A 226,789-nucleotide genomic window follows, 5' to 3' on the forward strand; every position below is an offset into this window, starting at 1 on the left:
CGATCTCCTGCGCGAGGGCGACGTCGCCGATCCCGTCCTTGAACCCGATGACGGTGGGCTGCTCGCGGAGGATGCGCGTGAACGTCGCGGCGGAGAACCGCGCACTCCCGCGGTGGTAGACGACGACGGGCAGATCGGATGCCTCGGCCACGGCTGCGACGTAGCGCACGAGTCCCTCGGGAGACGCGTTGACGAGGTAGGGGGGCAGCAGCAGCACGCCGTCGACCCCGATGTCCTCCAGCGCACGGACCGCGGCCACCGCCTGGCCGACCGGACCGCCCACCCCGGCGATGACCGGGACGCGCGTCGCCGCCTGCCGGACGACCTCGGTCGTCGCGCGCACGACGGCGAGCGACTCCTCGGCGGTCAGCGCATGGAACTCGCCGGTGCCGCACGCGGGGAAGACCCCGCCGGGCCCGTGCTCGAGGCCGGCGGCGATCGCGCGCGCGGTGATCTCGAGGTCGACGCGGCCGTCGTCCGCGAAGGCCGTCACGGGGAAGTAGAGGGGGCCGTCGGCGAAGGCGAGCGTCATGACAGGGTCCTCTGGTCGAGCGCGGGAACGGGGAGGTCGTGGGTCGGGGTCCGGCGGGCGTCGCCGACGTGGACCGGTTCGCGCGGGACACCGCGCAGGACGGAGGCGAGGTCGTCGGGACTCAGCTCCGTGCGCCACGAGCGACGGGCCACCCAGCCGGTGTCGCGCGTCGCGGCCGAGCTGTCGAAGGCGGGGGACGTCCCGATCAGCGCCGCCGCCGCGCCGGCCGTGCCGGGGTGGTAGGAGGGAAGCAGATCGCTGAGCGGCGCCGTGGCGAGGGCGTCGGCCGCGCCGACGATGTAGCGGGCGCCGCTGGGCACGTCGGCGGCCTCCAGCCACGCGGCGACGAACTCGCCCGCGTCACGCGCATCGACGTAGTTGAAGAGCGAGACCGCCGCCAGCGCCGGATCGCTCAGCCGCTCGAGGATCGTGTGCCCCTGCTGCGTGGGGGCACCGCGCCACTCCTCCGGCGGCACGACGTAGCACGGGCGGAAGGAGGCGAAGCGCGCGTGGGGCACGGAGCGGGCGAAGGTGGCGACCGTCTCCTCGACGCAGACCTTCGAGAGCGCGTAGGCGTGGGTGGGCGCGACGGGCGTGGACTCGTCGAGCGGCAGCCGCGGGGGCGTCCAGTCCGGAGGTCCGTAGCCCAGCACGGTGGGGCTGGAGGCGACCAGCACGCGCGTCGCGCCGGCCTCGACCGCGGCCTCGATGACATCGAATGCCATCGAGGTGTTGACGGTGAAGATCTCGCTCTCGGGGGCGCTGAAGGGCACGGCGATGGCCGCCAGATGCACCAACGCATCGGGGCGGAGCTCCGTCAGCGCCGTGCGCGTCGCCGCCTTGTCCCGGAGGTCGACCACGATCCCCTCCACCCCGCCGCTGAGGTCGCGATCGATGGCGCGCACGTCGTGCCCGACCGAGCGCAGCACGTCCACGACGCTTCGGCCCAGGCGCCCCGCTGCCCCTGTCACTGCGATGCGCATGGCTTTTCCTCCGGTTCGCGAACCGGAATGAGAAACCGGTTTCTCATTTAGACTAGCGTGACGTCGTCGGCATCGGCAAACCATCCGCCACAATGAACCAGGACTTTCGACGAGGAGACCGATGACCCGCACGATGCCGTCACGACGGGCCACGATCGCCGACGTGGCCTCTCACGCCGGCGTGTCCCGTGCGACCGTGTCGCGGGTCATGAACGGACTCAGCACCGTCGAGCCGGCCATCGCCGATCGCGTCCGCGCCGCCGCCTCGGCACTGAGCTACCGGCCCAGCGAGACGGCTCGCAACCTCTCGCTCGGCCGCACCCACACCGTCGCGGTGGTCGTGCCCGACCTCGGCAACCCGATGTTCCAGGCCATTCTGCGCGGGGTCACGCGCGCCGCCGCGGAGGACGGCTACCGCGTGCTGGTCGGCGACACGCAGGAGATGACGTCGACCGAGATGGATGCCGCCATCGAGGCGCGACGCCGGTGCGACGCGCTTGTCCTGTGCGCCCCGCGCATGGACGACGACCGGCTCGCGCAGGTGGTCGGCGCCACGGCCCCGCTCGCGCTGGTCAACCGCGTCATCGCCGACGAGGGCGTGCCCCAGGTGGCGATGGACTACGGCCAGGCGATCGGGCTCATCATCGATCACCTCGAGGGCCTCGGTCATCGCCACCTCGTCTACCTCGGGGGTCCCACCGCGAGCGCGTCGAACCGGCTGCGCATCGCCGCGCTGGATTCTGCGGAGGAGCGGCATCCAGAGCTCCGGATCGACCGCCTCACGGTCGGCGCGGCCCTCGATGACGGGTGGGCCAGCGCAGATCGGGTGCTGGAATCCGACGCCACGGCCGTCGTCGCCTACAACGACCTCGTTGCCCTGGGCCTGCTGTCGCGGCTGAGGGAGCTCGGCGTCGGCGTGCCCGCGCGGCTGTCGGTGGTGGGCGTCGACGACATCCCGTACGCGCGATTCAGCGACCCCACGCTGACGACGGTCTCCGTGCCGCAGGACGAGCTCGGCGCCGCGGTGTGGGAGCGCCTCCACGAGGCGATGGCCGGGGGCGCACCGCGCGGACCGCTGTGGCTGGAGGGCACCCTGCAGGCACGGGAGAGCTCGGGGCCGCCGCCGCGCTGATGCGGTGTCCGCCGCGGAGGGATGCCGACGGTCCGAGTCGAGGGACGGACGGCGCTACCGCTCGGATCCGGAGACGTCAACCGTGCACCCGCCGCGGTCGGCCCGCGCCAGGGTGGAGGCAACCGACTGAAGGAGCACATCATGTCCGACACGCGCGACCCCCAGGACGAGCAGCAGATCGCCGACGCCCCCGACGGTGCGGCACCCGCCATCGACGCCGCCGGGATGGGCCAGGAGACCGGTGAGGTCCCCGCCGAGCTCGACGACGACGACACCTCCTCGCCCTCGCCCGACCTCGTCTGACCCGACGGCTATGCCGCCGCAGCGCGTCAGCGCGCTGCGGCGCTCTCGCCGAACTCCGCCAGCTTCGCGAACATGTCCTCCAGCAGGAAGCGCACGTCGATCTCCTCCACCACCGACACGGCGGAGCCCGACTCTGCGGGGACGCAGTGACCCGTGTCCGTGAAGCGCACCGGCGGCTGAGCACGGAACACCGCGCACCACGGATCGATCATCAGCGCGACGGCGGGTGAGTCCCCCAGCGACCGCGACTCGACCGGCACGCCGTGGTGGGCGGTGTTGAAGTCGACGACCGCCTGCGCCAGGTAGGCGCCGAGCGCGCCGTGCGGCTCCACCCGGCGACGCAGCTCCGCGTATCCCACGCTCACGAGCCGGTAGACGTTCGCCGGCACCTGCCAGATGCGGATGCCCGACGCGAACACCACGTTGGCGGCGCGGATGTCGTTGCGGAGGTTGAATTCGGGCCACGTGCCGCGCCACTCGCGGTCGCCGTAGGGCGGACCGCCGATCCAGATGACCGTCGTGTCCGTCGCGGCGATGTCCGGCGCCAGCAGCAGAGCCGCCGCCATGTCCGTGAGCGGTCCGAGGAAGGAGATGAAGAGCGGCCCGGCATCCGTCCGCCGCGCCTCCTCGACGATCAGACGCGCACCGTCGCTCACGGCTGATGCCGGATCCGCGGTCAGCGCGGACGGCGAGCCGTTCTCCACCCGGACGCCGCCGGTGCGGTCCATGAGCCGCAGCAGATGCTCGAGCTCCGCCCGGGAGTCCTGCATGGACGTGGCGGACCGCCCTGTGCCGAAGTGGGCGGGGATGATGCCGCAGATGTCGAGGCTCGGGGACAGCAGCGCGTGCACGACGGCGAACTGGTCGTCGGCTTCGTTCTTCACGTCGGAGTCGATGATCACGCGGCGCCGGCGCGTGTCCTGGATGATCACTCCGCCCCGCTCCCCTGACGGTCCATCGCGACCGCGGCGAGGGCCAGCGGACCGGCCATCACGAAGACGAGCATCGGGATCACCGAGACCACGGCGCCGGCGGCCGTGACGGCGAGGATCAGCAGAACCGATCCCGCGGCATCCTGCGACATGCGCCGCCAGGCGGTCGCGACGTTCCTGCGCGCCGGCAGGTCGTCGCGCCACGCTCCGGCCACCCGGAGGCCGACGGCACCCGCCACCGCTGCGAGGACGATGGGCACGACGGCCGACACCATCTCGCCGACCCCGAGGAACGGCAGCACCAGGGCATCCAGCAGGATGAACGCCGCGAGGACCGTCGGCGCGATCACGTGCACGAACCAGTGCCGGCGGATGCGACGCGCGAACGCTCGCCACACGGCACCCACCGTCACATGCCCATCGCCCGCGCGCGCCTCGCGGAGCGCCTGCACGCCGGCCGACAGCGCGGCGAACCACGTCACCAGCGGCAGGGACAGCGCGAACACGAGGATGCCGACGTAGAGCACGTCCGCGAAGGCGCGGAAGGTGTCGGAGTGCGGATCCAGCCCGCTCCCTCGGCGACGGCGGTCGGCCGCTGCGGGCGCGGTCACCCCTTCATCCCCGAGGTCGCGACGCCGTCGACGAGGTAGCGCTGGAAGATGGCGAAGAAGATGACCACCGGCAGGATGGCCAGCACGCTCATCGCGAACATCGGGCCGAACGCCGATGCGCTCGTCTGGTCGACGAAGAGACGCAGTCCCATCTGCAGGGTGAAGGATTCCGGACGGTTCAAGTAGATGAGCTGGGGGAAGAAGTCGTCCCAGCTCCAGATGAAGGAGAAGATCGTCGTGGTGATCAGCGCGGGACGCATGAGCGGCAGGATCACCGACCAGAAGGTGCGGTAGGGGCCCGCGCCGTCGATGAGGGCGGCCTCGTCGAGGTCACGCGGGATGCCGCGGATGAACTGCACCATCAGGAAGACGAAGAACGCCTCGGTCGCCAGGAACTTCGGGAGCACGAGCGGCAGGAAGGTCCCGACCATCCCGAGCTCGTTGAAGATGATGAACTGCGGGATCAGCACCACGTGCATGGGCAGCATGATCGTCGAGATCATGAAGGCGAACAGGATGCCGCGGCCCCGGAACTTCAGGCGCGCGAAGGCGTAGGCGGCCAGCGCGCAGCTGACGACGTTGCCGACGACACTGAGGACCGAGATCGTCAGTGAGTTGCCCAGCAGCTGCCACAGGCTCAGGCCCGCGACGCCCTGGAAGGCGATCTCGAAGTTCTCGAGCGTGAACTGCTGCGGGATCGGCGTGGGGTTGGTCAGGATCTCGGTGCCTGGCTTGAACGAGGACCCCAGCAGCCACAGCACCGGATAGAGGAGCAGCGCCAGCAGGACGAAGGAGAACACGTGCCAGAGGACGGACGCCGCGCGCGAGCGGGCTGTGCGCGGACGGCGCCGCGGCACCGGCGCGCCCGTGATGAGGGTCGCCGTGGCGTCCAGGGCGGTGTCCCGCGGGAGGGTGGCGGTCATTTCTCTTCTCCGACGTAGTGGACCCAGCCGCGCGAGCTGCGGAAGATGAGGGCCGTCACGATGGCGATCACGATGAGCAGGAACCACGCCATGGCCGACGCGTAGCCCATGTCGAAGGCGGTGAAGGCGCGGTCGTAGAGGTACAGCGTGTAGAACAGCGTCGAGTCGATGGGTCCGCCACGACCGCCGCTGACGACGTAGGCGGACGTGAAGGACTGGAAGGCGCCGATCATCTCGAGCACGAGGTTGAAGAACAGCACCGGAGATAGCAGCGGCCAGGTCACCGACCAGAAGCTCCGCCATCTGCCGGCGCCGTCCACCGCCGCGGCGTCGTACAGCTCGGCCGGCACCTGCTTGAGCCCGGCCAGGAAGATCACCATCGGCGCCCCGAACTGCCACACCGCGAGGCTGACGAGCACGTAGAGGGCCAGCGAGGGATTCGAGATCCAGCCGCCGATGTCGAGGCCGACCACGTTCAGGGTGTTGTCCACGACGCCGTCGTTCGAGTACAGCGTGCGCCACACGATGGCCACCGCCACGCTGGCGCCGAGGAGCGACGGCGCGTAGAACGCGGAGCGGTAGAACCCCTGCCCGCGCCGCGGACGGTTGAGCAGCAGCGCGATGCCGAGGGCGATCGCGAGCTTCAGCGGCACGGCGACGAGCACGTAGTTCAGCGTGACGCCGACGGCCTTCCAGAAACGCGGGTCCTCGGAGAACATCCGCTGGTAGTTGTCGAACCCGACGAACTGGGGCTGTGTGAAGAGGTCGTAGTCGGTGAACGACAGGATGAGGGATGCCACCATCGGACCGATGGTCAGCAGCGCCGCCCCGATCACCCAGGGCGACAGGAACACCCACGCTGCTCCCCGCGACGTGCCGGCCGGTCGCCGTCGGCGGGGCCGCGACGCCGAGGTGTAGGGCGGGGGCACCGCTCCGGCGCTGATCGCCGGTTCTGTGACCGTCATGAGCGTCCTTTCGTGCGGGAGGGCCGACCGCCGGGCCCAGGGCACGGCGGTCGGCCGGCGATCACTGGATCGCGGAGGTGAAGGTCGCGTAGAGGCTCGTGGCCGCATCCGCGTTGGACTGCTGACCGAAGATCACGTTCTCGTAGGCGAGGGTGAAGTCGGCGGGCAGGGTGCTGACGCCGGCCGGCGCGAGCGGCTCGGCATCGGAGAACTGCGGCTGGTACTCGAGCACGAAGTCGTTGACGATCTTGTTGCCGCCGGTGAGGGTCGGAGCGAGCGCCTCGTAGTTCGTCGTGTTCAGCGGGATGCCACGGGTGAGCCCGAGGATCTCCGAGGCCTCGGCGTCGTTGATCAGGAAGTTGAGGAACTTCGCCGCGACCTCGGGATGGGCGGACTTCGGCGAGATCGCGGCCACATTCGTGCCCGCCATGCTCAGGCCGATGGTGCCCGTGTCGGTGGGCATCGGGGCGAGCGCGACATTGCCTTCGCCGAGGGTGTCCACGAAGGCACCCGTGATCGACGCCGCGATGAACTCGCCCGCCGACAGCCCCCGGGCGAAGCCCGAGTTCTGCATGCTCTGGTCGATCGTCGACGTGGTCTGCGGATCGGTGGTGGCTCCGGAGTCCCGCAGCTCCTGCATCAGATCGAACCATCCCTCGAGATCGCGCTCCTCGAAGCCGAGCTGCCCGTCCTCGGTGAAGAGGAGCTTGTCCTGCTGACGCAGCCAGACGGAGAAGAGGGCGATGTAGCCGCCGGGGTCGCTGATGGCCGCCTTCGCGCCGCCGCTGGCGGAGCGGATCGCCTCGCCGGCGTCCTTGAGGTCGTCCCAGGTGAAGTTCTCGTCGGGGGTCTCGAGGCCCGCGTCGGCCCAGACGTTCGGGTCGTAGGCCCAGCCGTACGTGGCGGTGCCCAGGGTGAACCCGTACGTCGACCCGTTGATCTTGCCGATCTGCTGCGTCCCCTCGGGGATGTCGTCGACGGAGATGATGTCACCGACGTACGAGGAGATGTCGGACGTGGCCTGCTTCTCGGTGTACTCCTTCACCGATTCCATCGGGATGAGGAAGAGGTCGGGCTGCGAGCCGGAGGCGATCTGCGTGGCGAGCTTCGGGATGTAGGAGTCGATCGCCGAGAACGACGTCTCCACCGTGACTCCCGGGTTCTGCTCCTCGAAGAGGTCGATCGCCTTCTCGGTGAGCTCGGCACGCTCGTCGTTGCCCCACCACTGGAAGGAGATCGTGACATCTCCCCCTTCGGAGGAGTTCCCCGACGGAGTGGACCCGCCGGAGCATGCCGAGGTGCCGACGACGAGTCCGAGCGCGAGGGCGCCGTAAGCGGTCAGCCGCAGTCCGCGGGTGAAGGGTGTGTGTGCCATCTGGTGCAACTCCTCTTTGAGCCGGTATGCCCGGTGCGTGGGGTGCCGAGTCCAACGTGACCGGCGGAGAGACCGGTTTCCAGAAACCGGTTTCTCACGTACTGTATCAGCAGGCACTCCGACTGCCAACACACTTTCGAAGCTCGCACGACAGAAAGGCGATGATGCCCTCCGCCCCCGACGCGCCCCACCGGTTCCGCAATCCGCTCATCCATCACGACGTCCCCGATCCCGATGTCACCGCGCTCGGCGCGGGAGGATACGCGCTCGTGGCATCGAGCTTCGACCGCGCCCCGGGGCTCCCCCTCTGGTGGTCCGAAGACCTCATGACCTGGCACGCCGCGGGCCACGCCGGCGGCTGCAGACCGGACGCCCCGGCGGACGGCGGCGTCTGGGCGCCGAGCATCCGCGAGCATGGCGGGCGCCTGTTCATCGTGTGGGGGGATCCCGACGTCGGGATCCTCGTGGTGGATGCGCCGGGGCTGGGCGGACCGTGGAGCGCGCCCCGCGTCCTCCTCGCGGGGCGCGGGCTCATCGACGCCTGTCCCATCTGGGACGACGAGCTCGGGAAGGCCTTCGTCGTGCACGGGTATGCGCGCTCGCGGGCGGGTTTCGCCAACCGCATCGACGTCTTCGAGGCGGACGCGGCCCTGACCGCGGCGCACACCCCGTCGCGGACCGTCATCGACGGCGACGCGATCCCCGGGTGCGCGGTCCTCGAAGGCCCGAAGGTCTACCGCCGTGGCGAGGCGCTCTGGATCTTCGCCCCGGCGGGCGGTGTGGCCACGGGTTGGCAGTACGCCTTCCGCGCGCCGCGCTGGGAGGGACCCTGGGAGCACCGCGTGGTGCTGCAGCAGGGCGGCACGGACGTGAACGGACCGCACCAGGGCGCATGGGTCGTCGGCGCAGAGGACGAGGAGTGGTTCGCGCACTTCCAGGCCACCGGCGCCCTCGGGCGGATCCTGCATCTGCAGCCGCTGCACTGGGATGTCGACGGGTGGCCCGTCATCGGCGATCCGGACCGGCCGGGCGAGCCCGTCGCATCCTGGACGACGCCGCGCGGTGGCAGCACGCGCCCGCCGGCGGAGCGCCGGGGCGATGACTTCGCCGGCGAGCACCTCGACGCGGGATGGCACACGCGGGGCGCGACCCGCGCCGAGCTCGTGGTGTCCGTCGGCGGCGGGCGGGTGCGTCTCGCCGGCACGCGGTCCGGGGCCGTCCTGAGGCCCCTGGACGGCGCCCACGCCCACTCCCAGGTGCTGGTGCGCGGTGCGCAGGACGCCGCGGCGGCGCTGGTCGTGCACGACGGGATCGTGCGGGAGCTCGTGGCCCACGTGGCCGACGCGGATCGCGGAGTGGAGATCCGCACCGTCGAGGCCGACGGTGTGCGGGTCCGCACCGTGGGCGCGGCATCGGCGGGTGTGAGACTCGGCATCCGCGTCGAGGGCGATCGCGCCACCTTCACCGTCGACGGCGAGGATGTGGGCGACACGTTCACGCTCACCGGCCGCCGCTGGACGGGGGCGGAATGGGGCCTGGCCGCCCGCGGGCGCGGTCACGCCGAGTTCGGCCCGGTCGAGGTGTCCCCGTGAACCCGGTCGAGCAGCGCGATGAGCGCGTGACGATGACGGCGCACGACCGCGCGGTCAAACGCGCTCGCGTGCTGGACGTCCTCGCCGCCGCCGGCGCTGAGGCCGTCTGGCTGACATCGCCCGCCGCGCTGTCGTGGTACCTCGACGGGTCGCGGGTGCACACGAGTCTCCTCGGCCCTCCCGTCGCGGCGGTCCGCGTGGACGCCGCGGGCGACCTCGTGCGGGTGCACTCCAACGAGGCCGACCGGCTGATCGCCGAGGAGCTGCCGCCCGGCATCCCGGTCGAATCCGTCGCGTGGCACGCACCGCTCGTCGACGACGGACACGGCCCCGCATGGGACGAGGCGGCTCTGGCCGCTCCGCTGCGGGCCGCCCGAGCCGCCCTCCTGCCCGGTGAGCTCGGCCGCTATGCGGCGCTCTGCCGCGACACCGCCTCCGCGCTGACGACCGAGCTCGCGCGCACGACCCCCGACGAGACGGAGCGCGACCTGGCCGGACGTCTGAGCGCCGCCCTCGTGTCCCTCGGCGCGGACCCGGCCGTGGTGATGGTCGCCGGCGCGTCCCGCCTCCACCACCGGCACCCGCTGCCGACGACGGCCCCGGTCGGCTCGCGCGTCATGGCGGTGGTCTGCGCCCGTCGCGACGGCATGATCTCCAACGCGACCCGCTGGGTGCGCTTCCGCCCCCCGAGCGGCGCCGATGCAGCCCGGGACGCCGCGCTGCGCGCCGTCGAGGCCGATGTGTTCCGCGCCACCCGGCCGGGCGTCGCCTTGAGCGAGGTGCTCAGCGAGATCGTCGCGGCCTACCCCCGCCACGGCTTCGCGCCGGACGAGTGGACGCGTCACCACCAGGGCGGCGCGGCCGGATACGCGGGCAGAGACCCGCGCGCGTCGCCGGACGCCACCGACGTGGTGCAGGACGGGCAGGCCTTCGCCTGGAATCCCACGGCGCCGTCCGGCAAGACCGAGGACACCGTCCTGGTCGGCGGAGACCGCGTGACCGTCCTGACCAGAGACGGCGTCTGGCCGGAGACCAGCGTCGACGGCCGCCCCCGACCGCTCGAGTTGCAGCTGTGACCGGGCCCGCCGTCTCTCCGCCGTCAGCCGCTCCCCTCATCGGAGGTTCTTCCATGGCCCCCACCGCACCGACGCGCCACCGCTACGCGCTGATCGGCTCCGGCCACCGCGCCGAGATGTACGTCGCGGCGATGGCCGGCGATCACGCCGACGTCGCAGAGCTCGCGGTGATCGTCGAGGTGAACCCCACGCGCGCCGCGTACGCCGTCGCCGCCGCCCGGCGCCACGGCGCCGCCACGGAACCCCGCATCATCCATCCGGACGAGCTCGAGCACGTGCTGGCCGAGGAGCGGATCGACCGCGCGGTCATCTGCACCCCCGATTCGGCCCACGCGGATCTCCTGGACCGGTGCCTCCGAGCAGGTGTCGACGTCGTGGTGGAGAAGCCGCTCACCATCGATGAGGAGGGCGCCCGACTCGTGTCCGCTGCGGCGAGGGGGACGGGACGCGATCCGGTCGTGACGTTCAACTACCGGTACTCCCCGCGCAACTCCGCGCTGAAGCGGCTCATCGACTCCGGCGAGATCGGCGAGGTCACCTCGGTGAGCTTCGAGTGGATGCTGGACACCTCCCACGGGGCGGACTACTTCCGTCGCTGGCACCGCGACAAGAGCAGCTCGGGCGGCCTGCTCGTGCACAAGTCGTCTCACCACTTCGACCTCGTCAACTGGTGGATCTCCGACATCCCCGCCCGCGTCTTCGCCTCCGGCGGTCTGCGCTTCTACGGCGCCGACAACGCCCGTCGTCACGGTCGCGTCGTCAGCGGCGAGCGCGGGAGCGCGGACGCCTCGGCGTCGGATCCGTTCGCGCTCGATCTCCGGCGGGACGAGCGCCTGCGCGCGCTCTACCTCGACGCCGAGCACCACGACGGCTACCGGCGCGACCGGTCGGCGTTCGACGAGGGCATCACGATCGAGGACAACCTCGCCGTCATCGTCGACTACCGCGGCGGACCGGTCCTCTCCTACGCGCTGAACGCGCACTCACCGTGGGAGGGCTATCGCGTCGCGGTCAACGGCACCCGCGGCCGCGCCGAGCTGGACGTCGTCGAACGCGGCGCCGTCCTGCCGGGCGCCGACGGCCGGATCGCGGTCGACCCGTCGCTGGCGGGCCCCGTCGGTGCGGGCTACGGACCGCGGCCGAACACCGAGCGCCTGCTGCTCCAGCGGCATTGGGAACCCGCGCAGGAGGTGCCGATCCCGGGCGAAGGAGGCGATCACGGCGGCGGCGACCGCCTGCTGCTGCGCGACGTGTTCCGCGGCCCGGAGGACGATCCCCTCGGCCGTGCGGCGGACTACCGCGACGGGCTGCGGTCGATCGCGGTGGGCATCGCCGCCAACCGCTCCCTGGCGACCGGGATGCCGGTGCTCGTCTCCGATCTCGACATCGAGGTGGACCGACCGTGACCGAGACGACATCCGCCGCGGCCACCGCACGATGGGCCGATCTGCTGCACGCGCACATCCATCGGCACGCTCCGCAGATGATGCGCGAGCCCGAAGGCGTCCTCGCCCATCCGTACACCGTTCCGAGCAGTCCGGGCTCGCCGTTCTACGCCGCGGCGCTCTGGGACTGGGACTCCTGGGCGATCGGCATCGCGCTCGGTCAGGTGGAGCGCGACGCCGCCGACACCGGTCGCTTCCGCGCGTACGAGCGCGGCAGCATCCTGAACTTCCTGGACCACGCCGACGACGACGGCGTGATCCCGGTGCTGCTGCGCTCGGACGGCCCGTTCCTCCACCGCGACCCCGGCCGCGCGGGCGGGTTCAGCGAGAACATGCACAAGCCGGTGCTCGCCCAGCATGCCGCGATGCTCGTCCAGCGCGACGGCGACGCGGAATGGCTGCGGCCGCACCTCGGCACGCTGGTGCGCTTCGTGCAGCGCTATCTGGACAGTCATGTCCACCCGGAGACCGGGCTGGCCTACTGGCAGAGCGACTTCGCGATCGGTGTCGACAACGACCCGTCGGTGTTCTTCCGCCCTGACCGGAGCACGGCGGCGATCTTCCTCAACAGCCTGCTGTACCGGGAACTGCTGGCGCTCGGCGAGATCCTCGAGCACCTCGGCGAGCTCGAGGAGTCGCTGCGGTGGCGCGGCCGTGCGCACGACCTCGCCGACGCCGTCCGTGAGCACGCGTGGGACGAGCGGGACGGCACCTTCTACAGCGTCGACATCGGCCTGCGCCCTCTCGACGGGGACGACTGGCTGCACCGCGGTGCCCCGAGGCGGTGGTCCTCGGTGCCGCTGCGGGTGGACAGCTGGTCGAGCTTCCTCCCGCTGTGGGCGGGGATCGCCACGCAGGAGCAGGCCGAGCGCATGGTGGAGCGTCATCGGGATGCGCGCACCTTCTCCGCCGCGTACGGGGTCCGCACCCTCTCGCGCCTCGAGAAGGCGTACGACCTGCGCGCCACGCACAACCCGTCGAATTGGCTGGGACCGGTCTGGGGGATCAGCAACTACCTCGTGTTCCGCGGCCTGACCTCCTACGGCTTCGAGGACGACGCACGCGAGCTCGCCGACAAGACGATCCGCCTGTTCGGCCGCGACCTCGAGAAGACGGGCTCGCTGCACGAGTACTACCATCCCGACAACGGCGAGCCGATCGTCACCCACGGCTTCCAGAACTGGAACTTCCTGGTGCTGAACATGATCGCCCACGTGCAGGAGCGCCCCGTGGCGCAGGAGTTCTAGCGCCAGTCGTGCTCCGGCGCGAAGCCGAGGTCCTCCTGCAGCTTGCGGGTGGAGAACAGAGCCTCGTGCTCGCCCAGGTCGTCGGCGACCGGAACCCCGGGGAACCACCGCTCCGCCAGCACGCGTGACGGGTCGGTGTTGCCCGACTGCGGATGGGCGACGTGGTAGATCTCGAAGCCCGGGCGGGCGTGCGCGAGAGCCAGCGCCACCGCCTGGGCGCCGTCGCGCGCGTCGATCCACGAGCCGAGGAGGTCCCGCCGGTAGCCGGGCTCGCCGGCCCGCTCGAAGGTCGCGTACTCGCTCTCGTCGACGACGTTCGTGAAGCGCAGGGCGGTGATGGATGCCGCGGCGTCCCAGCCCACGAGCTGGGCGGCCATCGCCTCCTCGACCACCTTCCCGAGCGCGTACGTGTTGAAGGCGGCGCTGTGCGACTCGTCCAGCGGGAGTCGCGGCGGGGCGACCTCGAACGGGAAGCCCGTGGCCGTGATGCTCGATGCAGTCACCACCGTGCGGATGCCGGCGCGATGGGCGGCGAAGAGCACGTTGAACGAGGCCGTCACGTTGTTGTGGAAGGTCGCGGCATCCGACACGATCCCGTTGACCGGGATGGCGGCGAGATGCACGACGGCGTCCAGGCCGTCATGGCGCGCGGTGACGCCGAGGAAGGCGTCGAGCACCTGTCCGTAGTCGCCGAGGTCGATGCGGGTGAAGCCGGGGCCGGCGGGACCGCCGAGATCGAACCCGATCACCTCGTGGCCCTCGTCGCGCAGCCGCGCGACGGTCGCCCGTCCGAGCTTTCCCTGGCTTCCTGTCACGCCGATGAACATGCTGAGCCTTTCCCGATCGGAGGAGAGTGCCGACGGTCGGCGCTCACGCCGCACCCGCGACCGCGGGTCGGGTGACCACGAGGGCGTGTCGTCCGTGCCCCAGCTCCGCCGGGGCCGGCGCGCCGTCGAGCGTGACGACGGAGTGCGCGGTGACCGGAAGGTCGAGCACCGCCCGGGCTCCGAACGGCACCTCGAGGGTCGCCGCGAAGGCGCCGTCCACGATCGCCCAGTCGATCGCGAGTCGGCCCAGCGGCGTCTCGATCTCGGCCGCCGCGGAGGCGAGCCCGATCGCGGGACGCGGCGCGACGTGCACGAGCCGGTATCCGGGAGCCTCGCTGTCGGGGGCGAGCCCGGCGACCGTCCGGTAGACCCAGTCGATCATCGCGCCGTAGGCGTAGTGGTTGAAGGAGAGCATTCCCGCGCCCTCGGTGTCGGGCGACCCGGCATCCATGTCGCCGCCGTGGATCGAGCCGTCGGGGCGGATGGCGTCCCATCGCTCCCACACCGTGGTGGCGCCCCGGTCCACCTGGTAGAGCCACGACGGCGCGTCCCGCCGCAGCACCATGAGGAACGCCTCCGCCAGGTGACCCGCGTGCGACAGCGCGAAGAGCACGAGGGGCGTGCCGAGGAATCCGGTCGCGATGCGCCCGCCCTGGCGGCGCACGTCGTCCGCGAGGCCCTGCGCGATGGCGGCGCGCTGCTCCGCCGGGGCGAGGGCGAACTCCAGGGCGAGGGCGGCTCCGGTCTGCGTCGCCGACGCCTCCTCCCCCCAGCGCTCCCACGTCGCCGCTGCGACCCGGTCCGCCAGCGCGTCGAGGTCATCGCCGCGCGCGGCCTCGCCCACGAGACGCTCCGCGCGGGCGAGCAGTCGCACCGACCGGACGTAGAAGGCGTTCGCGACGAAGTCCGCCGAGACCTTCGCCTCCCACGGGCGTGCGGCCGGGGCATCCGGATCGAGCCAGTCGCCGTACTGGAACGGCTCCGTCGGCAGCAGAACCCCGTCGCCGGCGCGCCGACGGAGGTGATCGACCCACCGCCGCATGCTCGTCAGCTGGCGCTCGAGAACCTCGTCGCTGCCGAAGGACTCGTGCACGGCGAACGGCACGATCGTCGCGGCGTCCGCCCAGCCGGCTCGGCCCATGTTGTCGACCGGGACGCCGCCCATCCGCATGTCCTCGAAGCGGATGATGTCGGGCACCACCGACGGCACGCCGCCCTCATCGGTCTGGTCGATCTCGAGGTCGCGCAGCCACGAGATCCAGAACGACTCCGCGTCCATGAGGGTGTTGGCCGTCGCGGCGAACGCCTGCGCGTCGCCCGTCCACCCCAGGCGCTCGTCGCGCTGCGGGCAGTCGGTCGGGAGGGAGACGAAGTTGTCGCGCTGCGACCAGAAGACGTTCGAGTGGAAGCGGTCGAGCGCGGGATGCGACGAGCGGAACGCGCTCCGCGCGGGCAGGTCGCTGGAGATGCAGATCGCCGTCGCCGCGACGACCTCGGCGCCGTCGACCTCGGCGTAGCGGAACCCGTGGAACGTGAAGGCGGGCTCGAGCACGCTCTCCCCGTCCGCGGCCAGCGTGTAGAGGTCGGTGGCCTTCGCCGCGCGGAGCGCAGCGGTGTGCAGCGCGCCCGAGGGCTCCCGCACCTCCGCGTGCCGGATGGTCACGACGTCTCCGGCGCTCCCCCGCACGACCAGTCGCACCCAGCCGGTGACGTTCTGGGCGGCATCCAGCTGGGTGCGCCCTTCGTACTTCGCCGGTGTCATCGGCAGCTCGGCGACCACCCGCACCGGAGGCGCCGACCGCGGCTGGAAGAGCGCGGGGTCGGTGTCGATGACGGATGCCGCAGCCCAGCCCTCGTCGGCGAAGCCGGGCTCGTGGACGGCGGGGTCATCGAGCCGCAGGTCGATCTCGCTGCCGTCGTAGATGCTCGCCGCGGTGATCGCGCCGAAGCCGCCCCGCCAGGTCGCGTCGGTGGCGACGACCACGCCCTGCTCGGTCTCGATCTGCGCCAGCCCGCCCGAACGGTCGCCGTAGATGCCGGTGCGGGCGGCGAAGCCCATGCGGCCGCGGTACCAGCCGTCGGCGACGGCCAGCACGACGACGTTCACGCCGGGGCGCAGCAGCGCCGTGACGTCGAGCGTGTCCACGAGCACCCGGCCCTGGTACGACGTCCAGCCCGGGGTGAGGAGGGCGTCGGTGGCGCGATGCCCGTTGATCCAGGCGTCGACGAGTCCGAGTGCGCTGAGACGCAGGCGCCCTCGGGCGGGGTCCGCGGGCAGCGTGAACTCGCGGCGCAGGAGCGGCACGGCGCCGTCGATCTCGCTCGGAATGCCGATCACGCGGGCGTCGAGGTCGGGGCCGTCGACGCCCGCCTCGATGACGAGCGGATCGCTCCACGCCGTCCAGCCGTCCTCGGTCGCGATGCGCACGGCATATGCACGCTGCTCGCGGGCGGCGAGGGCGCCGTCGACGCGGATGCCGAACGACTCCTCCCCCTCCACCACACCGCGTGTGGAGAGCGGCGAGTCCGCAGCGCCGTCCGCGATCTCGTAGGCGAGCTGACGCAGTCCGGGACGAGCCCCCTCGACGCGCCAGGACAGCCGCAGGCCCGAACGCGGAACGCCGATGAGGCCCGCGCCGTAGGACGAGCGCAGTCCGACGACGTGGGTCGCGGCATCCGCTCGGTCGAAGGAGGCGGTCATCGTCGATCCTCTCGGTGCCGACCGGGAGAATGGACCCCGGTCGACGGTCGCTGCGGCATCTGCATAAAGATTCTATACTGAATCGCGCGCCGGTCAGTAGGCTGAGCGCACCTGTGAGGCTGGAGCCCCGTGTCCGTGAACCGCTATGCCCGACCGCTCGACGGCCAGGTGCGCCTGCTGACGAAGGTCGCGCGCATGTACCACGAGCGGGGCGTGCGGCAGGCCGAGATCGCCGCCGCCCTCAACATCTCGCAGGCGAAGGTGTCGCGCCTCCTGAAGCGCGCGGAGGCGGCCGGCATCGTGCGCACCATCGTCACCGTCGCGCCAGGCGTGCATGCCGAGCTCGAGGAGCGCCTCGAGGAGAAGTACGCCCTCGCCGAGGCGGTCGTCGTCGACGTCGACCCTGACGCCGACGCGGCGGAGCTGCTCGCCTCGATCGGCGCCGGTGCCGCCGCGTATCTCGAGGCGACGCTGTCCGGCGGCGACCGCATCGGGGTGTCGTCGTGGAGCCAGACGGTGCTCGCGATGGTCGACCGGATGCGGCCCTCCACCGTCCGGGCCGCGACCGAGGTCGTGCAGCTGCTGGGCGGTGTCGGCGCGCCCGAGGCGCAGAGCCACTCGAACCGCATCCTCGGCGAGCTGGCCCGCATGCTCGGGGCGGAGCCCGTCTACGTGCAGGCGCCCGGCGTGGTGGCCGATCCCGTCATCCGCGACAGCCTGCTGGCCGACCCGTCGATGCAGGAGGTCGCCCGCCACTGGCGCGATCTCACCATGGCGATCATGGGCATCGGCAGCATCGAGCCCTCGAACGTGCTGGCCACGAGCGGCAACGCCTTCCCGGCGGACGAGCGCGCCGTGCTGCTGCGGGACGGCGCCGTCGGCGACATCTGCCACCGCATCTTCCGCGCCGACGGGTCGCCCGTGCACGGTCAGATCGACGACCGCATCATCGCGATCCCCGTCGAGGATCTGCGCCGCATCCCCCGCCGCGTCGGCATCGCCGGCGGCGAGGGCAAGCGCGACGCCATCCTCGGAGCCCTGCGCGGCGGCTGGGTGACGACGCTCGTCACCGACCTGCGCACCGCCGAGCACCTCGCCGAGCGCGACTGATCTCGGCAGCGCAGCCGCCTGATCCGCCCTTCCGTGAGGGGCGCACGCCGGCGCCCGCCTTCGGTCAGAGTGCGCTCAGCGCCTCGCCGAGACGGCGGATGCCGGGCTCCAGGCTGGTGAGGACGGGAACCGGGACGGATGCCGCGGCCGCCGCACTCGCCATCGACGCCTGTGCGAGCACCACGACGTCGGCACCGGCCGCGACGCGCTCGATCGCCGCGGCGACGAGGCGGTCGTGCTCGGCCCGGTCGCCCGCCGACACCGCGGCGAACGCCCCCTCGATGACCTCGTCGGTGAACTCCGGCTCGGCGCCGGCGAGAGCGGCGCGCTCGCGGAGCAGGGCCAGCGTCGGGGTCAGGGTGGTCGGCAGGGTCGCCAGCACGGCGATCCGTGACCCCTGGCGCACCGCGTCATCCGCCATCGCCTCGTCGATGCGCAGCACGGGGATGCCCACCTTCTCGGAGACAGGCGCGGCCAGCTGCGAGATCGACGAGCAGGTGAGCATGACCAGATCGGCGCCCGCACTCTGCGCCGCACGGACCAGATCCTCCAGCCGCTCGGGCACCGACCCGGCGCGCGCCGGGTCGCCCAGGTCGGCGACGATCTTGTCGTCGAGGTAGTTGACCGTGGCGGCTCCGTCGAGGAGGCGCGCGGCCAGGTCCGCGACCGGCGCGATGACGACGGCGCCCGTGTGGACGAAGGCGACGCGGGGGGTGTGCTCGGTCATCTCAGCCCTTCAGCGATCCGGCGGCGAGACCGGCCATGATCTTCTTGTTCAGGAACACGAACACGATCAGCAGCGCGACGATGTTGATGCTGATCGCCGCGAACAGCGGTCCGTACTGCGTCGAGCCGTACTGGTCGTTGAGATTCAGCAGGCCAACCTGGATGGTAGCCAGCTCCGGTCGCACGGTGAAGGTGAGGGCGATCAGCAGGTCGTTCCAGACGCTGAAGAACTGCACGAGCGCCACGGTGAGGATGGCGTTCTTCATCAGCGGCAGCGCGATCACGAAGAACGACTTGAGCGGCCCGGAGCCGTCCATCGTCGCCGCCTCGAAGATCTCGCGGGGCAGCGTGCGGAAGTAGGCCGCCATCAGGAAGGTCGTGAGCGGCAGGCCCATCACCGTGTAGGTGATGATCAGCGGCCACAGGGTGTTCGTGATGCCGATGCGGAAGTAGATGGTGAACAGCGGAACCAGGATCATCTGGCCGGGCACCATGATGCCGGCGAGGATGAGCAGCAGGGTGCCCTTCCGGCCCTTCCAGATCATGATCTCGAGGGCGTAGCCGGCGGCGACGCCGAGGAAGACGATCAGGGCGACCGAGGGGAGCGTCACGAGGATGCTGTTGCGGTAGTTGACCGCGACGTTGCCCCGGCCGAGTGCCTGGAAGTAGTTGTCGAGGTTCAGCGACTCCGGCAGCGCCCACGTCGGGTTCGAGAGGAATTCGCTCTGGGTCTTGAACGACCCCAGCACGATCCACAGCTGCGGGTAGAGGACGACGATCAGCAGCACGGTGACGACGATCCACACCGGCAGGCGGCGCAGGATGCGCTGCGCGCGGCGACGTCCCGACGGGGTGCCGGTCGCGGACAGGCGCGACTGCGGCCTCGCCTGGGTCAGGGTCTGGGTGGCGGTCATGCTCAGTCCTCCGCTCGGCGGCTCGATGACCGGAAGATGGTCAGGGTGAACACCAGGCACAGCAGCGTCAGCACGAGGGCGATGGTGCTGCCGTAGCCGTACTCGGCGTACTCGAACGCGGTGCGATACATGTACAGGGTGAGAGGCGCCGTCGAGGTTCCCGGTCCGCCGTTGTTGAGGGCGAGCAGGCTGTCGAACACCTTGAGGGTGGAATTGAAGCTGAAGATGATCGAGGAGATGAGGATCGGCAGCGACAGCGGGATGATGATGTGGCGCACGAGCTTCAGACCGCTCGCGCCGTCCAGCCGCGCCGACTCGATGACCTCTTCGGGGATGTCGAGCAGACCCGTGTAGAGCAGCACCGCATAGAAGCCCATCGAGCTCCAGTACGTCATCGCGAGCGCCACGACCATGGTGCCGACGGTGGTGGCGAGGAACTCGTTGCTGGGCAGGCCGAAGAAGTTCAGCAGGTCGTTGACCGGTCCCTGGTTGTCGCCCACGGCCACGAAGCTCTTGAAGAGCAGGGCGACGGCGACGGTGGGCAGCACCATCGGGAAGAACACCGCCGTGCGCACGAAGGCCGAGCCGTTGCGCAGGACGAAGACGTAGAGCAGCGCGAGCAGGTAGCCCAGCACGATCTGGCCGGCCGTGGCGAGCACCGCGAACACGACGCTGACCCCGAGCGACTGCAGTGCGGCCGGGTCGGACGCGAACGTCGTGAAGTTCTTGACGCCGACGAACTCGAAGCCGCGGAGGGAGTTGCCCTCGAAGAAGGACAGCCCCAGCGACCAGAGCACGGGCACGACCTTCAGTGCGACGTACAGCACCAGCGTGGGCAACAGCAGGATGACGATCGTCTTGCGATCTCCGAAGACCCGTTTCATGGGCGAAGCTCCTCAGCTTGCGAAGCGACGGCCCGGGTCATCGTGCGATGACCCGGGCCGGTGCCGCGTGGGTCCTACTTATTGGCGTCGATGCTCGACTGCAGCTGCGACATGTAGTCCGCGGGGCTGAGCTGGCCGCCGACCAGCAGCGACACGTTGGACTGGGCCAGCGAGGTGGACTTTCCGTCCATCAGCGCCTCGAACCACAGCACCGTCTCGGTGATCTCCGCGACCTTGTCCTGCACCATCTTGGTCGGTGCGGCGACATCGGTCACCTCGGTGTTCACCTTGAAGCCGGAGATGACGCCCGCGTCCTGCAGGGCCTGCGAGCCGTAGTTCTCGGCGATGCAGCCGAGCCAGTCCCCCACCTTGGGGCCGAAGTTCTTCGGGCTCATCGCCATCGCGGTCCCGGCGTTGGCCGGCCACTGGTCGATGCTGCCCGCGCCGCCCTCGACGGCCGGGAACGGGATGAAGCCGACGTTGTCGGCGCCGATCTTGTTCTGCTCGGGGTCGTTGATGTTGCTGAGCAGCCAGGTGCCGTCGTACTTCATCGCGGCCTTGCCGGTGAGGAAGTCGTTGTTGGCGGTGGCGGCGTCGGCCGTCACGTAGCCCTCGCCGAAGTCACCGGCGTCGGCCATGTCGACCAGCGCCTGCGCGCCGGCGACGTACTCCGGGTCGGTCAGCTTGGCCTTGCCGTCGCGAATGTCCGTGAGGGCGTCGGGGCCGACGGTGCGGTAGATGTACATGCCGATGAGGCGCGTGAGCGGCCATGCCGCGGCGCCCGCCTCGGCCATCGGCGTGTAGCCGGACGCGGCGAGCTTCTTGTTCGCGTCCTGCAGCTCGTCGAAGGTGGTGGGCTCGTCGATGCCGACCTCGGAGAAGATCTGCTTGTTGTACCAGATGCCCTCGAGGTTGTACTGGTACGGGAGCGAGACCATCTGTCCGTAGACGTTCTCGATGGTCGAGGCCGCGGCCGGCAGGATGTCGTCCCACATGCCGAGCTTCTCGAGCTCCGCCTTGTAGTCGACGACCAGCCCGGCGGTGCCGAGGTCGCCGGTCGGGCGCACCATCGCTGTGCCGGCGATGAAGTGCGCGGGCAGGGCGTCCTGGCTGGCGAGCAGCGTCACCTTCTGCACCACATCGGCCTGGGCGACCTTCTGGTTCTCCAGGGGGAGGGCGTCGTTCTGCGCCTTGCACTGGTCCTCCGAGAGCGCGGTGATCTGCGCCTCGAGGGTCGGGTTCTCGTTCGCGGTGAGCACGGAGAAGCTCGACGGGTCGGTGCCGGTGGATCCGCCGCCCTCCGTCGAGCCGGGGGTGCTGCCTCCGCCGGCGCACGCGGCCAGCGGCAGGACCGTCGCGAGGGCGAGGCCGACCGCGATGAGCGGGCGGCGGGTTCTGCGAGTGTTCAAAACGTCCTCCTTGACGACAACCGAGCTGTGTGGGGGTTCGACCTCGACAGTAAGCACGAATCGAGTGTGTGTCAACAATCAGTACTGAAATTCTATTCACTTTCGCTCCGGAATCGGGTTAGAGTGCATTTCGATGCAGGGTCGCGAGTTCTTTCCGAGAGCGCGCGACGCCGCCGGAAGCTCCCGGCGGTTGCCGCGAGGACGCGGGCCGCTGAAGACTGAACGCCACTCCGGAAGGACCGCTCCATGACCGTCACGCCCGTGCTTCGCGGCCATGCCCGCCTGCGACCGCTGGGGGCCGACGGCGCCCGCTGGGCACGGGGCTTCTGGGGAGAAGTTCACGCCCGCACGCGGGACACGACCATCCCGCAGATCTGGGACAGCCTGAGCGATCCCGCCGTGAGCCCCGGGCTGACGAACTTCCGCGTCGCCGCCGGACGCGAGGAGGGCATCCACCTCGGGCCGCCGTTCATGGACGGCGACTTCTACAAGTGGTTCGAAGCGGCCGTCGCGCGGCTGGAGACCGACCCCGACGCCGAGCTGGAAGAACGGCTGGAGCAGATCGCACGCCTCATCGCCTCCGTGCAGCGCGACGACGGGTACCTCCACACGCCGACCCTCATCGCCGCGCGCAACCACGAGGACACGGCGGCGCTGGCCGACCGCTTCCACTTCGAGACCTACAACCTCGGCCACCTCATCACCGCGGGCGTGCGCCATCACGAGGTCACGGGGTCGGACACGCTGCTGGATGCCGCGATCAAGGCCGCCTCCTTCCTCGAGGACCTCGCGACGAACAAGCCCGTCGAGCTCGCCCGCAGCGCCATCTGCCCCTCGCACTACATGGCGGTGGTGGAGCTCTACCGCGTGACCGGCGACGACCGCTGGCTGCGGCTGGCGGAATCGTTCGTGCGCGTGCGGGACGAGTTCCAGGGCGGCGACGACAACCAGGACCGCCTGCCCGTCCGCGAGCAGACCGCCATCGCCGGGCACGCCGTCCGCGCGAACTACCTGTACGCGGGTCTCGCCGACCTCGTGGCCGAGACCGGCGACGAGGAGCTCACCGCCGTGCTCGAGCGGCTCTGGCGCGACGTCGTCGACACCAAGCTGTACGTCACCGGAGGCGCCGGCGCGCTGTACGACGGCGCCTCGCCCGACGGCTCCCCCTGGCAGGACCAGATCAGCCGCGTGCACCAGTCGTACGGCCGTGCGTTCCAGCTCCCCCACACCACCGCCCACAACGAGTCGTGCGCCAACATCGGGCTCATCCTCTGGGGCGAGCGGATGCTGGCGCTCACGGGCGACGCCGGCTACGCCGACGTCATCGAGCAGGTGGCCGTCAACAGCCTGCTCGCCAGCGTCAGCCTCGCGGGCTCGGAGTACTTCTACACGAACCCGCTCCGTCAGGTGCGCGACCTGCCCTATCCGCTCCGCCGTCCGGGCGACACGGCTCTGCACCCCGTGCCCGCCCCGCCGCCCTCCGACGAGCGCCTGCGCGAGGGCTACCTCAGCTGCTTCTGCTGCCCGCCCAACATCGCACGCACGCTGGCGCGCTTCCACGAGCGCGTCGCCGGCGTCGGCGACGACGGCCTCCACCTCCACCAGTACGGCGGGAGCGACGTGCGCGCCGAGCAGGACGGCCGCGTGCTCGCGCTCCGCGAGGACGGCGACTACCCCTGGGACGGCCGCATCGCCTTCACCGTCACGGAGAGCGCAGGCGGCGGCATGCCTCTGCTGCTGCGCATCCCCGGCTGGTCGGCAGGCGCCACCCTCACCGTCAACGGAGCGGATGCCGCGGTCAGCGCCCCCGGGACGTACACGCGCATCGACCGGCCGTGGGCCGTGGGCGACGTCGTCGTCCTCGACCTGCCGATGCCGGTGCGGGTGCTGCGCGCCCACCGGCTGGCCGAGGAGGCCACGAACCAGATCGCCGTGCAGCGCGGCCCCGTCGTGTACTGCCTCGAGAGCGCCGATCTGCCGGACGGCGTGCGGCTCGAGCAGGCGGCCTGGCGGCGCGGCTCCGCGCTCACGCCGATCGACGCGGAGGTCGCCGGACACCGCGTCATCGCGCTCGAGACCGAGCTGGCGATCCTGCCCGCCCCCGATGAGGACGCGCTGTACGGCGACCTCCCCGAGTCGGAGGTGGGGACGGTCGCCGCGCGGCTGATCCCGTACCACGCGTGGGGCAACCGCGGAGCGGGCGAGATGTCCGTGTGGCTCCCCCTGGTGTGGTGACGACGATGACGACACAGCACGTGATCGCAACCTACGCGATCGAGACCTCCTTCCCCCTCGCCCAGGCCGCCGAGGTTCTGGCCGGGGAGCAGTCCACCGGCACCTTCGTGCGCGTCGAGCGCGAGTCCGACGATCTGCGGGCGCGCTTCGCCGCGCAGGTCGAGTCCATCCAGGAGGTGCCCCTCACCGGCTCGTCGGCGCTGCCCGGCTTCATCGGCGATCCGTCGGCGCGACGCCGCGGCATCCTGCGCCTGCGCTTCCCCCTCGACAACTTCGGTCCTTCGATGCCGAACCTGCTGGCCGCGGTGGCGGGCAACCTGTTCGAGCTGAAGGAGCTGTCGGCGATCAAGCTGCTCGATCTCGAGCTGCCGTCGGCCTTCGCCGACCGCTACGCCGGTCCGGGCTTCGGCGTCGAGGGCACGCGCCGCCTCGTGGGGCGGCCCGACGGGGCGATGATCGGCACGATCATCAAGCCGAGCATCGGCCTCGCTCCGTCGGAGCTCGCCGAGGTCGTGGGCGAGCTCGCCGAGGCGGGCGTCGATTTCATCAAGGACGACGAGCTGCAGGGCAACGGCCCCTCCGCGCCGCTGGCGGAGCGCGTGCGCGCCGTGATGCCCGTGCTGCACCGGTACGCCGACCGCACCGGGCGGATGCCGATGTACGCCTTCAACATCACCGATGACATCGGGATGCTGGAGGCCAACCACGACCTCGTCGTCAGTGCCGGCGGCACCTGCGTGATGGCGTGCATCAACCTCGTCGGCCTGTCGGGACTGGAGTTCCTGCGGCGGCACGCCGAGGTGCCGATCCACGGCCATCGCGCCATGCTCGGGGCCGTGAACCGCTCCGACCAGGTGGGCATAGGGTTCGGAGCGTGGCAGAAGCTCGCGCGCCTGGCCGGCGCCGATCACCTGCACACGAACGGCATCAGCAACAAGTTCTACGAGACGGATGAGGAAGTGCTCGCCTCCATCGCCGCGGTGCGCACGCCGCTGCTCGGACTCACGCCCACGGTGCCGGTGCTGTCCTCCGGCCAGTGGGGCGGGCTCGCGCACGCGACCTACCGCGCGGTCGGCAGCACCGACCTCCTGGTGCTGGCCGGCGGCGGCATCCACGGTCATCCGGACGGCGCGGCCGCCGGCGTGGCGAGCATGCGCGACGCCTGGCGCTCGGCCGCGTCCGGCGAGTCCGTCGACGACGCCCTCGACCGCTCCGAAGCCCTCCGCCGGGCCAGGGAGCTGTTCGGGCCGGTGCGTGTCTGACCTGCGCGTCGCGTTCTACGGCGACGACTTCACCGGCAGCGTCGACGTGCTGCTGCAGTTCGCACGCCGCGGCTGGACCGGCCGCCTGTTCACCGCGCTGCCCGACGCCGCCACGCTGGCTCGCGCCGCCGCCGAGGCCGACGTCGTGGGTGTGGCCGGCATCGCCCGGTCGCTGCCGCCCGCCGAGATGGAGGCCGAGCTGCGCCCGGCGCTGACGGCCCTGGCGGGGCTGCACCCGCACATCGTGCAGTACAAGGCGTGCTCGACCGCCGACTCGTCTCCGGTCGTCGGCAGCCTCGGCCGCGTGCTCGAGATCGGGCGCGAGGTGCTCGGGCCCCGTGCGGTGCCCATGCTCTTCGCTCAGCCGGACTTCGGCCGCTTCACCGTCTTCGGCCAGCACTTCGCCGCCGAGGGCGGTGTCGTCCACCGGCTCGACCGCCAGCCCACCATGTCGACGCACCCGTCCACGCCCATGACCGAGTCCGACCTGGCGGTGCACCTGTCGCGGCAGACCGTGCTGCCGCTCGCCTCGGTGCCGCTGCCCGCGCTGGCTGGCCTCGCCGACCGCCTCGGCGACGCCCCCGAGGCCGGCCTCGTGCTGGACGCGCTCACCGACGACGACCTCGCGACGGTCGGTTGGGCGCTGCTGGCCCAGCCGGCGCCGGTGTTCGCGATCGGCTCGGGCGGTCTGTCGCACGGCATCGCCGCCGCCGAGCCCGGCGACGCCGCCGCGCCCCCGCGGGCGACGGACTCCCGTGGCCCGGTGCTGGTCGTGTCCGGCAGCCGGTCGGCCCAGACCAGGAGACAGGCGGATGCCGCGGCCGCCGCAGGCTGGCTCGTGCGGCCGCTCGCCCTCGACGACCCCGGAGCCTCCCTCGCCGAGGTCATGGCGGCGCTGCGGGCCGGGCGGAGCGTCGTGCTCACCTCGGACGACGCCGACCTCCGCGCGGCCGGGGACCGGCCGGTGCTGCCCGCGATCGCGGAGGCCGCCGGATCCGTCATCGCCGCCGCCGTCCGTGCCGGGGCGACCCGACGCGTGATCGTCTGCGGCGGCGACACCTCGAGCCGGGTGATCCGGCTCCTCGGCGTCGAGTCGCTCTCGATCGCCGCCAACCCGTGGGGCAACGTCGTGCTGCTGCGTGCCCACGCCGCGGACTCCGCGATCGACGGCCTCGAGCTGCTCCTCAAGGGCGGACAGGTCGGCGCAGCCACGCTGTTCTCGGACGTGGCGACGCTCGGAGCCTGACGCGCAGGCCCGGCCACCCCTGTCCTGCGGCCGTGTCGCCGGTGCGCCGCGGGCCTGTCGTCGACGTCCTCCGGCGTTCGTCCGGTCGCTCCGGCGCCGTCCGGGGGTCATGCGACGCCGCTCCCCCGCTGCGGGCCCGCCGCGCGTCCGTCCTTGACTAGGGTGAGGCCCATGAGGCGCGCCGGGACACCTTCCATGACTCTCCGCCGCGGAGCCGCGGCCGTGCTCGTGACGGCGAGCCTCCTCGCCCTGGCGGCCTGCGCGACACCCGGATCCGTCGGTGGCGCGGTCATGCCCACCGCGGCTGCGTCGTCCTCCCCGTCTCCCTCCGCGAGCTCCGCGCCGACGCCCGCTCCGGCACCCACCTCCCCCTCGTCGTCGCCCTCGACGACCCCGGCGCCCGAGCCGACCGGCGATGCCGCCCCGCCCACCGTCGACACGATCGACTGCGACGCCATGCTCGATCCGGCCGTCGACGCCGGCCTGCGCCAGCGCGGCCTCTCACCCGCGGCCAAGCCGTGGACGCAGTTCGGCTTCACCCCGTCCGGAGCGGCGATCGAATGCCCGTGGGGCCTGCCCGGCGACATGTCGGCGCGCCAGTACTACGCCTGGGCGGCTCTCGCACCCGGCGAGCGCGATGCCTTCGCGCGGCTGGCCGTGGAGAACGGCTTCGTGCTGGAGGACGGCGCGGAGGGCACGTGGCTGAGCTATCCGGCGTCGGAGGGCCCCGTCGGCGGCGGCCCGATGGAGCTCTCCGGCATGCTTCTCACGAACGACTTCATCGCGATCTCCGACACCCCGGAGCAGATCCGCGACATCGTCTGGACGCGCTGACCGCACGACCGACGCGCACCGTCGGATCGGGCGCCGGCGGCGGCAGCCAGATCATCGCGGCGACCCGACGGCCGAAGCGCCCGGAGTGCGTCGCGACGGGCACCCCGCCTCGATCATGTGCCCATCGCGTCAGGCCCACGATCGAGGCGAGCCGGGTCCTCACAGAGCGGAGCGCAGCACCTCCGCCAGCGGGGTGGTCGGGCGCCCGATCAGGTCGCGCAGGTCGCTGCGGTCGTCGTCCAGAGCGCCGGCGGCGACGTTCGCGTCCAGGGTGGTGAGGAAGCCGACGGTCCCCTCGTCGAGACCGGCGGCCGTGAGGGCGGCGGCGTGATCTCGCGCCGAGAGGTGGGTCACCGCCACCGGCGAGCCCGCGGCATCCGAGATGGCGGCGGCGAGGTCCTCCGCCGTCCAGGCCGTGTCGCCCGACAGCTCGTAGACCGTGCCCTCATGGCCGGTGCCGGTCAGCACGGCGGCAGCGGCCTCGGCGAAGTCGATGCGGGAGGCGCTCGCGATGCGGCCGTCGCCCGAGCTGGACAGGAGCACCCCGGCGGCAGCGGCCTGCTGCGCGGACGCGAGCTGGTTCTCGTGGTACCAGTTGTTGCGCAGGATCGTCGAAGGGATGCCGCTGGCCGCGATGAGCTCTTCGGTCATCTTGTGCTCGCCGGCGAGGAGGAGCTCGCTCGTGTCGGCGCGCGTGACGCTCGTGTAGATGAGTCGCGAGACGCCCGCGGCGGCGGCCGCGTCGATCACGGCGGCGTGCTGGGGCACGCGGACACCCGGCACGCTGGCGGAGATCAGCAGGACGGTGTCGACGCCCTGGAGCGCGGGCGCGAGGGTCTCCGGACGGTCGTAGTCGAACTCCACGACCGTGACGGGGAGGTCCGCGGCGGACGCGGGCGTGCGGGCACCCGCGACGATCTGGTCTGCCGGGACGCCCCGCCGCAGCAGGGAGTCGATGACGAGACGGCCGAGGTGACCGGTCGCGCCGGTGATGAGCATGGTCATGAGGAGTCCTTCCGGGACGGTGTGTCAGGTGCAACGGCGCCGATCCGGGTCACCTTCCCTCCCGGGGGTACCCACCTTCGCGTAAGGTGCGTACATGATGGTGAGTGCGTCGACGGCATCGGGGCTCGACTCCTACGGATTCATGGCGGGCATCCTCCCCTCCGCCTGCCCGTCGCGGACCGTGCTGGACCACGTGACCAGCAAGTGGGGGGTGCTGATCCTCCTCGCGCTCTCGGCGCAGGACCGGCGGTGGGGCGAGCTGCGACGCACCGTGCAGGGCGTCAGCGAGAAGATGCTCGCGCAGACGCTGCGCACTCTCGAGGCGGACGGCTTCGTGCAGCGCGATGCGCAGCCGACGATCCCGCCGCGCGTGGACTACCGTCTCACTCCGCGCGGGCGCGAGGTCGCCGATCGCCTGCTCCCGCTGATGGAGTGGATCGCCGCAAATGCCGACGCCATCGTCGCCGGGCGGCCTGCCGGCTGACGCACGCGCCCGCCCGTCCCTTTCAGGAGACGATCGCGGCGATGCGCACGCTCCACTCCGTGCGCCGGCGGGGTAGGCGGTACTGCTCCGGCAGGGCGGGGCCGACCGAGGCCGACCCGACCCCCTGCTGCGCGTGATCGATGTTCAGCCACACCCGTCCGGTGTCGCGCAGCTCGTGCGGCTTTCCGGCGCGGGCGAGGTGGTGCGACGTCCAGCGCCGCGCAGTGAAGTCGAAGAGCGGGCATCCGTCGACGCGTAGCCCGGCATCCTCTCCCCGCAGCTCCAGCCAGCGTGTTCCCACATGGTTGCCGTTCTCCTGCGGCACGGGATAGGGCGTCTGCAGGGCGTCGACCGATGCGGCGAAGCGGCCGATGCGTGAGCCCTCGAACGAATCCGCGTAGGTCTCCCCGGGTCCGCGGCCGAACCAGGCGACCTCGCCCAGCTGCGCGGGCAGCGCGAACAGCAGTCCGAGACGCGGCACGACGATGTCGCGGTGCATGTACGGGGTGTCGGCCCAGGGCCCGGTGAAGTCGACCTCGGTCTCGAGCAGCAGGCCGTCGCCGTCGGGCGTCCACCGCATCATCCAGTCCACGCCGTGCGGGTGGGTGCGCGGAGCGGTGCGGCCGCGCACGACGAGCGATCCGGCATCCTCCGCGACGTCGTCGATGCGGTGCAGCAGGCGGTCCAGCGCGGTCCTGTGCCACACGGAGGCGAGGTCGTTCGTCTCGCCCTGACCATGGTCGTTCTCGGTGGGCGCCCGGTACAGGTCGAGCGTCGGGCCGTCGATCTCCAGATCACCGAGCCGCAGCATCCGGCCCGTCGTCCGGTCGAAGATCCCGGGGCCGATCTCGAGCGCTCCGGATGCCGCGCCGCGCGCTCGCCGCGTGCCGGACGCGGGCTCGCGAGGCGCGGGCGAGGACCCGTCGAGAACCCGCTGGCCCCACGCCACGACGTGCCCGGCGGGCGCCCAGCGCTCGTCGGACGCGAGCACCGCCTCCACGGTCAGCACCGCGTCCGCCGCTGTCGCGTCGATCCTGCCGACATCGACCGGGAGCGCGACCTCGACCGCCTCGCCGGCCGTCAGCACCGGCACGTCGAGCACGCCGCGGTCGACGGCCTCGCCCGCGATCTCGCGCGTCCACCGGAAGGTCAGCCCCGTGGCATCCGCGTCCTGCCGCCGGTGGCGGATGCGCACGACGTCGTCGACGGCGATCTCGAGCGGAGCGTAGGCCTTCGCCAGCTCGACGAGCCCCGGGGTCGGGGTGCGATCGCTGAAGACGAGCCCGTGCAGGCTGAAGCGCCCGCCGCGCGGCTCGTAGTCGACGTCGTCGCCGTGCATGATCATCGGCTGTCCGTCCGAACCGTCGACGGTGAAGCCGTGGTCGATCCACTCCCAGACGAAGCCGCCGCACAGGCGGTCGTGGGCCTCGATGATCCGCTGGTAGTCCTGCAGCGAACCGGGACCGTTGCCCATGGCGTGCGCGTACTCGACGAGGAGGAACGGCAGGCTCCGGCGCCGGGCATCGTCGGCGTCGGTGACCGCGATGACCTGGGTCGCGGCATCCGGCTCCCCCTCGACCTCGCGGTCCACCTCGTCGTCGAAGACGATCCCGTGCATGCCGAGGCGCCCGCCGCGCGGCTCCTCCCGGCGGCCGATCTGCTCGAGAAGCTCGAGCGAGGGGTACATCAGCGAGGCGAAGTCGGAGTCGCGGTAGCGCGGATCGCGTTCGTAGAGCACGGGCCGCGACGGGTCGCGGTCATCGAGCCACCGCCGCATGTCGCCGAAGGCGTCGCCGACCCAGCTCTCGTTCGCCAGCGACCACACGACGATGCTGGGGTGGTTCTTGTCGCGCTCGACCGTGCGGTGCAGGCGGTCCAGGAGCGCGTCGTGCCAGCGGGCGTCGGCCGGCGGGTTGCCCTCCCAGCCGGCGTAGATGAAGCCGTGCGTCTCGAGGTCGACCTCGAGCACGACCCACAGCCCGTACTCGTCGCAGAGCCGGAGGAACTCGGGATGCGGCGGGTAGTGGCTCGTGCGGACCGCGTCGATGTTCGCCCGCTTCATGAGCTCGATGTCGCGGATCATCGTCTCCCGGTCGAGCGTGCGACCGGTGTCGGGGTGGTGCTCATGCCGGTTCACGCCGTGGAAGGTGACCGGGCGCCCGTTCACGCGGAAGACGCCGTCCACGATCTCCACGCGGCGGAAGCCGACCGCGAGGGCCACGGTCTCGGTGTCGTCCACCGCGTGGCCCTCGGAGCGCAGCGTGCCGCGGTAGAGCCGAGGGCGACGCGCGCTCCACGGCTCGACGAGGACCGACACCGTCTCACCCGCGGAGATGCGGATGCCGAGCTCGGGGATCTCGACGACGGCCGGGCACGAGGCATCCACGCGCAGGGTGCCGATGCCGGTCGCGGAGTCGTAGTCGGCGTGCACGAAGTGGTCGTCGATGGCGCCGGCCGGTCGCGCGATCAGCTCGACGTCGCGGAAGATGCCGGGCAGCCACCACATGTCCTGGTCTTCGAGGTAGGTGCCCGCCGACCACCGGTGCACCCGCACCGCCAGCACGTTGCGGCCCGCGCGGACGGGGGCGTCGAACTCGAACGGAAGGCGGCTCCCCATCGACCAGCCGAGCTCGGCCCCGTTGAGCCACACCTTCGCGCACGAGTCGACGCCCTGGAACCGGAGCACCGCCCGTTCGAACCCTGCCGGCACGTCGAAGACCAGCCGGTAGTCGCCGGTCGGATTCTCCGTCGGCACGCGCGGAGGATCGAGCGGGATCGGATAGGCGGTGTTCGTGTAGAGCGGCCCCTCTTCGGTGCCGCGCATCGAGCGCGCCGGACCGCCGGCGAGAGGCGTGAAGTCCTCGAGCACCCAGTGCGACGGCACGGGCATGGCGTCCCAGCCGCCGTCGTCGAACCCGTCGCGGATGAAGGCGTCACCCGTTCCGGCGGCCGTCGGCGAGAGCCGGAATCGCCAGGAGCCGTTGAGCGAGAGGACGGATGCATCGCTCGGCGCGTCCGCTCGGGGGCGGCGCCGGCCGGCGCCCGGTCGGAAGGACTCGACGTAGGCGCTCATCCCGCACCGCCGGGGGCGTCGTCGTCGATCGGCGTGGGAGCCGGCCCGAGCGCGTCGATCTCGGCCCACAGGTCGTCGGGGATCGTCTCGGCCTCCAGTGCGTCGAGCTGGGTCAGCCGCGGGACCGAGGACACCCCGACGACCGTCATGTCCACGAGCGGCGAGCGAGTCGAGAACCGGAGCGCAGTGGCGCGAAGAGTCGTGCCGTGCGCGGCGCAGACGGCTTCCGCCCGGCGCGCCCAGTCCTGCAGCGCGGCGGAGGCGGGACGGTAGCCGTAGGAGGGCGCGGCTGCCGGCGCCCGGCCGGCACCGGCCCCGGTCGTGGTGCCGCCCGTCGCGCCGGTCGCGAGGATGCCCGCGCCGAAGGGGGCGGCATTGACGACGCCCATGCCGCGAGTCCGCGCGTTCTCGAACAGGGCGGCGGCGCTCCGGTCGACGAGGGTGAAGCGGTTGTGGCTGAGCACCACGTCGAAGGCGCCGGTGTCGACGTACCTCGTCATGAGCGGGATCGGCCCGGCCGCGATGCCGATGGCATCCACCGCACCGCTGTCGCGCAGCTCGAGCATCCCCGCGAGCGCGCCGCCCGGGGCGACGGCCTCCTCGTACGACACGGTGTACGGATCGTGCAGGTGCAGGAGCCGGACGCGATCGACGCCGAGGCGGCGCAGGCTCTCCTCGTAGGAGCGCAGGACGCGGTCGCGGTCGAAGGCGCCGGTCTCCGGGTCGCGGTCGACCTTGGTGACGACCCGCGACGCGGCGTCGCGGACGGCGGGCAGCGCCAGACCGAGCACGGGCTCGGAGCGGCCGCCGGCGTACTCGTTCGACGTGTCGATCGTGCGCCCGCTCGCCAGCATCGCCGTCGCCAGTTCCACAGCCGCGCTCTCCTGCGGCGATCCGGGGGCGGTTCCGCGACCGAGCCCGGACGTGCCGAGGGCGACCGTCGTCACCTCGATCCCGGTCCGGCCGAGCGTGCGGGAGGGCGGTGAGAGAGTGCTCACTGAATTTCCATTCTGTGGTGAATCTGATCTCACCTTACTGATGGAAGTCCGCTCGCGCCCCTCCTCGCATGAGCCCCTGTCTACGCGGTCCCGCCGTCGACGAGCGGGATCACCTGGCGGCCGAACCGCTCCAGATCCTCGAGCGGCGGTGAGAACTGGAGGAGGAGCGTGTCGACGCCGACGGCCTCGAAGTCGCGGATGCGTCCAGCCACGGTCTCCGGCGTGCCCACCAGGTTCGGCCGCAGGCCCCGGTTCGAGACGGAGTAATCGGCGAGCGCGACCTCGACGTCGAGGTTCGAGTTCTCGACGAAGGCGCGGTACGAGTCGTAGGCCGGACCCTCGGTCACGGCGGTGATCCGTCGCACCTCTTCCTGCGCCTCCTCCTCCGTGTCGCGCACGACGACGAAGGCCGACATGCCGATGTGGGCGAGGTCGGGGCGTCCGACCTCCGACCGCCGGCGCCTCATGTCGCGGATCTTCTCCTCGAGCTCGGTGACCGTGCCGCCGTGCGTCACGTAGGCGTCGGCGAACTCGGTGATGGCCTCGCGTCCGGCCTCACTCTCGCCGCCGGCGTAGATCAGCGGCGCCGAGACCGGCTTGGGCTCGAGATGCGTCCCGTCGAAGGCGTAGTGCGCACCATCGAACGAGTACGGCGTGTGCTGCCACAGCCCGCGCAGCACCTCGACGTACTCGCGGGTGACCGCGTAGCGCGCGTCGTGGTCGCCGAAGGGAACGCCGTACTGCCGGGCCTCCTCCGCCCACCATGCGGAGACGATGTTCAGCGAGAGACGGCCGGCTGCAGCATCCTGGATCGTCGCCAGCTGCCGCGCCGTCAACGCGGGCGGATGGAACGCGGGACGCACCGCCAGCATGATCTCCAGCTCGTGCGTCGTGGCGGCGAGGCCGGCGGCGACCGCGGTCGCGTCGAGCACCGGACCCGACGGTCCCTTGATGTCGTTGAGGTTCAGCTCGGGCACGAGGGTGAGCGCGAAGCCGGACGCCTCCGCCGCGGCGGCGAGGTCGCGCACGTAGGCGAACGTCGCCGGCACGCCCTCGTCGGGGTCGTTGCGCAGCCATCCCCCGAACGTCGGCGTCCAGTATCCGAACCTCATCGGACGGCAGCCACGTCTGCTGCTGCTGCTGTCTGCTCGGCGAGCAGCGCCCCGAGGAACCGGGCGACGCGGCGTCCGGCCGGATCGTCGACGCCCGCCTCCACGTCGGGGCTGTAGTTCGTGTTCGTGTTCACGTCGTAGGTGACGGTGCGCCCGTCGCGCGTCTCCATGAACTCGATGCCGGCGATCTCGACGCCGTGGGCGGCCAGGAATGCCTCGTACTGCGTGATGAGCGGATGCTGCGGCCCCACCTCCGTGCGGAGGCGGAAGAGCGGCTCGGCGGCGACCCCGTTCTCCGGCACGGCACAGGCGTCGGCGGGGCAGAGCTCGAATCCGCCGGCGCTGGTGTCGACCCGGACGGCGTAGGCGAACCGGCCGCCGATGAACTCCGCGCGCGTCACGAAGGTGTCGGCGGAGAGGAGGAACTCCTGCAGCAGGGTGATGCCGTCGACCGCGACCTCGAAGTCGGGGCCGTCGACGTACGCGTCGAAGTCCTCGAACCGGTCGAAGCGGCGGACGCCGAGGCCCTTCCCGCCCTGGTTGTGCTTCGTGATGAAGGGCACCTCGAGCGACCGCGCGCTCTCCTTCAGCCCCTCGCGGCCGAAGACGGCGATGGTGCGCGGCACGTCGAAGCCGGCACGGCGCAGCGCAGCGTGCTGCGCGACCTTGCTCACTTCGAGTGCGGTGACAGCGGAGCCGTTGACGACGCGGCGCCCCCAGCTCTCCAGCCAGGTCAGCGTCGCTCGGGCCGCATCCTTGGCCCCCTCGGCGTCACGGGTGTGCGAGGAGGCGCTCAGCCGCGACCAGAAGACACCGGCCGGCGGCGCGGCATCCAAGTCGATGGTTCCCGTTCCCAGCGGCCATTCGCGCAGCTCGACGCCCTCCGCGGCGAACGCGCGCGCGAACGGCGGAATCCACTCGGGGTTGTCGTGCAGCACGTAGACGGCGGCGTCAGAGGTCATCGGGGTCCTTCCGTTCACAGCGACGTCGTTTCGTCTGCGGGGTGCTCCCCGGCGGGACGGCGCGTTCTCTTCCTCTTCGAGTCTCGTGGGATTCCGGATGGACGGGGCGGGAGAGGAGGTTCGTGTCGGTGTGTGACGGGGTCGGGTTGCCGCCTCTTTGCTCTTGACCGCCTGAGAGGCGGTCGAGGTGCGCCCCAGTTCTTCGTTCTCGACCGTCTCGGAGGCGGTGGCGGCTGCTCCACTTCTCCTCCACAGGCGCGAGCGAAAACCCCAGTCCACAGGTGCAAACAGACTCCGTCAGCTGACCCCGCCGATGTCGGTGGCCCCGCGTAGATTCACGTCATGGACAGCACACCGGCCGGGTTCTTCTCACGCGGCGACGTCGATCGGCTCAACGCCGAGATCGACGGTGTGCGTGCATCGAATGCGGCGATCGGCCGCGCGCAGGCGGAGCGCATCCGCGCGCTGGCAGCGATCGCCGCGATCGCGGTCGCGCAGACGAGCCGCCTCCCCGCGCGCGCCTCACGCCTGCGCGACATGCCCGTCCGGTCCGTCGCTGCCGAGCTGGGCGCAGCAACCAGACAGCATGACCGCACCATGCAGCGCGAGCTCGACGAGGCCCTCACGCTCACGACCCGTCTCGCGGCGACGGTCGGCGCCCTCGCCGACGGCAGGATCTCCCTGCGACACGTGTCGGCGATCCTCGACGCCGGTATGACGATCGGCGATCCAGACGTGCGCGGCGCGTGGGAGGCGACGGTCCTCGAGTTCGCCGCCGCCCAGAGCCCCGGTCGCACGCGTGCCTACGCGCTGGAGCTGGCCGAGGCAGTCGACCCCGAGACCATGACCGAGAGGTTCACCCGGGCCGCGCTCACGCGCGGCGTCTCCGTGACGCAGCTCGCCGATGGCATGTCGCAGCTCGTCGTCATCCTGCCCACGACCCTTGCGCGCGGCATCGCCGACCGGATCGGACGTATGGCGCGGCGCCTGCGGGAGGTGGCGCTGAGGGAGGCTGATGGTGCGGCCGTGTCGGCATCGGCTGGGGCTGGGGCTGGGGCTGCGGGTGCTGCTGCTGGCAGCGGTGCTCTGCCCTCGGCACCCGACCCGCTGGCGGACGGCTCGCCTGCGGCGGTCGTCGACACCCGCACACTGTCTCAGATCGAAGCTGATCTGATCGCCGACCTGCTGCTGACGTCCGGTCCCGCGACCGATCCGACGCGTGACGACGGCGCCGGCGGCCTGAGTGCCATCCGCGCGTCGGTGCAGATCCTGATCCCCGCGACCGTTCTCACCGGGGCGAGCGACGCCGGTGCGACCCTCGACGGGCGCGCGCCGATCGACGCCGCCACGGCGCGTCGACTGGCCGGCGATGCTCCGGGCTGGGACCGCCTCCTGCTCCACCCGGTCACCGGTACGGTCGTCGAGGTCGACCGGTATGAGCCCACTGCCGCCCAGCGCCGGTTTCTCCGCGCCCGAGACCGGCACTGCCGCGCACCAGGATGCTGGCAACCAGCCCACCGCTGCCAGATCGACCACAACCACGAGCACCACGAGGGCGGTCGCACGATGCTGGGCAATCTCGCGCATCTGTGTGTCCGCCATCACACGCTGAAGTCGGAGACGCCCTGGACTATTCACCAGCGACCTGACGGAACGCTCGAGTTCCACAGTCCTCTCGGCAACACCTACGAGGATCCGCCGCCACCCCGCGTGATGTTCGTGCCGACGGGCGACCCGCCACCGTTCTGAGCCGGCGCGCAGCAAGACGTATGCACGGTGAATGCTCGGCACACGTCGTGCGGGACGGCACGATCAGCGTGCTCACGTTCCGTGTCCGGGACCGCACGCGGAAGGCGCACGACCCACGCCCGGACCGCGCGCGGGAACGTGCCCGACCCGCGTCCAGTACTACGCGAGGGAACGCGCGCGAACACGCACGACCCCAACCGGACCCCCCCACACCGGGACCACGCAAGCCAACGCGCCCGACCGGCATCCAGGACCGCGCAAGCCAACGCGCCCTACCCTCGTCCAGGACCACGCGACGGAAGAGCTCCGACCTACGAGAGGAGCGCCTGGGCATCTCGAAATCACTCCGGCGAGCCGGCCGCCCCTGATGGCCTGGCCGCCGCACCGCTGCCGTCGCCGCTGCCACCGGAAGCGCCGCGCTGATCGCCCTCAGCGCCTCCCAGGTCGGCTGCAACGGCACCAGCACCCGCATCGCCGCCCACTCCCCCACTGGCGCCCACGCCCTCACTTCCACCCACGCCCTCACTTCCGCCCACGCCACCACCCGCGCCACCGGTCGACGCTCGCACGACGAGCTCCGGGCGGAAGCGGACGTGGCGGGCCGGCGCATCCGGATCCGCCAGGGTCTCGAACAGCAGCTCCACGGCCGTCGCACCGATCTGCCGGGCCGGCTGGCGCACGGAGGAGAGCGGCACCACCGTCGCGCGCGCGAAGTCGATGTCGTCGTAGCCGATGAGGGCGATGTCCTCGGGCACGCGCACGTCGCCGAGGATCGACGCCCCCTGCAGCACGCCGACGGCCAGGAGGTCGTTGGCGCAGAAGACCGCGTCGGGGCGTTCCGCCGCCGGTCGCGCCGCGATCGCGGCGCCCGCGTTCTGGCCGTGCTGCACGGTGAGTCCGTCGAGCTCGAGCACCTCGAGCGTGGCATCCGGGGCAGCATCCAAGGCCCGCCGCGCCCCCTCGAGACGATCGGCGACCTGCGGGATCGACAGGGGTCCGCCGACGAAGGCGATGCGGCGACGTCCCCGCGCGAGCAGGTGCGACACCGCCAGCGCGCCGCCCTCGACGTCGTCGACCGCGACGGACGACACCGCACCGGACGGATCGCCGGCGTCCACGAGCACGAGCGGCACGCCGGCGTCGACCACCGCCTCCCCGACGTTGCCCGTCGGCGTCAGCAGCACGCCGTTCACCCGCTGCTCGCGGAAGAGGGCCAGGTACGCGTCCTCGCGCGCGGGATCCTGTCCGCTGTTGCCGGTCAGCACCGAGATGCCGTCCGCAGCGGCACGCTCCTCGGCACCGCGCGCGACCTCGGCGAAGAACGGGTTGGCACTGTCGAGCACGACGAGTCCGATGCTGCGGCTGCGACCCGCACGCAGCTGCCGGGCGGCGTCATTGCGCACGAATCCGAGCTCCGCGATGACGGCGTGCACGCGGGCGACCGTGTCGGGCGACACCTTCTCGGGGCGGTTGAGCACGTTCGAGACGGTTCCGACCGAGACGGATGCCGCGGCCGCGACATCCTTCACACTCACTGCCATCGGAGCCAATCTGACGCGGGGTCCGGTCTTGACGTCGACCGGCTCCCCAGGTTATCGTTTGAAACGATTCAGCGCGTCCGCCACACGAGCTCCGGACGCCGCCGACACGAAGGAGTGCCCGTGACCCGCGTCGCGTTCGAGCTGCAGATCGCTCCCGACCGCGTCGAGGAGTACGTCCGCCGCCACTCCCCCGTCCGCGCCGAGATGCTGGCCGAGATCGCCGCCGCCGGGCGCCGCAACTACTCGCTGTTCCTGGGCGCCGACGGCCGCCTCTTCGGCTACTACGAGACCGACGACGACGACGCGGCACAGGCCTATCTCGCCGCCTCGCCCGTGGCCGCCGCGTGGGAGGCCTCCATGGCCGAGTTCTTCGTCGGCCTCCACGGCCGCCCCGACCAGGCCGCGACCCCCCTCACCGAGGTCTTCCACCTCCACGACCAGCTGACGGCCGCAACCGCCGACAGCACCACTACCGACACCGACACCGACACCGAAGGCACCGCATCATGACGACGCTGACCCCCGACATCCGTTCCGCTCTGGAGCAGCAGGCCATCGAGCTGCCCTCGTGGGCGTTCGGCAACTCCGGCACGCGCTTCAAGGTGTTCGCGACCCCCGGCACCCCCCGCGACCCCTACGAGAAGATCGCCGACGCGGCCGAGGTCAACCGCGTCACCGCGCTCGCGCCGTCGGTCGCGCTGCACATCCCGTGGGACAAGGTCGACGACTACGCCGACCTCCGCCGCCACGCCAACGACCTCGGCGTCGAGCTCGGCACCATCAACTCGAACACGTTCCAGGACGACGACTACAAGTTCGGCGCCCTCACCCACGAAGACCCCGCCGTGCGCCGCAAGGCGATCGCGCATCACCTCGAGTGCATCGACATCATGGATGCCACGGGCTCCCGCGACCTGAAGATCTGGCTCGCCGAGGGGTCGAACTACCCCGGACAGGCCGATCTGCGCGGCCGCCAGGACCGCCTGCAGGAGTCGCTGCAGGAGATCTACGCGCGCCTCGGCGACGACCAGCGCCTGGTGCTCGAGTACAAGTTCTTCGAGCCCGCGTTCTACCACACCGACGTGCCCGACTGGGGGACGTCGTACGCGCAGGTGGCGGCGCTCGGCGACAAGGCGATGGTCTGCCTCGATACCGGCCACCACGCTCCCGGCACCAACATCGAGTTCATCGTGATGCAGCTCCAGCGCCTCGGCAAGCTGGGCTCGTTCGACTTCAACTCGCGCTTCTACGCCGACGACGACCTCATCGTGGGAGCCGCCGACCCGTTCCAGCTGTTCCGCATCATCTTCGAGGTCATCCGCGGCGGCGGCCTCAACAACCCCGACGTGGCGTTCATGCTCGACCAGTGCCACAACGTCGAGAAGAAGATCCCCGGACAGATCCGCTCGGTGCTCAACGTCCAGGAGATGACGGCGCGGGCCCTGCTCGTCGACGGCGACGCCCTCCGCGCCGCGCAGATCTCCGGCGACGTGCTGGCCGCCAACGCCGTCTTCATGGACGCGTTCTACACCGACGTCCGCCCCGCGCTGGCGGAGTGGCGCGAGTCGCGGGGACTCCCCGCCGACCCGATGGCCGCGTACGCGGCATCCGGGTACCAGGAGAAGATCGAGGCCGATCGCGTCGGCGGCGTCCAGGCCGGATGGGGAGCGTAAGCAGATGACGAACGAGACCGCCGCGGCGCTGATCGCCCGCTCCCACCGCCTCGGCGCCGACCCTGCCAACACGAACTACGCCGGCGGCAACACGTCCGCCAAGGGCACCGAGACCGACCCCGTCACGGGCGAGCCCGTCGAGCTGCTCTGGGTCAAGGGCTCCGGCGGCGACCTGGGCACCCTCACCGAGTCGGGCCTGGCCGTCCTGCGCCTCGACCGCTTCCGGTCGCTGGTGAACGTCTACCCCGGCGTCGACCGCGAGGACGAGATGGTCGCGGCCTTCGACTACTGCCTGCACGGCAAGGGCGGCGCCGCCCCCTCGATCGACACGGCCATGCACGGCCTCGTCGATGCGGCGCACGTCGACCACCTGCACCCCGACTCCGGCATCGCGATCGCGACCGCCGCGGACGGCGAGCGCCTCACGGGTGAGATCTTCGGCGACCGGGTCGTCTGGGTGCCGTGGCGTCGTCCGGGCTTCCAGCTCGGACTCGACATCGCCGAGATCAAGCGGCAGAATCCGCAGGCGATCGGCACGATCCTCGGCGGCCACGGCATCACCGCCTGGGGCGACACGTCGGAGGAAGCCGAGCGCAACTCCCTGTGGATCATCGAGACCGCTCAGCGCCACCTCGACGAGCACGGCTCCGCCGCCCCGTTCGGCGCGTCCCGCGAGGGGTTCGCCGCTCTGCCCGAGGCCGAACGCCGGACGAAGGCCGCCGCGCTCGCGGCGACGATCCGCGGACTCGCCTCGAGAGACAAGCCGATGGTCGGGCACTACACCGACTCCGACGTCGTGCTCGACTTCCTCGCGTCGGAGCGCGCGCCGGAGCTCGCCGAGCTGGGCACGAGCTGCCCGGATCACTTCCTGCGCACCAAGGTCAAGCCGATGCTGCTGGACCTTCCGGCCGACGCCTCGATCGAGGCATCCGTCGCCCGCCTGACGGAGCTGCACGAGCAGTACCGCGCGGACTACCAGGCGTACTACGACGCGCACGCGACGGCCGACAGCCCCGCCATCCGCGGCGCCGACCCGCTCATCGTGCTCGTGCCGGGTGTCGGCATGTTCAGCTACGGCGCGAACAAGCAGACGGCCCGCGTGGCCGGCGAGTTCTACGTCAACGCGATCAACGTCATGCGCGGCGCCGAGTCGATCTCCACCTATGCGCCGATCTCCGATGCGGAGAAGTTCCGCATCGAGTACTGGGCGCTGGAGGAGGCGAAGCTGCAGCGCATGCCGAAGCCGAAGACCCACCAGGGCCGCATCGCGTTCGTCACGGGCGCGGCTTCCGGCATAGGCAAGGCCATCGCGACCCGCCTGGCCGCCGAGGGCGCGTGCGTCGTCGTGGCCGACCTCGACCTGGAGAAGGCGCAGGCCGCTGCGGCGGAGCTCGGGAACGCGGACGTCGCGATCGGCGTCGCCGCGAACGTCGCCGACGCCGACGGGGTGCAGGCCGCGATCGATGCGACGCTGCTCGCGTTCGGCGGCATCGACCTGGTCGTCAACAACGCCGGCCTGTCGCTGAGCAAGCCGCTGCTGGAGACGACCGAGAAGGACTGGGACCTCCAGCACGACGTCATGGCGAAGGGGTCCTTCCTCGTCGCGAAGGCGGCGGCGAAGGCGCTCATCGAGCAGGGCATGGGCGGCGACGTCATCTACATCTCGTCGAAGAACTCCGTCTTCGCCGGGCCGAACAACATCGCCTACTCCGCGACGAAGGCCGACCAGGCCCACCAGGTGCGCCTGCTCGCGGTGGAGCTCGGCGAGCACGGCATCCGCGTGAACGGGATCAACCCCGACGGCGTCGTGCGCGGCTCCGGCATCTTCGCGTCCGGCTGGGGCGCCAACCGCGCCGCCACCTACGGCGTCGACGAGAAGGACCTCGGACAGTTCTACGCGAACCGCACGATCCTCAAGCGCGAGGTCGTGCCCGAGAACGTCGCCGACGCGGTCTACGTGCTGACCGGCCCCGAGCTGAGCCGCACCACGGGACTGCACATCCCCGTCGACTCCGGCGTGGCCGCAGCCTTCCTCCGATGACGGCCAGCGCGGTCCGCGCGGTCGCGGCGGTCGACCTCGGGGCCACCAGCGGCCGCGTGATGATCGGCCGATTCGACGGGGGGATGCTGCGGCTCGAGCCGGTCGCGCGGTTCCCGAACGGACCCGTGGCGGGCCAGGACGGCCTCCACTGGGACTTCTCAGCGCTGTACGGGCACATCCTCGACGGCCTCCGGCTCGCGCTCGAGCGCGAGCCGGCGCTGGAGAGCGTCGGGATCGACTCGTGGGCCGTCGACTACGGCCTGATCCGCGACGGCGCCCTCGTCGCCGAGCCGTTCCACTACCGCGACGACCGCACCGCCCGCGGCGTCGAGGCGGTGCACGCGGTCGCACCGTTCGACGAGCTCTACCCCCGGAACGGTCTGCAGTTCCTGCCGTTCAACACGCTCTACCAGTTCGCCGCGGACGACCGGCTGACAGGCTCCGACGTCGCGCTCCTCATCCCCGACCTCGTCGCCTTCCTGCTGACGGGCCGTCGCGGGGCCGAGCGCACGAACGCCTCGACGACCGGGCTGCTCGACGTCCGCACCGGTGCGTGGGACCTCGGCCTCGCCGCGCGGCTGGGCATCCCCGCATCCGTCCTCCCGGCGATCGTCGATCCCGGCACGCACATCGGCGACGTCTCCGGCGTCGCGGCGACGCACGTCGGCGCGGTACTGCCGGTGATCGCCGTGGGCTCGCACGACACCGCCTCGGCGGTGGCCGCCGTCCCCCTGAGCTCTCCGGATGCCGCATACATCTCCTGCGGCACGTGGGGCCTCGTCGGCCTCGAACTGGACGCGCCGGTGCTCAGCGACGCCGCCCGCGCGGCGAACTTCACGAACGAGGGCGGCGTCGACGGGCGCGTGCGCTTCCTCCACAACGTCACGGGCCTGTGGCTGCTCAGCGAGACCGTCCGCGCGTGGGAGGACGAGGACGGCTCCCCTGTCGCGCTTCCGGAGCTGCTGGATGCCGCGGCCGCCGTCACCGGCGACGTGCCGCTCTTCGACGCCGACGACCCGCGCCTCGCCGCCCCCGGCGACATGCCGGCGCGCATCGGTGCGGTGCTGGCGGAGGCGGGGTCACCCATTCCCGCTACCCGCCCCGGGCTCGCCCGCACGATCGTCGAGAGCATCGCGCAGGCCTTCGCCGACGCACTGGCGACCGCGGCGCTCCTGACCGGGCGCGAGCTCGACGCGGTGCACCTGGTCGGCGGCGGATCGCTGAACCGGCTGCTCTGCCAGGCGACCGCCGACCGCTCCGGGCTGCCGGTGCTCGCCGGGCCCGTCGAGGCCACCGCGCTGGGCAACGTCCTGGTGCAGGGGCGGGCGCAGGGCTGGTTCGGCCCCGATGCGACGCTGGAGGACCTCCGTGCGGTGGTCACGGCATCCGTCTCGCTCGTCCGCTACGAGCCGCGCGGCTGAGAGCCGCCCTCAGGCGAGCGGAGGTGAGCCGCGCACGCGAAGAGCCCGGCCGGATCGTGATCCGGCCGGGCTCTCGTGCGTCAGCGACTCAGAAGTCGAACTCGCCGATGTTGTCGGCGTCGAAGACGAACGGGTCTCCGAGGAGCACCGATCCGCCCTCGCCGACGGTGAAGCTGCCGAGCTTGCCGGCCTCGAAGGTGTCGCCCTCCGCGCCGGTGATCTCGCCGGTGATGAGCGCCTGCGTCGCGAAGGCGGCCAGGTAGCCGAGGTCGGCGGGGTTCCACAGCGCGAACGCGGTGACGGTGCCGTCCTCGACGTACTCGCGCATCTGGTTCGGGGTGCCGAGGCCGGTCAACGCGACCTTGCCCTTGTACTCCGACGTCGACAGGTAGCGGCCGGCGGCGGCGATGCCGACCGTGGTCGGCGAGACGATGCCCTTGAGCTGCGGGTAGGTCTGCAGCAGCGCCGCCGTCTTGTCGAACGAGGTCTGGTCGTCATCGTCGCCGTAGACGACCTCGACGAGCTCGATGTCCGGGTGGCTGTCGGCCAGCTCGGTCTTCATGAGCTCGATCCACGCGTTCTGGTTGGTCGCGTTGGCCGAGGCCGACAGCACGGCGATCTGACCGGCGTCGCCGATCTGCTCGGCGATCAGGTCGACCTGCACCTTCGCGATGCCCTCGCTGGTGGCCTGGTTGATGAACAGGTCACGGCAGTCGGGGTTCGTGTCGGAGTCGAACGTGACGACCTTGACGTCGGCCGAGCGCGCCTCGTCGAGAGCGTCGCACAGTGCTTCGGGGTCGTTGGCCGACACGATGAGTCCGCCGGTGCCCTGCTGGGCCGCGGTCTGGATGTACTGCACCTGAGACGTCGGCGACGCCTCAGAGGGGCCGACCTCGTCGAACGTGCCGCCGAACTCCTTCGCGGCGTCCTCGGCACCGCCGGTGGAGGTGTCGAAGTAGGGGTTGCCGAGGTTCTTGGGCAGCATCGTGATCGACAGGTTGGCGTCTCCGCCGCCGGCATCGCCGCCGCCGCTGGCGGTGCCGCCTCCGCCACCGGCGCAGCCGGCGGCGACCAGGGTCACGCCCAGGGTGAGGGCTGCGGCGATGCCTGCGCGCCGCGTGCGCTTCATTCCGAACATCATTGTTTCCTTCCTTGGTGCGAGTGGCTCGCGTGTGGGTATTACGGGTTCGTGGATGCCGCGGCTGCGCTGCGACGGCCCTTGCGGCGTCCGACGGCGGCGACGCGTCGTCGGTGCAGCCAGGCCAGCACGCTCGCGGAGACCACGGACACAATCAGCAGGACGCCGGTGATGACGTTGATGATGTCGCTGGTGACGCCGGCCAGTCGGAGGGCGCTGCCGAGCGTCCCGATGAGGAGGACGCCGGCGATCACGCCGTGCAGGGCGCCGCGTCCGCCGAAGATCGACACCCCGCCCAGCAGGACGGCCGCGATGATCTGCAGCTCCATGCCCGTCGCGTTGTCGCCGCGCGCGTTGGAGTAGAGCAGCGTGAAGTAGACGCCCGCGAAGCCGGACATCGCGCCGGACATGACGAACAGCAGGAACTTCGTGCGTCCGACGTCGATGCCGGAGAACTGCGCGGCCTCCTTGTTCAGGCCGATCGCGTATAGCGAGCGGCCGAAGGGGGTGAAGTGCAGCATCACCGCGAACACGATCGCGAGCACCGCGAAGGGCACGATGATGACCGGGATCGGCGTTCCGGGGATGTTGGCCTTCGCGAGGTCGGTCCACTCCTCCGGGAACTCCGTGATGGCCGTGGTGCCCAGGAGGCCGACCGCGATGCCGCGGAACAGCGCCAGCGTGCCGATGGTGACCGCGAGCGAGGGCAGACCGACCACGGTGACGAGGAAGCCGTTGAACGCTCCGGCGACGGTGCCGACGAGGATCGCGACGACGGCCGCGACCGGGAAGGGGAGCCCCGCCTGGGTGAGGAGGCCCGTCATGACGCTCGACAGGCCCACGATCGAGGCGACGGAGAGGTCGATCTCCTCGGTGATGATGATGAGCGTCATCGGCAGGGCGATGAGCAGGATCGGGGCGACGTCGCGCAGCAGGTAGGTGACCGTGAGGGGGCTGTCGAAGTTCCTGACGGAGGCCAGGGCGACGATGACGACGATGAGCAGCAGCGCGATGATCGCCGACTCGCGCGTCAGCAGCACGCGGCGCCATGCCGGACGCGCGTGGGCGCGGTAGTCGCGCGTGGGCAGATTCTCGGTCAGGGTGGTCATCGTCCCTCCTCCCGTTGTGCGATGAGTCGTCGGTGCTGCCGGACCGCGAGGATGCGGTCGAGAACGATCGAGCCGATGATGAGCACGCCCACCACGGCGCGCTGCCAGAAGTCGTCGATGCCGAGGATCGGGAGGGCGCGGTTGATGGTCAGCAGGAGGAAGGCGCCGATGGCGGCCCCCCACACCGTGCCCACTCCGCCGGAGATGGCGACACCGCCGATCACCGCGGCGCCGATGGCCTGCAGCTCCCACCCGGTGCCGGCCGACGAGCTGACCGTTCCGTAGCGCGCGGCGTACAGCACCCCGGCGAGGCCCGACAGCGCACCTGACACCACGAACGCGGTGATGATGCGGCGGGTGACCTTCAGCCCGTAGAGGTGGGCGGCGGCGGGGTCGGAGCCGATCGCGTAGAACTCGCGTCCGCTGCGCATGTTGCGCAGGTACCAGGCGGCGACGATGAGCACGACGACCGCGATCAGCGTGAGGATCGGGATGCCGAGCAGCTGATCGGTGCCGAGCCCGCGGAATTCGCGTGGCAGGTCGGAGGCGTTGATGCGGTCCGAGCCGGTCCAGGCGACGTTGAGGCCCCGGTAGATGTAGAGCGTGCCCAGGGTGATCACGAGGGCCGGGACCTTCGCCCAGGCGACCAGCAGGCCGTTGATCGCGCCGAGCAGGGCGCCGAGGATGACGCCGGCGACGAAGACGAGGATGACCGGGATGCCCTCCAGGTCGATGAACAGCCGACCCGTCAGGTAGGCGGTGAGCCCGACGATCGACCCGACCGAGAGATCGACGTTGCGCGTGATCACCACGATCGCCTGTCCGACGGCGACGAGGAGCAGCAGCGACGGGGTCAGAAGGAGGTCGCGGAAGCCGTCGTTCGAGAACACGAACGAGGAGTTGGCGGCGGTCGCGGCGACCACGACGAGCACGAGGGCGAGCGCGATGCCGGTCTCGCGAGTGGTCGCGATGCCGCGCACCATCCGCGCCGCGCGGCTGGTGCCCGGCCGGACCGGTGTCGTGACGGCGCTCATGCCGCGGCCTCCGCATCGGCGGTCGCGGCGAACATGACGGCCTCGGGGGTGGCCTCGGCGCGCGGGAACTCGCCCGTCAGCCGGCCCTCCCGCATGACCAGGACGCGATCGGCCATGCCGAGGACCTCCGGGAGTTCGGACGAGATCATGAGGATCGCGAGTCCCTGCTGGGCGAGCTCGCTGAGGAGACGGTGCACCTCGGACTTGGTGCCGACGTCGATGCCGCGGGTGGGCTCGTCGACGATCAGGACGGTCGGCTCGGTGGCGAGCCACTTGCCGATGACGACCTTCTGCTGATTGCCGCCCGACAGGGTGCCGGTCTCCGCGTCCAGCGCGGCGGTCTTCACCTCCAGGCGGGAGGCCCACACCTCGGCGGCCTGATTCTCCCGCGCGCCCCAGATGAGACCCCAGGTCGACAGCTTCGAGCGGATGGCGAGCGTCATGTTGCGCGAGACGCCGTCCTCGAGCACGAGCCCCTGCTTGCGACGGTCCTCCGGGACGAGGGCGATCCCCCGCGCGGTGGCCTTGCGCGGATCGCCCTTGGGCAGGAGTGCGCCGTGGAGCGTCACGGAGCCCGACTCGTAGGGGTCGACTCCGAAGATCGCACGGGCGACCTCGCTGCGCCCGGCGCCGACCAGACCCGCCAGACCGACGATCTCACCGGCGCGGAGCGTGAAGGAGATGTCGTTGAAGACGCCGCGGCGGGTGAGTCCGTCCACGGCGAGGACGACATCGCCGATCTCTGCCGAGAGCTTGGGGTACAGCTCGGTCACGTCACGGCCGACCATCTGGCGCACGAGCTCGTCGACGCTCGTGTCGGCGATGGAGGTGGTGTCGACGTAGGAGCCGTCGCGCATCACGGTGACGGTGTCGCACAGGGCGAAGACCTCGTCGAAGCGGTGGGAGATGAACAGCAGCGCACGCCCCTCGTCGCGCAGGCTGCGCGCGACCGCGAACAGCCGCTCGACCTCGACACCCGACAGGGCGGCGGTCGGCTCGTCCATGATGAGCACGCGCGCGTCCAGGGAGATGGCCTTCGCGATCTCGATGATCTGCTGATCGGCGATCGACAGACCCTCGGTGATGCGATCCGGGTCGAGTCCCACGCCGAGGCGCTGGAAGATCTCCGCGGCCTCGGCGCGCATGGCCTTGCGGTCGATGCGGCCCATCCGGTTGGCGGGCTGGCGACCCATGAAGATGTTCTCGGTGACCGACAGATCTGGGAAGAGCGTGGGCTCCTGGTAGATCACGGCGATGCCGGCGGCCTTGGACTGCGCAGTGCTGGTGAAGTCGACGGATGCGCCCTCCAGGAGGAACTCGCCGGCGTCGCGGCGGTAGAGCCCGGCGATGATCTTGACGAGCGTCGACTTGCCGGCGCCGTTCTCGCCGATGAGGGCGTGGATGGATCCGCGGTCGAGCGTGAGGCTGCCGGAGCGGAGCGCGACGACCGCCCCGAAGGACTTCACCACGCGGGACAGCACCAGAGCATGCTGCGCATCCTGGGGATCGGCGTCGAGGGCCACGGCCACTCCTCCTCGTTGAGGTCCGACTCGATCGCTCGAGTGGTTGAAGACATCTGAATCGATTCAGGTCGATTTCAGGCTACTCTATGGATGCCGGAACAGGCGGTCAAGTCGATGAGCGACAGTGATCCAATCGTGATCCAACGACGGATGGGAGGTGCCCGTGGCGGTCAGCATCCGCGATGTCGCACAGCTCGCCGGCGTCTCCGTGGGCACCGTCTCGAACGTCCTCAATCGCCCCGAGGAGGTCTCCGCCGACTCGGTCGAGCGGGTCACGAAAGCCATCGACGAACTCGGCTACGTGCGCAACGAGGCGGCCAGGAAGCTCCGGGCGGGCGTGTCCTCCACCGTCGGATTCGTCGTCCTCAACGGCCAGAACCCGTTCTACAACGACGTCGTGCGCGGAGCGGAGGACGAGGCGACGAAATCGAGCATCGCGATCCTCTACGGCAACACCGACGAGGACGTCGCGCGGGAGAAGCTCTACATCGACCTCTTCCAGGACCAGCAGGTGCGCGGGCTGCTGATCGCGCCCTACGGCGACGTGACCTCCCGTCTGCAGAGCCTGCGCGCTGCGGGGATCGCCACTGTGCTCGTCGACCGCTTCAGCGGCGACGGCCGGTTCTCCTCGGTCTCCGTGGACAGCGTGGCGGGCGGGCGTCTGGCCGTCGAGCACCTCATCGCGACCGGACGCCGACGGATCGCCTTCGTCGGCGGGCCGTTCGACATGCGCCAGGTGACCGATCGACTCGCCGGAGCGCGTGCTGCGGCCGAGAATGCCGGCGATCAGGTCGACCTCGAAGTGGTCGCGACCTCCGCGATGACCGTCGACGAGGGGTCCTCCGCGGGCGCCCGCATCCTCGCCCGTCATCCCCGCGACTGGCCCGACGCGCTCTTCGCGTCGAACGACCTGCTCGCCCTCGGGCTCCTGCAGGCGATCGTCGTCGACGGCCGCGCGCGCGTGCCGGCCGACATCGCCATCATCGGCTTCGACGACATCCCCTTCGCGGGCGCGGCCGCCGTGCCGCTGTCCTCCATCCGCCAGCCCAGCCGGATGATCGGCCGCACCGCGCTGCGCATCCTCATGGAGGAGGCCGCCGATCCCGACAGCATCCCCCGCCAGACGGTGTTCCCGCCGGAGCTCATCGTGCGGGCCTCCACCAGCGGCGCCTGAGGGTCGATGAGACCCCGAGACCCTCAGAGCCCGCCGGCGCGCAGCGACAGCCAGTCGGCGTGACGGGCGCGGAACGCCGCCCGCTCCCCCTCGTCGACGAAGAACACGTCGGCCCCGAGGTCGTACGGCGCGTACAGACGGCGACGCTCGGGGTCGGCCAGCACGAACAGCGCCCGGCCGTCGAGGGCGAGCCCGAGCAGGTCGTCGAGCGTGGTCGCCCCGACCTCGGCGACGAACAGGTCCGCGGCGACGCCGGCGCCGCCCGCGTCTTCGGACTCGATCGGGCGCCACGGCTCCGCCTCGGGCAGATGCACCGCCGTCCACCCGGCGGCGCCGTCGCGCGCCGGCCAGTCCTCGGCGATCACGGTGACCCAGGAGTGCTCGCCGAACAGCTCGGCGATGACGACGCGGTGACGGCGCAGCATCCCGACCCGTCCCTCGCCGTCGCCGAGCTCCGTGCGCATGCGCACCCAGCGATCGCGCGCGCCGGCACGGAGGCGGTCCCCCATCGGGAGCGCCTCGGGCCACGCGGGGCGCCGGCCGCGCTCGAGCTCCGCCGATGTCATCGGCTCGAGTAGCCGCCGTCGATCGGCAGCGAGACACCGGAGATCATCGCGGCGCCGTCGCTCAGGAGGAACACGATCGGCGCGGCGATGTCGTCCTCCGTGGCCCAGCGGTGCAGGGGCATCGCGTCGAGGAAGGGGCCCTCGATCTCGGGGCGCCCCCAGTACCAGGCCGACATGGGCGTCATGACGACGGTCGGGTTCACGCTGTTGACGCGGATGCCGTGACCGCCGAGCTCCAGCGCCGAGACGCGCGTGATGTTGTCCAGCGCCGCCTTCGACGAGCCGTACGAGATGTGGCCGCTCAGGGCGACGAGGCTCGCCTGGCTCGAGACGTTGACGATCGCGCCGCCCGTGCCGAGGCGCACCATCTCGCGCGACGCGTACTTCGTCACGAGGAGCGAGCCGCGCGCGTTGATGCTCATCACCTTGTCGAAGACGGCGATGTCGGTGTCCATGGGCGTGGCGATCTCGCCGCCCCAGCCGCCGCAGTTGACGACGCCGTAGAGGTCGCGGCCCTCGATCGCCGCGCGGATCTCGTCCTCGGACTCGAGATCGAACACGATCGGCTCCGCACCGGTCTCGGCGGCGATCTGCTCGACGCTGTCGGCGGTGCGCCCGGCGGCGAGCACGTCCGCCCCCGCGGCCACGAGATGGCGCACGGTCGCTCCGCCGATCCCGCCCCCCGCGCCGGTGACGAGGATGGTGCGGCCGTGGAATTCGCTCATGGGACGTGCTCTCTTCTCGACGATGAAAGGATGCTGCGCCGTCGGGGATCCGCAGGAGGAGCCGTGGCCGCGCGTTGACATGCTACCCGCAGAAACACGCTCATGTCGCCGGTGTCATGGTGCGGATAACAAGGTGCTTGACACCGGTGACATGCACGGTCTACGTTTCAGGGAGATCTTCCCGGGGGCCAGGCTCCCGCACCCGCTTCACAGACGCAGCGATCGACGTTGTCGTCGGCACCCCAGAGGAAACCATGATCCGCCCCGACGAGACCTCCCGCATCATCGATGCGGACCTGGCCACACTCGTCCAGCGCGCACGGATGATCGCCGCGGCAGGCGGTCGGAAGGTCCTCGGCATCACCGGCACCCCTGGGGCCGGCAAGTCCACCGTGTGCGCGGCACTTCAGGACGCCCTCGGCGATGCGGCCGTGCTCGTCGGCATGGACGGCTTCCACCTCGCCAACGCCGAGCTCATGCGCCTCGGACGGCGCGACCGCAAGGGCGCCCCCGACACCTTCGACGTGCCGGGCTACGTGTCGCTCCTGCGCCGCCTGCGCGCCGCGGACGAGCCCGTCGTCTACGCCCCCTTCTTCGACCGCTCCCTCGAGGAGTCGATCGGCTCCGCGATCGCCGTTCCCGCCCGCGTCCCCCTCGTGATCACGGAGGGCAACTACCTCCTCCACGATGAGGACGGATGGGATGCCGTCGCTCCCCTCCTCGACGAGTCCTGGTTCCTCGACGTCGAGGTCGACGAGCGCCGCCGCCGCCTGGTGGCGCGCCGCGAGTCGTACGGCCACCCCTCGGACGCCGCCGCGGCCTGGGTCGACGACGTCGACGAGCCCAACGCCCGAGTCGTCGAACCCGCGCGCGAGCGCGCCGACCTCGTCGTGCGCGTCACGATCTCCACCCCTTCCCCGCAGCACACCACACAAGGAGTCCGCTCATGAGCACCCCACCCGTCCCCGTCCTCCAGGCGCGGGGTCTGTCTCGTCAGTTCGGGCATGTGCGGGCGTTGAACGAGGTCGACTTCGAGGTCTACCCCGGCGAGGTCACCGCCCTCATCGGCGACAACGGCGCCGGCAAATCCACCCTCGTCAAAGCCCTCTCCGGCAACCTCGCCGTCGACTCCGGCACGATCCTGTTCGACGGACAGGAAGTGGACATGTCCACCCCATCAGCCGTGTCCGCGCTCGGCATCGAGACCGTCTACCAGGACCTCGCCCTCGCCCCCCACCTCGACCCCGTCCAGAACATGTACCTCGGCCGCGAACTGCGCCGCCAGGGCCTGGGCGGCGCACTCGGCTTCATGAAGACCAAAGACATGGCCGCCGCATCCCGCGCCGCGTTCGACGACCTCGGCGCCACCGTCCGCTCCCTCACCTCCCCCGTCGGAGAGATGTCCGGCGGACAACGCCAAGCCATCGCCATCGCCCGCGCCGTGCACTGGGCCTCCCGCGTCGTGTTCCTCGACGAACCCACCGCCGCCCTCGGCGTCCGCCAGACCAAGAACGTCCTGGACACCATCCGCCGCGTCAGCGACAAAGGCATCGCCGTCGTGTTCATCTCCCACTCCATGCCCCACGTCATCGACGTCTCCGACCGCATCCAAGTCCTCCGACTCGGCACCCGCGTCGCCAACATCAACGCCGCAGACACCTCGATGGAAGAACTCGTCGGACTCATGACCGGAGCCGTCACCAAGGAGACCCAGCCGTGAGCACCTCGACCTCCCGTCCCTCCAGCACCACGCCCGCGACGGAGACCGTCGCCATCGGCACCTTCGACGAGCCCAAGACCGGCGTCGTCCGCGGACTGCTGCGCGCCCAGGCCTTCCAGATCTTCCTCGTGCTGCTGGCCATCATCATCGTCTTCAGCGCCCTGGCGCCGGACACGTTCGCCCAGTGGTCGAACTTCCGGCTCATCATCCAGAACGCGTCGATCCTGGCCGTGCTCGCCGTGGGCATGACCTACGTCATCACGACGGCCGGCATCGACCTGTCGATCGGCTCGGTGCTCGTCTTCTCCGGCGTCGTCGCGGCCATCACGATGCGCGCCCTCGGCGGAGAGGGCTGGGGCGTCGCGGCGATCGGCATCGTCGTGTCGATCCTGTCCGGGCTGTTCTGGGGCCTGTTCAACGGCTTCCTCATCGCCAAGGGCAAGATCCCGCCGCTCATCGTCACGCTGGGAACCCTCGGCATCACCCTCGGCCTGGCGCAGATCATCACGGGCGGCATCGACGTCCGTGAGGTTCCCGCAGTGCTCACCGACTCGATCGGCTACGGCAACATCTTCGGCACCGTCCCGATGATCTCCGTGATCGCGCTGGTGGTCATCGTCTTCGGCGCCGTCATGCTGCGGTTCACCCGCTTCGGCCTCTACACGCTGGCGGTGGGCTCGAGCGAGATCGCCGCCCGCCGCGTCGGCGTGAAGGTGGACAGCCAGCTGATCCGCGTCTACATGCTCTCCGGCGGACTGGCCGGCCTCGCCGGCATCCTGTCGCTCTCGCAGTTCTCGACCACGGCGATCGCCGGCCAGTCGCAGACGAACCTCAACGTCATCGCCGGTGTCGTCATCGGCGGCACCTCGCTGTTCGGCGGCGTCGGCACCATCCTGGGCACGGTCGTCGGACTCTTCATCCCGGCCGTCCTGCAGAACGGGTTCGTCATCACGGGCGTGCAGCCCTTCTGGCAGCAGGTCGCCGTCGGCGCCGTGCTCATCACGGCCGTGTACGTCGACCAGGTCCGCCGTTCCAGCGCCATGCGGGGCAACCCGCAGGGCCTGTGGAAGAAGTTCGTCAGCGGCGGTCGCCGCGGCTGACACAGCAGCCCTCCCCACCAAGCCCTACCAACAAGAGAAGTGGAATCACGATGAAGTGGAACAAGAAGGTCCTGGCCGTCGCGGTGCTGGGCGCATCAGCGTCCCTCGCCCTGGCCGGCTGCGCGGGCGGCTCGACGGGCGGCGGTTCCTCCGCCGGTGCCGGCGGGTCCGACGGGTACAAGATCGCGTTCGTGCAGGGCGTCGCGGGAGATGAGTTCTACATCTCCATGCAGTGCGGCATCGAAGCGGCCGCGAAAGACGCCGGCGCCACGGTCACGGTGCAGGGTCCGGAGAAGTTCGACCCGACCCTGCAGAAGCCGATCGTCGACGCGATCGTCGCGTCCAAGCCCGACGCGCTGCTGATCGCCCCCACCGACGTGTCCGCGATGGAAGCACCCATCAAAGCCGCCGCCGACGCGGGCATCAAGGTCGTCCTGGTCGACACCACCCTGGAAGACCCCTCCATGGCCGTGTCGCAGATCTCCTCCGACAACAAGGGCGGCGGAGCGGCCGCGTTCGACGCGATCAAGGAAGCCCACCCCGAAGGCGGCAAGGTCCTCGTCGTGTCCGTGGACCCCGGCATCTCCACCACCGACGCCCGCGCCGAAGGATTCGAAGACGCCGTCAAGGGCGACTCCTCCTTCCAGTCCCTCGGGGTGCAGTACTCCCACAACGAACCCGCCACCGCCGCTGAGATCGTCACCGCCGCCCTCCAGAAAGACCCCGACATCGTCGGCATCTTCGCCGCGAACCTGTTCGCCGCCGAAGGCTCCGCGACCGGCGTCAAGCAGGCCGGGAAAGACGGCGCCGTGACCATCGTCGGCTTCGACGCCGGCCCCGCCCAGGTCCAGGCCCTCAAAGCCGGCACCGTCCAGGCCCTCGTCGCCCAGGAACCCGGCACCATCGGCAGCGACGGCGTCGCCCAAGCCCTCGCCGCACTCAACGGAGAAACCCCCGAAGCCACCATCCAGACCGGCTTCACCATCATCACCAAAGACAACGTCGACGGCGACGCCAAGAACGCCGTCTACCAATCCACCTGCGGATAACACCCCGCACGCACCAGCCGCCCGCGGGCGCCTCTCTCGCCGGAGGCGCCCGCGGGTTCCATATCTTCCAGGAGCACCCATGACCGCGCTGACCGCCGCCGCCCTCGACACCCTCGATGCCGCCGTGGAGGTGCCGGGCTACGACCGCTCCGCGGTCCGCACCCGCATCGTTCACTTCGGCGTCGGCGGCTTCCACCGCGCGCACGAGGCGATGTTCCTCGACCGAGTGCTCTCCGCGGGCTCCACCGATTGGGGCATCTGCGGCGTCGGCGTCATGCCGGCCGACCTCGCGATGCGCGACGTGCTCGCCGCGCAGGACGGCCTCTACACGCTGGTCACCACCGCCCCCGACGCGACGACGCGCGCCCGTGTCATCGGCTCCATCACCGAGTACCTCTACGCCCCGGACGACCCGGAGGCCGTGCTCGCGAAGCTCGCCGACCCCGAGACGCGCATCGTCTCGCTCACCATCACCGAGGGCGGCTACGGCGTCGACGACGCGACGGGTGCCTTCGCCCCGCAGGATGCCGCGACCCTCGCCGACCTCGCCGGCTCCCCCGTGCCCGCCAGCGTGCTGGGCTTCCTCGTCGAGGCGCTGCGGCGTCGCCGCGCCTCAGGCACCGCCCCCTTCACCGTCCTGTCGTGCGACAACATCCAGGGCAACGGGCACGTCGCCCGCACCGCCGTCCTCGGCTTCGCCGAGCGGAAGGATCCGGAGCTGGCGGCCTGGATCTCCGCCGAGGTCTCCTTCCCCAACTCCATGGTCGACCGCATCACCCCCGTGACCACCGACGAGACCCGCGCGGAGGTCAGCGACGACTTCGGCATCGAGGACCGATGGCCGGTGCACTCCGAGTCGTTCGAGCAGTGGGTGCTCGAGGACGCCTTCCCCCTCGGACGCCCTCCCCTCGAGGAGGTCGGGGTGCAGCTGGTGGACGACGTGGAGCCGTACGAGCTGATGAAGCTCCGGCTCCTCAACGCCTCGCACCAGGCGATGAGCTACCTCGGCATCCTCTCCGGGGCCACCTTCGTGCACGAGGTCTGCACCGATCCCCTGTTCACGGGCTTCCTCCTCGGCTACATGCACGAGGAGGCCATCCCCACCCTCCGCCCCGTCCCCGGCATCGACCTCGACGCGTACTGCGCGCAGCTCATCTCGCGCTTCAGCAGCGAGGCCATCCGCGACACCCTCGCGCGCCAGGTCGTCGACGGCTCCGACCGTCTGCCCAAGTTCCTCCTCCCCGTCGTGCGCGAGCAGCTCGTCGGCGGCGGCGACATCCGCCGGTCGGCGCTCGTGCTGGCCGCCTGGGGCGTGTTCCTGGAGGGGCGCACCGAGCAGGGGGATGCCACGCCCGTCGCCGACCGCCGGCTCGACGACCTGCGGGTCGCCGTGGCGGGCGAGGCGCAGCATCCGGGAGCGCTCCTGGACTACGCCCCGGTGTTCGGCGACCTCGGCGCAGACGAGCGCCTGCGCACCGCGTACGTCGAGGCGCGCGCCGCGCTCCGAGCCGACGGTGCGCGCGCGACGATGGCCGCGCTGCGGGACAGCTGAGGTGCCCTGACCGTCAGAGGTCCAGGAAGACCGCCGGGTCGAACTCCTCGATGGGGATGATGCGCAGACGCGGCAGCGGCGCGTCGAACACGCGTGCGTCGTACTCGAGGTCGAACCGCTCGAGGCCCGCGAGCGTGTTGTAGCCCGCGTTGCGGAACTCCGAGAAGGCGGCGACGCCGACCCGTCGCGACGGATCGATCAGTGCGGCCACCTCGGGCAGGAAGTCGCCGTCGTGGCTGACCAGGATGAGGTCCGCGTCGCGGTCGGCGAGGGCCCGGAGCGTCCGCTGGATGGCGATGTCGACGATCTTCTCGTCCTGGCTGCCCGACAGCGGGACGACGACGTAGTCCATCGCCTTCAGCGCCTGCACGAACGGCAGCGGGATGCCGGCGGAGGCGTTCAGGAAGAACATGCCGCGCGCGGCCTGATGCCAGGTGCGCTCGGCGAAGGTGACGAGGCGATCCCAGCGGGGACGCTCGTCGGGCTGCGGGCGCCGGTTGAGGATCGAGGAGCCGAGGGTGGCGTCGATGTTCTCGCCGTCCACCAGCAGCCAGGTCATGCGGTCATCCGAATCCGGCACGGCCGTCCCCCTCCGGTAGGTCACAGCCGAATCCTATGCGCGATCCCGAGGCGGCCGGGACGGCCGGAGCGCCTGCACCATGCTCCGCAACGCGTCGCGGGCGACGGCCTGCTGGTCGGGGTCGAGCTCGGCCAGCATCCGGATCTCCACCGCCCGCACCGCGGCGGTCGCCTTCTCGAGACTCGCGCGCCCGCGGGCCGTGAGGCGAGCGGGCAGCGCCTTGCCGACCGCCGCCTCCTCGGGGCGCGTGACGATGCCGTCGCGCTCGAGGGCCTGCAGGAGGACGTTCATCGACTGCCGGGTCACGAACGCACCGCGGGCCAGCTCGGAGTTGGTGAGCCCCGGTCGCTGCGCGAGCAGCTCGAGGCAGGAGTAGTGGGTGATGCTCATGCCCAGCGGGCGCAGTGCGTCCTCCATGGACGCGCGCAGGGCGCTCGACGCCTCCTTCAGGAGGTAGCCGAGCGACGTGTCCAGCCGGATGCCGGCCGCGTCTTGCGTCATGTCAGTATTCTGACATACACTCGACCGTGTCAGAAGACTGACACACAACCGCAGGAGGCACCATGCCCGTCACCGGACCCGACTTCATCTCCCTGCAGGCGCGCGACCTCGCGGCCTCGCAGGCGTTCTACGAGCAGTACCTCGGGCTCGTCCGCTCGCAGAGCGGACCACCGCACGCCGTCGTGTTCGAGACCTCCCCCATCGCCTTCGCCCTGCGCGACATCGTGCCCGGAACCGATCTGGATGCGGCGCCCGAGCCCGGCATCGGAGCCGCCATCTGGCTGCACGCCACCGACGTGCAGGAGATCCACGACGCCCTCGTCGCGGACGGGCACACCATCGTCTCCGCCCCGATCGACGGACCGTTCGGCCGCACGTTCACCCTCGCCGACCCCGACGGCTACCGGATCACGCTCCACGACCGCGCCTGATCCGCGCCTGCCGACGCCGCCGCGCCTGACCGTCCGTAGGCTGGGTGACATGCCCACCCCGCCTCCGGACCCCCGGGCCTGCCCCACGTGCGGCGACGAGCTGCGGTTCGAGATCCTCGACGACGAGCGCTTCCTCGTGGCGTGGTCGTGCGTGAACTGCGGCCTGATCCGCACGACCGAGCCGGTCTGATCCCGGGCGGGAGCCGTGTGACCCTCAGGGGCGGTCGACGGGGCGTGGCAGCGTGCCGCGGTCGATGAGGCGGTCGAAGACGCGCTCGAAGACGTCGGACAGCTCGGCGGCCTGACGGGGGCTCAGCGCCTCGAGGAACACCGACCGCACGAAGTCGATGTGGGCGGGAGACGCCTGCACCAGCATCGCGCGGCCGTCATCCGTCAGGGCCACATCGGTGATGCGGCGATCATCCGGACGGGGGTGCAGGGTCACCCATCGCCGCGCCGCCATGCGCCGCGTCTGATGGCTGACACGGCTGCGTTCGGCGCCGATCCGGATGGCGAGGTCGGAGAGGGCCATGGTCCCTGTGCTCTCGCTCGTGAGCGCCACCAGCACGTCGTAATCGACGAGGGAGATCCCGCTGTCGCGCCTCAGCTGCGTGTTCATCTCGTAGCGGAGCCGCAGCTGCACCTTCATGAAGGCGTACCAGGCGCGGATCTCGTCGTCGGGCAGGAGCGCGAAGGGCGACTCCGGGGGAACCGCATACCGACTCACCGGACCGACCTCAATCGAACAGGACGGTGAAGACCTTCGACAGCTTCCCGTCGCGCACGAACCCCATGTCCGCCCCCCGGACGACCGGCGCGCCGGCCGGCCCGAAGGTCCAGGCGAGATACCCGAGAGCCTGGGCCTGGCGGACCGGACCGTCCGCCGTGAACACGAATCCGTTCGCGCCCTCCAGCAGCTGTCCCACCTTGACGTGCAGCGCCTCCCTCCCCTGCACCTCCCCGTCCGGGTCGGCGAAGACCACGTCCTCGGTGTACGTGCGCTCGATGGCGTCACGTCGCGCGACCGGGTCGCGCTCGCTGAACACCTCGAACAGCGTGGCGTGCATCAGGCGCTCCAGTGCGGCATCCATGAGCGGCGCTCCTCTCAGGTGAATTTTCACCCAATGTAGCGCTCCCGGTGTCCGCGGTCACGTCGTCGCCGGAGGGATCCTCCGCCGCGCGCAACCCCGGTGCGCCAGACCTCTCCCGATGGTGGACTGTCCCTGGTGCGGCGTCCGGCCGCAACCCGAACGAGGAGGACCCGTGGCTCAGCACGATCAGGACCCGAATCACCCCAGTCAGGCCGAAGGCGAAGACCGGGATCGTCCGGAGGGCGGCGAGGTGCAGGAGCAGGTGGGGCATCCGTCGCAGGCCGAGGGCGAGGATCCGGACGCGCCGGAGGCGTCGAAGGGTCAGGACCCCGAAGAGGCCGACTGACGAGGGCTGGTCGGGGCGCGCGTCAGCCCCCGAGCGAGGCCGACTGACGAGGGCTGATCGGGACGCGTCAGGCGCAGACGCGCATGCGGCGGCCTTCGAAGCCGACGATGTCGCCGAGCTGCAGCTGGCGGCCCCGGCGACGGTCGATCTCGCCGTTCACCGAGACGAAGCCGTCGATGATCGCCTCCTTGACGTCGCCGCCGGAGTCCAGCAGTCCCGCGTACTTCAGGAACTGCCCGAGGCGGATCCCGTCGCCGCCGATCGAGACGTCGTCGATGCGCTCGGGAGTCGTCATGGGGTCGATGGTACGGGCTGCTCGCGGTCCGGCGCGGGCACCCGACTGGACTCGCGCTCCACCAGGGTGACGTCCAGCACCGTCGAGGACTGCAGGTCTTCCGCGTCGCCGCCGGCGAGACGCGCGAAGATGCGCTCCGCTGCGAGCGTGCCCAGTCGTGCGGGGTCCTGGTCGATCACGCTGATCGACGGGGTCAGGGTGTCGGCCATCGGGAAGTCGCCGAAGCCGATGAGGGCCATCGGGTGCTCCCGCAGCACGTGCACGAGCGCCATCGACGATCGGGCGTTGGCGGAGAAGATGGCCGTCGGCGGATCGGAAAGGGCCTTCAGGCGCGCGATGGCCGCGGCCGCGGCATCCCGGTCCGCCACCTCGAGGGCGGCGAGCTCGGGATCGAACGGGATGCCGGACTCGCTCTGCGCGCGCCGCCACCCCTCGAACCGCTTCGTTTCGGTGGAGAGCCGCACGACATCGCCCACGTAGGCGATGCGGCGGTGCCCGTGCTCGATGAGGCGGCTGGTCGCGAGGTGGGCGCCGTGCTCGTCGTCCTCGGTGAAGGTGTCGGTGACGAGGTCGACGGGCCCGCGGTCGACGAAGACGATCGGCGTGTGCTCGCGCCAGCGCTCGAGCCAGGAGTGGTCATCGCCCACCGGGGCGACGACCAGACCGGTCAGCTTGCGTCCGAGCATCGACTCCAGAGAGGGGCGCTCGTCGTCGGGGTCGTCGCCGAGGCTCGTGACCATGGTGGAGATCCCGTGGGCGCGGGCGGCGTCTTCGATCGCGCGGGCGATCGCGGCGAAGAACGGGTCGACGATGTCGGGAACCGCGACGCCGATGACCGACGCGCGACCGGATCGGAAGGTCGTGGCCATCACGTTGGGCACGTAGTTGAGCTCCCGCATGGCCTTCTCGACCTCGGCACGGGTGTGCGGCAGCACGTGCGGATCGTCGTTGAAGACGCGGGACACCGTCTTGGTGCTGACCCCGGCGCGGGCGGCGACATCACGCATGGTGGTCACGGTGGGCTCCTTCCGCGCACGTGCGGTCACTCCGCAGAACCCTATCCCCGGGAGCCGTGCGCGACTCCCGGGGGTCGTGCGTCAGGAGCGGCGGTCGACGGCGGCGGCGAGCTCGTGCAGCCGGGGCAGCGCCCGGCCGGTGAGGCGCTCCTCGCGGAGAGCGGCGTCGAACGACAGGCTGTCCTTCCACAGCGACCGGCCGGCCATCGCGCCGGCGGCGCCATGGGCGACGGCGGTGGCGACCTGCTCGATGAAGGTCTCGTGGTCGACGCCCGCCGACAGCACGGCCCACGGCACGCCCTGGGCGGCCGCGGTCACCGCGTCGCTCGCCTCGGCCGAGCCGGGGTACTGGAGCTTGAGGATCTTCGAGCCGCACGCGACGGCCAGCGCGGCACCGTCGGCGACGAGATCGGGGAACGCCGCGGCGTACTCCTCGTCGCTCTCGCCCTCGAGCTGGTAGGTCAGCAGCTCGACGATGAGCAGCACGCCCTCCGCCTCGCAGGCGGCGACGAGGTCGCGGATCTCCTGGGCCACGCGGGAGTCGGCGTCCTGCTTGTCGGGGCGCGTGTAGTACAGCATCTTGGCGACGCTGCCGCCGAGGTCGCGCACGGTGCGGGGGGTCACGCCCGGCACGAAGCGCGTGTACTTGAGGCCGTCGACGGTCTCGAAGCCGGAGGCGTCCAGGCCCACGACGAGGGCGGTGTCGCGGTCGAGCACGCCGTCGTCGACGATGGCGGGCAGCGCGACCTCGGGATCGAGCAGGATGGCCGGCGCGTGGTTGGCGAGGTGGCGGACGAGGTCGGCCTTCACCTCGGCGAGCTGCTCGCGGGTGATCGCGTCGGAGCCCTCCGGGGCGTCCTTGATGGCGGCCTTCATGCCGTTGCGCTGGTCGGCGGCGACGATGAGCATGTTGCCGGCGGGCGTCGAGATCGACCGCAGGGCGCGGCGCTCGAGCGTGTTCAGTTCGTTCATGGTCTTCTCTCTCGGTGGGGTCTGCGTGGGTTCTGCGTGGAGGTCTGCGCGGGTCTGCGGGGAGGTCGGCGGCCGTCAGGCGGCGGGCGCGGGCTCGCGCCGGCGTACGAGCTGCGCGGCGATGAGCGCGGCGCCGTAGGCCGTCTCCTGCTCGCGGGTGGAAGCGGTGAGGTCGGGCAGCACCGCGGCGCGGGCGCGGACGACCGAGGCCATGCCCGCCCAGCCGCCGGTGAGCGTCGCGTGCGTCGCGGGAGCGACCTCGCGGTCCATGGCGCGGATGAGGGCGGCGATCTCCTCGTTGCTGTGGCGCAGCACGGCGGCGAAGACCTCCGCGGGGGTCACTCCGTCGGCGTGCATCGTGACGCGCAGCACACCGTCGTCGTTGCGCGCACCGGAGACCTCCACGGCGCCGGCGGGCAGCGCGCCCTCCAGCGGGAGCGCCAGCACCGCGGCATCCATCTCGTCGCGCCCGGCGCGGTCGGAGACGCCGGATGCGAGCAGGGCCCGCCGCAGCAGCAGTCCGGTCTTCACGCCGGCGACGAGCACGTGCTTGCCCGGCACGATGTGGCGCACCTCGTTGATGAGCGCGGCGGCGAGCCGGCCGCGCGCCTCGAAGCCGAGCGGCTCGTCGAGCACCCGCAGCAGCACCTCGGCGGTGCCGAGCGACACGTGGTAGCCGTCGGCCGCGAGCGTGCCCGCCGCCTCAGCGGCCACGAGATGATCGTGTCCGGCGACGGTGAGCTCCGCGCCCGCGAGGCGGGGTCCGTGTGCATCGGAGATCCGGCCCCACGGCAGGCCGCCCCCGCGCAGCTCGGGGAGGATGTCGGCGGTCACGCCGAGCGCGTCGAGCATCGGCGGCCAGGCGAGGCCGGAGTCCTGATCGAGCAGGCCGGTGCGCGAGGTCAGGGAGTACTCGTCGGCGATGTCGCCGCCGAGCGCCGCCGCGACGAACTCCGGGAGGTTCAGCCAGCGCAGTCCGGCGAGGTCGAGACCCGCATCGCGGAGATGGGCGAGCTTGGCGACGGTGACCTGCGCACCGAGCGGCAGTCCGGTGCGGCCGGCGAACTCGTCGTGGATCTCTGCGGGGAACGCCGCGACCTGCTCGAGACCCCGCGGGTCGAACCAGGCGAAGCCCGGCGCGACGGCGGTGCCCGCGGCATCCACGAGCATCCCGGTCTCCCCCATGCCGGCGATCCCGACCGCCTGGATGGGTGCGTCGGTGACCTCGGCGAGGGCCGTGTCGACGCCGGCGAAGAGCTCGGCCAAGGCTTCGAGGAGCGTCGCGGCGTCGAGCTCGGTGGTGCCTCCGGGGCCGACGCGCCACGGGGTCGCGACCTGCCCGCCGACGATCTCGCGCCCCGTCTCGTCGATGACGAGCATCTTGACGCCGGTGCTGCCGAGGTCGATGCCCGCGGACAGGGCGCCCGCGGGGGCGGGGCGGGGATCGTGTGCGCCGATGGACACGGGGTTCCTTCCTGGACCGAACGTCGAATGCCGGAAAATCAAGCATGACACCGGTGACTTGGTACGTCTACTGTGGACCTATGCACCCTCCCTGTCAAATGGACCGGTCGATCGTGATCGCCGTCGCGGGCGTCGCGGGGTCGGGGAAGACGACTCTCGGACGCGCGCTGGCGAGAGAGCTGCGGATGCCGCTGCTCGACCTCGATGCGGTGACCACGCCGCTCCTCGAGTCCCTGCCGACCGTCGCGCTCGGCGGCCATTGGCTGGCGTCGGAGCACGGCCCCGCGATCCGCGACGGGCGCTATGCGGCGCTGCGGGCGGTGACCGCCGACGTCATCGACTCGGCGGGGGGCGCGGTGCTCGTCGCGCCCTTCACGGCGGAGCTCCGCGGGGGCGAGGCGTGGCACGAGCTCGTGCGCGCCGTGGCCCCCGCCGACCTGCGGATGGTGCACCTCGACGGCGATGCCCAGCTGCTCGCCGCCCGCCGCGCGGTCCGCGGCGAGGAGCGCGACCGTCACCGCTCCGACGTCGCGCCCGATCCCCCGGCGGTGCCCGTGATCAGGGTCGACGCGGAGCTCACCACCGCCCAGCAGCTGTCGCGCCTCCTGCCGCTCCTCGGCGTGCGCCTGCCCGTGGACGAGCACGCCGCCCTCTTCGATCGCACCTTCGACGCGGTGCTGTTCGACCTCGACGGCACCCTCATCGACTCGACCGCCTCGGTCACCCGGTCGTGGCGGCGGTTCGCCGAGCACTACGGGGTCTCGATGCAGGCGCTCCACGAGAACCACGGGCAGCCGGCGCGCGTGCTCATCACCCGGCTCCTCCCCGAGCACCTCCGCGTCGAAGGCCTGACGCGCATCACCGACCTCGAGATCGCCGACGCCGTCGGCCTGCAGCCGGTGCGCGGTGCGCGCGCGTTCTACGACAGCGTGCCCGCCGACCGCCGGGCGATCGTCACGTCGGGGTCGGTCCCGATCGCGACGGCGCGACTGGATGCCGCGGGCTTCCTCCGCCCCGACGTGTTCGTCACGGTCGACGACGTGACCCGCGGCAAGCCCGACCCCGAGCCGTTCCTCATCGCGGCGGCACGGCTCGGCGTTGCTCCGGCGCGCTGCCTCGTCGTGGAGGATGCCGTCGCCGGCATCACCGCCGCGCGGGCCGCCGGCTGCGCCGTGCTCGGCATCGCCGGCACGACCGACGCGGACGCCCTCGACGCCGACCTCGTGGTCGACGGACTCGACCGCGTGGAGCTCGTGCGCGACGGCGGGATGCTGCGGCTGCGGGTCCCGGCGCGGGTGCGGACCTGACGGGGCTCCGCCTGACGCGGGCTCCGCGCACCGCCGCCTAGCGCAGCGCCGGCTCCGACAGCGGGGTGGCGGGGTCGGGGTCGCGGGTGACCACGGCCGGCGGCATCCCCTCGAGTCCGGGGAGGATCGTCGACGCCTGGGCGACGGCGTGCGCGCCGAAGGAGGCCGCGGAGGATGCCGCGTCCGCGACGGCGTCGGCATCGTCGAAGCCGCGATCGCCGAGGCCGACGAGGAAGCCCGCGAGCGAGGCATCCCCCGCTCCGGCGGTGTTGGCGATGCGCGGGGGCCGGGCGAGGGCGCGCACCGCCGTGGACGCGGTGACGACGAGCACGCCGTCGCCGCCGAGGCTCGCGTAGACCGCCTCGATACCGCCGGCGACGACCTCCCGCGCCGCGGCTGCCACGTCGCCGAGCGTGCGCAGCGATCGGTCCGTCAGCTCGGCGAGCTCGTCGGCGTTCGGCTTGATCAGCCGCACGCCGTCGGGCCGTGCCGCCACCCGCGCCAGGGCGGCACCGCTGGTGTCGACGGCCACGCGTGCGCCGTGCGTTCGCGCTCCGGCGAGGAGGTCGGCGAGATCGGCCGTGCCGCCGCCGGCCAGGGCGGGCAGCGTTCCGGAGATGACGAGCCAGTCGGCGTGCAGCGCGTCGAGGGCGTCCAGCGTCTCGACGACGAGCGTTCGCCACGTCGCATCGTCCAGAGGGGGCGTGGGGGCGTTCACCTTCGTCGTCGCGCCGGCGTCGTCGATCACGGAGGTGTTGACGCGGGTCGCGCCCGGGACGGACACCGGCCGCAGCAGCCGGGCGTGCGGCCCGCGGCCGGCGAAGTCGAGGTCGTCCGCGCCGACCGTGACCACCGCCGCCGTCGCGACGCCGGCCAGCGACAGCGCCGCCGACACGTTGACGCCCTTGCCGCTCATCTCCCGCTCGTAGACCGATGCCCGCACGAACTCCCCGGTGCGCAGCGACCCCACGCGGTAGGTCGCATCGATCGCGCCCGCCGCGGTCACCGTGACGATCCCGCGCGCCACGATCTCCCGCGTCATGCGGGCTCCCCCGCGTCGGGCCGGCCGTGCACGATCAGCGCGAGGAGACGTGCGACCTCGGCGGCCACCGCATCGCGCGCCGGCCGCACGTAGAGGCGCGGATCGACGACATCGGGATGGGCGAGGAGCTCGGCGCGGACCACCCCGGTGAACACCACGTTCAGATGGGTGCCGATGTTGATCTTCCGCATGCCGGCCGCGATGGCGCGGTCGATTCCCGCGTCCGAGACGCCGCTCGACCCGTGCAGCACGAGCGGCACACCGGCCCGCTCCGCCAGCCGGGCGATGAGGTCCTCGTCGAGGGCGGCGGTGCGCTCGAGCATCGCGTGCTCGCTGCCCACCGCGACCGCGAGGGCGTCGACGCCCGTCGCGGCGACGAAGGCCGCAGCATCCTCCACGTCCGTCCGGACGCCCGGCGCGTGCGCGCCCTTGCCGCCGACCTCGCCGAGCTCGGCCTCGATCCAGACGCCGGCGGCGTGCGCGCGCCCGGCGACGGCCGCGGTGCGGGCGACGTTCTCATCGTCGCTGAGATGCGCCCCGTCGAACATGACCGACGGCAGCCCGAGCGCGATGGCCTCGTCGACGAGGGCCTCGTCCGTGGCGTGGTCGAGGTGCACGACCACCGGGACGTCGGATGCCGCGGCCAGCCGCAGCGCCGCCGTCGCGGCCGGCGCCATCCCTCCGTGGAAGGCCACGGCGTTCTGCGACAGCTGGAGGATCACCCCGGTGCCGGCCCGTTCGGCGCCGGCGACGATCGCTTCGGCGACCTCCAGCTGGATGAAGTTGAAGGCCCCGACTGCGCGGGAGCCGGCGAGGAGGTCGGGCATGGAGACGAGCGGCATCGGATGTCCTGTCCTTCACAGCAGGCCGGTGGCCGGAACCGCGCGGTTCCGGCCACCGGGAATGCGGATGGGTGTTATCCGCAGGTGGATTGGTAGACGGCGTTCTTGGCGTCGCCGTCGACGTTGTCTTTGGTGATGATGGTGAAGCCGGTCTGGATGGTGGCTTCGGGGGTTTCTCCGTTGAGTGCGGCGAGGGCTTGGGCGACGCCGTCGCTGCCGATGGTGCCGGGTTCCTGGGCGACGAGGGCCTGGACGGTGCCGGCTTTGAGGGCCTGGACCTGGGCGGGGCCGGCGTCGAAGCCGACGATGGTCACGGCGCCGTCTTTCCCGGCCTGCTTGACGCCGGTCGCGGAGCCTTCGGCGGCGAACAGGTTCGCGGCGAAGATGCCGACGATGTCGGGGTCTTTCTGGAGGGCGGCGGTGACGATCTCAGCGGCGGTGGCGGGTTCGTTGTGGGAGTACTGCACCCCGAGGGACTGGAAGGAGGAGTCGCCCTTGACGGCGTCTTCGAATCCTTCGGCGCGGGCGTCGGTGGTGGAGATGCCGGGGTCCACGGACACGACGAGGACCTTGCCGCCTTCGGGGTGGGCTTCCTTGATCGCGTCGAACGCGGCCGCTCCGCCGCCCTTGTTGTCGGAGGAGATCTGCGACACGGCCATGGAGGGGTCTTCCAGGGTGGTGTCGACCAGGACGACCTTGATGCCCGCGTCGGCGGCGGCTTTGATGGGTGCTTCCATCGCGGACACGTCGGTGGGGGCGATCAGCAGCGCGTCGGGCTTGGACGCGACGATCGCGTCGACGATCGGCTTCTGCAGGGTCGGGTCGAACTTCTCCGGACCCTGCACCGTGACCGTGGCGCCGGCGTCTTTCGCGGCCGCTTCGATGCCGCACTGCATGGAGATGTAGAACTCATCTCCCGCGACGCCCTGCACGAACGCGATCTTGTACCCGTCGGACCCGCCGGCACCGGCGGAGGAACCGCCGCCCGTCGAGCCGCCCGCGCAGCCGGCCAGGGCGAGGGACGCTGATGCGCCCAGCACCGCGACGGCCAGGACCTTCTTGTTCCACTTCATCGTGATTCCACTTCTCTTGGATCTCTCTTGGATCGAACAGGTGTCGTGCTGTGGGCCGGCAGCGGGTGGACTACCCGCGGCGGCCCCCGCTGACGAATTTGCGCCAGAGGCCTTGTGAGTTGCCGCGCATCGCGCTGGAGCGGCGGACCTGGTCGACGTAGACCGCCGTGATGAGCACGGCGCCGACGGCGACCTGCTGCCAGAAGGGCTGCACGCCCGTGATGACGAACCCGTTCTGCAGCACCGCGGGGATGAACAGACCCACCACGGTGCCGAAGATCGTGCCGACGCCGCCGAACAGGGAGGTGCCGCCGATGACCACAGCCGCGATGACGTTCAGGTTGGTCTGGGACTGACCCGCGATCGCGGTCGTGGAGAACTGCGAGAGCGACAGGATGCCGGCGAGCCCCGCCAGCCCGCCCGACAGCGTGTAGACGGCGATGAGGTGCCGGTCGACCTTCACACCCACCCTCCGGGCCGCGATCTCGCTCGACCCGACCGCGAAGGTGTGGAGACCGAACCGCGTGAAGTGCAGCACGATGCCGCCGATGATCACCACGACCAGTGCGATGACCGAGATCATCGGGATGGTGCCGAAGATGTTGCCGTAGCCGATCGAGTCGGTGAGCACGGAGGGCACCTGGCGGATGTCGACGCCGCCGGTGATGATCTGGGCGAAGCCGAGCCCCATGCCGAGCGAGCCGAGCGTGACGATGAGCGGCGGGATCTTGCCCTTGGCGATGAGGAAGCCGTTGAACAGCCCCCACACGACGCCGGAGGCGATCGACACCAGGATGCCGACGGTGGCGACGCCCCAGCCCTCGCCACCGAGCGCGCGCATGGTCAGCGCGGACACGACGCCCGAGAACACCAGCACGGAGCCGATCGACAGATCGATGCCCGAGGTGATGATGATGTACGTCATCCCGACGCCGAGGACCGCGAGGATCGACGCGTTCTGGATGATGAGCCGGAAGTTCGACCACTGCGCGAACGTGTCCGGCGCCAGGGCGCTGAAGATGATGATGATCACCAGCAGCACGAGCAGGATCTGGAACGCCTGCGCCTTCAGCAGGCCGCGGAGGAATCCCGTCCGGGGCTCCTCGAGCGTGCCGATGGCGACCGTCTCGGTGGCGGGCTTGGTGGTGCTCATCGTCCGGTCTCCTTCGGCGTCTCGGTCTCCACGACGTCGCCCGCGGGGCTGAGGTCGGCCGGCGGCGTCGCGTCGGCGTCTCGGGTGACGGCTCCGGTCATGAGTCCGACGAGTTCTTCCATCGAGGTGTCTGCGGCGTTGATGTTGGCGACGCGGGTGCCGAGTCGGAGGACTTGGATGCGGTCGGAGACGTCGATGACGTGGGGCATGGAGTGGGAGATGAACACGACGGCGATGCCTTTGTCGCTGACGCGGCGGATGGTGTCCAGGACGTTCTTGGTCTGGCGGACGCCGAGGGCGGCGGTGGGTTCGTCGAGGAACACGACGCGGGAGGCCCAGTGCACGGCGCGGGCGATGGCGATGGCTTGGCGTTGTCCGCCGGACATCTCTCCGACGGGGGAGGTGAGGGAGCGGACGGTGGCGCCGAGGTCGTCGAACGCGGCGCGGGATGCGGCGGCCATGTCTTTGGTCTTCATGAAGCCGAGTGCGCCGCCCAGGCCCTGGCGGCGCAGTTCGCGGCCGAGGTACATGTTCTGGACGGGGTCGAGGTGGGGGGCGAGGGCGAGGTCCTGGTAGACGGTCTCGATGCCGAGCGCGGACACGGCTGATGGGGTGGACATGTCCACTTCCTGTCCGTCGAACAGGATCGTGCCGGAGTCGACGGCGAGGTTGCCGGAGAGGGCTTTGACGAGGGTGGATTTGCCGGCGCCGTTGTCGCCGATGAGGGCGGTGACCTCGCCGGGGTAGACCTCGAAGTCGACCTCGTTCAACGCCCGCACATGCCCGAACTGACGAGACAGACCCCGCGCCTGGAGCACTGGAACAGCCATCTCAGCCTCTTCTCTCAAGAGATGCGGCGGCACCGGAGTGGCCCGCCAGGAACGTCGACGCGATCGCGTCGAAGTCGTGCGATGCGTCCGGCCGGACGCTGTAGGCGGCGAACAGCGCCGCCCCGTAGGCGGTGCCCTCGTCGTGGGTCGACACCGTCACCGCGGGCAGCACCAGTTCCCGTGCGCGCACGACGCCGGCCATGCTCGACCAGCCGCCGGTGAGCAGGGTCGAGGTGGGGGCGGCGACCTCGCGGTCCATGACCGCCATCAGCTCGGCGCACACGTCGTTGCCGTGCAGCAGCGCCGCCGTGAACAGCTCCGCGGGCGAGAGCCCGTCGCTGTCGGCGACGATCTTCAGCACGCCGTCGTCGTTGCGGGCGCCGTCGACCGACACCCCGCCGTGGGCGAGCGAGCCGCCGACGGGCGCCCGCATGACCTCGGCGTCGAGGGCGGCGCGGCCGCTCTCCTCGCCGATCCCGAGCAGCTGCAGCACGCGGCGCATCAGCAGCCCCGACTTCGTGCCCGCGAGGAGCACGTGCTTGCCGGGCAGCACGTGGCGCACCGTGTTGATGCCGGCGAGCGCGAGCCGCTCGCGCGCGGCGAACGGCAGCGTCTCGTCGAGCACCCGCACGAGAGCCTCGGCGGTGCCCATCGAGTCGTAGATCTGGCCGCTGTCCGTGGCACCGGCCGCGACGGCGGAGACGAGGTGGTCGTGGCCCGCGACCGTGAGCGCCGCACCGCGGAAGGCCGCAGGCATCCCCTCGTCGGTCAGCGGCCCGAGGGCGGTCCCCGCCCCCACCCGCTCGCCCAGGATGCCGTCGCCGACGCCGAGCACCTCGAGCGCGGCATCCCACGGCGAACTGTCGTCCTGATCGATGAGGCCGGTGCGCGAGACGAGGGAGAACTCCGCGACGCGGGGCCCGCCGAGGCCGCGCACGATCGACTCGGGCACGTTGAGGAAGGTGCGGCCGGCGAGCGCGATGCCCTGCCCGCGGAGGTGCAGGAGCTTCGAGATCGAGGCGAGCGGACCGACGGGAAGGCCGGTGCGGCCCGGGAACTCCTCGCGGAACGCGGCGGGCGCGGCGAGGATCTCCTCGGCGCCGCGCGGATCGAACCAGGCCATGATCGGCGCGGCGGGACGGTCGGCGGCGTCCAGCAGGGCGCCCGCCTCGGCCATGCCCGAGATGCCGAGCGCGAGGATGCGGTAGGTCCGTCCGTCGGCGGTGAGGCGTCGGTCGGCCTCCGCGGCCAGCTCCCGCACCACATCGAGCGCCCGGTCGAGCGACATCTCGGCCCGACCGCCCTCGAGATTGGTCCACGGCGAGCGCCGGCTGACCACGAGGACCTCCTCGCCCGTCAGGGTGGCCACGAGCATCTTGATGCTCGTGGAGCCCATGTCCAGACCAGCGACGTACTCGTTCACCGGATGCCGCTCCCGTCCTGCGCGGCCGGGGTGCCGAGGGTCGCGGGCCAGCCTGCGCCGGGCTCGCCCAGCAGCACGGTCGCCTCGCCCTCGACGTGCCAGTCGCCGAAGGCGTGCGGGACGGCCAGCACCTGGCCTCGTGCGACGTCGATGCGCTCGTGCGCCCCGACCAGAGCGCCCTCACCGTCGGTGACCAGCACCACGCCGAAGCCCGCGGGGCGCTGCTCGGTCGCGCCGCCGGAGGCCGCGGCATCCGTCAGCCGGAAGTACGGGTCGGCGGATGCCGGCAGCAGGGCGCGGAAGGACCGATCGGCGGGGCGCGTCCCCGCGTCGCTGATGAGGGCGGAGAGCTCCGCCTCGGCCAGGCGCTCGGTCGAGACGGCCGGCATGACCGCGTCGAAGCCGAGGTCGAGATGCGACTCCTCGCGGGTGGAGGTCGTCACCGACCACTCCAGCAGGATCGAGAAGTCGGTCGGCTCCTGCACCTCGGCGACGAAGATGCCGCCGTCGATGGCGTGCGCGGTGCCGGCGGGCACGAGCACGCCCATGCCCTCCCGCACGACGACGCGGTTCATGTGCGCGAGCATCCACTCGCTGTCCTGGTCGTCGCGGCGGCGGTCGAGCTCGTCGCGGTCGACCCGCTGGTTCCAGCCGACGTGCACGGCGCAGTCCTGCTCGGCGTCGAGCACGAACCACGCCTCGGTCTTGCCGTACGGGCAGTCGAGGTGGCGGGTGGCGAAGCCACGGTCGGGGTGCACGTGGACGGGAAGCCGCTGACGCGCATCGAGCAGCTTGACGAGGATGCCGACGTCCGCGGCATCCCGCCCCCGGCCCTCGCCGATCCAGGCGGCGGGCTCGGCGGCGACGAGATCGCGCAGGAGCGCGCCGTCGCCGGTGACGGCCAGGCCCGTGACGGGGTCGCCGAAGCGGGAGACGGTCGCCGCCAGCCACTCCTCCGGCTGATGGTCGGTCTCGGGCACGATGCCGCGCAGGGCCGCGATGCGGTCGCCGCCGCGGTAGAAGTGCTGCACGGGATTCGGCGGCAGGACGACGGGGATCATGAAGCTGCTCCGGTCGGGGCGCACGCCGGGGCGTGCGGGTCAGCGGTGGTCTGCGCCATCGATCGGTACCTCGACATCGTTGTCATCGCCGTGAATCCGGACCTTCTGCCCGGTGCGGATCATCCTGCGCGCTACGGGACAACGTTGTCAAGCGCCGTTATCGAAACGCGACCGATACATCCCTGGTCAGTGCGCGGCGCCCTCCACCGCGATGTCCACGCCCAGCGCCCGCTCCTCGCCGGGCGCCAGCGGATGCAGCAGTCCCCGCTCCCGCGCGTCGGCGCGACCGAGGATCGTCGGCGTGGTGGTGGGCTCGATTCCGAGCACGTAGTGGCCGTGCTCGGCCACCCGCCACTGGAAGAGACCCGGCAGAGCGGCGGTGTCGAAGCGCACCCGCACCGTCAGCCCGGAGGGGGCGATGACCGCGACCTCCACCGGCTCCCGCGGCGGGAGGAGGTGCGAGAACACCTGCTCCGGGTAGTCCTCCGCGGGTGCGGGGAAGACGTCCCAGCTGTCGGCGCCGCGCGCGGCCGCGGCGTCGCGGGGCACGACCTCGGTCGCGGGACTCGTCACCCGCGTGCCTTCGTCCACCAGCGGCCAGCCGAGGTTGAGGTGGTAGAGCACCATCGGCTCGACCGGCCGGCTGCCGCGGTTCACCAGCACGTCGCGCACCCGCAGCACCGGCTCGCCGACGGTCATGCTGATGCGCCGGCGCAGCTCGATGTCGTCGCCGAAGACGGCCGCCTCGCGGGTCACGGCCTCCACGACGACCTCCTCGGCCGTGGCCTCGGCGCGCACCACCCACGCCGGCAGCGAGACGTACCGGCCGTGCATCGGATGCCGCTCCCCGCCGTCGTCGCTCGCTGGCCCGACGTTGCGCAGACCGCAGGTCGCCAGCATCCCTCCCCCGAAGGCGCGGAGCCAGCCGCGGCCGTCGGCGTCGTCGACGGATGCCGCGGGGAAGCCGGTCGGCGAGATCCACGCCAGCGGCACGCCGTGCGCGCGCACCTGGCCGATGTCGAGTCCGCGATCGGGCAGGAGCTCGACCGAGAGCGGACCGTTGACCATCCGGATGCGGCGGCTCCCGGCATCCGCTCCGTCTGTCCGCGTGAAGGACTCGACCGACAGGGCCTGCGCCGGCGACCCCATCCGCCGGAGGGCGTCCGGCACCGCCCTGCCGTACAGCTCCGCCGTCATGGCGTCACGGTAGCAGGCGGGCCGACCGCAACGAACCGGCACGCGACCCCTCGTTGACAACGTTGTCTCGGAGTCTGCATACTGTCCCCGGATGCATCGGCGCATCCACGCCCCACGATCAGGAAGCGCACATCGATGTCGACCTACCGCCTCAACCGGCTCTTCAACGCGCGGTCCGGCCGCGCCCTGGACGTCGCCGTCGACCACGGCGCCTTCCACGAGCACTCGTTCATCACCGGCATCGAGGACATGGCCGCCACCGTGTCCACCCTCGTCGCGGCAGGTCCCGACGCCATCCAGCTCACCCTGGGACAGGCGCCGTTGCTGCAGTCGATCCCCGGCAAGCAGAAGCCCGGGCTGGTCATGCGCACCGACATCGCCAACGTCTACGGAGACCCGCTCGAGTCGCCGCTGCACAGCATCCACGTGCCCGACGCGATCGAGGTCGCCGTCCGCCTCGACGCCGTGGCGGTGTGCGTGAACCTGCTCGACCTGCCGGGGCACCCGGAGGTGCGGGAGCAGTGCATCCGCTCGATCCTCGCCCTGCGCACCGACGCGCAGCGCTGGGGCATGCCGCTCATGATCGAGCCGCTCGTCATGCAGACCAGGCCCGGGTCGGGCGGCTACGGCGTCGACGGCGACACGGCCAAGATCGTTACGCTCGTCCGCCAGGCGCGCGAGCTCGGGGCCGACCTCATCAAGGCCGATCCGACCGACGACATCTCCGACTACCACCGCGTGATCCAGGCCGCCGGCGACACCCCCGTGCTCGTGCGCGGCGGCGGGCGCGTCGACGACCGCACGCTGCTCGAGCGCACCACCGCCGTCCTCGCGCAGGGCGCGCGCGGCATCGTCTACGGGCGCAACGTCATCCAGCACCCCGACCCCGCCGGCATCACCGCTGCCCTCATGGCCGTCGTCCACGACGACGCCTCGGTCGATCAGGCCCTCAGCCTCATCGGTGGCGCCGCATGAGCGCCCGTCGCCTCAACATCGGCATCATCGGCGGAGGCCTCATGGGCCGCGAGATCGCCGCCGCCCTCCGTCGCTGGCCCGCGCTCATCGACCACCCCGTCGACCCGCGCCTCGTCGCCGTCTGCGACATCAACCCCGCCGCCATGGAGTGGTTCGACGGCATCGAGTCGGTGCGCATGAAGACCACCGACTACACCGAGCTGCTGGCCGACCCCGACATCGACGTCGTCTACATCGCGGTGCGTCACGACCTCCACGAGAAGCTGTACGTCGACACCGTCCGCGCGGGCAAGGCGCTGCTGGCCGAGAAGCCGTTCGGGATCGACCGCGCGGCGGCCGACGCCGTGATGGCCGCCATCGGCGAGACGCCCGGCGCCTTCGTCCGGGTCTCCAGCGAGATGCCGTTCTTCCCCGGCGCCCAGTGGGCGGTCGACTACATCCGCTCCGGCGCGCTCGGGCGCATCGTCGAGGCATCCTGCTCGTTCCTGCACTCCAGCGACATCGATGTGGACAAACCCCTCAACTGGAAGCGGCAGAAGCAGTTCTGCGGCGACGCGGGGGTCATGAACGACCTCGGGATGCACACGTGGCACGTGCCGCTGCGCCTGGGCTGGGCACCCGAGCGCCTGCACGGCGTGCTGCAGGACATCGTCACCGAGCGGCCCGGTCCCGACGGCGAGCCCGCTCCGTGCGACACCTGGGACAACGCGGTCATCCACAGCTGGGCGACCCACGACGGCGCGCCGTTCCCCCTCACGACCGGGACCAAGCGCATCGCCCCTGGACAGAAGAACACGTGGGAGTTCGAGGCCGTCGGCATGTCGGGCGGCGTGCGCTTCAGCACGAAGAACCCGAAGGCCGTCGAGGTGTTCGCGATCGTCGACGTGCCCGGCATCGGACGCGAGCAGTCGTGGCAGAGCATCGACGCGGGCAGCCAGTCGGTGTGGCCGACGGTCACGGGCGCGAACTTCGAGTCGGGATTCTCCGATGCGATCCTGCAGATGTGGGCCGCGTTCCTGGCGGAGCTGACCGGCGACCTCGGCGACCGCTTCGGCACGGTGCGCCCCGAGGAGGCCGCCCTCACCCACCGCATCTTCGATGCCGCCGCCCTCTCGCACGAGGAGGGGCGGCTGGTCGCTCCGGCGTCCTGACGCGATCCGGGACAATGGATGCCGCGGCTCGCCCTCCACGCGGTCCCGCGGGGAGGAGCACCATGCGCAAGAGCGGTCGCCCGACGATGGTCGATGTCGCCGCCGATGCGGGGGTGAGCCTGAAGACCGTCTCACGCGTCGTCAACGGGCAGCCGCACGTGGATCCGGCCCTCGCCGCGCGCGTGACCGCCTCGGCGGAGAAGCTCGGCTTCCACCGCAACGCGCTGGCCGCGTCGCTCCGGTCCGGCAGCCGTGACACCCTCGGCTTCGTCTCGGCCGACCTCACCAACACCTTCTACATGACGATCGCCGCCGCGGCCTCGGCGGTCGCCGTGGGCCGCGGCATGCAGCTGATCATCGCCTCGAGCGAGGAGGATGCCGCGACCGAGCGCACGCTCACGCTCGACCTCTGCCAGCGCCGGGTGGGCGGACTGATCGTCGTGCCGACGGCGGCCGACCACACCTACCTGCAGGCGGAGGTGCAGCGGGGCACGCCGGTGGTGTTCCTCGACCGCCCGGCCCGCGGCATCCAGGCCGACGAGCTTCTCCTCGACAACCGCGGCGGCGCCCGTGCGGCCCTGGCCGAGCTGCTCGCCGCCGGCCACCGCCGGATCGCGGTGCTGCTGGACAAGCCCGACATTTTCACGATGGTCGAGCGCCGCGCGGGCGTGGAGGAGGCGTTCGCCGCTGCGGGCCTGACCGTCGACGAGCGCGTGGTCGTGGCCGACATGCACACCCCGCAGGCGGCCCGCGAGGCGATGACCCGGCTGCTGGCCTCGGCCGAGCCCCCCACCGCCGTCTTCTGCGCCAACAACCGCTCGACCATCGGCGCCCTGGAGGCGATCGTGGCCGCCGACGCCGACATCGCCCTGTCGGGGTTCGACGACTTCGAGCTGTCGCGCCTCGTGCCACGGCGCATCCGCATCGTCGACTACGACGCGGGCGAGCTCGGCCGCCGGGCCGCGGAGCTGCTGCTGCAGCGCATGGTCGACCCCGACGGCGTCGAGCCGACCACCGTGCTGCTGCCGACGCGGCTGGTGGACCGCGGCCGCGAGGTCAGGCCTCGCGGGTGATCGTGACCTTGACGTTCAGATTGCTCTTGAACGGGCCGGCGTACACGCCCCGCAGCGGCGGCACGTCGCCGTAGTCGCGACCGCGGCCGACCAGCACGTGGCGGTCGCCGATCTCGATGTTGTTCGTGGGGTCGAAGCCCTGCCACTCCCCCGCGAACCACTCGACCCACGCGTGCGACTCGCCGGTCACGGCGACGCCGACCTCGGCCGTCGGGCGCGGGTGCAGGTAGCCCGACACGTACCGCGCCGGGATGCCCACCTCACGCAGGGCGCCGATCGCGATGTGCGCGATGTCCTGGCAGACGCCCTTGCGCGCCTCCCATGCCTCGCTCGCCGTCGAGTGCACGCCCGTGATGCCGTGCATGTACTCCACGGCGTCGCCGACCGCCTCCGCGATCGCGTGCGCCGCGCGCCCGGGCTGCTCGTGCTGCGCCGCGATCGAGCGCGCGAGCTCCACCACCTCGGGGTGCGGGCGCGTGCGGCCGGTCTGGCTGGTCTGCTCCACCGTCTCGAGCGAGCGCTCCGCCTCGCGGGCGAGTCCGTCCCACGTGATGTCGAGATGCTCGAGCGGACGCGGACGCACCTCGACCAGGCTCTTGGCCGTGATCTGCAGCGCGGCGTGCGGCGACAGCACGTCGAAGGCGGCGACGCGCGTGCCGAAGTAGTCCACGTACTGGTTCACCGACGTCGACGGCTCGATGTCGAGCGAGGAGTTCAGCACGAACTGGCTGTCGGTGGAGACCGGGAGCATGCGCGCCTCGTTGTAGGAGGCCGTGACGTCGCCCTTGTAGCTGAAGCCGGTGGAGTGCTCGATCCGGAGGCGCTTCATGAGATCTCCCCGATCCAGCTGGGCTCGGCCTGCGTCGGGAAGAAGCGGCCGCGGATGGCTTCGGATGCCTCGCGCGTGACGGTCTGCACCCGCTGCATGTGCTGCGGCAGCTCGCCGAGGATCTCGCCGATGGGCCGGTACTCCAGGTCGTTGCGGATCTGACCGAGCGCGCGCAGCACCGTGTTGGAGTGGCCCACGCGGTCGGCGCGGGGATCGATGGCGCTCATGCAGTCCTCCGCGCGCGAGATCGAGTAGATGATCGAGCGCGGGAACAGCCGGTCCAGCAGCAGGAACTCGGCCGCGTTGCGGGCGCTGGGCATGCCGCGATACGTGCGCAGGTACGGCTCGTACGCGCCGCACGACCGGAGGATCGTCGTCCACGACGGCCCCGATGCCTCGGTCAGCGACCGCGTGGCCAGGAGGCGGGCGGTCATATCGGTGCGCTCGATGCTGCGTCCAAGGGTGAAGAACTGCCACGCCTCGTCGCGGCTCGTGGAGGAGTCCACGATGCCCACGGCGAGTGCGGCGCGCTCGCGCACCCACTGGAAGAACTCGTGCACCTTGTCGGTCTGCAGACGCCGCGGCATCCGGGCGCTCGTCGTATTCAGCGTCTCCCAGAGCTCGGTCGACACGATCTCGCGCGCGCGGCGGGCGTTCTCACGGGCGGCGGTGACGGCGTAGGCGATGCTCGACGGGTTCATGCGGTCCACGGCGAGGCGGGCGAGCACGTCCTCGCGGCGCACGGGCGCGGTGAGGTCGGTCGGGAACGAGCCCATGACGCTCAGCAGCGAGCGGCAGGCGGTGTCCTCGTCGATCCAGGGGTCTTCGAGGAGGAGCTGGAGGTGCACGTCGAGGATGCGCGCGGTGCCGTCGCTGCGCTCGATGTAGCGGCCGATCCAGAAGAGGCTCTCGGCGATCCGGCTCAGCATGACGTCCCCTCCTCGGCCGCCTGCTGCTGCTGTTCGGACTGCGCCGTGTGCGGCATCGAGCGCGCGTGCTCCTGCTGCTGCTGCTCGTGCTGCTCGCGATCGCCGCGGGCGGGGTCGCGCGGCGAGTGCGCCGGCGGCGGCTGGCCGTCGTAGATGATGGGGATCGCCTCGGTGACGGTGGCCGCCTGGTCGGCGACGAGCCCGGCGAGACCGGAGCCCTGGCCGTACTCGACGTGGCCGGGGGCCGCGCCGCCGACGATCCAGGTGTCCTTCGAGCCGCCGCCCTGGCTGGAGTTGACGACGAGCTCGCCCTCCGGCAGAGCGACGCGCGTGAGGCCGCCGGGGAGCACCCAGATGTCCTCGCCGTCGTTGACCGCGAACGGACGGAGGTCGGCATGGCGCGGGCGCATGCCGTCCGCGACGAGCGTGGGGATGGTCGACAGCATCACGACGGGCTGCGCGATCCATCCGCGCGGATCGCGCCTGAGGGTGGTGCGCAGCTTGTCGAGCTCGGCGGGCGAGGCGTCCGGCCCCACCACGAGTCCCTTGCCGCCCGAGCCGTCCACCGGCTTCACGACGAGCTCGGCCAGGCGGTCGAGCACCTCCTCGAGCGAGCCCGGATCCTCGAGCCGCCACGTGTCGACGTTCTTGAGGATCGGCTCCTCCGACAGGTAATAGCGGATGAGGTCGGGCACGTACGTGTAGAGCAGCTTGTCATCGGCCACGCCGTTGCCCACGGCGTTGGCGATCGTGACGTTGCCCAGCCGCGCGGCGAGCATGAGCCCCGGAGCGCCCAGCATCGAGTCGGCGCGGAACTGCAGCGGGTCGAGGAACTCGTCGTCGACGCGGCGGTAGATCACGTCCACCCGGCGCGGGCCGGTCGTGGTGCGCATGAACACCTTGCCGCCCGCGCACAGCAGGTCGCGGCCCTCGACGAGCTCGACGCCCATGAGACGCGCGAGCAGGGTGTGCTCGAAGTACGCGGAGTTGTAGACGCCGGGCGTGAGCACGACGACGTTGGGCTCCTCCACCCCGGGCGGGGCGGACGCGCGCAGCGCCGCGAGGAGCTTGTTCGGGTAGTCGCCGACGGGCCGCACGCGCATCGAGACGAACAGCTCGGGCAGCGTCTGGGCCATGACCCGGCGGTTGGAGATGACGTAGCTGACGCCGCTGGGCACGCGGACGTTGTCCTCCAGCACCCGCATCTCGCCGTTCTCGTCGCGGATGAGGTCGATGCCCGACACCTGGATGCGCACGCCGTTGGCGGAGTGGATGCCGGCGGCCTGCCGGTAGAAGTACTGCGACGAGGCGATGAGCTTGGCGGGCAGCACGCCGTCGCGCACGCAGTGCTGGCGGCCGTACGCGTCGTCGAGGAACGCCTCGAGCGCGCGTACCCGCTGCTTGACGCCCGACTCGACGCGCGCCCACTCGTCGTACGTGATCACGCGCGGCACCGCATCGAGCGGGAACGGCCGCTCCTCGCCGGCGAAGTCGAATGTCACGCCCTGCGCCAGGTAGGAGCTCGCGAGCGACTCGGTGCGCCCGCGCAGCTCCTCCTGCGTCATCTGCGCGAGAGCCTGGTAGAGCTCGCGGTACGCCTCACGGGACCGGGCGGGAGCTCCGGGATGCTCCGGAACTGCGAACATCTCGTCGAACGCGGGGACGCCGGAGGCGGTCTTGCGAGGGGACAGCGTGGAGCCGTAGCCGTCGAACAGATCGCCCATGGACGAGAGCCTATCTCCGGCCGTGTTGCCGAGGTGTTTCGCGTGCGGCCGTCTGCAGGCCACGTGCAGCGTGGCGGACGTAGGCTTCGCGTGTGGTGACATCCAGACCGGCCGGAGGGCGCGCCGCGGGGCCGATCGCCGGCGTCGCGGCGGTGGTGCTGGGCTCCGGCGCGGGCGAGCTCTCCGCAGCCCTCCTCGCCCCCGGCTCGAGCCCCTTCGCCGCGATCGGCGGCGCCCTCATCGACGCGGCGCCGTCGTGGGCGAAGGATGCCGCGATCGGCCTCTTCGGAACGGGCGACAAGGCGGCGCTGCTCGTGGGCATCGCCCTCGTGCTGCTCGTCGTGGCCGCCGCCGCCGGCGTGCTGGAGGCCCGCCGTCCCCCGTGGGGCCGCGTCGTGTTCGCCGCGCTCGGAATCGCCGGCGCCGTCGCCGCGCTCTCGCGCGCCGACGCCGGCCTGCTCTCGTGGCTGCCGTCGGTGATCGCCGGCGGCCTGGGCGCGGCCGCGCTCCTGGTGCTGCTGCGTCGTCGGGTCGCGCCGGCCCGGAGCGACGAAAAGGCCTCCGCCGCGGCATCCTCCGATCCCCGCATGGCTCCCGCGGACCCCGCCGCCCTCGATCGACGCCGCTTCCTCGTGTGGAGCGGTGGAGCGGCCGTCCTCGGCCTCCTCGCGGTGGCCGGCGGATCGGCGTTGCGGGCGGGATCGCGCTCGGTCGAGGCGGTGCGCGGGATGCTGCGGCTCCCGTCGGCGGCCACGACCGCGGCATCCGTCCCCGCCGGCGCGGAGCTCGACCTCACCGGTCTCGCGAAGGTCGTGACCCCCAACGACGCGTTCTACCGCATCGACACCGCGCTCATCGTGCCGCAGGTCGACCCCGCCGACTGGAGTCTGCGCATCCACGGGATGGTCGAGAAGGAGGTCACCCTCCGCTGGGACGAGCTGCTCGCCCTGCCCCTCGAGGAGAGCTACACGACCCTGTCGTGCGTCTCCAACACCGTCGGCGGCGACCTCATCGGTAACGCGCTCTGGCTCGGCTACCCGATCCGCGAGCTCCTGGCCCGCGCCGTGCCGAGCGCCGACGCCGACATGGTGCTGTCGCACTCGATCGACGGCTTCACCGCCAGCACCCCGCTCGACGTGCTGCAGGATCGCGACCGGGCGTCGATCCTGGCGGTCGGGATGAACGGCGAGCCGCTGCCCGTCGAGCACGGCTTCCCCGTGCGCATGGTCGTGCCGGGCCTGTACGGCTACGTCTCGGCGACGAAGTGGGTGACGGAGCTCGAGGTCACGCGCTTCGACAAGGTGACGGCGTACTGGACCACGCGCGGCTGGTCGGACCGCGGCCCGATCAAGCTGCAATCGCGCATCGACGTCCCGCGGCGCAATCAGGGCCTCAGCCCCGGCGACACCGTCATCGCGGGTGTCGCCTGGCAGCCGCACGTCGGCGTGTCCAAGGTCGAGGTGCAGATCGACGGCGGCGCGTGGCGCGAGGCCACGCTCGCCACCGCGATCTCCGACGACACCTGGGTGCAGTGGAGCATCCCGTGGACGGCCGAGGCCGGCGACCACGCGATCCGCTGTCGCGCAACGAACGCGGGCGGCGAGACGCAGACTGAGACGGACGCCTGGCCCGCCCCCGACGGCGCGACCGGCTGGCAGCAGCTGAACATCACCGTCGCCTGAGATGAGCTGAACCTCACCGTCGCCTGAGCTGAGCTGAGCTGAACATCACCGTCGCCTGAGCCGGTTTCGTCCGGGGGCGGGACCGGAGACGTCAGCCCCAAGCCGTGCGAAGACCCTCTTTTCTCGCGCGCATTCGAGTGCACGCATTGCGTTCAGTTGCACGCATTGCGTACGGTGGAAGAGTTCGACTCCGAAGGGACCGGTCGCCGATGCCCGCACTCCGCAGCAACTTCTCGCCCACCTCCGCCCTGGGGATCGCCCGCCGCGCGCAGTGGCGCGCCCTCGGCATCCCCGCCGAGGACCTCGTGAAGCCCAAGGTCGCGATCGTCAACACGTCCTCCGACCTGGCAGCGTGCTACGCGCACCTCGACGACATCGTGACGGTCCTGAAGAAGGAGCTGCGCGGCCACGGTCTGCTGCCCTTGGAGATCCGGACGGTCGCGCCGTCCGACTTCGTCACGAGCGCCGGTCGCGCGGGCCGCTACATCCTCCCCAGCCGCGACCTCATCGTCAACGACATCGAGGCGGCCGTGGAGGGCGCGCAGCTGGACGCCATGATCTGCCTCAGCTCGTGCGACAAGACGACGCCCGCGCATCTGATGGCGGCAGGCCGGCTCAACGTGCCGACCGTGGTGGTGCCCTGCGGATACCAGAACTCCGGCCTGGCGGAGGGTCGGGAGGCCGATGTCGAGGAGGTGTTCCTCCTCGCCGCGCAGGCGGCGGTGACGGGTGCGCCGACCGACGAGCTGGCCGACCTCGCAGACGACGCCATCCTCGGTCCCGGCGTCTGCTCGGGCATGGCCACCGCCAACTCGATGCACCTGGTCGCGGAGGCGCTCGGGATGGCGGTGTCCGGCGCCGCCCCGGTGCGCGCCAACAGCGAGCGCATGTGGGACGGCGTGGGGCGTGCCGCTGCCGCGATCGCCGATCTCATCGGGCGCGACGTCCGTCCCCGCGACATCATCACCGCGGGCTCCATCGCCAACGCCGTGCGCACCATGCTCGCCGTCGGCGGCTCCATGAACACGATCAAGCACCTGCAGGCCATCGCGGTGGAGTCCGGCGTCGAGGTGGACGTCTGGGAGCTCTTCCGCACGCTCGGGCGCGAGACGCCGCTGCTCGCCGCGGTGCGCCCGAACGGCCCCTGGCTGATCGAGCGGTTCGAGGATGCCGGTGGCGGTGCCACGGTGCTGCGCGAGCTCCTCCCGCTGCTGGACGGAGAGCAGATCACCGTGACCGGCGAGACGGTCGCGCAGTCCGCGGACCGGGCCAGACCCGCCGACGGCGAGGTCATCCGGTCGATCGCCGACCCCTTCGGAACCGACCCCGCGATCTCCGTGCTGCGCGGCACGCTCGCGCCCGGTGGGGCCGTCGCCAAGCGCCCGGTGCCCGATCCCGGGCCGCACCGCTTCACCGGGCCGGCGCGCGTGTTCGGCACGCGCGAAGAGGCCATCGCCGCCATCGGCAGCGGTCGGCTCCGCCGCGGTGACGTCGCCGTCATCCGCGGCATCGGCGTGTCCGGCGCCCCGGGAATGGGGCTGACCTCCGCCTTCATCTTCGCCCTGCACGCCCGGGGGCTGGCGCACGAGGTCGCGCTCGTCACCGACGGGCAGTTCAGTGGACTGGTCAATCAGGGCATCTCCATCGGCGAGGTCTCGCCGGAGGCGGCCGCCGACGGGCCGCTCGGGCGGGTCCGCGACGACGACGTCATCGACATCGACCTCGCGCAGGGGCGCGTCGATCTGCTCGTGGACGAGGAGATCCTCTCCGCTCGCGAGCCCTACCGGCCGCCGGCCGACCGCGACACCGGCGGCGGGATGCTCGACCAGTACGAGCAGCTCGTGCAGCCTCTCAGCTGCGGTGCCGTGCTCTGTTCGCGGCCTGCGGCGTCGGTGTGCGGCGCGGGGGCCGCTGCATCCACTCCCCCGCCCACCTCCGAGGGGTCGTCCCCTCGCCCGGCCACCGCCACCGCCACAGCCCCCGCCCCCGCCCCCGCGAAGGAGCATGCATGAGCACCGCCACGATCCTGATGCCGGCCACCGAGATCCCCGTCATGGGCGAGTACGACGTCGTCGTGATCGGCGGCGGACCCGCGGGCCTCTTCGCGGCGACGGCGGCGGCGCGGGCCGGACGCAGCACGCTCCTCGTGGAGCGCTACGGCTTCCTCGGCGGCGCCGGCACCATGGGCGGTCTCTCGACCTTCTGCGGACTGCACGCGCGCGTCGACGGCGAGGACGTCCGCGTCATCAAGGGTCTCGCCGATGAGCTGCTCGACCGTCTGGAACACCTCGACGGTCTCAGCAGGCCGCACCTCAGCGTCGCCGACCGCATCATGGCGCAGGCGTTCGACATCTCGGCGTACAAGATCGCCGCGGACGAGCTCGTCGTCGACGCGGGCGTGCACCTCCTCTTCCATGCGACGGCCGTGTCCGCCGTCATGGACGGTGACCGCATCGACGCGGTCGTGCTCGAGTCGAAGTCGGGTCGCACCGCGGTGCGCGGACGCGTCTTCATCGACGGCTCCGGCGACGCCGACCTCGCCGTCTGGGCCGGCGCGCCGGTGGAGCGCTCCGAGCACCTCCTCTATCCCTCCCTCATGTTCCGCATCAACGGCGTGGACGCCGAGGCGGCAGGACCGGCATGGAAGACCATCCGCGAGATCATGGAGCAGGCCGAGGCCGACGGCACCCACCGCTTCCCGCGGAAGAAGCCCATCGTGCGCCCCCAGCGCAACCCGCTGGAATGGCGGTCGAACCTCACCCAGCTCAGCAACCCCGACGGCTCCGCCGTCGACGGCACGGACGTGCGGCAGCTCACGCACGGCGAGCTGCAGGGTCGCCAGCAGGTCAAGGACACCTTCGCCTTCATCCGCGACCGCACCCCCGGCTTCGAGGACTCCTATGTCGTCGACATCGCCCCGCAGATCGGCATCCGTGAGACGCGGCGCATCCTGGGCGCGTACAGCCTCACCGAGGACGACATCCTGCACTGCGCGGACTTCGACGACACGATCGGGGTCAACGGCTGGCCCGTGGAGGCGCACGTGGCCGGCGATGTCGAGTTCCGGTTCGCCGACCCGGGCAGTCGCGGCTACAACCAGATGCCCTACCGGATGCTGGTCCCCCGCGGGGTCCCGAACCTCCTGGTCGCCGGGCGCTGCGCGTCGATGACGCAGCGCGGCCAGTCCTCCGGGCGGGTGACCGGGCCGTGCTTCGTCATGGGCCAGGCGGCCGGCACCGCAGCGGATCTCGCACTGGAGAGCGGAACGGACGTCGGCGGCATCGACATCCCGACCCTGCAGCGACGCCTCACGGAGGCCGGCGCCTACCTCGGCACCGAGCCGCCGTCGGCCGAGATGTCGGTGGCCGCGGAGAACGCCGCCCTCCGATAGATCTGAGGGTTCGCCGATCGGTAGTCCGCCGCGATCCTCGCCGCGGCCTCCAACAGCACCGGGACGACACGCTCTTCGAGCACAGCGGCATCCGCGCGCACCGTTGTGGAGGAGACCGTCAGGGCGCCCACCGCTGAGGAATCGACGCTGATCGGGACGGCGGCGGCGACCATCCCGGGATGCAGCTCCTCGACCGAGAGGTCGTAGCCGCGCGCACGCGCCTCGTCGAGACGGTGACGGAGCGCGTCGGCCTCGACGATGGTGTGCGCGGTGTAGCGCTCGCGCGCCGTCGAGGTCAGATACTCCTCCAGCGCGGCCGAGGGCAGAGCGGCCAGCAGCACACGTCCCACGGCCGTCGCATGAGCGGGCAGCCTCGTGCCGACCCGCACCGCGTCGGGGAGGGGTCGCCGCTCCTCGACGCGCGCGACGTGGATGACCTCGCCGTCGTCGAGGACTCCGAGGCTGCACGTCTCGCCGGTCGCGGCGACCACGTCTCCCATCACCGGATACGCGATCTCGGGGAGGGAGGAGGCGGTGAAGTAGCCCGCTCCCAGCTCGAGGATCCGCGGCGTCAGGGTCCACAGACCGCCGTCGGAGCGCACGTACCCGAGGTGTTCGAACGTCAGGAGGATGCGCCGCACGACCGGTCGCGGCAGCTTCACCCGCGCCGCGAGTGCGCTCACGCCGAGCGGGGCGTCATGCCCGTCGAAGGCCCGCAGCACCTCGACCGCACGCTCGACGCTCTGGATGCGATCGCGCGATCGTTCTCCGTCCACCGTTCCGCCTGTCCGCCCGTCGGCACACGAGACGCGCACCGCGCTCCCATCCTAGGGAGGGCGGTGCGCCTGCTCGTCGCGTCAGATCACGTCTCGGCGCGCAGTCCGTAGACCGACTCGTGCCAGGGGATGAAGAACCGCTTCGCCTCGTTGACGATCAGATAGAGAACCAGTCCGATCAGCGAGAGCAGCAGGATCAGCGCGAAGGTGCGCGAGGCGTCGAGGGAGTTCATCGCCCGCACGACCATGGCGCCCAGTCCCTCGCTGCCGCCCAGGTACTCTCCGACGATGGCGCCGATCGTGGCCAGGACGATGGCGACCTCCATGCCGGCGAAGAGGTAGGGCTGGAGGCTGCGCAGTTCGAGCTGCGTGAAGGTCTGGAACCGGGACGCGTTGAGACTGCTCATCACCTCTCGCTGCCCGCGTTCCACCGAGCGCACGCCCAGCAGCACGTTCAGCATCACCGGGAAGAACGCCAGCAGTGCGGCGAGCACGATCTTCGAGGTCATCCCGAATCCGAACCAGATCACGAAGAGCGGGATGAAGGCCACCTTCGGCGCCACCTGCGAGATGACGATCAGCGGCCGGATGCTCAGTTCGAGCCACGGCAGCTTGCCCAGCAGCACTCCGACCAGGACGCCCAGCACGACGGCGATCGCGAAGCCGGCGAGGATCTCCGTCACCGTGATCCCGACTTCCGACCAGGTGGCCGGGTCGGCCAGCAGCACGACGAACGCCTCGCCGACCGCGGCAGGTGGCGGGAAGACGAACGGGTTGACCTTCGCGATCGTCACGTAGAGGTGCCAGGCCGCGACGATGACGATGACCAGCGCGGGTGTGACGATCCACGGCAGGATCTTCATGAAGCGCCCCTGCGGCGTGCGCCGGGCGACGGCGACCGGCGCCGTGGGGGCGTCGTCGACCGGCCCGCGGGTGCGGGGCTGATCGGGCGCCTGTGTGGAGGTGGACATCTCAGTGCTCCTCGTCGAGGTCGTGCCGCAGGGCGCGGACGATGTCGTTGAACTCGGGCGTCGTCTGGAGGTCGACGCTGCGTGGCTTGGCCGAATCGACCGGGAGGATCTGCCTGATGCGCCCGGGCCGCGGGGTCATGTGCACGACGCGGTCGGCGAGGAAGACCGCCTCGGGGATGTCGTGCGTGACGAACACGACGGTCGACGTCGTCTCCATGACGATCCGCTGGAGCTCGAGGTTCATGCGCTCGCGTGTCAGCGCATCCAGCGCGCCGAACGGCTCGTCCATCAGCAGCAGGTCGGGCTTCGTGCTCAGCGCCCGGGCGATGGCCGCACGCTGACGCATGCCTCCGGACAGCTCCCGCGGGTAGGACTTCTCGAATCCCGAGAGTCCCACCAGCGCGGCAAGCTCGCGGGCACGATCGCGCCGCTCGGTCTTGCCCACTCCGCGCATCTTCAACGGCAGGGCGATGTTGTCCAGCACCGAGAACCACGGGAAGAGGTTGCTCTCCTGGAAGACGAAGCCGAGCTTCGTGATGGCGGAGGGATCGACGCGCGATCCGTTCCACAGCTCCTTCCCATCCACCTGGATCGACCCGGCACTGGGCGCGAGGAGGCCTCCGATCATGCGCAGGAGAGTCGTCTTCCCGCATCCCGACCGACCGATCACGGCGACGAACTCGCCGCGCCGGATGTCGAGGTCCACCCCGGAGACGGCATGGGTCACACCCGCCTTGGTGTGGAAGTCGCGGCCCACCCCCTGGATACGCAGCCGTGGACGCTCCGCCTCTGCGGCCTCGGTCGTTCGTGCTTCGAGTGTGTCGTCGATCATCGTCGGCCTCCTCGTGCTCCGGGCGTCCGCGGTCATCCGCCGGGGACGTAGTCGTTCGTGATCCACTGCAGCGGGTCCTGGCCTCCCGCGAGCAGTCCCGCTGCGGCGTAAGTGTCGTACGTGGACTTCCATGCGTCCAGGTCGTTCTCGAGGAGTCGGACGTCGCCGCTCTTCTCCACCCAGGTCTCGGTGGTGTAGATCTCCAGCGCGGCGCGGGAGACGTCGTCATCGGCCAGCGCCGGGAAGGACCAGTCGCCGCTGTCGCGGAGTGTCTTCAGCACGTTGTCGAAGCCGTTGGGCGCGTCGTCGATGACCGCCTGCACGGCCTCGTCCATCGCGGCGAGGAATGCCTTCAGCTCCTCCACACGCTCCGGGTTCTCGAGGTTGTCCGCGGTGGTGATCCAGGTCTGGATGTCGGGGGAATCGGTGAGTCCGGCCGGGTCGACGACCGCATCGTCGGCCTGCTGCTCGATGGCCAGTGAGGTGTCGAGGCTCACGATGTAGCCGTCGAGCGATCCCTGCCGCACGACCTCGAGCGTCGCGGCGGTCACCGGGACGGCCTGACGCGTGACGGAGTCCGCCGGGATACCGTCGGCGTCGAGCGCGAGATCGAGCATCTTCTCACTCGTGCCGCCGACCGACCCCATTCCGATCGTCTTGCCCTCCATGTCCGCAGTGGAGGTGATGGGCTCGGATTCCACGGACACCATCCGAAGGTTGGACTTGTAGGCCATCGTGCCGATCGAGCGGATCTCCTGCCCCTGCTCCATCGCGGGGAACACGTCCACGGTGCTCGCCCGGGTGATCGGCGTCGCTCCGCCGAGGAGTGCTTGGATGGCCGCGGCCGTGCCCTGCACCGGCTGCAGCTGCACGTCCAGACCGTGCTTCTCGAAGTAGCCGCCCGAGTAGGCATACATCTCCGGCGTGAAGCTGAAGGACTCCAACGGCAGGAAGGTGACCACGAGCATCTTCTTCAGCTCCCCGCCATCCGTCCCCGTCGAACCGGACGAGGCCGGCGAGGAGCAGCCGGCGAGCGCGAGGGCTCCGGCGACGCCGAACACGGCGGCCGTCCGGGCGACGCGCGCGAAGAGGCCCGATCGAGGCTGGGGGGAGGAACGCACTGCACGGATCATCTCTGACTCCTCTGTCCGAATGAAACGCCCACGCCGTTGCGGGCGAACATGTCGAGTCTGCGATCACCTCACCTCCGATCAGAAGAGGTCTTCCACTGCGTGAAAGACCCGTCGTCGTCTCCGGAGGACCGCAGCGTCCTCGCATCGTCGCAACGCACCTGGATGAGACCCGACGTGCCGTCCACGCGCACCACGTCGCCCGTCCGCACCACATCGAGCGCTGAGGGGACCGCCTGCACGACCGTCGGCACGCGGGTGACGATGGCGCCCAGCACCGCTTTCGTGGTGAGGACGTCGAACACCATCGCCGCCGGCGCCGTGCCCATCAAGCGCGTGCTCTGGAAGAAGCCCGACCACCCCGACGAGCCCTTGGCGCCGGGGAAGACGAGCACGCGTCCGGTGAAGCAGACGCCGAAGAGCTCGTGCCGCGGCTCGATGATCGTCCCCGTCGCGACATCGATGCCGCCGAAGCCGGAGATGGGCTCGTGCGTCACGAGCGCGGGCGCCTCGGCGACGCCCGGCACGATCCCGCGTCCGCGAAGCTCGATCACGCGAGGCCTCCGCTCCAGCGGCCGGTGACGGCCGCGTCGACGCACTCCGCCAGCGTGCCGAACCACGCCTCGATCCCGAGGATGGCCGGGAGGTAGTGCGCCTGCTTGGCCGAATCCGTCGCGAACACGCGGGTGCCGGGCGGCGCGGCCTTCGACATCGCCGGACAGGAGTCGGTGAGCACCCGCCCGCCGGCCGCCGTGATCGTGCGCGTGTAGCCGTTGCGGAGCGCCATGCTCGCCAGTGCTCGCGGCATCATGACCCACAGCTCCGTGCTCGAGCTGAGGCGCCGCCCCTCCAGACGCGCGGCGAGCTCGGCGACCTGGTCGAGGCTGGCGTGCGGGCAGCCGAGCAGCACGAAGTCGACGTCGCGGCTGCTCCCCTGGCCGTTGAGCGCCTCGTACACGGCCTCCCGTTCCCGTCGGCCGTAGACGACGGGCTCCGGGACGCGCCTCGTGCCGAAAGCCGCCTCGACGGTGGGCGCCTCGGGCGTCACGCCCGGCATGTGGAAGAGCTCCACTCCGCCCGACGTGGCCGTGGCCGCGCCGAAGTGCTTGAGATCCGCGAGGTCCGGCTGCGCCAGCAGGCCGGTGACGGCGGGACACGCCTCCAGCACCTGCTCGCCGACGAAGTAGCCGAACATGCCCCACTCCTGGAAGGAGTCGACGTCCACATCAGCCCGGATGAGGTGGGTCGCGTGCCGGTTCTCGGCGAGGTGGTTGCCCCACAGGGGGATCTTTCCGGTGAGCGCGGCGGCCCCGGTCGAGGCGGCGCCCTCGCAGTTGGTGCGGGCACCGAGGACCGAGTTGCAGTAGACGACGGCGGAGGACTCCATCCATGCGCAGTGCTCACCGCGCACCGGGAGGTTCCCGACCTGGTACGGCGTGCACGTCGCGAGGATGTTGACGCCGCGCTCGCTGAAGAAGGACTCGGCGTCGTCCTGCAGGCGGATCGAAGACTCGGGATACAGGGTCAGCCCGTTCGCATCGTCGGCGAAGCCGTGCTGCAGCTGACAGGTCGGCACCTTCATCCGCGGCACCTCGATCTCGCGGTCGCAGTCGAGGTTGATCACGGCGTACGCGCGCGCCCAGCCCCCTTCCTCGAACAGCTTCGCCTTCGCGGGGGACGGCTGGGTCATGGTGCCGGCGACGTTGCGGGTGTCCACGAGACGTTCCGCGCCGAGCGCGTCGCCGTAGCGGATCAAGAGGTCCATCGCCGCCGCGACGGCGTCGCCCTCGACGCCGTCGCGCATGCGTGTCTCGTCATCGGTGAGGCGCATCGTCATCACCCGTGGGCGGCCTCGCTCGGCAGCACGACGTGGTCGACGCTGTACGGCGTCTCCGCGAGCGCCTGCGTCATGATCGCCTGCATCACGGGCGCCGGAACCAGGCAGTCGGCGCAGGCCTCCGGCGTCGCGTCGATGCGCACGACGATGCTCTCGGCCTCCGCCGGCGTCCAGCTCAGCACGTACCCGTCGGCGGCCATCATGTCGCTGAACGACGACAGTGCCTGATCGATGACAGGACCGTCGGTCGCGGCGCTCACGATGCCGCTCCGATCGCCTGGTCGGAATACGGCTCCGGACGCGGGGGGTTGAGCGTGAAGATCTCCACCACCGCCGACACGCCGGCGTTGTCGGCCCCGGCCACCATGATCTGCACCGAGGTCGGATCGCTGAGGAGCCGGACCGTCTCCGGCGTGCTCGTCCCGCTCGCGGTGTCGGGCATCGAGTCGGGGTGGGCCGTCGCCAGGCGCCACCGCGTCTTGTGCGACAACGCGTCCTTCCCCACCGACGCCAGGTCCTCGCGCGGCCGGACGGCGTTGTCGAAGATGAAGGCGCGGAGCTCGCCCTTGCCCCATCCCGCGGAGGCGAACACCTGGGCGTGCTCGGGAGTGAGCACGAGGAGCGCGCTGGTGTACTCGTGGATGAGCGCCCCCGTGCGCACGATCGTGTCGATGAAGTCGCGCGCGAGCTGCTCGGGATCCTGCGTGTGGCGGGCCTCGATGTGGATGACGGACCGGATGACGAAAGCCGTGACGACGTCCTCCTCGCCGCCGTATCCGTGCTCGACGTGGAGGGCGGGCCACGGGCTCTGCTCCTCGTTCTCCGCGATGCACGCCGAGTACTTCGCCGGGGTGGCCTGCGTCGCCTGATCGAGCTTGTGCGGGTGCAGTCCGAACACATTGATGCAGCCCAGGCGGATGGCCCGCCCGATGGTGGCGTTGGCGCGGAAGCCCGATCCGAAGATGTTGCCGCGGCTGTTCAGGCCGATGCGCTCGCGCACGGGTCCGTTGACCACGAGCATCGGCGCCGTCCCGGTGGTCGACTGCCAGATGCCCCGCGCGGGGTGCGGTTCCTTCGCGATGGCCTCCCAGCCGGCGATGACGACGGGGAGGTACTCGGGGCGGCAGCCCGCGAGCGCGGCGTTGAGGGCCGCGAGGCGGACGGTGAGCCGACGGTTGAGGTGCGGGATGACGAACAGCACCTCCTCGGGATCCCGATCGGTCGTGGCGAGGAACTCCTCCAGGATCGAGGCGGTGACCGGCACGACAGGCAACCCGTCCGTCCAGCCCATGTCCTGGTAGTGCTCCAGGAGGTTCCGCACCTCCGCGGCGTCCAGGGTCGCGTTCTCGGTCGACAGCATCGTCGTGCTCATGGTCATCCTTCCTCCACGCCGAGGATCCGCAGGACCTCCGGCATCGCCGTCAGCGCGCGCTCGCGCACCTCGTCTGCCGTCAGGCTCGCCATCGGATGCCTCACCGCGTGGAAGGCGAACCCGGGGAATCCCTGCACAGTCGCCATCGCCTGGCCGGACATCAGGAAGGAATCCGAGGTGATGCTCACGGCCGGCATCCCTGCCCGCTCGAACTTGATGCCGTCGGCGACGGTGGCGGCGCTGCAGGACCCGCAGTCCCCCACCGCGGTCACGACGACATCGCACTCCTGCACGATCGTCGCGAACAGATCGTCGTGCACGGGCGTTCCGAAGTAGTCCTTCGTGTACAGACGCGTGTCGGCCGCGCCGTGGTCGGCGACCAGACGGGCGCCGATCTCCTCGAGGAGCATCGTGGCGTTGGGCTTGGTGTTGTCGAGCAGGCCGATCGTCAGGCCGCGCAGCGACACGGGGCGCGGTGAGAGGGTCGCGTCCGCCGCGCCCTCCTCCATACCGGTGGGGTCCAGCAGCGGTTCCAGCAGCGTCATCACGGTCTCCTTCTCCACGTCGTCGTCGGCGTGGCGCCAGGATCGCATCGCACCCCGGCCTGCCTCCATCGCCGTTTCCGCTACGTGGAAGGGTGCGTGCCTCCTGGCCGGTCGCTCACCAGGATGGGTCGAGACCGATGCCGCCCGAGGAGATGACGTGACCCACCCCGTGCCCGCGACGATGCGGGCGGCCATCCTGGCCGATGACCGCCTCGAGATCGCACGCATCCGCACGCCGTCGCCCCAGCGCGGCGAGGCGCTGCTGGAGGTCATCGCGTGCGGCGTCTGTCATACCGACCTCCACGTCATGCGTGGCGAGGTCGCCTTCCCCCGTCCCGCGGTCCTCGGCCACGAGGTCAGCGGCCGCATCGTCGCCCTCGGCGACGGCGACGGCGGTGCGGGCGACGGCGCCGGTCTCGCCGTCGGCGACGTCGTCGTCGCGGGCTTCATCATGCCGTGCGCCTCCTGCCGGCAGTGTCTGCGCGGCCGCGATGACCTCTGCATCGAGTTCTTCCGCCGGAACCGTCTGGAGGGCACTCTGTTCGACGGCACGAGCCGCCTCGCGATGCCCGACGGCTCCTTCCTGGCCATGTACTCGATGGGGGGTCTCGCCGAGTACTGCGTCGCTCCGCTGACCGCGTTGACCGCGCTGCCCGAAGGACTCGACCACGAGGCCTCGTGCATCCTCGGCTGCTCGGGTCTCACGTCCTACGGCGCGGTCTTCCGAGCGGGCGCCGTCGAGACCGGTGCCAGCGTGGCCATCGTGGGTGTGGGGGGAATCGGCTCCAGCCTCATCACCATGGCCCGTGCGGCGGGCGCTGCGGAGATCATCGCCGTCGACATCTCGGTGGCGAAACTGACCCGTGCTCTCGAACTGGGCGCGACAGCCGTCGTGGACGCATCGACGGAGGACCCGGTCGAGAAGGTGCGCGCACTCACCGGCGGCGTGGACGTGGCCTTCGAGGCTCTGGGCAACCCCACCACCTTCGCGCAGGCGGTGGGCATGCTCGCGGACGGCGGAGGCATGGTGGCGATCGGCATCGCCGCCGGCGCGAGCACCGCGGCGGTGCCGATCACTCCGCTGGTGCGACGCGGGCAGCAGATCGTCGGCTCGTTCGGCGGGCGCACCCGCACGGATCTGCCCGCCGTGACGGCGCTCGCCGCCTCGGGTCTCTTCGACCCGACCGCCCTGATCACCCGGCGGTACCGGCTGGACGAGGCCGAAGCGGCCTACCAGGCACTGGCGCGCGGTGAGATCACCGGTCGCGCGATCATCACGATGGGCGACGCCCTCGTGCGAGAGGAGCAGCGATGACATCCGACACCCTGACAATGGACGATCTCCCCGGCCTCGCCGGGCGCGAGCTCGGCCCGTCCTCCTGGCAGCGGATCACGCAGGACGACATCGACGTGTACGCCGACCTGACCGGCGACGACAATCCGATCCATGTCGATGAGGCCGCCGCCGCCTCCTCGCCGTTCGGTGAGCGCATCGCCCACGGCATGCTGACCCTCAGCATGGTCGTGCTCCCGCTCCGCGAGATCTACCGCGTCTCCGACGCCCGCATGGGCATCGTCTACGGCTACAACCGCATCCGGTTCCCGCGGCCGGTCCCTTCCGGCGGACGGGTGCGCCTCCGCGCCACCGTGGCCGAGGTGACGGCGATCTCCGAGGGCTTCCAGGTCACCCTCGCCCTGACCTTCGAGCTCGAGGGTGCGGGCGACAAGCCGGCGGTCGCCGCCGAGCTCGTCCTGAGGCACTACCGGTGAGCGCCGTGAGCCTGGACGGACGGGTCGCGATCGTCACCGGCGCCGGACGGAGCCTCGGCCGGGCCTACGCCCTCGCGCTGGCCGACGCCGGTGCCGCGGTCGTCGTCAACGACGTCGACGAGGATGCCGCCGCCGCCGCGGTCGCCGAGATCACCGACCGCGGCGGCCGGGCCGTCGCCAGCGTCGGCGCGGTCGGCCCGACCGAGACGGCGGAACAGCTCGTGGAGGCAGCCCGACGCTCCTTCGGACGGCTGGACGTGCTCGTCGCCAACGCGGGCGTGCTGCGCGATCGCGTGCTCTGGAAGATGGGCGACGCCGATTTCGACCTCGTCGTCGACACGCATCTGCGCGGGTCGTTCACGTGCGGCCGCGCGGCGGCGACCTTCATGAGGGAGCAGGGCGACGGCGGCCGCATCATCCTCATCGGGTCTCCCGCCGGCCAGTTCGGGAGCTTCGGGCAGACGAACTACGCCGCCGTCAAGGCGGGCCTGGTCGCCATGGCGCGCACGTGGTCGCTGGAACTGGCCCGCGCCGGGATCACCGTGAACACGGTCGTCCCCACGGCCCTGTCGCCCATGACCGCGACGATCCCCGCCTACACCCAGGTGTACGAGGACTACCTGGCGGGGCAGCCGATCCCGACGGACATCCGACGGGACAATGCCCTCGGCACGCCTGAGGACGTCGCCCCGCTGGTCGTGTGGCTCGCCTCCGCCGACGCCGCCGATGTGACGGGGCAGGCGATCGGCATCGGCGGCGACCGCCTCACGCTGTACGCGCACCCTGCTGCTCTGGAGACCTCGTACAGCGACGGCGGATGGGATGCTGCGGGCATCGGTGATGCCTGGCGCTCGCAGTTCGCCGGCCACGCGCAGCCCAGCGGACCCCCTTCGCGTCAGGCGAGCGCGTGACCGCGGTGCACTACAGCGACCTGTGGCAGGGGATCGCGCGAGCCGATCCGGAGCGGCCGGCGATCGTGACGGCCGACGAGACCCTCACCTACGGGCGGTTCGCCGCCGAGGCCGGGGCCCTGTCCAGCCACCTCACGGCGCGCGGGCTCCGTCCGGGCGATGCGGCGGCCATGCTGCTGTACAACCGCCCGGAGTACCTCACCTTCCTGTGGGCCTGCCTGTCGATCGGCGTCGCCCCCGTCGCGATCAACTACCGATACCGCGCCGGCGAGGTCCGAGCCCTGCTGGACGACTGCGATGCGCGCGCTCTGATCGTCGCGACGAGCTTCGGCGGCGTCGCCGCCGAAGCGATCATCGGCCTCGATGCGCCGCTGGAGCTCATCTCGGTCGATGACGGCGGCGCCCCCGTCGACGGCGCCACGCCGTACGCCCGTGTCGTCGACGCCGGTGGCGCGATGCCCTCTCGTGCACCCGCGGGGGCCGATATGCGCCTCTACACCGGCGGCACCACCGGCACTCCCCGGGCGGTCGTGTGGGACATGGACACCCTCCTGCACGCCCGGCGCCAGTCGACCTGGGGCATCATCGACGTCGAGCCGCCGAGCGACCTCGCTGAGGCGGTCGCGATCGCCGTGGACCCGTCCACCCCTCGCGTGGTGACCCTCCCCCTCCCGCCGCTCCTGCACGGCACGGCGCAGTCCACGACCATGGGAACGCTGGCACTCGGCGGCACGATCGTGCTCCAGGCGTCAGCGCACCTCGATGTGGAGGAGGCGGTGCGGCTCGCCCGCACCCACGACGTGACCCGGGTGATCGTGGCGGGCGATGCCGTCGCACTCCCCTTCGTGGAAGCGCTCGAGCGCGACGGCGTCGTCCTGCCGCGGCTGAACTCGGTCATGAGCTCGGGCATGCGCTTCAGCGACGAGGTGAAGGCCCGCCTCCACCGGCAGGGTGACATCATGATCGTCGACCTGCTCGCCTCCAGCGAGGGCGGCCCGTTCGCATTCGGCATCACCCGAGGGGAGCACGATCTCCCCACCTCCCTGGTGACGACGCCGGACACCGTCCTGCTCGATCCGGATCTCCGCGAGGTGGCTCCCGAGAGCGGCGCCGTCGGCATCCTCGCCTTCCGCGGCATCCTCCCCGTCGGCTACTACCGCGACCCGGTCAAGACCGCCGCGACCTTCCCTGTGATCGACGGACATCGCTACGTCATGCCCGGCGACTGGGCCCGGGCGCGCGGTGACGGATCGATCGAACTTCTCGGCAGGCTGAGCGCAGTCGTCAACACCGGCGGGGAGAAGGTCTTCCCCGCCGAGGTGGAGGAGGCGCTCCTGTCTCATCCCGCGGTCGCGGACGCCATCGTCTTCGGCCTCCCCGACCCTCGTTTCGGTGAGGTCGTGAGCGCGATGGTCGTGCCCGCGCCGAGTGCGACGATCGATCTCACCCGACTCACCGGGCATGTCGACGGGAAGCTCGCGGGGTACAAGAAGCCTCGGCACTGGTTCGTCCGCACGTCGCTCGGCCGGTCGCAGACCGGCAAGGTGGAGCTCGCACGGGTGAGGGCCGACGCCGCCCAGGAGCTCGCCGACCGCCACACGAAGGAATCCTCACCATGAACGCACCGACAGGCATCGACCTCTCCGCTGTGACGGCCGTCGACGTGCACGTGCACGTGCAGATCGACGACAGCGGGCGCACCGCGTCCCCACCCGCACTCACCGAGGCGATGGCGGCGTACTTCGGCAGCAGCGAGAAGCCGCGCACGGTCGATGAGACCGCGGACTACTACCGCGAGCGCCGGATGGCCGCCGTCGTCTTCACGGTGGACGCCACCACGAATCTCGGCCACGCGCCCAACAGCATCGACGATCTGGCGGCCGGCGCCCGGCGCAATGCCGACGTGCTCATCGCCTTCGGCAGCGTCGACCCGCTGCAGGGCGAGGCTGCGGTCGAGGAGGCCCGGCGGCAGGTGCTCGAACTCGGCGTCCGGGGATTCAAGTTCCACCCCTCCGTGCAGGCGTTCGACCCGTCCGCCGAGCAGTTCGACCCGCTGTGGACGCAGATCGAGGAGCTCGGCGTCCCGATCATCGTCCACACGGGACAGACCGGCGCCGGCGCAGGGACGCCGGGCGGATGGGGGTTCCAGCTGTCGCTGTCGAACCCGATGCTGCTGGACGACGTCGCGGCGCGGCATCCCCGGCTGCAGGTCATCATGGCCCATCCCAGCGTGCCGTGGCAGGACGAGGCGATCTCGATCGCCACGCATAAGTCCAACACGTGGATCGACCTGTCGGGCTGGTCGCCGAAGTACTTCTCGCCCGCGCTCGTGCGCGCGGCGCGCACCTACCTCACCCAGAAGATGCTCTTCGGCTCCGACCTGCCCGCTCTGACGCCCGACCGGTGGCTGAAGGACTTCGCCCTGCTCGAGTTCCCGGAGGACAAGACCCGGATGATCCTGAAGGACAACGCCGCGAGGCTGCTGGGGCTGACGGGGTGACGGAGCCGACGGATCTGTTCGGCTTCGCCGGCTCGCTCACTCCGGCCGAGACCGACAAGCTCGCCGAGCTGCGCGCGCTCCTCGAGGAGCGTGCGCGTCCCCACCTCGCGCGATGGTGGGAGGACGCGACCTGCCCCGAACATCTGCGCGCCGAGATGGCCGCACTGAGGCTGGAGGACGACCCCTCGCTGCTCGCGGCCGACGGCGCTCCCCGGCCCGTGTACATCGGGTTCCGCCACTTCGAACTCGCCCGCTTCGACATGTCGATCGGCACCCTCTACGGCGGCCAGGTCGGCATGTTCCGGACTCTGATCCGGAAGGGCGGGTCCCCGGAGCAGATCGCGCGCTGGGACCCCCGCATCCCCTCCTTCGACCTGACCGGATGCTTCGCCCTCACCGAACCGGCGCACGGATCGGACATCGCCGGGGGCCTGGAGACCACGGCGGTCCGCATCGGCGACTCGTGGCGCATCTCCGGTCGCAAGCGGTGGATCGGCAATGCCGCCATCTCCGACGTGCTGGTCATCGTGGCCCGCGATGAGGCGGACGGGAGCGCGAAGGCGTTCGTCGTGCCGCGCGCCGCCGACGGAGTGACCGTCACCGACATCACCGGGAAGATCGCCCTTCGCATGGTGCGCAACGGCGACATCGTCCTGGACGACGTCGCCGTGCCCGAGCACGACCGCCTGCAGCGGATCGACTCGTTCCGCGACCTCTCGCGCATCCTCGCCGACCTGCGCTTCGTCGTGGCCTGGAACGCCGCCGGGCTCCAGGCCGGAGCTTATGAAGCAGCGCTCCGCTACACGCTCGCTCGGGAGCAGTTCGGCAGACCCGTCGCAGGCTTCCAGCTCGTCCAGGAGAAGCTCACGCGCATGCTCGGCAACGCCACGGCGACGCTCGCCATGGCGATGCGGCTGACCGAGCTGCGTGCCGCGGGATCCGCCGAGGACGCTCACGCCGCACTGGTGAAGACATGGGCCGCCGATCGGGCGCGGGAGACGGTCGCCCTCGCCCGCGAGGTCTGCGGCGCTGAGGGCATCCGCGTCGACACCGATGTCGCGCGCTTCTTCGCCGATGCCGAAGCGCTGTACACCTTCGAGGGCACGCACGAGATCAACTCGCTGATCGTGGGCCGTGCCATCACCGGGCTGAGCGCGTTCACACGCTGAGCGTTTCGTCGTCCTCGCTCCCGCCGCCGAGGAGCGCGGGCCCGTCAGCTCTCGACGCGACCGAAACCCGCGGCGTCGAGCGTGCGCGAGATGGACGCAGCGGTGAGACGCACGAGATGGATCATGTTCTTGCCGTCCACGTCCTTCTCCGTGAGTGCGAGGGAGACCGCGGCGACGACGGAGTCGTCCGAGGCGCGGACGGGAGCCGCCACGCTGATGTGGACCTTGTCCACCTGACGGTCGCTCACGGCATAGCCGGTGCGGCGGATGTCATCAAGAACGCGCTCGAGCACGGCAGGGTCCGTGTAGGTCCGAGGGGTGAACGCCTCCAACTCGCCGGCCAGCACCTCCGCCCGGACGTCCGCCGGGGCGTTGGCGAGGAGGACGAGGCCGATCGCGGTCGCGTGCATGGGGTAGCGCACGCCGATCTGCGGTCGACGCACCTGGCGGCGCGGGCTCTGGAACCGGTCGATCGACACGAGCTCCAACCCCTCGCGGATGGCCAGATGGGATGCGTACCCGGTGGTCTCGTAGAGGTCCTGCATGTGGGGCCGCGCCAGGCGCTGGAGACCGACGGATCGCGGGGCCAGCGACGCCACCTCCCACAGCCGCAGACCGATGTTGTAGCGGCCTTCGGCGTCACGCTCCAGGGCGCCCCACTCCGTCAGGCGTCCGACGATGCGGTGGCATGTGGCGATCGGCAGGTCCGTGCGTCGGCTGATGTCGGACAGGGACTGCCGCACCCGGCCGCCCTGGAACGTGCCCAGGATGGCGAAGGCCCGATCGATCAGCGAACGCGCGCCGTCCTCAGACGCCTCGCCGCCCTTCGCCCCGTGGTCGGTCACGCCGCGAGCACCACCCGCAGCTGCTCGAGTGCCCAGTCGAGCTCCGTCGAGCGGATCACGAGCGGAGGTGCGACGCGGATCGTCTGGCCGTGGGTGTCCTTCACCAGCACGCCGCGGGCGAGCAGCTTCTCGGCGACCTCCCGGCCGGTGCCGACCGCGGGGTCGATGTCGATGCCGGCCCAGAGCCCCGCCACGCGCACGGCGGTGACGCCGTTGCCGAGGAAGGACTGCAGCTTCTCCTCGAGGTGCTCGCCCAGCGCCGCGGCGCGGCGCTGGAACTCGCCGGTCGCGAGCATCTCGACGACGCGGAGTCCGACGGCGCACGCGAGCGGGTTGCCGCCGAACGTCGACCCGTGCTCACCCGGCTGGATGACGCCGAGCACGGCACGGTCGCCCACGACGGCAGAGAGCGGGAGGATGCCGCCGCCCAGCGCCTTGCCGAGCAGGTAGAGGTCGGGCACGACCTCCTCGCGGTCGCAGGCGAAGGTGGTGCCCACGCGGCCGAGTCCCGACTGGATCTCGTCGGCGATGAACAGCACGTTCTCGCGGGTCGTGATCTCGCGGACCGCGCGCAGGTATCCCGTGGGCGGCACGACGACGCCGGCCTCGCCCTGGATCGGCTCGATCAGCACCGCCGCGGTGTGCGGAGTGATCGCGGCCTCGATCGCCGCGGCATCCCCGTAGGGCACGTGGACGAACCCGGGGGCGTACGGACCGAAGTCGTCGCGCGCCGACGGGTCGTCGCTGAAGCCGACGATCGTGGTGGTGCGGCCGTGGAAGTTGCCGTCGGCGACGATGATGCTCGCCTGGCCGTCGGGGATGCCCTTCGTGCGGTAGCCCCACGCCCGCGCGACCTTGATGCCGGTCTCGACGGCCTCCGCGCCCGTGTTCATGGGCAGCACGACGTCCTTGCGGCACAGCGTCGCGAGCGCCCCGGCGAAGGCGCCGAGCTGGTCGTTGTGGTAGGCGCGGCTCGTCAGCGTGAGCCGATCGAGCTGCTCGCGGGCGGCGGCGAGGATCGCGGGATGCCCGTGGCCGAAGTTCAGCGCCGAGTAGGCGGCGAGCAGGTCGAGGTAGCGCTTGCCCTGCACGTCCGTCACCCACGAGCCCTCGCCGCGGGAGATCACGACGGGGAGCGGGTGGTAGTTGTGCGCGACGTGCTGGGCCTCGTCGAGGATGACCCGGGAGCTGGCCTCGTCGAGCGCGGGGGCGTGGGAGGTGCTCATGACCGGGCGTCCCGCAGCTCCAGGGTGCAGCACTTGATGCCGCCGCCTCCGAGCAGCAGCTCGGACAGGTCGACCATGATCGGGTTGTAGCCGCGCTCGCGCAGCTGCGCCTCGAAGCCCTTCGCACGCGGCGAGATGATCACGTTGTAGCCGTCGCTGGAGGAGTTCAGGCCGAAGACGGAGCCGTCCTCGTCCGAGACCAGGATCGCGTCGGGGTAGCGCTCGGTGAGGATCTGCCGGCTGCGCTCATCGAACGCCGACGGCAGATAGGCGATGTTCGCGGCCTCCACTCCCCCCTCGCCCTGCACGGGGTCGAGCACGGCGATCGCGGTGTCGAGGTGGTAGAAACGCGGGTCGGTGAGGGTGAGCGAGACGACCTCGCGGCCGAAGACCTCGCCGATCTCGCGGTGGCTGTCGCCGGTGGAGCGGAAGCCCGTGCCGGCGAGGATCGTGTCGCCGACGAGCAGGAAGTCACCTTCGCCCTCGTTGACCTCGACGGGCTGGCGCACGTCGTAGCCCCGGTCGCGGAACCAGTCCATGAACGCCGGGCCCTCGGGCCCGCGCTCGCGGAAGCGGAACTTGGCGCCGTACGCGACGCCGTCGATGAGGAAGCCGCCGTTGGCGGTGTAGACCATGTCGGGCAGCCCGATGATCGGCTCGATGAGCTCGACCTCGTGCCCGAGGGCGACGTACGCGTCGTAGAGGTCCTGCCACTGGGCGACGGCCTTCGCCGTGTCGGTCGGCTTGGCCGGCTCCATCCAGGGGTTGATGGTGTAGCTGACGGTGAAGTGCTCCGGCCGGCACATGAGGTACCGGCGGTGCTGGGCGACGCGTCCCGTGGCGGTGGCGGTCTCGGTGGTCTCCTGCGTGGACATACTGCTCCTCGAGCGGAAGGTGCGGCGGACGCTGTCCAGGGGCCCGGCGGAGCTGAGAGAAGCCGTCGACTCGGGCACGCCGCCCTCATTGTCGCACGACCGCCCGCGGGAGGTGAGGAGCGGGAGTACGATGGTTGACCTGCGACAACCACCGGTGACGGCGGGCCGCAGCATCCCGATTTCCTCCTCCGGAACGAGGCCTCGCATGTCCGCCACCGTCGCCACCGATTCGCGCTCCTCCGCGCCGATCATGACGCACCGCATGATCCTGTTCGTCATCTTCGGCCTCATGGCCGGGATGTTCCTCTCCGCGCTCGACCAGACCGTCGTCGGCACGGCCATCCGCACCATCGGCGACGACCTCCAGGGCCTCAGCCTGCAGGCGTGGGTGACGACCGCCTACCTCATCGTCTCGACGATCTCGACGCCGATCTACGGCAAGCTGTCCGACATCTTCGGCCGTCGCCTCCTCTTCCTCATCGCGATCGTCATCTTCATCATCGGCTCCGTGCTGGCGAGCTTCTCGACCTCGATGATCGAGCTCGCCGCCTTCCGCGCCATCCAGGGCCTCGGCGCCGGTGGACTGATGTCGATGCCGCTCGCCATCATGGGCGACATCCTCGCCCCCCGCGAGCGCGCCAAGTACCAGGGCTACTTCCTCGCCGTCTTCGGCATCTCCAGCGTCATCGGCCCCCTCGTCGGCGGGCTGTTCGCCGGCTCCGGCGAGATCCTCTTCATCACCGGCTGGCGCTGGGTGTTCCTCATCAACGTGCCCATCGGCATCGTCGCGCTGGCGATCGTCTGGCGCTTCCTGCACATCCCGAAGCAGCCGCGGCACTCCGTGCGCATCGACTGGTGGGGCGCCACCACGGTCATCGTCGCCCTCGTCCCCCTGCTGCTGGTCGCCGAGCAGGGCCGCGAGTGGGGCTGGGGTTCCGGCATCGCCATCGCCTGCTACGTCATCGGCGCGATCGGCATCCTCTCCTTCGTCATCGCCGAGACGCTGATGAAGGACGACGCCCTCATCCCGCTGAAGCTCTTCCGCTCCCCCACGTTCTCGATGGCCACCGTCATCGGCGTGCTCGTCGGCTTCGGCATGTTCGGCGCGATGCTGACGCTGCCGCTCTACCTGCAGCTGGTGCTGGGCGCCTCGCCCACCGAGAGCGGCTTCCAGATGCTGCCGATGATCCTGGGCCTGATGATCGCCTCCATCGCCAGCGGTCAGATCATCGCGCGCACGGGGCAGTACCGGATCTTCCCGATCCTGGGCACCCTGCTCATGTCGGTGGGCTTCTTCCTGCTCACCTTCCTGAAGTTCGACACGACGTACTGGTACGTCGCCGGTGCGATGCTCGTGATCGGCCTGGGCCTCGGTCAGCTCATGCAGACCCTGACGATCGCGAGCCAGAACTCCGTCGGGCTGCGCGACATGGGCGTCGCCACCAGCTCGTCCACGTTCTTCCGCCAGATCGGCGGCACGCTGGGCACCGCCGTGCTCCTGTCGCTGCTGTTCACACTGATGCCGTCGAACATCATCGGCTCCTTCTCCGACGACTCGACCCTCACCGGCGCGCTGGACGCCGCCTTCGACCCGGCCGTGGCCACGGCTCCGCAGAACGAGCAGATCATGGCGTCGATCTACACCCCGATCGTCTCGCAGGTCACCGAGGAGACGACCGCCCAGGTGCAGGACGGCGTCGATCAGGCGACGGATGCTGCGACCCAGGCCGTCGCGGCACAGGTCGCCGCGGGCCAGATCCCCGCCGCGGCCCAGGAGGCGGCGACCACCGCCGCCGTCACCCAGGCACGGCAGACCGCCGCGCAGCAGATCCAGCAGCAGGTGCCGGTCGCCCGCGTCGCGGACGACGGGACGGTGAGCCTCGACTTCAGCGATGCCGCCGCCCGCTCCGCGTTCGTCACGACGCTGGCGACCACGCTGCAGGACCAGTTCACCTCCGGAGACGGGAACACCTCCATCGGCGACTCGACCCTCAACGACACGTCGTTCCTGGTCTCGGCCGACCCGCGCCTCACCAAGCCGTTCCTCGTCGGGTTCAACTCCTCCGCGGTCAGCGTCTACTGGGTCGCGATGAGCGTGGTCCTGCTCGCCTTCGTTCTGTCGCTGTTCTTCAAGACGCCCCCTCTGCGCGCGAAGTCGGCGCTGCAGGAGGCAGCGGACGAGCGCGACGAGAAGCAGGCGGCCGAGGACGACGAAGGCCAGGGCCGCGGATGCCGCGACCAAGACCGGCTCTCTCGTCCTCCCCTGACGATCCCTCAGATCACCGTCTCGCTCCACCGGTCGGCATTGCCGAACCGGTGGGCGGTGATGGCGATGGCCTGCTCGTGGAGGAACGGCAGGAGTTCGACCCTCCCGGCCGTGGTGACCTCGTTCGCGTAGACGGCGAGGTCGGGGTCGCCCGCGACGGCCTCGGCGAGGTCGCCGTGCAGCGCCGCCACCGATGCCGCAGGCCCGACGAGCCGCACCCGTGGAGCGCGCGCCGAGTCGTCGCCCCCGCGCGTCGACATGCGTCCGAGCCACTCCTGGTCGCTCTCCACGAACACCGGCACGTCCGCGTCGCCGAGGGCGCGTCGCACCTCGGCGGGCAGTCCGGTCGGCAGGCTCAGCGCGAAGGTCGATCCCGAGCGGACGCCGGCCAGCACCACCCGAAGGACGCTCTGCCACGGTGCGTCCGCCGTCGCCCGCACGGCCACGTCCACCGGGCGGTAGCGGAAGAGGTTCCGCTCGACGCCCAGTCGCGACACGTCGCGCACCTGGCCGAACTCGCGGCTCCATAAGATCGCGTCCGACAGCGCGCCGCGCCGCAGCCACTCGAAGGCCTCGTAGTCCAGTGACGGCTGAGCGGCCTCGATGACCGACGTGATGCGTGAGTCCAGCCCGCGCAGGTGCAGAGTCGCCGATGACGGACCGCCGCTCGACGGGCGCCAGGAGCCCAGGCCGACGAGGTAGTTGGGGCCGCCGGCCTTGGTGCCCGCGCCCACGGACGAGCGCTTCCACCCGCCGAACGGCTGCCGCTGCACGATCGCCCCGGTGATGCCGCGGTTGACGTAGAGGTTGCCCGCCTGCACGCGGTCGAGCCAGACCGCGAGATCCTCGGGGTTCTGCGTGTACAGCCCGGCCGTCAGCCCGTAGGCGACGGCGTTCTGCAGTTCGATGGCCGCGGCGAGCGTCGGAGCGTGCATGACGCCCAGCACCGGACCGAAGAACTCCTCGAGGTGGAAGCGCGATCCCGGCTGCACGCCGGTGCGGATGCCGGGCGTCCAGAACCGCCCCGCATACTCCTCGCCGTGGTCGACGGGCCGTGGCTTGACCAGCCACTTCTCCTCGCCCTCGAGCTCGGTCAGCGCCCAGGCGAGCTTGCCCTGGGGCGGCTCGATCACGGGTCCGACCTCGGCCAGCGGATCGCTGGGCGGGCCGACGCGCAGCGAGGTCGCGGCATCCACCAGCTGACGGGCGAACCGCTGCGACCGGGCGACCGGGCCCACCAGGATCGCCAGCGACGCAGCGGAGCACTTCTGCCCGGCGTGCCCGAAGGCGCTCTTGATGAGATCGGATGCCGCGAGGTCGAGGTCCGCGGACGGCATGACGATCATCGCGTTCTTGCCGCTGGTCTCCGCGAGCAGCGGCAGGTCGGGACGCCACGACCGGAAGAGCGCGGCCGTCTCCCACGAGCCGGTGAGGATCACCCGGTCGACGTCGGGGTGCGAGATGAGCCGCCGGCCGAGGTCGCCCTCGTCGATGTCGACGAGCGCCAGCACCTCGCGCGGCACGCCCGCGTCCCACAGGGCCTCGGCGATGACAGCCGCACAGCGCCGGGCCTGGGGCGCGGGCTTGAAGACCACACCGGATCCCGCCGCGAGCGCCGCCAGCACGCCGCCCGCGGGGATCGCGAGCGGGAAGTTCCAGGGCGGCGTGACGACCGTGAGACGCGCGGGCACGAACACCGCGCCGCTGACCCGGTCGAGCTCGCGTGCCGTGGCCCCGTAGTAGTTGGCGAAGTCGACGGCCTCGCTGACCTCGACGTCGGCCTCCGCGAGCACCTTGCCGGTCTCCGAGGCGGCCACCTCGATGAGCTCGCCGCGGCGCGACTCGAGCACGCGCGCGGCGCTCTGCAGCACGGCCGCGCGGTCCGCGGCCGGACGGGAGCCCCACGCGACGGCGGCATCCCGCACGCCCGCGACGATCTCCTCCAGACGCCCGGCGTCGTCGACCCGCGCGGCGTCGATGGTCGCCTGGCCCTGCGTCGATCCCGCCACCCGCGCCACGATCCGTCGCGCCCACTCGCGATTGGCGGGCAGCGACGGGTCGGAGTCCGCGGCATTGACGAAGCCGGGGGCGCCGAGCGCCCGCTCGGTCGACTCGCGCGGCGCGAACACGGCGGTGTCGACGAACGCCTGACCGCCGAAGCCGACCGCGTTGCCCTCCGGCGCGAGCGGCACCGTGTCGCCGGGCTCGGCGGAGGCCGACCGCGCGATGCCCAGCACGACCTGTGTGGCGTGGTCGTCCTCGGCGTCGCGCGTGATCACGTCACCGGTGCTGGATGTCGCGGGGCCGGCCTCCGCCGAACGGTCCTGGGAACGGTGCGATCCGATGGTCAGGGTGGGATCGGCCGCCCGGCGCAGCGACGCCGCGAAGCGGTCGCGCTCCCGCGCGAACATCGACGCGTCCTCGGCGATGTCGAAGGCGGCCGAGAGGAAGTTGTCGCTCGAGGCGTTCTCCTCGAGGCGGCGCACCAGGTAGCTGATCGCGACGTCGAACTCGTCGGGACGCACCACCGGCACGTAGAGCAGAACGTGCCCGACCTCGCGGGCGACGGCCTCGACCTGCCCCTGCGCCATGCCCAGCAGCATCTCGAACTCCATGTCGTCGCGGACGCCGCGCTCCCCGGCGAGCAGCCACGCGTACGCGATGTCGAAGAGGTTGTGCCCGGCGACGCCGATGCGCACCGCCGCGGTGCTCTCGGGACGCAGCGCCTCGTCGAGGCAGCGGAGATAGTTGGCGTCGGAGTCGACCTTCGCGTCGTACGTGGCGAGCGGCCAGTCGTGCATGACGGCGTCGACGTGCTCCATCGCCAGGTTCGCGCCCTTCACCAGGCGGACCTTGATGCGCGCACCGCCGGACGCGACGCGCTCCTGCGCCCACGCGGTGAGGCGGCGGAGGGCCGGGAGCGCGTCGGGAAGATAGGCCTGCAGCACGATGCCGGCCTCGAGCCCACGCAGGCGGGGGTCCTCGAGGATGCGCGTGAAGACCGCGATCGTGAGGTCGAGGTCGCGGTACTCCTCCATGTCGAGGTTGATGAAGGTCGGCCCCTGGGGCGCCTCCGACGTCGAGGCGGCCGTCGCGTACAGCGGCAGGAGCCGACCCACGACCTTGTCGACGACGTCGTCGAAGGCCCACATGGAGATGTGGCTCGCGATGGCCGACACCTTCACGGAGACGTAGTCCACGTCGTCGCGGCGGATCAGCTCGTGGATGCCCTCGAGGCGGCGCAGCGCCTCCTGCTCACCCAGCACCGCCTCGCCGAGGAGGTTCAGGTTGAGGCGCGCACCGGATGCGCGCAGCGTCGCGATCGCCGGCCCGAGCTTGTCGGGGCGTGCGTCCACGACGAGGTGGCCGACCATCTCGCGCAGCACGCGCCGCGCGACGGGCACGACCGGTGTCGGCAGGACGGGCGCCATGATGCCGCCGAGCCGCACGGCTCCGCGGAGATACCAGGGGAGGAATCCCGGCACGAGGGGCGCGACGCGCTGCAGATTGGATGCCGCGGCCGACAGGCTCTCGGGACGCATGACGCCGTCGACGAAGCCGATCGTGAATGGCAGGCCGTTCGGGTCCTTCAGCACGCCGGCGAGTCGCCCGGCCGCCGGGTCCGCGGCGACCGCCGCGCTCTCCGTCGTCCAGCGCTGCGCCAGCTCGACGGCGCGCTCCGTCAGATCATCCCTCGCAGCACTGGTCGTCGACGCCATCCCCTGCGCTCCCCTCGTCGTGTTTCCAGAGTGCACCTCGGCGTTCGTCATGCCCTCAGCCTGCGGCATCCGAAGCGTCGAGAAAAGCGAACATCTACGATGGGTACTCATCGAGGAAATCGAGGAACACGGTGTTCGAACTACGCCGGCTGCGTCTTCTCCACGAGCTGTCGCTCCGCGGCACGCTTGCGGCAGTCGCGGAGGCCCTCTCCTACAGTCCGTCGACGGTGTCGCAGCAGCTGACGCAGCTGGAGAAGGAGGCGGGGGTTCCGCTCTTCGCGGCGGACGGGCGCGGTGTGCGGCTGACCGATCACGGCGAGCTCCTGGCCGCGCATGCCGCCCGCGCTCTGCAGCTCGACGAACAGGCACGGGGCGAGCTCGACGCTCTGCGACCGCAGAGCGCGCCGGTGCGGATCGCGGTCATGCAGTCGGCCGCGCAGTCGCTCGTGCCGCCGGCCCTCGCGCTCCTGGCGGCCAGGGAGCCGGACCTCGCGGTCTACGTTTCGCAGGTTCCACCCGAGGAGGGGCTCTTCGAGCTGTCCACGCGCCGCTACGACCTCGTGGTCGCCGAGCAGTATCCCGGGCACACGCGGGAGCAGCGCCCGGGACTCACCCGGGTCTCACTCGGCCGCGATCCGATCCGGCTGGCGGTTCCCCGCGGTGGGCGTCGCAGCCACCTCGAGCAGCTTGCCGATCGCGCGTGGGTCATGGAGCCGGTCGGCACCGCCGCCCGGCAATGGGCGACGCAGCAGTGCCGCGCGGCCGGCTTCGAGCCCGACGTGCGCTTCGAGATCGCCGACCTCACCGCGCACGTCGGGCTCATCGCCGACGGAGTGGCCGTCGGCATGCTCCCCGAGCTGGTCAGGATGCCGACGCCGGGAGCTGTCGAACTTCACGACCTGCCGGGTGCGCCGTCGCGCGAGATCTTCGTCGCCATGCGGGAATTCTCGACACGACCGGCGATCCTCGCCGTGCGGGATGCGCTCCGCGATGCCTTCTCGCGTCGGCATGCCTGAAACGACGGTTAACGAAGAATAGCCACCCGTCATCGGGTGGCTATTCTTCGTTGTGAAGAGGTTGTTCGGCGGTGTCCTACTCTCCCACAGGGTCCCCCCTGCAGTACCATCGGCGCTGAGAGGCTTAGCTTCCGGGTTCGGAATGTGACCGGGCGTTTCCCTCTCGCTATGGCCGCCGAAACACTTGTGATGTTTCAAATCGTGCACACAACAAAGAATGTTGGTGCGGTTCTCGACCGTACATCGAGAACCACTCAGTGGACGCAAGCACCATGAACGGTGTGTTATCAAGTCATCGGCTTATTAGTACCGGTCAGCTTCACGTGTTGCCACGCTTCCACATCCGGCCTATCAACCCAGTAGTCTGGCTGGGAGCCTCTCACCATAAATGGTATGGAAGTCTCATCTTGAGGCCGGCTTCCCGCTTAGATGCTTTCAGCGGTTATCCATCCCGAACGTAGCTAATCAGCGGTGCTCCTGGCGGAACAACTGACACACCAGAGGTTCGTCCAACCCGGTCCTCTCGTACTAGGGTCAGATCCTCTCAAACTTCCTGCGCGCGCAGCGGATAGGGACCGAACTGTCTCACGACGTTCTAAACCCAGCTCGCGTACCGCTTTAATGGGCGAACAGCCCAACCCTTGGGACCTACTCCAGCCCCAGGATGCGACGAGCCGACATCGAGGTGCCAAACCATGCCGTCGATATGGACTCTTGGGCAAGATCAGCCTGTTATCCCCGAGGTACCTTTTATCCGTTGAGCGACAGCGCTTCCACAAGCCACTGCCGGATCACTAGTCCCGACTTTCGTCCCTGCTCGACCTGTCAGTCTCACAGTCAAGCTCCCTTGTGCACTTACACTCGCCACCTGATTACCAACCAGGTTGAGGGAACCTTTGGGCGCCTCCGTTACTTTTTGGGAGGCAACCGCCCCAGTTAAACTACCCACCATGCACTGTCCCTGAACCGGATCACGGTTCGAAGTTAGATATCCAGAGTGACCAGAGTGGTATTTCAACAATGACTCCACATGAACTGGCGTCCACGCTTCAAAGTCTCCCACCTATCCTACACAAGCCACACCGAACACCAATACAAAGCTATAGTAAAGGTCACGGGGTCTTTCCGTCCTGCTGCGCGTAACGAGCATCTTTACTCGTAATGCAATTTCGCCGAGTTCGCGGTTGAGACAGTTGGGAAGTCGTTACGCCATTCGTGCAGGTCGGAACTTACCCGACAAGGAATTTCGCTACCTTAGGATGGTTATAGTTACCACCGCCGTTTACTGGGGCTTAAATTCTCAGCTTCGCCTTGCGGCTAACCGGTCCTCTTAACCTTCCAGCACCGGGCAGGCGTCAGTCCGTATACATCGTCTTGCGACTTGGCACGGACCTGTGTTTTTAGTAAACAGTCGCTACCCACTAGTCTCTGCGGCCACCACACCCTTTTCCAGGCAAGCTGGTATAAGTGGATGGCCCCCCTTCTCCCGAAGTTACGGGGGCATTTTGCCGAGTTCCTTAACCACGATTCTCTCGATCTCCTTAGTATTCTCTACCTGACCACCTGAGTCGGTTTGGGGTACGGGCGGCTTGAACCTCGCGTCGATGCTTTTCTTGGCAGCATAGGATCACCCACTTTTTATCCGCATCGTGTCTCAGCCTCAATGAGTGACGGATTTGCCTATCACTCGGCCTACGCACTTGCCCCGGGACAACCATCGCCCGGGATGGGCTACCTTCCTGCGTCACACCTGTTAATACGCTAACCGCACCAGCATGGGGTCGTGCGCTAGGCCCAACGCTCTCACCCCGAAGGGATCGATACACTGGGATTCAGGCACTTAGCACCACTGGATTAGCTTGGGCGGTTCTTCGCCGGTACGGGAATATCAACCCGTTGTCCATCGACTACGCCTGTCGGCCTCGCCTTAGGTCCCGACTTACCCAGGGAAGATTAGCTTGACCCTGGAACCCTTGGTCTTTCGGAGGACGTGTTTCTCACACGTCATTCGCTACTCATGCCTGCATTCTCACTCGTGTAGCCTCCACGGCTGGTTCACACCGCCGCTTCGCTGGCCACACGACGCTCTCCTACCCATCAACACGGCTGGACCACGAAGGCCTACCAAAAATGTCAATGCCACAACTTCGGTGACGTGCTTGAGCCCCGTTACATTGTCGGCGCGGAATCACTTGACCAGTGAGCTATTACGCACTCTTTCAAGGGTGGCTGCTTCTAAGCCAACCTCCTGGTTGTCTAAGCAACTCCACATCCTTTCCCACTTAGCACGCGCTTAGGGACCTTAGTTGGTGGTCTGGGTTGTTTCCCTCTCGACTATGAAGCTTATCCCCCACAGTCTCACTGCTGCGCTCTCACTTACCGGCATTCGGAGTTTGGCTGACGTCAGTAACCTTTTAGGGCCCATCGGCCATCCAGTAGCTCTACCTCCGGCAAGAAACACGCAACGCTGCACCTAAATGCATTTCGGAGAGAACCAGCTATCACGAAGTTTGATTGGCCTTTCACCCCTATCCACAGCTCATCCCCTCAGTTTTCAACCTAAGTGGGTTCGGTCCTCCACGACGTCTTACCGTCGCTTCAACCTGGCCATGGATAGATCACTTCGCTTCGGGTCTAGGACATGCGACTGAATCGCCCTATTCAGACTCGCTTTCGCTACGGCTACCCCACACGGGTTAACCTCGCCACATATCGCTAACTCGCAGGCTCATTCTTCAAAAGGCACGCTGTCACCCCTACTAGGGAGGCTCCAACGGTTTGTAAGCAAACGGTTTCAGGTACTATTTCACTCCCCTCCCGGGGTACTTTTCACCTTTCCCTCACGGTACTTGTCCGCTATCGGTCATCTGGGAGTATTTAGGCTTATCAGGTGGTCCTGACAGATTCACACGGGATTTCTCGGGCCCCGTGCTACTTGGGATACTCTTCACGCCAAGACAAGGCATTTCGACTACGGGGTTCACACCCTCTATGACCAGGCTTTCAATCCTGTTCGTCTATACCTTCTTGTCACGCCGGCTGCTCGGCAGAGCAGCCCAAAAAGTCCCACAACCCCGAATACGCAACTCCTGCCGGATATCACACGTACTCGGTTTAGCCTGTTCCGGTTTCGCTCGCCACTACTAACGGAATCGCGGTTGCTTTCTCTTCCTGTGGGTACTGAGATGTTTCACTTCCCCACGTTCCCTCTACCCGCCCTATATATTCAGGCGGGAGTCACTAGGTCGGCACGCCGCCCAGCGGGGTTTCCCCATTCGGACACCCTCGGATCACAGTGTGCTTATCCACTCCCCGAGGCTTATCGCAGATTGCTACGTCCTTCTTCGGCTCCAGATGCCAAGGCATTCACCGTTTGCTCTTAAAGACTTGAAATCACATGAGTTCATCAAAGAATCGGACCAGACCCGAAGGCCTGACTCGAAATTGACTAATGATCTTTAAGATCATCAAAACAAGACAACCCCGAAAGGTCATCTTGAAGATGCTCGCGTCCACTGTGTAGTTCTCAAAGTACGGGCGGTACCCCACCCCCACCACCGACCCGGTGACAGAAGGCAAGGCCCAGAGGAAAGAAGCAACCACCCCACAGGGCGATCACGACCGGTCCCTCAGGACCCAACAGCGTGCATGTGCCACCCCGACCACCCCGAACCTTTCCCACCGCAAGCGGCGTACTCAGCCCGGAACAACCCGAACAGCACCTCGTCATATGTTCCACCCATGAGCTACCAGCGAGAACATTCGTCTCGATCTGGCGCCTGGACAACCACACGACCCCCGAAGAGGACGCCGGCTGCCAGAAGCTCCTTAGAAAGGAGGTGATCCAGCCGCACCTTCCGGTACGGCTACCTTGTTACGACTTAGTCCTAATTACCGATCCCACCTTCGACGGCTCCCTCCACAAGGGTTGGGCCACCGGCTTCAGGTGTTACCGACTTTCATGACTTGACGGGCGGTGTGTACAAGACCCGGGAACGTATTCACCGCAGCGTTGCTGATCTGCGATTACTAGCGACTCCGACTTCATGAGGTCGAGTTGCAGACCTCAATCCGAACTGGGACCGGCTTTTTGGGATTCGCTCCACCTCACGGTATTGCAGCCCTTTGTACCGGCCATTGTAGCATGCGTGAAGCCCAAGACATAAGGGGCATGATGATTTGACGTCATCCCCACCTTCCTCCGAGTTGACCCCGGCAGTATCCCATGAGTTCCCACCATTACGTGCTGGCAACATAGAACGAGGGTTGCGCTCGTTGCGGGACTTAACCCAACATCTCACGACACGAGCTGACGACAACCATGCACCACCTGTTTACGAGTGTCCAAAGAGTTGACCATTTCTGGCCCGTTCTCGTATATGTCAAGCCTTGGTAAGGTTCTTCGCGTTGCATCGAATTAATCCGCATGCTCCGCCGCTTGTGCGGGTCCCCGTCAATTCCTTTGAGTTTTAGCCTTGCGGCCGTACTCCCCAGGCGGGGAACTTAATGCGTTAGCTGCGTCACGGAGACCGTGGAATGGCCCCCACAACTAGTTCCCAACGTTTACGGGGTGGACTACCAGGGTATCTAAGCCTGTTTGCTCCCCACCCTTTCGCTCCTCAGCGTCAGTTACGGCCCAGAGATCTGCCTTCGCCATCGGTGTTCCTCCTGATATCTGCGCATTCCACCGCTACACCAGGAATTCCAATCTCCCCTACCGCACTCTAGTCTGCCCGTACCCACTGCAGGCTGGAGGTTGAGCCTCCAGTTTTCACAGCAGACGCGACAAACCGCCTACGAGCTCTTTACGCCCAATAATTCCGGATAACGCTTGCGCCCTACGTATTACCGCGGCTGCTGGCACGTAGTTAGCCGGCGCTTTTTCTGCAAGTACCGTCACTTTCGCTTCTTCCTTGCTAAAAGAGGTTTACAACCCGAAGGCCGTCATCCCTCACGCGGCGTTGCTGCATCAGGCTTCCGCCCATTGTGCAATATTCCCCACTGCTGCCTCCCGTAGGAGTCTGGGCCGTGTCTCAGTCCCAGTGTGGCCGGTCACCCTCTCAGGCCGGCTACCCGTCGACGCCTTGGTGAGCCATTACCTCACCAACAAGCTGATAGGCCGCGAGCCCATCCCGAACCAAAAAATCTTTCCAACCACCAACCATGCGGCTGTGGTTCATATCCGGTATTAGACGCCGTTTCCAGCGCTTATCCCAGAGTCCGGGGCAGGTTGCTCACGTGTTACTCACCCGTTCGCCACTGATCCACCAAGCAAGCTTGGCTTCACCGTTCGACTTGCATGTGTTAAGCACGCCGCCAGCGTTCATCCTGAGCCAGGATCAAACTCTCCATAAAAAAATGATGCACGATCCCCCACCGGAAAAAGGTGAAAAGAAACCGCACGAGTTCAACCTGACCAAAAGAATGCCATCACTGACAATTCAATTAATCTCAAAGAAATCTCACCAACCAACCCAAAGGCTGATTGCGAGGTTCATTGGCATATGACAAGTGCACGCTGTTGAGTTCTCAAGGAACGGACGCACCCACGATCCACCGCAAAGCTTCACGTGGGGCAGTTTCCTATCCCCGATCGCATCCGACTCGGACACGACCCGACACAGTTCAGCCGAAGCCGTTCTGCATGTGGGGGTTTCGTTCTCCGCTTGAGGGGGTGAGGCTCTCGGCCTCCCGCATCCCTGTGGGGCGAACTCGATATAACTTACGCAGGTCGGCGGGAGTCGGCAAATCGGGCGTGCATCCCGGGCGTGTCGCGGCGCAGAACCCGCGGAAACACGGTCATTCCCAGGTGCTGGGGGCCGCGCTCCGCGTGGACGGCAGAGCGGAGCCCACCGCCCACGCCGTGACCCACGGGGCCAGCGGAGGAAGGGTGTCGGGACGGTGCAGCGCGGCGAACAGCTCCTCGTGCGGGACGATCCCTCCCGACGTGCGCAAGAAGCGCGCCCGCACCACCATCTCCGCGTAGACCTCCCCCTTCACCACGGCCCGGTGCATCAGGTACACCGACTTGTCGTCGTGCGACATGAGGCGGGACTCCACGGTGAACCGCTGCCACAGCTGCAGCGACTTCCGGAAGGTCACCGACTCACTGGCCACGACGGCGTACCAGCCCTGCGCGCGCAGCACGTCCCACACCCCCGTGCGGATGAGCAGGTCGAATCGTCCGAGGTCGAACAGCGAGGCATACCGGCCGTTGTTCATGTGCCCGAGGAGGTCGATGTCGGTGGGGAGCGTGCGCAGCCGGATGCGCCCGACCGCCGTCGGATCGGCCGGCCCGCGGCGACGCAGCATCGCCTTGGCATGCCAGATGGTCAGCAGGGTGCGCCAGATCACGTTCACGAGGTGCGATGGTAGCCACGCTCGGGCCGGAGTGGTCCGTTCGGCGCGGATTTCCGCCCACGGCGGGCCCCGCGTAGAGTCTGGCCATGGAGCCCGAACTGCAGACCGACATCGTCGTCCGTCCCGTCCGCGACGTGGATGCCGAGGCACTCGGCCGGGTCCATGCGAGCTGCTGGCACGAGACCTACGACCACCTCATCAGCAAGGCCGCGCTCGAGAAGATCTCGCCGCGCCGCATGGCCGAGCTGTGGACCCACTGGGCCTCTCAGGGGCCCGAGTTCCGGATGAGCGCGGCGCTGGTCGACGGCGAGATCGTCGGCTTCGTCGGCTCGGGTCCGGCACGCGACAAGGACGCCCCCGCGCTCCGCGAGCTGTACTTCATCTACCTGCTCGACGCCTTCCACGGCACGGGCATCGGCCAGCGCCTCTTCGACGCCGCCGTCGACGAGGGCGAGCCCCTGTACCTCTGGGTCGCCGAGGACAACCCCCGCGCCCACCGCTTCTACGCGCGGAATGGGTTCGCCCTGGACGGCGCGTCGCACACGGAGCCCTTCCTCGGCGAGACGCTCACCGAGGTGCGGTTCGTCCGCTGACGTGCTGCAGGTCTGGGCGCTGCCGGGGATCGGCGAGATCTCGCCCGGCGATGATCTCGTCTCGGTGATCGCGGATGCCGCGGCATCCACTCGCCCGGAGGAGCAGCTCCGCGACGGCGACATCCTGATCGTCACGTCGAAGATCGTCTCCAAGGCCGAAGGACGCATCATCCTCGCCGACGATCGCGAGGATGCGATCACGGCGGAGACCGTGCGGCTCGTGGCGTCCCGCACGAGTCCCACCGGGCATGTCACGCGCATCGTGGAGAGCCGGCTGGGGATCGTGGCAGCCGCCGCCGGCGTGGATGCCTCGAACACCCCGGCGGGGACGGTGCTGCTGCTGCCCGAGGATCCGGACGCGTCGGCGCGCGCGCTGGCGGGCGGTCTGCGCCACCGCCTCGGCGTGGCGGTGGGCGTGATCGTCTCCGACACGCTCGGCCGCGCCTGGCGCGAGGGGCAGACGGATTCCGCCATCGGCGCCGCCGGAGTGCACGTGTTCGAGGACCTCCGCGGGGGCACGGACGCCGAGGGGCGGCCTCTCATCGTGACGATGCCGTGCGTGGCGGACGAGCTCGCCTCGGCGGGCGATCTCGTCAAGGGCAAGGCCGCGCGGCTGCCCGTCGCCGTCGTGCGCGGACGTGACGACCTCGTGGGGCCGCTCGACCTCCCGGGTGCCCGGTCGATCGTGCGTCCGGCCGAGCGCGACATGTTCTCGCTCGGCTCGGACGAGGCCTGGGCCGCCGGATTCGCCGCGGGAGCGGCATCCCGCGGTCAGGACGACGCGGACGCCTTCTCGTCGGGTCCCTGATCCGTCGCGCCTGGCGTCAGGCCGATCGCCAGACGCTCTCCGGGGTGAAGGGCACCACCGACGGTCGATCCGGGCGCGTGGTGAGCTCGACCCGGACGCCGTCGCGCGCGGAGGTGCCGAGTGCGGTCATCACCTCGAGCACGTGGAGCGCGATCGCGCCGTCGGTGGGCGCGCCCGAGCCCGTGGCGATCCGGTCGAGGATGCCGATGCCACGGCCAGCGTTCTCGTAGCCCGCACGATCCGCCACGGGCTCGGCGTCGCCGCCGCGCTCCCGGCGCACGTGCACGACGCCCTCGAAGAGGTTCGGGTCGGGGACCACCAGGGTGCCCGACTCCCCGTGCACCTCGATGGGCGCCGCCTGCGTCGTGATCGCGTCGAAGCTGAAGGTGACGGTGGAGACCGCCCCGCCGACGTGCTCGAGGATGCCGGTGACGTGGGTGTCGATCTCGACGGGGATCTCCTCGCCCGCGCGCGGTCCCGAGGCGATGGTGCGGGTCGACCGCGGCCGCGAGGAGGCGCCGGTCACCCGGGCGACCGGGCCGAGGAGGTGGAACAGCGTGGTCAGGTAATACGGACCCATGTCGAGGAGGGGTCCGCCGCCCTCCCGGTAGTAGAAGTCGGGATTCGGATGCCACGCCTCGTGCCCCGACGACACCCAGGTGGCGACGGCGGAGAGCGGGCGGCCGATCGCGCCGGCATCGACCGCGGCACGCGCCGTCTGCACGCCGGTGCCCAGCACGGTGTCGGGCGCGCAGCCGACCCAGGAGTCTCCGGCCCGCGCCATGACGGCCGTCGCATCCTCCCAGGTCGCGGCCAGCGGCTTCTCGCCGAACACGTCGCGGCCCGCGGCGAGCGCCCGGAGGGCGACGTCGGCATGGGCGGAGGGGATCGTCAGGTTCAGGACGGTCTGCACCGCGGAATCCCCCACGAGCTCGTCGACGGAGAGGGCGCGGCATCCGGGATAGCGGTCGGCGACGGCCCGCGCGCGCTCGCTGTCGAGATCGGCGGTCGCCGCGATGCGGACGGCGGGGTGGGAGCCGAGGGTCTCGAGGTACTGCGCCGAGATGACCCCGAGCCCGATGATGCCTATCGCGTGCGGCTCGCCCACAGCAGTCCCCTTTCGACGATGGTGCGCACGCTCGGGTCCTCGAGCACGTCGGGACTGTGTCCGGGGGTGGCCACGAACACCCGTCCGCTGCCCCAGCCGCGGGTCCAGACGGCCGGCGACACGACGGGCCGGTGCCACGGGTGGTACGGCTGCACCGGGTGGGTCGTGGTCGCCAGCACGTCGTTGAGGTCGTCGGTGAGCACCCAGTACTGCTCGGTGCGCAGGGCGATCTGCTCGATGCCGGCCATGATCTCGTGCGTGCGCCCGAGATCGGTCACGTCGATGGTGTGCGGCAGGAAGTTGTCGGCCTCGCCGCCCGCCCGCTCCTCGGGGCTCGCAGCGGGGTGCGTGGCGAACTGTCCGCCCACGAGCTGGAGGTAGTCGGAGCTCCCGCGGTACGAGTCGGCGATGCCGCCGTGCCACCCCGCCAGGCCGGTGCCGCGCTCGACGGCGTCACGGAGTCCGCCGAGGGCCTCGCGCGAGATCTCGGACATGGTCACCGACTGCAGGATGAGATCGGTCTCGTCCATGACGGCGCGGTCGGCGTAGACCTCGTTGGACTCCTCGATGCGCACCTCGAAGCCGGAGCCCTCGAGGAACGGCACGAACAGGTCGGTCGTCTCGACGGGGCGGTGTCCGTCCCATCCGCCCCGGACGACCAGCGCCCGGCGCGTGTCGTGTGCCGTCATCTTCGACTCCATCCCTCTGCTCCGACGGGTGCGTACGGGTTGACACGATGCCACCGATGGCGCGCACTCGCGATGGACATTGCGCAAAATAGCGGGATGACGTCGACACGGATGACCCTGGCCGCCGTGGCGGAGCACGCCGGCGTGAGCGTCGCGACCGCCTCCCGCGGACTGCGCGGGCGCGGCGAGATGTCCGCCGCCACGCGCGCCCGCATCGTACGCAGCGCGGCGGAGCTCGGCTATCGCGCCGGGCAGGAGAGCCGCGGGCGCCCCCGGTCGGGCACCGCGCGGACGTTCGACCTCGTGCTCGGACGCTTCCACGACCCGTACACCGCCGAGATCACCGCCGGCGCGCGGGCCGCAGCCGCCGCGCACGGCTACGACCTGACGCTGACGGCGGATCGCGAGGATCCGGACGACGACTGGATGCCGCGCATCCTGTCGCGAGGGTCGGCCGGCGTCATCGTCGGCCTCCGCATCCCCACGGCCTCGCAGATCGAGGCGCTGCGGCGGGCGGACATCCCGCTCGTGCTCATGGAGCCGCCGTCCGAGTCGCCGCAGGGCCTGCCCAGCGTGCGCACGACCGATCGGGAGGGCGGGGCGGCGGCCGCCGCGCATCTCGTGGAGCGCGGCGCGGAGCGCTTCGTGTCGATCGGCGGGACGCCGTCGTACCGCTTCGGCCGCGCGCGGATCGACGGCTTCCGGGAGGTGCTCGCGCGCGCCGCGCCGGAGGCGTCGCGGGTGCACGTCAGCGCGGACTGGACGGCCTGGGGCGCGCGTCGCGCCTGCTCCCGCGGGCTCGAGGAGGTCGCCGCGCAGGGCGGGTCGGGACTCATCGGCGTCTTCGCGTGCAACGACGAGATGGCCGCGGGCGCCTACCGGGCCGTCGCAGACGCCGGGCTCAGCATCCCCCGGCACGTGCTCGTCGTGGGCTTCGACGACGTGCGCGGCGCGCGGTGGCTGCACCCTCCGCTGACGACCCTGCGTCAGCCCATCGGCGAGATGGCCGCCGCGGCGGTCGGGATCCTGGTTCGCGCCGTCGGCGGCGAGGCCGTCGAGGACGAATCGGTCGTGATGCCGACGGAGCTGGTGGCGCGCGGGTCGACGGCGGCCGCCGGCATCGCGAAGGGCGCCGCGACGGGTGCCGTCAGCGGCCGCTGACCTTGCCCGACAGCCGGGCGATCGGCGCGAGCACCATCGGGCGGGCGGCGATCCACCCGGCGATGAGGAGCGCCATCGATCCGACGAAGATCCAGAAGCCGGTCCAGTTGACGGCGTCCTGGCCGCCGTACATGTGGTTCAGGTTGCGCAGTGCTCCGGTGGCGAACACGAGCGCGACGTGCACGACGATGAACCCGACGAAGTACAGCATCACGGGGAAGTGCACCGCGCGCGCCCACTCGATCGGGTAGGCCTTGTTGAGCCGCTCGGCCTTCTTCGGCCAGAAGCCCGACATGCGCACACCGGTGAGGGCGGCCAGCGGCGCGGCGATGAAGATCGTCACGAAGTAGGCCAGCACCTGGAGGCTGTTGTAGTTCACCCAGCCGTTCTCGGTCGGCCAATCGAGCGAGACGTACTGGAGCGCGGCGGACAGCGCGTTGGGGAACACGTCCCAGCTCGTGGGGACGACCCGCATCCACTGACCGGTGGTGAACAGCAGTGCGATGAAGATCAGGCCGTTGACGAACCACAGCACGTCGAGCGACTGGTGGAACCAGAGCGCGAGGCTGATCTTGCCGCGCCCCTTCTTCGACCAGCGCGGGGTCCAGAAGACGGCCGGCCGCTTCTCGGTGCGCACCTGCCAGCCGGTGCGGATGATCAGAACGATGAAGAACGTGTTGAAGAAGTGCTGCCAGGCGAGCCACGCCGGGAAGCCGACGGGCGCCCCGTCGGGCAGGTGCGTCTCGCCCGGGTAGGTCGTGAGGAAGAACTGCACGCCGGGGAGCGAGACGAACCACCGCGCGGCGAACACCAGCATGGCCGCCGCGAACAGCAGGGCGATGCCTCCGCCGACGGCGGCGCCGGCCCACTGCGCCTTGGTGAAGCCGCGGATGCGCTCGGGCGCCGGCCGCGGAACGGGTGTCGCCTGTGCGGCGCGTCCGGCCCAGACCGTGCGGGTGAACGGCAGCGGCGGCCGAGGCCCCGCGCTGACGACGGCGCCTGCGGCGGCGGCTGCGACCGGGGCGAGGTCGGTGGAGGCGGATGCGGCGACCCGGGCGTCGTCGACGACGGGAGCCGAGCCGGTGGTCGGGGCGGCTGCGGGGGCCGGCGCGGGAGCTTCGGGGGCCGGCGCGGGAGCTGCGGGAGCGGGCGCGGTGGACGGCTCGGGCGGCGCGGCAGCGACCGGTGCCGTGGACGGCTCGGCAGCGACCGACGCCGTGCGCGCAACTCCCGCCTCGGGGGCGGTGCCGTCCGGGGGCCACGGCTCTCCGCCGGCGACGCGGGGAAGGCCGCGGCGCAGCGCGACGCCGCCGGACCCGGCGACCTCCGCCGGCGCCTCGACCGGGGCGGATGCGAGGGCAGCCGAGGGGACGGAGTCCACCGCGGTCGATGGCGCGGTCGCGGGCGCACCCGCGTTCTGCGGGACGGCCGAGGCCGACGCCGCGACCGGGACGGCCGAGGTCGACGCCGCGACCGGGACGTTTGCGGCCGCAGGAGCATTCGACGGGGCGGACTCGACCGCCGGCGGCCACGGCTGTCCCCCGGGCACCCGCGGCAGCCCCCGGCGGATCGCGCGGGCAGGTCTCGGGGCGACGTCGGAAGGCGCAGCATCCGTCATCCCGACCGGTGCCGCCTCGGCGACGGGAGAGGCATCCGCGACGGGGGCGACGGGGGCGACGACGGCGGCGGGCATCACACCCTCAGGCGCGGCAATCCCGTCCACCGCAGCGACCGCGGCCACCGGGTCGGCGGCACGCGGCGCCTCAGCGGCGGGCGGCCAGGGCTCCCCGCCGCGCGTGCGCGGCAGGCCGCGTCGCACCTGGGTGCCGAAGGTCGCCACGCGTGTTCACGCCTTCCGCGACTGGAGGGCCGCGATCAGCTGCGGCACGACGGTGAAGAGATCTCCGACGACGCCGTAGTCGGCGATCTCGAAGATCGGTGCGTCGGCGTCCTTGTTGACCGCGACGATCGTCTTCGCCGTCTGCATGCCGGCCTTGTGCTGGATGGCCCCGGAGATGCCGAGCGCGATGTACAGCTGCGGGCTCACCGAGACGCCGGTCTGGCCGACCTGGTAGGAGGAGGGCACGTAGCCGGCGTCGACCGCCGCACGCGATGCTCCGACGGCGGCGCCCAGCACATCGGCGAGCTCGTCGACGAGCTCGAACTTCTCCTTCGAGCCGAGGCCGCGGCCTCCGGAGACGACGACGCCGGCGCCGCGGAGCTCGGGACGCGTCGACGTCGCCTCCGCCTCGGCGAACGAGTCGATCGACGCGGCAGGAGCACCGGACGCGGTCACCGTGAGCGTCTCGCTCACCAGAGGCTGCGCGGTGGCGCGGTCGTCCACGGCGCCCTGGCGCACGGTCACGACGAGCGTTCCGAAGGTCGCGGCGGACACGACGTTGTAGGCGCCGCCGTACACCGAGTGCTCGGCGACGACACCCTGGTCGTCGCGCGACACGCCCACGGCGTCGGCGGCGAGCGCGCCACGCGTCCGCGCGGCGAAGCGGGCCGCGGCATCCCGGCCCTCGATGGAGTTCGACACGAGCACCGCATCCGGGCGCACGGCGTCGGCGGCGGCGACGAGCGCGTCGACGATCGGCACGGTCAGCGAGCCGGGCGAGGCGTGGTCGGCCAGCAGCACCCGCACGGCGCCGAGGGCGGCGGCCTGCTCTGCGGCGGCCTGCGACGCGGATGCCTCGGTGACGACCAGCGCGATCGGCGTGCCGATCGACGCGGCGGCGCCCACGAGGCCGGCCGCGCTCTTGGCCAGTGCGCCGGAGGGCATGACGTCCAGCAGCACGAGGATGGAGTCGTCGGGGAAATCGCTCATCGGAACCTCACGCCAGCCTCTGCGAGACGAGGAAATCGGCCAGCTTCTGCCCGCCGTCGCCCTCGTCGACGATCTTCACGCCCGCCTCACGGGGAGGCTTCTTCGCGAGCGACACCACGATCGACCGCGCCGCGAGCGGATCCGCGGCATCGACCGAGAGGTCGTCGAGCGACAGGGTCTCGAACGGCTTCTTCTTCGCCGCCATGATGCCCTTGAAGTTCGGGAAGCGGGCGTCGGGGAGCGCCTCGGTGATCGACACGACGGCCGGCAGCGGGGCGGAGACCGCCATCGTGCCCGCGTCGCTCGCGCGGGTGCCGGAGACCGACGACTCGTCGATCTCGACGGCGGTCAGGGCGGTCAGCTGGGGCACGGCGAGGAGCTCGGCGACCATCGCGGGGACGACGCCGCCGGCGCCGTCGGTGGAGAGGTTGCCCGCCACGACGAGGTCGAAGCCGGTGCGGCGGATCGCGGCCGCCAGCGCCTCTGCGGTCAGCACGTAGTCCGCGCCGTGCAGCGCGTCGTCGACGATGTGGACGGCGGACGCGGCGCCCATCGCCAGGGCCTTTCGCACCGTGGTCGTCGCCGAGGCCGGAGCCATCGAGATGGCGACCACCTCCGTGCCGGCGTGCGCATCGGCGTAGCTCAGCGCGACCTCGAGCGAGCGCTCGCCGATCTCGTCGAGGACGGCCTCGCTCGCGCCACGGTCGGCGAGTCCCGTCTCGAGGTCGAGGGTGCGGTCGCCCCACGTGTCCGGCACTTCTTTGACCAGAACGACGATCTTCATCGGTGCGTCTCCTTCGTCCCCTCGATTCTAGGCGGCGTCACCAGACGGGGCGGACGCGCGCGAGTGCCCCGCCGGGCGCGCGGCGGACCCCCGATCGGTACCGTGGGAGGGCGCCCGCGAACGGAAGGAGCCGACATGGCAGGAGCACGACGCCTCCCCGTCGACCCGATCGCCGAGGCCAAGCGGCAGTGGATCGCGCACGGCTGGGACGACGCGGCCGTCGGCATGACGGCGGTGACCTCCGTCATCCGCGCGCAGCAGCTGCTGATCGGCCGTGTCGAGCGCACCCTCAAGCCCTTCGCGCTCTCGTTCGCCCGGTACGAGATGCTGCGCCTCCTCGCCTTCACGAGGGAGGGACGGATGCCGATGGCCAGCGCCATCGCCCGCCTGCAGGTGCATCCCACCAGCGTCACGAACACCGTCGAGCGCCTCGTGCGCGACGGCCTGGTCGTCCGCGAGCCGCATCCGACCGACGGGCGCGCGGCCATCCTGGCCCTGACCGACGACGGGCGGGAGCTCGTGGAGCGCGCGACCTCGGCGCTGAACACCGAGGTGTTCGCCGAGCCCGGGCTGTCGGGCGACGACATCGAGCAGCTGGTCAGCATCATCGCCCGGCTGCGCCGCGCGTCGGGAGACTTCTCCGACCCCCGACCGCTGCCCGAGCCGCTCTGACGTCCGGTCTCAGCCGTTCGTGAAGTCGGGACGGCGCTTCTCGCGGAAGGCGGCCATGCCCTCTTTCTGGTCGGCGGTGGAGAAGAGACCGGCGAAGGCCTGACGCTCGAACCGCAGCCCCTCGGCGAGCGTGGTCTCCAGCGCCGCGTCGAGCGCGGCCTTCGCCGCGTAGAGCGACGGCAGCGACTTCGCGGCGATCGATTCGGCGACCGACGAGGCCTCGGCGAGGAGGTCGGCGGCGGGGACGACCCGTGAGACCAGTCCGCAGCGCTCGGCTTCCGCGGCATCCATCATGCGGCCCGTGAGAACGAGCTCCGCCGCCTTGTAGTACCCGATCGCGCGGACGAGCCTCTGGGTGCCGCCCATGCCGGGGATGACGGCGAGGGTGATCTCGGGCTGGCCGAACCGGGCCGTGTCGGCGGCGAGGATGATGTCGCACATCATCGCCAGCTCGCAGCCGCCGCCCAGGGCGTAGCCGGAGACCGCTGCGATGACGGGGGTGCGCACCTCGGCGAAACGCCACCACGCGTCGAAGTGCCCGTCGACGATCATCTCGACGCCGGTCTTGGCCTCCATCTCCTTGATGTCGGCCCCGGCGGCGAAGGCGCGCTCCGAGCCGGTGACGACGATGGCGCCGATCCCCCGGTCGGCGTCGAAGGCGGTGGCGGCATCGACGACGTCGCGCATGACCTGCGAGTTCAGCGCGTTCAACGCCTCCGGCCGGTTCAGGGTGATCCAGCCGACACGACCGCGGGTCTCGACGACGATGGTCTGGTACTCGGTCACGATGTCTCCCTCTCGCCCGCGGCGCGGATGTCGGTGATGATGCCGCTGAAGTCGCGCTGCCCGCCGGCGCCCGCCGCGTATTCGCGGTAGATCTCGCGGGCCAGCAGCCCCATGCGGGCGTCGGTGCCCGTGCGGACCAGCGCCTGCTCGGCGAGGCCGAGGTCCTTGTCCATGAGCGCGCCGGCGAAGCCGGGGCGGTAGTCGCGGTTGGCGGGGCTGGTGGGGACGGGCCCCGGCACGGGGCAGTTGGTCGTCAGCGCCCAGCACTGGCCCGAGGCGTTCGAGGCCACGTCGAAGAGGGCCTGGTGGTCGAGTCCCAGCCGCTCGCCGAGCACGAACGCCTCGGCGACGGCGATCTGCGACACGGCGAGGATCATGTTGTTGCAGACCTTCGCAGCCTGCCCGAGACCGGCGCCGCCGCAGTGCACGATCCGCGCGCCCATGTGCTCCAGGAGCGGGCGGGCGGCGGCGGCATCCGCCTCCGATCCCCCGACCATGAACGCGAGGGTGGCGTTCTCGGCACCCACCACGCCCCCCGACACGGGCGCGTCCACGCTGCGGGCGCCCGCGGCCTCGGCGAGTGCGTGCGCCTCCTGCGCCTCGTCGACGGCGATCGTGGAGCAGTCGACGAACAGCGCGCCGCGGGCTGCCACCGCGAGCAGGCCGGGCGCGTCGGCCGTGCCCCGGTAGGCGCCGAGCACCTGGCTGCCGGCCGCGAACATGGTGATCACCGCATCGCGGTCGGCGGCAGCATCCGTCGCCGTCTCCGTCACCGCGAGACCGGCCGCGCGTGCCGCCTCCCGGGCGGTCGGCGAGACGTCGAAGCCGGTCACGTCGTAGCCCGCCGCCGCGAGATTGCGCGCCATCGGAAGTCCCATGTGGCCGAGGCCGAGGAACGCGATGCGGGTGTTCGAGGTGTTCATGTGGACCCTCCCGGGTGTCGTCGTCGACTCTTCAGGTATATCAAGACCGGGGGTCCGGCCGGACCGTGCGCGCGACCGCCGGTTGCCGTCCGTTCACCTGCACGACACCCGCGGGCCCGAGGGTGGAGTCTCCGCTCCCCCACACCCCGAGGACACGCATGCCTTCGCATCCCCTCCGCCGCGCGGTCGCCTTCACGGCCGTCACGGCGGCCGTCTGCACCTTGACCCTCACCGCCGTCGGCACCGCGTCCGCCGCCGTGGTCGACGCCCCCGTGAGCCTCTCGGCCGACGGCGCGCGCATCGCGCTGTCGCCGGTCGGCAGCTTCGACACCGGCGTCTTCAACGAGTCCGCCGCCGAGATCGTCACCGCGCACGGCGACCGCCTGTTCGTCGTCGACGCGCAGGCCGGCGCCGTGACGGTGCTGGACTACTCGAACCCCACGGCGATCGCCGAGCTCTTCGAGATCAGCGCGCCGGGCGTGGCCAACTCCGTCGCCGTGCGCGCCGACGGCCTCGGGGTCATCGCCTTCGAGGCGGAGACCAAGACCGACCCGGGTCGGCTCGTCTTCTTCGACGCGGATGCGCCGGATGTCACGGAGGCTGTGCTCGGCAACGTCGCGGTGGGCGCGCTCCCCGACATGGTCACCTTCTCCGATGACGGCGCGTACGTCGTCTCGGCGAACGAGGGCGAACCCGCCGACGACTTCTCGGTCGACCCCGAGGGCTCGGTGAGTGTCGTGGCGGCGCCTGTCGGCAAGGCCGCTCCCATGCAGGCCGACGTCCGCAGCGCCGGTTTCGCCGCCTTCGAGGGCGATGCCCTCCCGGCGGGTGTCCGCGTCTTCGGTCCCGACGTGGCCGCGCCCGACCAGGGCGACACCCCCCTCGCGGCCAACCGCGTCAGCCGCAACCTCGAGCCCGAGTACGTGGCCGTCGACGGCGGCACGGCGTACGTGACCCTGCAGGAGGCCAACGCCGTCGCCACCGTCGACCTCTCGTCGGCGGCCGTGTCCGGCATCCTCCCCCTCGGATTCAAGGACTGGGGCGCCGACGGCAACGCGCTGGACGCCTCCGACAAGGACGACGCCATCGCGATCCGCAGCTACGGGGACCTCTTCGGCGCGTACATGCCCGACGGCATCCAGTCCTACGTCGCCGGCGACCAGACCTACCTCGTGACCGCCAACGAGGGAGACGCCCGCGAATGGGGCGACTTCATCGACGAATCGCGGGTGAAGAACCTCGCCGACGACGGCCAGGGGCCCGTGTGCGCCGACAGCCGACTGGCTGCGCAGACCGGCGACGCCGACCTGGGACGGCTGAAGGTCGCCACCGACCTCGGCTTCGACGCAGCGCAGAACTGCTACAGCGAGCTGTACGCCTATGGCGCGCGGTCGTTCTCCATCTGGACGACCGACGGCACGCAGGTCTACGACTCGGGCTCCGAGTTCGAGCAGACCGTGGCCGCGGCTGTGCCCGACGCGTTCAACTCGAACCACGAGGAGACCGACTTCGACGGCCGCAGCGACGACAAGGGCCCCGAGCCCGAGAACGTCGCCATCGGGGAGGTCGGCGGCCGCACCTACGCCTTCGTCGGCCTCGAGCGCGTCGGCGGCGTGATGGTCTACGACATCAGCGACCCCGCCGCGGCGACGTTCGTCACCTACGTGAACAACCGCGACTTCGCGGTGCAGGGCGAGGAGGATCCGGCCGCGGCCGGCGACCTCGGCCCCGAGGGACTGCACTTCATCCCCGCCTCGGAGTCGTCGACCGGTGCGCCCATGCTCGCCGTCGGCAACGAGGTGTCGGGGACCACGACCCTCTTCGCGATCGACCAGCTCGGCACCGTGGACCTCACCCTGCTCGGCATCAACGACTTCCACGGACGCATCGACGGCAACACGGTGAAGTTCGCGGGCACCATCGAGGAGCAGCGGGCCGCCGCCCCCGGCGAGACCCTGTTCCTGTCCTCCGGTGACAACATCGGCGCCTCGCTGTTCGCCTCCTCCTACCAGAAGGATCAGCCGACCATCGATGTGCTCAACGCCCTCGAGCTCGAGTCGAGCGCCGTCGGCAACCACGAGTTCGACCAGGGCTTCGCGGATCTGACGGACCGCGTGCAGCCCGCGGCCGACTTCTCGTACCTCGGCGCGAACGTCTACGAGAAGGGCACGACGACCCCCGCCCTGCCCGCCTTCGAGACGTACGACGTGGACGGCCTGCGCGTGGCCGTGGTCGGCGCCGTCACCCGGGAGACCGCATCCCTCGTGTCGCCGTCGGGCATCGCGGACCTCGACTTCGGCGACCCGGTCGAGGCGGTCAACCGTGTCGCTGACGAGCTCACGGACGGGAACGACGCCAACGGCGAGGCCGACGTCATCGTCGCGCTGTACCACGAGGGCGCCAGCGCCGGAGATGCGGAAGCGGCGTCGCTCCAGGACGAACTGGCCAAGGGCGGCGACTTCGCCCGCATCGTGCAGGAGACCTCGCCGGCGATCGACGCGATCTTCACCGGCCACACCCACAAGAAGTACGCGTGGGCTGCGCCGGTACCCGGCGAGGCCGGCAAGACGCGTCCCATCCTCCAGACCGGTTCCTACGGCGAGAACATCGGCCGGATCACCCTGTCGCTGGATGCGCAGACCGGTGAGGTGCTCTCCCACACGGAGCGCAACATCGCCCGGACCACGATCGACGACGCCGTGCTCACCGACCGCTACCCGCGGGTCGCCGAGGTGAAGACGATCACCGACGCCGCCCTGGCCGTGGCGGAGGAGGTCGGCGACCAGAAGGTGGCCGAGGTGTCGACCGACATCACCACCGCCTTCTTCGGCGGATCGTTCGTGGACGGCGTCTGGACCGGCGGCAAGCGCGACGACCGCTCGGCGGAATCGACCCTGGGCAACCTCGTGGCCGATGCGCTGCTGTCCTCGACGGCCGACCTTCCGGAAGGCGTCGCGGACATCGGCGTCACCAACCCCGGTGGACTGCGCAACGAGCTGTACGACACGCAGGCCGAGTTCGAGGGCGCTGCGGTGCCGGAACTGGCGGACGGCGACATCTCGTTCGCGCAGGCGCTGGCGGTCCTGCCTTTTGCGAACACCACGACGCTGGTGACGATGACCGGCGCGACGTTCACCCAGCTGCTCGAGGAGCAGTGGCAGCTCGACAAGGACGGCAACGTCCCCTCCCGCCCGTACCTCCAGCTCGGGCTCTCGGAGAACGTGACCTACACGTACGACGCGACGCGCGCGCAGGGCGACCGCATCACCTCCGTGACGGTGGACGGTGAGCCGCTGGAGGATGCCGCCGAGTACCGGGTGAGCACGCTCTCCTTCCTCGCGGACGGCGGAGACAACTTCCGCGCGTTCACCGCATCGACCGACCGCCTCGACACGGGCAACGTCGACTATGAGGCCTGGATCGACTACCTGGCCGCCGAGTCGCCTGTCGCGCCGTCGTACGCGAAGCACGCCGTCGAGGTCAGCGGGCTCGCCCCGGCTGCCGCAGGCAGCACGGCGACCTTCACCGCCGCCAACCTGAACCTCACGAGCCTCGGCACCCCCGAGACGACGGAGCTCAGCGTGAGCATCGACGGGCGGGATGCCGGAACGGTGCCCGTCACCGCCGGTGCCGCCGAGGTGCGTATCCCGGTTCCGGCGGACGCCGAAGCCGGCAGCATGCTGCAGGTGGTGCTCACGGCGGAGTCGGGAACGGTCGTCACCGTCCCCGTGTCCGTCACCGAGTCGGCGACCACGCCCACGCCGGATCCGAGCACTCCGGGCACGGGCACTCCGGGCACGGGAACGCCAGGCACGGGCACTCCGGGCACGGGGGCCGGTTCCGGCTCCGGCTCCGGCTCGTCCGGCGGCGGGCTCGCCCTCACCGGTGCCGACGCGCCGTGGGGCATCGCCCTGGGCGGCGCCGTCCTCCTCATCGCGGGCGGCGCGGCATTCGTGCTGCGCAGGCGCCGTGAGGTCTCCACCGACTGACGCGCCGCAGGAGACGAAGGCCCCCGGCATCAGTGACGGGGGCCTTCGTGGCTGTCGGCGGGTGGCGATCAGGATGCCGCGGCCATGAGCTCGCGGCCGATGATGACCCGCATGATCTCGTTGGTGCCCTCGAGGATCTGGTGCACGCGGAGATCGCGCACGACCTTCTCGATGCCGTAGTCGTGGAGGTAGCCGTAGCCGCCGTGCAGCTGCAGCGCGTCGTTCGCGACGCGGAAGCCGGCGTCGGTGGCGAACCGCTTGGCCATCGCGCACTGCATCGCGGCGTCGGGGGCGTGCTCGTCGATCGCGCGTGCGGCGTCGCGCACGAGGGCGCGCGCGGCCGTCAGCTCGGTCGCCATGTCGGCGAGGGTGAAGACGACGCTCTGACGCTCGGACAGCGGCTCGCCGAAGGTGAACCGCTCGTGCACGTAGCGGATGGCGCGGTCGAGGGCCCACTGCGCGCCGCCGAGGGAGCAGGCCGCGATGTTCACGCGGCCGCCGTTCAGGGCGGACATCGCGATCTTGAAACCGCCGCCGAGGGTGCCGAGGACAGCGGATGCCGGCACCCGCACCTCGTCGAGGATGACCTGGCGCGTCGGCTGGGCGTTCCAGCCCATCTTCTTCTCGTTCGGACCGAAGGAGAGCCCCGTCGCGTCTCCCGGCACCAAGAACGCGGTGATGCCGCGGGCGCCCGGCTCGCCGGTGCGCGCCATCACGACGTAGACGGCGGCCTCGCCACCGCCCGAGATGAACTGCTTCACGCCGGTCAGGACGAAGCCGTCGTCGGACCCGTCCGCCGCGTCGCCGGCGACCCGGATGGCGCTGGTGGCGATGGCCGCGGCATCCGATCCCGCTCCCGGCTCCGTCAGGCAGTAGCTGCCGAGGTCGACCATGGAGCTGAGCGACGGCAGCCAGTCCCGGCGCTGCTCCTCGGTGCCGTACGTGTCGATCATCCACGCGACCATGTTGTGGATCGTGATGAAGGCCGCCACGGCGGGATCGGCTTTCGCCAGCTCCTCGACGAGGGCGACGGCGTCGACGCGCGCGAGTCCAGTGCCGCCCACGTCTTCGCGGACATAGAGGCCGCCGAGTCCGAGTTCGCCCGCACGGCGGATCGTCTCACGGGGGAAGGTCTTGGTCTCGTCCCACTCGAGGGCGTGCGGAGCGAGCTCCGTCGCGGCGAAGTCGCGCACCGCCTCAACCATCGCGGTGCGCTCTTCTGCGCTGACGGCCACCATCAGATCGGACATCCTGTGCACTCCTCCTGCGCTGCTGTCAGCGCAATGATGAGTTTACTTGGACGTCCTTGTAAATGCGAGGACGACCGCCGAATCGGTCCGGCATCGGCGGTCGACCTCGTCTCGAGGGGTTACTCGCTGCCGCGGCCGGTCTCGGACTGGAGGCGCTCGATGTGCTCGGACGCCTCCGCCTTCGTGAGGTCGGCGGAGATCTCCTCGCCTGCTTCGCGGGCCAGGGTGTCGAGGTAGCTGCGCTGCGGCGCGGTCATGGGCTCGTCGCCGGTGACCCAATCGGACGGGTCCTTGACGGCGGGGTTGTCGGCGGATTCGGTGGAGCCCAGCGTCTCGCCGGACGAGTTGTTCTCTGACATGTCTCGTACGTTAGTTCGATTGCCGGGCACGACGGGCGGGCTTGACAACCCGCCTCCCCGCTCCCGTCAAGGGGTGCGGGGCACGGCTTCTGCAGGCATACCGTCGAGCCATGAACGCTGACGAGAAGATGCAGTTCGCCGCTGGCGAGACCCCGCCGCCGCCTCCCCCCACCGACGATTCCACCGAGAGCACCGGCATCCCCGAGAGCGAAGCGGTCCGCAAGGACATGGCCTACAGCCCGGGGAGCGAGACCGAGACCGAGCAGAAGCAGGACGATCCGCTGCCGGACTCGATCGACGACGACATCGACACCAGCCAGATCAACGCGGTCCCCGGGACGGGCGGGCCCGACGACGTCGGCGACGTCGAGGTCGATCCCGCCGACCTGAATCTCCCGTTCCGCGAGGACTGATCAGGGGACGCCCGCGGTCCTGGGCATCCGCAGTCGTCGACCGAGCCGTGTCGGCGAGGTGGTGACGGCCCGCCATCGTGCGGAGCCGTCCCACCCGCGGGATCCGCGGGCGTCGGGGACGACTTTCGTCGCCGGGAGAAGACCGCGCTCGACAAGAGTCGTCCCGAGCCGGTGGTTCTCGGGTGTGACCGGACGCCTCAGAGCCGCTCGATGATCGTCGCGTTGGCCATGCCGCCGCCCTCGCACATCGTCTGCAGCCCGTATCGCCCGCCGCGGGCCTCGAGCCGGGCGAGCAGCGTGCCGAGCAGCCGCGTGCCCGACGATCCGAGCGCGTGCCCGAGCGCGATCGCGCCGCCCCACGCGTTCAGCGCGTCGGGATCCGCGTCGAGCTCGCGCGCCCACGCCAGCGGCACCGAGGCGAACGCCTCGTTGACCTCGTAGGCGTCGAGGTCGGCCATCCCCAGCCCGCTCCGCTCGAGGATGCGCCGTGTCGCCGGGATCGGCCCGGTCAGCATCATCAGCGGATCGTCGCCGACGACGGCGAACGCGTGGAAGCGGGCGCGCGGGCGAAGGCCGAGCGCGACGGCCGTCTCCTCCGCCATGATCAGCGCGGCAGACGCTCCGTCGGTCAGCGGCGAGGAGTTGCCCGGTGTGATGCGCCAGTCCAGCTCGGGGAAGCGCTCGGCGAGCGCCTCGGTGCGGAACGCCGGCGCCAGCCCTGCGAGGCCCTCGACCGTGGTCGCCGGGCGGACCGTCTCATCCGCCGTCACGGTGCTGCCGTCGGCCTCGACCGGGAGGAGCTGACCGTCGAAGAGACCGGATGCCGCGGCATCCGCTGCTCGACGATGCGACAGCGCCGCGTACGTGTCGAGCTCCTCGCGATCGAGCCTCCAGCGGTGCGCGATGAGCTCGGCCGAGACGCCCTGGTTGACGAGGCCCTCGGGGTACCGCGCCCGCAGCAGCGGCGACATCGGCGACCCGGCGACGGAGGTCGAGATGCCCAGCGGCACGCGGCTCATCGACTCGACGCCACCGGCGATGACGATGTCGTAGGCGCCCGCCATCACGCCCTGCGCCGCGAAGTGCACGGCCTGCTGGCTCGATCCGCACTGCCGGTCGATGGTCGTCGCGGGCACACCCACATCGAACCCCGCCGCGAGGACGGCCTGACGGGCGACGTTCGAGCTCTGCTCTCCGACCTGGCTCACGCAGCCGAGGAGCACGTCGTCGACCTGCCGCGACTCCAGACCGTTCCGCTCCAGCACCGACCGCAGCACGCCGGCGGCGAGGTCGACCGGATGCACGCCCGACAGGACTCCTCCGGGCTTGCCGCGGCCGACGGGCGTGCGGACGACGTCGACGATGACGGCGGTGCGGGTCACGGCTCAGGCCTCGGCTTCCTCGGGACGCTCGGCCGCCTCCGCGGCGGCGGTGTCGGCGACGTAGCCGTCGACGTGACGCTCGTCGGGGCCGTTGTAAGCGGACAGCGGTCGGATGAGCGCGTTGGAGGCCGCCTGCTCCATGATGTGCGCGGTCCACCCCGTCACCCGTGCCGCGACGAACAGCGGCGTGAAGGTCAGGGTGTCGAAGCCCATGAGGTGGTACGCGGGACCGGACGGGTAGTCGAGGTTCGGGTAGATCCCCTTGCGCCCGACGAAGTCCGACTCGAGCGCGTCGTAGAGCGCCGCGAGGTCGCCCGCGCCTTCGTGCGCGACGAGCGTGTCGAGCGCGGCCTTCATCGTCGGCACGCGCGAGTCGCCGCGCTTGTAGACGCGATGCCCGAAGCCCATGACCTTCCGCTTCGACGCGAGCGCGTCATCCAGCCACGGCCCGACGTTCTCGGCAGAGCCGATGTCGTCGAAGATGTGCATGACGGCCTCGTTCGCCCCGCCGTGGAGGGCGCCCTTGAGCGCGCCGACCGCGCCCACGACAGCGGAGTACAGATCGGACATCGTGCTGGTGATCACGCGCGCGGTGAAGGTCGAGGCGTTGAACGAGTGCTCGGCGTACAGGATCATCGACACGTCGAACGCCCGGCGCACGACCTCGTCCGGCAGCTCGCCGAAGGTCATCCAGAGGAAGTTCGCGGAGTAGTCCAGGTCGTCGCGGGGCGCGATCAGCTCCTGCCCGCGGCGGCGGCGCTGGTCGTAGGCGACGACGGCCGGCAGGACGGCGAACAGGCGGACGCTCTTGCGCAGATCGGCCTCGGGCGAGGCATCCGCGGTCTCCTCGTCGGCGGCACCGATCGCGGACACCGCGGTGCGCACGACGTCCATCGGGTGGGCGGTGAGCGGCAGCAGGTCGATCGTCTGCTTCACGTCCTCGGGCAGCGCCCGCTGCGAGCGCTCGGTGCGCCGCAGCTCCGCGAGCTGCTCGTCGTCGGGCAGTTCGCCGTGCCACAGCAGGTAGGCCACCGCCTCGAACGAGTGAGTAGCCGCCAGCTCCTGCACCGGATAGCCCCGGTACAGCAGCGAGTTGCTGTCGGGATTGACCTTCGAGATCGCGGTGTAGTCGACCGTGACCCCTGCGAGGCCCTTCTTGATGTCGGTGTCGCTCATGTCAGTCCTTCGTGATGGTGAAGTTGAAGACGCTGGTGTCGAAGTGGTTGTAGCCCTCGTAGTCGATGAGGTCGTACAGGTCGGCGCGGTGCTGCATCTCGTCCAGTCTGCCGGTGAGGTGTCCCTCGGCGTCGAGCGTGTCCAGCGCCCTCCCGGCGGCGCCCATCGCCATCCGCAGCAGCGACACCGGCCAGATGACGATGTTCACGCCGACGTCGGCCAGCTGCTGCGCGGGGAACAGCTCGGACTTCCCGAACTCCGTCATGTTCGCGAGGATCGGCACGTCGACGGCGGCGCGCATGGCGGCGAACTCCTCGATCGTGCGCATCGCCTCGGGGAAGATCGCGTCGGCGCCGGCGTCCACCAGGGCGCGAGCGCGGTCGAGCGCGGCATCCATCCCCTCGACGGCGCGGATGTCGGTGCGGGCCATCACCAGGAAGCTCGCATCGCGACGGGCGTCGACGGCGGCGCGGATGCGCTTGACGGCCGTGTCGTCATCGACGACCGCCTTGCCGTCGAGGTGCCCGCACCGCTTCGGGTTGACCTGATCCTCGATGTGCATGCCTGCGAGGCCCGCGTCCTCGAGCGTCTGCACGGTGCGCGCGACGTTCATGGGCTCACCGAAGCCGGTGTCGGCGTCGATGATCGCCGGCAGCTCCGTCATGCGGGCGATCTGCTGCCCGCGGCCCGCGACCTCGGTGAGGGTCGTCAGCCCGATGTCGGGCAGGCCGAGATCGGCCGAGAGGACGGCTCCCGAGATGTACACGCCCTCGAACCCCTTGCGATCGATCAGCCGGGCGCTCAGCGGGTTGAACGCCCCGGGGAAGCGCAGCAGCTCCCCGGTCGCGAGGCGCTCGCGGAACAGGCGGCGCTTCTCCGACGCCGATGTGGTGGCGTACAGCATCAGAAGAGGCCCTTCGGCGCCGGGGCCCCGGCCAGCACGCCGCGCGTGGCCACGATGCTCAGCTGCCGCACCTCATCGACGGTGAGCTCGGGCAGGCGCTGGGCGAGGTCGAGGAAGCGCTCGATCTCGGCGGGCTCGAGCACGGGCTCGGCGAGCAGGCGGAACTTGCGGATGTAGTCCTCGCGTCCGAACGGACGGGCGCCCAGCGGGTGGGCGTCGGCGACGGCGATCTCGTCGGTCAGCTCGCTGCCGTCGGTGAAGCGGATGACGACGCGGCCGCCGAACGCCTTCTCGTCCGGGTCCTCCGAGTGGTAGCGGCGCGTCCACTCCGCGTCCTCCGCGGTGGTGACCTTGTGCCACAGCGCGACGGTGTCGGGCCGGCCGGCGCGCTCGGGCGCGTAGGAGTCGACGTGGTGCCACCCGCCGTCCTGCAGGGCGACGGCGAAGATGTACGGGATCGAGTGGTCGAGCGTCTCGCGCGAGGCGGTCGGGTCGTACTTCTGCGGGTCGTTCGCACCCGAGCCGATCACGTGGTGCGTGTGGTGCGACGTGTGCAGCACGATCGACTCGACGTTCGCGGGGTCGGCCGCGTCGGGGCGCTCGTCGTGCAGCCTGCGGGCGAGGTCGATCCACGCCTGCGCCTGGTACTCGGCGGAGTGCTCCTTCGTGTACGAGTCGAGGATGCCGCGCTTGGACTCCCCTGGCCCGGGCAGCGGCACCTCGTACGAGGCGTCTGGTCCGTCCAGCATCCAGGCGATGACGCCGTCTTCGCCCTCGTAGATCGGCGACGGGCTCGTCTCGCCGCGCATCGCGCGATCGACCGCCTCGACGGCCATCTTGCCCGCGAAGGCCGGGGCGTGCGCCTTCCACGTGGAGATCTCGCCCTTGCGCGACTGGCGCGTGGCGGTGGTCGTGTGGAGCGCCTGGCCGACGGCCTGATAGATCGTCTCGGCGGGGAGCCCGAGCAGCGTGCCGATGCCGGCGGCGGCCGAGGGGCCGAGGTGGGCGACGTGGTCGATCTTGTGGCGATGCAGCGAGATCGCGCGGACGAGGTCGATCTGGATCTCGTACCCGGTCGCGAGCCCCCGCAGCAGCGCCCGCCCCTCGCTGCCGACGTGCTGCGCGACGGCGAGGATCGGCGGGATGTTGTCGCCGGGGTGCGAGTACTCCGCCGCGAGGAACGTGTCGTGGTAGTCGAGCTCTCGCACGGCGACGCCGTTGGCCCACGCCGCCCACTCCGGGCTCGTGCGGCGCTCGAGCGTGCAGCCGAAGACCGTGGCACCCGCGCCGCTGATCGACACGGCGTGGTCGAGGGCCTGCTGGCGCGCCGCGCTGACGGGCGCCCGCGTGAGGGATGCCGCGGCCACGGCCGCGTTGTCGATGACGCGGTTGATGATCATGTCCGCGACGTCGTCGTCGACCTCGACCGGATCGGCGGCGATCTCGGCGAGACGCCAGGCGAGCTGTCCCTCGCGGGCGAGCTCCTCGTCGCTGCGGTGGACGCGGAGGTGGTGGGTGACGGTCATGATGTCCTTCCGGAGGGGGTGAGGGGGCGCGGCGCATCCTCGAGGGAGAGGAGCGCACTCTCGAGCGCGTTGTGCAGGTGGACGGCGGTGGCGGATGCCGCGAGGTCGGCGTCCGCGTCGGCGATGGCGGCTGCGATCAGCCGGTGCTCGGCCGCGGAGGCGGCCAGGCGCGCGGGCTTGTCGCGTGCCAGGCGGCGCACCCGCACGAGATGGGTACGCACGGTGCGCAGAGCCGCGGACAGGCGCGCGTTGTCGGCCGCGGCGTCCACGGCCCGATCGAAGCGCGCGATGAGCGCGTAGTAGGCGTCGAGCGCGGCGTCGTCGAGGCCGGCGGCGCGGAACTCCTCCGCGAGGGCGGCGAAGACCGCGGGATCACCCCGCCGCGCGGCGGCCCGCGCGGCCGTGGTCTCGAGGGCGGTCCGCACCTCGAAGAGGTCGCGGATGTCGCGGGCAGCGATGCCGGCGACCACGGTGACGCGCGGCGACTGCTGCACCACGAGTCCGTCGGCGGCCAGGCGGCTCAGCGCCTCGCGGAGCGGCGTGCGGCTCACGCCGAGGCGGGTCGACTGCCCGACCTCGCTCAGGACGGCGCCCGCGGGCAGCTGTCCGCTCTGGATCTCGTCGAGGAGACGCTCGTACGCCCGATCGCTGGCGCGCATGCATCCTCCCTCCACTGGAACACGCCCAGTGTATACAAAGCCGCGCCTGGCGAGGAGGCTGGGTCGGTTTCCGGTGCCGAGCGCATACACAGACACGTTGTGCTGCGCGTTCACGGTGAGATCTCGTTTCACACTCTTCACGAATGTGTGAATCGGGCGTAGCGTTCGCGACGTGACCCCCGTCATCCGCACCACCCACCTCGTCAAGCGCTACGGACGACTCTCCGCCCTCGACGGGCTCGACCTGGCGGTCGACGCGGGATCCGTGCACGGCTTCCTCGGCCCCAACGGCGCCGGCAAGTCGACGACCATCCGCATCCTCCTCGGACTCGCGCGCGCCACGTCCGGCTCCGCGGAGGTGTTCGGCCACGACCCGTGGCGCGACGCGGTGCCGCTCCACCGCCGCATCGCGAGCGTCCCCGGGGATGTGAGCGTGTGGCCGAACCTGTCGGGCGGCGAGGCGATCGACGTGCTCGCGCGGCTGCGCGGGGCCCAGCGGCACGACCGCGCCTACCGCAACGAGCGCGAGCGTCTCGTGGAGGCCTTCCAGTTCGACCCCCGCACGAAGGGGCGTGCGTACTCCAAGGGCAACCGGCAGAAGGTCGCCCTGATCGCAGCGTTCGCGGTGCCCGCCGACCTGTACGTCCTCGACGAGCCGACCAGCGGCCTCGATCCGCTCATGGAGGTCGTGTTCCGCTCCGAGATCGCCCGCGTCCGCGACGCGGGGGCCACGGTGCTGCTGTCGAGCCACATCCTGTCCGAGGTGGAGCTTCTCTGCGATCGGCTCTCGATCATCCGCGCCGGGCGCATCGTCGAGACCGGCACGCTCGCCGACCTCCGCCACCTCACCCGCACGGAGGTCTCGTTCGACCTGCCCGAGGGCGACGGGCGAGCGGATGCCGCGGCCGCCGGCATCCCGGAGGCGCAGGACCTCACCGTCGAAGACGGGCGCGTGCGCTTCAGCGTCGACAGCGACCGCGTGAGCGCAGTGCTCCCGACCCTGGCCGAACGCTCCGTCACCGGTCTGCGCATCGCGCCGCCGTCGCTCGAGGAGCTGTTCCTCCGCCATTACGGCGACGACGAGAGCCGTCCGCGATGAGGGCCGTCCGGATCCTCCTGGGCCAGCGGCTCCGCCGCGACCGCCGGCAGGTGCCGGCCTGGGTCGTCGGGACGGCGCTGCTCGCCCTCCTCTCGTACGTCGGCGTGAGCCAGACCTACGGCACGGAGTCCGACCGCGTCGCGCTGCTGGCGACGGCCGTCGCCAACCCGGTCATCATGCTGTTCCGCGGATTGCCCTCGGGTGCCGGCGAGGGGCCCTTCGTCGCGTTCCTCATCCTCCCGTTCCTCGCGATGCTCGCCGCGTTCATGAGCACCTTCCTCGCGGTGCGGCACACCCGCGCGGAGGAGGAGCAGGGGCGGGCCGAGCTCATCTCCGCGACCCCCGCCGGACGGATCGCCCCGACGACGGCGACCATCGCGCACGGCGTCCTGGCGAATGTCGCCCTCGCCGTGCTCAGCGCCCTCGCACTTCTCGCGTGCGGGTTGCCCGCGGCGGGATCCTGGCTCACGGGGGCGGCCGCGGCCACGGTCGGCCTGGTCTTCCTGGGCGTCGGGCTGGTCGCCGCGCAGGTGCTCTCCACCGCCCGCGCGGCCAACGCCCTCGCCGTCTGGCTGGTGCTGCTCACCTACCTGATCGGCGGGATCGGCAACGCACTGGGCACGCCCGGTGCCGACCTCCAGCGCATCGAGAGCTCCGGTCTCGCCTGGCTGTCGCCGTTCGGCTGGTCCGAGAACGCCCGCCCCTTCGCGGACGACGACGTGCGGCCGGTGCTGCTCGCCCTGCTCGTCGGCGGCCTCCTCGTGGCTGCCTCCGTCGTGCTCGCGACCCACCGGGACCTCGGCGAGGGGTTCGTGGCGGCACGCGCCGGACGGCCCTCCGCGCGTCCCGCGCTCTCGACGCCGGTCGCGCTGGCGTGGCGGCTCACGTGGCCCGCCATCGCCGGCTGGGCAGCGGGAGGACTGGTGACGGGTCTGCTCGCCACCCGGCTGTCCGCGGCGCTCGCGGACGCGGCATCCGATCTGCCGTCGGTGCAGGCGATCCTCGATGCGCTGACGCGCGACGGCTCGCTCGCGCAGGGGGCGATCGTCATCTTCTTCACGATGCTGGGGATCCTCGCCGCGTGCGCCGCCGTGCAGGTGATCTGCCGGGCACGCCAGGAGGAGGCCCGCGGCACCGCGGAGGCCGTGCTGTCCACGCCGACCGGACGCGTGGGCTGGCTCGGCGGGTACCTCGCCGTGGGGTTCGCCGCGATCCTGCTCGTGGTCGCCGCGGCGGTGGCCGGTGCCGCGCTCGGGCTGATCGGGGGCGACATGTCGCTCCTCGGCGATGTGCTCGTCACCGGCGGCGGACAGGCGGCCGCGGCATCCGTGTTCCTCGTCGTCACCGCCCTCGTCTTCGTCCTCGCCCCCCGCCTGACGATCCCTCTCGGATGGACGCTCGTCATGCTCGGCATGATCCTCGGCCTGTTCGGCGCGCTGTTCGGCTTCCCCGACGCGGTGGTGCACCTCGCTCCCATCGCCGATGCGCCGACCGTCACCGGCGACGGCGTCGACCCGCAGGGTCTCGGCTGGCTCCTCGCGACGACCGTCGTCGGCGGCGGCGGCGCGCTCGGGCTGATGCGGCGGCGCGAGCTGGCGCCGGCGGGATAGCGTCGCAGGGATGACGGACCAGGAGTACGCAGAGACCGCCCGCCCCCCGCACCGGGCGATCGAGGCGGCCGAGCGGGGAGCTGCGGTCATGACGGCGGCCGGGATGCCGCGGATGCCGGCCCGCGTGCTGATGGCGCTCGTCGCGGCCCCCGGCGGCGGATCGTCGGCCGCCGACATCTCCGAGCGGCTCGGGGTCAGCGCGGCGGCCGTGTCGGGCGCCGTGCGGTACCTGCAGCAGATCCACTTCATCCGCCGGCAGTCGCGCCCCGGCGAGCGGCGCGACCGCTACGAGCTGGTGCACGACACGTTCTACGGCTCCATCGCCAGCAACGCGCCGGTCTACGAGCGGCTCGCCGTCGACATCGATGCCATCGCGGAGGCGCAGGTCGATGACGCGGCCGCCCGGGAGCGCGCCGAGGAGATGGCGTCGTTCTTCCGCTTCATCGCCGCGCGCCTGCCGGGCCTCGTCGAGGAGTGGGAGGCGACGCGCGAGGGCTGACGCGCGTCAGCTCGTGGAGGTGCTCGCCAGCGCCTCGGCGCGACGGTGGAAGGTGCGCGTGGTCACCCGGTCGAGCGCGACCTGCGTGCGCAGGGCCTCCGCCTTCTCGTAGAGCGACGGTCCGCCGAAGCTCGTGAGCACCTTCACCAGGACGGGCAGCAGCTCGATCATGAAGAACAGCGCGGCGATGAGCCAGTGGGCCCAGAGGAGCGTCGGCTCCTTCTGCGACAGGCGCTCGAGCGCGCCGATCTGGCTCAGCAGTCCGACCGCGCCCGCGTTGCCCGACGCGATGGCCGCAGCGCGGTCGTTGTAGGCGGCGAGCGCTCCGTCGTACTGCGCGCGGGCGGCGGGGAGCTGGTCCTCGGCCTGTTGCTTGTTCTGCTCGCCCGAGGCGGCAGCGGCACCGGTGCTCGCGGCCGAGGCCGCCGAGAGGGCGGACTGCGCCTGCGTCAGCTGCGCCGACAGTGCGTCGTAGGCGGACTGGGCCTGGGTCAGCTGCGCCTGTGCGGCGTCGGAGCTCGTGCCCTCGCCCGCGACACCGGTGCAGCCGGTGACGGTGCCGGCGCCCGCGCCGGTCAGCTCGCACTGGTAGACCAGGCGCGCCTGGTCGATGACGCCCTGCTGGGCGGTGAGCTGTGCGGTGAGCTGGTCGACGGACTGCTGCGCGGCGACGACCTCGGCGGAGGTCGACGACGTGCCCTCCACGATGCCGGTGGCCGCCTGGTTCTCGAGCGCCGAGACCTGGGCGCTCGCCGCATCCAGAGCCTGCTTCTCGGGGCCGTCCGTGACGGCGTTCTGGTCGGTCTGGGCCTGCACGACGTTGGTGGAGTTCACCTCGCGGGCGATGTCGTTCGCGAACACCTGCAGCACGAGCGGCTCGGCGACCACGATGCCGATGAGGGCCGCCATGATGACGCGGGGCAGGGCGAGCCCGATGAGCCGGCCCACGTTGCGCGTCGAGCGCATCGTCGAGGTCAGGAAGCGGTCGAGGTTGAAGATGAGGAGCGCCCAGACGAGGGCGAGCGGGATGGCGAGCCACACCGAGATGCGGACGCCGGTGACGAGCGCGAACACCATCGACAGCGCCGAGACGAGCGCGGTGCCCAGCAGCACGAAGAACATCTGCACGAAGCGCGAGGTCTCCTCCGGCACGTCCGCGAGCACGTCGGCGTCGGCGCCGCCGAGCACCGCGATGCGGCGGCCGAGCGGAAGACGCCGGCGCGGCGGTGACACCCGGCGCTGGCGGGGCGGACGCGGAGCGCGCGGCTCTCGCGGCTCGCGCGGCGCCCGGGCCTGACGCGTCGGCGCCGGCTCCTCCGCGGCCTCGACGACCGGCTCCGGATGCTGCGCCGCGTCCTGCTCGTCGCCCACGCCCGGAGCTCCCCACGCGTGGGTGGAGTGGTCGTCGTCAGCGTCGGCGCGCAGGTCGCTCAGGTACTGCGGCTCGGCGTCGTCGGTCTCGTCGGGCGCATCGAGGTCGATGCGGCCGTCGGAGCCGAAGCGGCCGGGCCTGTGAGCGGAGAAGGACATCGGAAGAGAGTACGACCCCCCTCCTGTGGATCAGGTGGACGTCGGCGCGTCGCACCAGGCGCGCAGCGCCGCCGGCACCGCGGCCAGGTCGCGCCCGGCGGCGTCGCCGTCGGTGCGCGCGGAGGTGAGCGCGGAGATGACGAGTGCCGCACAGACGCGTGCGAGATCATCCGCGGAGGCGTCGCCGAGATCGGGGCGACGCGCGCCCACACCCGAGCGGATGGCCGTCCGCAGCTCACCGACGTACTGCACGACGAGGTCGTTCAGGGCGCCGTCCTCGACGGCGGCGGCCGTCGAGGCGACGTTGAGCAGGAGGCACCCGGCCCGCGCCCGCAGGGACGCACCCGCGAACCCCGCCGCGAGCTCGGCGACGTAGCGCTCGAGCGCGTCGGGCGCCGGCCGCGCCTCGCGGAGCCCCGCCCACTCGGCCCGTGCGTCGACGAGGTACGCCTGCACGACGGCTTCGAACAGCCCGCGCTTGGCCGCGAACGCGTGGTACAGGCTCGACCGGCCGAGGCCCGTCGCCTCCTCGAGGTCGGTGATGCCGGTGTCGGCGTAGCCGCGCTCCCAGAACACGTCGCGCGCCGCGCGGACGACCGCGTCGCGGTCGAAGGTGGCTGTGCGACCCATGGATGCTCCTCTCAGCGACTGGCGCTATATTGGACTGATCATTACAGTATCAATCCCGGAGGCTCTCATGCGCGCTCTCATCCATTCCGAATTCGGCGACCCGGCGGCCGTCCTCGCCGTCGACGAGGTCGCGCTGCCCGAACCGGGAGCCGGTGAGGTGCGCGTACGCCTCCTCCTCTCACCGATCCACAACCACGACCTCTGGACGATCCGCGGCACCTACGGCTTCACGCCCGAGCTGCCCGCACGCGCCGGCACGGAGGCCGTGGGCGTCGTCGACGCGATCGGCTCCGGCGTCGAGAACCTGCAGGTCGGTCAGCGCGTGGCGACCGGGGGCACGTTCGGCGTGTGGGCGGAGTACTTCATCGCCCGCGCCGCCGCCCTGATCCCCGTCGCCGACGGCCTCTCCGACGAGGCGGCCTCGCAGCTGGTGGCGATGCCGTTCAGCGCGATCAGCCTGCTCGACTTCCTCAAGCTCGAGCCGGGCGCGTGGATCGTCCAGAACGCCGCGAACGGCGCCGTCGGACGCATGGTCGCGCAGATCGGCCGCGCCCGCGGCGTGAACGTCGTCGGCCTCGTCCGCCGCGCCGGCGCGGTGCAGGACCTCGCCGACCAGGGCATCGACCGCATCGTCGCCGTCGACACCGACGACTGGCGCGACCGCGTCGCGGAGATCACCGGCGGCGCGACGATCGTCGCGGGCGTCGACTCGGTGGGCGGCGCAGCGAGCGGACACGTCCTCTCGCTGCTCGGCGAGGGCGGCACGCTCGTCGTGTTCGGCGCGATGGACTCCCCCACGATGGAGCTGTCCTCCGGCGACATCATCTTCACGCAGGCGACCGTGAAGGGCTTCTGGGGCAGCAAGGTCTCGGCGAACATGGATGCCGCGACCCGCGGCCGTCTCTTCCGAGAGCTCGGCGAGCACCTCTCCTCCGGCGTGCTGACGCTGCCCGTCGCCGCGACCTACGGACTGGACGAGGCCGACGCCGCGGTGACGGCCAACGGCGACGCACGGGTGGGCAAGGTGCTCCTGCGCCCGTGATCCGGCCGCCGGCCGGGACGCGACCCAGGTCCCGGTCGGCGACGCGAGGCGGGGAGTAGCCTCTCGAAGAACCGCACTCCTCGCCCGCTCACCCCTGGGGGACCGTTGACCCGTTCCGATGCCGAACTGCAGGCCATGGCCCGCGACCACCTCTGGATGCACTTCTCGCGCCAGTCCGTGATGACCGAGGGCGCCGGCGTCCCGATCATCGTCAAGGGCAAGGGCCACCACATCTGGGACTCGCACGGCAAGCGCTACATCGACGGCCTCGCGGGCCTCTTCGTCGTCAACGCCGGCCACGGCCGCTCCCGCATCGCGCAGGCCGCCGCCGCCCAGGCCGAGGAGCTCGCGTTCTTCCCGCTGTGGTCGTACGCGCACCCGACCGGCATCGAGGCCGCCGACCGCATCGCGAACCTCGCCCCCGGCGACCTCAACCACGTCTTCTTCTCCACCGGCGGCGGAGAGGCCGTCGAGACCGCCTTCAAGCTGGCCAAGCAGTTCTGGAAGCTGCAGGGCAAGCCCACCAAGCACAAGGTCATCTCGCGGGCCATCGCGTATCACGGCACCACCCAGGGCGCCCTGGCCATCACCGGCCTGCCCGTCATGAAGCACATGTTCGAGCCGGTCACGCCCGGCGGCTTCCGCGTGCCCAACACGAACTACTACCGCGCCGCAGAATCGGGCTTCGGCGGCGGCACCCCCGAGGAGTTCGGGCTGTGGGCCGCCGACCGCATCGAGCAGATGATCGAGTTCGAAGGACCCGAGACCGTCGCCGCCGTCTTCCTCGAGCCGGTGCAGAACGCCGGCGGATGCTTCCCCGCACCCGCCGGGTACTTCCAGCGCGTGCGCGAGATCTGCGACCGCCACGACGTGCTGCTCGTGTCGGACGAGGTCATCTGCGCCTTCGGCCGCCTCGGCCACTACTTCGGTGCGCAGGCCTACGACTACCAGCCCGACATGATCACCTTCGCGAAGGCGGTCACCAGCGGCTACGCGCCCCTGGGCGGCACCATCGTCAGCGACCGTGTCTACGAGCCGTTCGCCCACGGCGACCAGTCGTTCCCGCACGGCTACACCTTCGGCGGCCACCCGGTCTCGGCGGCGGTCGCGCTGGAGAACCTCGACGTCTTCGAGGAGGAGAAGCTGCTCGAGCACGTGCGCACGAACTCCCCGATCTTCCGCGCGACGCTGGAGAAGCTGCTCGACCTCCCGATCGTCGGCGACGTGCGCGGCGACGGCTACTTCTTCGGCATCGAGCTCGTGAAGGACAAGACGACGAAGGAGACCTTCGACGACGATGAGTCCGAGCGGCTGCTGCGGGGCTTCCTGTCGAAGGCACTGTTCGATGCGGGCCTCTACTGCCGCGCCGACGACCGCGGCGACCCGGTCATCCAGCTCGCGCCGCCGCTCACCATCGGCCCTGCCGAGTTCGACGAGATCGAGCAGATCCTGCGCTCCGTCCTCACCGAGGCCTGGTCGCGTCTCTGACGGCGGGATGCCGCGGCGCGCGGTGACGCGCGCGGACATCTCGACGCTATCCCTGTGAAACACCTGGGTCCTATGCTGACCCTCACCCGATGATGCGGAAGGCCCTCTGCGGGTCCTCGCCCCTCCCCACCGGACGCGCCGCGACGGCGTCGTTCCCGCACCCCCAGGAGTGACCACGAACGAGTCGCCCGCCGCCGCTGCGGCCCCGAAGACCGGCACCGCCAACCTCGCCCGCACCCTCGGTCTCTGGTCGATCGTCGGCCTGGGCCTCGGCTACATGACGCCCACCGTCGTCTTCGACACCTTCGGCAACGTCGCCGTCCAGACCAACAACGCGGTGCCCGCCGCCTACGCGGTGGCGCTCATCGTGATCGGATTCACCGCCATCAGCTACGGCAAGATGGTGCGCGTCATCCCGAGCGCCGGCTCCGCGTACACGTACGTGCGCGAGTCGATGCACCCCGGCCTCGGCTTCCTGGTCGGCTGGACCTCGCTGATCGACTACCTCCTCCTGCCGATGGTTAACGCGCTGATCCTGCGCAGCTACATGGTGGCGCTGTTCCCCGACGTGCCGGCGTGGATCTGGGTGGTCGTCTTCACGGCCGCGGTCACCGGCATCATCTACGTGACGATGCGGGGCACCTCGAACGCCAACATGATCCTGCTGGTGTTCTCGATCGCCGTCATGGCCGTCTTCGTGGCGATGGTCGTGATCCAGCTCATCCAGGGCGCGGGCAGCGGCACCGTGGCATCCGTCGAGCCCTTCTTCCACCCCGACGTCGAGTTCGGCGCCGTGCTGGCGGGCGCCACCATCGTGTGCTTCTCGTTCATCGGCTTCGATGCGGTCACCATGTACGCCGAGGAGGCGAAGTCGCCCAAGACGATGCCGCGGGCGATCCTGCTGACGGTGCTCGTGGGCGGCGCGATCTTCCTCGTCGCCGGCTACTTCACGCAGCTGCGCTTCCCGTCGTCCGACGCGTTCCCGCCCGAGGCGATCGCCGACTCGACGCTGCCCGAGATCGGCTCGCAGGTCGGCGGCATCTGGCTGCAGTCCGTGCTGACGGCGGCGGGCTTCGCCGCCACCCTGGCCTCCTGGCTCGCCTCGCACGCCTCCGTGGCGCGCATGCTGCTGGTGATGGGCCGCAACGGCGTGCTGCCGAAGAAGCTCTTCGGCTACATCAGCCCGCGCACCCACACGCCGGCGTTCACCGTGGTGCTGGTCGGCCTGGTGAGTCTGACCGCGATCGCCTTCACGCTCGAGCAGATCGTCGACTACATCAACTACGGCGCCCTCATCGCCTTCACCTTCGTGAACATCTCGGTCATCGCGTACTTCGCGATCCGCCGGAACCGCCGCCACACGCCGCGCGACATCTTCGCCTACATCGTGATGCCGGCGATCGGAATGGTGCTCACGGGCCTGCTGTGGGTGAACCTCGACAGTCACGCGCTCGTCGTCGGCCTCATCTGGACCGGCCTCGGCGTGCTGTACCTGCTGGTGCTGACGCGGGGCTTCCGCCGCCCCGTCGCGTCGTTCGACGAGAACCAGCCCGTCACCGGCTTCAACAAGATCGTCGAGCCGGGGCCGCGCTCGCAGATCTGAGGGGGTCCGTCGGCGTCAGGAGAGCTTCGGCGCGGCGACTACCGTGGAAGGGTGAGTGCCGACCGATACATCGTGGCCACCGACGGCGCCTGCAAGGGCAACCCCGGTCCCGCCGGCTGGGCGTGGGTGGGCGAGGACGGCGAGTGGGCCGCGGGCTCGCTGCCGACCGGCACGAACAACATCGGCGAGCTGCTCGGCCTGCTGCACGCCATCGAGGACCACCGCGACGTGGCCGACCTCGTCGTGCAGGCCGACTCGAAGTACGCCATCGACACGTACGACAAGTGGATGGACGGCCACCGGCGCCGTGGATGGAAGACCTCGACCGGCGCTCCGACCAAGAACCGCGACATCCTCGAGAAGCTCATCGTCGCCCGCGACGACCGCCGCGAGCGGGGGCTGCCCGACGTGACGCTCGAGCACGTGCGCGGCCACTCCGGTCACGTGCTCAACGCGTGGGCCGACGAGCGCGCCGTGCGGGCGTCCGAGCACGCGGCCGGCGGCGTCGAGAGCGCATGGTCGTCGCTCGGCACCCACCCGAAGCTCGACGTGTCCGTCGCTCCGAAGAACGGTCGCTGACCGCGTCGTCCCCGTCAGTCGGATGCTGCGGCGAGAAGCCGCAGCAGCGCGTCCAGCGCCGGGCGCTGACCGGCCACGAGCCTGTCGCGAGCCTCGGGCGGTGGCATCCACTCGGCCCTGTCGACCTCGGGGAAGCTCTGCATCCGGCCCGACCGAGGGGGCCACTCCAGCGCGAACTCGCCGTAGACGAACGCGTCCGTGTCGACCGCCGATCCGTGCGCGGCGAAGACGGTGACCGTCTTGCGCCCCGACGAGTACGCGAAGGTGCCGAGCTCGGCGTAGTCGCCGTCGGGTGCGGGCACGCCGAGCTCCTCCGCGAATTCGCGTCGCGCGGCATCCCGGGCGCTCTCGTCGGCGGGATCGAACTCGCCCTTGGGGATCGACCACGCCCCGGCGTCCTTGGCGGCCCAGAACGGCCCGCCCATGTGGGCGATGAGCACCTGCACGCCGCTGCCGTCCGGCCCCTCGGGAGCCGGACGATGCAGCAGGATGCCGGCGCTCACCGCCCCCATCGACGTCAGGACATCCGGGTCTCGGGCGACGTGCTGTAGGTCTTCTCGGCGTCGTCCTCGACCACGTCGCCGAGCGCCTCGTCGATCGCGGCGAGGGTGTCGGCGTCGAGCCGCACGCCCGAGGCCTTGACGGTGTCGGCGAGCTGCTCGGGGCGCGAGGCGCCCACCAGCGCGGAGGCGACGTTCGGGTTCTGCAGCACCCAGGCGATGGCGAGCTGGGGCATGGTGAGCCCCGCCTGCTCGGCGACCGGCTTGAGCTTCTGCACAGCCTCCAGCGTCTTGGTCTCGAGGAACCGCTTGATGAACTGGGCACCGCTCTTCTCGTCGGTGGCGCGCGAGCCCTCGGGCACCGGCTGGCCGGGGAGGTACTTGCCGCTCAGCACGCCCTGCGCCATCGGCGACCAGACGATCTGCGAGATGCCGAGCTCCTGGCTGGCCGGCACGACCTTGCCCTCGATGACGCGCCACAGCATCGAGTACTGCGGCTGGTTCGAGATGAGCTGGATGCCGAGGTCCTTGGCGAGCGCGTGCCCGTCGCGCAGCTGCTCGGCCGTCCACTCCGACACTCCGATGTAGAGCACCTTGCCCTGGCGCACGAGGTCGGCGAAGGCCTGGAAGGTCTCCTCCAGCGGCGTCTCGTAGTCGAAGCGGTGCGCCTGGTAGAGGTCGACGTAGTCGGTGCCCAGACGCTGCAGCGAGCCGTTGATCGACTCGGTGATGTGCTTGCGGCTCAGCCCGGTGTCGTTCGCGCCGCCGGGGCCGGTCGGGAAGTAGACCTTCGTGAAGATCTCGAGCGACTCGCGGCGCTGGCCCTGCAGCGCCTTGCCGAGGATGACCTCGGCTGCGGTGTTCGCGTACGCGTCGGCGGTGTCGAAGGTGGTGATGCCGGCGTCGAGGGCGGCGTGCACGGTCTTGACGGCCGCGTCGTCCTCGACCTGCGACGCGTGCGTCACCCAGTTGCCGTAGGTGATCTCCGAGACTTTGAAGCCGCTGTTTCCGAGGTACCGGTATTCGACCATGGGGGGTTCTCCTTTTCGGGTCGCGCCCAGCCTAGGTCGCGCCCTGCGGAGAAGCCCTCGCCTTGCGGGCCGGGGTCGTGTCGGCTACCGGCGGCTCAAGAGGCGGGCGTCACTCCGGCGGCGACGACCTCGTCCTCCTCCGTCGCGACGAGCTGACCGCAGGCGCCGTCGATTTCCTTGCCGCGGGTGTCGCGGAGGGTCGTCGGGATGCCGGCCTCGTTCAGCCGGCGCACGAACTCGTTCTGCACCGGCACGTCGGACGCCGTCCAGATCGAGCCCGGGGTCGGGTTCAGGGGGATCGGATTCACGTGCACCCACCCCTTGCCGCGGGCGTTCAGCTTCTCGGCGAGGAGGTCCGCGCGCCAGGCGTGGTCGTTCATGTCCTTGATGAGGGCGTACTCGATCGAGACGCGGCGACCGGTGGCGTCGAAGTAGGCGCGCGCGGCGTCGAGGGCCTCGTCGACCTTCCAGCGCGAGTTCACCGGGATGAGCTCGTCGCGGAGCTGATCGTCGGGGGCGTGCAGCGAGAGGGCGAACGTGACGGGCACGTCTTCGGCGGCCAGCTTGCGGATCGCCGGCACGAGACCGACCGTCGAGACGGTGATGCCGCGGGCGCTCATGCCCATCCCGTGCTTCTTGTCGGTCATGACCCGCACCGCGTGCATGACGCGCGCGTAGTTGGCCAGCGGCTCCCCCATGCCCATGAAGACGATGTTCGACACCTTCTCGGCGGAGTGGTCGTCGCGCTTCTTGCCGCCCAGCTCGCCGTTCACGATGGCGGCGTTGGCCGCCACCACCTGCGCGACGATCTCGGCCGCCGACATGTTGCGGGTGAGGCCCGCCTGGCCGGTGGCGCAGAACGGGCAGTTCATCCCGCAGCCGGCCTGCGACGAGACGCACAGCGTGATGCGGCCGGGGTAGCGCATGAGCACCGACTCGACGAGCGCGCCGTCGTGCAGCTTCCAGAGGAACTTGATGGTGTCGCCGCGGTCGGTCGCGAGCCGGCGCACCTCGGTGAGGAGGGGCGGGAGCAGCCCGGCGACCAGCTCGTCGCGGGACTCCGCGGGGAGGTCGGTCATGCGGGCGGCGTCGTCGGTGAAGTGCGTGAAGTAGTGCGTCTCGAGCTGGCGCGCGCGGAAGCCGGGGAGTCCGAGCTCCTTCGCCTTGGCGACGCGCTCCTCGGGCGTGAGGTCGGCGAGGTGCACGGGAGGCTTGCCGCGCTTGGGGCTCGCGAACTGCAGGAGCGGGCGGCCTTCGTCGTCCTTCTTCTGCTTCCAGCCCTCCGTCGCGGGTCGCACCTGGCGGACGGCGCCGAGCCGGGCCGGCGGAACGGTGGGAGAAGTCATGACTCCGAGGGTACCGGCCGCACCTGCGCGGCGGCCGGTAGCGTGTGTCCGTGGACGACGACGCCGAGCTCGCGCGACTGCGGCGTCGCGCCTACGGACCCGACGCCGACATCGCCGCCGATCCGGTCGCGCTCGCGCGGCTCGACGAGCTGGAGCAGGCGGCGCGCCCGCAGCCCGAGCCGGAGCGGGCGCCGGAGCCTGACCCGACGCCGGCGGCCGCGGCATCCGCTCGCCTGTCCGAGGCCCCGGTGGCCGCCGCCGTCGTGCCGGGTCCGTCGGCCCGTCCGCGCGCGCAGTGGCATCTCGCGCTCATCGCGGGTGTCGGCGTCCTGGCCGTCCTGATGGCTGCGTCGGCCTGGCGCGGTGCAGAGCTCGAGCCCGTCGCCGCGCCGTCGCCGACGGCGAGCGTCGCCGCGCGGTTCGGCGATGCGAGCCCGTTCTCCGGCGACCCGACGGCGCGCGTGCTGCAGGAGATCCCCGTCGACGACTGGTTCGGCGACTACTTCGACCTGCCGTCGGGTGAGACCGCACCGCCGTTCCCGGTGCCCGAGGCGGTGCGCTGGTCGGCGCCGCTGGGCGACTTCTACGGCGGACAGCTGTGGCTCGCGCGCAGCAGCAGCGGGCTGCCGTGTCTCGCGGTCGTGCTCGGCGACGACGTGCGTGCGGACTGCCGGCCCGCCCAGGACTTCGACCGCGGCGCGCTCGTGGTGACGGTGCCCTACTCGGCGATCCCGGCGGCCGACCGGCCCCCCGGGATGACGCCGACCGAGAGCCTGGGCTACCAGTGGCTCAGCGACCAGAGCGTGACGATCGTCGCCGGCCGCACGCGCGGTCTGGGTCGCGACTGAGCCGGATCAGCGTCCGAGACGCGCGACCTCCTGCGCGACCGCTGCGAACAGCGGCACGGCCGCATGGCGCGGCACCGCGGTCGTGACGAGCTCGACCGTCGCCGGCTCGATGTCGGCGATGTCGACGTAGGCCAGCCCGGGCCGTGCGAACTGCGTCGCCGCGGAGCGCGTGGCGATGTTCACGCCGAGCCCCGCCGCGCACAGCTCCATGAGCCCCTCGACGCCGTCGGCGCGGGCGCTGATCCGCGGCGAGCGCCCGCTCGGTCGCGGGTCCACGAGCCACCACGCCAGCGCGTCGCCCTCGGCCGAGCGCGGGACGACGAAGTCCAGGTCGTCCGTCTCGGAGATGCCGACGGAGACGCGCTGCGCGAGGGGGTGGTCGTCGCGCACCACGAGGACGCGCGGCTCGTGCACGAGGGCGGTGGAGGTCAGACCCGGCCCGACGGCGACCGGTGCGATGGCGAGGGCGACATCGACCCGTCCGTCGCCGAGCGCGGCCGGGACGTCGAAGAACCCGAGGTGCACGAGCTCGAGTCCGAGGGCGGGCTGGGCCTCGGCGACCTCCGCGAGGATGCGGCCGGTGAGGGGTCCGGCGCCGCTCGCCACGATCCCGACGCGCAGCGGCCGGTCGCCCGGGGCGCCGGAGGACCAGTGCGCGACGGCGTCGACCGCCGTGACGACGCTCGCGGCGAGCGGCCTCAGCTCCCGTCCCGCGTCGGTGAGCTCCACGCGTCGCGGCGAGCGGACCAGCAGTCGACGGCCCACGCGCGTCTCCAGTCGCGAGATCTGCTGACTGAGCGACGGCGGGCTGATGTGCAGCCGCTGGGCGGCCCGGGCGAAGTGCAGCTCCTCGGCCAGGACGAGGAACGACCGCAGCGCGACCACCCAGGAGTCCATCCCCCGATGTTAACTCGCGTGCTCACCGACCCTCACGAGTCCGTCATGGCCATTGCGTGGTGCACGCGGGAGGCTGGGTGCACTTCACCCGCGACGAGGAGGCCGCCCGATGACGGAGACCCTGGACGATTCCCTGCCCGAAGCACTCGTGCCCTACCTGCTGACGGAGGGACAGGGCCAGAAGATCGTGCTCTTCGATCAGCTGTTCACGCTGCTCACGACCGGCGCGCAGACCGAGCGGCAGTTCGACGCGTTCGTGACGGTCGGGCGGCCGGGGCAGGCGGTGCCCGCGCACTTCCACGCCCGGACAAACGAGACGTTCTTCGTGCTCGACGGCGAGGTGCGCCTCTGGATCGACGACCGGAAAGGGGTGCGGGAGACGCGCATCCTCGAGGCCGGAGGCTTCGGCTTCGTCCCGCGCGACACGATCCACTCGTACCGGATCGAGAAGACCGCGCGCATCTTCGGGGTGACCAGCGCCGGGTTCACCGACTTCTTCCGCGCCGTCGGCCGCCCCACCACGACACCCGGCATACCCGGGCCCGGGGAGGTCCACATCCCGTCGTTCGCGGAGATGGGCTCCCGCGGCGCCGAGCACGACGTGAACTTCGTGCCGGGCTACGAGCTGTTCGACTGACATGGCGCACGTGCGTCGCGACCTCGTCTACGCCGAGCATCCGGGCTACCGGCCGCTCTCGCTCGACCTGCACCTGCCGGACGCACCGCACCCGCCGGTCGTGCTGTTCCTTCACGGCGGCGGGTGGCGCGTCGGCAGTCGACGGACGTTCGTGCCCGGTCTCGCCGGACCCGACGGCTTCGGGCGCATCACGGCGGAGGGATGGGCCGTGGCGGCCGTCGACTACCGTCTGAGCGGCGAGGCGCGGTGGCCGGCGCAGCTCGCGGACGTCACCGCGGCGATCGAGTGGGTGACGAGCGCGACGGAGGTCGACGGATCCCGCCTCGTCCTCTGGGGCGAGTCCGCCGGCGGTCACCTCGCCGCCCTCGCGGGCCTGCGCGATCCGCGGGTGCGGGGCGTCATCGACTGGTACGGACCGGCGGACCTGCGCACCATGCCGGGGGCCGACGACCCGCAGACCCGCGAAGCGGCCCTCCTCGGGATGCCCGCGGCGAGCGACCCCGACCTCGCGGCGCACGCGAGCCCCGTGGCATCCGTCATCATCGGGGCGCCCCCGTTCCACATCGCACACGGAGACGACGACCGGTCCGTCCCCGTCGCCCAGAGCGAGGAGCTGGCCCGGGCGCTGCGCCGCGTCGGCGCCGACGTCACGCTGCAGATCGTGCCCGGTGCCGACCACCTCTGGCGCGGGCTCGGGGATCCTGCCACCGTCTTCGACCCGGCGCTGGCGTTCCTGGGCCGGATCGCCGGCTGAACCGGCTGACCCGGCGGGTCGGCGACAGCTCTCCGGCGGGGTCGGCGACGGGTCAGCCGCGGATCGCCGCGGCGAGGCCGGCGATGTCGGCGGGGGTCGTGCGGCAGCATCCGCCCACCAGGCGTGCGCCGGCGGCGATCCAGCTGCGCGCGTCGTCGGGAGAGACGCCGGCGGCGCCGTGCCAGGCGCGTGTGCCCGCATCCCACCGCTCGCCGCTGTTCGGATAGGCGACGAGGGCGACACCCGCCGGCGCGTCGGCGAGTGCCTCGGCCACCGAGCCCGGCGGGCAGCAGTTGACGCCGACGGCGACCACCTCGTCGATCTCCGCCGCGACGGCGAGCGCTGCGGCACGGGTCTCGCGCGTGAAGCCGGTGCTCGCGCCCGACAGCGAGATCCACGCGGCCGCACCGGTGCCGGCGAGCTCGGCGGCGACCGCCTCCACCTCGGCGAGCGACGGCAGGGTCTCCACCGCGATGAGGTCCGCTCCGGCCTCGGCCAGCACCTGCAGGCGGCGGCGGTGCCAGAGACGCAGGGCCGCGGCATCCACGTCGTACACCCCGGTGTACTCGCTGCCGTCGGCTCGCACCGCCCCGTACGGGCCGACCGAGGCGGCGACGAGGACATCGCGCCCCGACTCGTCGGCGGCCTCCCGCGCCAGGCGGACCGACGCGCGGAGCAGCTCGTCGACCTCTGCGGCACCGAGCCCTTCGGCGGCGAGCGCCTCGTAGCCGACCTGGTACGAGGAGGTGATCAGCACGTCGGCGCCGGCCGCCGCGAACTCGGCGTGCGCAGCCCTGACCTCGTCGGGGTCGTCGCGCAGCAGGCGGGCCGACCACAGCGACGACGACAGGTCGTGTCCGCGCGCCTCCAGCAGCGTGCCGAGTCCGCCGTCGAGCACGAGCGGGCGGCCGTCGAGGGTGTCGATGATCCGCGGCTCGCTCACCCGGTCAGGGTACTCAGTCCAGGAAGATGTCGGGGTACATGCGGTCATCGGGCGTCCCGGGCACCGCGGCGTACCGCGAGAAGTCGGTCACGCCGGCGGCCTCCAGCACGTCCTCGACGACGAGCGTCTGGCCGGTGTACTCGCGGGACGGCTGCAGCATGACCTGGTACGCGGCGTCGGCGTAGATCTCGGGCGTGCGGCTCACCTTCATCAGCTGGTCGCCGCCGAGCACGTTCTGCACCGCGGCGGTGGCGATGGTGGTGCGCGGCCACAGGGTGTTGGCCGCGATGCCGTCGTCGGCGAACTCGGCCGCCAGCCCCAGAGTGACCATCGTCATCCCGTACTTCGCCAGCGTGTAGCCGGTGTGGGCGCCCAGCCACCTCGGTGTGATGTTCAGCGGCGGCGAGAGCGACAGGATGTGCGGGTTCGCGCTGTCGCGGAGCACCGGCACCGCCGCACGCGACAGGAGGAATGTGCCGCGGACGTTCACGTCCTGCATGAGGTCGTACTTCTTGGCCGCGAGGTCGAGGGAGCCCGACAGGTCGATGACGGACGCGTTGTTCACGACGATGTCGATGCCGCCGAACTCGCCCTGGGTCTTGAGAACGGCCTCGGTGATGTCGTCGTCGCTGCGCACGTCGCCCACCAGCGGGAGGGCCCGACCGCCGGCATCCCGGATCTGCTGGGCCGCGGTGTGCACGGTGCCCTCGAGGCGCGGGTGGGGCGTGTCGGTCTTGGCGAGCAGCGCGATGTTCGCGCCGTCGGCGGCGGCCCGCAGCGCGATCGCGAGGCCGATGCCGCGGCTGCCGCCGGACATCAGGATGGTGCGGCCGGCGAGCGGGCCGGAGGACGAGGGGGAGCTCACGGGTTCTCCTTCGGGGCGGACTTCGTGCGGGATGCGGCGGCGAACGCCGCGACGCGGAGCTTCGACTCGTCGGTGTCGAAGCGGGCGCCGATCGTGACCGCCTCGTCGGCGAGGTTGTCGGCGAACGGACGCCCGGCCCCCGTGCGGACGAGCCGCTTGGCCTGGCCGAACGCCGCCGTCGCGCCGTCGAGCCAGAAGCGCGCGACGGCCTCGGCACGAGCGGCGAGCTCCGCGGCGGGCACCACCTCGGCGACCAGGCCCCAGTCGAGCGCCTCGGCCGCGCCGAGCGTGCGGTCCTGCAGCAGCAGCTGCAGCGCGCGACGCTGGCCGATCGCGGCGGGCAGGAGCGTGGAGACGCCGAGATCGGGCGTCAGGCCGATGTTGGCGTAGCGGCTGACGAACCGCGCCGCATCGGAGGCCACGATGTAGTCCGCCGTCAGCATGAGCCCCAGCCCGCCACCGGCGACCGCCCCCTGCACGGCGGCGACGACGGGGGTGGAGCACTCGACGAGCGCACGGATGCCCTCGTGGATCACGCCGGCCATCTCGGTGACGGCGGAGCCGCCCGCCCCGGAGCCGCCCATCGCGATGACGTCGCCGCCGGCGCAGAAGGCGGGGCCCGCAGCATCCAGGATCACGGCGCCGATCGACGCGTCGCCGGCGACCTCCACGGCGATGTCGCGCCAGCGCGTCCCCATCGAGAAGTCCATCGCGTTGAGCGAGGCCGGGCGGTTGAAGGTGATGCGCGCGAGGCCGCCGTCGCGCGCGAGGAGGATCGGGGCACTCATCGCGTCGCTCATCTCGGCGCCATCCGGATCGCGCCGTCGAGCCTGATCGTCTCGCCGTTGAGGTAGCCGTTCTCGACGATCGACAGCACGAGCCGGGCGTACTCGTCCGGGCGTCCGAGACGGCCGGGGTAGGGCACCTGCTGGCCGAGGGAGTCCTGCGCGGCCTGCGGCAGACCGGCGAGCATCGGCGTCTCCATGATGCCGGGCGCGATCGTCAGCACGCGGATGGCGTAGCGGGCGAGCTCGCGGGCGATCGGCAGCGTCATGGCGTGCACGCCGCCCTTGCTCGCCGAGTAGGCCGGCTGGCCGACCTGGCCGTCGAACGCGGCGACGCTGGCGGTGTTGACGATGACGCCGCGGTCGCCCGAATCGGCGTCGGGCTCGGTGCGCGCCATCACGGCGGACGCCTGCGAGATGACGTTGAACGTGCCCACCAGGTTGACGCGCACCACGCGCTCGAAATCGGCGAGCACCGCGGGATGGCCCTCGCGGTCGAGCACCTTCGCCGGTGGGGCGATGCCCGCGCAGTTCACGACGACCCGGAGGGGGCCGGATGCTGCGGCCTGCGCCACGGCGGCCGCCACCTGATCCGGGTCGGTGACGTCGGCCGGGGCGAACGAGCCGCCGAGCTCGGCGGCCGTCTCGGCACCCGCCGAGGCGGGCAGGTCGATGATCGTGACGGCGGACCCCGCTTCGGCGAGGCGGCGGGCGGTGGCCAGGCCCAGCCCGCTCGCACCTCCCGTGACCAGGGCGCTGGTGCCGGTGAGTCTCATGTGCTCTCCTTCGAACAGATACTGCGACGCGGTTTCATCCTACGCGGGACTCCGTCTCAGACCGATCCGTCGCACCCTCCCACGCTACGGGCCGGGCGCGGTCAGGACCAGACGAACCGGAACGTTCCGGCGGCGACCGCGGCGGCGAGCGCCGCGGCGATGACGACCACCGCACCCACGACGGCGACGGCATCCCGCGGGTGCAGGCGCGACGGGCGCGCCCAGGTGCGCGGGGTGGGGGCGCCGAAGCCCCGGGCCTCCATCGCGGTGGAGAGCTTCGTGCCGCGGCGCACGGCGAAGACCAGCAGCACGAACGCCATCGACAGGAATCGGCGCACCGCGCCGCGATCGCCCAGCCCTCGCGCGCGGCGCGCGAGCGCCATCGTGCGCCAGTCCTCGACGAACAGGCCCAGCGTGCGGGTGCCGGCGAGCACTCCGAGCACGAAGCGCGCCGGAAGGTGCGCGACCTGGGCGAGCGCGTCGGCGAGCTCGGTCGGGTCGGTGCGCCCGAACAGGAGGATCGTCGGCAGCGCCAGAGCGATCACCCGCAGCGTGACGGCCACGGCCAGCTCGATCGACGCGTCGCTCACGGTGGCGTAGAGGAAGGAGCCGTAGATCTGGCCCCCCGGCTGGGCGTAGAGGAGCATGCTGACGCCCGCGACCGGCGCGAACAGCGCGATCGGCGCGATGCGGCGCAGCACCGCGCTCAGCCGCAGTCCCGTCACGGGCAGGCACGCGAGCTGCAGGACGATGGCGACGACCGCCGAGACGACGTCGATGCTGGCGAACAGCGGCACAGACAGCACGAGGGCGATGACGATCTTCGTGACGGGGTTGATGCCGTCGAGCCAGGCGGATGCCGCGGCATCCGCTCTCCTCGTCGGTGTGTCGACGCTCATGCCGCCGTCTCCGGGCGGGCCTCGAGCCGGATGCGGTGTCCGCCGAGGTGGCGGACGACGTCCTCGTCGTGCGTGACCGCCACGACGGCTCGCCCGCGCTCGGTCTCGCGCTGGAGGAGGCCGACGAGCTCGGTCCACCCGCGGCGGTCCTGCCCGAAGGTCGGCTCGTCGAGCACGAGGACGGCAGGGGATGACGCGAGCACGGTCGCCACGGACAGCCGGCGCTTCTGCCCGCCGGACAGGGTGAAGGGGTTCGCCAGCGCGAGGTGGTCGAGGCGGAGCCGCTCCAGCAGCTCGTCGACGACGGCGTCGATCTCGGGACGCGACATGCCCAGCGCGCGCGGCCCGACCGCGAGCTCGTCGCGGAGGGTGGCGGCGAGGAACTGGTGCTCGGGCTCCTGGAACACGGTGCCGATGCGGGTGAGCAGCTCGGTCGACCGCCAGCGCAGCGGACGGCGTCCACCCCGGCCGGCGAGCCGCTCGGCGGCCACGACCTCTCCGGCGACCTCCGGCAGCAGGCCGGCCAGCGTCAGGGCCAGCGTCGACTTCCCCGCGCCGTTCGGGCCGGTGATGACCGTCGCCCCCGCCTCCGGTACCCGGATGTCGAGGCCGGCTGCGACCGGCACGCCCCTCACCCGGCCGACGGCCAGACCGGCGGCGGCGAGCACCGGCTCGGCGGCGGCGCCGGCCGGGGGCAGGACGGGCAGGTCGACGGCCGCGCCGGGCACCCACACGCCCGCCTCCGCGAGCGCGCGACCGTGCACGGCGAACACGTCCGCGGGCGAACCGTCGGCGAGCAGTCCGCCGTCGGGGTCGAGCACGACCACGCGCGTCATGAGGTCGACCCACACGGGTGTGCGGTGCTCGATCAGCACGATCGTCGCACCGGTCGCCTCCGCGATCCGGCCCACGCTCCGGCGCACCTCCGCGACGCCGTCGGGATCGAGGTTGGCGGTCGGCTCGTCGAGCAGCAGCAGGCCGGGGCGCATGGCGAGCACGCCGGCGAGCGCGAGACGCTGCTTCTGACCGCCCGACAGCGCGGCCGTGGCGCGATCGAGCGGCACGTCCAGGCCCACCGCGTCGAGCGCTTCACGCACCCGCGGACCGATCTGCTCCGCGGGCACGCCGAGGTTCTCGCACCCGAAGGCGACGTCATCGCCCACGCGGGAGAGCACCACCCCCGACTCCGGATCCTGCAGCACGAGTCCGACCCGTCCGCGCTGCAGCTCCGGCGGCTCCCCGTCGACGAGGATGCGTCCGGTGAGCTCGCCCTCGTCGCTGTCGCCGAGGAGACCCGCCATGCCCGTCAGCAGCGTCGACTTGCCGGAGCCCGAGGCGCCCAGCAGGAGGACGCGCTCGCCCGGCTCGATCCGCAGGTCGACCCCGGTCACGGCCGGCAGCCGACGCCCGGCGTAGCGCCATCCCCAGCCCTCGACGAGGACGCCGGCCGGAGCCGTCATCAGACGTCGCGACGCAGTTCCCGGCCCGCGGCGAAGCGGCTGAGCGCACCGGTCGCGGCGAGTGCGCGCACCAGCAGCCAGCCGACGAGCCCGGCCAGGATCGCGCCCGACACCAGCAGCGAGCCGAGGTAGATGAGGTTGAACTCGAGCGTCTTCAGGATGTTGGGCGAGCTGCCGTAGAAGAACTCGAACACCCAGGCGGCCGCTCCCGCGCCCGCACCGGCCAGCATCGCGACAGGGAGGGTGAAGCGCAGATACAGGAACGCGAGGAGGATCAGCTCCGCACCGAGACCCTGGACCATCCCGGAGAACAGCGTCGAGACGCCCCACACGTTGCCGATGAGCATCGACACGACGGCGGCGATGACCTCGACGAGGAACGCCGCCCCGGGCTTGCGGATGATGAGGCCGCCGACGACGCCGCCGAGCAGCCAGATGCCCGCGGCGAGGCCGCCGAGCCCGGGCGTGAGGGCGTCCATCGCGAGGAACCACGCGTATCCGACGGTGTTCCACCCCCAGAAGACCAGGCCCAGCGCCACGCCGAGCACCGCGGCGACGACGATGTCGACGACGCGCCAGCGGAAGCGACCGGATGCTGCGGGGCGACGGCCGGCCGCGGCATCCTTCTCGATGGACGGAGACGTGGAAGCACTCATCTGAACTCCTCCCTGCGCCGGCATGATCCGGATCAGGTTCGACGGTCGAAGCGTGGATCGCTTCCTCTCAGCCCGGCTCACCGGACTCCCGTGGTTGTGCCGTTGAGTATATCCCCGGAGCGCGCAGGGTATTCTGCGCGAGTGAGCATCGACGACGCCCCGGTCCGTCGTCGCGAGGCTCGAGCGCAGGCCACCGGTCCGATCGCCCTGGCGTGGGTCGACGAGCAGCGCGTGGCGACGGTGACCACTCCGGTCGTCCCGGCCACCACGCCGTTCGTGCCGGTCGCGGCCGATCTGCTGACGCGGGCGCCGCGGCGGTCGCCCTGGCGACCGGGCGTGCTGGTGCCGACGGGGCTGATCATCGCCCTCATCGCCCTGTACGCCGCGACGACCCTGCTGTGGCCGCTGCACGCGGTCGCGCCGACCGTGACCGCCCTGACCGTCACCCCCGCCGCGGCGCCGGCGGCCGCTCCGGCGTGGCCGGCGCAGGGCAGTGCGGCGGTCGCCGTCCTCGGCGTGGGCGAGGCGAGCTCGTCGCCCGATGCGGTCGAGATCGCGAGCATCACGAAGGTCGTCACCGCCCTGCTGGTGCTCGACCAGATGCCGCTGGCGGTGGGCGAGTCGGGCCCGGAGTTCCGGTTCACCGGCGCGGACAGCGACGACTACTGGGCGTACCGCCGCAACGGGGAGTCGGCCCTCGACGTGCCGATCGGCGGCACGCTGACGCAGTACCAGCTGCTGGAGGGCATGCTGATCGGCTCGGCCAACAACTACGCCGACCGGCTCGCCTACAACATCTGGCCGTCCGACCGCGTCTTCGCCGCGGCGGCCAACTCCTGGCTCGCGGCCCACGGCGTCCCGGGTGTCACGATCGTCGACCCGAGCGGCATCGAGGCCGGCAACGTCGCCAGCCCTGCCGCGCTGATCGCCCTCGCCGAGCGCGCGCTCGCCAACCCGGTCATCGCGGAGATCGTCGCCACGCAGTCCGTCGAGCTCCCCGGGGCGGGCACCGTGACCAACACCAACGGGCTGCTCGCCGACCAGGGCGTCGTCGGCGTCAAGACCGGAACACTGGACAGCTGGAACGTGCTGTCGGCCAAGGACGTCGAGATCGGCGGCACCTCGGTGCGGCTGTACGCCGCCGTCATGGGGCAGGTCGACGACGAGGCCCGGCTGGGCGCCTCGCGCGCGCTGTACGCGCAGCTCGAGGGCGAGCTGCAGCCGACGACCACCGTCGCGAGCGGCACCGTCGCCGGCACCGTGAGCACGCGGTGGGGCGCCACGGCCGACATCGTGGTGGACGCCGACGCCGACGTCATCCTCTGGAACGGCGGGGTGGCGACCGTGGACCCCGCGTACGACCTGGGCGACAGCCGCGACGAGAGCGACATCGTCGGCGGGCTGACGGCGACCGGTCCGCTGAACGAGGCGACGGTGAACCTGCGCCTCGACCGCGACATCGATCCGCCGAGCCCGTGGTGGCGTCTGACGCACCCGCTCGACCTCTTCGGCCTCAACGACTGAGCGCGGCCGGTTCGGGGGTCAGACGAACGCCACCGTCTGGTTGAGGCGCGTGCGGGCGTCGAACACCTCGTTGCCGCCGACCGCCCGCGCGCCCGAGACCCCGCGGCGCAGCACCGTGGCCAGCGCGCTGCGCGCGACGACGGCGACGTGCATGCCGCGCACCTTGCCGAGCTCGGTGATGGCCTCGGAGACGTCCTCGTCGGGCAGAACCACGATCGCGCCGCCGAACCGCACCCCGGCGGCGCGGGCGACGACGCGGAGCCGGCTCAGCAGCTCGGCGATGGGCGCGCCGGCGATCCCGTCGCCGATGAGCTCGCCGCGCTTGAGTCGCACCGGACCGCCGAAGTCCTCGGAGAGCAGTCCGTAGAGTCCGCTCGGCCCGAGCACGATGTGGTCGACCTTGGACTCGGGGTCACCTGAGCGGCCGCCGGCGGCGACGTCGTGCCACACCGTGTAGCCCATGCCCAGGTCGGCGACGATGCGGGCGGTCGCCTCCTCCGCGAGCGCGTCGGCGAGGAGTCGGCGCAGATGGTGCGGCGCCGAGCGCACGAGCGCGGGGTCGTACGGGTCGTCGAGCGTCACACCGCGGCCCACCCACTCGCGTACGAGATCGAGGTACCGCTCGCGCCGCCAGCCCCCGGGCTGCCCGTACGACCGCGCGCGGGGGCGCGTGTCGGCGGGCGGCGTCTGCGCGTGCCAGCCCGACCACTCGGGCGCAGCGGCCTGGCCGAAGCCGTGACCGCGGTCGTAGGCGGCGCGCGCCTCTGGGGTGCCGACGAGGTCCCAGGCGCGCTGCACCTGCACGAACACGGCGGCGTCCCCGCCGGTGTCGGGGTGGCTCTGGCGCAGCCGCAGGCGGTAGGCGCGGCGCAGCTCCTCCTCGGTGACGTCGGGCGGGACGGCGAGGACGTCGTAGGCGGACGCGGACAGCGGGCTGTCGAACACGCGCGCTCCCCTCGGTCGGTGCGGCGTTCCACGCTACCCCCGCGCTCCCGTGAGGATGCTCCACGCGCGGGGAGCCGCGGGCGCAGTCAGTCCGGACGGCGCTCGTTGCGCCGGGCGTACGCGGAAGCGCTGCGGCTGGACAGCGCGAGCAGGATGAGCACGTCCAGGGCGACCGACAGCAGCGTGCCGCTGATGCGGATCTCCTGGCCCTGCCACCACCAGCCGGCGAAGGCGGTGGAGATGGATGCGACGGCGAACAGCATCACCCACACGCGCGGGCCGTTGCGGCCGAACAGGATGGCCACGCCCAGGACGGCCTGCACGGCCAGGGACGCCACCACGATGGCGGTGTAGACGCCGAGGCCGATGGCGGCCGTGTCGTCGTCGGCCTGGATGCCGACCATCTGCACGAGCGGCTGGTCCGGCGTGCCGCCGGTGAGCGTGGTCACGAGCACGAAGACTCCGGTGACCACGCGCAGCAGCACGAGGACGGCGCCGGTCACCGTGGAGGCCGGCCGCTTCATGCGGGGGTCGTACGGCGTGGGCTGGACCAGCCGGGCGGCCGGCTCGTACGCCGCGCGCTTGGCGGGATGGGGCTCGGTCTCGGGGGCGCTCACACCCGCACCTCCCGGGTGTCGAGGATGGGCAGGTCGCCGTCGGTGCGGATGCTGTCCCCGCCGCCGTTGCGCGAGTGGTAGCCGGTCGAGAAGTCGCGCAGCACCTCCAGCCGCACCCGGGGCTCGGCGTCCTGCACCGTGCGCACGATGTGGTCGCGCTCCACGTCGGTGTCGGCGTCGATCTTGTGCGTGACCTGCAGGGTGAAGAGCGAGAGGCCTACGGCGGTGTCGAAGGTGCCGGCCGCGAGCCAGTCCACCCGGCGGCCTCCCGGCAGCAGCCAGCCGTCGGGGCATCTCCAGAAGCGCACGTGGTGGCGCTGCGCCGGGTTTCCCGCCACCTGCTGCTGATAGGCGAAGTCCTGTTGCCGGCCGAAGAGGAACAGCGGGCTGACGGGGGCGTCGTCGTAGCTGCGCCGGGCGAGGGTGCGCGTGATGATGAGCCACGACGAGCGGAGCGTGACCGGGTCGGCGCGGGTCCAGCCGGCGACCTGGAGGGCCGCCTCGATCTGCGGCGCCTCACCCATCAGGGCCAGATTCACCGGATCGCCCAGCAGTCCGTCGCTCGTGCGGGTGCGGCCGATGAAGTAGTCCGGCACGTAGATGGTCGTCAGGATCCGGTGCAGACGGGGCAGCACGAGATAGGCGAGGAGCACCCAGAACACGACCGCCCCGGCGATGCCCCACCAGCCGAGCTGGAAGGCCTCGTCGACACTGAGGTACGCCAGCCAGACCGCCGAGAGCCCGGCGAAGACGAAGAACGCCCAGTCCAGCACGACGCCGCGGGAGTACCGGCGCCGCGCGCGCCGCTCCCTGCGCTGGGCGGACTTCGTGGGCGTGAGCGTCATGGCTGGATTCTACGGACGCGTCCAGAGCGGCTGCGACGGGCGGAAGGCCAGCGCCTCCGCCCCCACTCCCGGGTCGACGTCCGCGACGGACACCGGTCGCCACGCGGGGGCGCGATCCTTGTCCACGAGCTGCGCCCGGATGCCCTCGACGAGGTCGGGCTGGGTGAGGGCGAACCACAGCACCAGGCCGTACTCCTGCTCGAGCGCGGCCCGGAGACCCGACAGCGAGCGTGCCGCGCGGACGGCGGCGAGCGTGGCGGCCAGCGCGGTCGGTGACACCTCCTCGAGCACGTCGGCGGTGGCGGATGCCTCGGGCTCCGGCCGCGCGCGGAGCCTCTGCAGGATCTCGCCGACCGTCTCCGCCGAGAACGCCTCGTCGATCCACGGGCGGGCGGCCTCCAGCCGCGACGGCTCGGGTTCGACCGCGAAGGCGCGCACCTGCTCAGCGGCGGTCAGGTCTCCCCCGCCGGCCGCCAGCGCCCCGCGGACCTCGTCGAGCCGCGCGCTCGGCACCAGGTGGTCGGCGAAGCCGGCGTACAGGGCGTCCGCCGCATCCATCGACGCGCCCGTCAGCGCCAGGTACTCCCCCGTGCGTCCCGGGGCGCGACCGAGCAGCCAGGTGCCGCCGACATCGGGCGTGAACCCGATGCGCGTCTCCGGCATCGCGAGCCGCGACCGCTCGGTGACGATGCGCACGGAGGCGTGACCGGCCAAGCCGATGCCGCCGCCCATGGTGATCCCATCGGCGAAGACGACGATCGGGGCGGGGTACTCGGCGATGCGCGCGTTGAGCGCGTACTCGGCGCGGAAGAACACCGCGGTCTCGTCCGGCCGCCCTGCGACGATCTGCCGGTAGAGCCCGCGGACGTCGCCGCCGGCGCAGAAGCCCCGGTCACCCGCGCCGTCGAGCAGGACGACCTCGACACCGGCGTCGCCCTCCCAGTCGTCGAGGGCCGCGGAGAGCGCCTCGACCATGCCCAGGTCGAGCGCGTTGATCGCCCGCACCCGGTCGAGGGTGAGCCGCCCCAGGCGACCGGTGCGCTCGACGCGGACATGGGGCTGCGGGGACTCGGCCGACGTCGCTGTCTCGCTCATGCGGGCAAGGCTACCGCCGCGGCAGCGCGGAGCCTCAGCCGACGGCGGGGGCGGCCGCGGTGCTGCCGGCGGCCTTGCGGGTGCGGCGGCGACGCGCCTGCGCGGCGATCTCGGCGACGTCCTCCGGCTCGTCGCCGGTGGCGACGCGCAGGGCTTCGACGAGCGCGAGACCGTGGCGGGTGCTGAGGATGACGCGCTCGAACTCGTCGTGGCCGTCGAGGTCGATGACGATGGCCGGCCGACGGCGGCGGATGAGGACGAAGTCGCTGGCGCCCGCCGACTTCCACGTGCCCATCGCAAGGGCGCCGCGCAGGTAGGTGCCGGGCGCGTGCACGCCGCGGAGCCATGTCCACGCGTCGTCGACGAGCTGCACCTTCACGATCGTGGTGCGCTCGAGGATGACATTCCCCTTGTGGAATGAAAGCGCCCGCTCCATGCCCGACAGCGCGACTTCGAGCCGCGTCGAGTCCAGGAGCAGGGTCACCATGCCCACCAGTCTGCCAGCGGAGCCTCCTCGGCGCCCGCGCGTTTGCTTACGGACCGGCAACGATCCCGCGCGCCCCGGCTCCCCGGCGGTGGGAGACTGGAGCGATGACCGTCACCGAGCCCGCGCCGACCTCGGTCCGCAGCCCGCTCCCCCCGGCGCAGCGGTCCTTCGCGGACGCGCTCGCGCGCGCCGCCGCCGGGCTCCGCCTCGACGCCGACGATGCCGAGGCGCTGCTGTCGGCCGAGGGCGACGATGCTGCCCGGGTGCGCGCGCTCGCCGCCGAGGTCCGCGACGCCGGACTCCGCGAGGCCGGGCGCCCCGGCGTCATCACCTACTCCCGCAAGGTGTTCGTGCCGCTGACGACCCTGTGCCGCGACCGCTGCCACTACTGCATCTTCGTCGACACCCCCGGACAGCTGCTCACCCTGCACAAGCCCGTCTACATGACGCCCGAGCAGGTGCTCGCCGTGGTGCGCCAGGGCGCCGCCCTCGGGTGCAAGGAGGCGCTGCTCACGCTCGGCGACCGCCCCGAGGACCGCTGGCCGGCGGCCCGCGCGTGGCTGGATGAGCACGGCTTCGCCTCGACGATCGACTACGTCGCGCACGTCGCACGCCTCATCACCGCCGAGACCGGCATGCTCGTGCACGCCAACCCGGGCGTCATGACCGAGGACGAGCTGCGGATGCTGCGGCCCGTCGCGCCCTCGATGGGCATGATGCTCGAGACGACCTCGCGCCGGCTCTTCGAGGAGCCCGGACAGGTGCACTACGGCTCGCCCGACAAGGACCCCGACCTCCGCCTGCGGGTGATCGAGGACGCCGGGCGCCTCGCGGTGCCGTTCACCACCGGCATCCTCGTCGGCATCGGCGAGACCGTGCGCGATCGCGCCGAGTCGCTCGTCGCCCTCCGCGACGCGCAGGAGCGGCATCACCGCGACGGCGTCGGCCATGTGCAGGAGGTCATCGTGCAGAACTTCCGCGCGAAGCCCCGCACGGCGATGCAGTCGGCCCCCGACGCGGGCGTGCTCGAGTACGTCGCGGCGGTCGCCGTCGCGCGGCTCGTGATGGGTGCGCGCATGCGCATCCAGGTGCCGCCCAACCTCTCCGACCCGCAGGAGTTCGCGCTGCTCGTCGAGGCCGGCGCCGACGACTGGGGCGGGGTATCGCCGCTGACGGCAGACCACGTCAACCCCGAGCGCCCCTGGCCGCACCTGTCCGACCTCGCCGAGCGCACCGCCGAGCTGGGGTTCGAGCTGCGCGAGCGGCTCACCGCGCACCCCGAGTACGTCGCCGGCGCCGAGGCCTGGATCGATCCGGCCCTGCGTCCCGCCGTGGAGGCCCTCGCCGATCCGCAGACCCGTCTCGCGCGAGCCGACACCGTGCCGCAGCCCGCGGCCGGAACGGCCCCGCACGTGACCGGCGGCGGTCGCGATCGCGGCATCGCCCGCCTCGCGGAGGCCGCGGCATCCTCCCCCTCCGATCTCGGCGACGACGACTGGTCCGCGCTGCTGACGGCGACCGGCGACGACCTCGCGGCCCTCGTCTCCACGGCCGACGACGTGCGCCGATACACGGTCGGCGAGGCCGTGAGCCTCGTCGTGAACCGCAACCTGGCCTCGTCCGGGCTGCGCTCCGCCCCGCAGGGCGTCGGAGAGTACTCGCTCGACGAGGCCGCGCAGATCGCCCGCGACGCCGGGGAGCTGGGCGCGACGGAGATCTGCATCCAGGGACGGATGCCGCGGGCCGAGCCCGCCGACGCGTACCTCGATCTCGTGCGCACGGTGAAGACCGCCGCCCCCGGCATCCACGTGCACGCCTACCGGCCGCAGGACGTGGTCGACCTCGCCGAGCGCGGCGGGCTGGATCTGACCGCGGCGCTCGAGCTGATGCGCGCCGTCGGGGTGGGCTCGGTGCCGGGCACCGGGGTGAAGGTGCTCGACGAGCGCGTGCGCCGCCTCGTCGCGCCCGACGACCTGCCGATCGACGCGTGGTTCGAGGCGATGTCCGCCGCGCATCGCGCCGGGTTCCGCTCCACGTCGGTGCTCTTCTACGGCCACGTCGAGACCGCCCGCGAGCGCGTCGCCCATCTGCGCGCGCTTCGCCGACTGCAGGATGCGGCACAGGCTGCGGGCGGCGGCGGCGGCTTCTCGGAGTTCGTGCCGATCCCGCTGCCGGGACCTCAGGGCGGCGTTCCGCTCGTCGCGGGCCGCGCGCCCCTTGACGAGCACCGCGCGATGGTCGCCGTCTCGCGGCTGCTGCTGACCGGCAGCATCCCGCACATCCAGATCCCGTGGACGCGCGTCGGACGCGAGCACGCCGTCGAGCTGCTGCGCGCGGGTGGCGACGACCTCGGCGGCACGCTGCTCGACGGGCGCGTGCGTCCGGATGCGGGCGTCGAGCAGGGCCTCGAGCTGCCGCTCGCCGACGCCGCACGCCTGGTCGGACGCCTGTTCCGGCCGTTCCGTCAGCGGACGACCGACTACCGCGAGCCTCCGGCCGACCGGCGCGTGGCCTCGTGACGACGGACCTGCCACCCGCGACTCGGCGGTCGGGGGCCCCCGACCGCGTCGAGGTCGCGATCATCGGCGCCGGCTTCGCCGGTCTCGGCATGGCCATGGCGCTGCGCCGGGCGGGGCGGGAGTCGTTCCTCGTGCTCGAGCGCGGCGACGGCGTGGGCGGCACCTGGCGCGACAACACCTACCCGGGCGTCGCCTGCGACGTGCCCTCGCACCTGTACGGGTTCGCCGCGCATCCCAACCCGCACTGGTCGGGCGTCTATGCGCGCGGCGACGAGATCCGCGACTACCTCGTCGAGGTGGCACGGCGGGAGGACGTCGGCGAGCGCATGCGGCTGCGCACGCCGATGCTGTCCGCGTCGTGGATCGAGGCGGCCTCCGGCGCAGGACGCGGCGCCGGCTTCTGGCGGATCGAGACGGGCGGCGATCACGCGGGCGTCATCGAGGCCGATGCGCTCGTGCTCGCCTGCGGACGGCTGACGGAGCCCGAGGTCCCCGAGATCGCGGGGCTGGAGACCTTCCCCGGCGCGCTGTTCCACTCGGCCCGCTGGGATCATGCCACCGAGCTCGACGGCGCGCGGATCGCCGTGGTGGGCACGGGCGCCAGTGCGGTGCAGCTCGTGCCCGAGCTCGCCCGTCGCGCCGCGCACGTCACCCTCTTCCAGCGCACTCCCGCGTGGATCGTGCCGCGCGGAGCCCGGCCCTACGCCGTCGAGGAGCGCGAGCTGTTCGCCGCACGCCCCGACCTGCTCGACCGCCTCCGCGCGCAGCTGTACGCGGAGGGCGAGGCGCGCTTCGCCAGCCGATCGGGGGATGCCGCGGCCGCCGCCGACGCGCGGGAGGCCGCCCTGGCGCACCTGCACGCGCAGGTGGCCGACACGACGCTGCGCGCGCAGCTCACCCCCGACTACGCCTTCGGATGCAAGCGGGTGCTGCTCTCGGACGAGTTCTACCCCGCCGTCGCCTCGGACCGCGTCACCCTCGAGCCCGGCGCGCTGGTCTCCGCCGAGGGCTCGACGCTCGTCTCCGCGACCGGCGAGCGCCACGAGGCCGACGTGCTCGTGCTCGCAACGGGCTTCGCCTCGACGCGCCAGCCCTACGCCGGGCTGGTGCGCGGGGTCGACGGGGTCACGCTCGACGAGCACTGGGACGAGGGGATGACCTCCTTCGGATCGACCGTCGTCTCCGACTTCCCGAACCTCTTCGTCCTGAACGGACCGAACGCCTCGCTCGGCCACAACTCCTCGGTGCTCATGGTCGAGGAGCAGGCCGCCTACGCCGTCCGCGCCCTCGCGCTGCGCGCCGTCGCGCCCGGCGGAGTGCTGCGCGTCGACCCCGCGGTGGAGCGGGCCTACACCGACGAGATCGGCCGGGCCGCGGCATCCACCCCCTGGCTCACGGGCGGCTGCCGCAACTGGTACGTCGACGACCGCTCGGGCCGGCTGACGCTGCTGTGGCCCGGGACCGTGGACGCGTTCCGGTCGCGCCTCGCGCGCGCGGACGGCTCGGAGTTCCTGCACATCCGCATGACGTCGGAGGGACCCGGTCGACGCGATCGGGAGCCCTCACTGAGAGGAGAAGACACATGACCGTTCCCCTTCGCCTGGGCTACAAGGCTTCGGCCGAGCAGTTCACGCCTTCGCAGCTGCTCGACTTCGGCGTCCTCGCCGAGGAGATGGGCTTCGACTCGGTGTTCGTCTCCGACCACCTGCAGCCGTGGCGGCACGACGGCGGTCACGCCCCGGCCGCGGTGCCGTGGCTGGGCGCGCTCGGCGCCCGGACCTCGAAGATCCTCATGGGCACGTCCGTGCTGACTCCGACGTTCCGCTACCACCCCGGCGTGGTGGCGCAGATGTTCGCGACGCTCGGCGTGATGTTCCCCGGGCGGGTCATCCTCGGCGTCGGCACCGGTGAGGCGCTGAACGAGGTCACCCTCGGACTGGACTGGCCCGACCCGCCGGAGCGCTTCCAGCGCCTCAAGGAGGCCATCACCCTCATCGAGAAGCTGTGGGACGACGAGCGCGTCACCTACGACGGCACGTACTACTCCGTCAAGGACGCCACCATCTACGACCGGCCCGGCCCCGACGCGAAGGTGCCGATCTACATCGGCGCGTCCGGTCCAGCCGCCACGCGGCTCGCCGGGCGCATCGCCGACGGCTACATCACCACCAGCGGCAAAGATCCGGCGCTCTACACCGACACGCTGCTGCCGGCGCTCCGCGAAGGCCTGGCGAAGGCCGGACGCCCCGACGACGCCATCGACACGCTCATCGAGGTGAAGGTCTCGTACCACCCCGATCACGACACGGCGATGGAGAAGACGCGGTTCTGGGCGCCGCTCGCGCTGTCGCCGGAGGAGAAGCGCGACGTGCACGACCCGATGGAGATGCAGCGCCTCGCCGACGAGCTGCCCATCGAGCGCGCGGCGTCGCGGTTCATCGTGTCGACCGACCCCGAGGAGCACGTCGAGCGCATCGCGACGTACGTCGACCTGGGCTTCCGTCACCTCGTGTTCCACGACCCGGGCGACGACCAGGAGGAGTTCCTGCGCATGTACGGCGCCGAGATCCTGCCGAGGCTGCGCGCGCGGTTCGCCGAGTGACCGAGCCCGCCTCGTCAGGGGCGGTGCGCTGGGCGGTCGTGATCCCGGTCAAGCCGGCGGCGGTGGGCAAGTCCCGCCTCGCCGACGGCCTGCCGGGCGGGGTCGACCGTGCGGCGCTCGCCCGCGCGATCGCCCTGGACACCATCGCCGCGGCGGCGCAGGCCGCCGGGGTGGACGAGGTCGTCGTGGTGACCGCCGACGACGAGGTGGATGCTGCGGCCTCCGCCCTCGCCCGCGTGCGCGTCGTGCGCGAGACGGAGCCGAAGGGGCTCGATGCCGCGGTCGCTGCGGGCGTCGCGACCGTCGAGGCGCCCGGCCGCGGACGCGCCGCGCTGCTCGGAGATCTGCCCGCGCTCGCCCCGGAGGATCTCGCCGACGCGCTGGAACGCGGCGCCTCGGTCGAGCGGGGCGTCGTCGCGGACAGCGAGGGCACGGGATCGACGCTCGTCACCGCCGTGCCCGGGGTGCCCTGGCTCTCGGCGTTCGGCGTCGATTCGTTCGCACGGCATCGCGCGCAGAACTTCGTCGCCCTCGACGTGCCGGCGGACTCCACCCTGCGCCGCGACGTCGACACCGCCGCGCACCTGGCCGAGGCCGCGGTGCTCGGGGTCGGCTCCCGGACCGCGGCGGCGCTGGGGGTCGTGCCCGCGGTGATTCCGCCGTCGGGCGCGTCCGAGTCGCTAGCCTGAGGGCCATGACTGGAGATCGCGTCCTCGCTCCGCAGCCGCCCGCCGACGGGTCGAAGCCGAAGGGCCCTGCCTCGTACTTCCCGAGCATCGAGAGCACCTACGGCCGGCCCGTGCAGGAGTGGCTGGACCTGGCCGCCGACCGCCTGGATGACGAGAGCCACATGGCCGTCGTCGCGTGGCTGAAGTCCGAGCACGGACTGGGCCACGGCCACGCGAATGCGATCGTCGCCTACGTCAAGGCCGCCCGCGCCTGAGCGCGTCTCGCCCCGCGGCCTTCGCGGCGCGGCCGTCGCGGCGCGGCCGTCGCGGCGCGGCCGTCACGGCTCGCGCTCTCAGTGCGCGGGCCAGGAAGCGACCATGGCGCCCGCCGGCAGAACAGCGGTCGACCACACGGCGCTCAGCCACACGAATACCCACACCACGGCGACCACCGCCGCGCCTACCGCGAGGACCACCACCGCCAGCGACACCATGCCGGCGGCGAACTCGCCTGCCGTGCGTCCGGCCGTCGCCGGCGCGACCGGCGGCAGGTGCTGCTCGAAGAGCTCGTCCATGCCGTCGTCGGTCATGGCCGGAGTCTACGGTCCCTGAAAGAGCGCGGCGCCGCGGAGCCCGGCCCCGCCCGGCATGAACCGCAGCGCCGGAGGCGGTCGGTCGGTGTAGGTGCGGCCGAGCGGACTCGTCCAGACCAGCACGCCGGGCGTCTTCTGGGTCACCGTCCACGCGCTGTGATGCTTCAGGGAGTGGTGTCGACGGCAGAGGTGCGCGAGATTGTCGACGGCGGTCGCTCCGCCGTACTGATGGTCGATCGTATGGTCGATGTCGCTCCGGCCGACGGAGATGCGGCAGCCCGGGAAGCGGCAGTGCTCGTCACGCGCACGGAGGTGCCGGCGCTGCGCCTCCGTCGGGAGGCGCCGATCCACCGCCGAGACGTCGCCACTGATGGGATCGGTGAGCACGCGGTCCCACATCGTCGCTCCACCGGCGAGGCGACGGGCGTCCGCAGGGGTCACGGGGCATCGGCCGTTCAGCGTGGCGCCGCCGATGTCGCCGGTACCGGCGCCCGCTCCGTCACCGTGGGCTCCGATGAGCGTCAGCACGGGAACGGTGATCTGGACGACGGCGCGCACCGCGTTTGAGCCGGTCGGCCCGCCGCGCTCCGACTCCGCGCCCGTCGCGTGCCCCGTGAGCGCCAGGTCGCAGAGGATGTCGGCGCGGAGCTGATCGATTGTGCGGTCGTCGGGATCGGAAGCAAGGTCACCGTCCGAGGGCGACTCGCGTGCAGCACCCGCTCGGATGACATGCGCCAGCCGGGTCACGCGGTCGTGGATGCCGTGGGCCAGCACCGCAGGCAGGAGTGCCCACAGCTCGGCCATGCCGTCGTCGCCATCTCGCACGACCACGCGGCGCTCGTCGCGCGCCTGCGCATGGCGCTCGACCAGGGCCGTCGGCTGGAGGCGCTCGGCGATGGCGCGAGCGGCCACGCGGAGTCGGCCGGTCGTGAGCTGCGGCGCGAGGTCGAGGACGATCTGCTCGTATGCGGCCCTGCCCGCCTCGTCGAGCCGCGTGCCCTCCTCCATCACGGTCTGCGCGTGCGCCCGGGAGAACCGCCCGTGGGTCAGCCCCTCGAGCGTCGCGGGGAAGGAGTCGCGCATCGTCGAGGCATCCGACATGCGTCGCTGGACCGTACGGTCGCTGAGGCCGACGGCCGTCGCGAGCTCCGCAGCGGCGCTGCGCACGGCCATGTCGGCGTCTCCCCGAGCGTCGACAAGGGCATCGTCGAGCGCCTGAGCCAGCAGACGCATCTGCACCGCCTCCCATCGGGCGATCTGCTCCGCCGCGTGCGTCCACTCCGTCAGCAGCTCGAGGCGGCGGTCTTCGATCGCCAGCCACCGGGCGGTCGCGGCGTCACCGGCGTCGAGGCACTCCTCCGCGCTCCACCGGATGTCGGACAGCGGCCCCCACTGCTGCGCCTCGGCGATGCGCTCGGCCCACAGCCACTCCTCCACCTCCGGTGGGATCTCTGGGGCCTGGGGCGGTTCGTCCATACGATCATCGTCCCACGAACATCCGACATTTTGTTCTACATAAACGTCCGCTCTAATGCTCATAGTTAGAACATAAACCTGGAATTAATCAGTACGAACGACGAAGGCGGCCGCAGCATCAGCTGCGACCGCCTTCGAGGCATCGGCTTACTTGAACGCGTCTTTGACGTTCTCGCCGGCCTTCTTGACGTCGGCCTTCGACTGGTCGGCCTGACCTTCGGCTTCCAGTCGCTCGTTGTCGGTCAGCTTGCCCGTTGCCTCCTTCGCCTTACCGGCGATGTCTTCGGCAGCGTTCTTGATCTTGTCGTCCAGACCCATGGGTGACTCCTTCCATTCGGCCCGATCGTCTATCGAGGCACTCCCTCCATTACACACGGCGGTGCCTCACAGCAGAGGGGCTTGACGAACGGCCCGCACCGCAATAAAACGGCCGGTCACACCAGCAGGTAGACGGCGCCGACGACGGTGAAGACGATCACGAGCCGCTCGAAGAGACGCTGGTTCAGGCGACTCGCGAGCCACCTGCCGCACAGCGCGCCGACGACGACCGCGGGGGCGAGCACGAGGTCGACCCACAGCCCCGGCACGGTGATGAGGCCCAGCCCTGCCGAGAACGGCACCTTGCAGAGGTTGATGATCGCGAAGAACCACGCCGCCGTGCCGAGGAACTCCTTCACCGGGAACCGCATCGCGAGGAGATACATCGACATCACCGGACCGCCCGCGTTGGCGACCATCGTCGTGAAGCCACCGAGCGATCCGTAGACCGCCGCAGCGACCGGATGCCGCCGCCCGGCCGCGCCCGCAGAGACCGCGTCAGCCAGGCCCACCTCCCCAGGGCCGGCCGCGGCTGCCGCCCGGCTCTGCACCCACCGCCGGGAGAGCGTCACGCCCACGACGATCAGCAGGATCACGCCGATCAGCCGCTTGACCCACCCGTCCGAGGCGACCGCCAGGAAGGCGACCCCGAGACCGACCCCCAGGAGCACCGCGGGCACGAGCCGCAGCAGCACGCCCCAGTTCGCGTTGCGGCGATACATCGTGATGGCGAACGCGTCCGCGGTGATGAGCAGCAGCAGGAGTGTGCCGGTCGACTGCCGCGCCGGCAGGATGGCCGCGAACAGCGCCACGGGCACCGTCCCCGCGCCGGGGATCGCGGTCTTCGAGAGACCGACCGTCACCGCCGCCAGGGCGAGCAGCACCCATGCGAATGCCGGAAGATCGGGCAGCATCACGAGTCAGACGCCGGCGGCGTCGAGGGCCGCGTCGGCCATGTCCGCCGTGGCCGCGGCATCCGTCATCCACAGCGGACGGACGATCGGACGGATGCCGCGAGCAGACACCTCGTCGGCGGAGTCGGCGTCCTCCTCCGCGAGCAGCCAGGCGTCGAGCAGACCGCCGTCCGCGCGCGCGCCGTAGTGCGCCGCCACGGCGGAGGCGCTCGTCTCGACGCCGATCGCGGTGAGGCAGACGTCGGCCATGCCGCGGACCACGCGCCCGCCGATGATCGGCGAGACGCCGACGACCGGTGCCGACGCGGCACGGAGGGCCTCGCGCAGACCGGGGACGGCGAGGATCGGACCGATCGAGACGACCGGGTTCGACGGCGCGACGAGCACCACGTCGGCGTCCGCGATCGCCTCGAGCACACCGGGCGCGGGCGAGGCCGCGGCCATGCCGGGGTTCTCGAAGCGCACGGGCGGCAGCGTGGCGCGATACCGCGTCCACCACTCCTGGAAGTGCAGCGCCCGCTCTCCCGATTCACGCTCGTCTGCGTCGCCGTCCCCGGCGATCACGACGTGCGTGTCGACCTCGTGGTCGGTCATCGGCAGCAGGTGCACGCCGAGTGGCCACCGCTGCGACAGACGCGCGACGACCTCGCTGGGGGTCAGGCCCTCGCGCAGCCAGCCCGTGCGGGCGAGGTGCGTGCCGAGATCGAGATCGCCGAGGGTGAACCACGGCCACCCCGCACCCCACTCCTGCAGCTCGGCGTTGACGCGCTCGGTCTCGCCGGCGCGGCCCCAGCCGCGCGCGGCGTCGTTCTGGCCGGCCAGCCGGTAGAGCACGGAGTCGATGTCGGGCTGCAGGCGCACGCCGCTCAGCCACAGGTCGTCGCCGGTGTTGACGACCACGGTCGCCTCCGGCGCGCCCCGACGCGCCAGCGCGGCCCGCACGCCGACCGTGAACGTCGAGCCGCCGACGCCGCCGGCGAGCACGACGACGCGCGGTCGCGACGCGCTCACTGGGCGAGCGCGACGGGACCGAGCGCCTGCGCCGCCGCCCGTGCCGCCGCCGGCAGCGCCTCGACGATGTGCCCGAGGGCGTCATCGTCGTGCGCAGCCGTGAGGAACCAGGCCTCGAACACGCTCGGCGGCAGTGAGACCCCCGCGTCGAGCATCGCGTGGAAGAACGGCGGGTAGCGCCACGACTCCTGGCCCAGCGCGCCGGCGTAGTCCCGCGGCGCGTCGGCCGAGAACGCGACGCCGAAGAGCGACCCCGCCCGCGGCACGGTGTGGACGACGCCGGCGGCGGTGAGGGCGTCGGACAGCGCCGAGGCGACGACGGATGCCGCGGCATCCACCCGCTCGTAGACCTCCGGCGTCGCCAGCCGCAGCGTCGTCAGACCGGCGGCGACCGAGAGCGGATTGCCCGACAGCGTGCCGGCCTGGTAGACCGGGCCGGTCGGGGCCAGGTGCTCCATGACGTCGGCGCGACCGGCGAGGGCGGCCAGCGGCATGCCGCCGCCGACGACCTTGCCGTACGTGAGGATGTCGGGCGTGTACACCTCGCCCTGCGAGGCCTGCAGGCCCCAGAAGCCGGCCGGGTGCACGCGGAAGCCGGTGAGCACCTCGTCGACGATGAGCAGCGCGCCGTGCGCGTGCGCGATCTCGGCCAGCGCGGCGTTGAAGCCGGGGAGCGGCGCGACGACGCCCATGTTGGCCGCGGCGGCCTCGACGATGACGGCGGCGATGTCGCCGCCGTGCGTCTCGAAGGCCGCGCGCACCGCGTCGAGGTCGTTGTAGGGCAGCACCATCGTCTGGGCGGCGATGGGGGCGGGCACGCCGGCGGATCCGGGCAGCGCGAGCGTGGCGACGCCGGAGCCCGCCGCGGCCAGCAGGCCGTCGGAGTGGCCGTGGTAGTGCCCGGCGAACTTGACCAGGAGGTCGCGGCCGGTGACGCCGCGGGCGAGACGGATGGCCGTCATTGTCGCCTCGGTGCCCGTCGAGACCAGGCGCACGCGCTCGATCGGACGCGCATCGCCCACGACGACGCGCGAGGCGATGAGGTCGGCGAGCTCGACCTCCGCACCGGTGGGCGCGCCGAAGGACAGGCCGCGGGATGCTGCGGCCTGCACCGCCTCGACGACCTCCGGGTGCGCGTGGCCGAGCAGGGCGGGGCCCCACGAGGCCACGAGGTCGACGTAGTCGGTGCCCGCGGCATCCGTCACGATCGGTCCTCGCGCGGACACGAGGAAGCGCGGCGTGCCGCCCACGGAGCCGTAGGCCCGCACGGGCGAGTTGACCCCGCCGGGGATGACGGCGCGGGCGCGCTCGAACAGCTCGTCGTTGCGGTCGGTCATCGGACCAGGTCCTCTCGCAGCCAGCCGGCCGCCTCGACGGCCCAGTAGGTCAGGATGGCGTCGGCGCCCGCGCGGCGGATGCCGAGCAGGCTCTCCATCGCGGCGCCGCGGCGGTCGATCCAGCCCTTCGCGGCGGCCGCCTCGACCATCGCGTACTCCCCCGACACCTGGTACGCCCACACCGGCACGTCGACCGACGCGCGCACCTCCGCGAGCACGTCGAGGTACGGCAGCGCGGGCTTGACCATGACGATGTCGGCGCCCTCCTCGACGTCGAGCAGCGCCTCGCGCACTCCCTCTCGGCCGTTGCCGGCGTCGAGCTGGTAGGTGCGGCGGTCGCCGGTGAGCTGCGAGTCCACGGCCTCGCGGAACGGGCCGTAGAACGCACCCGCGTACTTCGCGGAGTAGGCGAGCAGGATCGTGTCGATGAAGCCCTCGGCGTCGAGCGCGTCGCGCACGTAGCCGATCTGGCCGTCCATCATCCCCGACAGCCCCAGCATCGTCGACCCTGCGCGGGCCTGGGCGAGGCCCATCGCGGCGTAGCGCACCAGGGTCTCGTCGTTGTCGACGCGTCCGCGCGCGTCGAGCACACCGCAGTGGCCGTGGTCGGTGAACTCGTCGAGGCACAGGTCGGTCTGCACGACGAGCGCGTCCCCGACCTCTTCTGCGACGGCGGCGGTCGCGACGTTCAGGATGCCGCGCGGGTCGTCGGCTCCCGAGCCGATCGCGTCCCGCTCGGCCGGCACGCCGAACAGCATGACGCCGCCGACGCCGGCGGCCGCGGCATCCGTCACCGCCGCGCGGAGCGAGTCGAGGGTGTGCTGACGCACGCCCGGCATCGACGAGATGTCGGCCGGCTCGGTGATGCCCTCGCGGACGAACAGCGGCAGCACGAGCTGGGAGGGGACGAGGTGCGTCTCGCGGGCGAGACGGCGGACGGCCGGCGACTGGCGGAGCCTCCGGGGCCGATGAACGGGGAACGACACGAAGAACCGCCTCAGACGGAGAATTCGTCCGCTGCGTGCGGGAGCGAGAACCGCGCGACGGACTGGATGAGCGCATCGACGGTCTGCCGCTCGGCGACCACGTCGACCGAGAGGCCGGCACGTCGGGCGTCCTTGGCGGTGCGCGGGCCGATCGCGGCGATGACGGTCGACTCGGGGATCTCGGGGAACTGCTCGTACACCTGCTCGGCGACCGAGCCGCTCGTGATGAGGATCGCGTTGATGCGGCCGGAACGGACGTCGGCCGCGACCTTGTCGGAGACGGGCACGCCCACCGTGCGGTAGGCCACGACGCTGCGGACGCGGTGTCCGGCCTCCTCGAGCATGCGCGTGAGCACCGGCTTGGCGATCTCGCTGCGCAGGGTCAGGATGTCGCGGGGCTCGGGCTCGAGCGCGAGGAGCTGCTCCGCCATGCCGGCGGCGGAGTTGTCCTGGTCGGGGATGAGGTCGACGCGGTAGCCCATCGACTGCAGGGCGGCGGCGGTGGTCTCGCCGACGGCCGCCACACGGGTCGTGGGAGGGATCTGCGCGCGGTAGGCGTACAGCACGTCGGCCGTGGTGGCGCTCGTGACGGTCAGCCAGTCGAACGCCCCGGCGGCGAGATCCGCGAGTGCGCGGTCGAGGGTGACGGCGTCGTTGGCGGGCGCGAAGTTGATCAGCGGAGCCACGACCGGGGTCGCGCCCTGCGACCGCAGGGTCGCCGCCACGCCATCGCCCCACGGCCCGCCGCGGGGCACGAGCACGCGCCAGCCCGCGAGGGGCTTCGGCGTGGGGATGGCTGCTGTGTTCATGGGGTCGACTCTCGTGGGACGATGTCGGCCGCCCCGCGTTCGAGCAGCCGACGAGCGACATCGGTCCCGGCGCGCGCAGCACGCACGATCGGGTTCGCGTCGTCGGCAGCATCCGCACCTTTGCCACTGCCTGGAATCCGAGCATACCCCGGCAGGAGCGGCACCGTCCGGTCGAGGCCCACGCGTCGCGAGCCGTCGAGGGCGTACGCGACCGCGTGGATGCGCAGGTCGTCGCCCGACAGCGCCGCGTGGGCGGCGACCGGGGCGTGGCACCCGGCCTCGAGCGTCGACAGCACCGCGCGCTCCGCGGCGACCGCGATGCGCGTCGACGCGTCGTCCAGGAGCGCGATCGCGGCGCGGAAGTCGTCGGGGGCGTCGTCACGGATCTCCACGGCGAGTGCTCCCTGCCCCGGGGCGGTGGGCCATTCGGCGAGGCCCAGCTCCTCCAGCTGCAGGTCGGCGGCGGTGCCCTCGAGCCGGCGCAGACCGGCCGCGGCGAGGATCACGGCATCGAGCTCGCCGTCGCGCACGCGCGCGACGCGGGAGTCGACGTTGCCGCGGAGGTCCTGCACCGTGACCCGGTTATTGCGGCGGTGGATCTGCGCCACCCGCCGGGGCGACCCCGTGCCGACGACGCTGCCCTCGGGCAGGTCGTTCAGCGGTGTGCCGTCGCGCGTCACCACGACGTCGCGGGCGTCCTCGCGGACGGGCACCGCTCCGATGACGAGTCCGGGCGGCTGCGCGGTGGGGAGGTCTTTCAGGGAGTGCACGAGGAGGTCGCACTCATCGTTCAGCAGGGCCTCGCGCAGGCGCGTCGCGAAGATGCCCGTGCCGCCGATGGCGGCGAGGGAGGCGCGCGAGACGTCGCCCTCGGAGACGATCGGGACCAGCGTGACCTCGCGACCGGATGCCGCGGACAGCGCCCGCGCGACCTGCGAGGACTGCGCCACAGCCAGAGCGCTGCGGCGCGTACCCAGGCGCAGCGCCGTCGCCATCAGCGCGAGCCCCGCCGCATCCGGGTCGGCCTCACTGCAGAACCTCGGCGATGTCGCTCAGCTCGATGCGGCGCCCCGTGTAGAACGGCACCTCTTCGCGCACGTGACGGCGCGCCTCGGTGTACCGCAGGTCGCGCATCATGTCGACCAGGTCGGTGAGCTCGTCCGCCTCCATGGGCAGCACCCACTCGTAGTCGCCGAGGGCGAACGAGGCGACGGTGTTGGCGACGACGCCCGTGAAGCCGGCGCCCTTGCGGCCGTGCTCGGCGAGCATCGTGCGGCGCTCGGCCTCGGGCAGCAGGTACCACTCATAGCTGCGCACGAAGGGGTAGACGCAGAGCCAGTCGCGGGCGCGCTCGCCGCGGAGGAACCCGGGGACGTGCGAGCGGTTGAACTCCGCGTCGCGGTGGACGCCCATCGCGTTCCACACCGGAAGCAGCGGGGAGAGCGTCACCGTGCGGCGCAGGCGGCGCAGGTCGCGCTGGAGCCCGTCGGCGTCGGGGCCGTGCAGCCAGATCATCAGGTCGGCGTCGGCGCGCAGGCCGCTCACGTCATAGAAGCCGCGGACGGTCGTGCCGCCCTCTTCGATCAGGGCGACGACGTCGGCGAGCTCGGTCTCGTCCGCCGCGGCGACCGGGCGCGCCGGGTCACGGCGCAGCACAGCCCACAGCGTGTAGGCGGACGGGGAGGGAGCGGAATCGGACGTCATGACTCCAGTCTCCCCCGCCGTTTCCCGAGCGCCAAACGCGGTGCCGTCGCGCTGTTCGTGACGACCGTTCAGCGCGTGTAGGCGCGCACCGCGCCCCACACGAGCACGCCGATCAGCGCGGCGCCGCCGACGATGATCGCGAGTGTCTCGTTCTGGTTCTCGCGCGAGAACCGTCGCGCTTTGGCGATGGTCTCGTCGGTCGCACGCGACACGCGCCGGGGCACGTTCGCCTTCTCCTCGATGGCGGCGAGGGCGGCCTTGAGCTCCGCGCGCGCCTGCTCGACGGGGTCGGCGATGCCGATCATCACACCGGTGCGCGGCACCGGGACCGGGGTCAGCGAGTCAGACGAGCTCATCGCGCACTTCCTTCACATCACGGGCGACCGACTGGGCGGGATTGTCGTCCTTGCCGATCTTGCGGAAGCGCGCCAGCCCGAGAAGGGCCAGGATGATCGCGATCACGAGCATCACGCCGAAGACGGCGAGAGCCGACAGCCAGACCGGCCACCACGAGGCCAGCCCCGCGATGGCGAACGTGCCGAGTGCGGGGATCGACCAGAACAGGATGAACAGCGCTCCGACGAACCACCCCGCGCCGATGCCGGCGGTCTTGGCGGTGCGCGACGCCCATTTCTTGGCGGAGTCGACCTCGGCCATGACGAGATTGCGCACCAGCTCGGGAATTTCCCCGACGAGGGTGAGGAGGCTGTCGTCCGAGCGGTCGCGGAAGCCTCGGGGAGTCGTCACGTCAGCTCCTGTCGCGGTGCACGGCGTCTGCGACGTCGTCGGCCGCCTTCTTCACCGAGCGCTTGCTGGTCTCGGCCGCGCGCGACACCTCATCGGCGGAGCCCTTGCCGGCCTGCACGGCGGCATCCAGCTTGTCGCCGGCGTCTCCGCCGGAGTGGGTCGCGGCCTTGGTCACCTTGACGGCGCTGTCCCAGAGCGTCTTGGGCAGAGCCAGGGCGCTCGACTTGGCGAAGTCGCTCACCTTGCCGACCTGCTTCTGCACCGTGTCGGTGTTCCAAAGGCTGGACGCCTGCGTCTTGATCTGTTCGTAACGCTCGCGCCCCGCCCGCGTGCCGAGCACGTAGCCGATGCCGACGCCGATCACGAGTCCTACCTTGCCCCTCATGGGGTCTCCTCACGCTGGATGGACTGCTGGTCAGCACTCAGATTAGACCGTATGCCCGTCCGGGCATCCACCCTTGACAAGCACCGCGTCTCACGCGAAGGACGGAGGCCCGTCGTCCGCCGCGTCGGAGGGGGCGTCAGGGGCGCCGAACAGCACGGCGGCGCGCACGCGCTCCGCCTCCCCGGCCGCGTCCGGGACGACCTGCGCGAGGCCCGTGCCCGACAGCCAGGCACCGGCCGCCGCCAGGCCCGGCACGGCGTGGATCGCCGCACGCGCGGCGCGCTGGCGGTCGATCCGGCCGATCTCCGACGCCGGCTGCGACTGCGTCCAGCGCTGCCGGTGCGCGCCGCGGAGCGCGGCGGGGGCGAGCGCCACCCCGAGCAGGGCGGAGGCCTCCGACAGGGCCAGAGCCGCGGCATCCGCGTCGTCCATCCCCTCCGTGGCCGGAGCCTCGCCCTGCGCGCCGAAGGAGACGCGGACCACGTGGCGGGCGCCCGCCGCGCGGGCGACCCACTCCCACTTGGCGGTGGAATGCGTGAGCGCCTTGGCGATGTGGCTGCCCGGCACCGTCAGCACGCCCGAGCCGCGGGGGCGCGCGTCGAGCGCGGGCGCGTCGAGCACCAGCGTGACGACCTCGACGACCGGGGCGACGACGTCCTCGCGCTCGAGACCGGGCACGACGGGCGCCAGCAGGCGGCGGGCCTCGGCCTCGGTCGTGGCGACGATCACGGCGTCGGCGGAGAGTTCCGCCGCGCCGGCGGGGTCGGCCTGAGCGGCGACCGTGTCGACGGCGACGAGCCAGCCGCCCTCGGGCCGCGAGCGCACGGCGGTCGCCGCGGTGGAGGTGCGCACGTCGACGCCGAGCTCCTCCAGGCGCGTGCGGAGTGCGGCGGGCAGGCGTGCCATCCCGCCGTCGATGCCCTCGACGGCCGAGCCGGGAGCCGAGGTGCGCTCGCCCTTCAGCGCGGCGACGGCGCCGCTCAGCGAACCGGTCCGCGTGAGGGCGGCGTTCAGGCCGGGAGCGGCGATGTCGACGTCCACGTCGTCGGGACGCGCGGAGTAGACGCCCGACGTGACGGGCGCGACGAGGCGGTCGAGCACCTTCGGGCCCATGCGCGTGCGCACCAGCGCGCCGAGGCTGCGCTGGTGACCGATCGTGAGCGGCGGGCGCAGCCGGTCGAGGTACGCGCGCCAGGCGCCGCCCCAGCCGATCACGCGACGGACGTCGTCGGCCCACGGGTTGTCGGGGATGCCGAGCAGGCTGCCGCCGGGCAGGGGCGCGGCCTGGCCTCCGGGCAGACCCGAGACCCAGGCGCCGCCGCGGGTCGGCGTCACGATGTCGCCCGCGAGGCCGAGGTCGTCGACGAGTGCCCGCACCGTCCCGCCGCGCGTGGCGTAGCTCTCCGCGCCGGTGTCCACCACGATGCCGTCGATCTCGTCGGCGCGGAGCACCCCGCCGACGCGATCGGATGCCTCGACCACCGTCACGCGGATGCCGACCTTCGCGCACTCGTAGGCGGCGACGAGGCCGGCCATGCCGCCGCCGACCACCACGACGGAGGTGCGTGCCGCGGCGGCCGCGAGGTCGCGGACGTCGGTCATCCGAGCTCCCCGTGGGCGTACGCCACAAGCCGCGTGAGCACGTCGGGGTCGGTGTCGGGCGGCACGCCGTGGCCGAGGTTGAGGATGTGCGCGCGCGCCGAGCGCCCGAGCGCGATGACGTCGTCGACGTGGGCGGCGAGCACCTCCCACGGGGCCTGCAGCATGGCGGGGTCGATGTTGCCCTGCACCGTGGTGTCGGGGCCGAGCACGGCGGCGGCCTCGTCGAGCGGCACGCGCCAGTCGACGCCCACGCCCTCCACGCCGACGCCGTCGGCGTCCTGCAGGCGCATGTCGGCGAGGATCGGGCCGGTGCCGACACCGAAGTGGATGGCGGGCACCCGGCCGCGGAGCGGGGCGAGCGCCGCCCGCGAGTGCGGCGCGACGAACTCGAGGTAGTCCGCCCGCGAGAGCGAGCCGGCCCACGAGTCGAAGAGCTGCACCGCGGAGGCCCCGGCGCCCACCTGCACCTGCAGGAAGGCGGCGGAGACCTCGGCCAGCCAGCCCGCCAGGCGATGCCACGACGCGGGGTCGGCGTGCATCATCGCGCGTGCGCGCAGGTGCTCCTTGGAGGGGCCGCCCTCGATCAGGTAGGCCGACAGCGTGAAGGGGGCGCCGGCGAAGCCGACGAGAGGCGTGCCGGTCGCGGCGAGCTCGGCGACGGCGATCGCCACCGCGTCGTGCACGGGCGCGGCGGCCTCGGCGACGGCGCCCGGGTCGATCGACGTCAGCTGCGCGACCTGGGCGGCGGTGCGGATCGGCTCGGCGAAGACGGGCCCGCGGCCGGGCTCGATGGCCACGTCGACGCCGGCGAGACGCAGCGGGACGACGATGTCGCTGAAGAACACCGCCGCGTCGACGCGGTGCCGCCGCACGGGCTGCAGCGTGATCTCGGCGGCCATCGCCGGGTCGAGGCACGCGTCGAGCATGTCGGTGCCCACGCGCAGCGCCCGGTACTCCGGGAGCGAGCGTCCGGCCTGTCGCATGAACCACACCGGGGGGCGGTCCCGGCGCCTTCCGTGGAGGGCGTGCACCAGCGCGGAGTCGACGGGATCAGGCATCCGGCCATTCTCCCATCCGCGGCTGTCGGAAGCCTGCGCGCGCACAATCACGACGTCGAGGCATCGCAGGGCTGGCCCGCGCGCGGCGGGATATCCTTGGGTAGTGCTGATGTGCGTCACGGCGAGCCACAAGACCGCCTCCTTCGAGCTCCTCGAGCGACTCAGCACCCACCCCGCGGCGATCGCCCCGCTGATCTCGGCGCACTCCGACTGCGTCCAGGGAGCCGTCGTCGTCGCGACCTGCAACCGCTTCGAGGCGTACGTCGAGATGGACGAGCCCGTCACCGCCGCCGCGGCGCTGGGCGTCGAGGCCACACTGCTGGCCATCGAGTCCGCCACCGGCATCCCCGCCGAGGACGTCGCCGGCTCCTACCGCGTGCTGCAGGGCGACGAGGTCGCCGAGCACCTGTTCGCCGTGGCATCCGGTCTCGAATCGGTCGTCGTCGGCGAGGGCGAGATCGCCGGTCAGGTGCGTCGCGCGCTCGCGCAGGCGCGCACCGACGGCACGTCGTCGCGCGAGCTCGAGCGCCTGTTCCAGCGCGCCTCCGAGGCCCAGCGCGGCGTCAAGAACTCCACCGCCCTCGGCCGTGCGGGCCGGTCGCTCGTGCGCCTCGCGCTCGAGCTCGCCGACAGCCGCATCGCGGACTGGTCGAGCCTGCGTGTGCTGCTGGTGGGCACGGGCTCGTACGCCGCCGCGACGCTGGCCGCGCTCCGCGACCACGGCGCCGAGGACATCTCGGTGCACTCGCCGTCCGGTCGCGCCCAGGTCTTCGCCGGCAAGCACGGCATCCGCGCCGTGGTCTCCGACGCCTACGCGCGCGAGGCCGCCGAGGCCGACCTCGTCATCACCTGCACCTCCGCCGAGACGACCGTGCTCTCCGCCGCCGTGATCGCGGCCGGCACGGCGGCGTCGCTCGCCGCCGGCTCCGCTCCCCGCTCGCGTCGCCGCATGGTCATCGACCTCGGACTCCCCCGCAACGTCGACCCCGACGTGGCGACGCTGGGCGACCTCGACCTGCTCGACCTCGAGACCATCCGCCTGCACGCCCCGCTCGAGGAGCTGCAGGCGACGGATGCCGCGCGCCAGGTCGTGCGGGACGCCGCCCGCCGCTTCGCCGACGTCGGAGAGCGCCGCGCGGTCGAGCCCGCCCTCGTCGCCCTGCGCACGAAGGTGTTCGGCCTGCTCGACTCCGAGATCGCCCGTGCCCGCGCCCGCGGCGACGAGGACGGCAGTACCGAGCAGGCGCTGCGTCACCTCGTCGGCGTGCTGCTGCACACCCCGACCGCCCGCGCGCACGAGCTCGCCGCCGCCGGCCGTGCCGACGAGTACGCCGCGGCCCTCGAGACGCTGTTCGGGGTCGCCCCCGCCGCACCGGCGGCCGCGGCATCCGTCCCCCGCCTCGACGTCGCGGGCTGACCCGGACTCCCAGCGCCCGGTCCGGGCGCTCAGCTGACGCGAATGGTCAGAACGAGGGGCGGGTGGGGACAGCTTGCGTCAGGTTGAGCGGCGCAGGACCGGCGGCCGCAGCATCCCCGCCCCCTCACCTGACGCGAGTGAGCCGAAAGGGAGCCGGGTAGGGACAACAAGCGTCAAGTGAAGCGCTTCGGACGGGCGGTCGCAGAAGCCATCCCCGCAACGTCGCCCTCCCGCCCCCTCACCTGACGCGAACGTGCGAATCAGTGGCCCAGTAGGGACAGGTCCGGTCAGGTGAACGCCGCGGTCCCGGGTGGGAGGATGAGGGCATGAGCACGAGCCTCCACATCACGGGCGACGACGCCGCCGACGAACTCCTCAGCGACGACCCGCTGGCGCTGCTGATCGGGATGCTGCTGGACCAGCAGGTCGCGATGGAGACCGCGTTCGCCGGTCCGCTGAAGATCCAGGAGCGCGCCGGGAAGGTGGATGCTGCGGCCCTCGCGTCGTACGACCCCGAGAAGCTCGTCGCGCTGTTCCAGGAGAGTCCCGCGGTGCACCGGTACCCGGGCTCGATGGCCGGCCGCGTGCAGTCGCTGTGCGAGGCGATCGTGTCGGAGTGGGGCGGCGACGCGTCGGCGCTGTGGACGCAGGGATCGCCCAGCGGCGCCGAGGTGCTCACCCGGCTGAAGGCCCTGCCCGGCTTCGGCGAGCAGAAGGCGAAGATCTTCCTGGCCCTGCTCGGCAAGCAGCGCGGGTTCACGGGCGAGGGCTGGCGCGAGGCCTCCGCCCCCTACGGCGAGGACGGCTCCTACCGCTCGGTCGCCGATATCGTCTCGCCGGAGTCGCTGACGAAGGTGCGCGCCCACAAGCAGGAGATGAAGGCCGCCGCCCGAGAGGCGAAGACGTCGTGAGCCGGCCTCACGAGCAGGCGTAGAGCGAACTGTCGGGGGCGTCCGACGGGACGCTGCAGTTGGCCACCACCCACGCGCGGATCTCGGCCGATACCCCGGTGTCGGCGTCGGCGCCGCCGTTCATCGCGAAGCCACCGCGGCCGGTCGAGCTGAGGATGACGTACCGCAGATCTCCGTCGGCGACGAGCTGCTGGAAGGCGGCGAGAGTGGGCACGGGGTCGCCGCCGTCGAACCCGCCGATCGGCAGGAACGAGCCGCCGTCGCTGTCGAGGATGAGGGATGCCGCGGCCTGCGCTCCGAAGGTGGCGGCGAGGTAGCGGGAGCCCAGCGTCCGCTCCTGCAGGTAGGCGAGGAGCGCCGTGTCCGGGCTGCCCGAGCCCGCCGCCGCGGAGCCGAGTCCCTGATCGCTGGGCACAGAGCCGGGTGCCTGGTCGCCGGGCGCCGCACCGTCCGCGGGCGCTCCGTCCTGCGGCATCCCGCCCGTCGTCCCTCCGGGCGTGCCGCGTCCGCCGTCGCGTGCCGAGCCGAAGGCCCCGTCGCCCGTCCCGGACATCCCTGGGCCGCCGCGCCCGCCGCCGAAGCCCGACATCTCGCTGACGCCGCCCGCGACGGGGTTGATCGGATTCGGATGGGCGATCGTCACGATCGACCACGCGAGCGGGGTGAGGAGCAGGGCGGCACCCACTGCGCCCGCCGTCAGCGCCCGGCGGACACCACGACGGGTCGGCCACCCGCCGCGACGGACCCTCAGCAGGAGCACGATCGCGCTCACGGCGGCCACGGCCTGCACCAGGGCGACCGGCACGGAGTATCCGCCGCTCGACAGCCCGATGCCCAGGGCCGTCACCGCCGCGACGGCGATCAGCAGCACCTGGGGCCACGTACGCGCCGCGCGGTGGGCCGCCCCGAACGCGAGCGCGATCGTCAGCGCCACCGGCACGGCCAGGGCCGCCGTGTAGAACTGGTGCATCCCGGCGACGACCGAGAACATCGCGGCGAAGGTCGCCAGCCACATCGTCACCAGCACCGTGACGGGCCGCGAGAAGCGCAGCACCCACAGCACGACCACGGCCGCGACGGCCGTGGGGAGGAGCCAGCCGATCTGACCGGCGAGCTGCTCGGTGAACAGGCGGAGCACGCCCGGGCTGCCCGAGAACGAGGGCGTGAACGAGCGGTACGCCCCGGAGTCCGCCGTCGCCGAGCCGAAGCGGCCCAGTCCGTTGTAGCCGAAGACCATCTCCCAGGCGCTGTCGTTCAGGGTGCTGCCGATGTAGGGGCGTTCCGAGGCCGGCACGAGCGAGACGACCACGATCCAGGAGACGGATGCCGCCAGGCTCACCGCTCCGGCCACCGCGAGTCGCCAGAGCTTCGACAGGAGGGGTCCGCGGGTGCAGAGCCACGCCGCCGCCAGCGCCGGCCACACCGCCCACGCCTCGAGCATGTACGTCTGGAACGAGGCGGCGATGAGCAGCCCCGCGACCAGGAGCCAGCCGAGGCTGCGCCGCGTGAGCGCGTGCATCGCCGCCCACGCGACGGCGGCCAGGCCCAGCACGAAGAACGTCTCGGGCTGATTCGAGCGGGCGACCGCCACCAGGATCGGCGTCGTGGCGACCACCGCTCCGGCGAGGAGTCCGGCGGTCGCCCCGCCCATCCGCTTCACCGTGATCGCGATGAGCGCCACCGCCCCGACGGCTGCCAGCGCATTCGGCAGCACAACGGCCCATGCCGAGTAGCCGAACGCCTTCACGAACAGCGCCGGGATCCAGAACGACCCCGGGATCTTGTCGAGCGTGACCGTGCCGGCGGGGTCGACGGCGCCGAAGAAGAAGTTCTGCCAGCTCCGGCTCATCGAGAGGGCGATCGAGGCGTAGTAGTCCGACGGCTGCGCCGTCCACACCGCCCACGTCGTCAGCAGCGCCGCGCCGAGGCAGATCAGCAGCAGGCCCGTGTGCCACGCGCTCCATCGACGCGCGGTCCCCCGCCGCGTCGAGGCGGCGAAGGGAACCGGGGCGTCGTATGTCGTCACAGCAGGACGGTAGGCGCCCTCCTGAGCAGAGCGATGTGGCGCACCTTGGAGGCGCCTGAGGACCCCGCGTTCGGGCCCGGCCTGTGCGTCAGGCTCCGCGCAGTCGCTCGCCGAGGTAGTCGTGCAGGCGGTCGAGCGAGACGCGCTCCTGGTTCATGGTGTCGCGGTCGCGCACGGTGACCGCGCGGTCCTCGAGCGAGTCGAAGTCGATCGTGACGCAGAACGGGGTGCCGATCTCGTCCTGGCGGCGGTAGCGGCGGCCGATGGCGCCGGCGTCGTCGAAGTCGATGTTCCACTCGCCGCGCAGGTCGGCGGCGAGCTCGCGCGCGATCGGCGAGAGCTGCTCGTTGCGCGACAGCGGCAGCACCGCGACCTTCACCGGAGCCAGGCGCGGGTCGAGCTTGAGCACCGTGCGGGTGTCGGTGCCGCCCTTCGCGTTGGGCGCCTCCTCCTCGGAGTACGCGTCGACGAGGAACGCCATCATGGCGCGCGTCAGGCCGAAGGAGGGCTCGATGACGTAGGGCGTGTAGCGCTCGCCCGAGGCCTGGTCGAAGTAGCTGAGCGACTGCCCGGATGCCTCGCTGTGGCTGCGCAGGTCGTAGTCGGTGCGGTTGGCCACGCCCATGAGCTCGCCCCACTGCTTGCCCGGGAAGCCGAACGCGTACTCGACGTCGATGGTGCCGTCGGAGTAGTGCGCGCGGTCGTCCTCGGGGACGTCGTAGCGGCGCATGTGGTCGGGATCGATGCCCAGATCGACGAACCAGTTCCAGCACGCCTCGACCCAGTGCTCGAACCACTCCTGCGCCTCGGCCGGAGGTACGAAGAACTCGATCTCCATCTGCTCGAACTCGCGCGTGCGGAAGATGAAGTTTCCCGGGGTGATCTCGTTGCGGAACGCCTTGCCGACCTGGCCGACGCCGAACGGCGGCTTCTTGCGGGCGGCGGTGAGCACGTTCGAGAAGTTCACGAAGATGCCCTGGGCGGTCTCGGGGCGGAGGAACTGCATGCCCGACTCGTCGTCGACGACGCCGAGGTAGGTCTTCATCAGCCCCGAGAACGCCTTCGGCTCGGTGTACTGGCCCTTCGTGCCGCAGTTCGGGCACGGCACGTCGAGGAGGCCGTTCTCGGCGACGCGGCCCTTGCGGGCCTCGAAGTCCTCGAGGAGGTTGTCGGCGCGGAAGCGCTTGTGGCAGTGCAGGCACTCCACGAGCGGGTCGGTGAAGGTCGCGACGTGGCCGGACGCCTCCCAGACCCGCTTGGGGAGGATCACCGAGGAGTCGAGGCCCACCATGTCGCCGCGGCCGCGCACGAACGTCTGCCACCACTGCCGGCGGATGTTCTCCTTGAGCTCGGTGCCCAGCGGGCCGTAGTCCCACGCCGACCGGGAGCCGCCGTAGATCTCACCGGCCTGGAAGACGAAACCGCGGTGGCGGGCGAGGGCGATGACCTTGTCGAGGCGGGACTGTTCGGCCATGGTGGCTCCAATGGTCGGGAGTGGAGGTCGCGGACGTCGGAGGTGCGTCCGGAAGGAGGATGCCGCGGCGAGCGGCTTCCTCGATTGTATCGGCGTGGTGCTCGGCGCTCGCAGGGAACCGGCTCAGCGCCGGGGCGTCCAGCCGGAGGGCAGCGGTCCGTCCGGGTCGCCCCGCTCCCGGTCGGCCTCCGCCGACCAGCCCTGCGCGGCATCCGTCGCGTCGAAACCCCCGCGGGCGAGCCGGAACCCGACGTCGGGATGCGACATGCGCGGCGCGCCGCCCCGTCGGGTGGACGCGCGCACGCTCCAGGCGTCGTCGGCGAACCCGCCGCCGCGGAACACCCGATAGTCGTCGTAGCGGGCGGGGTCGAGGAGATCCCAGCACCACTCCCACGCGTTCCCGAGGGTGTCGAACAGGCCGTTGAGGTTCGGCAGTCGGCCGCCCACCGGCTGCGGGGTGCTCACGCCGTCGGCGGCGGTCCAGGCGACCTCGGCGAGCGGCCCGTAGTGCGGGCCCGTCGATCCGGCGCGGCACGCGTACTCCCACTCCGCCTCGGTGGGGAGGCGGTAGCCGTCCGCGTCGACGTGCCAGGTGACATCCTCGCCGTCGAAGGCGTAGGCGGGGTCGAGCCCCTCCCACTCCGACGCGGCGTTGCAGAAGTGCACGGCCCGCAGCCAGCTCACCTCGACGGCGGGCCGACGGGGATGGGATGCCGCCTGCCCGAGGATCTCGGCGAGCTGCTCCTGGGTGACGGCGTAGACGCCGATCTCGAACGGCTCGAGCTCGACGGTCCATCGCCGCTTCTGCCGGGCATCGTGCAGCGCCACGGCGCCGGCGGGGATGCGGGCGAGCGCGATGTCATCCACGCGCGCGGCTCACGGGGTGAGGCCGCACCAGCTGCTGACCCACGACAGGATCTCGCCGCGCTGCTCGGGCGTGGCCACGAGCTGCATCGTTCCGGCCGTCCCCTCCGCGTCGACGTCGAGGCCGAAGACGGTGCCGCGCTTGTCCTCGGCGACGACGTGCGCGTCGCAGCGCGCGGGCACGAGCGGAAGGTGCACGGTCTGCGGGGCGGAGTCCTCGGCGACGGCGACCCCGATCGGGTACACCGCCGGGTAGGGGCCGCCGACGGGGCCGAACGAGAGCAGGTTCGTCTGGTGGATGCCGATGATCGACGCCTCGCCGCGGCTCGTCGCGTCGATGTTCAGCTCGAGGTCGGCCGGCTCGCCGGGCGCGGACGGCGTGAACGCCCCGAGGGTCACGGTCGCGGCATCGGACAGCTGCTCGCCCAGGCACTCGCGCTCGTACATCGCCGAGAGGAAGGGGATGGGCTCGGACAGCTCGGAGACCGCGATCGCGATGCTCGCGCCGAAGCGGTAGCCGACGGTCGCGCGGGTGCTCGCGGGGTCGGGCGGACCGCCCGTGCGGGACGGGACGGGCGTCAGCTCGGGTACCGCCGACGGGTCCGCGGAGCCGCCTGCGTCCGGGGTCGCGTCCGGCTCGGCCGTCGCCTGCGGCCCGGCCGTCGCCTGCGGCTCGGCCGTGGGCTCGGGGGTCGCCGTTCCGGCGGTGCCGGTGGGTGCCGGGGTCGGGGCGCCCGTCGAGGTGTCCTCCGCGGCGCAGTTCATCGGCGGGAGCTGCACGCGGATGTCGACCGTCGCCCCCGGCTGGATCTCGGTCTGGCGGCGGATCGTGCGCACCGCGTGGCCGAGGAAGCGCGGGTCGTCGACGCGGACGGTGCCGACGACGAGCGGCTCGTCGTCGGTGTTGTGGATGCGCACCTGCGCCTGGCGCTCGGCGACGTCGGAGCGCAGCTGCACGATCGACGCCGTGATGCCGCCGGGGAGGGCGGTGGCGGACGGCTGCGGACGGGGCGGCTCGGCGCAGCCGGCCAGCAGCACCGCGACGGCGGTGAGCGCGGCCGCGACGGCGGAGAAACCGGCGACGCGCCTCATGCGGCCCGCCGGACGATCTCGCGCGCCACGGTGACCTCGTCGAGGGCCGCCTCGTCGATCTCGACGCCGAGTCCGGGGCCGGTCGGCACGCGCACGTGACCGTCCTCGAGCACGGCGGGCCGGGTGACGATGTCGCGCTCGTAGAAGCGCGCGGAGGCCGACACGTCGCCGGGCAGCGTGAAGCCGGGAAGGGCGGCGAGCGCGGCGTTGGCCGCGCGGCCGATGCCGGTCTCGAGCATGCCGCCGCACCAGACGGGGATGCCGGCGCCGACGCACAGGTCGTGGATCGCGACCGCCTCGCGGTAGCCGCCGACGCGGCCGGCCTTGATGTTGATGACGGATGCCGCACCCAGCGCGAGCGCGTCGGCGGCGGCCTTGGCCGAGACCACCGACTCGTCGAGGCAGACGGGGGTGCGCAGGCGCCGGGCGAGCGTCGCGTGGTCCACGATGTCGTCCTCCTGGAGGGGCTGCTCGATGAGCAGCAGGTCGAAACGGTCGAGCTCGGCGAGCAGGTCCGCGTCGGCGAGCGTGTAGGCGGAGTTCGCGTCCACCTGCAGCGGGATCGCGCCGAAGGCGTCGCGCACCGCGGCGGTGTCGGCGACGTCGCGACCGGGCTTGATCTTGATCTTGATGCGCACGTACCCCTCGTCGAGGTAGCCCTGCACCGTGCGGACGAGAGCCGCGGCATCCTGCTGGATCCCGACGGACACCCCGGAGGGCACCCGGTCGTGCACGGCGCCGAGGTACTCCGCGAGCGGGCGCCCCTCGGAGCGCAGCGCCGCATCGAGCACGGCGAGCTCGAGACCGGCCTTGGCCATGCGGTGCCCGATGACGGGGCTCAGCACCGGGGCGACGTCGTCGCCGCGGAGGGTGCCGCGCTCCAGGAGCGCGGGGATGAGATGGCGCACCGCGACGTCCCACGCCGACTGCGTGTACTCGCTGGAGTACAGCGGCGCGGGGCTCGTGACGATCTCGCCCCAGCCCTCCACGCCGTCGCCCAGCGCACGGACGATGATCGCCTCGCGCACGTGCTCGGTGCCGAAGCTCGTCGTGAACGGCGAGACGAGCGGAAGATGCACCACCCGCAGCTCGAACCCCTCGAGGGCGATGGATGCCGAGGGGCGGGCGATGGGCATCCCCTCAGCGTATGGGCTGGTCTGACGACCATCCTGGGAGAACGGCCATCGTGTCCGACCCGTGATCCGGCCGGCGGGCGCGCCTGCCGCGGCTACGGGCGGACGAAGAGGTAGCCGCGCTCGTCGTCGAAGCCGCCGACGACGAGGCCGTCGGCGAGGTGGGCGAGCATCTGCTGCCGCACGCGCACACGCCACGCCGTGGCATCCTGCGGGCTCTCCCTGCGGAGGGCGCCGATGTCGGCGGGCACGGCGACGGCGGCGACCACGCGGCCGGCCTCCGGGGTCGCCACCGGCGGGGCGGCGAGCGCCCACGACACCATCACGCGGTCGGTCTCATCGCCGCGGTTCACGCCGTCGTCCATCGCGCCGTAGTGGTCGACGAGGTACTCCGTGGCGCGGGCGCCGAGCACGCGCAGGTTGAAGTGCGCGTTGCGGGCGACCAGCGGGTCGAAGGTCCACGTGATGTGGCCGACCTCGCGGGCCAGCGCCCACTCGCGCTGATGCTGCTTGAGCACGCGGCCGAGTCCGAGTGACTGGTGATCGGGCAGCACGCCCGTGATGTGGGAGTGCATCGAGCGGGCCGCGGGGGCGGCGAAGAAGGCGACGGATGCCCCGACCAGCACGTCGTCGCGGTAGAGCCCGACCGCGTAGTTGCCCGAGTGCGCGAGGGCCTGCAGCAGGTTGGGCGGCATGCCGGAGCGGTCACCGCCCCACACCTCGCCCAGCACCGCCGCGGCCGCAAAGACCTCCTCGATCGTCGTGAGCGGACGGATGTCGATGCCCGACTCGGACGGCGGTCGCGGCGTGATCCCTGGAGGCGAGCCCATCCCTCCATCCTGGCACCGCGGCACCCCGCGTCCGCGGGCGCCCCTAGGCTCGACAGGTGGGAAGACGGGACGACGACGAGCGCAGACGACTGACCCGGATGCCCCGTCAGGGCGTGATCGTGGCCGTCCTGGCCTTCTCCGGCCTGGTGTCGTCGTTCATGTTCACCCTGATGGTGCCGATCCAGTCGAAGCTGCCCGAGCTGCTGGACGCGAGCCGCGACGACACGGCCTGGGTCGTGACGTCGACGCTCCTCGCGGCCGCGGTGATCACTCCGATCTCGGGCCGTCTCGGCGACATGTACGGCAAGCGCCGCATCGTGCTCGTGCTGCTCGGCGTGATGATCGTGGGGTCGATCATCGCCGCGCTGTCGCCGGGGATCGTCGGCGTCATCGTGGGCCGCACCCTCCAGGGCGCCATCGTCGGCGTCGTGCCGCTGGGCATCTCGATCCTCCGCGACGTGCTGCACGAGGACCGCGTCGACTCGGCCATCGCCCTGATCAGCGCCACCCTCGGCGTCGGGGCGGCGCTGGGCCTGCCGATCAGCGCGCTCATCGCGCAGCGCAGCGACTGGCACCTGCTGTTCTGGGCGGCGGCCGGTCTCGGCGCCGTCAGCCTCGTGCTCGTGGTGCTGATCGTGCCGGTCAGCGTCCTGCGCACCGCGGGCCGCTTCGACTACGTCGGCGCGGTCGGCCTGGCCGTCGGCCTGATCGGGATCCTCCTCGCCGTCTCGCGCGGCAACACGTGGGGCTGGACCTCGCCGCTCACGCTCGGCACCGGCCTGGGAGGCCTCGCCGTGCTGGCGGTGTGGGGCTGGTACGAGCTGCGCATCGCGGAGCCTCTGCTCGACCTGCGGGTGGCCGCGCGCCCGGCCGTGCTGCTCACGAACATCGCGTCCGTCGCGATGGGGTTCTCGCTGTTCTCCTCCAACGTGTCGTACCCGCAGATGCTGGAGCAGCCGGTCGCCACCGGCGTCGGATTCGGGCTGTCGCTGCTGGCGGCCAGCTTCGTCGTGGCTCCGTCGGGGCTCGTGATGATGTTGCTCTCGCCGGTGTCGGGCCGGCTCTCCCGCCGCACCGGACCGAAGCTGCTGCTGGTCCTGGGCGCCGGCTCGCTGCTCGTGGCCTACGTGTTCACCCTCCTGCTGTCCACCGAGGTCTGGCACCTCCTGGTGGCGAACGTGCTCATCGGCGTGGGCATCGGGTTCGGCTACGCGTCGATGCCGATGCTCATCATGCGCTCGGTTCCGCAGAGCGAGACGGGCGCCTCGAACGGACTGAACGCCCTCTGCCGCTCCCTCGGCACGAGCGTGGCGGCAGCCGTCGTGGGCGCGGTGCTGGCATCCAATTCCGCGGACTTCAACGGCACGGCCGCCCCGACGGCGACCGCGTTCACCCTGTCGTTCGTGCTCGGGGGCGCCGCGGCCCTGGTCGCCCTCGTGGTGGCGCTGTTCATCCCGAGCAGCCGCGACCCGCACGAGAGTCACCCCTCGCTGCGCCGCTGAGGACTAACCTGACGCCATGAGCGGCACAGGCGGCGGTCAGACCCCGCAGATCCCCGTCGGTCCGCCGACCGGCAGCTACCGGAAGTCCGAGGACGAGGTCGGCGACCACGACACCCGGTTCTTCGGCCAGCCGTTCGCGCTGGCGCACGTCTTCGGCGTGGAGATGTGGGAGCGGTTCAGCTTCTACGGCATGCAGGGCATCCTGCTCATCTACATGTACTACGCCGTCAGCGAGGGCGGACTGGGCATCGACCAGAGCGTCGCGGCCGGCATCGTCGGCGCGTACGGCGGCACGGTCTACCTCTCGACGATCCTCGGGGCGTGGCTGGCCGACCGGCTGCTCGGCTCGGAGCGGGTGCTGTTCTACAGCGCGATCGTGATCATGGCGGGTCACATCGCGCTCGCCCTGCTGCCGGGGCTCGTGGGCCTCGCGGCCGGCCTCGTGCTCGTCGCCGTCGGCTCCGGCGGGCTGAAGGCGAACGCGACGTCGGTCGTCGGCACCCTCTACGCCCCCGATGACGTGCGACGGGATGCCGGATTCTCGCTGTTCTATCTCGGCATCAACCTCGGCGCGTTCTTCGGTCCGATCGTCACGGGTGCGCTGCAGTCCTCGATCGGCTTCCACTGGGGCTTCGGCGCCGCGGCCGTCGGCATGGCCCTGGGCCTGATCCAGTACTCGTTCGGCCGCAAGGCACTGCCTGCGGCATCCCGTGTCATCCCCAACCCCCTGCCGAAGAACCGCCGGATGCTGTTCGTCGGCATCGGCATCGCCGGGCTGGTCGTGCTCGCCCTCCTCGTGCTCGTGGGGATCATCCGGGCCGACAACCTCGCGATCATCGTCATCATCGTGACCCTCGGCGCGGCGATCGCCTACTTCGCCGTGATCCTCACCTCGAAGCGGATCGACGCCACCGACCGCTCGCGCGTGTTCGGCTTCATCCCGCTCTTCATCGTGAACGTCGGCTTCTGGTCGCTGTACCAGCAGCAGTTCACCGTGCTGACGATCTACTCCGACGAGCGGCTGAACCGCAGCATCTTCGGGTGGGAGATGCCGGTGTCGTGGGTGAACTCGATCAACCCGATCTTCGTCATCATCCTGTCGGGCGTCTTCGCCGCGATCTGGACGAAGCTGGGCCGCCGGCAGCCGACGACCCCGGTGAAGTTCGCGATCGGCGTGGTCGTGATGGGCCTGGCGTTCCTGATGTTCCTGCTCTTCGCCAACGGGGCGCCCAACTCCACGCCGCTGCTGGGCATCGTCGGCATCCTGCTGGTCTTCACGATCGCCGAGCTGTTCATCTCGCCCGTCGGCCTGTCGGCGTCGACGAAGCTCGCGCCGAAGAACTTCCGCACGCAGATGGTCGCCCTGTACTTCCTGTCGGTCGCGCTGGGCACGTCGATCGCCGGGGCGCTGGCGGGCTACTACGACCCCACCAACGAGGTGCCGTACTTCACGATCCTCGGCCTCATCGCGATCGCGCTGGGCGTCGCACTGTTCTTCGGCGTGAAGCCGGTGCTGAAGCTGATGTCGGGAGTGCGCTAGCAGTCCAGGGGGCGGGGTCAGGTAGCGCGGGGCATCCGCTGCATACCGAGAGTCAGGGATGTCGCGAAAGTCAGGCCGTCCGCCGCGAGTCGGCCTGATTCTCGCGACATCCCTGATTCCGGCGCCGGTGGGAGGAGACCGGATGCCGCGGGCCCGCGCCCACGGCATCCGACAGCCTGCGGGGGTCAGAGCATCCGCAGCTCGGCGCCGATGGCCGCCGCGGTCTCCTGGAGGCGCGGGAGGTAGACGTCGGTGAGGCGGTCGAGGGTGTCGCGGGTGGCGCTCGTCGAGACATTGAGCGCCGCAACGACGCGGTCGTCGCGGCCGCGCACCGGCACCGCGACCGAGCGCAGTCCGGGCTCGAGCTCCCCGTCGACGACGGCCCACCCCTGCGCGCGCACCCGCGCGAGCTCGGCGCGCAGCGCGTCGGGCGTCGCCCGCGTGCGGGGCGTGTAGGCCTCGAGCTCCGTGGCCGCGAGCGCGGCATCCGTCTCGTCGTCCGGCAGCGCGGCCAGCAGCACGCGCCCCATCGAGGTCGCCGCCGCGGGGAGCTGCGTGCCGAGCGTGATGCGCACGCTCATGATGCGGCGCGTGGGCACGCGCGCGACGTAGACGATCGACGGTCCGTGCAGCACGGCGGCCGACACGCTCTCGTCGACCTCGCGCGACAGGCGCTCGAGGTGCGGCTGGGCGACCTCCGGCAGCGACAGCGACGAGAGGTACGACACCCCGAGCTCGAGCACCCGCGGGGTGAGGGCGAAGCGCGACGCGCCGGTCGCGGCATCCGGCGTCGCCCGCACATAGCCGAGGTGCACGAGCGTGAGCAGGAAGCGCCGGGCGGCGGCACGGGTGAGGTCGGACCGCCGCGCGACGTCGCTGAGCGTGAGATCCGGATGCTGCGCGTCGAACGCCTTGATGACCCGCAGGCCGCGCGCCAGCGACTGGACGAACTCGGCCGAGCCGGGCTCGCTGTCATCGCTCATGGAACGATCCTCCCGCGCCGGCTCACAGCTCCAGGACGACGGCGAGACCCTGGCCGACGCCGATGCAGATCGCGGCCACGGCGACACCGCCGCCGCGGCGGCGCAGCTCGTGCGCGGCGTGCCCGATGATGCGGCCGCCGGAGGCGCCGAGCGGGTGGCCGATGGCGATCGCGCCGCCGTGGATGTTGAGCTTCTCGGGGTCGAGCTCGGTCCACAGCTGCGCGCACGCGAGGCTCTGCGAGGCGAAGGCCTCGTTGAGCTCCACGACGTCCACATCGGCCCACGTGCGGCCGGCGCGCGCGAGCGCGCGGTTCGCCGCCTCGACGGGGGCGACGCCGAACACGTCGGGGTCGTTGCCGAACACGCCGCGCCCGGTGACGCGCGCGAGCGGATCGAGGTCGAGGGCGCCCTCGGCGCCGAGGAGCACGGCGGAGGCGCCGTCGTTGATCGGCGAGGCGTTGCCCGCGGTGACGGTGCCGTCAGCGGCGAAGAGCGCCTTCAGGCCGGCGAGCTTCTCGAGCGTCGTGTCGGCGCGGATGCCCTCGTCACGGGCGAGCTCCGCCCCCGGCACCTGCACGATCTCGCCGTCGTAGACACCGGCGGCCCAGGCCTCGGCGGCGAGGCGGTGACTGCGCAGCGCGAAGGCGTCCTGCTCCTCGCGGCTGATGCCGTAGATGCCGGCGAGCTTCTCGGCCGACTCGCCGTTGGAGATGGTCCATTCCTTCGGCAGCGCCTTGTTGACCATGCGCCAGCCGATCGAGGTGTTCCACATCGTCTGGTTGCCCACGGCCGGGAACGGCTTGGGCGACTTCTCGACGACGTAGGGCGCCCGGCTCATCGACTCCACGCCGCCGGCGAGGATGAGGTCGGCGTCGCCGGCCTCGATGGCCCGCGACCCCTGGATGACGGCCTCGACCGACGAGCCGCAGAGGCGGTTGACGGTGACGCCGGGCACGCTCGTCGGGAAGCCCGCGAGCAGCGCGCCGAAGCGCGCGACGTCGCGGTTGTCCTCGCCCGCCTGGTTGGCGTCGCCGAAGATCACGTCGTCGATGCGCGCCGGGTCCAGGCCCGTCCGCTCGACGATCGCGCGCATCGCGACGGCGGCGAGGTCGTCGGGGCGCACGCCGGAGAGCGCGCCGCCGGCCCGTCCGAACGGGGTGCGGACGGCGTCGTAGATGAACGTGGTCATGTCAGTTCCCTTCGGCGGATGCCGCGGCATCCGCGTCTCGTGAAGCGTCCGCCGAGCCCAGCGACAGGCCGGTGAGGGCCTCCAGCGTCTCGACGGTGTTGTCGCCGAACGCCTCGCGGACGGAGAACCCGTGGGGCGTGACGTCGAAGATCGCGTGATCGGTGTAGACGCGGGTGACGCAGCCGACGCCGGTCAGCGGGTAGGTGCAGGCCGCGACGAGCTTGGACTCGCCGGTCTTGGTGAGCAGGTCGGTCATGACGTAGACCGACTTGGCGCCGATGGCGAGGTCCATGGCACCGCCGACCGCGGGGATCGCCCCGGGCGCACCGGTCGACCAGTTGGCGAGGTCGCCGCGCTCGGAGACCTGGAAGGCGCCGAGCACGCAGACGTCGAGGTGCCCGCCGCGCATCATCGCGAACGAGTCCGCGTGGTGGAAGTACGCCGCCCCGGGCAGGGCGGTGACGGGCTGCTTGCCGGCGTTGATGAGGTCGGGGTCGATCATGCCGGCCGGCGGCGCCTCGCCCATGCCGAGCAGGCCGTTCTCGGTGTGCAGGATGATCTCGAGGTCGTCGGGCAGGAAGTTGGCAACGAGCGTCGGCGCGCCGATGCCGAGGTTCACGTAGGCGCCCTCGGGGATGTCGGCGGCGATGCGCGCGGCGAGCTCGTCGCGGGTGATGGTGGTGGTCATGAGCGCTTCCCTTCGACGGATGCCGCGGCCCCGGGTGCGGCGGAGTCCTCCAGCGGACGGCCCTCGATGTCGACGCCGCCGATGAAGCGGCCGTCCTCGAGCCAGCGGCGCTCCCCCACCGGCACGACGCGGTCGACGAAGATGCCCGGCGTCACGACGGTCTCGGGGGGCAGGGCGCCGAGCGGCACGACCTCGTCGACCTGCGCGATCGTCGTGGTCGCCGCGGTCGCCATGATGGGGCCGAAGTTGCGGGCCGTCTCGCGGAAGACGAGGTTGCCCCAGCGGTCGCCGCGCCAGGCGGAGATGAGGGCGACGTCGGCCGTGATCGGGTACTCCAGCACGTACTGCCGGCCGTCGATCTCGCGCGACTCGCGACCCTCGGCGAGCTCGGTGCCGACGCCGGTCGGGCTGAAGAAGGCGCCGATGCCGGCGCCGGCGGCGCGGATGCGCTCGGCGAGGTTGCCCTGCGGGACGATCTCGAGCTCGATCTTTCCGGCGCGGTAGAGGCCGTCGAAGACCCACGAGTCGTGCTGGCGGGGGAACGAGCAGATGATGCGGCGCACGCGGCCGGTGGCCAGCAGCGCGGCGAGGCCGGTGTCGCCGTTGCCCGCGTTGTTGTTCACGATGGTCAGGTCGCCGGCGCCCTGCGCAATGAGGGCGTCGATCAGCTCCACGGGCTGGCCGGCACGGCCGAAGCCGCCGATCATCACGGTGGATCCGTCCTGCACGCCGGCGACCGCGGCCGCGGCATCCGTCACGGTCTTGTCGATCATCGACACTCCTCGTCGCTGGTGTTCGCTGTGCGAATACGTGTTCGCACAGCATCCATCGTACTCGTCAGCGCCCGTTGCATCCAGGAGACTCCCGCTCAGCGGGTCGCGCTCGCATGCACGGCCCGCTCGTCGCGCCGTGCATCTACCCTCGGAAGGGGGCGTTGGCGGGAGGTCGGCATGGAGCTCGGCCTGTACGGCATCGTCGCGGTCGCGGTGATCGTCGCCGTCGCGGCGTTCTCGAAGCGCCTGGGCATCGCGGCGCCCATCATCCTCGTGGTCGTCGGCGTGGCGCTGAGCTACCTGCCCGGGGTGCCCGAGATCGAGGTGCCTCACGAGATCATCCTCGACGGGCTGCTGCCGCCGATCCTCTACGCCGCCGCGGTCGCCGTGCCGGTGATGGACTTCCGCCGCAACCTCGCACCCATCGCGGGCCTGTCCGTCGCGCTCGTCGTCGTCACGGCCTTCGCGACCGGCACCCTCCTCTTCTTCCTCCTGCCCGACCTGAACTACGCGGCGGCCATCGCGTTGGGCGCGATCATCAGCCCGCCCGACGCCGTGGCCGCGACCTCCATCGGACGCCGGCTCGGACTGCCCCCGCGACTGCTCACCCTGCTGGAGGGAGAAGGACTCGTCAACGACGCGACGGCCCTGGTGCTGCTGCGCTCCGCGGTCGCCGCCGCGGCGGGCGGTCTCGCATCACCATGGGCGGGGGTCACGGACTTCCTCTACGCCGCCGCCCTCGCGATCGTGATCGGCATCGTCGCCGGCATCGTCACGGTGTGGGTGCGCTCCAAGCTCTCCGACCCCGTGCTCGACACCGCCATCAGCCTCGCCGTGCCGTTCGTCGCATTCACCCCCGCCGAGTCCATCGGCGCATCGGGCATCCTCGCCGTCGTCGTCGCCGGGCTCTACACGGGGCATGCGGCGCCGCGCGCGTTCTCGCCGCAGTCGCGCATCAGCGACCGCATCAACTGGCGCACGATCCAGTTCCTCCTCGAGAACGGGGTGTTCCTGCTCATCGGGCTGGAGATCCGCACGCTCATCGAGGACGCCGACCCCGAGGTGTTCAGCGTCGAGGCCTCGTTCGGCATCGGCCTGCTCGCGACCGTCGTGCTCATCGTGATCCGGTACCTGTGGGTGGGCCCGCTCATCGTGGCCCTGCGCCTGCGCGAGCGGCACGCGGAGCGGACGACCTATCGCGCGCTGCTGGCGCTCTACTACTTCCGCGCGCATCCGAGCCGCACGAAGCGGGAGGCCCGGCTCCGCAACCGCCTCGAGCGCGACTACGGGCGACGCCGCGGCGACCTCGAGCAGCAGCGGCAGGAGCGCATCGACTGGCGCGGCGGAATCGTGCTCGGCTGGGCCGGCATGCGCGGCGTCGTCACGCTCGCGGCCGCGCAGTCGCTGCCCCTCGAGACGCCCTACCGCCCCCAGCTGATCCTGATCGCGTTCACGGTGGCCGTGGCATCCATCGTCCTGCAGGGCGGCACGCTGCCGTGGCTCATCCGGATCCTCGGCGTGCAGGGCGTGGACGCGCGGGAGGACCGCCGCGAGGTCGCGGAGCTGCTGGAGACGCTGAGCAACGCGGGCATCGAGGAGCTGGAACGAGTGGTCAGCGAGAGCGACCGCCCCTACGACCCGGATGTCGTGGAGCGCGCCCGGCAGTCGACGTTCCTGCGCACGGAGGCCGCGTGGGAGCGCGTCGACCGCGGACGCAACGAGGTGGACGAGCCGCACCGGCTCTTCCGCGAGCTGCGGCTCACGATCGTCGCGGCCGAGCGGGAGAAGATGCTCGAGCTCCGCGCCCTCGGCAACCACCCGTCGCGCATCCTCGCGGAGGCGCAGTCGCTGCTCGACCTGGAGGAGACGCGCCTGCAGCGCCGCCCGGGCGCGCACTGACGCGGGCGCCCGCCGCGCGGGCTCCGCGGGTCAGAGCTCGTCGCCGAAGACCTCGCCCGCGATGCGGTAGGCCGTGTTGGCCGCGGGGACGCCCGAGTACACCGCGCTCTGCAGGATCACTTCCTTGATCTCGTCGAGCGTGAGCCCGTTGCGCCGCGCGGCGCGCAGGTGCATCGCGAACTCCTCGTGGTGACCGTGCGCGATGAGCGAGGACAGCACCGCGATCGAGCGCGACCGGCGGTCGAGGCCGGGCCGCGACCACACGTCGCCCCACGCGACACGGGTGATGAAGTCCTGCCACTCGGCGGTGAGCGACGTCGCCGCCGCCGTCGACCGGTCGACGTGCGCGTCGGACAGCACGGCCCGGCGCACCTCCATCCCCTGGTCGTAGCGCTCCTGGTCGGTCAGTCCGTCGCCGTCGGGTCTCATCGGTTCTCCTCGAAGAAGGCGAGCAGAGCGGATGCCACGGCCTCCGGCTGCTCGGCGGGTGGGAGGTGCGCAGCACCGTCGATGCGCAGCGCACGGCCGTCGCGGACGCCCTCGGCGATCTCGACGGCCTTCTCCTGCGGCGCGACCGCATCATGCTCGCCCCAGACGGCCAGGACCGGCAGGTCGATGCCGCCGAGGTCGGCCCGCAGGTCGTAGGCCGCGAGCGCCTCGCAGCACAGGGCATAGCTCTCGTCGTCGGCGTCCTGCAGGGCGTGGAGGAGACGCCCCGACAGCTCGGGGCGGCGCGCCATGGACTCCGGCGCGAACCAGCGCCCGGCCGAGGCGGAGATGAGGCTCGAGGTCGACTGCGCGCGCACCTGCGTCGCGCGCTCCGCCCAGCTGTCGGGCTCTCCGAGCTTCGCGCCCGACGCGACGATGGCCGCACGGTGCACGAGCGACGGATGCCGCAGCGCCAGCGTCAGCCCGACGGCACCGCCGAGCGACACCCCCGCGTAGACGAAGGGCTCGTCGATCGCGTCGACGACGGCGTCGGCGAGATCGTCGACGGTGAACGCCTGAGTCGCCGGTGCGGAGTCGCCGTGCCCCGGGAGGTCCCACGCGACCACGCGGTACCGCGCGGCGAGGGCTGGGACGACGTCCTCCCACAGGATGGTCGAGGTGCCGAGGGAGGGGCCGAGGACGACGATCGGCGCGTCGTTCGGGCCCTGCCAGGCGGTGAGGGCGATCGCGGGGACGGTCATCGTCCGCCTCCTTCGGGTCGTGTCCCGGCCGGGCCGGGCTGCGCGGTCTCGGATGACGCGGGCCGGGCCGGCGCGGATTCCGCATGCGCCGCGCGGGCGTCGTGCGCGGCGCGGGCGTCCGCGACGAGCGCGCCCGCCACGCCGGTGTAGTTCGCGGGATCGACCAGGGCGTCGACGTCGACCTCGACGCCCGCGGTCCCGGCGGCCGCACGCACACGGTCGGCGAGGTCGGCGCCGCTACCGACGTCGGCGACGATCGCCGCGACGGCCGCTGTGCCGAGCAGCGGTGCGAGCGCGATCGACAGCCGCTCCGCGACGATGAGGCCGCCGGAGGACGCGAGGTTCGCGCGCGCGGCGGCGGCGTCCACCCGCAGATGCGCGGCGAGGTGCGCCGCGTGGGCCGAGGACCCCAGGGCGAGGCGCAGCAGCTCGCGCAGCGTGGGCCATTCGGCGTGCCACGCGCCGTCGGGACGCTCGTCGACGGCGAGCGCCGACGCGAGATGCAGGGTCGCGGCCAGCTGCGGAGCCCGCAGGGCGGCCGAGCGGATGAGCACCGCCTCGGTCGGGTTCTGCTTCTGCGGCATGGCCGACGACCCGCCGCCCTCGCCCTCGGAGACCTCGCCGATCTCGGTGCGGCTGAGCGTCGTGACGTCACCGGCGAACTTGCCGAGCGCGTCGAGCGCCGCCACGAGCGCGTCGCCGATCTCCGTCACCGGCGCGCGGTCGACGTGCCACGGCGCGGGTGCCTCCTCGACTCCGGCGTAGGCGGCCACGAGCGCCTGGGCGCCCTCGACCGATCCCGTCACCTCGACGAACGAGGCACGCGTTCCCCCCGCGCCACCGAGCTGCGCGGGGAACTTTAGCCCCTCCAGCCGGGCCGCGGCGCGCTCGACGGCGCGGGACCACCCCGCCGCGCGGGCGCCGATCGTCGTGGGCACCGCGTGCTGCGTCAGCGTGCGCGCCGCGGCGACGGCACCCACGTGCGCCTCGGCCAGGGTCAGCAGCGCGTCGGCGGCCTCGGCGAGCGAGGTGCGCACCTGCGCGACGGCGCGGGCCGCGACATCCATGATCGCCGTGTCCCAGATGTCCTGACTCGTCGCTCCGCGGTGCACCCACACGCGGGTCTCCGCGGGCACGAGCTCCCTGAGCAGGCCCACCAGCGGGATGATCGGATTGCCGCCGGCGACGGAGGCCGCGACCAGGCGGTCGAGGTCGATCCGGTCGCTCGGTCGCCCGGCACCCGCGCCGCGTCCGTCACCGTCGACGCCGAGGGCGTCGACGATCCCGTCGGCCGCCGATGCGGGAGCGACCCCGACCACGGCGTAGGCGCGCACCAGCGCGACCTCGGCGCGGATCGCGGCGTCGAGGAACGCGGCGTCGTCGACGAGCTCGTCGTGGCCGGTGGTCACGGGCGACAGCAGGCCGGAATCGATGGCACTCACGCGTTCCTCCTCCGCGGACCGCGGACGCCCGCCCTCCCGGCGGCGGCGGGCCGCGGCATCCGCTCTCAGAACGTCAGGAAGACGGTCTCGCCCTCGCCCTGCAGCCGGATGTCGTGCTGCAGGCTGCCGTCGGGCAGGCGGGTCGCGATGAGCGTAGCGCGCTCGTCGGCGTCCAGCGACGACAGCAGCGGGTCGGCGGCGAGCGCCGCCTCGTCCTCCGGGAGGTAGATGCGCGTGTGCAGCTTGTCCGGCAGTCCGCGGGCGAACACGACGACCGCGAAGAACGGCGCGCGCCCGTCGATCGATCCGGGGTTGCGGGTCCAGAACTCGAACCGCCCCTCGTCGGTGGTGGCCGAGCGGCCGAAGCCGGTGAAGGTGTGGTCGTCGCGCCGGCGCGAGCCGCGACCGCGCGGGACGGTGCCGTCGGCGTCCGCCCCCCAGACCTCGACGATGGCGTCGGGGATGGGCTGACCCGCGCCGTCGCGCAGGATGCCGCCGACGACGATCGCGCCGGGGCTGTGCGGGAAGGCGACCTCGTGCTTCTTGTCGTAGTCGAGGCCGAAGGCGAAGAACGGGCCGATCGTCTGGCCCGGCGTCGCCGCGTGCGTCCTGGGGGTGGTGGGCGTGGGCATCAGTGCTCGTCCTCCTGCTCGAACCACGTGGCATCCGGACCGTCGACGACGATGTCCCAGCGGTACCCCATGGAGAACTCGGGCACCGTCAGGTCGTGGTCGTAGGCGCCGATCAGGCGGTCGCGGTCCGCCTGGCGCGGAATGGTGTTGTAGATCGGGTCGAGCGCGAAGAGCGGGTCGCCCGGGAAGTACATCTGCGTGATGAGGCGCTGGGTGAATCCGCTGCCGAACACGGAGAAGTGGATGTGCGCCGGACGCCACGCGTTCACGTGGTTCTTCCACGGATACGGGCCGGGCTTGATCGTGGTGAAGAAGTACTCGCCGTCGTCGTTCGTGACGGTGCGGCCGGCACCCGTGAAGTTCGGGTCGAGCGGAGCGGGATGCTGGTCGCGCTGGTGGATGTAGCGCCCTGCGGCGTTGGCCTGCCAGATCTCCAGGAGCTGGTTGCGCAGCGGGCGGCCCCAGGAATCGAGCAGCCGGCCCTGCACCGTGATGCGCTCGCCCTGCGGCTCGCCGCGGTGCTGGAGCGTCAGATCCGACTCGATGGCCGCGACATCGCGTTGGCCGAAGGCCGGCGAGTACAGCTCGATCGTCTCGGGATCGACCAGCCGCGGGTTCTTCGTCGGGTGGCGCAGGATGCTGGAGCGGTAGGGCGCGTAGTCGTGCAGCGTCGCACGGCCGCTCTCGCCCGCGGCGTCGCGGCGGGCGACGTCGGCGGCGATCTCCTCGATCTCGCGGGTGATCTGCGTCTGCGTCGGCATGTCGGCCGACGCGAGCAGCGTCTCGGGGGCCGCCGCGGTCTGCTCGAGCACGACGGACGAGCGGAACGTCTCGCCGTTGTCGCCTGTCTCGTGGGTCTCGGCAGGATCCGTGGGGGCGTCGGGGCCGGTCATGGCGTCTCCTTCGACGGTGCGTGGGTCGGTTTCAGAGTGCCATCCTCGGGCCGCGGCATCCGCTCGCTTTCCTAGTCAGTGGGAATCAGGCGGTGCGCAGCGCGGCGGCGATGTCCTTCGCGGACTGGACCACGAGCGGACCGAGCCGGCGCTCGTCGGCGCGCTCGAGGTGCACGACGATGCCGATGGCCACCGGCGGCAGACCGTCGACGTGCGCGAGCGGCGCGGCGACGGAGATGTTGCCGAGGGTCATCTCCTCCCGGGTCGTCGCGTAGCCGCGTGATCGCGCCCGCGTGAGGTCGGCGCGGAGCTCGGACTCGGACGTGATGGAGTGCGTCGTCTCGCGCTCGAGCGGAACCCCGAAGTACCGGGCGAGCCAGTCGTCCTGGCGGGTGGACAGCAGCGCCTTGCCCACACCGGTGGTGTGCAGGGGCTGCCGGCCGCCCATGCGGCTGAGCGTGGGGATCGAGTCCTGCCCGGTGACGCGCCCGACGAACAGCGCGGACGCCGTCTCGGGGGTCGGCGCGTCGAGCACCGCGAGGTGGACGTTCTCGCCCGTCGCCTCGTAGAGCCGCGACATGTGCGGCAGGGCGGTCTCGCGCAGGCGCAGCGACAGCGGCGACAGCTCGCCCAGCTCCCACAGCCGTGAGCCGATCGTGTACGTGCGGCCCGGTCCGCGCGCGAGCAGCCCGAAGTCCGTCAGCTGCGCGAGCAGCCGGTGCAGCGTCGAGGTCGCGAGCCCCGTGCGGCGGGCGAGCTCCGCCGCCGTGAGCGCGGGCTCGTCGTCCGAGAAGCAGTGCAGCACGCGCATGGCTCGGGCCAGCATCCCCTCGCCCGCGTCGTCGCCTGCCATGCTCGGCCTCCTGGATCGAGGGTAGCGGGAGGGGCTCCGACGGCCCGCTCAGCGCACCCGGGCCCGCCGCAGCGGCGCAGTCGCCGCCGAACCGGCCACGCCGAAGAGCACCACGGCGACCAGGACGGCCAGCAGGGAGGCGGTCCAGGATCCGGTCGCCTCGTGCAGCGCCCCGACGATGAGCGGGCCGGCCGCCGCGACGCCGTACCCGATGCCCTGCACGAGGCCGGAGCGTCCGGCGATGGTGCGCTCGTCGCCGCCGAGCGCGTTGATGAGGATGAACACCACGGTCAGTCCACCGCCCTGCGCGATGCCGCTGAGGGCGCACCACAGCAGCCACAGGTGGGGCGCCGCGAGGAAGCCGAGCGGCACCGCGAGCCATCCGAGGGCGACGAGCAGCACGGCGGCGCGCACCGAGACGCGGGTCGTGACGAGCGGCGTCAGCAGCGCCCCGGCGATGCCCGCGACCTGGAAGATCGCCGCGATCGCCCCGGCCTCCGTACCGCCGAAGCCCTGGTCGCCGAGCAGCGACGGCAGCCAGGCCGTGACGCCGTAGAACGCGAACGCCTGGCCGGCGAACGCCGCTGCGAGCAGCCACGTCGAGGCCTGTCGCAGCACCCGCGCGGGCTCGCCGGTCATGGGCGCGGCTCCGGCCGCGGCATCCGGCGCGAAGGCGCCCCGCAGCCCGCGGAGACCGACCCACACGGCGAGCGCCGCGAGCCCGAAGCCCGACCAGACGAGGATCGCGCCGCGCCAGCCGATGCCGGTCGCGAGCGGCGCCGTGGCGAGTGTGACCGTCATCGTGCCGACGTTGATCGCCGAGGTGTAGACGCCGGTCATGAGATGCGTGCGCTCGGGCGGGAACTCGCGCCCGATGATGATCGGCACCACCACGTTGCCGATCGTGAGGAACAGGCCCAGCAGCGCGGTGCCGACGAGGGCGGCCACCAGTCCGCCGGCCGAGCGGACCAGGCTGCCGGCGATGGCGCCGGTCAGGCAGACGGTGAGGGCGAAGTCCGGGCCGCCGCGCCGCACGATCGCGACGGCGATGGGCGAGCACAGCGCGAAGCAGAGCACGGGGATGCTGGTGAGCAGCCCGACGACGCCGGCGTTGACCTGGAGGTCGTCGCCGATCGCCCGCGCGACCGGCGCCACGGCGACCACGGGCGCCCGCAGCATGGCGGCGCTCAGCACGACCGCGACGGTCAGAGCGACGAGCGAGCCGCCCACGGCGGCGGAGCGGGACGACATCGCGCTCACGCCGGGGGGAACGCGATCGTGCGCAGCAGCCCGACGAGCTGCGCGCGGTCCTGCGGGGAGAGGTCGGCGTGCAGCAGCTCCTCCGCCTCGCGCGCAGACGCCGACGCGGCGGCCAGGAGGGCTCGGCCCTTGTCGGTGGCCGTCACGACGTTGGCGCGACGGTCGGACGGGTCGGGCTCGCGCACGATGAGCCCGCGCGACTGGAGGTCGTCGACGAGCGCGACGACCTGGCTCGGATCGAGGCGCAGGAACTCCGCGAGACCCCGCTGGGAGGGATGCTGCGCCCCGGCCGCCAGCATGAGCACCGAGTACGAGCGCACCTTGAGTCCGTGCGCTGCGAGCGCGGCGTTGCCGGCGGCGAGCGACAGGGCGTTGGCACGGGCGAGCAGGAAGCTCAGGTCTTCCGTGAGCGCGAACTCGACCTCGGCGGGCACCTCCGGCAGGTCGCGGCTCATTCCCCCAGCGTAGGCGAAACTCCCGTTTCGCAATCATTGACTTTCTCAACGGACTGCGGTTCGATGATCGAGACACGAAGGAGTCCTCACATGCTGCTCGAAGGCAAAGTCGCAATCGTCACCGGATCGGGCCGCGGGCTCGGCCTCGCCTACGCCCAGGAGCTCGCCCGGCAGGGTGCAGCCGTCGTCATCAACGACGTCGACGCCGCCACCGCCGACGCCGCGGTCGCCACGATCGAGCAGAGCGGTGGGCGCGCCGTCGCCGTCGTCGCGCCGGTGGGCCCGACCGAGACCGCGCAGGAGCTGGTCCGCACCGCCGTCGAGACCTTCGGCGGCCTGGACATCCTCGTCACCAACGCCGGCGTGCTCCGTGACAAGACACTCTGGAACATGAGCGACGACGACTTCGACACGGTGATCAACGTGCACCTCCGCGGCACCTTCACCTGCGTCCGCGAGGCCGCGGTGCACATGCGCGCCAACGGCGTCGCCGGCCGCATCATCTGCATCGGCTCGCCCACCGGGCAGCGCGGCAACTTCGGCCAGACCAACTACGCCGCCGCCAAGGCCGGCATCGTCGGCATGGTGCGCACCTGGGCGCTCGAGCTCAAGAAGGCCGGCATCACCGCCAACGCCGTCATCCCCGTGGCCGCCACGGCGATGACCTCGACGATCCCCTACTTCGCGGCGGCGGTCGAGGCCACCGAGCGCGGCGAGGCCATGCCGCCGTTCTTCCGCCACGACCTCGGCTTCGGCGTCTCGGAGGACGTCTCGGGCGTCATCGCGTACCTCGCCTCCGACGCGGCCGCCGGCGTCTCCGGCCAGGCGATCGGCGTGGGCGGCGACCGCCTGCAGCTGTGGTCGCACCCCGAGCCCGTCGTCACCGCGTACCACGACGGCGGATGGTCGATCGAGGCCCTCCAGGACGAGTTCCCCGGCCTCACCGAGGGGAGCCTCCAGTCGGTCGGCGAGACCTTCCCGCCGCTTCCGGAGGACCTGAAGCGCTCGTGACCCGCTACGAGAGCGCGATCGACGTCGACGCGCTGACCGCCATCGACGTGCACGTGCACATCGAGGTCGACGCGCACGGGCACTCCTCCCTGCCGCCCGATCTGGCGGAGGCCGCGGCCCAGTACTTCAAGGCCGGAGCCAGTCCCGACCTCGACGGCGTCGCCGACTACTACCGCGAACGGCGGATGGCCGCGGTGGTCTTCACCGTCGACGCGCAGACCGAGCTGCAGCATCCTGCCCTCTCCAGCGCCGAGATCGCCGACGGGGCCGCCCGTCACAACGACGTGCTGATCCCGTTCGGCTCGGTCGATCCCCGCCGCTCCGACGCCGTGGACATCGCGAAGCGCCTCATCGAGGAGTCGGGGGTGCGCGGCTTCAAGTTCCACCCGACCGTGCAGGGCTTCGACCCGAGCGAGGAGCGCTGGTACCCGCTCTACGAGACGATCCAGGATGCCGGCGTCCCGGCCCTGTTCCACACCGGTCAGACCGGCATCGGCGCGGGCATGCGGGGCGGACGCGGCTTCCGGCTGGCGCTGTCGAACCCGATGCTGCTCGACCCGGTGGCGGCGGACTTCCCCGACCTGCAGATCATCATGGCCCACCCGTCGGTGCCGTGGCAGGACGAGGCGCTGGCGGTGGCGACCCACAAGCACAACACGTGGATCGATCTGTCCGGCTGGAGCCCGAAGTACTTCCCCGAGTCGCTCGTGCGCGCCGCGGGCAGCTACCTCCGCTCGCGCGTGCTGTTCGGCTCGGACTACCCGCTCCTCACCCCGGATCGCTGGATGTCGGACATCGCCCAGACCGCGATGAAGCCCGACGCGCTCCCCGCGATCTACAAAGACAACGCCGTGCGCCTGCTCGGCCTCTGAAAACCACCTGAAAGGCACATCGTGACCACGACCGTCGCATACGCAGACCTTCCCTCGCTCGTCGGCCAGGACCTCGGCTTCACCGACTGGATCGAGGTGACCCAGGAGCGCGTCAACGTCTTCGCCGACGCCACCGACGACGACCAGTGGATCCACACCGACCCCGAGCGGGCCACCGCCGAGAGCCCGTTCGGCGGACCGATCGCGCACGGCTTCCTCACCCTGTCGCTGACGATCCCCTTCATCACCGAGCTGCTCGACGTCGAGGGCGTGACCACGAAGGTCAACTACGGCCTCGACAAGGTGCGCTTCGTCTCGCCCGTGAAGGTCGGCGCGCGCGTGCGCATGGGCGCCGTGATCGCCGAGGTCACCGAGGTCGCCGGCGGCTACCAGCTCGTCATCGACCAGACCATCGAGATCGAGGGCGGCACCAAGCCCGCCGTCGTCGCGCGCGGACTCAGCCGCTTCTACGCCTGACACCGGCGGGCGCACGACGCCCGCCGGTCACCACCCCGCGACGAAGGAGTCGGCGAATGAACGACCAGGGACTCGGCGGCTGGCTCGCCCGGCGCCGTCTGCGCTCCCCCGACAAGGCGGCGCTGCTTCACGGCGAAGACGGCCGGCTCACCTACAAGGAGCTGGCCGACGCCACCGAGCGCGCCGCCGCCGTGCTGGCCTCGCAGGGGGTCTCCCGGGGCGACCGGGTGGCCTACCTCGGCGAGAACAGTCCGGGCTTCATCATCGCGCTGTTCGCGACCGTGCAGCTCGGGGCCGTGTTCGTGCCGATCAACACGCGCCTCGCGCCGCCCGAGGTCGCGCACATCCTCCGCGACAGCGCCGCATCGCTGCTCGTGCACGACGTCGAGTTCGACGAGCGACTGGCCGCGGTCGCCGCGGAGCACGCGCTTCCGCCCTCCCTCCCCACCACCGACGGCGACGGCCGGCCCGGCTTCCCGTCGCTGATGCGGGATGCCGCGCCCGGACTCCCCGGGGTCCGCGTCGCGCCGGCCGACCCCGCCGCGATCGTCTACACGTCGGGGACGACGGGCCGCCCGAAGGGCGCGATCCTCACCCACCAGAACCTGACGTTCGTCTCGCTGAACTGCATCATCGACTACGACGTCACCTCGCATGACGTGGCCCTGATGATCTCGCCGCTCTTCCACGTGGCCTCGCTCGGCATGGGCGCGCTGCCCGTGCTGCTGCAGGGCGGCACCCTGGTGCTCGAGAAGGGCTTCGAGCCCGGCGCCGCGCTGCGGCAGATCCAGCGGCACCGGGTCACGATGCTCAGCGGCGTGCCCACGACCTACATGATGATGGCCGATCATCCCGACTGGGCGACCACCGACCTGTCGAGCCTCGACAAGCTCACGTGCGGCGGATCGGCGGTGCCCACGCGCATCCTGACCGCCTACGAGGAGCGCGGGCTCGCCTTCGCCCAGGGCTACGGCATGACCGAGACCGCGCCCGGCGGCACCAGCGTGCCTCCCGCGATGTCGCGCGAGAAGCAGGGCAGCGTCGGCCTCCCCCAGTTCTTCCTCGACGTGCGCGTCGCCGACGAGGACGGCCGCACGCTCCCCGCGGGCGAGGTGGGCGAGGTGCAGGTGAGCGGACCCAACGTCTTCGCGGGCTATCTCAACCTGCCCGAGGCGACCGCGGCCGCCTTCACGGCCGACGGCTGGTTCCGCTCCGGCGACCTCGGGTACGTCGACGCCGACGGCTATCTCTTCATCTCCGGACGCTCGAAGGACATGATCATCTCCGGCGGCGAGAACATCTACCCGGCCGAGGTCGAGAACCTGCTCGCGGATGTGCCCGGCGTCGCCGCGGCCGCCGTCATCGGCGTGCCCGACGACCGCTGGGGCGAGGTGCCGTGGGCCGTCGTGACGGTCGCGCCGGGCGCCGCCGTCGACACGACGACCGTCGCCGCCTTCCTCGACGGCAAGCTCGCGCGCTACAAGATCCCGAAGCGCGTGGTCGTGGTCGACGAGCTGCCGCGCACCGCGTCGGGCAAGGTCCTCAAGGCCGAGCTGCGGGAGCGCTTCGCCGCCTGAGCCGGCGCGCGCGCATCGCACCGCCGCCCGCGACCCGCACCGCCGCACGCCAACCGCACCGCCACAGGTTTTGTCTCGCGAGGCGCAACTCCACGGATTCTGCGGACCTGTTGCGCGGGATCCACGGGATCACAGGCTCCGTGCTGTCTCAGTGACCCGGATCCGTGGAGTTCGTCCGGGTGGTGAGCACACGCGGCGCGAGCGGCGCAGACATGCGGCTGCGACGACTGCGCGGCGGCTGTCCTGCATCCGCGGTGCGCAACTCCACGGATCCGGCACTGCCACCGCGCAGCATCCGGGTCATCCGCCCGAGTTGCTTCCCGGAGCACCCCGATCCGTGGAGTTGTGCCCGCCGGGCGCTGCCTGCTGAGCACCGGCGGTGGCCACCCCGACGGCCGGGGACGCGGAACGGGGCGGCCCCGAAGGACCGCCCCGTTCTGTGGTGCGCCGTCGATCAGCCGAAGGACTCCGCCGTGGCGTAGCCCTTGCCGTTGTACTTCTGCACCTGGACGCTGGAGACGGCCGGCTTGCCGTCCTGCGTGGTGTCGATCGTCGACCCCTCCAGCATGAGCGGGGCCTGGAAGTCCGAGATGCTCTCGAGCGCCGTCATGAAGCTCTCGCGCGTCGGCTCGGTCATGGTGGTGAAGGCCTGCTCGAGCGTCGAGGCGGCGATCCAGCTCCAGACGCAGTGCGGGAACGCCGGGACGCCCTGCTGATCGGTGTACTCCGCGATCGCGTCGAGGAACGCCTTGCCGTCGGGGCTGTCGCCGAAGGTCGGGCTCGCGGCCGACTGCGAGAACGCGACCGAGTAGACGCCGGGGAACGCCGAGCCGCCGCCGGGCTCGAGGATCGCCGTCGGGCTCGACGTGTTCGAGGGCAGGAACCAGCTGGGCAGCCAGCCGAGCTGCTGCGTCTTCTGCATCGAGGAGATCACCAGCGGGGTGATCGACATCGCGTTGAAGAAGACGTCGGCGCCGGATGCCGCGAGCTCGGTCAGCTGGGCGTCGACCGACGTGTCGGTGGCCTCGTAGGTCAGCTCGCCGACGACCTGGATGTTGGACGCACCCGAGATCGCCTCCTTGAAGCCCTCGACGTAGCCCTTGCCGTAGTCGTCGTTCTGGGACAGGATCGCGACCTTGTGGTCTTTGGCCGAGGCGGCCAGCAGCTCGCCGAACGCACCGCCCTCCTGCTGGTAGATCGGCACGAAGCCGAGCTGCTCCGGGCTCTCCTCGCGGTTGCTGAACAGCGGGTCGCCGGTCATGACGAGCACCTGCGGCACCTTCTCGTCGATCGCCGCCTCGCGCCAGGCGCGGTTGGTCGGCGTGCCGAGGCCGATGCCCGCGGCGAAGACGCCGTCGGAGACCATCTGCTGGAAGTTGGCGAGCGCCTTCTGCGGGTCGTAGGCGTCGTCGTAGGCCTTGATGTCGACGGTGCGGGTCTTCCCGTCGCCGAACTCGATGCCGCCCTCGGCGTTCTTCACCCCGAAGTAGGCCTTCGCCCCGTCGACGGTGCAGTTGCCGGGGCCGGCGGTGGCGCCCGTCAGCGGGCTCGTGATGCCGATCGTGATGCTCGTGTCGGTGATGCCGGGGCTCGCCGCGGCAGCTCCGCCCGACGCATCCCCTCCCCCGGCCGGCTCGCCGCCGCGGGAGCACCCCGCGAGCACGAGCGCGACGGCGGACGTCAGGGCGACAACGCCGATGACTCCTCTTGCTCTCCTGCGCATGTTCATGCCTGTCCTTGCCTCTCTGTCTCTTCGGTGCCCTCCTCGTCGCGGCCGGGAGCCGGACGGGAGGAGGTCTGCGTCGCGGTCCGGGCGAGGTCGGACGACGATGTGCGCCGCAGGCGGCGGCGGATGCGGCGGGGCAGGCTGACCAGCCCGCCCGGGAGGACGAACAGCACCACGAGCAGGACGACGCCCTGGATGATCGTGGTGAGGTTCGGGTCGATCGCGCTCGTGGCCTGCGGGACGAAGACGTAGTACGCGCCGCCGATGAGCGATCCGACGATGCTGCCCGCGCCGCCGATGACCATCGCCGCCAGCAGGCTGATCGAGTGGCCGAAGCTCAGGGTCTCGGGCGAGGTGTACTGGACGGCCACCATGTAGAGGAAGCCGCTGACGCCGCCGAAGAGGGATGCCACGGTGAAGGCGAGCACCTTGTACCGGTACGGCGAGATGCCCATGGACGAGGCGACGTTCTCGTTCTCGCGGACGATCGCGAGCGCGCGGCCGAACCTGCCGGTCACGAAGTTCCGCGCGAGGACGAAGGAGACCGCGACGATCGCCAGGACGATGTAGAACTGCCACTGGTCGTCGTAGAGCCCACTCCCCTCGGGGGCGTTCGAGAAGCGGGCGGAGACGCCCTGCGATCCGCCGGTCACGTCGGAGAAGCGCTTGGCCAGCGGCACGCCCACGATCGGCAGTGCGATGGTCACCATGGCGATCGCCAGTCCGCCGAGCCGCGCGGCGGCCAGGGCCACGAGCAGCCCCGCGGCGGCGGGGATGAGGCAGGCAGCGGCGAAGACGAGGACGATGTTCCAGTCGTTCTGCACCCCGTAGGCGGTGACGTAGGCCCCGAGTCCGAGGAAGAAGATCTGACCGAGGTTCACCTGCCCGCCGTAGCCCATGACGATGTTCAGGCCCAGCACCGCGACGGCGTAGACGCCGATGCGGATGAGGGTCTGGTTCGCGATCTGCGGCAGGATCAGCGGCGCCACGAGCAGCGCGATCGCCACCACGGCGATCGTCGCCCACCGCACCCACGGGGTGCGCCACATCGTCGACACGGCGGCCATCAGACGCGCACCACGATGCGACGGCCGAACAGGCCCTGCGGCCTGAGGATCAGCACGACGAAGACGAGCAGGAACGGCACGGCGATCTTGAGGTCGTAGCCGATGAAGGGCACGTAGACGGCGGCGAGGTTCTCGAGCACGCCGATCATCCAGGCGGCGACGACCGCGCCGAGGGGACTGCTCAAGCCGCCGATGATCACGGCGGCGAGCGCGTAGACGAGGGCGCCGTCCAGCATCCCGGGTGTCAATGTCAGCTGCGGGGCGACGAGCGATCCGGCGATCGCGCCGAGCGCGGCGGCCAGACCCCAGCCGATCATGAGCAGACGTCCCACGGGCAGACCCGACAGGGCGGCCGACTCGGGGTTGATGGCGACGGCGCGGAGGGCGAGACCCAGCTTCGTGCGCATGAACAGCACCTGCAGCACGATCATGATGGCGACGATCGCGCCGATCGTGCCGAGCGAGCGGATGCTCACCACCGCGCCGAGCACCTCGACGGTGCTGAGCGGGAAGAGCGACGGGAACTGACGGTTGTCGTAGCCCCAGATCCACGCGCAGATGCCGGTCGCGAGTGTCAGGATGCCGATCGTCACCACGACGGCGGTGTCGGGGTCTCCGCGCTCGAACCGGCGAACGAGCAGGCGCTCGGCGGCCGCGCCGAGGGCGAAGGAGATCACCACGGCGATGAGGATCGCCACGATCAGGGGAAGGCCCAGCTGCGTGAAGACGTAGGCGATGTACGCCGACAGCACGGCCATGCCGCCCTGGGCGAAGTTGATCAGGCCGGTCGCCTGATGCACCAGCACGATCGCGAGGGCGAGCGCGCCGTAGATCGAACCGGTGGACAGGCCGTCGATGACCAGCTGCACGAAGGTGCCCATGTCAGCCTCCCAGGTAGGCGCGTCGGATCTCGTCCATGCCCTTGAGCTCGGCCGAGGTGCCGGTGAGGGCGTTGCGGCCCGTCTCCAGCACGGTGGCCGTGTCGACGAGGGTGAAGGCGAGGTTGGCGTTCTGCTCGACGATGAGCATCGCGATGCCCGACTCCACCCGCAGGCGCCGGATCGCGTCGTAGACGTTCTTCGCCGTCGAGGGGGCGAGTCCGAGCGACGCCTCGTCGAGCAGCAGCAGGCGGGGGCGCGCCATGAACGCCCGGCCGACGGCGAGCATCTGCTGCTCCCCGCCGGAGAGGGCCGAGGCCTGCGAGCCGATGCGCTCCTTGAGCTGCGGGAAGAGGTCGAGGCAGTAGTCGATGTCGGCGGGGATCGCCTTGCGGTCCTTGCGGAGGTACGCGCCGACGCGGAGATTCTCGCGGACGGTCAGCTGCGTGAGGGTGCCGCGTCCCTCGGGCACGTGTGCGATGCCGAGCGCCGCGGTGCGGTCGGGGCCGAGCCCGCGGATGTCGCGGCCGTCGAAGCGGATGCGCCCGCCCGCGCGCACCATGCCGCTGATGGCGCGGAGGGTGGTGGTCTTGCCCGCGCCGTTGGCGCCCAGGATGCCGACCGCCCCGCCCTCGGGGACGCTGAGGGAGACGCCCTCGAGCACCTGGACGGGTCCGTAGGAGGCCGTCACCTCCTCGAGCTCAAGCAGCGTCATCGGCCGCATCCTTGCCGAGGTAGGCCTCGATCACGCGCGGGTCGGACTGTGCCTGCGCGGCCGTGCCCTCGAGGAGCGTGCGGCCGTGGTCGAGCACGACCACCCGGTCGGTGAGGGCGGAGATCAGCCCCATGTGGTGCTCGACGATGACGACCGTCATGTCGTCCTCGGCGCGCAGGCGCCGCACGGTCTCGATGAAGTGCTCGACCTCGGCGTGCGAGAGGCCGGCGGCCGGCTCGTCCAGCAGCAGGAGCGCCGGCTTCAGCAGCAGCGCCCGGCACAGCTCGATGCCCTTGTGCAGGCCGTGGCTCAGCTCGTCGGCGGGCACGTCGGCCGCCCAGTCGAGCCCGGCGCGCTCGAGCAGCCCCCGCGCCTCGGAGCGCAGCGACTTCTCGGCCCTCCCCGTGGCGGGGAGGCGCACCGACCACGACAGGGGGCCGCCCGGCAGGCGCGTGTGCCCGCCGAGGAGCACGTTCTCGAGGACGGACGCCTTGAGCTGGAGGGCCGGATGCTGGAACGTGCGGGCGAGGCCGCGACGGGCGAGCTTCGACGGGGCGAGGCCGATGACCTCGTCGCCGTCGATGGTGATGGATCCGGAGCTCGGCCGGTAGTGGCCGCTGATGCAGTTGAACAGCGACGTCTTGCCGGCGCCGTTCGGACCGACCAGACCGAAGATCGCTCCCGGCTCGACGTCGAACGACACGTCGTGCAGGACGGAGATGCCGCCGAAGCGGAGGTTCACGTCTTTCAGGCTCAGCCGGGCGGCCATGCGTCACCTCTCCCGTATGGCGTCGTTGCAGCGGGTCGTCGGACCGAACGTCCGCTCTGGTCGAAACTATGGATCGGGGCCAAGATTGTCAACGATTTTGGCTTGAGAACCGGAATGGTTGCCGGTTCGTGATCCGATGAGCAGGAGCGGTGCGTCGACCGTAGGGGGCGGGAGCATCCGCTTTCCTGCCTGATTCCGTTCAACGGAACCGGTGGCTACGCTTTCCTGAGGCCGGCGCGACGATGCCCCGGCCGAGGAGGAACCCATGGCGCGCGCATCCGGCGGCGAGTCCGTGCTCAGCAAGCACCTGCGGGTGATGGAGGCCTTCGACGCCGCCGATCCGTTCCTGACGCTCTCCGACATCGCGGCGCGCGCGGGGCTCGCGGCTTCCACCGCGCACCGGCTCGTCGCGGAGCTCGAGCGCGAGGGGCTCGTCGAGCGGCTCCCCGATCGCACCTACCGCCTCGGCGTGCGGCTCTGGGAGATGGCCTGCCGCACGCCCGGCGCCCTGGGGCTCCGGGAGCTCGCGCGCCCGCACCTGCAGTCGCTGCACGCGCGCGTGCGTCAGCACGCGCAGCTCGGCGTCCTCAACGGCACGGACGTGCTGTTCCTCGACCGGCTCTCCGCGCGCGACGCCGTCGTCAACGCCACCCTCATCGGCGGGCGCATCCCCCTGCACGTGTCGTCGTCGGGCCTCGTGCTGCTCGCCCACGCCGGACCGGAGGTGCTCGAGCGGGTGCTCGCCGCGCCGCGCATCCGCTACACGCCCGCGACCCTGTGCACGCCGGCCGAACTGACCGCGGCCCTCCGCGACGTGCGGGCACGCGGGTGGGCCGTCTGCGACGGGCACGTCCACGAGGAGTCGCGCGGCATCGCCGTGCCGGTCTACGGTGCCCACCACGACGTGATCGCGGCCATGGGCGTGGTGGTGCCCAACGACGGCGCCGACCCGCTCGCCCACATCGAGCTGCTGACGCGCGCCTCGCACGCGATCACGGAGGCGATGCGCGCGGCGTCCCTCCCCCCGAGCCATCCCGGAGCCCTCCCCGGCGGGCGTTTCCGACCGCTCGTGACGTCGTCGGTGCGATCGATGGAATACCTCGAGGCGCGCGCCGGCGCCGCGGCGCCGTAACGCGGGGACTCCCCCGGCCGGGCGTCCGTGACGCTCGACTATCGTGAGCGGCATGTCTGTGAACCCCCCGTTCCGCGCCGACATCGTCGGCAGCTTCCTGCGGCCCGAGGCCGTCTCGTCCGCCCGCGCCCGGTTCGCCGCCGGAGAGCTCGACGCCGCCGAGCTGCGCGCCGTCGAGGACGAGGCGATCACGGCCCTGGTCGCGCGCCAGGCGCAGACCGGGCTCCGCGTCGCGACCGACGGCGAGTTCCGCCGGTCGTGGTGGCACTTCGACTTCTTCGGGATGCTGGACGGCGTCGAGGTCGTCGAGCTCGACCACGGCATCCAGTTCCAGGGGGTGCAGACGCGCCCGCGCGGCCTGAAGATCGACGGTCCCGTCGGCTTCCCCGACGACCACCCGATGCTCGAGCACTTCCGCTTCCTCAAGCCGGTCGCGGAGGCCGCGGGCGTGACGCCGAAGTTCAGCATCCCCGCGCCGACGGTGCTCGACTTCCGCCTGGAGGCCGAGGCGCTCGCGGGCTCGCCCTACGACCACCGCGACGACATCGTCGAGGATCTCGCCGCGACCTACCGCTCCGCCGTCCAGGCCTTCTACGACGCCGGCTGCCGCTATCTGCAGTTCGACGACACCGCGTGGGCCTACCTCTGCTCCGACGTCGAGCTCGCGAAGGCGGCCGAGCGCGGCATCCGCACCGATCACCTCGCCGAGCGCTACGCGCGTCTCATCAACGCGTCGCTGCGAGACAAGCCCGACGACCTCGTCGTCACGACGCACGTGTGCCGCGGCAACTTCCGCTCGACCTGGATCTCGTCGGGCGGCTACGAGCCGGTCGCCGAGCAGCTGCTGGGCGAGACGGCCTTCGACGGCTACTTCCTCGAGTACGACAACGAGCGCTCCGGCGGCTTCGAGCCGCTGCGGTTCCTGCCGAAGGGCGACAAGGTCGTCGAGCTCGGGCTCATCACGACCAAGACGGGTGACCTGGAGTCGGCCGACGACATCGTCCGCCGCATCGAGGAGGCCGCCGAGGTGGCGCCCCTCGACCAGCTCGCGCTGAGCCCGCAGTGCGGCTTCGCCTCGACCGAGGAGGGCAACGAGCTGACCGCCGACCAGCAGTGGGCGAAGATCGACGCCGCCGTCGCGATCGCCGGCCGGGTCTGGGGCGACGCCTAGGGCCTTCCCGCTCGGTGAGCGGGGAGCGCAGCGCGGGGGCGGTCAGTGGCCGGTGGGGTCGGCGGCGATCCGCTCCAGCCAGGCGATCGTGCCGTCGGTCATCGGATGCGCCGCCTCGAGCGACCCGAGGTAGGACCGCACCTCGCGCATCTCCGCCGCACGGCGCACGGCGTGCCGACGGGTGCCCTCCAGCATCCGCTCGACGAGCTCCTCGCCGCCGTCGCCGAACTCCGCGGCGATCTGCCCCATCACCCAGTCGCGTGCGCCGACCTTCTCGGCGGCGGTGGCGCTCTCGAACACGAGCGCGGCCACGCCCTTCATGAAGACGCTGCGCAGCAGCTTCCGCTCGGCCGCAGCCCCGGCGTCGGGGCCGGCATCGGCGGCCGGGATCCCCACGCCGCGGAGCGCGCCGAGCAGGTGCGGCGTCGCGACCCCGCTGACGAGCAGGTCGGTGTCGATCCGCGCGCGGCCGACGGGCGCGAGGATGGCGACGTCGGAGAACGGGATGCCGCGCCCGGCCGCCCGCGCCGCCAGAGCGCGCTTGGTGTCGGGGTGGCTCGTGTTCAGGTCGGCGAAGAGGGCGCCGTCGGCCATCGCCGGCAGCGCCTCGTCCATGGCCGCCGTCGACGCCTCACCGCCGACGAGGCTCAGCACGACTTCCGCGCCGTCGACCGCGTCGGCGATCGTCGGCACCTGGCGCACCCCCGGCAGCTCCGCCCGCACGCGGGGATCGACCCCCGTCACCGTCGATCCGCGGGCGGCCAGGTCGGCCGCGTAGATGCTGCCCGCTTCGCCGAGTCCGAGCACTGCGACGCGCATCCGACCTCCTTCGGTCGCTGGACTGTCCGAGTATTGTCGACAATAGTGGCTCGAATGCCCGGCGACGCCGGGCGTCTCGATCCGCGGACGCCCGCCCCGCGGGCCGGAGGGAGCGCAGTGGCCGCCATCGCAGACGCCGTCCTGAAGACGGCCCCCGAGCCCGCGTCCGGCGAGACCGATCTCGCGTCAGGCGACACCGCGACCGGCGAGACGGCCGCCGACCGCATCCGCGCAGCCATCGTCCGCGGCGACTACGCGCCCAACCAGCGCCTCATCGAGGCCGACCTCAGCGCCGCCTTCGACGCGAGCCGCGCAACCGTGCGCACGGCCCTGCTCGCTCTCACCGGCGAGGGTCTCGTCGAGCGGATGCCGAACAAGGGCTCACGCGTGCGCGCCATCTCGCTGGAAGAGGCCATCGAGATCCTCGAGGTCCGTATGGGCGTCGAGGGACTGTGCGCCGCGAAGGCCGCCGAACAGGTCGGCGAGAGCGAGATCGCCGAACTCCTCGACCTGCGCGCCGACATGCTCGGCGCCGTCGCCGAGGGCGACCTCCCCGAGTACTCCCGGCTGAACCAGCTGCTCGACCAGCGCACGCGCGAGTTCGCCCGGCACGCCACCGCCGCGGAGGTGCTGGCGCGCCTGCACGCGCAGAGCGTGCGTCACCAGTTCAAGCTCTCCGGGCGTCCCCTCCGCGCGAAGGTGTCGGTGCAGGAGCACGTGGCGATCATCGACGCGATCGTCGCGAAGGATCCGGATGCCGCGGAGCAGGCCGTGCGCACCCACCTGCGGAGCGTCGTCGCGGCCCTCCGCGAACTGCCCTAGCCGCGGCATCCGTCCCGACGCGACTCAGGCCTTCCGGTAGTTCTCCCGGGCGAAGGCCGAGTACGGCGCCGGCTGCACGGTGGCGCGGATCCGCACCTGCCGGTGCGGCTCGACGGCGGGCTTCTGCGAGTTCGGGTCCTCGCCCCAGACGACCTCGACCGGCGTGCCCGGTGCGGCGTACGCGACGTCGATGCTGGCGAGCGAGACGAACGCGTGCTCGTTGGTGATGTAGCCGGCGTCGTGCGAGATGCCGACGTCGGCGCCGTCGATCAGCACGCGGTCCACCTGGTAGAGCCCGTACCGCGCCTTCGGGAAGTCGATGTACTTGGCCGGCACGCCCGGCTCGAGGAGCGTGCGCACGGCCGCGGCCACGTCGTCCTCGTCCCACACGAGCGTCACCTTCGTGCGGCGCTGCGCTGCGGCATGCCGCTCGAGGGCGGCGCGTCCGATGAAGTCGTGGTCGAAGGCGACGCTGCGCCCGTACGCGAGGTCGTAGGGCGTGACGTAGTAGTCCTCGACGTCGTCGGAGTCCAGCGACCCCGCGAGCGATCCGGCGCGCGCGGCGGGCAGCCACTCGCGGTACGCCTCCGTGCCCTCGCCGGTGAAGATGGCCGGCAGGGGCGACGGCACCCAGGCCGACTCGAGGTTCGCCGACGAGTAGGCCTTCGCCCCGACCGGCACCAGGCCGAACTCCTCGCCGGCCGCCACGATCGCCGCCCGCACGCGCGCGCCCTCCGCCCACGGCCCGAACAGCTCGAAGCCGGGCTGCCCTGCCATGCCGTGGCGCAGCGACCGCACGGTGAGCCCGTCGATCGTGAAGGTCGCCATGTGGAAGAACCTCGTCTGCGGCACAGGTCCGCCGATGAGCCGCTCCATCAGCTCGAGCGCGCGCGGTCCCTGCAGCTCGTAGCGGTAGAGGCGCGGGTCGCCCTCGCGCACCAGGGAGTTGCCGTCGCGCTCGGCCGTGGCGTCGTAGTCGCCCGTCTCCAGGTGGTACTGCACCCAATCGATGACCATCGGGTGCCCGACGAGGTCGAAGGAGTCCTCGGCCAGGTGGAACAGGATGGCGTCGCCGATGAGGTAACCCTCGTGGTTCACGGCGATGAACTGCTTCGCGTTGTCGACCGCGAAGGTCGCGAAGCTGTTCACGCCGACGTCCGAGAGGAGCCGGAGCGCGTCCGGACCCGTGAGGAAGAGGTCGGTCATGTGGTGGGACTGGTCCAGCAGCGCGACCGACTCGCGCCACGACCGCTGCTCCGACCGCCAGTTGCTGAACTCCGGGGTCACCGGGAAGACGGTGGGGCGTGCCTGCGCGTTGCGCAGCAGGCTGACGGCACCACCCGCGCGGGCGATGGCGGCGGCGAGCGACTCGGTCATGGGGACTCCTTCGTTCCGACTGTTCCGACTCTCCGATGCTATGCATGACAGCGCATGCGGCCTACGATCGCGCATAAGCATCGCTTATCGAGACGAAAGGATGCGTGAGCCCGGCCGTCATGGATCTGAACCTGCTCCGCGTCTTCGTCGCCGTCCACGAGACCCGCAGCCTCACGACCGCCGCCTCGCGGCTCTTCGTCACACAGCCGGCCGTGAGCCAGGCGCTGGCGCGCCTGCGCCGCGACCTCGACGATCCGCTGTTCACCCGCGTCGGGCGCGCGATGGAACCCACCCCGCTCGCGGTCACCCTCTTCCCCGGCTTCCGCGACGCCCTCGCCGGCATCGACCGGACGATCGACGGCGCGATCGGCTTCGATCCGGCGGTGTCGACGCGCCGGTCGCGTCTCGCCGTCTCGGAGCTCGGCGAGATCGGCTACTTCCCCGCCATCCACCGCGCCGTCCGGCGGGCGGCTCCGCATCTCCGCCTCGAGACCGTCGCCCTCGACGTCGCCGCCCTCCCCGACTGGCTGTCGGAGGGCACCGTCGACCTCGCCATCACGTCGTCACCCGTCGCCGGCGACTTCGAGCACACGGTGCTCAAGCGCCAGGGCTACGCCGTGCTCATGTCGGACGACCACCCGCTCGCGCGCGGCGGCGACCTCACCCTCGAGGACTACATCGCCGCGCAGCATGTCGTCGTCGGCGGCGACTCCGGGCGCCCCTCCCTGGAGGCGGCCCTGCGCCGCGCCGGCGCGCTCTACCGCCCCGAGGTCGTGCTCACCCACTTCGCCTCCCTCCCCTCCCTGCTCGCGGCCGCGCCCGACCTGATCGCCACCGCGCCCGACACGATCGCCGAAGGCTGGGCGCGGAGCTGGCCGCTCACCGTGCAGCCCCTGCCGCTCGCCATGCCCTCGGTCGACGTGTGCCTGTACCGGCGCGCGACCACGCAGCAGCTCACCGCGCTGGACTGGCTGTTCACCACCACCGCCGACGCGGTGCGCGGCACCCACGGCGAGTTCTTCGCGATCCACGGGGACGCCGAGGGCCCGGCCTGATCGACGCGCGGCCGGAGTCGTCGCCGCGGGACCGGCCCGATCGACGAGCGGCCGAGTCGTCCCCGCGAGACGTCGCAACACGCCGCGCCCTCGCGTCGTCGGACGGCGTGTTGCGACGTCTCGCGAAGGGGTCGCGGCACGAAGGGGTCGGGGCGCGAAGGGGTCGCGACGCAACGGACGCCGCGGGCCCGGCCTGGTCGACCGGCGAGCGGAGGCCGCGGCATCCGCTCGTCTTTCCGTTCAACGGAATCGAGCCCGCGACGCAGGACGCGGCGCTCGTACGCTGGCCCCACCCACAGGAAGGTCGATGATGACGAACGAATCCCTGGCCGAGGCCATCACCCGCGCGGGCGGAGCCGTCGAACTGCTGCGCAACCAGAACTGGCCGGCGTTCACGTTCCCGGTCGCGCCGGAATTCACGAACTGGCGCGACGAGCAGCGGGCCTGGAACACCAGCGTCGCGCTGATGGACCAGTCGCACCACATGACGCAGCTGTTCCTCTGGGGCGATGACCTCATCCCGATGCTGGAGGGCATCTCGCCCAACACCTTCGGCACGTTCCGACCCGGGGTGGCGAAGCAGCTCATCTCGGTGAACAAGGACGGCTATCTCATCGGCGACGGCATCCTCTTCAACATCGCCGAGGGTGAGGAGGGGCTCGTGCTCGTCGGGCACCACATGCTCATCGACTGGGTGCGCTTCAACGCCGAGAGGGCGGAGGCCGCCGGCAGGGACGTGCACCACCGACTCGACCCGAACTCGCACATGCGCCAGGGGCCGCCGACCTTCTACCGCTACGAGCTGCAGGGCCCCGAGGCCGACCGGGTGATGGAGAAGCTCTTCGGCGGACCCGCGCCCGACATCAAGTTCTTCCACATCGGCGACGTGACGATCGCCGGTCGTCCGGTGAAGGCGCTCCGTCACGGCATGGCGGGTCAGCCCGGCTTCGAGTTCTTCGGGCCGTGGGAGGACAACGAGACGGTGCGGGACGCCATCATGGACGCCGGCGAGGAGTTCGGCATCCGGCGGGTCGGCGCGAAGGCGTACTCCTCGACGCCCCTGGAGTCCGGATGGGTGCCCACGCCTTTCCCCGCGATCTTCGACGAGGACTTCGCCGAGTACCGGGAGTGGCTGCCCGCGGCGCGGATCGGCAACCTCGGCGGCTCCCTGCAGTCCGACGACATCCACGACTACTACATGACGCCGTTCGACCTCGGCCTCGGACGCTCGGTGCGCTTCGACCACGACTTCCACGGCCGGGCTGCCCTCGAGCGCATCGCCGCCGACCCGGAGCGCCGCAAGGTCACGCTGCTGTGGAACGCCGACGACGTCGCGGCGATCGTCCGCTCGCAGGTCGAGCCCGGCATCCCCGCGAAGTTCCTGGAGTTCCCCAAAGCCCGCTACGGCCTCTACCAGATGGACGAGGTGCGCCACGAGGGCACACCGGTCGGGATCTCGACCGACGCGGGCTACATCGCGTTCGACCAGCTGTACATGTCGCTGGCCACGCTCGACGTCGACATCGCCGACGGCACCGAGGTCGTGGTCGTGTGGGGCGAGGACCCGATCTCGCGCAAGCACTCGGTCGACGCCGCCCACCGGCAGGTCGAGATCCGCGCCACGGTCGCCCCCGCGCCGTACCACGACTACGCGCGGACGGTCTATCGCGCGAACGGCTGACGCGCGATCGGTCGTCCGAGTCGCGATCGCCGACGACAGAGGAGGGGGCGGATGCCGCGGCATCCGCCCCCTCCTCTTCTGCGCGTCAGACGGCGGCTGCGGCGGTGCGCCATCCGCCGTGGTACTCGGTGCGGGCCGTGACGGCGTAGGGCACGGGGCTCACGACGGCGCGGACGGCGAGCTGCTCGTGCGGCTCGACGGTGGTCTTGCGGGATCCGCCGTCGGGCTCGCCCCAGACCACGCGCACCTCGGCGCCGATGGGCACGTCGGGGTTCACGGTGGCCAGCGACAGGCCGCGTTTCTCGTTCGCCGTCACGCCGGTGAACAGCGACAGGCCGACGGTGTCGCCGTTCGCGTCGATGACCGCGTCGTAGTTCGACGAGCCGTAGTTCGCGTTGGGCAGGTCGAAGACCTGGTAGCCGGTGCCGTCGCGGTCGATCGGGGTGGTCAGGAGCTTGGCGAGGTCCTCGTCGTTCCACGCGAGGGTGACCTTCTTGCGCTGGGCGTCGGGATCGACCTTCTCCAGCGCCTCGCGGCCGATGAAGTCGTGGTCGAACTTGACGAACGAGCCGTAGCCGAGCTCCCAGGGGTTCAGGTAGTAGTCCTCGATGTCGTCCGAGACGAACGAGCCGGCGAGCGCGTTGATCGCTTCGTAGCTGTTCGCGGGCAGCCACTCGCGGTACGCGCGCTCGGCCTCGCTCGAGTAGATCGCCGGCAGCGGCGACGGGATCCAACCCGACTCGAGGGTGTTGGAGGAGTAGGCGCGGGAGCCGCAGGGCTCGATGCCGAACTCGCGTCCGGCCTCGAGGATGGCGTCGCGGATCTTGCCGTGCTGCTCGTACGGTCCCCACAGCTCGAGTCCGGGAGCGCCGGCCATGCCGTGACGGAGGGTGCGCACCTTCTCGCCGGCGATCGTCATCTCGCCCATGTGGAAGAAGCGCACCTTGTCCAGCGTGCCGCCGTTGAGCTTCTCGATGATCGCCCACGCGTTCGGACCCTGGATCTGGAAGCGGTAGTACTCGCGGCTCACCGCGGCGCCGTAGGGCCGCGACGGGGAGCGGTCGTCGTAGCGGGTGTCGACGTTGTAGCCGCCGGTCTCGGCGTGGAACTGCAGCCAGTTCGCCCCGGGGGCGCGGCCGACGTAGACGTACTCGTCCTCCCCCTCGTGGAAGAGGATGCCGTCGCCGATGACGCCGCCGTTCGACGCGGTCGGCACGAACTGCTTGGCCGTGTTGAGCGGGAAGTTGGCGAAGCTGTTGATGCCGGTGTCCGACAGCAGCTTCAGCGCGTCGGGGCCCGACATGAAGAAGTTGACCATGTGGTGCGACTGGTCGAAGAGCACGGCCGTCTCG

The 226,789-nt window shown here is 71.5% G+C and carries 206 protein-coding genes, 3 rRNA genes, 2 pseudogenes and 1 riboswitch (2 of these 212 only partly in view); of the genes and pseudogenes, 77 read left to right on the plus strand and 134 right to left on the minus strand.

The window, feature by feature from the left end:
• Nucleotides 1-532: the 5' portion of a 5-dehydro-4-deoxyglucarate dehydratase gene (locus tag CVS47_RS14395; RefSeq protein WP_127096702.1), read on the minus strand. The gene continues 395 nt to the left of window position 1, outside the view; the window shows 532 of its 927 coding nt (coding positions 1-532); the start codon lies at nt 530-532; the stop codon falls past the left edge of the window.
• A complete protein-coding gene (locus CVS47_RS14400; RefSeq protein ID WP_127096703.1) occupies nt 529-1,515 on the minus strand; it encodes an NAD-dependent epimerase/dehydratase family protein in 987 nt (328 codons plus the stop codon). Before CVS47_RS14400 ends, CVS47_RS14395 begins: the two co-directional genes overlap by 4 nt.
• A 121-nt stretch (nt 1,516-1,636) precedes the next feature.
• Between CVS47_RS14400 and CVS47_RS14405 the strand changes: the two genes are divergently transcribed.
• Together CVS47_RS14405 and CVS47_RS16810 are read left to right on the plus strand one after the other, a co-directional pair.
• Nucleotides 1,637-2,647, plus strand: coding sequence for a LacI family DNA-binding transcriptional regulator (locus CVS47_RS14405; protein WP_127096704.1), 1,011 nt, complete (start codon nt 1,637-1,639; stop codon nt 2,645-2,647).
• A gap of 141 nt (nt 2,648-2,788) precedes the next feature.
• Nucleotides 2,789-2,950 carry a hypothetical protein gene (locus CVS47_RS16810; RefSeq protein WP_164734669.1) on the plus strand — a complete coding sequence of 54 codons (162 nt, stop codon included), beginning with the start codon at nt 2,789-2,791 and terminating at the stop codon, nt 2,948-2,950.
• A gap of 26 nt (nt 2,951-2,976) precedes the next feature.
• Here the strand turns inward: CVS47_RS16810 and CVS47_RS14410 are convergent, their stop codons facing one another.
• The 5 genes from CVS47_RS14410 to CVS47_RS14430 form a co-directional block, all read right to left on the minus strand.
• Nucleotides 2,977-3,882 carry a nucleoside hydrolase gene (locus CVS47_RS14410; protein ID WP_206502654.1) on the minus strand — a complete coding sequence of 302 codons (906 nt, stop codon included), beginning with the start codon at nt 3,880-3,882 and terminating at the stop codon, nt 2,977-2,979.
• Nucleotides 3,879-4,493 carry a hypothetical protein gene (locus CVS47_RS14415; protein WP_127096705.1) on the minus strand — a complete coding sequence of 205 codons (615 nt, stop codon included), beginning with the start codon at nt 4,491-4,493 and terminating at the stop codon, nt 3,879-3,881. The genes CVS47_RS14410 and CVS47_RS14415 overlap by 4 nt, the downstream gene beginning before the upstream one ends.
• Complete coding sequence (locus CVS47_RS14420; RefSeq protein ID WP_127096706.1) at nt 4,490-5,416, minus strand: carbohydrate ABC transporter permease; 927 nt, start codon at nt 5,414-5,416, stop codon at nt 4,490-4,492. The genes CVS47_RS14415 and CVS47_RS14420 overlap by 4 nt, the downstream gene beginning before the upstream one ends.
• Nucleotides 5,413-6,381 (minus strand): carbohydrate ABC transporter permease, encoded by a 969-nt coding sequence (locus tag CVS47_RS14425; protein WP_127096707.1) that lies wholly within the window; start codon nt 6,379-6,381, stop codon nt 5,413-5,415. Before CVS47_RS14425 ends, CVS47_RS14420 begins: the two co-directional genes overlap by 4 nt.
• Nucleotides 6,382-6,442: 61 nt before the next feature.
• On the minus strand, nt 6,443-7,756 hold the full coding sequence (locus CVS47_RS14430; RefSeq protein ID WP_127096708.1) for an ABC transporter substrate-binding protein: 1,314 nt from the start codon (nt 7,754-7,756) through the stop codon (nt 6,443-6,445).
• Nucleotides 7,757-7,920: 164 nt separating this feature from the next.
• Between CVS47_RS14430 and CVS47_RS14435 the strand changes: the two genes are divergently transcribed.
• Genes CVS47_RS14435 through CVS47_RS14450 form a run of 4 tightly spaced genes read left to right on the plus strand, consistent with a single transcriptional unit; the run spans nt 7,921 to nt 13,116 of the window.
• Entirely contained in the window at nt 7,921-9,348 is a 1,428-nt protein-coding gene (locus CVS47_RS14435) for a family 43 glycosylhydrolase (protein ID WP_164734670.1), read from the plus strand.
• Nucleotides 9,345-10,424, plus strand: coding sequence for a M24 family metallopeptidase (locus CVS47_RS14440; RefSeq protein ID WP_241240176.1), 1,080 nt, complete (start codon nt 9,345-9,347; stop codon nt 10,422-10,424). Before CVS47_RS14435 ends, CVS47_RS14440 begins: the two co-directional genes overlap by 4 nt.
• A 53-nt stretch (nt 10,425-10,477) precedes the next feature.
• On the plus strand, nt 10,478-11,830 hold the full coding sequence (locus CVS47_RS14445) for a Gfo/Idh/MocA family protein (protein WP_127096710.1): 1,353 nt from the start codon (nt 10,478-10,480) through the stop codon (nt 11,828-11,830).
• Complete coding sequence (locus CVS47_RS14450; RefSeq protein ID WP_206502655.1) at nt 11,827-13,116, plus strand: MGH1-like glycoside hydrolase domain-containing protein; 1,290 nt, start codon at nt 11,827-11,829, stop codon at nt 13,114-13,116. The genes CVS47_RS14445 and CVS47_RS14450 overlap by 4 nt, the downstream gene beginning before the upstream one ends.
• On the opposite strand, the gene CVS47_RS14455 is transcribed toward CVS47_RS14450, so the two are convergent.
• Both CVS47_RS14455 and CVS47_RS14460 read right to left on the minus strand, forming a co-directional pair.
• Entirely contained in the window at nt 13,113-13,943 is an 831-nt protein-coding gene (locus CVS47_RS14455) for an NAD-dependent epimerase/dehydratase family protein (RefSeq protein WP_127096711.1), read from the minus strand. The genes CVS47_RS14450 and CVS47_RS14455 overlap by 4 nt on opposite strands.
• A gap of 43 nt (nt 13,944-13,986) precedes the next feature.
• Nucleotides 13,987-16,644 (minus strand): alpha-L-rhamnosidase, encoded by a 2,658-nt coding sequence (locus CVS47_RS14460; protein ID WP_127096712.1) that lies wholly within the window; start codon nt 16,642-16,644, stop codon nt 13,987-13,989.
• A gap of 129 nt (nt 16,645-16,773) precedes the next feature.
• On the opposite strand from CVS47_RS14460, the gene CVS47_RS14465 reads away from it, so the two are divergent.
• Entirely contained in the window at nt 16,774-17,754 is a 981-nt protein-coding gene (locus CVS47_RS14465) for a sugar-binding transcriptional regulator (RefSeq protein ID WP_127096713.1), read from the plus strand.
• Between the two features lie 64 nt (nt 17,755-17,818).
• Here the strand turns inward: CVS47_RS14465 and CVS47_RS14470 are convergent, their stop codons facing one another.
• The 4 genes from CVS47_RS14470 to CVS47_RS14485 form a co-directional block, all read right to left on the minus strand.
• On the minus strand, nt 17,819-18,481 hold the full coding sequence (locus tag CVS47_RS14470; RefSeq protein ID WP_127096714.1) for an aspartate/glutamate racemase family protein: 663 nt from the start codon (nt 18,479-18,481) through the stop codon (nt 17,819-17,821).
• Nucleotide 18,482: 1 nt separating this feature from the next.
• The gene (locus tag CVS47_RS14475) at nt 18,483-19,394 is read right to left on the minus strand and encodes a carbohydrate ABC transporter permease (RefSeq protein ID WP_127096715.1); all 912 of its coding nucleotides are present in this window, start codon (nt 19,392-19,394) and stop codon (nt 18,483-18,485) included.
• Nucleotides 19,395-19,396: 2 nt separating this feature from the next.
• Nucleotides 19,397-20,278, minus strand: a complete 882-nt coding sequence (locus CVS47_RS14480; protein ID WP_127096716.1) for a carbohydrate ABC transporter permease — start codon at nt 20,276-20,278, stop codon at nt 19,397-19,399.
• Between the two features lie 74 nt (nt 20,279-20,352).
• On the minus strand, nt 20,353-21,687 hold the full coding sequence (locus tag CVS47_RS14485) for an ABC transporter substrate-binding protein (RefSeq protein WP_127096717.1): 1,335 nt from the start codon (nt 21,685-21,687) through the stop codon (nt 20,353-20,355).
• Between the two features lie 246 nt (nt 21,688-21,933).
• On the opposite strand from CVS47_RS14485, the gene CVS47_RS14490 reads away from it, so the two are divergent.
• The 4 genes from CVS47_RS14490 to CVS47_RS14505 all read left to right on the plus strand — a co-directional run bounded on the left by CVS47_RS14490 (nt 21,934) and on the right by CVS47_RS14505 (nt 27,264).
• Complete coding sequence (locus CVS47_RS14490) at nt 21,934-23,922, plus strand: glycoside hydrolase family 127 protein (RefSeq protein WP_127096718.1); 1,989 nt, start codon at nt 21,934-21,936, stop codon at nt 23,920-23,922.
• A 20-nt stretch (nt 23,923-23,942) separates the two neighbouring features.
• Nucleotides 23,943-25,184 (plus strand): RuBisCO large subunit C-terminal-like domain-containing protein, encoded by a 1,242-nt coding sequence (locus tag CVS47_RS14495; protein WP_241240177.1) that lies wholly within the window; start codon nt 23,943-23,945, stop codon nt 25,182-25,184.
• On the plus strand, nt 25,177-26,430 hold the full coding sequence (locus CVS47_RS14500; RefSeq protein ID WP_127096720.1) for a four-carbon acid sugar kinase family protein: 1,254 nt from the start codon (nt 25,177-25,179) through the stop codon (nt 26,428-26,430). The genes CVS47_RS14495 and CVS47_RS14500 overlap by 8 nt, the downstream gene beginning before the upstream one ends.
• 195 nt (nt 26,431-26,625) lie before the next feature.
• The gene (locus CVS47_RS14505) at nt 26,626-27,264 is read left to right on the plus strand and encodes a hypothetical protein (protein WP_127096721.1); all 639 of its coding nucleotides are present in this window, start codon (nt 26,626-26,628) and stop codon (nt 27,262-27,264) included.
• Between the two features lie 159 nt (nt 27,265-27,423).
• On the opposite strand, the gene CVS47_RS14510 is transcribed toward CVS47_RS14505, so the two are convergent.
• Nucleotides 27,424-28,269, minus strand: a complete 846-nt coding sequence (locus CVS47_RS14510; RefSeq protein WP_127096722.1) for an NAD(P)H-binding protein — start codon at nt 28,267-28,269, stop codon at nt 27,424-27,426.
• A gap of 97 nt (nt 28,270-28,366) precedes the next feature.
• Here CVS47_RS14510 and CVS47_RS14515 point away from each other — a divergent pair, with 97 nt between their 5' ends.
• Nucleotides 28,367-28,753, plus strand: a complete 387-nt coding sequence (locus CVS47_RS14515; RefSeq protein WP_206502902.1) for a winged helix-turn-helix transcriptional regulator — start codon at nt 28,367-28,369, stop codon at nt 28,751-28,753.
• Nucleotides 28,754-28,775: 22 nt separating this feature from the next.
• Here the strand turns inward: CVS47_RS14515 and CVS47_RS14520 are convergent, their stop codons facing one another.
• The 4 genes from CVS47_RS14520 to CVS47_RS14535 all read right to left on the minus strand — a co-directional run bounded on the left by CVS47_RS14520 (nt 28,776) and on the right by CVS47_RS14535 (nt 34,898).
• Complete coding sequence (locus CVS47_RS14520) at nt 28,776-31,826, minus strand: glycoside hydrolase family 2 TIM barrel-domain containing protein (protein WP_127096723.1); 3,051 nt, start codon at nt 31,824-31,826, stop codon at nt 28,776-28,778.
• Complete coding sequence (locus CVS47_RS14525; RefSeq protein ID WP_127096724.1) at nt 31,823-32,824, minus strand: aldo/keto reductase; 1,002 nt, start codon at nt 32,822-32,824, stop codon at nt 31,823-31,825. The genes CVS47_RS14520 and CVS47_RS14525 overlap by 4 nt, the downstream gene beginning before the upstream one ends.
• A gap of 80 nt (nt 32,825-32,904) precedes the next feature.
• Nucleotides 32,905-33,936, minus strand: a complete 1,032-nt coding sequence (locus CVS47_RS14530) for an LLM class flavin-dependent oxidoreductase (protein WP_127096725.1) — start codon at nt 33,934-33,936, stop codon at nt 32,905-32,907.
• Nucleotides 33,933-34,898, minus strand: a complete 966-nt coding sequence (locus tag CVS47_RS14535) for an ATP-grasp domain-containing protein (RefSeq protein ID WP_127096726.1) — start codon at nt 34,896-34,898, stop codon at nt 33,933-33,935. Before CVS47_RS14535 ends, CVS47_RS14530 begins: the two co-directional genes overlap by 4 nt.
• Nucleotides 34,899-35,240: 342 nt before the next feature.
• On the opposite strand from CVS47_RS14535, the gene CVS47_RS14540 reads away from it, so the two are divergent.
• Nucleotides 35,241-36,647 (plus strand): HNH endonuclease signature motif containing protein, encoded by a 1,407-nt coding sequence (locus CVS47_RS14540; RefSeq protein ID WP_127096727.1) that lies wholly within the window; start codon nt 35,241-35,243, stop codon nt 36,645-36,647.
• 548 nt (nt 36,648-37,195) lie between these two features.
• Here CVS47_RS14540 and CVS47_RS14545 read toward each other — a convergent pair.
• Nucleotides 37,196-38,188: pseudogene (locus tag CVS47_RS14545) on the minus strand (LacI family DNA-binding transcriptional regulator); the annotation flags it as partial.
• 120 nt (nt 38,189-38,308) lie between these two features.
• Between CVS47_RS14545 and CVS47_RS14550 the strand changes: the two are divergent.
• Genes CVS47_RS14550 through CVS47_RS14565 form a run of 4 tightly spaced genes read left to right on the plus strand, consistent with a single transcriptional unit; the run spans nt 38,309 to nt 43,323 of the window.
• Complete coding sequence (locus CVS47_RS14550; protein WP_127096729.1) at nt 38,309-38,698, plus strand: L-rhamnose mutarotase; 390 nt, start codon at nt 38,309-38,311, stop codon at nt 38,696-38,698.
• The gene (gene rhaI / locus CVS47_RS14555; protein ID WP_127096730.1) at nt 38,695-39,861 is read left to right on the plus strand and encodes an L-rhamnose isomerase; all 1,167 of its coding nucleotides are present in this window, start codon (nt 38,695-38,697) and stop codon (nt 39,859-39,861) included. The genes CVS47_RS14550 and rhaI overlap by 4 nt, the downstream gene beginning before the upstream one ends.
• A 4-nt stretch (nt 39,862-39,865) precedes the next feature.
• Complete coding sequence (locus CVS47_RS14560) at nt 39,866-41,902, plus strand: bifunctional aldolase/short-chain dehydrogenase (protein WP_127096731.1); 2,037 nt, start codon at nt 39,866-39,868, stop codon at nt 41,900-41,902.
• On the plus strand, nt 41,899-43,323 hold the full coding sequence (locus tag CVS47_RS14565; RefSeq protein ID WP_127096732.1) for a rhamnulokinase: 1,425 nt from the start codon (nt 41,899-41,901) through the stop codon (nt 43,321-43,323). The genes CVS47_RS14560 and CVS47_RS14565 overlap by 4 nt, the downstream gene beginning before the upstream one ends.
• A gap of 88 nt (nt 43,324-43,411) precedes the next feature.
• Here CVS47_RS14565 and rhaS read toward each other — a convergent pair whose 3' ends face one another.
• Genes rhaS through CVS47_RS14585 form a run of 4 tightly spaced genes read right to left on the minus strand, consistent with a single transcriptional unit; the run spans nt 43,412 to nt 48,133 of the window.
• Nucleotides 43,412-44,452 carry a rhamnose ABC transporter substrate-binding protein gene (rhaS, locus tag CVS47_RS14570; protein WP_378790300.1) on the minus strand — a complete coding sequence of 347 codons (1,041 nt, stop codon included), beginning with the start codon at nt 44,450-44,452 and terminating at the stop codon, nt 43,412-43,414.
• Nucleotides 44,453-44,502: 50 nt separating this feature from the next.
• Entirely contained in the window at nt 44,503-45,570 is a 1,068-nt protein-coding gene (locus CVS47_RS14575) for an ABC transporter permease (protein ID WP_127096734.1), read from the minus strand.
• Nucleotides 45,567-46,604, minus strand: a complete 1,038-nt coding sequence (locus tag CVS47_RS14580; protein ID WP_127096735.1) for an ABC transporter permease — start codon at nt 46,602-46,604, stop codon at nt 45,567-45,569. The genes CVS47_RS14575 and CVS47_RS14580 overlap by 4 nt, the downstream gene beginning before the upstream one ends.
• Nucleotides 46,601-48,133, minus strand: a complete 1,533-nt coding sequence (locus CVS47_RS14585) for a sugar ABC transporter ATP-binding protein (protein WP_378790301.1) — start codon at nt 48,131-48,133, stop codon at nt 46,601-46,603. The genes CVS47_RS14580 and CVS47_RS14585 overlap by 4 nt, the downstream gene beginning before the upstream one ends.
• 157 nt (nt 48,134-48,290) lie before the next feature.
• Between CVS47_RS14585 and CVS47_RS14590 the strand changes: the two genes are divergently transcribed.
• The gene (locus CVS47_RS14590; RefSeq protein WP_127096737.1) at nt 48,291-49,301 is read left to right on the plus strand and encodes a LacI family DNA-binding transcriptional regulator; all 1,011 of its coding nucleotides are present in this window, start codon (nt 48,291-48,293) and stop codon (nt 49,299-49,301) included.
• Between the two features lie 23 nt (nt 49,302-49,324).
• Here CVS47_RS14590 and CVS47_RS14595 read toward each other — a convergent pair whose 3' ends face one another.
• A complete protein-coding gene (locus tag CVS47_RS14595) occupies nt 49,325-49,810 on the minus strand; it encodes a DUF3885 domain-containing protein (protein ID WP_127096738.1) in 486 nt (161 codons plus the stop codon).
• 53 nt (nt 49,811-49,863) lie between these two features.
• Nucleotides 49,864-50,592 (minus strand): SDR family oxidoreductase, encoded by a 729-nt coding sequence (locus CVS47_RS14600; protein WP_127096739.1) that lies wholly within the window; start codon nt 50,590-50,592, stop codon nt 49,864-49,866.
• A 254-nt stretch (nt 50,593-50,846) separates the two neighbouring features.
• Here CVS47_RS14600 and CVS47_RS14605 point away from each other — a divergent pair, with 254 nt between their 5' ends.
• The 5 genes from CVS47_RS14605 to CVS47_RS14625 all read left to right on the plus strand — a co-directional run bounded on the left by CVS47_RS14605 (nt 50,847) and on the right by CVS47_RS14625 (nt 56,013).
• A complete protein-coding gene (locus tag CVS47_RS14605) occupies nt 50,847-51,542 on the plus strand; it encodes a nucleoside/nucleotide kinase family protein (protein WP_127096740.1) in 696 nt (231 codons plus the stop codon).
• The gene (locus CVS47_RS14610; RefSeq protein ID WP_127096741.1) at nt 51,539-52,312 is read left to right on the plus strand and encodes an ATP-binding cassette domain-containing protein; all 774 of its coding nucleotides are present in this window, start codon (nt 51,539-51,541) and stop codon (nt 52,310-52,312) included. Before CVS47_RS14605 ends, CVS47_RS14610 begins: the two co-directional genes overlap by 4 nt.
• Nucleotides 52,309-53,412, plus strand: coding sequence for an ABC transporter permease (locus CVS47_RS14615; RefSeq protein ID WP_127096742.1), 1,104 nt, complete (start codon nt 52,309-52,311; stop codon nt 53,410-53,412). The genes CVS47_RS14610 and CVS47_RS14615 overlap by 4 nt, the downstream gene beginning before the upstream one ends.
• A 50-nt stretch (nt 53,413-53,462) precedes the next feature.
• A complete protein-coding gene (locus CVS47_RS14620; RefSeq protein ID WP_127096743.1) occupies nt 53,463-54,461 on the plus strand; it encodes an ABC transporter substrate-binding protein in 999 nt (332 codons plus the stop codon).
• A 79-nt stretch (nt 54,462-54,540) separates the two neighbouring features.
• A complete protein-coding gene (locus CVS47_RS14625) occupies nt 54,541-56,013 on the plus strand; it encodes a mannitol dehydrogenase family protein (protein WP_127096744.1) in 1,473 nt (490 codons plus the stop codon).
• A 13-nt stretch (nt 56,014-56,026) separates the two neighbouring features.
• On the opposite strand, the gene CVS47_RS14630 is transcribed toward CVS47_RS14625, so the two are convergent.
• Complete coding sequence (locus CVS47_RS14630; RefSeq protein ID WP_127096745.1) at nt 56,027-56,572, minus strand: NYN domain-containing protein; 546 nt, start codon at nt 56,570-56,572, stop codon at nt 56,027-56,029.
• 54 nt (nt 56,573-56,626) lie between these two features.
• On the minus strand, nt 56,627-57,094 hold the full coding sequence (locus tag CVS47_RS14635; RefSeq protein WP_127096746.1) for a MarR family winged helix-turn-helix transcriptional regulator: 468 nt from the start codon (nt 57,092-57,094) through the stop codon (nt 56,627-56,629).
• A 62-nt stretch (nt 57,095-57,156) separates the two neighbouring features.
• On the opposite strand from CVS47_RS14635, the gene CVS47_RS14640 reads away from it, so the two are divergent.
• Together CVS47_RS14640 and CVS47_RS16815 are read left to right on the plus strand one after the other, a co-directional pair.
• Entirely contained in the window at nt 57,157-57,525 is a 369-nt protein-coding gene (locus tag CVS47_RS14640) for a VOC family protein (protein WP_127096747.1), read from the plus strand.
• Between the two features lie 49 nt (nt 57,526-57,574).
• Nucleotides 57,575-57,715, plus strand: a complete 141-nt coding sequence (locus CVS47_RS16815) for a hypothetical protein (protein ID WP_164734671.1) — start codon at nt 57,575-57,577, stop codon at nt 57,713-57,715.
• Nucleotides 57,716-57,739: 24 nt separating this feature from the next.
• On the opposite strand, the gene CVS47_RS14645 is transcribed toward CVS47_RS16815, so the two are convergent.
• Together CVS47_RS14645 and CVS47_RS14650 are read right to left on the minus strand one after the other, a co-directional pair.
• Nucleotides 57,740-58,252 (minus strand): MarR family winged helix-turn-helix transcriptional regulator, encoded by a 513-nt coding sequence (locus CVS47_RS14645; RefSeq protein ID WP_127096748.1) that lies wholly within the window; start codon nt 58,250-58,252, stop codon nt 57,740-57,742.
• A gap of 10 nt (nt 58,253-58,262) precedes the next feature.
• The gene (locus CVS47_RS14650; protein WP_241240179.1) at nt 58,263-58,616 is read right to left on the minus strand and encodes a nuclear transport factor 2 family protein; all 354 of its coding nucleotides are present in this window, start codon (nt 58,614-58,616) and stop codon (nt 58,263-58,265) included.
• Between the two features lie 172 nt (nt 58,617-58,788).
• Here CVS47_RS14650 and CVS47_RS16820 point away from each other — a divergent pair, with 172 nt between their 5' ends.
• Nucleotides 58,789-58,962 carry a hypothetical protein gene (locus tag CVS47_RS16820; RefSeq protein ID WP_164734672.1) on the plus strand — a complete coding sequence of 58 codons (174 nt, stop codon included), beginning with the start codon at nt 58,789-58,791 and terminating at the stop codon, nt 58,960-58,962.
• A 67-nt stretch (nt 58,963-59,029) separates the two neighbouring features.
• Here the strand turns inward: CVS47_RS16820 and CVS47_RS14655 are convergent, their stop codons facing one another.
• The 4 genes from CVS47_RS14655 to CVS47_RS14670 all read right to left on the minus strand — a co-directional run bounded on the left by CVS47_RS14655 (nt 59,030) and on the right by CVS47_RS14670 (nt 62,709).
• Nucleotides 59,030-59,257 carry an RNA-binding S4 domain-containing protein gene (locus tag CVS47_RS14655; protein ID WP_127096749.1) on the minus strand — a complete coding sequence of 76 codons (228 nt, stop codon included), beginning with the start codon at nt 59,255-59,257 and terminating at the stop codon, nt 59,030-59,032.
• Entirely contained in the window at nt 59,254-60,264 is a 1,011-nt protein-coding gene (locus CVS47_RS14660) for a LacI family DNA-binding transcriptional regulator (RefSeq protein ID WP_127097403.1), read from the minus strand. The genes CVS47_RS14655 and CVS47_RS14660 overlap by 4 nt, the downstream gene beginning before the upstream one ends.
• 90 nt (nt 60,265-60,354) lie before the next feature.
• On the minus strand, nt 60,355-61,245 hold the full coding sequence (locus tag CVS47_RS14665; RefSeq protein WP_127096750.1) for a tagatose-bisphosphate aldolase: 891 nt from the start codon (nt 61,243-61,245) through the stop codon (nt 60,355-60,357).
• A gap of 75 nt (nt 61,246-61,320) precedes the next feature.
• Nucleotides 61,321-62,709: an FGGY family carbohydrate kinase gene (locus CVS47_RS14670; RefSeq protein ID WP_206502657.1), complete on the minus strand. Its 1,389-nt coding sequence runs from the start codon at nt 62,707-62,709 to the stop codon at nt 61,321-61,323.
• A 98-nt stretch (nt 62,710-62,807) separates the two neighbouring features.
• Here CVS47_RS14670 and CVS47_RS14675 point away from each other — a divergent pair, with 98 nt between their 5' ends.
• Nucleotides 62,808-64,016 (plus strand): HAD-IA family hydrolase, encoded by a 1,209-nt coding sequence (locus CVS47_RS14675; RefSeq protein ID WP_206502659.1) that lies wholly within the window; start codon nt 62,808-62,810, stop codon nt 64,014-64,016.
• A gap of 37 nt (nt 64,017-64,053) precedes the next feature.
• On the opposite strand, the gene CVS47_RS14680 is transcribed toward CVS47_RS14675, so the two are convergent.
• From CVS47_RS14680 to CVS47_RS14715, 8 genes are all read right to left on the minus strand, one after another.
• Nucleotides 64,054-65,058 (minus strand): 1-phosphofructokinase family hexose kinase, encoded by a 1,005-nt coding sequence (locus tag CVS47_RS14680; protein WP_127096752.1) that lies wholly within the window; start codon nt 65,056-65,058, stop codon nt 64,054-64,056.
• Nucleotides 65,055-65,900 carry a class II fructose-bisphosphate aldolase gene (locus CVS47_RS14685; RefSeq protein WP_127096753.1) on the minus strand — a complete coding sequence of 282 codons (846 nt, stop codon included), beginning with the start codon at nt 65,898-65,900 and terminating at the stop codon, nt 65,055-65,057. Before CVS47_RS14685 ends, CVS47_RS14680 begins: the two co-directional genes overlap by 4 nt.
• 74 nt (nt 65,901-65,974) lie before the next feature.
• A complete protein-coding gene (locus tag CVS47_RS14690; protein WP_127096743.1) occupies nt 65,975-66,973 on the minus strand; it encodes an ABC transporter substrate-binding protein in 999 nt (332 codons plus the stop codon).
• Nucleotides 66,974-67,043: 70 nt separating this feature from the next.
• Nucleotides 67,044-68,126, minus strand: coding sequence for an ABC transporter permease (locus tag CVS47_RS14695; protein WP_127096754.1), 1,083 nt, complete (start codon nt 68,124-68,126; stop codon nt 67,044-67,046).
• Complete coding sequence (locus CVS47_RS14700) at nt 68,123-68,956, minus strand: ATP-binding cassette domain-containing protein (protein ID WP_127096755.1); 834 nt, start codon at nt 68,954-68,956, stop codon at nt 68,123-68,125. Before CVS47_RS14700 ends, CVS47_RS14695 begins: the two co-directional genes overlap by 4 nt.
• Before the next feature lies 1 nt (nt 68,957).
• Complete coding sequence (locus CVS47_RS14705; protein WP_206502661.1) at nt 68,958-70,379, minus strand: FGGY-family carbohydrate kinase; 1,422 nt, start codon at nt 70,377-70,379, stop codon at nt 68,958-68,960.
• A complete protein-coding gene (locus CVS47_RS14710) occupies nt 70,376-71,440 on the minus strand; it encodes a class I mannose-6-phosphate isomerase (RefSeq protein WP_127096756.1) in 1,065 nt (354 codons plus the stop codon). The genes CVS47_RS14705 and CVS47_RS14710 overlap by 4 nt, the downstream gene beginning before the upstream one ends.
• Nucleotides 71,441-71,626: 186 nt before the next feature.
• Nucleotides 71,627-72,637, minus strand: a complete 1,011-nt coding sequence (locus CVS47_RS14715) for an aldose 1-epimerase family protein (protein WP_164734674.1) — start codon at nt 72,635-72,637, stop codon at nt 71,627-71,629.
• Nucleotides 72,638-72,772: 135 nt separating this feature from the next.
• On the opposite strand from CVS47_RS14715, the gene CVS47_RS14720 reads away from it, so the two are divergent.
• The 3 genes from CVS47_RS14720 to CVS47_RS14730 all read left to right on the plus strand — a co-directional run bounded on the left by CVS47_RS14720 (nt 72,773) and on the right by CVS47_RS14730 (nt 75,836).
• Complete coding sequence (locus CVS47_RS14720; RefSeq protein ID WP_127096758.1) at nt 72,773-73,612, plus strand: class I fructose-bisphosphate aldolase; 840 nt, start codon at nt 72,773-72,775, stop codon at nt 73,610-73,612.
• Nucleotides 73,609-74,763, plus strand: coding sequence for a Gfo/Idh/MocA family protein (locus CVS47_RS14725; RefSeq protein ID WP_127096759.1), 1,155 nt, complete (start codon nt 73,609-73,611; stop codon nt 74,761-74,763). The genes CVS47_RS14720 and CVS47_RS14725 overlap by 4 nt, the downstream gene beginning before the upstream one ends.
• A 62-nt stretch (nt 74,764-74,825) precedes the next feature.
• Nucleotides 74,826-75,836, plus strand: a complete 1,011-nt coding sequence (locus CVS47_RS14730; protein WP_206502663.1) for a LacI family DNA-binding transcriptional regulator — start codon at nt 74,826-74,828, stop codon at nt 75,834-75,836.
• Here the strand turns inward: CVS47_RS14730 and CVS47_RS14735 are convergent.
• Genes CVS47_RS14735 through CVS47_RS14745 form a run of 3 tightly spaced genes read right to left on the minus strand, consistent with a single transcriptional unit; the run spans nt 75,820 to nt 79,318 of the window.
• The gene (locus CVS47_RS14735; protein WP_127096760.1) at nt 75,820-76,665 is read right to left on the minus strand and encodes a transglutaminase family protein; all 846 of its coding nucleotides are present in this window, start codon (nt 76,663-76,665) and stop codon (nt 75,820-75,822) included. The genes CVS47_RS14730 and CVS47_RS14735 overlap by 17 nt on opposite strands.
• The gene (locus tag CVS47_RS14740; RefSeq protein WP_127096761.1) at nt 76,662-77,594 is read right to left on the minus strand and encodes an alpha-E domain-containing protein; all 933 of its coding nucleotides are present in this window, start codon (nt 77,592-77,594) and stop codon (nt 76,662-76,664) included. The genes CVS47_RS14735 and CVS47_RS14740 overlap by 4 nt, the downstream gene beginning before the upstream one ends.
• Nucleotides 77,588-79,318, minus strand: a complete 1,731-nt coding sequence (locus CVS47_RS14745) for a circularly permuted type 2 ATP-grasp protein (RefSeq protein WP_127096762.1) — start codon at nt 79,316-79,318, stop codon at nt 77,588-77,590. Before CVS47_RS14745 ends, CVS47_RS14740 begins: the two co-directional genes overlap by 7 nt.
• A 95-nt stretch (nt 79,319-79,413) precedes the next feature.
• On the opposite strand from CVS47_RS14745, the gene CVS47_RS14750 reads away from it, so the two are divergent.
• The 3 genes from CVS47_RS14750 (at nt 79,414) to CVS47_RS14760 (ending at nt 84,391) form a co-directional block, all read left to right on the plus strand.
• A complete protein-coding gene (locus tag CVS47_RS14750) occupies nt 79,414-81,000 on the plus strand; it encodes a molybdopterin-dependent oxidoreductase (RefSeq protein WP_420899341.1) in 1,587 nt (528 codons plus the stop codon).
• Between the two features lie 209 nt (nt 81,001-81,209).
• Nucleotides 81,210-83,012 (plus strand): dihydroxy-acid dehydratase domain-containing protein, encoded by a 1,803-nt coding sequence (locus tag CVS47_RS14755; RefSeq protein ID WP_127096763.1) that lies wholly within the window; start codon nt 81,210-81,212, stop codon nt 83,010-83,012.
• Nucleotides 83,009-84,391, plus strand: a complete 1,383-nt coding sequence (locus CVS47_RS14760; RefSeq protein ID WP_127096764.1) for an FAD-dependent oxidoreductase — start codon at nt 83,009-83,011, stop codon at nt 84,389-84,391. Before CVS47_RS14755 ends, CVS47_RS14760 begins: the two co-directional genes overlap by 4 nt.
• Here CVS47_RS14760 and CVS47_RS14765 read toward each other — a convergent pair.
• From CVS47_RS14765 to CVS47_RS14805, 9 genes are all read right to left on the minus strand, one after another.
• The gene (locus CVS47_RS14765) at nt 84,325-85,167 is read right to left on the minus strand and encodes an IclR family transcriptional regulator domain-containing protein (RefSeq protein WP_164734675.1); all 843 of its coding nucleotides are present in this window, start codon (nt 85,165-85,167) and stop codon (nt 84,325-84,327) included. The two genes, CVS47_RS14760 and CVS47_RS14765, sit on opposite strands and share 67 nt — an antisense overlap.
• Nucleotides 85,168-85,253: 86 nt before the next feature.
• Entirely contained in the window at nt 85,254-86,138 is an 885-nt protein-coding gene (locus CVS47_RS14770) for an ABC transporter permease (protein ID WP_206502665.1), read from the minus strand.
• Between the two features lies 1 nt (nt 86,139).
• Nucleotides 86,140-86,970: an ABC transporter ATP-binding protein gene (locus tag CVS47_RS14775; protein ID WP_127096766.1), complete on the minus strand. Its 831-nt coding sequence runs from the start codon at nt 86,968-86,970 to the stop codon at nt 86,140-86,142.
• Between the two features lie 32 nt (nt 86,971-87,002).
• Entirely contained in the window at nt 87,003-88,103 is a 1,101-nt protein-coding gene (locus tag CVS47_RS14780) for an ABC transporter substrate-binding protein (RefSeq protein ID WP_127096767.1), read from the minus strand.
• Between the two features lie 68 nt (nt 88,104-88,171).
• A complete protein-coding gene (locus CVS47_RS14785; RefSeq protein WP_127096768.1) occupies nt 88,172-88,654 on the minus strand; it encodes an aconitase X swivel domain-containing protein in 483 nt (160 codons plus the stop codon).
• Nucleotides 88,651-89,931 (minus strand): aconitase X, encoded by a 1,281-nt coding sequence (locus CVS47_RS14790; RefSeq protein ID WP_127096769.1) that lies wholly within the window; start codon nt 89,929-89,931, stop codon nt 88,651-88,653. The genes CVS47_RS14785 and CVS47_RS14790 overlap by 4 nt, the downstream gene beginning before the upstream one ends.
• A gap of 5 nt (nt 89,932-89,936) precedes the next feature.
• Nucleotides 89,937-90,197, minus strand: a complete 261-nt coding sequence (locus tag CVS47_RS14795; protein WP_127096770.1) for a hypothetical protein — start codon at nt 90,195-90,197, stop codon at nt 89,937-89,939.
• Nucleotides 90,194-91,309 (minus strand): hypothetical protein, encoded by a 1,116-nt coding sequence (locus tag CVS47_RS14800; protein ID WP_127096771.1) that lies wholly within the window; start codon nt 91,307-91,309, stop codon nt 90,194-90,196. The genes CVS47_RS14795 and CVS47_RS14800 overlap by 4 nt, the downstream gene beginning before the upstream one ends.
• Nucleotides 91,310-91,311: 2 nt before the next feature.
• Nucleotides 91,312-91,854 carry a UGSC family (seleno)protein gene (locus CVS47_RS14805; protein ID WP_127096772.1) on the minus strand — a complete coding sequence of 181 codons (543 nt, stop codon included), beginning with the start codon at nt 91,852-91,854 and terminating at the stop codon, nt 91,312-91,314.
• A gap of 157 nt (nt 91,855-92,011) precedes the next feature.
• On the opposite strand from CVS47_RS14805, the gene CVS47_RS14810 reads away from it, so the two are divergent.
• Genes CVS47_RS14810 through CVS47_RS14835 form a run of 6 tightly spaced genes read left to right on the plus strand, consistent with a single transcriptional unit; the run spans nt 92,012 to nt 98,204 of the window.
• Complete coding sequence (locus tag CVS47_RS14810) at nt 92,012-93,169, plus strand: zinc-binding dehydrogenase (protein ID WP_241240181.1); 1,158 nt, start codon at nt 92,012-92,014, stop codon at nt 93,167-93,169.
• Nucleotides 93,166-93,624 carry a MaoC family dehydratase gene (locus CVS47_RS14815; RefSeq protein WP_127096773.1) on the plus strand — a complete coding sequence of 153 codons (459 nt, stop codon included), beginning with the start codon at nt 93,166-93,168 and terminating at the stop codon, nt 93,622-93,624. Before CVS47_RS14810 ends, CVS47_RS14815 begins: the two co-directional genes overlap by 4 nt.
• Nucleotides 93,621-94,535: an SDR family oxidoreductase gene (locus CVS47_RS14820; protein WP_241240182.1), complete on the plus strand. Its 915-nt coding sequence runs from the start codon at nt 93,621-93,623 to the stop codon at nt 94,533-94,535. Before CVS47_RS14815 ends, CVS47_RS14820 begins: the two co-directional genes overlap by 4 nt.
• Nucleotides 94,532-96,154, plus strand: a complete 1,623-nt coding sequence (locus CVS47_RS14825) for an AMP-binding protein (RefSeq protein WP_127096774.1) — start codon at nt 94,532-94,534, stop codon at nt 96,152-96,154. The genes CVS47_RS14820 and CVS47_RS14825 overlap by 4 nt, the downstream gene beginning before the upstream one ends.
• Nucleotides 96,151-97,035 carry an amidohydrolase family protein gene (locus CVS47_RS14830; RefSeq protein ID WP_127096775.1) on the plus strand — a complete coding sequence of 295 codons (885 nt, stop codon included), beginning with the start codon at nt 96,151-96,153 and terminating at the stop codon, nt 97,033-97,035. The genes CVS47_RS14825 and CVS47_RS14830 overlap by 4 nt, the downstream gene beginning before the upstream one ends.
• Nucleotides 97,032-98,204 carry an acyl-CoA dehydrogenase family protein gene (locus CVS47_RS14835; protein WP_127096776.1) on the plus strand — a complete coding sequence of 391 codons (1,173 nt, stop codon included), beginning with the start codon at nt 97,032-97,034 and terminating at the stop codon, nt 98,202-98,204. The genes CVS47_RS14830 and CVS47_RS14835 overlap by 4 nt, the downstream gene beginning before the upstream one ends.
• 44 nt (nt 98,205-98,248) lie before the next feature.
• On the opposite strand, the gene CVS47_RS14840 is transcribed toward CVS47_RS14835, so the two are convergent.
• The 3 genes from CVS47_RS14840 to ddaH are packed head-to-tail and all read right to left on the minus strand — an operon-like array spanning nt 98,249 to nt 101,150.
• Entirely contained in the window at nt 98,249-99,049 is an 801-nt protein-coding gene (locus tag CVS47_RS14840; RefSeq protein WP_127096777.1) for an IclR family transcriptional regulator, read from the minus strand.
• A complete protein-coding gene (gene rocD, locus CVS47_RS14845) occupies nt 99,046-100,275 on the minus strand; it encodes an ornithine--oxo-acid transaminase (RefSeq protein ID WP_127096778.1) in 1,230 nt (409 codons plus the stop codon). The genes CVS47_RS14840 and rocD overlap by 4 nt, the downstream gene beginning before the upstream one ends.
• On the minus strand, nt 100,272-101,150 hold the full coding sequence (gene ddaH, locus CVS47_RS14850; RefSeq protein WP_127096779.1) for a dimethylargininase: 879 nt from the start codon (nt 101,148-101,150) through the stop codon (nt 100,272-100,274). Before ddaH ends, rocD begins: the two co-directional genes overlap by 4 nt.
• A gap of 205 nt (nt 101,151-101,355) precedes the next feature.
• Between ddaH and CVS47_RS17075 the strand changes: the two are divergent.
• Nucleotides 101,356-103,329: pseudogene (locus CVS47_RS17075) on the plus strand (MDR family MFS transporter); the annotation flags it as partial.
• 95 nt (nt 103,330-103,424) lie between these two features.
• Here the strand turns inward: CVS47_RS17075 and CVS47_RS14860 are convergent.
• Nucleotides 103,425-107,135, minus strand: coding sequence for a proline dehydrogenase family protein (locus tag CVS47_RS14860; RefSeq protein ID WP_127097412.1), 3,711 nt, complete (start codon nt 107,133-107,135; stop codon nt 103,425-103,427).
• 131 nt (nt 107,136-107,266) lie between these two features.
• Here CVS47_RS14860 and CVS47_RS14865 point away from each other — a divergent pair, with 131 nt between their 5' ends.
• Nucleotides 107,267-108,151, plus strand: a complete 885-nt coding sequence (locus tag CVS47_RS14865; RefSeq protein WP_127096780.1) for a LysR family transcriptional regulator — start codon at nt 107,267-107,269, stop codon at nt 108,149-108,151.
• Nucleotides 108,152-108,214: 63 nt separating this feature from the next.
• Here CVS47_RS14865 and rrf read toward each other — a convergent pair.
• The 4 genes from rrf to CVS47_RS14890 form a co-directional block, all read right to left on the minus strand.
• Nucleotides 108,215-108,331, minus strand: a 5S ribosomal RNA gene (rrf, locus tag CVS47_RS14870).
• A gap of 103 nt (nt 108,332-108,434) precedes the next feature.
• Nucleotides 108,435-111,544 (minus strand): 23S ribosomal RNA (locus tag CVS47_RS14875).
• Between the two features lie 439 nt (nt 111,545-111,983).
• A 16S ribosomal RNA gene (locus CVS47_RS14885) occupies nt 111,984-113,506 on the minus strand.
• The 16S, 23S and 5S rRNA genes sit together here, the layout of an rRNA operon.
• Nucleotides 113,507-113,950: 444 nt before the next feature.
• Complete coding sequence (locus CVS47_RS14890) at nt 113,951-114,511, minus strand: acyl-CoA thioesterase (protein WP_127096781.1); 561 nt, start codon at nt 114,509-114,511, stop codon at nt 113,951-113,953.
• 86 nt (nt 114,512-114,597) lie between these two features.
• Here CVS47_RS14890 and CVS47_RS14895 point away from each other — a divergent pair, with 86 nt between their 5' ends.
• Nucleotides 114,598-115,104: a GNAT family N-acetyltransferase gene (locus CVS47_RS14895; RefSeq protein WP_127096782.1), complete on the plus strand. Its 507-nt coding sequence runs from the start codon at nt 114,598-114,600 to the stop codon at nt 115,102-115,104.
• A 1-nt stretch (nt 115,105) separates the two neighbouring features.
• On the plus strand, nt 115,106-115,912 hold the full coding sequence (gene cofE, locus CVS47_RS14900) for a coenzyme F420-0:L-glutamate ligase (RefSeq protein WP_241240183.1): 807 nt from the start codon (nt 115,106-115,108) through the stop codon (nt 115,910-115,912).
• A 16-nt stretch (nt 115,913-115,928) separates the two neighbouring features.
• Here cofE and CVS47_RS14905 read toward each other — a convergent pair whose 3' ends face one another.
• Both CVS47_RS14905 and CVS47_RS14910 read right to left on the minus strand, forming a co-directional pair.
• Nucleotides 115,929-117,020, minus strand: coding sequence for a Gfo/Idh/MocA family protein (locus CVS47_RS14905; protein WP_127096784.1), 1,092 nt, complete (start codon nt 117,018-117,020; stop codon nt 115,929-115,931).
• Nucleotides 116,999-117,709 (minus strand): ThuA domain-containing protein, encoded by a 711-nt coding sequence (locus tag CVS47_RS14910; protein WP_127096785.1) that lies wholly within the window; start codon nt 117,707-117,709, stop codon nt 116,999-117,001. Before CVS47_RS14910 ends, CVS47_RS14905 begins: the two co-directional genes overlap by 22 nt.
• 96 nt (nt 117,710-117,805) lie before the next feature.
• On the opposite strand from CVS47_RS14910, the gene CVS47_RS14915 reads away from it, so the two are divergent.
• Nucleotides 117,806-118,870: a LacI family DNA-binding transcriptional regulator gene (locus CVS47_RS14915; RefSeq protein ID WP_127096786.1), complete on the plus strand. Its 1,065-nt coding sequence runs from the start codon at nt 117,806-117,808 to the stop codon at nt 118,868-118,870.
• Here the strand turns inward: CVS47_RS14915 and CVS47_RS14920 are convergent.
• From CVS47_RS14920 to CVS47_RS14930, 3 genes are read right to left on the minus strand one after another with little or no spacing between them, the layout of a single operon-like run.
• Entirely contained in the window at nt 118,857-120,710 is a 1,854-nt protein-coding gene (locus CVS47_RS14920; protein ID WP_206502666.1) for a cytochrome b/b6 domain-containing protein, read from the minus strand. The genes CVS47_RS14915 and CVS47_RS14920 overlap by 14 nt on opposite strands.
• Nucleotides 120,711-120,716: 6 nt before the next feature.
• On the minus strand, nt 120,717-121,700 hold the full coding sequence (locus CVS47_RS14925) for an electron transfer flavoprotein subunit alpha/FixB family protein (RefSeq protein WP_127096787.1): 984 nt from the start codon (nt 121,698-121,700) through the stop codon (nt 120,717-120,719).
• 7 nt (nt 121,701-121,707) lie between these two features.
• Complete coding sequence (locus tag CVS47_RS14930; protein WP_127096788.1) at nt 121,708-122,484, minus strand: electron transfer flavoprotein subunit beta/FixA family protein; 777 nt, start codon at nt 122,482-122,484, stop codon at nt 121,708-121,710.
• Nucleotides 122,485-122,619: 135 nt separating this feature from the next.
• On the opposite strand from CVS47_RS14930, the gene CVS47_RS14935 reads away from it, so the two are divergent.
• A complete protein-coding gene (locus CVS47_RS14935; RefSeq protein WP_127096789.1) occupies nt 122,620-123,156 on the plus strand; it encodes a MarR family winged helix-turn-helix transcriptional regulator in 537 nt (178 codons plus the stop codon).
• 9 nt (nt 123,157-123,165) lie between these two features.
• Here CVS47_RS14935 and CVS47_RS14940 read toward each other — a convergent pair whose 3' ends face one another.
• Together CVS47_RS14940 and mmsB are read right to left on the minus strand one after the other, a co-directional pair.
• Nucleotides 123,166-123,942, minus strand: coding sequence for an enoyl-CoA hydratase (locus CVS47_RS14940; RefSeq protein ID WP_127096790.1), 777 nt, complete (start codon nt 123,940-123,942; stop codon nt 123,166-123,168).
• A complete protein-coding gene (mmsB, locus tag CVS47_RS14945; protein WP_127096791.1) occupies nt 123,939-124,865 on the minus strand; it encodes a 3-hydroxyisobutyrate dehydrogenase in 927 nt (308 codons plus the stop codon). Before mmsB ends, CVS47_RS14940 begins: the two co-directional genes overlap by 4 nt.
• A 158-nt stretch (nt 124,866-125,023) precedes the next feature.
• On the opposite strand from mmsB, the gene CVS47_RS14950 reads away from it, so the two are divergent.
• Complete coding sequence (locus tag CVS47_RS14950; RefSeq protein ID WP_127096792.1) at nt 125,024-128,854, plus strand: choice-of-anchor I family protein; 3,831 nt, start codon at nt 125,024-125,026, stop codon at nt 128,852-128,854.
• A gap of 68 nt (nt 128,855-128,922) precedes the next feature.
• On the opposite strand, the gene CVS47_RS14955 is transcribed toward CVS47_RS14950, so the two are convergent.
• A complete protein-coding gene (locus CVS47_RS14955; RefSeq protein WP_127096793.1) occupies nt 128,923-130,104 on the minus strand; it encodes an acyl-CoA dehydrogenase family protein in 1,182 nt (393 codons plus the stop codon).
• Between the two features lie 119 nt (nt 130,105-130,223).
• Nucleotides 130,224-130,463, minus strand: coding sequence for a DUF3072 domain-containing protein (locus CVS47_RS14960; protein ID WP_127096794.1), 240 nt, complete (start codon nt 130,461-130,463; stop codon nt 130,224-130,226).
• A gap of 110 nt (nt 130,464-130,573) precedes the next feature.
• On the opposite strand from CVS47_RS14960, the gene CVS47_RS14965 reads away from it, so the two are divergent.
• Nucleotides 130,574-130,876: a hypothetical protein gene (locus CVS47_RS14965; RefSeq protein WP_206502667.1), complete on the plus strand. Its 303-nt coding sequence runs from the start codon at nt 130,574-130,576 to the stop codon at nt 130,874-130,876.
• Nucleotides 130,877-131,073: 197 nt separating this feature from the next.
• Here the strand turns inward: CVS47_RS14965 and CVS47_RS14970 are convergent, their stop codons facing one another.
• The 5 genes from CVS47_RS14970 to CVS47_RS14990 are packed head-to-tail and all read right to left on the minus strand — an operon-like array spanning nt 131,074 to nt 136,523.
• Nucleotides 131,074-132,258, minus strand: a complete 1,185-nt coding sequence (locus CVS47_RS14970; RefSeq protein WP_127096795.1) for a thiolase family protein — start codon at nt 132,256-132,258, stop codon at nt 131,074-131,076.
• A gap of 3 nt (nt 132,259-132,261) precedes the next feature.
• Nucleotides 132,262-133,434: a bifunctional 2-methylcitrate synthase/citrate synthase gene (locus tag CVS47_RS14975; RefSeq protein ID WP_127096796.1), complete on the minus strand. Its 1,173-nt coding sequence runs from the start codon at nt 133,432-133,434 to the stop codon at nt 132,262-132,264.
• A 1-nt stretch (nt 133,435) separates the two neighbouring features.
• Nucleotides 133,436-134,338: a methylisocitrate lyase gene (gene prpB, locus CVS47_RS14980; protein WP_127096797.1), complete on the minus strand. Its 903-nt coding sequence runs from the start codon at nt 134,336-134,338 to the stop codon at nt 133,436-133,438.
• On the minus strand, nt 134,338-135,864 hold the full coding sequence (locus CVS47_RS14985) for an MmgE/PrpD family protein (protein WP_127096798.1): 1,527 nt from the start codon (nt 135,862-135,864) through the stop codon (nt 134,338-134,340). Before CVS47_RS14985 ends, prpB begins: the two co-directional genes overlap by 1 nt.
• Nucleotides 135,861-136,523: a GntR family transcriptional regulator gene (locus CVS47_RS14990; RefSeq protein ID WP_127096799.1), complete on the minus strand. Its 663-nt coding sequence runs from the start codon at nt 136,521-136,523 to the stop codon at nt 135,861-135,863. The genes CVS47_RS14985 and CVS47_RS14990 overlap by 4 nt, the downstream gene beginning before the upstream one ends.
• Before the next feature lie 172 nt (nt 136,524-136,695).
• Here CVS47_RS14990 and CVS47_RS14995 point away from each other — a divergent pair, with 172 nt between their 5' ends.
• The 3 genes from CVS47_RS14995 to CVS47_RS15005 are packed head-to-tail and all read left to right on the plus strand — an operon-like array spanning nt 136,696 to nt 139,731.
• The gene (locus tag CVS47_RS14995) at nt 136,696-137,622 is read left to right on the plus strand and encodes an ABC transporter ATP-binding protein (RefSeq protein ID WP_127096800.1); all 927 of its coding nucleotides are present in this window, start codon (nt 136,696-136,698) and stop codon (nt 137,620-137,622) included.
• A complete protein-coding gene (locus tag CVS47_RS15000; RefSeq protein WP_127096801.1) occupies nt 137,619-139,232 on the plus strand; it encodes an ABC transporter permease in 1,614 nt (537 codons plus the stop codon). Before CVS47_RS14995 ends, CVS47_RS15000 begins: the two co-directional genes overlap by 4 nt.
• Nucleotides 139,233-139,242: 10 nt before the next feature.
• Nucleotides 139,243-139,731 (plus strand): GbsR/MarR family transcriptional regulator, encoded by a 489-nt coding sequence (locus tag CVS47_RS15005; protein ID WP_127096802.1) that lies wholly within the window; start codon nt 139,243-139,245, stop codon nt 139,729-139,731.
• Between the two features lie 6 nt (nt 139,732-139,737).
• Here the strand turns inward: CVS47_RS15005 and CVS47_RS15010 are convergent, their stop codons facing one another.
• The gene (locus tag CVS47_RS15010) at nt 139,738-141,261 is read right to left on the minus strand and encodes a DUF4407 domain-containing protein (RefSeq protein WP_127096803.1); all 1,524 of its coding nucleotides are present in this window, start codon (nt 141,259-141,261) and stop codon (nt 139,738-139,740) included.
• 30 nt (nt 141,262-141,291) lie between these two features.
• Nucleotides 141,292-141,891 (minus strand): TetR/AcrR family transcriptional regulator, encoded by a 600-nt coding sequence (locus CVS47_RS15015; protein ID WP_127096804.1) that lies wholly within the window; start codon nt 141,889-141,891, stop codon nt 141,292-141,294.
• 67 nt (nt 141,892-141,958) lie between these two features.
• On the opposite strand from CVS47_RS15015, the gene CVS47_RS15020 reads away from it, so the two are divergent.
• The 4 genes from CVS47_RS15020 (at nt 141,959) to CVS47_RS15035 (ending at nt 146,603) form a co-directional block, all read left to right on the plus strand.
• A complete protein-coding gene (locus tag CVS47_RS15020; RefSeq protein WP_127096805.1) occupies nt 141,959-142,933 on the plus strand; it encodes a zinc-binding dehydrogenase in 975 nt (324 codons plus the stop codon).
• Between the two features lie 105 nt (nt 142,934-143,038).
• Nucleotides 143,039-144,421 carry an aspartate aminotransferase family protein gene (locus tag CVS47_RS15025; RefSeq protein WP_127096806.1) on the plus strand — a complete coding sequence of 461 codons (1,383 nt, stop codon included), beginning with the start codon at nt 143,039-143,041 and terminating at the stop codon, nt 144,419-144,421.
• Nucleotides 144,422-144,590: 169 nt separating this feature from the next.
• Complete coding sequence (locus CVS47_RS15030; protein ID WP_127096807.1) at nt 144,591-146,024, plus strand: APC family permease; 1,434 nt, start codon at nt 144,591-144,593, stop codon at nt 146,022-146,024.
• A 51-nt stretch (nt 146,025-146,075) separates the two neighbouring features.
• The gene (locus CVS47_RS15035; RefSeq protein WP_127096808.1) at nt 146,076-146,603 is read left to right on the plus strand and encodes a ribonuclease H family protein; all 528 of its coding nucleotides are present in this window, start codon (nt 146,076-146,078) and stop codon (nt 146,601-146,603) included.
• Between the two features lie 14 nt (nt 146,604-146,617).
• On the opposite strand, the gene CVS47_RS15040 is transcribed toward CVS47_RS15035, so the two are convergent.
• From CVS47_RS15040 to rlmN, 3 genes are all read right to left on the minus strand, one after another.
• Nucleotides 146,618-147,115, minus strand: coding sequence for an NUDIX hydrolase (locus tag CVS47_RS15040; protein WP_127096809.1), 498 nt, complete (start codon nt 147,113-147,115; stop codon nt 146,618-146,620).
• 5 nt (nt 147,116-147,120) lie between these two features.
• Complete coding sequence (locus CVS47_RS15045; protein WP_127096810.1) at nt 147,121-148,134, minus strand: aldo/keto reductase family protein; 1,014 nt, start codon at nt 148,132-148,134, stop codon at nt 147,121-147,123.
• A 95-nt stretch (nt 148,135-148,229) separates the two neighbouring features.
• On the minus strand, nt 148,230-149,480 hold the full coding sequence (gene rlmN / locus CVS47_RS15050) for a dual-specificity RNA methyltransferase RlmN (RefSeq protein WP_127096811.1): 1,251 nt from the start codon (nt 149,478-149,480) through the stop codon (nt 148,230-148,232).
• Nucleotides 149,481-149,530: 50 nt separating this feature from the next.
• Between rlmN and CVS47_RS15055 the strand changes: the two genes are divergently transcribed.
• Entirely contained in the window at nt 149,531-150,328 is a 798-nt protein-coding gene (locus CVS47_RS15055) for a hypothetical protein (RefSeq protein WP_127096812.1), read from the plus strand.
• A gap of 6 nt (nt 150,329-150,334) precedes the next feature.
• On the opposite strand, the gene CVS47_RS15060 is transcribed toward CVS47_RS15055, so the two are convergent.
• A complete protein-coding gene (locus CVS47_RS15060; RefSeq protein ID WP_127096813.1) occupies nt 150,335-151,225 on the minus strand; it encodes a LysR family transcriptional regulator in 891 nt (296 codons plus the stop codon).
• A gap of 109 nt (nt 151,226-151,334) precedes the next feature.
• Between CVS47_RS15060 and CVS47_RS15065 the strand changes: the two genes are divergently transcribed.
• Together CVS47_RS15065 and CVS47_RS15070 are read left to right on the plus strand one after the other, a co-directional pair.
• A complete protein-coding gene (locus CVS47_RS15065; protein WP_127096814.1) occupies nt 151,335-151,862 on the plus strand; it encodes a quercetin 2,3-dioxygenase in 528 nt (175 codons plus the stop codon).
• A gap of 1 nt (nt 151,863) precedes the next feature.
• Nucleotides 151,864-152,616: an alpha/beta hydrolase gene (locus CVS47_RS15070; RefSeq protein ID WP_127096815.1), complete on the plus strand. Its 753-nt coding sequence runs from the start codon at nt 151,864-151,866 to the stop codon at nt 152,614-152,616.
• Between the two features lie 52 nt (nt 152,617-152,668).
• Here the strand turns inward: CVS47_RS15070 and mmuM are convergent, their stop codons facing one another.
• From mmuM to CVS47_RS15105, 7 genes are all read right to left on the minus strand, one after another.
• Nucleotides 152,669-153,559 carry a homocysteine S-methyltransferase gene (gene mmuM, locus CVS47_RS15075; protein WP_241240184.1) on the minus strand — a complete coding sequence of 297 codons (891 nt, stop codon included), beginning with the start codon at nt 153,557-153,559 and terminating at the stop codon, nt 152,669-152,671.
• Nucleotides 153,560-153,572: 13 nt separating this feature from the next.
• The gene (locus tag CVS47_RS15080) at nt 153,573-154,424 is read right to left on the minus strand and encodes an SDR family oxidoreductase (protein WP_127096817.1); all 852 of its coding nucleotides are present in this window, start codon (nt 154,422-154,424) and stop codon (nt 153,573-153,575) included.
• A complete protein-coding gene (locus tag CVS47_RS15085) occupies nt 154,421-155,212 on the minus strand; it encodes an enoyl-CoA hydratase/isomerase family protein (RefSeq protein ID WP_127096818.1) in 792 nt (263 codons plus the stop codon). The genes CVS47_RS15080 and CVS47_RS15085 overlap by 4 nt, the downstream gene beginning before the upstream one ends.
• 8 nt (nt 155,213-155,220) lie before the next feature.
• Nucleotides 155,221-155,985 (minus strand): SDR family NAD(P)-dependent oxidoreductase, encoded by a 765-nt coding sequence (locus CVS47_RS15090; protein ID WP_127096819.1) that lies wholly within the window; start codon nt 155,983-155,985, stop codon nt 155,221-155,223.
• Nucleotides 155,986-156,086: 101 nt separating this feature from the next.
• The gene (locus CVS47_RS15095; protein ID WP_127096820.1) at nt 156,087-156,884 is read right to left on the minus strand and encodes an energy-coupling factor transporter transmembrane component T family protein; all 798 of its coding nucleotides are present in this window, start codon (nt 156,882-156,884) and stop codon (nt 156,087-156,089) included.
• Nucleotides 156,881-158,344 carry an ABC transporter ATP-binding protein gene (locus CVS47_RS15100; RefSeq protein WP_164734676.1) on the minus strand — a complete coding sequence of 488 codons (1,464 nt, stop codon included), beginning with the start codon at nt 158,342-158,344 and terminating at the stop codon, nt 156,881-156,883. Before CVS47_RS15100 ends, CVS47_RS15095 begins: the two co-directional genes overlap by 4 nt.
• A complete protein-coding gene (locus tag CVS47_RS15105) occupies nt 158,344-159,000 on the minus strand; it encodes an ECF transporter S component (RefSeq protein WP_127096821.1) in 657 nt (218 codons plus the stop codon). The genes CVS47_RS15100 and CVS47_RS15105 overlap by 1 nt, the downstream gene beginning before the upstream one ends.
• A riboswitch (TPP riboswitch) is annotated at nt 158,991-159,102 on the minus strand. It overlaps the preceding gene by 10 nt.
• 39 nt (nt 159,103-159,141) lie before the next feature.
• Between CVS47_RS15105 and CVS47_RS15110 the strand changes: the two genes are divergently transcribed.
• Entirely contained in the window at nt 159,142-160,524 is a 1,383-nt protein-coding gene (locus CVS47_RS15110; RefSeq protein WP_241240185.1) for a D-alanyl-D-alanine carboxypeptidase family protein, read from the plus strand.
• 18 nt (nt 160,525-160,542) lie between these two features.
• Here CVS47_RS15110 and CVS47_RS15115 read toward each other — a convergent pair whose 3' ends face one another.
• From CVS47_RS15115 to CVS47_RS15135, 5 genes are all read right to left on the minus strand, one after another.
• Nucleotides 160,543-161,469 carry a nuclease-related domain-containing protein gene (locus tag CVS47_RS15115; protein WP_127096823.1) on the minus strand — a complete coding sequence of 309 codons (927 nt, stop codon included), beginning with the start codon at nt 161,467-161,469 and terminating at the stop codon, nt 160,543-160,545.
• A gap of 86 nt (nt 161,470-161,555) precedes the next feature.
• Entirely contained in the window at nt 161,556-162,086 is a 531-nt protein-coding gene (locus CVS47_RS15120) for a hypothetical protein (protein ID WP_127096824.1), read from the minus strand.
• On the minus strand, nt 162,083-162,931 hold the full coding sequence (locus CVS47_RS15125) for an LssY C-terminal domain-containing protein (protein WP_127096825.1): 849 nt from the start codon (nt 162,929-162,931) through the stop codon (nt 162,083-162,085). The genes CVS47_RS15120 and CVS47_RS15125 overlap by 4 nt, the downstream gene beginning before the upstream one ends.
• Before the next feature lie 9 nt (nt 162,932-162,940).
• Nucleotides 162,941-164,026, minus strand: coding sequence for an enoyl-CoA hydratase/isomerase family protein (locus CVS47_RS15130; RefSeq protein WP_127096826.1), 1,086 nt, complete (start codon nt 164,024-164,026; stop codon nt 162,941-162,943).
• Between the two features lie 34 nt (nt 164,027-164,060).
• Complete coding sequence (locus CVS47_RS15135; protein WP_127096827.1) at nt 164,061-164,513, minus strand: hypothetical protein; 453 nt, start codon at nt 164,511-164,513, stop codon at nt 164,061-164,063.
• Between the two features lie 104 nt (nt 164,514-164,617).
• Here CVS47_RS15135 and cofG point away from each other — a divergent pair, with 104 nt between their 5' ends.
• The 5 genes from cofG to CVS47_RS15160 are packed head-to-tail and all read left to right on the plus strand — an operon-like array spanning nt 164,618 to nt 170,577.
• Nucleotides 164,618-167,032 (plus strand): 7,8-didemethyl-8-hydroxy-5-deazariboflavin synthase CofG, encoded by a 2,415-nt coding sequence (gene cofG / locus CVS47_RS15140; RefSeq protein WP_127096828.1) that lies wholly within the window; start codon nt 164,618-164,620, stop codon nt 167,030-167,032.
• On the plus strand, nt 167,029-168,618 hold the full coding sequence (locus tag CVS47_RS15145; protein WP_241240186.1) for a flavin-containing monooxygenase: 1,590 nt from the start codon (nt 167,029-167,031) through the stop codon (nt 168,616-168,618). Before cofG ends, CVS47_RS15145 begins: the two co-directional genes overlap by 4 nt.
• On the plus strand, nt 168,615-169,634 hold the full coding sequence (fgd, locus tag CVS47_RS15150; protein WP_127096829.1) for a glucose-6-phosphate dehydrogenase (coenzyme-F420): 1,020 nt from the start codon (nt 168,615-168,617) through the stop codon (nt 169,632-169,634). The genes CVS47_RS15145 and fgd overlap by 4 nt, the downstream gene beginning before the upstream one ends.
• The gene (gene cofC / locus CVS47_RS15155; RefSeq protein ID WP_127096830.1) at nt 169,631-170,323 is read left to right on the plus strand and encodes a 2-phospho-L-lactate guanylyltransferase; all 693 of its coding nucleotides are present in this window, start codon (nt 169,631-169,633) and stop codon (nt 170,321-170,323) included. Before fgd ends, cofC begins: the two co-directional genes overlap by 4 nt.
• Before the next feature lie 5 nt (nt 170,324-170,328).
• Nucleotides 170,329-170,577 carry a DUF4287 domain-containing protein gene (locus CVS47_RS15160; protein WP_127096831.1) on the plus strand — a complete coding sequence of 83 codons (249 nt, stop codon included), beginning with the start codon at nt 170,329-170,331 and terminating at the stop codon, nt 170,575-170,577.
• A 78-nt stretch (nt 170,578-170,655) separates the two neighbouring features.
• On the opposite strand, the gene CVS47_RS15165 is transcribed toward CVS47_RS15160, so the two are convergent.
• The 15 genes from CVS47_RS15165 to hemE all read right to left on the minus strand — a co-directional run bounded on the left by CVS47_RS15165 (nt 170,656) and on the right by hemE (nt 183,242).
• Nucleotides 170,656-170,892, minus strand: coding sequence for a hypothetical protein (locus CVS47_RS15165; RefSeq protein WP_127096832.1), 237 nt, complete (start codon nt 170,890-170,892; stop codon nt 170,656-170,658).
• Between the two features lie 9 nt (nt 170,893-170,901).
• Nucleotides 170,902-172,371 (minus strand): HNH endonuclease signature motif containing protein, encoded by a 1,470-nt coding sequence (locus CVS47_RS15170; RefSeq protein ID WP_164734677.1) that lies wholly within the window; start codon nt 172,369-172,371, stop codon nt 170,902-170,904.
• A gap of 147 nt (nt 172,372-172,518) precedes the next feature.
• Complete coding sequence (locus CVS47_RS15175) at nt 172,519-172,689, minus strand: CsbD family protein (RefSeq protein ID WP_127096834.1); 171 nt, start codon at nt 172,687-172,689, stop codon at nt 172,519-172,521.
• A gap of 116 nt (nt 172,690-172,805) precedes the next feature.
• Entirely contained in the window at nt 172,806-173,603 is a 798-nt protein-coding gene (locus tag CVS47_RS15180; RefSeq protein WP_127097417.1) for a sulfite exporter TauE/SafE family protein, read from the minus strand.
• 6 nt (nt 173,604-173,609) lie between these two features.
• Nucleotides 173,610-174,614, minus strand: a complete 1,005-nt coding sequence (gene cofD, locus CVS47_RS15185) for a 2-phospho-L-lactate transferase (protein ID WP_127096835.1) — start codon at nt 174,612-174,614, stop codon at nt 173,610-173,612.
• On the minus strand, nt 174,611-175,951 hold the full coding sequence (gene hemL / locus CVS47_RS15190) for a glutamate-1-semialdehyde 2,1-aminomutase (protein ID WP_127096836.1): 1,341 nt from the start codon (nt 175,949-175,951) through the stop codon (nt 174,611-174,613). Before hemL ends, cofD begins: the two co-directional genes overlap by 4 nt.
• Nucleotides 175,948-176,937: a porphobilinogen synthase gene (gene hemB, locus CVS47_RS15195; protein WP_127096837.1), complete on the minus strand. Its 990-nt coding sequence runs from the start codon at nt 176,935-176,937 to the stop codon at nt 175,948-175,950. The genes hemL and hemB overlap by 4 nt, the downstream gene beginning before the upstream one ends.
• Nucleotides 176,938-176,948: 11 nt before the next feature.
• On the minus strand, nt 176,949-177,746 hold the full coding sequence (locus tag CVS47_RS15200) for a uroporphyrinogen-III synthase (RefSeq protein WP_127096838.1): 798 nt from the start codon (nt 177,744-177,746) through the stop codon (nt 176,949-176,951).
• The gene (hemC, locus tag CVS47_RS15205) at nt 177,743-178,741 is read right to left on the minus strand and encodes a hydroxymethylbilane synthase (protein WP_127096839.1); all 999 of its coding nucleotides are present in this window, start codon (nt 178,739-178,741) and stop codon (nt 177,743-177,745) included. The genes CVS47_RS15200 and hemC overlap by 4 nt, the downstream gene beginning before the upstream one ends.
• Nucleotides 178,742-178,772: 31 nt before the next feature.
• Complete coding sequence (gene hemQ, locus CVS47_RS15210) at nt 178,773-179,450, minus strand: hydrogen peroxide-dependent heme synthase (RefSeq protein ID WP_127096840.1); 678 nt, start codon at nt 179,448-179,450, stop codon at nt 178,773-178,775.
• Between the two features lie 68 nt (nt 179,451-179,518).
• Nucleotides 179,519-179,806, minus strand: coding sequence for a DUF3618 domain-containing protein (locus tag CVS47_RS15215; protein ID WP_127096841.1), 288 nt, complete (start codon nt 179,804-179,806; stop codon nt 179,519-179,521).
• On the minus strand, nt 179,793-180,197 hold the full coding sequence (locus CVS47_RS15220) for a phage holin family protein (RefSeq protein WP_127096842.1): 405 nt from the start codon (nt 180,195-180,197) through the stop codon (nt 179,793-179,795). The genes CVS47_RS15215 and CVS47_RS15220 overlap by 14 nt, the downstream gene beginning before the upstream one ends.
• 1 nt (nt 180,198) lies before the next feature.
• Nucleotides 180,199-180,582, minus strand: a complete 384-nt coding sequence (locus CVS47_RS15225; RefSeq protein WP_127096843.1) for a hypothetical protein — start codon at nt 180,580-180,582, stop codon at nt 180,199-180,201.
• A gap of 90 nt (nt 180,583-180,672) precedes the next feature.
• A complete protein-coding gene (gene hemG, locus CVS47_RS15230) occupies nt 180,673-182,184 on the minus strand; it encodes a protoporphyrinogen oxidase (RefSeq protein WP_127096844.1) in 1,512 nt (503 codons plus the stop codon).
• The gene (gene hemE / locus CVS47_RS15235; protein WP_127096845.1) at nt 182,181-183,242 is read right to left on the minus strand and encodes a uroporphyrinogen decarboxylase; all 1,062 of its coding nucleotides are present in this window, start codon (nt 183,240-183,242) and stop codon (nt 182,181-182,183) included. The genes hemG and hemE overlap by 4 nt, the downstream gene beginning before the upstream one ends.
• Before the next feature lie 103 nt (nt 183,243-183,345).
• Between hemE and CVS47_RS15240 the strand changes: the two genes are divergently transcribed.
• Both CVS47_RS15240 and CVS47_RS15245 read left to right on the plus strand, forming a co-directional pair.
• Nucleotides 183,346-184,659, plus strand: coding sequence for a glutamyl-tRNA reductase (locus CVS47_RS15240; protein WP_127096846.1), 1,314 nt, complete (start codon nt 183,346-183,348; stop codon nt 184,657-184,659).
• Between the two features lie 326 nt (nt 184,660-184,985).
• Nucleotides 184,986-185,570: an HhH-GPD-type base excision DNA repair protein gene (locus tag CVS47_RS15245; protein ID WP_127096847.1), complete on the plus strand. Its 585-nt coding sequence runs from the start codon at nt 184,986-184,988 to the stop codon at nt 185,568-185,570.
• 7 nt (nt 185,571-185,577) lie between these two features.
• On the opposite strand, the gene CVS47_RS15250 is transcribed toward CVS47_RS15245, so the two are convergent.
• The 6 genes from CVS47_RS15250 to CVS47_RS15275 form a co-directional block, all read right to left on the minus strand.
• Nucleotides 185,578-187,596 carry an ArnT family glycosyltransferase gene (locus CVS47_RS15250; protein WP_127096848.1) on the minus strand — a complete coding sequence of 673 codons (2,019 nt, stop codon included), beginning with the start codon at nt 187,594-187,596 and terminating at the stop codon, nt 185,578-185,580.
• 88 nt (nt 187,597-187,684) lie between these two features.
• Nucleotides 187,685-189,070 carry a glycine--tRNA ligase gene (locus CVS47_RS15255; protein ID WP_127096849.1) on the minus strand — a complete coding sequence of 462 codons (1,386 nt, stop codon included), beginning with the start codon at nt 189,068-189,070 and terminating at the stop codon, nt 187,685-187,687.
• Nucleotides 189,071-189,193: 123 nt separating this feature from the next.
• Nucleotides 189,194-189,937 (minus strand): formylglycine-generating enzyme family protein, encoded by a 744-nt coding sequence (locus CVS47_RS15260; RefSeq protein ID WP_127096850.1) that lies wholly within the window; start codon nt 189,935-189,937, stop codon nt 189,194-189,196.
• 9 nt (nt 189,938-189,946) lie between these two features.
• Entirely contained in the window at nt 189,947-191,026 is a 1,080-nt protein-coding gene (locus CVS47_RS15265) for a hypothetical protein (RefSeq protein ID WP_127096851.1), read from the minus strand.
• Nucleotides 191,023-192,162, minus strand: coding sequence for an o-succinylbenzoate synthase (gene menC, locus CVS47_RS15270; protein WP_127096852.1), 1,140 nt, complete (start codon nt 192,160-192,162; stop codon nt 191,023-191,025). The genes CVS47_RS15265 and menC overlap by 4 nt, the downstream gene beginning before the upstream one ends.
• Nucleotides 192,163-192,254: 92 nt before the next feature.
• Nucleotides 192,255-192,989, minus strand: a complete 735-nt coding sequence (locus CVS47_RS15275; protein WP_127096853.1) for a GNAT family N-acetyltransferase — start codon at nt 192,987-192,989, stop codon at nt 192,255-192,257.
• A gap of 98 nt (nt 192,990-193,087) precedes the next feature.
• On the opposite strand from CVS47_RS15275, the gene CVS47_RS15280 reads away from it, so the two are divergent.
• A complete protein-coding gene (locus CVS47_RS15280; RefSeq protein ID WP_127097418.1) occupies nt 193,088-194,491 on the plus strand; it encodes an MFS transporter in 1,404 nt (467 codons plus the stop codon).
• 16 nt (nt 194,492-194,507) lie between these two features.
• Entirely contained in the window at nt 194,508-196,031 is a 1,524-nt protein-coding gene (locus CVS47_RS15285) for a peptide MFS transporter (protein ID WP_127096854.1), read from the plus strand.
• Between the two features lie 185 nt (nt 196,032-196,216).
• Here the strand turns inward: CVS47_RS15285 and CVS47_RS15290 are convergent, their stop codons facing one another.
• From CVS47_RS15290 to CVS47_RS15305, 4 genes are read right to left on the minus strand one after another with little or no spacing between them, the layout of a single operon-like run.
• Complete coding sequence (locus tag CVS47_RS15290; protein WP_127096855.1) at nt 196,217-197,014, minus strand: IclR family transcriptional regulator domain-containing protein; 798 nt, start codon at nt 197,012-197,014, stop codon at nt 196,217-196,219.
• A 22-nt stretch (nt 197,015-197,036) separates the two neighbouring features.
• Nucleotides 197,037-198,203, minus strand: coding sequence for a thiolase family protein (locus tag CVS47_RS15295; RefSeq protein ID WP_127096856.1), 1,167 nt, complete (start codon nt 198,201-198,203; stop codon nt 197,037-197,039).
• Between the two features lies 1 nt (nt 198,204).
• On the minus strand, nt 198,205-198,891 hold the full coding sequence (locus tag CVS47_RS15300; RefSeq protein ID WP_127096857.1) for a 3-oxoacid CoA-transferase subunit B: 687 nt from the start codon (nt 198,889-198,891) through the stop codon (nt 198,205-198,207).
• On the minus strand, nt 198,888-199,664 hold the full coding sequence (locus CVS47_RS15305; protein ID WP_127096858.1) for a 3-oxoacid CoA-transferase subunit A: 777 nt from the start codon (nt 199,662-199,664) through the stop codon (nt 198,888-198,890). Before CVS47_RS15305 ends, CVS47_RS15300 begins: the two co-directional genes overlap by 4 nt.
• Nucleotides 199,665-199,841: 177 nt before the next feature.
• Between CVS47_RS15305 and CVS47_RS15310 the strand changes: the two genes are divergently transcribed.
• The gene (locus CVS47_RS15310; protein WP_127096859.1) at nt 199,842-201,563 is read left to right on the plus strand and encodes a cation:proton antiporter; all 1,722 of its coding nucleotides are present in this window, start codon (nt 199,842-199,844) and stop codon (nt 201,561-201,563) included.
• A 30-nt stretch (nt 201,564-201,593) separates the two neighbouring features.
• Here the strand turns inward: CVS47_RS15310 and pcaC are convergent, their stop codons facing one another.
• The 8 genes from pcaC to CVS47_RS15350 form a co-directional block, all read right to left on the minus strand.
• Nucleotides 201,594-201,992 carry a 4-carboxymuconolactone decarboxylase gene (gene pcaC / locus CVS47_RS15315; protein WP_206502668.1) on the minus strand — a complete coding sequence of 133 codons (399 nt, stop codon included), beginning with the start codon at nt 201,990-201,992 and terminating at the stop codon, nt 201,594-201,596.
• Nucleotides 201,989-202,753 carry an alpha/beta fold hydrolase gene (locus CVS47_RS15320; protein ID WP_127096860.1) on the minus strand — a complete coding sequence of 255 codons (765 nt, stop codon included), beginning with the start codon at nt 202,751-202,753 and terminating at the stop codon, nt 201,989-201,991. Before CVS47_RS15320 ends, pcaC begins: the two co-directional genes overlap by 4 nt.
• Nucleotides 202,750-204,195: a lyase family protein gene (locus tag CVS47_RS15325; RefSeq protein WP_241240187.1), complete on the minus strand. Its 1,446-nt coding sequence runs from the start codon at nt 204,193-204,195 to the stop codon at nt 202,750-202,752. Before CVS47_RS15325 ends, CVS47_RS15320 begins: the two co-directional genes overlap by 4 nt.
• 65 nt (nt 204,196-204,260) lie before the next feature.
• Nucleotides 204,261-204,827: a protocatechuate 3,4-dioxygenase subunit alpha gene (pcaG, locus tag CVS47_RS15330; RefSeq protein WP_127096861.1), complete on the minus strand. Its 567-nt coding sequence runs from the start codon at nt 204,825-204,827 to the stop codon at nt 204,261-204,263.
• On the minus strand, nt 204,827-205,720 hold the full coding sequence (gene pcaH / locus CVS47_RS15335; RefSeq protein WP_127096862.1) for a protocatechuate 3,4-dioxygenase subunit beta: 894 nt from the start codon (nt 205,718-205,720) through the stop codon (nt 204,827-204,829). Before pcaH ends, pcaG begins: the two co-directional genes overlap by 1 nt.
• An 85-nt stretch (nt 205,721-205,805) precedes the next feature.
• Nucleotides 205,806-206,573: an IclR family transcriptional regulator gene (locus CVS47_RS15340; protein WP_127096863.1), complete on the minus strand. Its 768-nt coding sequence runs from the start codon at nt 206,571-206,573 to the stop codon at nt 205,806-205,808.
• A 48-nt stretch (nt 206,574-206,621) separates the two neighbouring features.
• Nucleotides 206,622-207,824: an MFS transporter gene (locus CVS47_RS15345; protein ID WP_241240365.1), complete on the minus strand. Its 1,203-nt coding sequence runs from the start codon at nt 207,822-207,824 to the stop codon at nt 206,622-206,624.
• A 5-nt stretch (nt 207,825-207,829) separates the two neighbouring features.
• Nucleotides 207,830-208,288 (minus strand): MarR family winged helix-turn-helix transcriptional regulator, encoded by a 459-nt coding sequence (locus tag CVS47_RS15350; protein ID WP_127096865.1) that lies wholly within the window; start codon nt 208,286-208,288, stop codon nt 207,830-207,832.
• Between the two features lie 90 nt (nt 208,289-208,378).
• On the opposite strand from CVS47_RS15350, the gene CVS47_RS15355 reads away from it, so the two are divergent.
• Genes CVS47_RS15355 through menE form a run of 4 tightly spaced genes read left to right on the plus strand, consistent with a single transcriptional unit; the run spans nt 208,379 to nt 212,225 of the window.
• Nucleotides 208,379-209,299, plus strand: coding sequence for an SDR family oxidoreductase (locus CVS47_RS15355; protein ID WP_127096866.1), 921 nt, complete (start codon nt 208,379-208,381; stop codon nt 209,297-209,299).
• A complete protein-coding gene (locus tag CVS47_RS15360; RefSeq protein ID WP_241240188.1) occupies nt 209,296-210,171 on the plus strand; it encodes an amidohydrolase family protein in 876 nt (291 codons plus the stop codon). Before CVS47_RS15355 ends, CVS47_RS15360 begins: the two co-directional genes overlap by 4 nt.
• Before the next feature lie 21 nt (nt 210,172-210,192).
• A complete protein-coding gene (locus CVS47_RS15365; RefSeq protein WP_127096868.1) occupies nt 210,193-210,648 on the plus strand; it encodes a MaoC family dehydratase in 456 nt (151 codons plus the stop codon).
• A gap of 56 nt (nt 210,649-210,704) precedes the next feature.
• Entirely contained in the window at nt 210,705-212,225 is a 1,521-nt protein-coding gene (gene menE, locus CVS47_RS15370) for an o-succinylbenzoate--CoA ligase (protein ID WP_127096869.1), read from the plus strand.
• Between the two features lie 454 nt (nt 212,226-212,679).
• Here menE and CVS47_RS15375 read toward each other — a convergent pair whose 3' ends face one another.
• The 5 genes from CVS47_RS15375 to CVS47_RS15395 are packed head-to-tail and all read right to left on the minus strand — an operon-like array spanning nt 212,680 to nt 217,380.
• Complete coding sequence (locus tag CVS47_RS15375; protein ID WP_241240189.1) at nt 212,680-213,954, minus strand: ABC transporter substrate-binding protein; 1,275 nt, start codon at nt 213,952-213,954, stop codon at nt 212,680-212,682.
• Nucleotides 213,951-215,018, minus strand: a complete 1,068-nt coding sequence (locus tag CVS47_RS15380; RefSeq protein WP_127096870.1) for a branched-chain amino acid ABC transporter permease — start codon at nt 215,016-215,018, stop codon at nt 213,951-213,953. The genes CVS47_RS15375 and CVS47_RS15380 overlap by 4 nt, the downstream gene beginning before the upstream one ends.
• A complete protein-coding gene (locus CVS47_RS15385; RefSeq protein WP_127096871.1) occupies nt 215,018-215,899 on the minus strand; it encodes a branched-chain amino acid ABC transporter permease in 882 nt (293 codons plus the stop codon). Before CVS47_RS15385 ends, CVS47_RS15380 begins: the two co-directional genes overlap by 1 nt.
• A 1-nt stretch (nt 215,900) precedes the next feature.
• Nucleotides 215,901-216,611, minus strand: coding sequence for an ABC transporter ATP-binding protein (locus CVS47_RS15390; RefSeq protein WP_127096872.1), 711 nt, complete (start codon nt 216,609-216,611; stop codon nt 215,901-215,903).
• Nucleotides 216,598-217,380: an ABC transporter ATP-binding protein gene (locus CVS47_RS15395; RefSeq protein ID WP_127096873.1), complete on the minus strand. Its 783-nt coding sequence runs from the start codon at nt 217,378-217,380 to the stop codon at nt 216,598-216,600. Before CVS47_RS15395 ends, CVS47_RS15390 begins: the two co-directional genes overlap by 14 nt.
• 265 nt (nt 217,381-217,645) lie before the next feature.
• On the opposite strand from CVS47_RS15395, the gene CVS47_RS15400 reads away from it, so the two are divergent.
• Together CVS47_RS15400 and CVS47_RS15405 are read left to right on the plus strand one after the other, a co-directional pair.
• Nucleotides 217,646-218,512 carry an IclR family transcriptional regulator gene (locus CVS47_RS15400; protein ID WP_127096874.1) on the plus strand — a complete coding sequence of 289 codons (867 nt, stop codon included), beginning with the start codon at nt 217,646-217,648 and terminating at the stop codon, nt 218,510-218,512.
• 52 nt (nt 218,513-218,564) lie between these two features.
• Nucleotides 218,565-219,683: a 5-methyltetrahydropteroyltriglutamate--homocysteine S-methyltransferase gene (locus tag CVS47_RS15405; protein ID WP_127096875.1), complete on the plus strand. Its 1,119-nt coding sequence runs from the start codon at nt 218,565-218,567 to the stop codon at nt 219,681-219,683.
• Nucleotides 219,684-219,725: 42 nt separating this feature from the next.
• Here the strand turns inward: CVS47_RS15405 and CVS47_RS15410 are convergent, their stop codons facing one another.
• Nucleotides 219,726-220,502 carry an NAD(P)-dependent oxidoreductase gene (locus CVS47_RS15410; protein ID WP_127096876.1) on the minus strand — a complete coding sequence of 259 codons (777 nt, stop codon included), beginning with the start codon at nt 220,500-220,502 and terminating at the stop codon, nt 219,726-219,728.
• A 117-nt stretch (nt 220,503-220,619) separates the two neighbouring features.
• Between CVS47_RS15410 and CVS47_RS15415 the strand changes: the two genes are divergently transcribed.
• The gene (locus CVS47_RS15415) at nt 220,620-221,324 is read left to right on the plus strand and encodes a GntR family transcriptional regulator (RefSeq protein ID WP_241240190.1); all 705 of its coding nucleotides are present in this window, start codon (nt 220,620-220,622) and stop codon (nt 221,322-221,324) included.
• A gap of 24 nt (nt 221,325-221,348) precedes the next feature.
• Here the strand turns inward: CVS47_RS15415 and CVS47_RS15420 are convergent, their stop codons facing one another.
• Nucleotides 221,349-222,701, minus strand: a complete 1,353-nt coding sequence (locus tag CVS47_RS15420) for an aminomethyltransferase family protein (RefSeq protein WP_127096878.1) — start codon at nt 222,699-222,701, stop codon at nt 221,349-221,351.
• A gap of 104 nt (nt 222,702-222,805) precedes the next feature.
• Here CVS47_RS15420 and CVS47_RS15425 point away from each other — a divergent pair, with 104 nt between their 5' ends.
• Both CVS47_RS15425 and CVS47_RS15430 read left to right on the plus strand, forming a co-directional pair.
• A complete protein-coding gene (locus CVS47_RS15425; protein ID WP_127096879.1) occupies nt 222,806-223,756 on the plus strand; it encodes a LysR family transcriptional regulator in 951 nt (316 codons plus the stop codon).
• A 307-nt stretch (nt 223,757-224,063) separates the two neighbouring features.
• Nucleotides 224,064-225,437, plus strand: a complete 1,374-nt coding sequence (locus CVS47_RS15430) for an aminomethyltransferase family protein (protein WP_206502670.1) — start codon at nt 224,064-224,066, stop codon at nt 225,435-225,437.
• 85 nt (nt 225,438-225,522) lie between these two features.
• On the opposite strand, the gene ligM is transcribed toward CVS47_RS15430, so the two are convergent.
• A protein-coding gene (gene ligM, locus CVS47_RS15435) for a vanillate/3-O-methylgallate O-demethylase (RefSeq protein WP_127096880.1) crosses the window boundary here: on the minus strand, nt 225,523-226,789 show its 3' portion. The gene runs 140 nt beyond the window's last position; 1,267 of the gene's 1,407 nt are visible here — the last part of the coding sequence; the start codon falls outside the window, past its right edge — the gene reads right to left on this strand; the stop codon is at nt 225,523-225,525.

The sequence above is a fragment of the Microbacterium lemovicicum genome (assembly GCF_003991875.1).
Classification (GTDB): domain Bacteria; phylum Actinomycetota; class Actinomycetes; order Actinomycetales; family Microbacteriaceae; genus Microbacterium; species Microbacterium lemovicicum.

Coding starts and splice junctions, on each gene's coding strand:
- CVS47_RS14400 (WP_127096703.1), bottom strand. CDS start 1,515: ATGCGCATCGCAGTGACAGGGGCAGCGGGGCGCCTGGGCCGAAGCGTC.
- CVS47_RS14405 (WP_127096704.1), top strand. CDS start 1,637: ATGACCCGCACGATGCCGTCACGACGGGCCACGATCGCCGACGTGGCC.
- CVS47_RS16810 (WP_164734669.1), top strand. CDS start 2,789: ATGTCCGACACGCGCGACCCCCAGGACGAGCAGCAGATCGCCGACGCC.
- CVS47_RS14420 (WP_127096706.1), bottom strand. CDS start 5,416: ATGACCGCCACCCTCCCGCGGGACACCGCCCTGGACGCCACGGCGACC.
- CVS47_RS14425 (WP_127096707.1), bottom strand. CDS start 6,381: ATGACGGTCACAGAACCGGCGATCAGCGCCGGAGCGGTGCCCCCGCCC.
- CVS47_RS14430 (WP_127096708.1), bottom strand. CDS start 7,756: ATGGCACACACACCCTTCACCCGCGGACTGCGGCTGACCGCTTACGGC.
- CVS47_RS14435 (WP_164734670.1), top strand. CDS start 7,921: ATGCCCTCCGCCCCCGACGCGCCCCACCGGTTCCGCAATCCGCTCATC.
- CVS47_RS14445 (WP_127096710.1), top strand. CDS start 10,478: ATGGCCCCCACCGCACCGACGCGCCACCGCTACGCGCTGATCGGCTCC.
- CVS47_RS14455 (WP_127096711.1), bottom strand. CDS start 13,943: ATGTTCATCGGCGTGACAGGAAGCCAGGGAAAGCTCGGACGGGCGACC.
- CVS47_RS14460 (WP_127096712.1), bottom strand. CDS start 16,644: ATGACCGCCTCCTTCGACCGAGCGGATGCCGCGACCCACGTCGTCGGA.
- CVS47_RS14470 (WP_127096714.1), bottom strand. CDS start 18,481: ATGACCGAGCACACCCCCCGCGTCGCCTTCGTCCACACGGGCGCCGTC.
- CVS47_RS14475 (WP_127096715.1), bottom strand. CDS start 19,394: ATGACCGCCACCCAGACCCTGACCCAGGCGAGGCCGCAGTCGCGCCTG.
- CVS47_RS14480 (WP_127096716.1), bottom strand. CDS start 20,278: ATGAAACGGGTCTTCGGAGATCGCAAGACGATCGTCATCCTGCTGTTG.
- CVS47_RS14490 (WP_127096718.1), top strand. CDS start 21,934: ATGACCGTCACGCCCGTGCTTCGCGGCCATGCCCGCCTGCGACCGCTG.
- CVS47_RS14505 (WP_127096721.1), top strand. CDS start 26,626: ATGACTCTCCGCCGCGGAGCCGCGGCCGTGCTCGTGACGGCGAGCCTC.
- CVS47_RS14510 (WP_127096722.1), bottom strand. CDS start 28,269: ATGACCATGCTCATCACCGGCGCGACCGGTCACCTCGGCCGTCTCGTC.
- CVS47_RS14515 (WP_206502902.1), top strand. CDS start 28,367: ATGGTGAGTGCGTCGACGGCATCGGGGCTCGACTCCTACGGATTCATG.
- CVS47_RS14520 (WP_127096723.1), bottom strand. CDS start 31,826: ATGAGCGCCTACGTCGAGTCCTTCCGACCGGGCGCCGGCCGGCGCCGC.
- CVS47_RS14530 (WP_127096725.1), bottom strand. CDS start 33,936: ATGAGGTTCGGATACTGGACGCCGACGTTCGGGGGATGGCTGCGCAAC.
- CVS47_RS14535 (WP_127096726.1), bottom strand. CDS start 34,898: ATGACCTCTGACGCCGCCGTCTACGTGCTGCACGACAACCCCGAGTGG.
- CVS47_RS14540 (WP_127096727.1), top strand. CDS start 35,241: ATGGACAGCACACCGGCCGGGTTCTTCTCACGCGGCGACGTCGATCGG.
- rhaI (WP_127096730.1), top strand. CDS start 38,695: ATGACGACGCTGACCCCCGACATCCGTTCCGCTCTGGAGCAGCAGGCC.
- CVS47_RS14560 (WP_127096731.1), top strand. CDS start 39,866: ATGACGAACGAGACCGCCGCGGCGCTGATCGCCCGCTCCCACCGCCTC.
- CVS47_RS14565 (WP_127096732.1), top strand. CDS start 41,899: ATGACGGCCAGCGCGGTCCGCGCGGTCGCGGCGGTCGACCTCGGGGCC.
- rhaS (WP_378790300.1), bottom strand. CDS start 44,452: ATGAAGCGCACGCGGCGCGCAGGCATCGCCGCAGCCCTCACCCTGGGC.
- CVS47_RS14575 (WP_127096734.1), bottom strand. CDS start 45,570: ATGACCACCCTGACCGAGAATCTGCCCACGCGCGACTACCGCGCCCAC.
- CVS47_RS14580 (WP_127096735.1), bottom strand. CDS start 46,604: ATGAGCGCCGTCACGACACCGGTCCGGCCGGGCACCAGCCGCGCGGCG.
- CVS47_RS14595 (WP_127096738.1), bottom strand. CDS start 49,810: ATGGGGGACCGCCTCCGTGCCGGCGCGCGCGATCGCTGGGTGCGCATG.
- CVS47_RS14600 (WP_127096739.1), bottom strand. CDS start 50,592: ATGAGCGAATTCCACGGCCGCACCATCCTCGTCACCGGCGCGGGGGGC.
- CVS47_RS14605 (WP_127096740.1), top strand. CDS start 50,847: ATGATCCGCCCCGACGAGACCTCCCGCATCATCGATGCGGACCTGGCC.
- CVS47_RS14610 (WP_127096741.1), top strand. CDS start 51,539: ATGAGCACCCCACCCGTCCCCGTCCTCCAGGCGCGGGGTCTGTCTCGT.
- CVS47_RS14620 (WP_127096743.1), top strand. CDS start 53,463: ATGAAGTGGAACAAGAAGGTCCTGGCCGTCGCGGTGCTGGGCGCATCA.
- CVS47_RS14625 (WP_127096744.1), top strand. CDS start 54,541: ATGACCGCGCTGACCGCCGCCGCCCTCGACACCCTCGATGCCGCCGTG.
- CVS47_RS14630 (WP_127096745.1), bottom strand. CDS start 56,572: ATGACCTGGCTGCTGGTGGACGGCGAGAACATCGACGCCACCCTCGGC.
- CVS47_RS14635 (WP_127096746.1), bottom strand. CDS start 57,094: ATGACGCAAGACGCGGCCGGCATCCGGCTGGACACGTCGCTCGGCTAC.
- CVS47_RS14640 (WP_127096747.1), top strand. CDS start 57,157: ATGCCCGTCACCGGACCCGACTTCATCTCCCTGCAGGCGCGCGACCTC.
- CVS47_RS16815 (WP_164734671.1), top strand. CDS start 57,575: ATGCCCACCCCGCCTCCGGACCCCCGGGCCTGCCCCACGTGCGGCGAC.
- CVS47_RS14650 (WP_241240179.1), bottom strand. CDS start 58,616: ATGGATGCCGCACTGGAGCGCCTGATGCACGCCACGCTGTTCGAGGTG.
- CVS47_RS14655 (WP_127096749.1), bottom strand. CDS start 59,257: ATGACGACTCCCGAGCGCATCGACGACGTCTCGATCGGCGGCGACGGG.
- CVS47_RS14660 (WP_127097403.1), bottom strand. CDS start 60,264: ATGCGTGATGTCGCCGCCCGCGCCGGGGTCAGCACCAAGACGGTGTCC.
- CVS47_RS14665 (WP_127096750.1), bottom strand. CDS start 61,245: ATGAACGAACTGAACACGCTCGAGCGCCGCGCCCTGCGGTCGATCTCG.
- CVS47_RS14675 (WP_206502659.1), top strand. CDS start 62,808: ATGGACCGGTCGATCGTGATCGCCGTCGCGGGCGTCGCGGGGTCGGGG.
- CVS47_RS14680 (WP_127096752.1), bottom strand. CDS start 65,058: ATGACGCGGGAGATCGTGGCGCGCGGGATCGTCACGGTGACCGCGGCG.
- CVS47_RS14685 (WP_127096753.1), bottom strand. CDS start 65,900: ATGCCGCTCGTCTCCATGCCCGACCTCCTCGCCGGCTCCCGCGCAGTC.
- CVS47_RS14690 (WP_127096743.1), bottom strand. CDS start 66,973: ATGAAGTGGAACAAGAAGGTCCTGGCCGTCGCGGTGCTGGGCGCATCA.
- CVS47_RS14695 (WP_127096754.1), bottom strand. CDS start 68,126: ATGAGCACCACCAAGCCCGCCACCGAGACGGTCGCCATCGGCACGCTC.
- CVS47_RS14700 (WP_127096755.1), bottom strand. CDS start 68,956: ATGGCTGTTCCAGTGCTCCAGGCGCGGGGTCTGTCTCGTCAGTTCGGG.
- CVS47_RS14710 (WP_127096756.1), bottom strand. CDS start 71,440: ATGATCCCCGTCGTCCTGCCGCCGAATCCCGTGCAGCACTTCTACCGC.
- CVS47_RS14715 (WP_164734674.1), bottom strand. CDS start 72,637: ATGACGGCGGAGCTGTACGGCAGGGCGGTGCCGGACGCCCTCCGGCGG.
- CVS47_RS14720 (WP_127096758.1), top strand. CDS start 72,773: ATGTCGACCTACCGCCTCAACCGGCTCTTCAACGCGCGGTCCGGCCGC.
- CVS47_RS14725 (WP_127096759.1), top strand. CDS start 73,609: ATGAGCGCCCGTCGCCTCAACATCGGCATCATCGGCGGAGGCCTCATG.
- CVS47_RS14730 (WP_206502663.1), top strand. CDS start 74,826: ATGCGCAAGAGCGGTCGCCCGACGATGGTCGATGTCGCCGCCGATGCG.
- CVS47_RS14735 (WP_127096760.1), bottom strand. CDS start 76,665: ATGAAGCGCCTCCGGATCGAGCACTCCACCGGCTTCAGCTACAAGGGC.
- CVS47_RS14740 (WP_127096761.1), bottom strand. CDS start 77,594: ATGCTGAGCCGGATCGCCGAGAGCCTCTTCTGGATCGGCCGCTACATC.
- CVS47_RS14745 (WP_127096762.1), bottom strand. CDS start 79,318: ATGGGCGATCTGTTCGACGGCTACGGCTCCACGCTGTCCCCTCGCAAG.
- CVS47_RS14755 (WP_127096763.1), top strand. CDS start 81,210: ATGCCCGCACTCCGCAGCAACTTCTCGCCCACCTCCGCCCTGGGGATC.
- CVS47_RS14760 (WP_127096764.1), top strand. CDS start 83,009: ATGAGCACCGCCACGATCCTGATGCCGGCCACCGAGATCCCCGTCATG.
- CVS47_RS14770 (WP_206502665.1), bottom strand. CDS start 86,138: ATGTCCACCTCCACACAGGCGCCCGATCAGCCCCGCACCCGCGGGCCG.
- CVS47_RS14775 (WP_127096766.1), bottom strand. CDS start 86,970: ATGATCGACGACACACTCGAAGCACGAACGACCGAGGCCGCAGAGGCG.
- CVS47_RS14780 (WP_127096767.1), bottom strand. CDS start 88,103: ATGATCCGTGCAGTGCGTTCCTCCCCCCAGCCTCGATCGGGCCTCTTC.
- CVS47_RS14790 (WP_127096769.1), bottom strand. CDS start 89,931: ATGCGCCTCACCGATGACGAGACACGCATGCGCGACGGCGTCGAGGGC.
- CVS47_RS14800 (WP_127096771.1), bottom strand. CDS start 91,309: ATGAGCACGACGATGCTGTCGACCGAGAACGCGACCCTGGACGCCGCG.
- CVS47_RS14805 (WP_127096772.1), bottom strand. CDS start 91,854: ATGACGCTGCTGGAACCGCTGCTGGACCCCACCGGTATGGAGGAGGGC.
- CVS47_RS14815 (WP_127096773.1), top strand. CDS start 93,166: ATGACATCCGACACCCTGACAATGGACGATCTCCCCGGCCTCGCCGGG.
- CVS47_RS14830 (WP_127096775.1), top strand. CDS start 96,151: ATGAACGCACCGACAGGCATCGACCTCTCCGCTGTGACGGCCGTCGAC.
- rocD (WP_127096778.1), bottom strand. CDS start 100,275: ATGAGCACCTCCCACGCCCCCGCGCTCGACGAGGCCAGCTCCCGGGTC.
- ddaH (WP_127096779.1), bottom strand. CDS start 101,150: ATGTCCACGCAGGAGACCACCGAGACCGCCACCGCCACGGGACGCGTC.
- CVS47_RS14860 (WP_127097412.1), bottom strand. CDS start 107,135: ATGGCGTCGACGACCAGTGCTGCGAGGGATGATCTGACGGAGCGCGCC.
- CVS47_RS14895 (WP_127096782.1), top strand. CDS start 114,598: ATGGAGCCCGAACTGCAGACCGACATCGTCGTCCGTCCCGTCCGCGAC.
- CVS47_RS14910 (WP_127096785.1), bottom strand. CDS start 117,709: ATGACGGCACACGACACGCGCCGGGCGCTGGTCGTCCGGGGCGGATGG.
- CVS47_RS14915 (WP_127096786.1), top strand. CDS start 117,806: ATGACGTCGACACGGATGACCCTGGCCGCCGTGGCGGAGCACGCCGGC.
- CVS47_RS14925 (WP_127096787.1), bottom strand. CDS start 121,700: ATGAGCGATTTCCCCGACGACTCCATCCTCGTGCTGCTGGACGTCATG.
- CVS47_RS14930 (WP_127096788.1), bottom strand. CDS start 122,484: ATGAAGATCGTCGTTCTGGTCAAAGAAGTGCCGGACACGTGGGGCGAC.
- CVS47_RS14935 (WP_127096789.1), top strand. CDS start 122,620: ATGGCAGGAGCACGACGCCTCCCCGTCGACCCGATCGCCGAGGCCAAG.
- mmsB (WP_127096791.1), bottom strand. CDS start 124,865: ATGAACACCTCGAACACCCGCATCGCGTTCCTCGGCCTCGGCCACATG.
- CVS47_RS14950 (WP_127096792.1), top strand. CDS start 125,024: ATGCCTTCGCATCCCCTCCGCCGCGCGGTCGCCTTCACGGCCGTCACG.
- CVS47_RS14955 (WP_127096793.1), bottom strand. CDS start 130,104: ATGTCCGATCTGATGGTGGCCGTCAGCGCAGAAGAGCGCACCGCGATG.
- CVS47_RS14960 (WP_127096794.1), bottom strand. CDS start 130,463: ATGTCAGAGAACAACTCGTCCGGCGAGACGCTGGGCTCCACCGAATCC.
- CVS47_RS14965 (WP_206502667.1), top strand. CDS start 130,574: ATGAACGCTGACGAGAAGATGCAGTTCGCCGCTGGCGAGACCCCGCCG.
- CVS47_RS14975 (WP_127096796.1), bottom strand. CDS start 133,434: ATGAGCGACACCGACATCAAGAAGGGCCTCGCAGGGGTCACGGTCGAC.
- prpB (WP_127096797.1), bottom strand. CDS start 134,338: ATGCTGTACGCCACCACATCGGCGTCGGAGAAGCGCCGCCTGTTCCGC.
- CVS47_RS14985 (WP_127096798.1), bottom strand. CDS start 135,864: ATGACCGTCACCCACCACCTCCGCGTCCACCGCAGCGACGAGGAGCTC.
- CVS47_RS14990 (WP_127096799.1), bottom strand. CDS start 136,523: ATGCGCGCCAGCGATCGGGCGTACGAGCGTCTCCTCGACGAGATCCAG.
- CVS47_RS15000 (WP_127096801.1), top strand. CDS start 137,619: ATGAGGGCCGTCCGGATCCTCCTGGGCCAGCGGCTCCGCCGCGACCGC.
- CVS47_RS15005 (WP_127096802.1), top strand. CDS start 139,243: ATGACGGACCAGGAGTACGCAGAGACCGCCCGCCCCCCGCACCGGGCG.
- CVS47_RS15010 (WP_127096803.1), bottom strand. CDS start 141,261: ATGTCCTTCTCCGCTCACAGGCCCGGCCGCTTCGGCTCCGACGGCCGC.
- CVS47_RS15015 (WP_127096804.1), bottom strand. CDS start 141,891: ATGGGTCGCACAGCCACCTTCGACCGCGACGCGGTCGTCCGCGCGGCG.
- CVS47_RS15020 (WP_127096805.1), top strand. CDS start 141,959: ATGCGCGCTCTCATCCATTCCGAATTCGGCGACCCGGCGGCCGTCCTC.
- CVS47_RS15040 (WP_127096809.1), bottom strand. CDS start 147,115: ATGGGGGCGGTGAGCGCCGGCATCCTGCTGCATCGTCCGGCTCCCGAG.
- CVS47_RS15045 (WP_127096810.1), bottom strand. CDS start 148,134: ATGGTCGAATACCGGTACCTCGGAAACAGCGGCTTCAAAGTCTCGGAG.
- rlmN (WP_127096811.1), bottom strand. CDS start 149,480: ATGACTTCTCCCACCGTTCCGCCGGCCCGGCTCGGCGCCGTCCGCCAG.
- CVS47_RS15060 (WP_127096813.1), bottom strand. CDS start 151,225: ATGGACTCCTGGGTGGTCGCGCTGCGGTCGTTCCTCGTCCTGGCCGAG.
- CVS47_RS15065 (WP_127096814.1), top strand. CDS start 151,335: ATGACGGAGACCCTGGACGATTCCCTGCCCGAAGCACTCGTGCCCTAC.
- CVS47_RS15070 (WP_127096815.1), top strand. CDS start 151,864: ATGGCGCACGTGCGTCGCGACCTCGTCTACGCCGAGCATCCGGGCTAC.
- CVS47_RS15085 (WP_127096818.1), bottom strand. CDS start 155,212: ATGAGTGCCCCGATCCTCCTCGCGCGCGACGGCGGCCTCGCGCGCATC.
- CVS47_RS15090 (WP_127096819.1), bottom strand. CDS start 155,985: ATGAGACTCACCGGCACCAGCGCCCTGGTCACGGGAGGTGCGAGCGGG.
- CVS47_RS15095 (WP_127096820.1), bottom strand. CDS start 156,884: ATGAGCGTCGACACACCGACGAGGAGAGCGGATGCCGCGGCATCCGCC.
- CVS47_RS15100 (WP_164734676.1), bottom strand. CDS start 158,344: ATGACGGCTCCGGCCGGCGTCCTCGTCGAGGGCTGGGGATGGCGCTAC.
- CVS47_RS15105 (WP_127096821.1), bottom strand. CDS start 159,000: ATGAGTGCTTCCACGTCTCCGTCCATCGAGAAGGATGCCGCGGCCGGC.
- CVS47_RS15125 (WP_127096825.1), bottom strand. CDS start 162,931: ATGACGCTCACGCCCACGAAGTCCGCCCAGCGCAGGGAGCGGCGCGCG.
- CVS47_RS15130 (WP_127096826.1), bottom strand. CDS start 164,026: ATGAGCGAGACAGCGACGTCGGCCGAGTCCCCGCAGCCCCATGTCCGC.
- CVS47_RS15135 (WP_127096827.1), bottom strand. CDS start 164,513: ATGGTGACCCTGCTCCTGGACTCGACGCGGCTCGAAGTCGCGCTGTCG.
- cofG (WP_127096828.1), top strand. CDS start 164,618: ATGACCGTCACCGAGCCCGCGCCGACCTCGGTCCGCAGCCCGCTCCCC.
- fgd (WP_127096829.1), top strand. CDS start 168,615: ATGACCGTTCCCCTTCGCCTGGGCTACAAGGCTTCGGCCGAGCAGTTC.
- CVS47_RS15160 (WP_127096831.1), top strand. CDS start 170,329: ATGACTGGAGATCGCGTCCTCGCTCCGCAGCCGCCCGCCGACGGGTCG.
- CVS47_RS15165 (WP_127096832.1), bottom strand. CDS start 170,892: ATGACCGACGACGGCATGGACGAGCTCTTCGAGCAGCACCTGCCGCCG.
- CVS47_RS15170 (WP_164734677.1), bottom strand. CDS start 172,371: ATGGACGAACCGCCCCAGGCCCCAGAGATCCCACCGGAGGTGGAGGAG.
- CVS47_RS15175 (WP_127096834.1), bottom strand. CDS start 172,689: ATGGGTCTGGACGACAAGATCAAGAACGCTGCCGAAGACATCGCCGGT.
- CVS47_RS15180 (WP_127097417.1), bottom strand. CDS start 173,603: ATGCTGCCCGATCTTCCGGCATTCGCATGGGTGCTGCTCGCCCTGGCG.
- hemL (WP_127096836.1), bottom strand. CDS start 175,951: ATGACCGACCGCAACGACGAGCTGTTCGAGCGCGCCCGCGCCGTCATC.
- CVS47_RS15200 (WP_127096838.1), bottom strand. CDS start 177,746: ATGAACACAGCAGCCATCCCCACGCCGAAGCCCCTCGCGGGCTGGCGC.
- hemC (WP_127096839.1), bottom strand. CDS start 178,741: ATGGCGACGGCGCTGCGCCTGGGTACGCGCCGCAGCGCTCTGGCTGTG.
- hemQ (WP_127096840.1), bottom strand. CDS start 179,450: ATGACGTCCGATTCCGCTCCCTCCCCGTCCGCCTACACGCTGTGGGCT.
- CVS47_RS15215 (WP_127096841.1), bottom strand. CDS start 179,806: ATGAGCTCGTCTGACTCGCTGACCCCGGTCCCGGTGCCGCGCACCGGT.
- CVS47_RS15225 (WP_127096843.1), bottom strand. CDS start 180,582: ATGAGGGGCAAGGTAGGACTCGTGATCGGCGTCGGCATCGGCTACGTG.
- hemG (WP_127096844.1), bottom strand. CDS start 182,184: ATGACCGACGTCCGCGACCTCGCGGCCGCCGCGGCACGCACCTCCGTC.
- hemE (WP_127096845.1), bottom strand. CDS start 183,242: ATGCCTGATCCCGTCGACTCCGCGCTGGTGCACGCCCTCCACGGAAGG.
- CVS47_RS15245 (WP_127096847.1), top strand. CDS start 184,986: ATGAGCACGAGCCTCCACATCACGGGCGACGACGCCGCCGACGAACTC.
- CVS47_RS15255 (WP_127096849.1), bottom strand. CDS start 189,070: ATGGCCGAACAGTCCCGCCTCGACAAGGTCATCGCCCTCGCCCGCCAC.
- CVS47_RS15265 (WP_127096851.1), bottom strand. CDS start 191,026: ATGAGGCGCGTCGCCGGTTTCTCCGCCGTCGCGGCCGCGCTCACCGCC.
- menC (WP_127096852.1), bottom strand. CDS start 192,162: ATGCCCATCGCCCGCCCCTCGGCATCCATCGCCCTCGAGGGGTTCGAG.
- CVS47_RS15275 (WP_127096853.1), bottom strand. CDS start 192,989: ATGGGCTCGCCTCCAGGGATCACGCCGCGACCGCCGTCCGAGTCGGGC.
- CVS47_RS15280 (WP_127097418.1), top strand. CDS start 193,088: ATGCCCCGTCAGGGCGTGATCGTGGCCGTCCTGGCCTTCTCCGGCCTG.
- CVS47_RS15285 (WP_127096854.1), top strand. CDS start 194,508: ATGAGCGGCACAGGCGGCGGTCAGACCCCGCAGATCCCCGTCGGTCCG.
- CVS47_RS15290 (WP_127096855.1), bottom strand. CDS start 197,014: ATGAGCGATGACAGCGAGCCCGGCTCGGCCGAGTTCGTCCAGTCGCTG.
- CVS47_RS15295 (WP_127096856.1), bottom strand. CDS start 198,203: ATGACCACGTTCATCTACGACGCCGTCCGCACCCCGTTCGGACGGGCC.
- CVS47_RS15300 (WP_127096857.1), bottom strand. CDS start 198,891: ATGACCACCACCATCACCCGCGACGAGCTCGCCGCGCGCATCGCCGCC.
- CVS47_RS15305 (WP_127096858.1), bottom strand. CDS start 199,664: ATGATCGACAAGACCGTGACGGATGCCGCGGCCGCGGTCGCCGGCGTG.
- CVS47_RS15310 (WP_127096859.1), top strand. CDS start 199,842: ATGGAGCTCGGCCTGTACGGCATCGTCGCGGTCGCGGTGATCGTCGCC.
- pcaC (WP_206502668.1), bottom strand. CDS start 201,992: ATGAGACCCGACGGCGACGGACTGACCGACCAGGAGCGCTACGACCAG.
- CVS47_RS15320 (WP_127096860.1), bottom strand. CDS start 202,753: ATGACCGTCCCCGCGATCGCCCTCACCGCCTGGCAGGGCCCGAACGAC.
- pcaG (WP_127096861.1), bottom strand. CDS start 204,827: ATGCCCACGCCCACCACCCCCAGGACGCACGCGGCGACGCCGGGCCAG.
- pcaH (WP_127096862.1), bottom strand. CDS start 205,720: ATGACCGGCCCCGACGCCCCCACGGATCCTGCCGAGACCCACGAGACA.
- CVS47_RS15340 (WP_127096863.1), bottom strand. CDS start 206,573: ATGGCAGGCGACGACGCGGGCGAGGGGATGCTGGCCCGAGCCATGCGC.
- CVS47_RS15345 (WP_241240365.1), bottom strand. CDS start 207,824: ATGTCGTCCCGCTCCGCCGCCGTGGGCGGCTCGCTCGTCGCTCTGACC.
- CVS47_RS15350 (WP_127096865.1), bottom strand. CDS start 208,288: ATGAGCCGCGACCTGCCGGAGGTGCCCGCCGAGGTCGAGTTCGCGCTC.
- CVS47_RS15355 (WP_127096866.1), top strand. CDS start 208,379: ATGCTGCTCGAAGGCAAAGTCGCAATCGTCACCGGATCGGGCCGCGGG.
- menE (WP_127096869.1), top strand. CDS start 210,705: ATGAACGACCAGGGACTCGGCGGCTGGCTCGCCCGGCGCCGTCTGCGC.
- CVS47_RS15375 (WP_241240189.1), bottom strand. CDS start 213,954: ATGAACATGCGCAGGAGAGCAAGAGGAGTCATCGGCGTTGTCGCCCTG.
- CVS47_RS15380 (WP_127096870.1), bottom strand. CDS start 215,018: ATGGCCGCCGTGTCGACGATGTGGCGCACCCCGTGGGTGCGGTGGGCG.
- CVS47_RS15385 (WP_127096871.1), bottom strand. CDS start 215,899: ATGGGCACCTTCGTGCAGCTGGTCATCGACGGCCTGTCCACCGGTTCG.
- CVS47_RS15390 (WP_127096872.1), bottom strand. CDS start 216,611: ATGACGCTGCTTGAGCTCGAGGAGGTGACGGCCTCCTACGGACCCGTC.
- CVS47_RS15395 (WP_127096873.1), bottom strand. CDS start 217,380: ATGGCCGCCCGGCTGAGCCTGAAAGACGTGAACCTCCGCTTCGGCGGC.
- CVS47_RS15400 (WP_127096874.1), top strand. CDS start 217,646: ATGGCGCGCGCATCCGGCGGCGAGTCCGTGCTCAGCAAGCACCTGCGG.
- CVS47_RS15405 (WP_127096875.1), top strand. CDS start 218,565: ATGTCTGTGAACCCCCCGTTCCGCGCCGACATCGTCGGCAGCTTCCTG.
- CVS47_RS15410 (WP_127096876.1), bottom strand. CDS start 220,502: ATGCGCGTCGCAGTGCTCGGACTCGGCGAAGCGGGCAGCATCTACGCG.
- CVS47_RS15420 (WP_127096878.1), bottom strand. CDS start 222,701: ATGACCGAGTCGCTCGCCGCCGCCATCGCCCGCGCGGGTGGTGCCGTC.
- CVS47_RS15430 (WP_206502670.1), top strand. CDS start 224,064: ATGATGACGAACGAATCCCTGGCCGAGGCCATCACCCGCGCGGGCGGA.